Annotated in this window: 221 protein-coding genes, 2 pseudogenes and 3 riboswitches (2 of these 226 running past the window's edge); of the genes and pseudogenes, 117 read left to right on the plus strand and 106 right to left on the minus strand. The window is 63.6% G+C overall.

The window, feature by feature from the left end; genetic code table 11:
- The 3 genes in view from QUV21_RS05370 to QUV21_RS05380 are tightly spaced (at most 24 nt apart) and all read right to left on the minus strand, a layout consistent with a single transcriptional unit that may run on beyond the window.
- On the minus strand, positions 1-80 hold the 5' portion of the coding sequence (locus QUV21_RS05370; protein WP_300853601.1) for a substrate-binding domain-containing protein. The gene continues 967 nt to the left of window position 1, outside the view; the window shows 80 of its 1,047 coding nt (coding positions 1-80); it begins with the start codon at positions 78-80; its stop codon lies beyond the left edge, outside the window.
- 24 nt (positions 81-104) lie between these two features.
- Positions 105-1,127 (minus strand): ABC transporter permease, encoded by a 1,023-nt coding sequence (locus QUV21_RS05375; RefSeq protein ID WP_300853602.1) that lies wholly within the window; start codon positions 1,125-1,127, stop codon positions 105-107.
- A gap of 9 nt (positions 1,128-1,136) precedes the next feature.
- Complete coding sequence (locus QUV21_RS05380; RefSeq protein ID WP_300853603.1) at positions 1,137-2,630, minus strand: sugar ABC transporter ATP-binding protein; 1,494 nt, start codon at positions 2,628-2,630, stop codon at positions 1,137-1,139.
- 160 nt (positions 2,631-2,790) lie between these two features.
- Here QUV21_RS05380 and QUV21_RS05385 point away from each other — a divergent pair, with 160 nt between their 5' ends.
- On the plus strand, positions 2,791-3,786 hold the full coding sequence (locus QUV21_RS05385; RefSeq protein WP_300853604.1) for a LacI family DNA-binding transcriptional regulator: 996 nt from the start codon (positions 2,791-2,793) through the stop codon (positions 3,784-3,786).
- Positions 3,787-3,803: 17 nt separating this feature from the next.
- Here QUV21_RS05385 and gndA read toward each other — a convergent pair whose 3' ends face one another.
- Together gndA and QUV21_RS05395 are read right to left on the minus strand one after the other, a co-directional pair.
- Positions 3,804-5,210 carry an NADP-dependent phosphogluconate dehydrogenase gene (gene gndA, locus QUV21_RS05390; RefSeq protein ID WP_300853605.1) on the minus strand — a complete coding sequence of 469 codons (1,407 nt, stop codon included), beginning with the start codon at positions 5,208-5,210 and terminating at the stop codon, positions 3,804-3,806.
- Complete coding sequence (locus QUV21_RS05395; RefSeq protein ID WP_300853606.1) at positions 5,201-6,091, minus strand: SMP-30/gluconolactonase/LRE family protein; 891 nt, start codon at positions 6,089-6,091, stop codon at positions 5,201-5,203. Before QUV21_RS05395 ends, gndA begins: the two co-directional genes overlap by 10 nt.
- A 69-nt stretch (positions 6,092-6,160) precedes the next feature.
- On the opposite strand from QUV21_RS05395, the gene QUV21_RS05400 reads away from it, so the two are divergent.
- Complete coding sequence (locus QUV21_RS05400; protein ID WP_300853607.1) at positions 6,161-6,583, plus strand: heme-binding protein; 423 nt, start codon at positions 6,161-6,163, stop codon at positions 6,581-6,583.
- Here QUV21_RS05400 and QUV21_RS05405 read toward each other — a convergent pair.
- Entirely contained in the window at positions 6,580-7,608 is a 1,029-nt protein-coding gene (locus QUV21_RS05405) for an L-idonate 5-dehydrogenase (protein WP_300853608.1), read from the minus strand. The genes QUV21_RS05400 and QUV21_RS05405 overlap by 4 nt on opposite strands.
- Positions 7,608-8,555, minus strand: a complete 948-nt coding sequence (locus tag QUV21_RS05410; protein ID WP_300853609.1) for a 2-hydroxyacid dehydrogenase — start codon at positions 8,553-8,555, stop codon at positions 7,608-7,610. Before QUV21_RS05410 ends, QUV21_RS05405 begins: the two co-directional genes overlap by 1 nt.
- 109 nt (positions 8,556-8,664) lie before the next feature.
- Between QUV21_RS05410 and QUV21_RS05415 the strand changes: the two genes are divergently transcribed.
- The 5 genes from QUV21_RS05415 to QUV21_RS05435 are packed head-to-tail and all read left to right on the plus strand — an operon-like array spanning position 8,665 to position 12,201.
- Complete coding sequence (locus QUV21_RS05415) at positions 8,665-9,420, plus strand: SDR family oxidoreductase (protein ID WP_300853610.1); 756 nt, start codon at positions 8,665-8,667, stop codon at positions 9,418-9,420.
- A complete protein-coding gene (locus QUV21_RS05420) occupies positions 9,417-9,917 on the plus strand; it encodes a gluconokinase (protein ID WP_300853611.1) in 501 nt (166 codons plus the stop codon). The genes QUV21_RS05415 and QUV21_RS05420 overlap by 4 nt, the downstream gene beginning before the upstream one ends.
- Positions 9,914-10,801, plus strand: coding sequence for an NAD(P)-dependent oxidoreductase (locus tag QUV21_RS05425; RefSeq protein ID WP_300853612.1), 888 nt, complete (start codon positions 9,914-9,916; stop codon positions 10,799-10,801). The genes QUV21_RS05420 and QUV21_RS05425 overlap by 4 nt, the downstream gene beginning before the upstream one ends.
- Positions 10,798-11,133, plus strand: coding sequence for a hypothetical protein (locus QUV21_RS05430; protein ID WP_300853613.1), 336 nt, complete (start codon positions 10,798-10,800; stop codon positions 11,131-11,133). Before QUV21_RS05425 ends, QUV21_RS05430 begins: the two co-directional genes overlap by 4 nt.
- Before the next feature lie 51 nt (positions 11,134-11,184).
- Positions 11,185-12,201, plus strand: a complete 1,017-nt coding sequence (locus QUV21_RS05435; protein WP_300853614.1) for a LacI family DNA-binding transcriptional regulator — start codon at positions 11,185-11,187, stop codon at positions 12,199-12,201.
- Positions 12,202-12,256: 55 nt separating this feature from the next.
- Here QUV21_RS05435 and QUV21_RS05440 read toward each other — a convergent pair whose 3' ends face one another.
- From QUV21_RS05440 to QUV21_RS05450, 3 genes are read right to left on the minus strand one after another with little or no spacing between them, the layout of a single operon-like run.
- Positions 12,257-13,231 (minus strand): DctP family TRAP transporter solute-binding subunit, encoded by a 975-nt coding sequence (locus QUV21_RS05440; RefSeq protein WP_300853615.1) that lies wholly within the window; start codon positions 13,229-13,231, stop codon positions 12,257-12,259.
- Between the two features lie 24 nt (positions 13,232-13,255).
- Positions 13,256-14,536, minus strand: coding sequence for a TRAP transporter large permease subunit (locus QUV21_RS05445; protein WP_300853616.1), 1,281 nt, complete (start codon positions 14,534-14,536; stop codon positions 13,256-13,258).
- On the minus strand, positions 14,533-15,021 hold the full coding sequence (locus QUV21_RS05450) for a TRAP transporter small permease (protein ID WP_300853617.1): 489 nt from the start codon (positions 15,019-15,021) through the stop codon (positions 14,533-14,535). Before QUV21_RS05450 ends, QUV21_RS05445 begins: the two co-directional genes overlap by 4 nt.
- A gap of 104 nt (positions 15,022-15,125) precedes the next feature.
- Between QUV21_RS05450 and QUV21_RS05455 the strand changes: the two genes are divergently transcribed.
- Complete coding sequence (locus QUV21_RS05455; protein ID WP_300853618.1) at positions 15,126-16,178, plus strand: LacI family DNA-binding transcriptional regulator; 1,053 nt, start codon at positions 15,126-15,128, stop codon at positions 16,176-16,178.
- A gap of 36 nt (positions 16,179-16,214) precedes the next feature.
- Here the strand turns inward: QUV21_RS05455 and QUV21_RS05460 are convergent, their stop codons facing one another.
- Complete coding sequence (locus tag QUV21_RS05460) at positions 16,215-16,907, minus strand: alpha/beta hydrolase (RefSeq protein ID WP_300853619.1); 693 nt, start codon at positions 16,905-16,907, stop codon at positions 16,215-16,217.
- A 91-nt stretch (positions 16,908-16,998) separates the two neighbouring features.
- Between QUV21_RS05460 and QUV21_RS05465 the strand changes: the two genes are divergently transcribed.
- The 3 genes from QUV21_RS05465 to QUV21_RS05475 are packed head-to-tail and all read left to right on the plus strand — an operon-like array spanning position 16,999 to position 18,459.
- A complete protein-coding gene (locus QUV21_RS05465) occupies positions 16,999-17,493 on the plus strand; it encodes an NUDIX hydrolase (RefSeq protein WP_300853620.1) in 495 nt (164 codons plus the stop codon).
- Positions 17,490-17,990, plus strand: a complete 501-nt coding sequence (locus QUV21_RS05470) for a GreA/GreB family elongation factor (RefSeq protein WP_300853621.1) — start codon at positions 17,490-17,492, stop codon at positions 17,988-17,990. The genes QUV21_RS05465 and QUV21_RS05470 overlap by 4 nt, the downstream gene beginning before the upstream one ends.
- Positions 17,977-18,459 carry a GNAT family N-acetyltransferase gene (locus tag QUV21_RS05475; RefSeq protein WP_300853622.1) on the plus strand — a complete coding sequence of 161 codons (483 nt, stop codon included), beginning with the start codon at positions 17,977-17,979 and terminating at the stop codon, positions 18,457-18,459. Before QUV21_RS05470 ends, QUV21_RS05475 begins: the two co-directional genes overlap by 14 nt.
- Here QUV21_RS05475 and QUV21_RS05480 read toward each other — a convergent pair.
- The 3 genes from QUV21_RS05480 to groES form a co-directional block, all read right to left on the minus strand.
- Positions 18,435-19,283, minus strand: coding sequence for a DMT family transporter (locus QUV21_RS05480; RefSeq protein WP_300853623.1), 849 nt, complete (start codon positions 19,281-19,283; stop codon positions 18,435-18,437). The two genes, QUV21_RS05475 and QUV21_RS05480, sit on opposite strands and share 25 nt — an antisense overlap.
- A 126-nt stretch (positions 19,284-19,409) precedes the next feature.
- Positions 19,410-21,053, minus strand: a complete 1,644-nt coding sequence (gene groL / locus QUV21_RS05485; protein WP_300853624.1) for a chaperonin GroEL — start codon at positions 21,051-21,053, stop codon at positions 19,410-19,412.
- A 39-nt stretch (positions 21,054-21,092) separates the two neighbouring features.
- On the minus strand, positions 21,093-21,380 hold the full coding sequence (gene groES, locus QUV21_RS05490; protein ID WP_300853625.1) for a co-chaperone GroES: 288 nt from the start codon (positions 21,378-21,380) through the stop codon (positions 21,093-21,095).
- A gap of 193 nt (positions 21,381-21,573) precedes the next feature.
- On the opposite strand from groES, the gene QUV21_RS05495 reads away from it, so the two are divergent.
- Both QUV21_RS05495 and QUV21_RS05500 read left to right on the plus strand, forming a co-directional pair.
- The gene (locus QUV21_RS05495) at positions 21,574-22,596 is read left to right on the plus strand and encodes a TraB/GumN family protein (RefSeq protein ID WP_300853626.1); all 1,023 of its coding nucleotides are present in this window, start codon (positions 21,574-21,576) and stop codon (positions 22,594-22,596) included.
- A complete protein-coding gene (locus QUV21_RS05500; protein WP_300853627.1) occupies positions 22,593-23,345 on the plus strand; it encodes an MBL fold metallo-hydrolase in 753 nt (250 codons plus the stop codon). Before QUV21_RS05495 ends, QUV21_RS05500 begins: the two co-directional genes overlap by 4 nt.
- Positions 23,346-23,411: 66 nt before the next feature.
- On the opposite strand, the gene QUV21_RS05505 is transcribed toward QUV21_RS05500, so the two are convergent.
- The gene (locus QUV21_RS05505; protein ID WP_300853628.1) at positions 23,412-23,573 is read right to left on the minus strand and encodes a hypothetical protein; all 162 of its coding nucleotides are present in this window, start codon (positions 23,571-23,573) and stop codon (positions 23,412-23,414) included.
- A gap of 287 nt (positions 23,574-23,860) precedes the next feature.
- On the opposite strand from QUV21_RS05505, the gene QUV21_RS05510 reads away from it, so the two are divergent.
- From QUV21_RS05510 to QUV21_RS05545, 8 genes are all read left to right on the plus strand, one after another.
- Positions 23,861-24,778 (plus strand): manganese-dependent inorganic pyrophosphatase, encoded by a 918-nt coding sequence (locus QUV21_RS05510; RefSeq protein WP_300853629.1) that lies wholly within the window; start codon positions 23,861-23,863, stop codon positions 24,776-24,778.
- Positions 24,779-24,886: 108 nt separating this feature from the next.
- Complete coding sequence (locus tag QUV21_RS05515) at positions 24,887-25,777, plus strand: TIGR01459 family HAD-type hydrolase (RefSeq protein WP_300853630.1); 891 nt, start codon at positions 24,887-24,889, stop codon at positions 25,775-25,777.
- Positions 25,778-25,898: 121 nt separating this feature from the next.
- The gene (locus QUV21_RS05520; protein WP_300853631.1) at positions 25,899-26,342 is read left to right on the plus strand and encodes a MaoC family dehydratase; all 444 of its coding nucleotides are present in this window, start codon (positions 25,899-25,901) and stop codon (positions 26,340-26,342) included.
- Between the two features lie 27 nt (positions 26,343-26,369).
- Entirely contained in the window at positions 26,370-27,293 is a 924-nt protein-coding gene (locus QUV21_RS05525) for a bifunctional riboflavin kinase/FAD synthetase (RefSeq protein ID WP_300853632.1), read from the plus strand.
- A 39-nt stretch (positions 27,294-27,332) separates the two neighbouring features.
- The gene (locus tag QUV21_RS05530) at positions 27,333-27,785 is read left to right on the plus strand and encodes a YcgN family cysteine cluster protein (RefSeq protein WP_300853633.1); all 453 of its coding nucleotides are present in this window, start codon (positions 27,333-27,335) and stop codon (positions 27,783-27,785) included.
- Positions 27,785-28,807 carry a low specificity L-threonine aldolase gene (locus QUV21_RS05535; protein WP_300853634.1) on the plus strand — a complete coding sequence of 341 codons (1,023 nt, stop codon included), beginning with the start codon at positions 27,785-27,787 and terminating at the stop codon, positions 28,805-28,807. Before QUV21_RS05530 ends, QUV21_RS05535 begins: the two co-directional genes overlap by 1 nt.
- A 117-nt stretch (positions 28,808-28,924) precedes the next feature.
- Positions 28,925-29,944, plus strand: coding sequence for a ribose-phosphate pyrophosphokinase (locus tag QUV21_RS05540; protein ID WP_300853635.1), 1,020 nt, complete (start codon positions 28,925-28,927; stop codon positions 29,942-29,944).
- Positions 29,945-30,032: 88 nt separating this feature from the next.
- Complete coding sequence (locus QUV21_RS05545; protein ID WP_300853636.1) at positions 30,033-31,097, plus strand: phosphatase PAP2 family protein; 1,065 nt, start codon at positions 30,033-30,035, stop codon at positions 31,095-31,097.
- A 114-nt stretch (positions 31,098-31,211) separates the two neighbouring features.
- On the opposite strand, the gene QUV21_RS05550 is transcribed toward QUV21_RS05545, so the two are convergent.
- From QUV21_RS05550 to QUV21_RS05575, 6 genes are all read right to left on the minus strand, one after another.
- A complete protein-coding gene (locus QUV21_RS05550; protein ID WP_300853637.1) occupies positions 31,212-31,604 on the minus strand; it encodes a F0F1 ATP synthase subunit epsilon in 393 nt (130 codons plus the stop codon).
- Positions 31,605-31,613: 9 nt separating this feature from the next.
- On the minus strand, positions 31,614-33,056 hold the full coding sequence (atpD, locus tag QUV21_RS05555; RefSeq protein WP_300853638.1) for a F0F1 ATP synthase subunit beta: 1,443 nt from the start codon (positions 33,054-33,056) through the stop codon (positions 31,614-31,616).
- Positions 33,057-33,073: 17 nt separating this feature from the next.
- A complete protein-coding gene (locus QUV21_RS05560; RefSeq protein WP_300853639.1) occupies positions 33,074-33,940 on the minus strand; it encodes a F0F1 ATP synthase subunit gamma in 867 nt (288 codons plus the stop codon).
- 22 nt (positions 33,941-33,962) lie between these two features.
- On the minus strand, positions 33,963-35,501 hold the full coding sequence (atpA, locus tag QUV21_RS05565) for a F0F1 ATP synthase subunit alpha (RefSeq protein WP_300853640.1): 1,539 nt from the start codon (positions 35,499-35,501) through the stop codon (positions 33,963-33,965).
- Positions 35,501-36,061 carry a F0F1 ATP synthase subunit delta gene (locus tag QUV21_RS05570; RefSeq protein WP_300853641.1) on the minus strand — a complete coding sequence of 187 codons (561 nt, stop codon included), beginning with the start codon at positions 36,059-36,061 and terminating at the stop codon, positions 35,501-35,503. Before QUV21_RS05570 ends, atpA begins: the two co-directional genes overlap by 1 nt.
- 234 nt (positions 36,062-36,295) lie before the next feature.
- Complete coding sequence (locus QUV21_RS05575) at positions 36,296-37,051, minus strand: methyltransferase domain-containing protein (protein ID WP_300853642.1); 756 nt, start codon at positions 37,049-37,051, stop codon at positions 36,296-36,298.
- A 60-nt stretch (positions 37,052-37,111) separates the two neighbouring features.
- Between QUV21_RS05575 and gloB the strand changes: the two genes are divergently transcribed.
- On the plus strand, positions 37,112-37,879 hold the full coding sequence (gene gloB / locus QUV21_RS05580; protein ID WP_300853643.1) for a hydroxyacylglutathione hydrolase: 768 nt from the start codon (positions 37,112-37,114) through the stop codon (positions 37,877-37,879).
- Positions 37,880-38,038: 159 nt separating this feature from the next.
- Positions 38,039-40,357, plus strand: a complete 2,319-nt coding sequence (gene clpA, locus QUV21_RS05585; protein WP_300853644.1) for an ATP-dependent Clp protease ATP-binding subunit ClpA — start codon at positions 38,039-38,041, stop codon at positions 40,355-40,357.
- 124 nt (positions 40,358-40,481) lie between these two features.
- On the opposite strand, the gene QUV21_RS05590 is transcribed toward clpA, so the two are convergent.
- From QUV21_RS05590 to QUV21_RS05600, 3 genes are all read right to left on the minus strand, one after another.
- Complete coding sequence (locus tag QUV21_RS05590; RefSeq protein ID WP_300853645.1) at positions 40,482-42,086, minus strand: peptidoglycan -binding protein; 1,605 nt, start codon at positions 42,084-42,086, stop codon at positions 40,482-40,484.
- Between the two features lie 2 nt (positions 42,087-42,088).
- On the minus strand, positions 42,089-43,300 hold the full coding sequence (locus tag QUV21_RS05595; RefSeq protein WP_300853646.1) for a biopolymer transporter ExbB: 1,212 nt from the start codon (positions 43,298-43,300) through the stop codon (positions 42,089-42,091).
- A gap of 76 nt (positions 43,301-43,376) precedes the next feature.
- Entirely contained in the window at positions 43,377-43,925 is a 549-nt protein-coding gene (locus QUV21_RS05600; RefSeq protein WP_300853647.1) for a gamma-glutamylcyclotransferase, read from the minus strand.
- A 45-nt stretch (positions 43,926-43,970) separates the two neighbouring features.
- On the opposite strand from QUV21_RS05600, the gene QUV21_RS05605 reads away from it, so the two are divergent.
- Positions 43,971-44,975 carry a DUF2125 domain-containing protein gene (locus QUV21_RS05605; RefSeq protein ID WP_300853648.1) on the plus strand — a complete coding sequence of 335 codons (1,005 nt, stop codon included), beginning with the start codon at positions 43,971-43,973 and terminating at the stop codon, positions 44,973-44,975.
- Here the strand turns inward: QUV21_RS05605 and QUV21_RS05610 are convergent, their stop codons facing one another.
- From QUV21_RS05610 to QUV21_RS05635, 6 genes are all read right to left on the minus strand, one after another.
- Positions 44,976-45,839 carry an extensin family protein gene (locus QUV21_RS05610; protein WP_300853649.1) on the minus strand — a complete coding sequence of 288 codons (864 nt, stop codon included), beginning with the start codon at positions 45,837-45,839 and terminating at the stop codon, positions 44,976-44,978.
- Between the two features lie 4 nt (positions 45,840-45,843).
- Positions 45,844-46,764 carry a prephenate/arogenate dehydrogenase family protein gene (locus QUV21_RS05615; RefSeq protein WP_300853650.1) on the minus strand — a complete coding sequence of 307 codons (921 nt, stop codon included), beginning with the start codon at positions 46,762-46,764 and terminating at the stop codon, positions 45,844-45,846.
- Positions 46,761-47,846 (minus strand): histidinol-phosphate transaminase, encoded by a 1,086-nt coding sequence (hisC, locus tag QUV21_RS05620; protein WP_300853651.1) that lies wholly within the window; start codon positions 47,844-47,846, stop codon positions 46,761-46,763. Before hisC ends, QUV21_RS05615 begins: the two co-directional genes overlap by 4 nt.
- A 332-nt stretch (positions 47,847-48,178) precedes the next feature.
- Complete coding sequence (locus QUV21_RS05625) at positions 48,179-49,597, minus strand: saccharopine dehydrogenase C-terminal domain-containing protein (RefSeq protein ID WP_300853652.1); 1,419 nt, start codon at positions 49,595-49,597, stop codon at positions 48,179-48,181.
- A 100-nt stretch (positions 49,598-49,697) separates the two neighbouring features.
- A complete protein-coding gene (rpsD, locus tag QUV21_RS05630; RefSeq protein ID WP_300853653.1) occupies positions 49,698-50,318 on the minus strand; it encodes a 30S ribosomal protein S4 in 621 nt (206 codons plus the stop codon).
- A gap of 161 nt (positions 50,319-50,479) precedes the next feature.
- Positions 50,480-51,469 carry an MDR family oxidoreductase gene (locus QUV21_RS05635; protein WP_300853654.1) on the minus strand — a complete coding sequence of 330 codons (990 nt, stop codon included), beginning with the start codon at positions 51,467-51,469 and terminating at the stop codon, positions 50,480-50,482.
- Positions 51,470-51,591: 122 nt separating this feature from the next.
- Here QUV21_RS05635 and QUV21_RS05640 point away from each other — a divergent pair, with 122 nt between their 5' ends.
- Entirely contained in the window at positions 51,592-52,479 is an 888-nt protein-coding gene (locus QUV21_RS05640) for an NAD(P)-dependent oxidoreductase (protein WP_300853655.1), read from the plus strand.
- A gap of 39 nt (positions 52,480-52,518) precedes the next feature.
- Here QUV21_RS05640 and QUV21_RS05645 read toward each other — a convergent pair whose 3' ends face one another.
- On the minus strand, positions 52,519-53,241 hold the full coding sequence (locus QUV21_RS05645; RefSeq protein ID WP_300853656.1) for a hypothetical protein: 723 nt from the start codon (positions 53,239-53,241) through the stop codon (positions 52,519-52,521).
- A gap of 25 nt (positions 53,242-53,266) precedes the next feature.
- A complete protein-coding gene (locus tag QUV21_RS05650; RefSeq protein ID WP_300853657.1) occupies positions 53,267-55,555 on the minus strand; it encodes an adenosylcobalamin-dependent ribonucleoside-diphosphate reductase in 2,289 nt (762 codons plus the stop codon).
- A gap of 110 nt (positions 55,556-55,665) precedes the next feature.
- Here QUV21_RS05650 and QUV21_RS05655 point away from each other — a divergent pair, with 110 nt between their 5' ends.
- Both QUV21_RS05655 and QUV21_RS05660 read left to right on the plus strand, forming a co-directional pair.
- On the plus strand, positions 55,666-56,094 hold the full coding sequence (locus QUV21_RS05655) for a DUF1489 domain-containing protein (protein ID WP_300853658.1): 429 nt from the start codon (positions 55,666-55,668) through the stop codon (positions 56,092-56,094).
- A 74-nt stretch (positions 56,095-56,168) separates the two neighbouring features.
- Positions 56,169-57,038 carry a DMT family transporter gene (locus tag QUV21_RS05660; RefSeq protein ID WP_300853659.1) on the plus strand — a complete coding sequence of 290 codons (870 nt, stop codon included), beginning with the start codon at positions 56,169-56,171 and terminating at the stop codon, positions 57,036-57,038.
- Here QUV21_RS05660 and hisG read toward each other — a convergent pair.
- Genes hisG through hisS form a run of 3 tightly spaced genes read right to left on the minus strand, consistent with a single transcriptional unit; the run spans position 57,035 to position 60,275 of the window.
- Positions 57,035-57,706 carry an ATP phosphoribosyltransferase gene (gene hisG, locus QUV21_RS05665; protein ID WP_300853660.1) on the minus strand — a complete coding sequence of 224 codons (672 nt, stop codon included), beginning with the start codon at positions 57,704-57,706 and terminating at the stop codon, positions 57,035-57,037. The genes QUV21_RS05660 and hisG overlap by 4 nt on opposite strands.
- A complete protein-coding gene (locus QUV21_RS05670) occupies positions 57,703-58,803 on the minus strand; it encodes an ATP phosphoribosyltransferase regulatory subunit (protein WP_300853661.1) in 1,101 nt (366 codons plus the stop codon). Before QUV21_RS05670 ends, hisG begins: the two co-directional genes overlap by 4 nt.
- Entirely contained in the window at positions 58,800-60,275 is a 1,476-nt protein-coding gene (gene hisS / locus QUV21_RS05675; RefSeq protein WP_300853662.1) for a histidine--tRNA ligase, read from the minus strand. Before hisS ends, QUV21_RS05670 begins: the two co-directional genes overlap by 4 nt.
- Before the next feature lie 78 nt (positions 60,276-60,353).
- On the opposite strand from hisS, the gene QUV21_RS05680 reads away from it, so the two are divergent.
- Together QUV21_RS05680 and QUV21_RS05685 are read left to right on the plus strand one after the other, a co-directional pair.
- Entirely contained in the window at positions 60,354-60,551 is a 198-nt protein-coding gene (locus tag QUV21_RS05680) for a SlyX family protein (RefSeq protein ID WP_300853663.1), read from the plus strand.
- Positions 60,551-61,621, plus strand: a complete 1,071-nt coding sequence (locus QUV21_RS05685; RefSeq protein WP_300853664.1) for an AbrB family transcriptional regulator — start codon at positions 60,551-60,553, stop codon at positions 61,619-61,621. Before QUV21_RS05680 ends, QUV21_RS05685 begins: the two co-directional genes overlap by 1 nt.
- A 58-nt stretch (positions 61,622-61,679) precedes the next feature.
- Here QUV21_RS05685 and QUV21_RS05690 read toward each other — a convergent pair whose 3' ends face one another.
- Entirely contained in the window at positions 61,680-63,323 is a 1,644-nt protein-coding gene (locus QUV21_RS05690) for a bifunctional 3-(3-hydroxy-phenyl)propionate/3-hydroxycinnamic acid hydroxylase (RefSeq protein WP_300853665.1), read from the minus strand.
- A 276-nt stretch (positions 63,324-63,599) separates the two neighbouring features.
- Between QUV21_RS05690 and QUV21_RS05695 the strand changes: the two genes are divergently transcribed.
- Positions 63,600-64,244, plus strand: a complete 645-nt coding sequence (locus QUV21_RS05695; protein WP_300853666.1) for a TetR/AcrR family transcriptional regulator — start codon at positions 63,600-63,602, stop codon at positions 64,242-64,244.
- An 8-nt stretch (positions 64,245-64,252) separates the two neighbouring features.
- On the opposite strand, the gene pcaF is transcribed toward QUV21_RS05695, so the two are convergent.
- From pcaF to QUV21_RS05710, 3 genes are read right to left on the minus strand one after another with little or no spacing between them, the layout of a single operon-like run.
- Positions 64,253-65,452, minus strand: a complete 1,200-nt coding sequence (gene pcaF / locus QUV21_RS05700) for a 3-oxoadipyl-CoA thiolase (protein ID WP_300853667.1) — start codon at positions 65,450-65,452, stop codon at positions 64,253-64,255.
- A gap of 3 nt (positions 65,453-65,455) precedes the next feature.
- Complete coding sequence (locus QUV21_RS05705; RefSeq protein WP_300853668.1) at positions 65,456-66,127, minus strand: 3-oxoacid CoA-transferase subunit B; 672 nt, start codon at positions 66,125-66,127, stop codon at positions 65,456-65,458.
- Positions 66,124-66,858, minus strand: coding sequence for a 3-oxoacid CoA-transferase subunit A (locus QUV21_RS05710; RefSeq protein WP_300853669.1), 735 nt, complete (start codon positions 66,856-66,858; stop codon positions 66,124-66,126). The genes QUV21_RS05705 and QUV21_RS05710 overlap by 4 nt, the downstream gene beginning before the upstream one ends.
- A gap of 125 nt (positions 66,859-66,983) precedes the next feature.
- Between QUV21_RS05710 and QUV21_RS05715 the strand changes: the two genes are divergently transcribed.
- The 5 genes from QUV21_RS05715 (at position 66,984) to QUV21_RS05735 (ending at position 72,369) form a co-directional block, all read left to right on the plus strand.
- The gene (locus tag QUV21_RS05715) at positions 66,984-67,745 is read left to right on the plus strand and encodes an IclR family transcriptional regulator C-terminal domain-containing protein (RefSeq protein ID WP_300853670.1); all 762 of its coding nucleotides are present in this window, start codon (positions 66,984-66,986) and stop codon (positions 67,743-67,745) included.
- A 68-nt stretch (positions 67,746-67,813) separates the two neighbouring features.
- A riboswitch (cobalamin riboswitch) is annotated at positions 67,814-68,039 on the plus strand.
- Between the two features lie 85 nt (positions 68,040-68,124).
- Entirely contained in the window at positions 68,125-68,895 is a 771-nt protein-coding gene (locus QUV21_RS05720; protein ID WP_300853671.1) for an ABC transporter ATP-binding protein, read from the plus strand.
- Position 68,896: 1 nt separating this feature from the next.
- Positions 68,897-69,826, plus strand: a complete 930-nt coding sequence (locus QUV21_RS05725; protein WP_300853672.1) for an ABC transporter substrate-binding protein — start codon at positions 68,897-68,899, stop codon at positions 69,824-69,826.
- Between the two features lie 46 nt (positions 69,827-69,872).
- Positions 69,873-70,883, plus strand: a complete 1,011-nt coding sequence (locus QUV21_RS05730; RefSeq protein WP_300853851.1) for an iron ABC transporter permease — start codon at positions 69,873-69,875, stop codon at positions 70,881-70,883.
- Positions 70,884-70,893: 10 nt separating this feature from the next.
- Complete coding sequence (locus tag QUV21_RS05735) at positions 70,894-72,369, plus strand: cobyric acid synthase (protein ID WP_300853673.1); 1,476 nt, start codon at positions 70,894-70,896, stop codon at positions 72,367-72,369.
- Positions 72,370-72,761: 392 nt separating this feature from the next.
- Here QUV21_RS05735 and QUV21_RS05740 read toward each other — a convergent pair whose 3' ends face one another.
- Positions 72,762-72,899 carry a hypothetical protein gene (locus QUV21_RS05740; protein WP_300853674.1) on the minus strand — a complete coding sequence of 46 codons (138 nt, stop codon included), beginning with the start codon at positions 72,897-72,899 and terminating at the stop codon, positions 72,762-72,764.
- A gap of 97 nt (positions 72,900-72,996) precedes the next feature.
- Complete coding sequence (gene cobO / locus QUV21_RS05745; protein ID WP_300853675.1) at positions 72,997-73,644, minus strand: cob(I)yrinic acid a,c-diamide adenosyltransferase; 648 nt, start codon at positions 73,642-73,644, stop codon at positions 72,997-72,999.
- Between the two features lie 36 nt (positions 73,645-73,680).
- A riboswitch (cobalamin riboswitch) is annotated at positions 73,681-73,901 on the plus strand.
- Between the two features lie 86 nt (positions 73,902-73,987).
- Here cobO and QUV21_RS05750 point away from each other — a divergent pair.
- The 7 genes from QUV21_RS05750 to cobJ all read left to right on the plus strand — a co-directional run bounded on the left by QUV21_RS05750 (position 73,988) and on the right by cobJ (position 82,041).
- Positions 73,988-74,350 (plus strand): DUF1636 domain-containing protein, encoded by a 363-nt coding sequence (locus tag QUV21_RS05750; RefSeq protein ID WP_300853676.1) that lies wholly within the window; start codon positions 73,988-73,990, stop codon positions 74,348-74,350.
- Positions 74,347-75,393, plus strand: coding sequence for a cobalamin biosynthesis protein CobW (gene cobW, locus QUV21_RS05755; RefSeq protein ID WP_300853677.1), 1,047 nt, complete (start codon positions 74,347-74,349; stop codon positions 75,391-75,393). The genes QUV21_RS05750 and cobW overlap by 4 nt, the downstream gene beginning before the upstream one ends.
- A 6-nt stretch (positions 75,394-75,399) precedes the next feature.
- Positions 75,400-78,636 carry a cobaltochelatase subunit CobN gene (cobN, locus tag QUV21_RS05760; protein ID WP_300853678.1) on the plus strand — a complete coding sequence of 1,079 codons (3,237 nt, stop codon included), beginning with the start codon at positions 75,400-75,402 and terminating at the stop codon, positions 78,634-78,636.
- Between the two features lie 154 nt (positions 78,637-78,790).
- Positions 78,791-79,936, plus strand: a complete 1,146-nt coding sequence (gene cobG, locus QUV21_RS05765; protein ID WP_300853679.1) for a precorrin-3B synthase — start codon at positions 78,791-78,793, stop codon at positions 79,934-79,936.
- Entirely contained in the window at positions 79,920-80,549 is a 630-nt protein-coding gene (locus QUV21_RS05770) for a precorrin-8X methylmutase (protein WP_300853680.1), read from the plus strand. The genes cobG and QUV21_RS05770 overlap by 17 nt, the downstream gene beginning before the upstream one ends.
- 2 nt (positions 80,550-80,551) lie before the next feature.
- Positions 80,552-81,307, plus strand: a complete 756-nt coding sequence (locus tag QUV21_RS05775) for a precorrin-2 C(20)-methyltransferase (RefSeq protein WP_300853681.1) — start codon at positions 80,552-80,554, stop codon at positions 81,305-81,307.
- Positions 81,304-82,041, plus strand: a complete 738-nt coding sequence (gene cobJ, locus QUV21_RS05780; RefSeq protein ID WP_300853682.1) for a precorrin-3B C(17)-methyltransferase — start codon at positions 81,304-81,306, stop codon at positions 82,039-82,041. Before QUV21_RS05775 ends, cobJ begins: the two co-directional genes overlap by 4 nt.
- Here the strand turns inward: cobJ and QUV21_RS05785 are convergent.
- Positions 82,014-82,766: a cobalt-precorrin-6A reductase gene (locus QUV21_RS05785; protein WP_300853683.1), complete on the minus strand. Its 753-nt coding sequence runs from the start codon at positions 82,764-82,766 to the stop codon at positions 82,014-82,016. The two genes, cobJ and QUV21_RS05785, sit on opposite strands and share 28 nt — an antisense overlap.
- Between QUV21_RS05785 and cbiE the strand changes: the two genes are divergently transcribed.
- The 9 genes from cbiE to QUV21_RS05830 all read left to right on the plus strand — a co-directional run bounded on the left by cbiE (position 82,765) and on the right by QUV21_RS05830 (position 90,786).
- On the plus strand, positions 82,765-83,943 hold the full coding sequence (cbiE, locus tag QUV21_RS05790) for a precorrin-6y C5,15-methyltransferase (decarboxylating) subunit CbiE (RefSeq protein ID WP_300853684.1): 1,179 nt from the start codon (positions 82,765-82,767) through the stop codon (positions 83,941-83,943). The two genes, QUV21_RS05785 and cbiE, sit on opposite strands and share 2 nt — an antisense overlap.
- A complete protein-coding gene (locus tag QUV21_RS05795; protein WP_300853852.1) occupies positions 83,940-84,299 on the plus strand; it encodes a cobalamin biosynthesis protein in 360 nt (119 codons plus the stop codon). Before cbiE ends, QUV21_RS05795 begins: the two co-directional genes overlap by 4 nt.
- A 160-nt stretch (positions 84,300-84,459) precedes the next feature.
- Complete coding sequence (gene cobM, locus QUV21_RS05800; RefSeq protein ID WP_300853685.1) at positions 84,460-85,245, plus strand: precorrin-4 C(11)-methyltransferase; 786 nt, start codon at positions 84,460-84,462, stop codon at positions 85,243-85,245.
- Positions 85,242-86,561, plus strand: a complete 1,320-nt coding sequence (locus QUV21_RS05805) for a cobyrinate a,c-diamide synthase (protein ID WP_300853686.1) — start codon at positions 85,242-85,244, stop codon at positions 86,559-86,561. Before cobM ends, QUV21_RS05805 begins: the two co-directional genes overlap by 4 nt.
- The gene (cobA, locus tag QUV21_RS05810) at positions 86,558-87,286 is read left to right on the plus strand and encodes a uroporphyrinogen-III C-methyltransferase (RefSeq protein WP_300853687.1); all 729 of its coding nucleotides are present in this window, start codon (positions 86,558-86,560) and stop codon (positions 87,284-87,286) included. The genes QUV21_RS05805 and cobA overlap by 4 nt, the downstream gene beginning before the upstream one ends.
- A 56-nt stretch (positions 87,287-87,342) precedes the next feature.
- A riboswitch (cobalamin riboswitch) is annotated at positions 87,343-87,563 on the plus strand.
- A gap of 31 nt (positions 87,564-87,594) precedes the next feature.
- Positions 87,595-88,266: an energy-coupling factor ABC transporter permease gene (locus QUV21_RS05815; RefSeq protein ID WP_300853688.1), complete on the plus strand. Its 672-nt coding sequence runs from the start codon at positions 87,595-87,597 to the stop codon at positions 88,264-88,266.
- 52 nt (positions 88,267-88,318) lie between these two features.
- A complete protein-coding gene (gene cobF, locus QUV21_RS05820) occupies positions 88,319-89,065 on the plus strand; it encodes a precorrin-6A synthase (deacetylating) (RefSeq protein ID WP_300853689.1) in 747 nt (248 codons plus the stop codon).
- A complete protein-coding gene (locus tag QUV21_RS05825; RefSeq protein WP_300853690.1) occupies positions 89,058-90,002 on the plus strand; it encodes a phosphotransferase in 945 nt (314 codons plus the stop codon). The genes cobF and QUV21_RS05825 overlap by 8 nt, the downstream gene beginning before the upstream one ends.
- A gap of 139 nt (positions 90,003-90,141) precedes the next feature.
- A complete protein-coding gene (locus QUV21_RS05830) occupies positions 90,142-90,786 on the plus strand; it encodes an NAD(P)H-dependent oxidoreductase (protein WP_300853691.1) in 645 nt (214 codons plus the stop codon).
- Between the two features lie 12 nt (positions 90,787-90,798).
- On the opposite strand, the gene QUV21_RS05835 is transcribed toward QUV21_RS05830, so the two are convergent.
- A complete protein-coding gene (locus QUV21_RS05835) occupies positions 90,799-91,785 on the minus strand; it encodes a zinc ABC transporter substrate-binding protein (RefSeq protein ID WP_300853692.1) in 987 nt (328 codons plus the stop codon).
- Positions 91,786-91,850: 65 nt separating this feature from the next.
- Here QUV21_RS05835 and QUV21_RS05840 point away from each other — a divergent pair, with 65 nt between their 5' ends.
- The 4 genes from QUV21_RS05840 to QUV21_RS05855 all read left to right on the plus strand — a co-directional run bounded on the left by QUV21_RS05840 (position 91,851) and on the right by QUV21_RS05855 (position 94,983).
- The gene (locus tag QUV21_RS05840; RefSeq protein WP_300853693.1) at positions 91,851-92,372 is read left to right on the plus strand and encodes a Fur family transcriptional regulator; all 522 of its coding nucleotides are present in this window, start codon (positions 91,851-91,853) and stop codon (positions 92,370-92,372) included.
- Complete coding sequence (locus tag QUV21_RS05845; RefSeq protein ID WP_300853694.1) at positions 92,369-93,133, plus strand: metal ABC transporter ATP-binding protein; 765 nt, start codon at positions 92,369-92,371, stop codon at positions 93,131-93,133. Before QUV21_RS05840 ends, QUV21_RS05845 begins: the two co-directional genes overlap by 4 nt.
- The gene (locus QUV21_RS05850) at positions 93,126-93,908 is read left to right on the plus strand and encodes a metal ABC transporter permease (protein WP_300853853.1); all 783 of its coding nucleotides are present in this window, start codon (positions 93,126-93,128) and stop codon (positions 93,906-93,908) included. The genes QUV21_RS05845 and QUV21_RS05850 overlap by 8 nt, the downstream gene beginning before the upstream one ends.
- Positions 93,909-94,029: 121 nt before the next feature.
- On the plus strand, positions 94,030-94,983 hold the full coding sequence (locus tag QUV21_RS05855; protein ID WP_300853695.1) for a hypothetical protein: 954 nt from the start codon (positions 94,030-94,032) through the stop codon (positions 94,981-94,983).
- 6 nt (positions 94,984-94,989) lie between these two features.
- Here the strand turns inward: QUV21_RS05855 and speB are convergent, their stop codons facing one another.
- Genes speB through QUV21_RS05885 form a run of 6 tightly spaced genes read right to left on the minus strand, consistent with a single transcriptional unit; the run spans position 94,990 to position 100,352 of the window.
- Entirely contained in the window at positions 94,990-95,964 is a 975-nt protein-coding gene (gene speB / locus QUV21_RS05860) for an agmatinase (protein WP_300853696.1), read from the minus strand.
- The gene (locus QUV21_RS05865; protein ID WP_300853697.1) at positions 95,961-96,689 is read right to left on the minus strand and encodes an MBL fold metallo-hydrolase; all 729 of its coding nucleotides are present in this window, start codon (positions 96,687-96,689) and stop codon (positions 95,961-95,963) included. Before QUV21_RS05865 ends, speB begins: the two co-directional genes overlap by 4 nt.
- Positions 96,686-97,684, minus strand: coding sequence for an ABC transporter ATP-binding protein (locus tag QUV21_RS17805; RefSeq protein WP_366907594.1), 999 nt, complete (start codon positions 97,682-97,684; stop codon positions 96,686-96,688). Before QUV21_RS17805 ends, QUV21_RS05865 begins: the two co-directional genes overlap by 4 nt.
- Positions 97,681-98,448, minus strand: coding sequence for an ABC transporter permease (locus QUV21_RS05875; RefSeq protein ID WP_300853698.1), 768 nt, complete (start codon positions 98,446-98,448; stop codon positions 97,681-97,683). Before QUV21_RS05875 ends, QUV21_RS17805 begins: the two co-directional genes overlap by 4 nt.
- A 3-nt stretch (positions 98,449-98,451) precedes the next feature.
- Positions 98,452-99,306 carry an ABC transporter permease gene (locus QUV21_RS05880; protein WP_300853699.1) on the minus strand — a complete coding sequence of 285 codons (855 nt, stop codon included), beginning with the start codon at positions 99,304-99,306 and terminating at the stop codon, positions 98,452-98,454.
- On the minus strand, positions 99,303-100,352 hold the full coding sequence (locus tag QUV21_RS05885) for an extracellular solute-binding protein (protein ID WP_300853700.1): 1,050 nt from the start codon (positions 100,350-100,352) through the stop codon (positions 99,303-99,305). The genes QUV21_RS05880 and QUV21_RS05885 overlap by 4 nt, the downstream gene beginning before the upstream one ends.
- Before the next feature lie 107 nt (positions 100,353-100,459).
- On the opposite strand from QUV21_RS05885, the gene QUV21_RS05890 reads away from it, so the two are divergent.
- The 3 genes from QUV21_RS05890 (at position 100,460) to QUV21_RS05900 (ending at position 104,081) form a co-directional block, all read left to right on the plus strand.
- Entirely contained in the window at positions 100,460-101,074 is a 615-nt protein-coding gene (locus QUV21_RS05890) for a TetR/AcrR family transcriptional regulator (protein ID WP_300853701.1), read from the plus strand.
- Between the two features lie 133 nt (positions 101,075-101,207).
- Positions 101,208-103,706: an FAD-dependent oxidoreductase gene (locus tag QUV21_RS05895; protein WP_300853702.1), complete on the plus strand. Its 2,499-nt coding sequence runs from the start codon at positions 101,208-101,210 to the stop codon at positions 103,704-103,706.
- A gap of 60 nt (positions 103,707-103,766) precedes the next feature.
- Positions 103,767-104,081 carry a hypothetical protein gene (locus tag QUV21_RS05900; protein WP_300853703.1) on the plus strand — a complete coding sequence of 105 codons (315 nt, stop codon included), beginning with the start codon at positions 103,767-103,769 and terminating at the stop codon, positions 104,079-104,081.
- Here QUV21_RS05900 and QUV21_RS05905 read toward each other — a convergent pair.
- The 11 genes from QUV21_RS05905 to xdhA form a co-directional block, all read right to left on the minus strand.
- Positions 104,078-104,869, minus strand: a complete 792-nt coding sequence (locus QUV21_RS05905; protein ID WP_300853704.1) for a GH25 family lysozyme — start codon at positions 104,867-104,869, stop codon at positions 104,078-104,080. The genes QUV21_RS05900 and QUV21_RS05905 overlap by 4 nt on opposite strands.
- A gap of 98 nt (positions 104,870-104,967) precedes the next feature.
- The gene (locus QUV21_RS05910; protein ID WP_300853705.1) at positions 104,968-105,411 is read right to left on the minus strand and encodes an EF-hand domain-containing protein; all 444 of its coding nucleotides are present in this window, start codon (positions 105,409-105,411) and stop codon (positions 104,968-104,970) included.
- Positions 105,412-105,500: 89 nt separating this feature from the next.
- The gene (locus QUV21_RS05915; RefSeq protein ID WP_300853706.1) at positions 105,501-105,857 is read right to left on the minus strand and encodes a carboxymuconolactone decarboxylase family protein; all 357 of its coding nucleotides are present in this window, start codon (positions 105,855-105,857) and stop codon (positions 105,501-105,503) included.
- An 82-nt stretch (positions 105,858-105,939) separates the two neighbouring features.
- Positions 105,940-107,013 carry an FAD-binding oxidoreductase gene (locus QUV21_RS05920; protein WP_300853707.1) on the minus strand — a complete coding sequence of 358 codons (1,074 nt, stop codon included), beginning with the start codon at positions 107,011-107,013 and terminating at the stop codon, positions 105,940-105,942.
- A gap of 111 nt (positions 107,014-107,124) precedes the next feature.
- Complete coding sequence (locus QUV21_RS05925; RefSeq protein ID WP_300853708.1) at positions 107,125-108,216, minus strand: BMP family ABC transporter substrate-binding protein; 1,092 nt, start codon at positions 108,214-108,216, stop codon at positions 107,125-107,127.
- Positions 108,217-108,267: 51 nt separating this feature from the next.
- Entirely contained in the window at positions 108,268-109,197 is a 930-nt protein-coding gene (locus QUV21_RS05930) for an ABC transporter permease (protein ID WP_300853709.1), read from the minus strand.
- Complete coding sequence (locus tag QUV21_RS05935) at positions 109,197-110,282, minus strand: ABC transporter permease (protein ID WP_300853710.1); 1,086 nt, start codon at positions 110,280-110,282, stop codon at positions 109,197-109,199. Before QUV21_RS05935 ends, QUV21_RS05930 begins: the two co-directional genes overlap by 1 nt.
- Before the next feature lie 78 nt (positions 110,283-110,360).
- Entirely contained in the window at positions 110,361-111,881 is a 1,521-nt protein-coding gene (locus QUV21_RS05940) for an ABC transporter ATP-binding protein (protein ID WP_300853711.1), read from the minus strand.
- On the minus strand, positions 111,878-112,828 hold the full coding sequence (gene xdhC, locus QUV21_RS05945) for a xanthine dehydrogenase accessory protein XdhC (RefSeq protein WP_300853854.1): 951 nt from the start codon (positions 112,826-112,828) through the stop codon (positions 111,878-111,880). Before xdhC ends, QUV21_RS05940 begins: the two co-directional genes overlap by 4 nt.
- Positions 112,821-115,166 carry a xanthine dehydrogenase molybdopterin binding subunit gene (xdhB, locus tag QUV21_RS05950; protein WP_300853712.1) on the minus strand — a complete coding sequence of 782 codons (2,346 nt, stop codon included), beginning with the start codon at positions 115,164-115,166 and terminating at the stop codon, positions 112,821-112,823. Before xdhB ends, xdhC begins: the two co-directional genes overlap by 8 nt.
- Complete coding sequence (gene xdhA / locus QUV21_RS05955; RefSeq protein ID WP_300853713.1) at positions 115,163-116,560, minus strand: xanthine dehydrogenase small subunit; 1,398 nt, start codon at positions 116,558-116,560, stop codon at positions 115,163-115,165. Before xdhA ends, xdhB begins: the two co-directional genes overlap by 4 nt.
- A gap of 252 nt (positions 116,561-116,812) precedes the next feature.
- On the opposite strand from xdhA, the gene dnaE reads away from it, so the two are divergent.
- Complete coding sequence (dnaE, locus tag QUV21_RS05960) at positions 116,813-120,256, plus strand: DNA polymerase III subunit alpha (protein ID WP_300853714.1); 3,444 nt, start codon at positions 116,813-116,815, stop codon at positions 120,254-120,256.
- Between the two features lie 180 nt (positions 120,257-120,436).
- On the opposite strand, the gene QUV21_RS05965 is transcribed toward dnaE, so the two are convergent.
- The 3 genes from QUV21_RS05965 to QUV21_RS05975 form a co-directional block, all read right to left on the minus strand.
- Positions 120,437-121,483, minus strand: a complete 1,047-nt coding sequence (locus QUV21_RS05965; RefSeq protein WP_300853715.1) for a YeeE/YedE family protein — start codon at positions 121,481-121,483, stop codon at positions 120,437-120,439.
- Between the two features lie 19 nt (positions 121,484-121,502).
- Complete coding sequence (locus QUV21_RS05970; protein ID WP_300853855.1) at positions 121,503-121,862, minus strand: metalloregulator ArsR/SmtB family transcription factor; 360 nt, start codon at positions 121,860-121,862, stop codon at positions 121,503-121,505.
- Between the two features lie 134 nt (positions 121,863-121,996).
- Positions 121,997-122,353 carry a thioredoxin family protein gene (locus QUV21_RS05975; RefSeq protein WP_300853716.1) on the minus strand — a complete coding sequence of 119 codons (357 nt, stop codon included), beginning with the start codon at positions 122,351-122,353 and terminating at the stop codon, positions 121,997-121,999.
- An 88-nt stretch (positions 122,354-122,441) separates the two neighbouring features.
- Between QUV21_RS05975 and QUV21_RS05980 the strand changes: the two genes are divergently transcribed.
- The 13 genes from QUV21_RS05980 to QUV21_RS06040 all read left to right on the plus strand — a co-directional run bounded on the left by QUV21_RS05980 (position 122,442) and on the right by QUV21_RS06040 (position 133,715).
- Complete coding sequence (locus QUV21_RS05980; protein ID WP_300853717.1) at positions 122,442-123,179, plus strand: cytochrome c biogenesis protein CcdA; 738 nt, start codon at positions 122,442-122,444, stop codon at positions 123,177-123,179.
- An 11-nt stretch (positions 123,180-123,190) separates the two neighbouring features.
- Entirely contained in the window at positions 123,191-123,748 is a 558-nt protein-coding gene (locus QUV21_RS05985) for a thioredoxin family protein (RefSeq protein WP_300853718.1), read from the plus strand.
- Positions 123,749-123,864: 116 nt separating this feature from the next.
- Positions 123,865-124,335, plus strand: a complete 471-nt coding sequence (soxX, locus tag QUV21_RS05990) for a sulfur oxidation c-type cytochrome SoxX (RefSeq protein ID WP_300853856.1) — start codon at positions 123,865-123,867, stop codon at positions 124,333-124,335.
- A 34-nt stretch (positions 124,336-124,369) separates the two neighbouring features.
- Positions 124,370-124,789 carry a thiosulfate oxidation carrier protein SoxY gene (soxY, locus tag QUV21_RS05995; protein WP_300853719.1) on the plus strand — a complete coding sequence of 140 codons (420 nt, stop codon included), beginning with the start codon at positions 124,370-124,372 and terminating at the stop codon, positions 124,787-124,789.
- Positions 124,790-124,812: 23 nt separating this feature from the next.
- Positions 124,813-125,142 carry a thiosulfate oxidation carrier complex protein SoxZ gene (gene soxZ / locus QUV21_RS06000; RefSeq protein ID WP_300853720.1) on the plus strand — a complete coding sequence of 110 codons (330 nt, stop codon included), beginning with the start codon at positions 124,813-124,815 and terminating at the stop codon, positions 125,140-125,142.
- A gap of 28 nt (positions 125,143-125,170) precedes the next feature.
- Positions 125,171-126,034: a sulfur oxidation c-type cytochrome SoxA gene (gene soxA / locus QUV21_RS06005; protein WP_300853721.1), complete on the plus strand. Its 864-nt coding sequence runs from the start codon at positions 125,171-125,173 to the stop codon at positions 126,032-126,034.
- A gap of 121 nt (positions 126,035-126,155) precedes the next feature.
- Entirely contained in the window at positions 126,156-127,847 is a 1,692-nt protein-coding gene (gene soxB / locus QUV21_RS06010) for a thiosulfohydrolase SoxB (protein ID WP_300853722.1), read from the plus strand.
- 17 nt (positions 127,848-127,864) lie between these two features.
- Positions 127,865-129,124, plus strand: a complete 1,260-nt coding sequence (gene soxC / locus QUV21_RS06015) for a sulfite dehydrogenase (RefSeq protein WP_300853723.1) — start codon at positions 127,865-127,867, stop codon at positions 129,122-129,124.
- Positions 129,108-130,229, plus strand: coding sequence for a c-type cytochrome (locus QUV21_RS06020; RefSeq protein ID WP_300853724.1), 1,122 nt, complete (start codon positions 129,108-129,110; stop codon positions 130,227-130,229). Before soxC ends, QUV21_RS06020 begins: the two co-directional genes overlap by 17 nt.
- 2 nt (positions 130,230-130,231) lie before the next feature.
- Entirely contained in the window at positions 130,232-130,936 is a 705-nt protein-coding gene (locus tag QUV21_RS06025) for a c-type cytochrome (protein ID WP_300853725.1), read from the plus strand.
- Positions 130,937-130,990: 54 nt separating this feature from the next.
- Positions 130,991-132,256 (plus strand): NAD(P)/FAD-dependent oxidoreductase, encoded by a 1,266-nt coding sequence (locus QUV21_RS06030; RefSeq protein WP_300853726.1) that lies wholly within the window; start codon positions 130,991-130,993, stop codon positions 132,254-132,256.
- Positions 132,257-132,322: 66 nt separating this feature from the next.
- The gene (locus QUV21_RS06035; RefSeq protein WP_300853727.1) at positions 132,323-133,234 is read left to right on the plus strand and encodes an MBL fold metallo-hydrolase; all 912 of its coding nucleotides are present in this window, start codon (positions 132,323-132,325) and stop codon (positions 133,232-133,234) included.
- 67 nt (positions 133,235-133,301) lie between these two features.
- Positions 133,302-133,715 (plus strand): DUF302 domain-containing protein, encoded by a 414-nt coding sequence (locus QUV21_RS06040; RefSeq protein WP_300853857.1) that lies wholly within the window; start codon positions 133,302-133,304, stop codon positions 133,713-133,715.
- 66 nt (positions 133,716-133,781) lie between these two features.
- Here the strand turns inward: QUV21_RS06040 and QUV21_RS06045 are convergent, their stop codons facing one another.
- Positions 133,782-134,354: a Spy/CpxP family protein refolding chaperone gene (locus tag QUV21_RS06045; protein ID WP_300853728.1), complete on the minus strand. Its 573-nt coding sequence runs from the start codon at positions 134,352-134,354 to the stop codon at positions 133,782-133,784.
- A 67-nt stretch (positions 134,355-134,421) separates the two neighbouring features.
- On the opposite strand from QUV21_RS06045, the gene QUV21_RS06050 reads away from it, so the two are divergent.
- On the plus strand, positions 134,422-134,961 hold the full coding sequence (locus tag QUV21_RS06050; RefSeq protein WP_300853729.1) for a Crp/Fnr family transcriptional regulator: 540 nt from the start codon (positions 134,422-134,424) through the stop codon (positions 134,959-134,961).
- Between the two features lie 63 nt (positions 134,962-135,024).
- Here the strand turns inward: QUV21_RS06050 and QUV21_RS06055 are convergent, their stop codons facing one another.
- The gene (locus tag QUV21_RS06055) at positions 135,025-136,092 is read right to left on the minus strand and encodes a YeeE/YedE family protein (protein WP_300853730.1); all 1,068 of its coding nucleotides are present in this window, start codon (positions 136,090-136,092) and stop codon (positions 135,025-135,027) included.
- Between the two features lie 316 nt (positions 136,093-136,408).
- On the opposite strand from QUV21_RS06055, the gene QUV21_RS06060 reads away from it, so the two are divergent.
- Positions 136,409-137,068, plus strand: coding sequence for a phosphoribosyltransferase (locus QUV21_RS06060; protein ID WP_300853731.1), 660 nt, complete (start codon positions 136,409-136,411; stop codon positions 137,066-137,068).
- An 86-nt stretch (positions 137,069-137,154) separates the two neighbouring features.
- Here QUV21_RS06060 and QUV21_RS06065 read toward each other — a convergent pair whose 3' ends face one another.
- Positions 137,155-138,402, minus strand: coding sequence for a hypothetical protein (locus QUV21_RS06065; RefSeq protein WP_300853732.1), 1,248 nt, complete (start codon positions 138,400-138,402; stop codon positions 137,155-137,157).
- Positions 138,403-138,614: 212 nt separating this feature from the next.
- Positions 138,615-138,776, minus strand: a complete 162-nt coding sequence (locus QUV21_RS06070; RefSeq protein WP_300853733.1) for a hypothetical protein — start codon at positions 138,774-138,776, stop codon at positions 138,615-138,617.
- Between the two features lie 142 nt (positions 138,777-138,918).
- Here QUV21_RS06070 and QUV21_RS06075 point away from each other — a divergent pair, with 142 nt between their 5' ends.
- From QUV21_RS06075 to QUV21_RS06090, 4 genes are all read left to right on the plus strand, one after another.
- The gene (locus tag QUV21_RS06075) at positions 138,919-139,140 is read left to right on the plus strand and encodes a hypothetical protein (RefSeq protein ID WP_300853734.1); all 222 of its coding nucleotides are present in this window, start codon (positions 138,919-138,921) and stop codon (positions 139,138-139,140) included.
- Complete coding sequence (locus tag QUV21_RS06080) at positions 139,127-139,750, plus strand: PDZ domain-containing protein (RefSeq protein ID WP_300853735.1); 624 nt, start codon at positions 139,127-139,129, stop codon at positions 139,748-139,750. Before QUV21_RS06075 ends, QUV21_RS06080 begins: the two co-directional genes overlap by 14 nt.
- Before the next feature lie 29 nt (positions 139,751-139,779).
- Entirely contained in the window at positions 139,780-140,676 is an 897-nt protein-coding gene (locus tag QUV21_RS06085; RefSeq protein WP_300853736.1) for a helix-hairpin-helix domain-containing protein, read from the plus strand.
- A 215-nt stretch (positions 140,677-140,891) separates the two neighbouring features.
- The gene (locus QUV21_RS06090) at positions 140,892-141,311 is read left to right on the plus strand and encodes a CBS domain-containing protein (RefSeq protein WP_300853737.1); all 420 of its coding nucleotides are present in this window, start codon (positions 140,892-140,894) and stop codon (positions 141,309-141,311) included.
- Positions 141,312-141,598: 287 nt separating this feature from the next.
- Here the strand turns inward: QUV21_RS06090 and ppsA are convergent, their stop codons facing one another.
- A complete protein-coding gene (gene ppsA / locus QUV21_RS06095) occupies positions 141,599-143,989 on the minus strand; it encodes a phosphoenolpyruvate synthase (RefSeq protein ID WP_300853738.1) in 2,391 nt (796 codons plus the stop codon).
- 132 nt (positions 143,990-144,121) lie between these two features.
- Between ppsA and QUV21_RS06100 the strand changes: the two genes are divergently transcribed.
- On the plus strand, positions 144,122-144,487 hold the full coding sequence (locus QUV21_RS06100; RefSeq protein WP_300853739.1) for a hypothetical protein: 366 nt from the start codon (positions 144,122-144,124) through the stop codon (positions 144,485-144,487).
- A 63-nt stretch (positions 144,488-144,550) separates the two neighbouring features.
- Here the strand turns inward: QUV21_RS06100 and ugpC are convergent, their stop codons facing one another.
- From ugpC to QUV21_RS06130, 6 genes are all read right to left on the minus strand, one after another.
- A complete protein-coding gene (gene ugpC / locus QUV21_RS06105) occupies positions 144,551-145,657 on the minus strand; it encodes a sn-glycerol-3-phosphate ABC transporter ATP-binding protein UgpC (RefSeq protein WP_300853740.1) in 1,107 nt (368 codons plus the stop codon).
- A 3-nt stretch (positions 145,658-145,660) separates the two neighbouring features.
- Entirely contained in the window at positions 145,661-146,548 is an 888-nt protein-coding gene (locus QUV21_RS06110; RefSeq protein ID WP_300853741.1) for a carbohydrate ABC transporter permease, read from the minus strand.
- The gene (locus QUV21_RS06115) at positions 146,545-147,423 is read right to left on the minus strand and encodes a sugar ABC transporter permease (protein WP_300853742.1); all 879 of its coding nucleotides are present in this window, start codon (positions 147,421-147,423) and stop codon (positions 146,545-146,547) included. Before QUV21_RS06115 ends, QUV21_RS06110 begins: the two co-directional genes overlap by 4 nt.
- A 64-nt stretch (positions 147,424-147,487) precedes the next feature.
- Positions 147,488-148,741 (minus strand): ABC transporter substrate-binding protein, encoded by a 1,254-nt coding sequence (locus QUV21_RS06120; RefSeq protein ID WP_300853743.1) that lies wholly within the window; start codon positions 148,739-148,741, stop codon positions 147,488-147,490.
- 308 nt (positions 148,742-149,049) lie between these two features.
- Entirely contained in the window at positions 149,050-149,475 is a 426-nt protein-coding gene (locus tag QUV21_RS06125; protein WP_300853744.1) for a DUF2267 domain-containing protein, read from the minus strand.
- A 168-nt stretch (positions 149,476-149,643) separates the two neighbouring features.
- Positions 149,644-151,188 (minus strand): AAA family ATPase, encoded by a 1,545-nt coding sequence (locus tag QUV21_RS06130; protein ID WP_300853745.1) that lies wholly within the window; start codon positions 151,186-151,188, stop codon positions 149,644-149,646.
- Positions 151,189-151,475: 287 nt separating this feature from the next.
- On the opposite strand from QUV21_RS06130, the gene QUV21_RS06135 reads away from it, so the two are divergent.
- From QUV21_RS06135 to QUV21_RS06145, 3 genes are all read left to right on the plus strand, one after another.
- Positions 151,476-153,959, plus strand: coding sequence for a Lon protease family protein (locus QUV21_RS06135; RefSeq protein ID WP_300853746.1), 2,484 nt, complete (start codon positions 151,476-151,478; stop codon positions 153,957-153,959).
- 77 nt (positions 153,960-154,036) lie between these two features.
- Positions 154,037-155,656: a chaperonin GroEL gene (gene groL, locus QUV21_RS06140; RefSeq protein WP_300853747.1), complete on the plus strand. Its 1,620-nt coding sequence runs from the start codon at positions 154,037-154,039 to the stop codon at positions 155,654-155,656.
- A 153-nt stretch (positions 155,657-155,809) separates the two neighbouring features.
- Complete coding sequence (locus QUV21_RS06145; RefSeq protein WP_300853748.1) at positions 155,810-156,343, plus strand: CIA30 family protein; 534 nt, start codon at positions 155,810-155,812, stop codon at positions 156,341-156,343.
- 29 nt (positions 156,344-156,372) lie between these two features.
- Here the strand turns inward: QUV21_RS06145 and QUV21_RS06150 are convergent, their stop codons facing one another.
- The 6 genes from QUV21_RS06150 to cydD all read right to left on the minus strand — a co-directional run bounded on the left by QUV21_RS06150 (position 156,373) and on the right by cydD (position 163,443).
- Complete coding sequence (locus QUV21_RS06150; RefSeq protein ID WP_300853749.1) at positions 156,373-156,987, minus strand: class I SAM-dependent methyltransferase; 615 nt, start codon at positions 156,985-156,987, stop codon at positions 156,373-156,375.
- A 92-nt stretch (positions 156,988-157,079) separates the two neighbouring features.
- Complete coding sequence (cydX, locus tag QUV21_RS06155) at positions 157,080-157,220, minus strand: cytochrome bd-I oxidase subunit CydX (RefSeq protein WP_300853750.1); 141 nt, start codon at positions 157,218-157,220, stop codon at positions 157,080-157,082.
- An 18-nt stretch (positions 157,221-157,238) separates the two neighbouring features.
- Entirely contained in the window at positions 157,239-158,402 is a 1,164-nt protein-coding gene (cydB, locus tag QUV21_RS06160) for a cytochrome d ubiquinol oxidase subunit II (protein WP_300853751.1), read from the minus strand.
- A 5-nt stretch (positions 158,403-158,407) separates the two neighbouring features.
- Positions 158,408-160,018, minus strand: coding sequence for a cytochrome ubiquinol oxidase subunit I (locus QUV21_RS06165; RefSeq protein WP_300853752.1), 1,611 nt, complete (start codon positions 160,016-160,018; stop codon positions 158,408-158,410).
- A gap of 123 nt (positions 160,019-160,141) precedes the next feature.
- Positions 160,142-161,794 carry an ATP-binding cassette domain-containing protein gene (locus QUV21_RS06170; RefSeq protein WP_300853753.1) on the minus strand — a complete coding sequence of 551 codons (1,653 nt, stop codon included), beginning with the start codon at positions 161,792-161,794 and terminating at the stop codon, positions 160,142-160,144.
- The gene (cydD, locus tag QUV21_RS06175; protein WP_300853754.1) at positions 161,791-163,443 is read right to left on the minus strand and encodes a thiol reductant ABC exporter subunit CydD; all 1,653 of its coding nucleotides are present in this window, start codon (positions 163,441-163,443) and stop codon (positions 161,791-161,793) included. Before cydD ends, QUV21_RS06170 begins: the two co-directional genes overlap by 4 nt.
- Before the next feature lie 129 nt (positions 163,444-163,572).
- Between cydD and QUV21_RS06180 the strand changes: the two genes are divergently transcribed.
- From QUV21_RS06180 to QUV21_RS06190, 3 genes are all read left to right on the plus strand, one after another.
- On the plus strand, positions 163,573-164,046 hold the full coding sequence (locus QUV21_RS06180; RefSeq protein ID WP_300853755.1) for an Rrf2 family transcriptional regulator: 474 nt from the start codon (positions 163,573-163,575) through the stop codon (positions 164,044-164,046).
- Positions 164,039-164,704, plus strand: a complete 666-nt coding sequence (locus tag QUV21_RS06185) for a class I SAM-dependent methyltransferase (protein WP_300853756.1) — start codon at positions 164,039-164,041, stop codon at positions 164,702-164,704. Before QUV21_RS06180 ends, QUV21_RS06185 begins: the two co-directional genes overlap by 8 nt.
- A 104-nt stretch (positions 164,705-164,808) precedes the next feature.
- Positions 164,809-165,384, plus strand: a complete 576-nt coding sequence (locus QUV21_RS06190) for a hypothetical protein (protein ID WP_300853757.1) — start codon at positions 164,809-164,811, stop codon at positions 165,382-165,384.
- A 24-nt stretch (positions 165,385-165,408) separates the two neighbouring features.
- Here the strand turns inward: QUV21_RS06190 and QUV21_RS06195 are convergent, their stop codons facing one another.
- Positions 165,409-166,779 (minus strand): ATP-binding protein, encoded by a 1,371-nt coding sequence (locus QUV21_RS06195; protein ID WP_300853758.1) that lies wholly within the window; start codon positions 166,777-166,779, stop codon positions 165,409-165,411.
- Positions 166,779-167,504 (minus strand): response regulator, encoded by a 726-nt coding sequence (locus QUV21_RS06200; RefSeq protein ID WP_300853759.1) that lies wholly within the window; start codon positions 167,502-167,504, stop codon positions 166,779-166,781. The genes QUV21_RS06195 and QUV21_RS06200 overlap by 1 nt, the downstream gene beginning before the upstream one ends.
- 171 nt (positions 167,505-167,675) lie before the next feature.
- Here QUV21_RS06200 and QUV21_RS06205 point away from each other — a divergent pair, with 171 nt between their 5' ends.
- From QUV21_RS06205 to QUV21_RS06225, 5 genes are all read left to right on the plus strand, one after another.
- Positions 167,676-168,038 carry a hypothetical protein gene (locus QUV21_RS06205; protein ID WP_300853760.1) on the plus strand — a complete coding sequence of 121 codons (363 nt, stop codon included), beginning with the start codon at positions 167,676-167,678 and terminating at the stop codon, positions 168,036-168,038.
- Positions 168,039-168,153: 115 nt separating this feature from the next.
- Positions 168,154-168,315 (plus strand): hypothetical protein, encoded by a 162-nt coding sequence (locus tag QUV21_RS06210; protein ID WP_300853761.1) that lies wholly within the window; start codon positions 168,154-168,156, stop codon positions 168,313-168,315.
- 60 nt (positions 168,316-168,375) lie between these two features.
- Positions 168,376-169,596 (plus strand): HlyD family efflux transporter periplasmic adaptor subunit, encoded by a 1,221-nt coding sequence (locus QUV21_RS06215; RefSeq protein ID WP_300853762.1) that lies wholly within the window; start codon positions 168,376-168,378, stop codon positions 169,594-169,596.
- Positions 169,593-170,765, plus strand: coding sequence for an FtsX-like permease family protein (locus tag QUV21_RS06220; RefSeq protein ID WP_300853763.1), 1,173 nt, complete (start codon positions 169,593-169,595; stop codon positions 170,763-170,765). The genes QUV21_RS06215 and QUV21_RS06220 overlap by 4 nt, the downstream gene beginning before the upstream one ends.
- Positions 170,766-170,783: 18 nt before the next feature.
- Positions 170,784-171,473: an ATP-binding cassette domain-containing protein gene (locus QUV21_RS06225; protein ID WP_300853764.1), complete on the plus strand. Its 690-nt coding sequence runs from the start codon at positions 170,784-170,786 to the stop codon at positions 171,471-171,473.
- An 88-nt stretch (positions 171,474-171,561) separates the two neighbouring features.
- On the opposite strand, the gene QUV21_RS06230 is transcribed toward QUV21_RS06225, so the two are convergent.
- The 11 genes from QUV21_RS06230 to QUV21_RS06280 form a co-directional block, all read right to left on the minus strand.
- Complete coding sequence (locus QUV21_RS06230; protein ID WP_300853765.1) at positions 171,562-172,989, minus strand: aldehyde dehydrogenase family protein; 1,428 nt, start codon at positions 172,987-172,989, stop codon at positions 171,562-171,564.
- A gap of 16 nt (positions 172,990-173,005) precedes the next feature.
- Positions 173,006-174,187 carry an iron-containing alcohol dehydrogenase gene (locus QUV21_RS06235; protein ID WP_300853766.1) on the minus strand — a complete coding sequence of 394 codons (1,182 nt, stop codon included), beginning with the start codon at positions 174,185-174,187 and terminating at the stop codon, positions 173,006-173,008.
- 60 nt (positions 174,188-174,247) lie between these two features.
- A complete protein-coding gene (locus QUV21_RS06240) occupies positions 174,248-176,308 on the minus strand; it encodes an ABC transporter permease subunit (RefSeq protein ID WP_300853767.1) in 2,061 nt (686 codons plus the stop codon).
- Entirely contained in the window at positions 176,308-177,396 is a 1,089-nt protein-coding gene (locus QUV21_RS06245; RefSeq protein ID WP_300853768.1) for a betaine/proline/choline family ABC transporter ATP-binding protein, read from the minus strand. The genes QUV21_RS06240 and QUV21_RS06245 overlap by 1 nt, the downstream gene beginning before the upstream one ends.
- 133 nt (positions 177,397-177,529) lie before the next feature.
- Positions 177,530-178,489 (minus strand): ABC transporter substrate-binding protein, encoded by a 960-nt coding sequence (locus QUV21_RS06250; protein WP_300853769.1) that lies wholly within the window; start codon positions 178,487-178,489, stop codon positions 177,530-177,532.
- Between the two features lie 269 nt (positions 178,490-178,758).
- The gene (locus QUV21_RS06255; protein WP_300853770.1) at positions 178,759-179,565 is read right to left on the minus strand and encodes a crotonase/enoyl-CoA hydratase family protein; all 807 of its coding nucleotides are present in this window, start codon (positions 179,563-179,565) and stop codon (positions 178,759-178,761) included.
- A 24-nt stretch (positions 179,566-179,589) separates the two neighbouring features.
- Complete coding sequence (locus QUV21_RS06260; protein WP_300853771.1) at positions 179,590-180,582, minus strand: MDR family oxidoreductase; 993 nt, start codon at positions 180,580-180,582, stop codon at positions 179,590-179,592.
- A gap of 20 nt (positions 180,583-180,602) precedes the next feature.
- Positions 180,603-182,219 (minus strand): AMP-binding protein, encoded by a 1,617-nt coding sequence (locus QUV21_RS06265; RefSeq protein WP_300853772.1) that lies wholly within the window; start codon positions 182,217-182,219, stop codon positions 180,603-180,605.
- 3 nt (positions 182,220-182,222) lie between these two features.
- A complete protein-coding gene (locus QUV21_RS06270; protein WP_300853773.1) occupies positions 182,223-182,846 on the minus strand; it encodes a DUF1326 domain-containing protein in 624 nt (207 codons plus the stop codon).
- A gap of 3 nt (positions 182,847-182,849) precedes the next feature.
- On the minus strand, positions 182,850-183,629 hold the full coding sequence (locus tag QUV21_RS06275; RefSeq protein ID WP_300853774.1) for a DUF2182 domain-containing protein: 780 nt from the start codon (positions 183,627-183,629) through the stop codon (positions 182,850-182,852).
- Between the two features lie 17 nt (positions 183,630-183,646).
- On the minus strand, positions 183,647-184,750 hold the full coding sequence (locus tag QUV21_RS06280; RefSeq protein ID WP_366907618.1) for a glycine cleavage T C-terminal barrel domain-containing protein: 1,104 nt from the start codon (positions 184,748-184,750) through the stop codon (positions 183,647-183,649).
- A 110-nt stretch (positions 184,751-184,860) separates the two neighbouring features.
- On the opposite strand from QUV21_RS06280, the gene QUV21_RS06285 reads away from it, so the two are divergent.
- Positions 184,861-185,763, plus strand: coding sequence for a LysR substrate-binding domain-containing protein (locus QUV21_RS06285; protein WP_300853776.1), 903 nt, complete (start codon positions 184,861-184,863; stop codon positions 185,761-185,763).
- 323 nt (positions 185,764-186,086) lie between these two features.
- Here QUV21_RS06285 and QUV21_RS06290 read toward each other — a convergent pair whose 3' ends face one another.
- Genes QUV21_RS06290 through QUV21_RS06300 form a run of 3 tightly spaced genes read right to left on the minus strand, consistent with a single transcriptional unit; the run spans position 186,087 to position 189,085 of the window.
- Positions 186,087-186,896 (minus strand): 3-keto-5-aminohexanoate cleavage protein, encoded by an 810-nt coding sequence (locus QUV21_RS06290; RefSeq protein WP_300853777.1) that lies wholly within the window; start codon positions 186,894-186,896, stop codon positions 186,087-186,089.
- Entirely contained in the window at positions 186,893-188,221 is a 1,329-nt protein-coding gene (locus QUV21_RS06295; protein ID WP_300853778.1) for an aspartate aminotransferase family protein, read from the minus strand. The genes QUV21_RS06290 and QUV21_RS06295 overlap by 4 nt, the downstream gene beginning before the upstream one ends.
- Before the next feature lie 57 nt (positions 188,222-188,278).
- Complete coding sequence (locus QUV21_RS06300) at positions 188,279-189,085, minus strand: helix-turn-helix transcriptional regulator (RefSeq protein ID WP_300853779.1); 807 nt, start codon at positions 189,083-189,085, stop codon at positions 188,279-188,281.
- Between the two features lie 187 nt (positions 189,086-189,272).
- On the opposite strand from QUV21_RS06300, the gene QUV21_RS06305 reads away from it, so the two are divergent.
- The 8 genes from QUV21_RS06305 to QUV21_RS06340 all read left to right on the plus strand — a co-directional run bounded on the left by QUV21_RS06305 (position 189,273) and on the right by QUV21_RS06340 (position 197,115).
- A complete protein-coding gene (locus QUV21_RS06305) occupies positions 189,273-190,322 on the plus strand; it encodes a C45 family peptidase (RefSeq protein WP_300853780.1) in 1,050 nt (349 codons plus the stop codon).
- Between the two features lie 81 nt (positions 190,323-190,403).
- Positions 190,404-191,651: an ABC transporter substrate-binding protein gene (locus QUV21_RS06310; protein WP_300853781.1), complete on the plus strand. Its 1,248-nt coding sequence runs from the start codon at positions 190,404-190,406 to the stop codon at positions 191,649-191,651.
- A gap of 13 nt (positions 191,652-191,664) precedes the next feature.
- Positions 191,665-192,903 carry a branched-chain amino acid ABC transporter permease gene (locus QUV21_RS06315; RefSeq protein ID WP_300853782.1) on the plus strand — a complete coding sequence of 413 codons (1,239 nt, stop codon included), beginning with the start codon at positions 191,665-191,667 and terminating at the stop codon, positions 192,901-192,903.
- Positions 192,900-194,090 (plus strand): branched-chain amino acid ABC transporter permease, encoded by a 1,191-nt coding sequence (locus tag QUV21_RS06320; RefSeq protein ID WP_300853783.1) that lies wholly within the window; start codon positions 192,900-192,902, stop codon positions 194,088-194,090. The genes QUV21_RS06315 and QUV21_RS06320 overlap by 4 nt, the downstream gene beginning before the upstream one ends.
- Positions 194,087-194,854 carry an ATP-binding cassette domain-containing protein gene (locus tag QUV21_RS06325; RefSeq protein WP_300853784.1) on the plus strand — a complete coding sequence of 256 codons (768 nt, stop codon included), beginning with the start codon at positions 194,087-194,089 and terminating at the stop codon, positions 194,852-194,854. Before QUV21_RS06320 ends, QUV21_RS06325 begins: the two co-directional genes overlap by 4 nt.
- The gene (locus QUV21_RS06330; protein WP_300853785.1) at positions 194,847-195,551 is read left to right on the plus strand and encodes an ABC transporter ATP-binding protein; all 705 of its coding nucleotides are present in this window, start codon (positions 194,847-194,849) and stop codon (positions 195,549-195,551) included. Before QUV21_RS06325 ends, QUV21_RS06330 begins: the two co-directional genes overlap by 8 nt.
- A gap of 2 nt (positions 195,552-195,553) precedes the next feature.
- Positions 195,554-196,255: a gamma-glutamyl-gamma-aminobutyrate hydrolase family protein gene (locus QUV21_RS06335; RefSeq protein ID WP_300853786.1), complete on the plus strand. Its 702-nt coding sequence runs from the start codon at positions 195,554-195,556 to the stop codon at positions 196,253-196,255.
- Positions 196,252-197,115 (plus strand): D-amino-acid transaminase, encoded by an 864-nt coding sequence (locus tag QUV21_RS06340; RefSeq protein ID WP_300853787.1) that lies wholly within the window; start codon positions 196,252-196,254, stop codon positions 197,113-197,115. Before QUV21_RS06335 ends, QUV21_RS06340 begins: the two co-directional genes overlap by 4 nt.
- Before the next feature lie 61 nt (positions 197,116-197,176).
- Here the strand turns inward: QUV21_RS06340 and QUV21_RS06345 are convergent.
- Positions 197,177-197,323, minus strand: a pseudogene (locus tag QUV21_RS06345) (IS3 family transposase); the annotation flags it as partial.
- A 48-nt stretch (positions 197,324-197,371) separates the two neighbouring features.
- Here QUV21_RS06345 and QUV21_RS06350 point away from each other — a divergent pair.
- The 8 genes from QUV21_RS06350 to QUV21_RS06385 all read left to right on the plus strand — a co-directional run bounded on the left by QUV21_RS06350 (position 197,372) and on the right by QUV21_RS06385 (position 204,692).
- Positions 197,372-197,797, plus strand: a complete 426-nt coding sequence (locus QUV21_RS06350) for a TRAP transporter large permease subunit (RefSeq protein ID WP_300853858.1) — start codon at positions 197,372-197,374, stop codon at positions 197,795-197,797.
- A 16-nt stretch (positions 197,798-197,813) separates the two neighbouring features.
- Positions 197,814-198,560, plus strand: coding sequence for a nitrilase-related carbon-nitrogen hydrolase (locus QUV21_RS06355; protein WP_300853788.1), 747 nt, complete (start codon positions 197,814-197,816; stop codon positions 198,558-198,560).
- Positions 198,561-198,994: 434 nt separating this feature from the next.
- Positions 198,995-199,519, plus strand: coding sequence for a hypothetical protein (locus QUV21_RS06360; RefSeq protein WP_300853789.1), 525 nt, complete (start codon positions 198,995-198,997; stop codon positions 199,517-199,519).
- A 55-nt stretch (positions 199,520-199,574) separates the two neighbouring features.
- Positions 199,575-200,132, plus strand: a complete 558-nt coding sequence (locus QUV21_RS06365) for a hypothetical protein (protein ID WP_300853790.1) — start codon at positions 199,575-199,577, stop codon at positions 200,130-200,132.
- Between the two features lie 46 nt (positions 200,133-200,178).
- Positions 200,179-200,577: a hypothetical protein gene (locus QUV21_RS06370; protein WP_300853791.1), complete on the plus strand. Its 399-nt coding sequence runs from the start codon at positions 200,179-200,181 to the stop codon at positions 200,575-200,577.
- A 76-nt stretch (positions 200,578-200,653) separates the two neighbouring features.
- Positions 200,654-201,703 (plus strand): hypothetical protein, encoded by a 1,050-nt coding sequence (locus tag QUV21_RS06375; protein WP_300853792.1) that lies wholly within the window; start codon positions 200,654-200,656, stop codon positions 201,701-201,703.
- Positions 201,704-202,168: 465 nt separating this feature from the next.
- Positions 202,169-203,380: a mandelate racemase/muconate lactonizing enzyme family protein gene (locus tag QUV21_RS06380; protein WP_300853793.1), complete on the plus strand. Its 1,212-nt coding sequence runs from the start codon at positions 202,169-202,171 to the stop codon at positions 203,378-203,380.
- A gap of 496 nt (positions 203,381-203,876) precedes the next feature.
- Positions 203,877-204,692, plus strand: a complete 816-nt coding sequence (locus QUV21_RS06385) for an alpha/beta hydrolase (RefSeq protein ID WP_300853794.1) — start codon at positions 203,877-203,879, stop codon at positions 204,690-204,692.
- Between the two features lie 3 nt (positions 204,693-204,695).
- On the opposite strand, the gene betI is transcribed toward QUV21_RS06385, so the two are convergent.
- The 8 genes and pseudogenes from betI to QUV21_RS06425 form a co-directional block, all read right to left on the minus strand.
- On the minus strand, positions 204,696-205,379 hold the full coding sequence (betI, locus tag QUV21_RS06390; RefSeq protein ID WP_300853795.1) for a transcriptional regulator BetI: 684 nt from the start codon (positions 205,377-205,379) through the stop codon (positions 204,696-204,698).
- Positions 205,380-205,549: 170 nt separating this feature from the next.
- Positions 205,550-205,795, minus strand: a pseudogene (locus tag QUV21_RS06395) (ABC transporter); the annotation flags it as partial.
- A 161-nt stretch (positions 205,796-205,956) separates the two neighbouring features.
- Complete coding sequence (locus QUV21_RS06400) at positions 205,957-207,528, minus strand: ABC transporter substrate-binding protein (protein ID WP_300853796.1); 1,572 nt, start codon at positions 207,526-207,528, stop codon at positions 205,957-205,959.
- Positions 207,529-207,644: 116 nt separating this feature from the next.
- Entirely contained in the window at positions 207,645-209,162 is a 1,518-nt protein-coding gene (locus QUV21_RS06405; protein WP_300853797.1) for a malonyl-CoA synthase, read from the minus strand.
- The gene (locus QUV21_RS06410; RefSeq protein ID WP_300853798.1) at positions 209,159-210,421 is read right to left on the minus strand and encodes a malonyl-CoA decarboxylase; all 1,263 of its coding nucleotides are present in this window, start codon (positions 210,419-210,421) and stop codon (positions 209,159-209,161) included. Before QUV21_RS06410 ends, QUV21_RS06405 begins: the two co-directional genes overlap by 4 nt.
- Before the next feature lie 374 nt (positions 210,422-210,795).
- Entirely contained in the window at positions 210,796-211,329 is a 534-nt protein-coding gene (locus QUV21_RS06415) for a hypothetical protein (protein WP_300853799.1), read from the minus strand.
- A gap of 156 nt (positions 211,330-211,485) precedes the next feature.
- Positions 211,486-211,908, minus strand: coding sequence for a hypothetical protein (locus QUV21_RS06420; RefSeq protein WP_300853800.1), 423 nt, complete (start codon positions 211,906-211,908; stop codon positions 211,486-211,488).
- 59 nt (positions 211,909-211,967) lie between these two features.
- Positions 211,968-212,846: an SDR family oxidoreductase gene (locus QUV21_RS06425; protein ID WP_300853801.1), complete on the minus strand. Its 879-nt coding sequence runs from the start codon at positions 212,844-212,846 to the stop codon at positions 211,968-211,970.
- 134 nt (positions 212,847-212,980) lie between these two features.
- Between QUV21_RS06425 and QUV21_RS06430 the strand changes: the two genes are divergently transcribed.
- From QUV21_RS06430 to QUV21_RS06475, 10 genes are all read left to right on the plus strand, one after another.
- Complete coding sequence (locus QUV21_RS06430; protein WP_300853802.1) at positions 212,981-213,541, plus strand: TetR/AcrR family transcriptional regulator; 561 nt, start codon at positions 212,981-212,983, stop codon at positions 213,539-213,541.
- Positions 213,538-214,653: a DUF418 domain-containing protein gene (locus QUV21_RS06435; protein ID WP_300853803.1), complete on the plus strand. Its 1,116-nt coding sequence runs from the start codon at positions 213,538-213,540 to the stop codon at positions 214,651-214,653. Before QUV21_RS06430 ends, QUV21_RS06435 begins: the two co-directional genes overlap by 4 nt.
- A 469-nt stretch (positions 214,654-215,122) precedes the next feature.
- The gene (locus tag QUV21_RS06440; RefSeq protein ID WP_300853804.1) at positions 215,123-216,280 is read left to right on the plus strand and encodes a mandelate racemase/muconate lactonizing enzyme family protein; all 1,158 of its coding nucleotides are present in this window, start codon (positions 215,123-215,125) and stop codon (positions 216,278-216,280) included.
- Positions 216,277-217,839 (plus strand): ABC transporter substrate-binding protein, encoded by a 1,563-nt coding sequence (locus tag QUV21_RS06445; RefSeq protein ID WP_300853805.1) that lies wholly within the window; start codon positions 216,277-216,279, stop codon positions 217,837-217,839. Before QUV21_RS06440 ends, QUV21_RS06445 begins: the two co-directional genes overlap by 4 nt.
- A gap of 108 nt (positions 217,840-217,947) precedes the next feature.
- A complete protein-coding gene (locus QUV21_RS06450; protein WP_300853806.1) occupies positions 217,948-218,901 on the plus strand; it encodes an ABC transporter permease in 954 nt (317 codons plus the stop codon).
- Between the two features lie 4 nt (positions 218,902-218,905).
- Positions 218,906-219,820 (plus strand): ABC transporter permease, encoded by a 915-nt coding sequence (locus QUV21_RS06455; protein WP_300853807.1) that lies wholly within the window; start codon positions 218,906-218,908, stop codon positions 219,818-219,820.
- Between the two features lie 4 nt (positions 219,821-219,824).
- Positions 219,825-221,441 (plus strand): ABC transporter ATP-binding protein, encoded by a 1,617-nt coding sequence (locus tag QUV21_RS06460; RefSeq protein WP_300853808.1) that lies wholly within the window; start codon positions 219,825-219,827, stop codon positions 221,439-221,441.
- Positions 221,434-222,186, plus strand: coding sequence for an SDR family NAD(P)-dependent oxidoreductase (locus tag QUV21_RS06465; protein WP_300853809.1), 753 nt, complete (start codon positions 221,434-221,436; stop codon positions 222,184-222,186). Before QUV21_RS06460 ends, QUV21_RS06465 begins: the two co-directional genes overlap by 8 nt.
- A gap of 123 nt (positions 222,187-222,309) precedes the next feature.
- Positions 222,310-223,317, plus strand: coding sequence for an AraC family transcriptional regulator (locus tag QUV21_RS06470; protein ID WP_300853810.1), 1,008 nt, complete (start codon positions 222,310-222,312; stop codon positions 223,315-223,317).
- Positions 223,318-223,402: 85 nt separating this feature from the next.
- Positions 223,403-224,221, plus strand: coding sequence for an SDR family oxidoreductase (locus QUV21_RS06475; RefSeq protein WP_300853811.1), 819 nt, complete (start codon positions 223,403-223,405; stop codon positions 224,219-224,221).
- A 412-nt stretch (positions 224,222-224,633) separates the two neighbouring features.
- On the opposite strand, the gene QUV21_RS06480 is transcribed toward QUV21_RS06475, so the two are convergent.
- On the minus strand, positions 224,634-224,776 hold the end of the coding sequence (locus QUV21_RS06480; protein WP_300853812.1) for a LysR substrate-binding domain-containing protein. Its footprint extends 745 nt past the window's final position; only the last 143 of its 888 coding nucleotides appear in the window; the start codon falls outside the window, past its right edge; it ends in the stop codon at positions 224,634-224,636.

A 224,776-nucleotide genomic window follows, 5' to 3' on the forward strand; every position in this document is an offset into this window, starting at 1 on the left:
TCTTGCGCAAAGGCGGTCAGGCTGGTGGCCGCCAGAATGGTGCCGGTGAGAAGTGTCTGTAGCAGGGTCCGTTTCAGCATGGTGGTTCCTCCCTAAGATGCTGTTTATTTTGACTTCGCGCCCTTCTTCCGTTGCGCATAACCGGCGATGCCGATGGCGATCAGAAGCGTCGTGCCATTGAACATGGGTTCGACCCAGAAACTGCCGCCGAACTGCTGGATTCCTGATATGCCGACTGCCAGGATCATCACGCCGACGATGGTTCCCCAGACGTTGACGCGGCCCGGCTTGATGGTGGTTGATCCAAGGAACGCCCCGACCAGTGCCGGTAGCAGAAACTCCAGCCCGACCGAGGCCTGACCGATGCGCAGCTTTGACGCCAGCAAGACCCCCGCCAGCGCGGTCAGCGCGCCCGAGGTCACGAAAGCGCCGATCACGAATTTCCGCGTCGGGATGCCGTTCAGTTCCGCCGCGCGCTGATTGGCGCCGATGGCGTAAAGGTAGCGGCCCGTGGGCGTGTATTCGAGGATGATCCACAGGGCGACCGTGATCGCCAGCACATAATAGGCGGTGATCGGCAGGCCGAAGACGAAGGTGCCGTTGATGGCATAAAAGGCGTCGGGCAGCGCGCCCACCATCTGCCGCCCGCCGGTGTGCCACAGCGCCAGCGCATAAAGCACGGTGCCGGTGCCAAGGGTGGCGATGAAGCTGTCGATCCGCGCCACCTCGACCAGAAGGCCATTGAGCGCCCCGGTGATCACGCCCAGCACCAGCACGATGGCCACCGCCACGGGCCACGGCACGCCGTAAAGCGTCTGCAGGCTGATCGCGAGGATATGCCACAGCACAATCCCGTAGCCGACGGTCAGATCGATGCGCCCCGCCACCATCGGGATCATGGCGGCAAGGGCCAGAAGCGCGATGATCGCCTTGTCACTCAGGATGGAGCGCAGGTTCAGCAGTGTCGGAAAGGTGGTGGGCAACAGGATCGAGAACAGAAGGATCAACCCCAGCATCAGGATCACCAGCCCATAGGTCGGCGCCAACCGCAGCGCCTTGCGCAGCGGGGTCAGGCCGCGAAGTTCGTCCTTGGTCGGCTCGACGGCGTTTGAGTCTATTCCGGGCATGGCTGGTCCTCAGGCGGCTTCACCGGCCGATGCGGCCTGGATCAGCGATTCGGTGGAAAGTTCGACGCCGCTCAGTTCGGCCACGGGCAGGCCGCGGCTGAACACGATGGCACGGTGACAGATCGCGGCGATTTCCTCGAAATCGGTGGAGACGACGAGGACACCCATGCCACTGGCCAGCGCTTCATAAAGCAGGTGGTAGATCTCGGCCTTGGCACCCACATCGACGCCTGCGGTCGGGTCTTCGGTGATCAGAAGGCGACGGCCAGAGTCCAGCCAGCGCCCGACCACGACCTTTTGCTGGTTGCCGCCCGAAAGCGCCTCGATCGCCAGCGTCGGATCGTTCGGAGACAGGCCGACGCGGCGACCGATGGCATGCGCCATGGCTTCCTCGCGGCGCGGTGACAGGATGGACAGAAGGCCGCGCCCGGTTGCCGACGGGTTCAGGAAGGCATTCTCTCGGATCGCAAGGCCGGGGGCCACGCTTTCCCCGATCCGGTCGCGCGCCACAAGGCCGATGCCGGATTGCATTGCCGTCTGGGCGGTGCGCAAGTCAGGGGTCAGGCCGTCCAGCGTCACGCGCCCGGCATGGGGGATGACGCCGAACAGCGCCCGGCCGATGTCTTCGTGACCAGCCCCGCGCAAGCCCGCCAGACCCAGCAGCTCACCCCGCCGGATGTCAAAGCTGACCGGTCCAACCGCCGGGGTCGCAAGGCTTTCGACCTTCAGGATCGCGGGGCCGTCCTGCACAACGGGCCGCGCGATTTCGCGGGCCTTGCGGCCGACGATCAGGCTGACCAGTTCCTCGGGCGTGGTATGTTCGATGGGGCGCATTCCGACCATCTGCCCATCACGCAGCACCGCCACACGGTCAGCGATGCGAAAGATTTCGTCCAGACGGTGACTGACATAGATCATCCCCACCCCGCGCGCCTTCAGCGGACGAAGGGCGGCAAAGAGCCGCTCCACCTCATCTGCGGGCAAGCTGGCTGTTGGCTCGTCCAACACCAGAAAATCGCTGCTGGCAGCCAGAGCGCGGGCAATGGCGACAAGGGATTTCTGCGTACGGGTCAGGCTGGAGACGCGCGCTGTGGCGGAGAACTCGGCCTCGACCAGACGCAAGGCCGCATCCGCCGCAGCCTCGGTGGCTGTCCAGTCGATCCGGCGACCCTTGCGGACATAGCCCAATGCCAGCGCGATGTTCTCCGCGACGCTCATCCATTCGATCAGGCCAAGATCCTGGTGGATGAAGGCCACCTTCTGCCCGCCCGCCTTGCCCGCCTCATGCGCGTAAGGCGCGCCGTCAATGCGCACGTCGCCTTCATCGGGGCGGTGGATACCGCCCAGCACCTTGATCAGCGTGGACTTGCCCGCGCCATTTTCGCCCAGAAGCGCCACGATCTCGCCCCGGCCAACGGTCAGCGACACGCCCTTCAGCGCCTGCGTCCCGCCAAAGGACTTGACGATACGGTCAAAGAACAGGCCGTCAGACGACGGGTGCATGGCGGATCCTCCCAAGGTCGCTACCGCAGGTTTGTCTGATCTTGCGTCAGGTTTACCGGTAACGTATCAAAAGATGATCTTGCGACTGCAGGCTGTCAAGCGCAAAGTTATCGATAACATGGACTGATGGCCAACCTTTGACGAAAGGCAGGACCGCGCCGTGAAAGCCAATCTGGAAGACATCGCCCGCGCTGCCGGGGTCTCAAAGATGACGGTCAGCAGGGTGCTGCGCGGTGGGTCCGGCTTTTCGGCCGAGACCCGCGACAAGGTCACCAAAGTGGCAGAAACATTGGGTTATGTGCCGAACCGGCTGGCCGCGGCTTTCGGCTCTGATCAGGCGAGCACGCTGGTCGGCATGTGTGTTCCACGGCTGACCTCGGGCCTTTTCGGCCACGTGCTTGACGGGGTTGACCGGGCGCTGACCCGGCTGGGCTATCAACTGATGATCGGGGCCAATAGCCATTCCGCCGCAGAAGAGGAAGCCTGGATCCGTCAGGTGATCAGCTGGCGTCCAGCGGGGCTGATTCTGTCCGGGCGCACCCATACGCCGGGAACGGTGGACCTGCTGCGTCAAGCAGCTTCACCCGTGGTGGAGATCTGGGATCTGACGACCAGTCCCATCGACATGTCGGTCGGCTTTTCGCATTTCGACTGCGGCGCCGAAATGGGGCAGTTTCTGATCCGGCGCGGGCGGCGGCGGGCGGGCTATGTGGGCGCGCTGGCCCGGGCCGATGTGATGGGGGCCGCCCGGCAAGAGGGATTCGAGACCACCCTTTCCCGCGCCGGCCATCCCCTGATCGCCCGCGAGGTTCTGCACGACGCGCCGGGCTTTTACGCTGGCTATTACGGGCTTGAAACGCTGCTTGGCCGCGAGCCGAAGCTTGATGTCGTCTATTTCCACAATGATGAAATGGCGATCGGCGGTCTGGCCTATGCCCAGTCGCGCGGGTTGCGGGTGCCAGAGGATATCGGCATCGCCGGCTGGGGCGGGATGGAGGCGGCCTCGATCCTGCCGCGCCGGTTGACGACGACGGTGGTGCCGACGACGGCCATCGGCAAGGCGGCCGCCGAGGCTTTGGTGGCCCGCCTGAAGGGCGAGCCGGGGCAAGAGGTGACGGTGGTGCCAACGCGGCTGGTGCCGGGTGAGACGGGCTAGGCCCGCGCGCTGGCGGTTCAGCCCCCGGCCCAGGGGCCGTGCGGGCGGGCAACGCCGTCAAGGCGCTTGAACCCGTGCAGGCCAAAGAAATCGCGCTGACCCTGAATCATGTTGGCGGTGCCGCGCGCCGTCCGCATCATGTCGAACCAGGCAAGACCCGACGACAGCGCCGGGCTAGCCAGCCCGTTCAGCGCCCCCGCCGCCACAACCCGGCGCAAGGCCGGAACCGATTGGCGCAGATGGTCGGCAAAGAACGGGGCCAGCATCAGGTTGCGCCCCGGGTCTTCGGCCAGCGCGCCCGCCATGTCGTTCAGCATGGCCGAGCGGATGATGCAGCCCGCGCGCCAGACCCGGGCGATGGCGGGCAGGTCCAGCGCCCAGCCGAACTCGGCCCCCGCCGCCGTCATCATCGCAAAGCCTTGGGCATAGCACAGGATCTTGCCGGCGATCAGCGCCTGTTCAAGATCGTCGGGTGACAACCCTTCGACGCGGGCCGGGGCCGGACCGAACAGCGCCTCACCCGCCGCGCGTTCCGCCAGCCGGGCCGAGACGTTGCGCGCCATCACCGCCGCCTCGATCACCGGGATCGGCGCGGCAAGGTTCTGCGCCTCGATCACGGTCCAGCGGCCAGTGCCTTTCTGCCCGGCGGCGTCAAGGATCACGTCCAGCAGCGGCCCGCCTGAAACCGGGTCGGCGGCCAGCGCGACCTTGCCCGAAATCTCGACCAGATAGGACCGCAGGATGCCTTCGTTCCACCGCGCGAAGGTCGTGCCAATGGCCTGCGCATCCATCCCCAGTCCGTCGCGCATCACGCCATAGGTCTCGGCGATCATCTGCATGTCGGCATATTCGATGCCGTTATGAACCGCCTTGACGAAATGCCCCGCCCCCGCAGGCCCCATGTGGTCAGCGCAGGGGGTACCATCCTCTGCCCGCGCCGCGATGGCTTGCAGAACAGGGGCCATGCGCGTCCAGTCTTCGACCGCGCCGCCCGCCATGATCGCCGGGCCGTGACGCGCGCCCTCTTCGCCGCCGGAAACACCCATTCCCAGAAAGTGGAACGGCAAAGCGGCAGCGTTGCGGCGGTTGGTGTCGTGGAAATTCGCGTTGCCCGCGTCGATCACCAGATCGTCCGCGTCCAGCAGCGGCGCGAGGGCCGCAAGCTGGTCATCGACCGCTTGCCCTGCCGGCACCATCAGGATGATCGCGCGCGGCGGGCGGATCGCGGCCACCAGATCGGCCAAAGTCTCGGTCGGGGTGATGCGGCGGGCCAGTTCACCGGCCCCGGCGTGGAATTCGCGGGTCACTTGCGCTGTGCGGTTCCAAACCGCGATGGGAAAGCCCTTGTCCGCGATGTTCAGCGCAAGGGCCGAGCCCATGGTGCCAAGGCCGATCAGACCAATCTGTGGTGTGGTTACGGCCATTGTACGCCCTTTCTGTTCAGGATCACCGAATAGACGCTGGTCGTCGCGGTGATGAAAAGCCGGTGCTTGGCGCGCCCGCCAAAGCAGATGTTCGACACCAGTTCCGGCACGAGGATCTTGCCCAGTAGCCGCCCGTCCGGCGCGATGCAATGCACCCCGTCGGCGGCCGAGGACCAGAGGTTGCCGTCGCTGTCGCAGCGGATGCCATCGGCGCAACCGGGGCTGATGGTGTGGAAAAGCCGCCCGTTGACCGGCCGACCCCCGACCATGTCATAGACGCGGATATGCTGGGGGTCTTTGCTGTGCATCCGGCCGGTATCGGCGACATAAAGCAGCATCTCATCGGGGCTGAAGGCCAGACCGTTCGGGCAGGCCATGTCGGAAATTAACGCCTCGACCTTGCCCGAAGTGTCCACCCGGTAGACCTGACAGGGCAGTTCCTGCGCGGAGCGGAAGCCTTCGTAATCGGTCATGATCCCGTAGTGCGGGTCGGAGAACCAGATGCCGCCATCGCGCGCCACGATCACGTCATTGGGGCTGTTCAGGGGCTTGTCGTCGAACCCGTCGGCAATCACCGTGACGGTCCCATCCAGTTCCGTCCGCGTGACGCGGCGCAACCCGTGTTCACAACTGACCAGCCGCCCCTGCCGGTCACGGGTGTGGCCGTTGGCGTAATTCGACGGGCTGCGGAAGGTGGTCACGCCCTCTTCCGTCCAGCGCAGGATGCGGTTGTTCGGGATGTCGGAAAACAGAAGGCAGCCAAGGTCGCCAAACCAGACCGGCCCCTCGACCCAGTCGAACCCTGTTGCCAGCCGTTTGACCGGCGCATTGCCCAGCACGTAGGCACCGAATGCCGGATCGTGGACTTCGAAGAATGACATGACAGGCGCCTCCCATTCCGATAATTGTTATCGTTACCAAGTACAGGCGTCAAACCGAAAGGCCAGCCCATGCAGATCACGCTGCCCAGCGAAAGACTGACCGATGCAGCGCTCTTTGCCATGCTGCATGCGGCGACTGAAAAGGCGCAGGCCATGGGCCAGCCGCAATGTATCGTGATCGTCGATCCCTCGGCGGTCGATCTGGCGGTGCTGCGGATGGCGGGGGCCAAGGTTCTGTCGCTGCGGTCGGCCCGGGCCAAGGCGCAGACGGCGGCCTCGACCGGCAAACCTTCGGCTGCGCTGCCCGAGGCCGTCCGCCCCGCGATTGCCGCCGCGACGGACGGGGCGATGACCGGCCTTGCCGGCGGGCTGCCGATCTGGCGCGGTGGCGTGCTTTTGGGCGGTATCGGCATCGGATCAGGCACCGGCGCGCAGGATGTGGAGGTGGCCGAGGCGGCACTGGCGGCCATAGGCGCCAGCGCGGCGCCCTAGGCGGAAAACACGATCTGCGCCTTCATCGACTGTGATCGGTCACTGGCCAGCCGGAACGCCGTTTCCGCCTGATCCAGCCCGACGCTTTGGGTGATCAACGGCTTCACGTCGATCAGCCCCTTTTGCATCAGCCCGACGCCCACGGCGAATTCCGGGTGGAAGCGGAACGATCCGCGCAGGTCCAACTCCTTGGCGGTGATCGCCATCATCGGCAGGGTCATGTCGCCGCCCAGCCCCAGTTGCAGGATCACCCCACGCGGGCGCAGCGTCGCGATCCCGCCCGCCAAAGCCGCCGCAACGCCGGTGCATTCGTAAAGCACGTCGAAATGGCCCTTGTCGGCGCTGTAGGCGGCCAGCGCCTCCGGCTCGGTGCCGGTGTTGATCACCCGGTCCGCGCCCACCTTGCGCGCCAGCGCCAGGGTGAAATCCGACAGGTCGGTCGCCACGATCTCGGCTGCCCCCGCCCGCCTCGCGGCGAGGATCGACAAGACTCCAATCGGCCCGCAGCCGGTGACCAGAACGCGCTTTCCAAGCATGTCGCCCGCGCGTTTCGTGGCGTGAAGTGTCACGGCCAGGGGTTCACCCATCGCCGCCTCGCCCGGGGTCAGGCCGGTGGCATCGACGCATTGGCTGGCATCGGCCACAAGGCTTTCACGAAATGCACCCTGAATATGCGGGAACGGCATGGCCGAGCCATAAAAGCGCATGTTCAGGCACTGATTCGGCAGGCCCTCCAGACAGAACTTGCAGGTGCCACAAGGGCGGCTGGGTGACACGGCGACCAGTTGACCCTTGGTGAAACCGGTATCGCCCGCATCCTCGACAAAGGCCGAAACCTCATGGCCAAGGATCATCGGTTCACGCAGCCGCACCGCGCCAAAGCCGCCGTGGTTGTAGTAATGCAGGTCAGACCCGCAGACCCCCCCCGTCGCCAGCCGCAAACGCAACTGGCCCGGACCGGGGGCCTCCTCAGGCTGGTCCTCGATCCTGAGGTCGCGGGCCGCGTGAATGACAATCGCGCGCATCACAGCACCGGGGTCAGCAGGGGCTGGCCGGCGAAATGCGCGGTCAGATTGTCGCGCACCAGCTTGCCCATTGCCTGCCGGGTTTCATAGGTGCCGCTGGCATGGTGGGGTTGCACCAGCACATTCGGCAGGTCGAGGAAACGCGGGTTGAGCTTCGGCTCGCCCTCGAACACATCCAACGCGGCAGAGCCGAGCTTGCCGGATTCCAGCGCCGCCAACAGGGCCTCTTCGTCGATGTTGGAAGCCCGGCTGATGTTGATCAACATGCCCTCTGGCCCCAGAGCCTCGATCACCTTCGCGCCCACGATATGCCGGGTCACGGCGGATGCAGCCAACGTCACGAACAGGAAATCCGACCGCGCGGCAAGGGCCACCGGGTCGGCGATAAACTCCCACCCCTTCGCATAATCCTTGGGGCCAACGTCGGAATAGGCGATCTCCAGATCAAAGCCCGCGAGACGCTTGGCCACCTCGAACCCGATCCGGCCAAGGCCAAGGACGCCCGCCCGCTTGCCCCAGACCCGACGCTGCAAGGGGTAAAGCCCCTTGGCTGCCCAAGACCCGTCGCGCACCCAGGTTTCCGCGCCGATCATGCCGCGCGACTGCACCAGCATCATCGCCACGCCAAGGTCGGCCACGTCATTGGTCAGCACATCCGGCGTGTTCGTCACCCGGATGCCGCGGGCGCGGGCTGCGTCAAGGTCAACCGCGTCATAGCCGACGCCATAGACGCTGATCACCTCCAGCTGCGGGCAGGCCGCAATCATCGCGGCGTTGGCTCCCAACTCGCCCCGCGTGGCGATGCCCCTGATCTGCGGCCCGACCTCGGCCAGAAAGCTGGCCTTGTCCGGGGCCTCGAAGTAACGGTGCATGTGGAAAGCTGCGTCGAGAGGAACCTGATCCCATTCGGGATAAGGGCCGACTTGCAGGATATGAGGCTTGGTCATGGTCTTTCCGATCCCGGGTTGACAGTGCTTGTTCTTGACAGTTCTTGTTATCGATAACATAAACAGAGGCAACGACAATTGTCGAGTGCGAACTGAAAGGAAAAAGAACTTGGGACAGCAGATGTTTGACCTGACGGGACGCCGCGCGCTGATCACCGGGTCTTCGCAGGGGATCGGCTTTGCCCTGGCCGAAGGTCTGGCCGCAGCGGGTGCCAAGGTGGTGCTGAACGGGCGGGACAAGGGCAAACTTGCAGCCGCCGCCGCGCGGATCCCGGGGGCCGAAACGCTGGCCTTCGACGCGACCGACCATGACGCCGTCCGCAGCGCCGTGGACGCCTTCGAGGCCACAGGCAAGCCCATCGACATTCTGGTGAACAACGCCGGCATGCAGCACCGCGCGCCGTTGGAAGATTTCCCCGCCGACGCGTTCGAGCGTCTTCTCCAGACCAACATCGCAAGCGTCTTCCATGTGGGTCAGGCGGTCGCGCGCCACATGATCACGCGGGGCCGGGGCAAGATCATCAACATCGGATCGGTACAGACCGCGCTCGCCCGCCCGTCCATCGCGCCCTATACGGCAACGAAGGGGGCGGTCGGCAACCTGACCAAGGGCATGGCGACCGACTGGGCGAAATACGGGCTGAACTGCAATGCCATCGCGCCAGGCTACTTCGACACACCGCTGAATGCGGCGCTGGTGGCAGACCCGACCTTCTCCGCCTGGCTGGAAAAGCGCACCCCCGCCGGGCGCTGGGGCAAGGTCGAGGAATTGCAGGGCGCCTGCATCTTCCTCGCCTCGGACGCCGCCAGCTTCGTCAACGGCCACATCCTTTATGTCGACGGCGGCATCACGGCCTCGCTATGAGTTTGCGGATCGTCATCATGGGCGTGTCGGGTTGCGGCAAATCCTCGGTCGGTGAGGGGCTGGCCGCGCAGCTTGGCATCCCCTACCGCGATGGCGATGACCTGCATCCGCCCGCCAATGTGGAAAAGATGCGCGCGGGCATCCCGTTGACGGATGAGGACCGCTGGCCATGGCTGGACCGGGTGGCCGAAGTGCTGGCCACCGAGGCGCCGGTGATCGTCGGCTGCTCGGCCCTGCGTCGCGCCTACCGTGACCGGCTGCGGGCCGGTGCGGGCGGGCCGGTGCGGTTCATCCACCTGTCGGGCAGCCGCGACCTGATTGCCGGGCGGATGTCTGCGCGCACGGGCCACTACATGCCGCCCAGCCTTCTGGACAGCCAGTTCGCCGCGCTGGAGGCCCCCAGTCCCGAATCCGGGCCAGATGAAGCCGTGACCATCGACATCGACCAACCGCTTGCTGACATCATCTCTGCCGCCGCCGAAGGAGTGCTTACATGACCGAGAGAATCGCCCTGATCGGTGCGGGCGCCATGGGCGGTGCCATCGGCGCGCGTCTGGTGGCCACCGGCACGCCGCTTGCGGTGTTTGACCTTGACCCCGCCAAAGTCGCCCCGCTGGTAGCCGGTGGCGCGACCGCCGCCACCTCTGCCGCCGATGCCGCGACAGGCGCGCGGGCGGTGATCCTGTCGCTGAACGCTCCGCATATCGTGCGGGCCGCCGTCTTTGGCCCGGGTGGCGTGGCCGAAGGCGCGGCCCCCGGAACGCTGATCATCGACATGTCCTCGATCGACCCCGAAGCGACCAAGGCCCTTGCCGCTGATGCTGCGGCCAAGGGTCTGGCCTGGGTGGACAGCCCGCTTTCTGGCGGCATCCCCAAGGCCGCCACGGGCGAATTGACCCTGATGCAGGGCGGCGCGCCGGAAGATGTGGCCGCTGCGCAGGCGATCTTGTCCAAGGTCGCCTCGAACCAGACGCGGATGGGTGGCCCCGGTGCCGGCCAGACGACGAAGCTGATCAATCAGGTGCTCTGCGGCCTTGGTTTTCTTGCCGTGGCCGAGGCGACGGCGCTTGCCGAGGCGGCAGGCGTGGATGCCGACATGATCCCACAGGCGCTGAAGGGGGGCCGCGCCGACAGTGCCATCCTTCAGGAATACATGCCCCGTTTCGCCGCGCGGGATTATCGCCGCACCGGGCGCATCGACAACATGGTCAAGGATCTGAACGGTGCCGCCGACCTGGCCCGCCTGACCCACACCCCCATGCCCCTGACCGCCCTTTGCGCCGAGATTCACCGGATGCTGACGGCAGCCGGACTGGGCGGCGAGGATCAGGCCGCGCTGATGGAATTCTTCAAAGGTCCGAACAAGGAGCAGTTCACATGATCACCCGCTATGCCCTGTTCGAAGGCACGGTCCACCCCGGCCAGACCGAGGCGTTCCGCGCCGCCGTTCTGGCCGAAATCCTGCCGGTCTGGCGCCGCTTTCCCGGCGCGCTGGCCGTCCACGTCACCTTCGCCGACGACCGGGATGAGGGCGCGCCGGAGTTCCCGCTGATCCTGGCGATCGACTGGCCGGACCGGGCCACGGTGGACGCTTTCCTTGACCACCCGATCCGCAAGGAAGGCCGCGCCGCGACCGAAGGCGTTCTGTCGCGCTTCTTCACCGGGCGCATCCATCACCATGTCACGACAGCCCACAGTTTCGATCCGACCTGAGCAAAATTCTCCACGCTGGATTTTCGGCCGGGGTAACGATACCAAGGCGCCATGAACACCACCCGCAAGTCACCGACAATGGCCGATGTCGCCCGTCTTGCGGGCGTCTCGCCGATGACGGTCAGCCGGGCCTTCAAGACCGACAGTTCGGTCAGCGCGACCACGCGCGATGCCATCCTCAAGGCCGCTGACGATCTGGGCTATGTCTTTGACAGCACCGCCTCGAACCTTCGGTCGCAAAAGACCGACTTCATCGCCGTCACCATCCCCTCGATCAACAACGCCAACTTTGCCGACACGTTGCGCGGTCTGTCCGAAGGGCTGAAGCCGCGCGGGTTGCAGATCCTTCTGGGCTACACCGACTATGACATGGCCGAGGAAGAACGCCTGATCGAGCAGTTCCTGCGCCGCCGCCCCGAAGCCATCGTCGTGACCGGCGGCCGCCATACCCCGCGCGCCCGGCGGATGCTGGAAAACGCAGGGATTCCCGTCATCGAGACCTGGGATCTGCCGGAAGACCCTATCGGCCATGTCGTCGGCTTTTCCAACGCCGACGCGGTGCGCGGGATGGTGGATCACTTCGTGGCGCAGGGTCTGACCCGGATCGCCTTCATCGGCGGCGACACCACTCGCGATACCCGCGGCGCCGACCGCCGCGCCGGGTTCATTGCCGCGATGCAGGCGCATGGGCTGGATGCTACCCGGCTGATCGCCGCTGGTGCGCCGCCCATCTCGATGCGCGAGGGGGCCGAGGCGATGGGCAGGCTGCTGGAAACGATGCCTGACACGCAAGCGGTAATCTGCGTCTCTGACCTTTCAGCCTTTGGCGCGCTGACCGAATGCCAAAGGCGCGGGGTCGATGTGCCGGGAAAGTTCTGGATCGCGGGCTTTGGCGATTACGAGATCGCCGGGATCGCCGTTCCCGCGTTGACCACGATCAACCCCTTCCCAAGCGACATCGGCGCGCGCACCGCCGAGTTGATCCTTGATGTGCTCGACGGGCGGCAGGACGCAGCCATCCGGATCGCCATTTCCCCGGAACTCCTGATCCGCCAATCGACCGGCTGAAACGCAAGAATAGGGGGCGGTTTCCCGCCCCCCGGTTTCGCAATGGCCGGGCAGATTACTGCTGCGCCGCCATGATGGCGTTGACCACCACATCGCCATTTTCAGCGATGAAGCCATCCCAGACCGATTTCACCGCCGCCTGGAATGCGGCTGCGTCGACATCGGTGTTCACTTCCATGCCGGCGGCCTTCAGCTCGTCGATCATGCCGGCCTCTTTTTCCTGCACCGCCTTGCGCTGCATCGCGATGGCTTCGGCGGCCACTTCAAGGACGACCTTCTGCTCATCGGCGGTCAGGCCGTTGAACTTGGCGTCGTTCATCACCAGAGCCAGCGCCGAATAAGCGTGCTGGGTCAGGCTCAGATACTTCTGCACCTCGTTGAACTTGAAGGACACGACGATGCCGATCGGATGGTCCTGCGCATCGACGACGCCGGTTTCAAGCGCAGTGTAAAGCTCGGCCACCGGCAGCTGCAACGGGTTGGCACCAAGGGCGGCGAACATGTCGTTCAGCGCCTTGGAGTTGTTGACCCGCATGTTCAGCCCGGCAAGGTCAGCCGGCGTGCGCAGCGGACCACGGTTGTTGGTCATGTTCCGGTAGCCGTTTTCCGGAAAGCCCAGAACCTTCAGCCCGTGCTGGGTGAACTCGGCCGACAGGCCCTGCCCGATCTCGCCATCGAGCACCGCATAGGCGGTTTCGCGGGTCGGGAACATGAAGGGCAGTTCCAGCGCGCCGGCCTGCGGCACAAGGCCGGTAAAGTTGTTCAGGCCGGACATGGCGATGTCGATGATGCCCGACCGCGCGCCGTCGATCATGGCCGCGTCATTGCCAAGCTGGCCCTGCGGGAAGATCGTGACGGTAACAGACCCGCCCGTCCGCGCCTCGACCTGTTCCTTGAAGAACAGCGACAGCGTCTGTTGCAGGTCGGTGTCGGGGGCTGCGTGGGCCAGTTTCAGCTCGGTCTGGGCCTGTGCCGACAGCGCGGCAAAGGCGAAGGCCGATGCAAGGCCAAGGGTTTTCAGTAGTTTCATGGTGTAGTCCTCCCTTTGGATATATCAGCCGCCAAGAACCTTGGCGGGTACGGTGATCAGTTCTGGAAAGATGATGAACAGGACAAGCAGCGCCACATAGGCTGCAAGGAATGGCGTGATGCCCCGGACAGCAACGCTCATCTGCACCTTGCCGACGCCGCAGATGACGTTCAGCACGGTGCCAACGGGCGGGGTCAGAAGGCCGATCGAACAGTTCATCACGAACATCAGGCCGAAATACACCGGGTCGATCCCCGCCATCTTCACCACTGGCATCAAAAGCGGCACCAGAATCAGGATGGTGGGCGACAGGTCCATGACCATGCCGACCGCCAGCACGATCAGCATGATGACCAGCATCAGAAGGCGCGGGCTTTCGATCAGCGGTTCCAGCAAGACTGCCAGTTGTTGCGGCAGTTGCGCCACCGTGATCAGCCATGCAGCCACCATCGCGGCGCCGACAAGGAACATGACCATCGCCGTGGCCCGCCCGGCGGCGACCAGCACCTCGAACAGCAGCGCCAGCGTCAGCGTCCGGTAGACCAGCGCCGAGACCGCGATGGCATAGACCGCCGCCACCACCGCTGCTTCGGTCGGGGTAAAGACGCCCGAGCGGATGCCACCGATGATGATGACCGGCAGCAAAAGCGCCCATACACCTTCCTTGAACGCGGAAAGCCGTTCCGCGCCGCTGGCCTTTGGCAGGGTTGCGATGTCTTCCTTGCGCATCAGCAAGGACCAGACGACCATCAGCGTGATGCCCATCATCAGCCCTGGCGCGATGCCGGCCATGAACAGCTTGGCGATAGAGATATTGCCGGCTACCCCAATCAGAATCAGCGGCAGCGACGGCGGGATGATCGGCGCGATGATCCCGCCTGATGCCAAAAGCCCAAGGCTGCGCCCCTCGGGATAGCCAGCGTTGCGCATCATCGGATAAAGGATCGACACCAGCGCCGCCGCATCGGCCACGGCCGACCCGGAAAGCCCGGCCAGCACAATCGCCGTCAGCACCGCCACATAGCCAAGGCCGCCCCGCTTATGACCAACCAGCGTCATCGCAAGGCGCACGATCCGTTCGGACAGACCGCCCTTAGACATGACCTCGCCGGCGACCAGAAAGAACGGGATCGCCAGCAGGGGAAAGCTGTCCACCCCGTTGATCAGGCCTTGCGCCAGAATGTCAGGGCTGAAGGTGCCAAGCTGAAGCATCAGGGCCATCGACGCCAGCAAAAGCGCAAATGCCACGGGCAACCCGGCCAGAATGGCTACGAACAGAACACCAAGGAACAGGACCAGCGTCATTCGTCCCGGTCCATCCGGGCGATGCCGGTCTGCATCGGGTCGATGAGCCGAACCACGGCAATCGCGGCCATCAGAACCGCTGATACCACGCCCGCCAGATAGAACAGCGCCGACGGCAGGCCGGTCAGCTGCGAGATGTTGTTCCAGTTGGACATGGTCTGGTTCAAGGCCCCGATGAACAGCATCCCCACCGCGATGATCACCACCACCCAACACAGCCGGCGAAGGGTGGGTACGGCACGCGGGAACAGCGCCTCGGAAAACTCGGCCACCGCCAGATGTTCCCCCCGGCGCAGCACCACCGCCGCCCCCAGCATGACCACCCAGACGAACCACAACCGCGCCAGTTCAACCGACTGCCGGATGCCCGATGAAAAGCCATAGCGCAGAACGACATTGGCAAAGACCAGCGCGATCATGGCCGCCAGCAGCACGGCGATCACAAGATCGACGATCGACCAAATTTGCCCGATCAGGCGCTTCATCGGTCTCCTCCTCCTCCCGGTCCCCTTCCGGTTCTGGCTCCGCGTCTTGTGCGGTCCCGTCCGTTGGGTTATCGTTAAACCAAATTGGTATCGATAACACAGCCATGAGTCAACCCCCTCTGCCCCTCCGCCCCGCAACGATTTCGGATGTGGCAAAGGCCGCCGGCGTCAGCCGGATGACGGTATCGAAGGTCTTGCGTGGCACCGGGCGGATCAGCGAACCGACACGCCGCCGGGTAACCGAAATTGCCGATGCAATGGGCTATGTGCCAAGCTCTCTTGCCGGATCCCTGTCATCGCAGACCAGCCCGCTGGTCGGCGTGCTGATCCCCTCGATCAGCGATCAGGTCTATTCCGGCGTCCTTGCCGGCATCAATGCGGTGCTGACACCGCGCGGGTATTCAAGCCTGATCGGAGAAACCTTCTTCGACCCCGAGAACGAGGCACGTCTTGTCCGCATGATGCTGTCGATGAAACCCGCCGGGCTTATTGTGACCGGCGGCCTGCCAAGGACAGAACCGACCACGCATCTCTTGCGCAAGTGCTGCCTGCGCCCGGTGCAGCTTTGGGATGGTGACAACCCCGGACCGGATGTCACGGTCGGCATTTCCCACGCAGCTGCCGGACGCGCCGCTGCGCGCATCTGCCTGGACGCGGGCTTCAGCCGCGCCTGCTATATCGGCGCCGAGTTGCAGCGCGACCTCTGCGCGGCCCGCCGCATGGACGGCTTTGTCAATGAATTACGCCGCGCGGGGGCCGAGTGCCGGGTTCTCGCCGACCGCGACCTGACCCGCACAGCACAAAGTGGCCAGCTTCTGACAGAACGCCTGCTTCGGGACGGCGATTTGCCGGACGTGATCCATTACCTGAACGATGCCATGGCGACAGGGGGGTTGCGGGCCATGTCGGCCGCCGGGGTGGCAGTGCCACAGGCGGTTTCGATCATCGGGTTCAACGGAACCTCGCTGCAACATGCCGTCCAGACACGATTGACAACCTTCGAAGCCCCGCTGCGCGACGTGGGGGAACTTGCAGCCCGCGCCGCGATCGGCAGCGTTTCCGAACGCGACGCGGCCCAGTCCGCCCTGTTGGTTCCACGAATCATCCAGGGCAACACCTTCGCCTGGGCGCAAGGATCGGCCCAGGCCACGCGCTGACCGGCAAGGCGCCATCAGCGCGCCACCCAACTCGCCTCAGCCGTGGTCAAACCGTCCATGGCGCAGAAAATACAGCGTCTGGCGCATGACGGTCGGGTTCACCATCATCCATGTATGGCTGACCGGCAGCGTCAGATGATCAGCCATCCCCTCCAGCCGGGTGCTGGCCACGGTCACTTTCCCATCATCCGGTCCGGGCAACAGATGCGACAGGATCGGGTTGATCGACCGCGTTCCCGCGATGACGCCAACCGGGTAATCCGGCGGCGGCAGCCGGTTCGGCCAGCTTTCGGGACCGGTCCCCAGTGACAGGCCCGCCGGACCGTTGACCATCTGGAACGCCTTCCAGTCGCCGAACCGGTCCACCAGTTCTGACCCGTGGTTCGGCGGGGCCAGCATCACCACGCGGCCAAGCCCCGGGGGATGCCCGCGCGACAGCCAGTCGCGGACCAGAATGCCGCCCATGGAATGCGTGACGATATGGGTCGTGCTGGCAGATGGACCGGAACAGGCCGCCGCCACCTCGGCAACCAGCGATGCAGGGTCGGCCCTCGTGGACGGATAAGCCGCATGCTTGACCGCATAGCCAGCCGCCCGCAGCGCCAGCCCCATCGCGGCCAGGGACCGCGCCGACCGCGCCAACCCATGCACAAGGATCACCCGTTCGGATGGCACATGGCCCGCAGGCCGATCAGGTGGCGCATGGTGCGGAAAGCGCAGGAATGACATGGCCGGACCATGATCCTCATTCCCCCGGTTGAAAAGGGTGGTTGTCCCTTACCTTGCGTCGCATCGGCCTGTTCCCGCGCAGGGTATCGGTATGGACAAGTCAGCCGCAACCGCGCAAGCCTGCGCCATCATGGCCCGCTTCAAACCCCGCATTGCCGCCCGCGCGCTGATCCTGCATCAGGACCGGCTGTTGTTGGTCAACGCCTATCCCAAGGCGCGGCTGGGCCTTTGGTGCGCGCCCGGCGGCGGCTGCGAGGCAGGCCAGTCCCTGCCGCAAAACCTTGCGCGCGAGGTCCATGAGGAAACCGGCCTTGCCATAACCGTCGGCGCCCCGGTTCTGGTGAACGAATTTCATGACCCCGACAGCGGCTTTCACCAGATCGACCTGTTCTTTCGCTGCACCCTGCTGGGCGGCAGCCTCTCCGCCGACTGGATCGACCCCGAAGGCGTGGTGACCGAACGCCGCTTCTTCTCGCATGCAGACCTCGCCAGCGGCACCATCCGCTTCAAGCCCGACAGCCTGCCCGCCGCCGCATGGGGCGACGCGAAAGCGCTTTATGACCCGCTGGAGGTCATTTTGAAATGAGCCGCGCCTTCGTGAACGAGGATGCAGGCAGCGACCGCCCCGACCTGCCCGAACGCCCCGTCCCGCCGGGGCCGAACATCGTAACCCCCCGCGGGCTTGCCGCGCTGCGGGGGCTGCTGGTTGTACGTCAGGCTGACCTTGCCAGCCTCCGCACCCGGGCCGACCGGCTGGACAAGCTGCCCGAGGCCGCGGCTGAACGTGATATCCGCTGGCTTGAGGCCCGGCTGAAGGCCGCCGTGGTGATCGACCCCGCCAACCATGACCTGACCGAGGCCGCCTTTGGCCTGTGCGTCACCGTCGCTGATGAAGATGGCCGCCAGACCACCTATGAAATCGTTGGCGAGGATGAGGCCGATGCAACCCTTGGCCGCATCGCGCCGCAATCTCCGCTTGCCCGCGCGCTGATGGGCGCAAGGGTAGGCGACGTGGTGACATGGCGGCGACCGGCCGGGAACCTTGATCTGGAAATCCTGAAGATAGCCCATGCAGATCCGTAGCCTCACCCCCGAAGACACCCCGCTTGTCGCCCGGTTCTACCGCGAAGCGCCCGACTACTGGCTGCTTGCCGAAGGCTCGGTCGATCCGGACCGTCAGGCGGCCGAGTTCTTCACCGACGCGCCTCCCGGCTCTGACCCGGCGCAGAGCGATCGGCTTGGCCTTTTTCTTCAAGGCCGCCTGTCGGGCGTAGCCGAACTGTCCTACGGCTTCCCAGAACCGGCAGACGCCTATCTTGGCCTGATGGTCCTTGGCCCATGGGCGCAGGGCGCGGGTCTTGGGCGGGCATTTCTGGCCCATGCCGAAACGCTTGCCCGCAGCCGTGGAGCGCCCCGGATCTGCCTTGCGGTGCTGGCGGCCAACCCGCGCGGCCGGGCCTTCTGGGAACGCGAAGGCTTCCGCGCCACCGGCCTGTCACGCACCGATGCCGACACCGGCCACACCGTTCACCGCCTTGTCAAATTGCTCTGAGCAAGGCTTGCTAACGCCACCCCCCCGAGGACGAGGATTGACGCCAGCCAGAACCGCAGCCCCGGCACCTCGGCCAACAGGGCCGCGCCCCCCAAGGCCGCAAGCACCGGAACCGAAAGCTGGGCCACCGCCGCCCGCGCCGCCCCAAGTCGCGGCAGCACCGCATACCAAAGCGCATAGCCAAGGCCCGAGGTCACCGCCCCCGATACCACCGCCAGCCAGACCCCAAGCGCCTCCGGCCGCTCAAAGCCCAGCGCCAGCCCAAGGGGCAGCACCACCGGCACCGCCAGCACGAAGTTCCACGCCGTTGCCGCCAGGGGGTCGGTCGCCCCGCGGCCCGCCAGCGAATAGATGCCCCAGCCAAGCCCGGCCAGCGCCATCAGCCCCAGCGGCAGAAGGGCAAGCCCCTCTGCCCCCGGCGCGGCAATCACCGCCAGCCCGCCCAGCGCCAGCGCAGCCCCCGCCCAGCGCCGCCCCGGCACCACTTCCCGCGAGATCAACGCCCCGGCGAACATGGTCACCTGCACCATGCCGAACAGGACAAGCGCCCCGGCCCCGGCATCCAGCCCCCGGTAGGCCAGCGAAAAGCCCACAAGATAGGCCGAAAGCCCGAAGACCCCGGCGAGCCGCCCCTGCCGTCCGGGCCATGCCAGCCCACGCCGCTGCCAAGCCACCAGCAAGGCAAGTGTCACCGCCCCGGCCAGCAGGCGCAGGGTCGCAAACTCCACCGCGCCGATGTGGCCCGGACCAACCGCCCATCGGTTCAGAACCGAATTGGCGGCGAAGGCCAGCATGGTCAAGGCGGTCAGAAGGAACAGGCGCATGGCGGCCACCTTGATCGGTAAAGTCCGGGCCGCACAAGCCATGACAGCACAAGCCCCGGCCACCAAAGAAAAAGGGCGCCCGCTTGGGGCGCCCTTCAGATCGTTCAGGCCATCTGGCCGGAATGATTACATCATTCCGTCCATGCCGCCCATGCCGCCCATGCCGCCGCCGCCAGCGTTGCCTTTCGGCTCCGGACGGTCAGCGATCATGGCTTCCGTGGTGATCAGCAGCGAGGCAACCGAGGCCGCATCTTCCAGCGCGGTGCGGGTCACCTTGGCCGGATCGATCACACCGAAAGCGAACATGTCACCATATTCTTCGGTCTGTGCGTTGAAGCCGAAGGTCACGTCGTTGGATTCGCGGATCTTGCCCGCAACGACAGCCCCGTCCACACCAGCGTTTTCAGCGATCTGGCGCAGCGGCGCTTCCAGCGCGCGGCGCACGATGGCGATACCGGCGTTCTGGTCGCTGTTCGCACCGGTCAGGCCTTCAAGCACCTTGCCAGCCTGGATCAAGGCAACACCGCCACCAACGACGATACCTTCCTGAACCGCAGCGCGGGTCGCGTTCAGCGCGTCATCAACGCGGTCCTTGCGCTCTTTGACTTCGACTTCGGTCATGCCACCAACGCGGATGACGGCAACGCCACCAGCCAGCTTGGCCACACGCTCTTGCAGCTTTTCACGGTCGTAGTCCGAGGTGGTTTCCTCGATCTGCGCGCGGATCTGGCCAACGCGGGCTTCGATCTCGGCCTTGTCGCCCGCGCCGTCGATGATCGTGGTGTCATCTTTCTTGATCATGACCTTCTTGGCACGACCCAGCATGTCCAGCGTGACATTTTCCAGCTTCATGCCGAGGTCATCGGAGATCACCTGACCACCGGTCAGAATGGCGATGTCCTGCAGCATGGCCTTGCGACGGTCGCCAAAGCCCGGAGCCTTGACGGCAGCGATCTTCAGGCCGCCACGCAGCTTGTTGACGACCAGCGTGGCCAGAGCCTCGCCTTCGACGTCTTCGGCAACGATGATCAGCGGACGCTGCGACTGGATCACGGCTTCCAGCAAGGGAACCATCGGCTGCAGCGACGAAAGTTTCTTCTCGTGCAGCAGGATGTAGGCGTCTTCCAGATCCGCAACCATCTTGTCGGCGTTGGTCACGAAGTAGGGCGACAGGTAGCCACGGTCGAACTGCATGCCTTCGACGACGGTGGTTTCCGTCTCAAGGCCCTTGTTTTCTTCGACGGTGATCACACCCTCGTTGCCGACCTTCTGCATCGCGTCAGCGATCTGACGGCCGATTTCGGCTTCGCCGTTGGCCGAGATGGTGCCAACCTGCGCAACTTCGGCGCTGTCCTTGACGGGGCGCGAAGCGGCCTTGATTGCGGCCACAACCTTGATCACGGCCAGATCAATGCCGCGCTTCAGGTCCATCGGGTTCATGCCAGCCGCAACGGCCTTCAGGCCGTCCTTGATGATGGCTTGCGCCAGCACGGTCGCGGTGGTGGTGCCGTCACCGGCTTCGTCATTGGTGCGGGAAGCAACTTCCTTCACCATCTGCGCGCCCATGTTCTCGAACTTGTCAGCCAGTTCGATTTCCTTGGCGACCGTCACACCGTCCTTGGTGATCCGGGGCGAACCGAAGGACTTGTCGATGACCACGTTACGGCCTTTCGGGCCAAGCGTGACTTTGACAGCATCGGCGAGGATGTTCACGCCGCGCAGCATGCGGTCGCGTGCATCGGTGTCGAATTTGACGTCTTTAGCAGCCATTATGATAGCTCCTTGAATAGGTTACGGGTCAGGACAAGCTCAGGCGATGATGCCGAGGATGTCGCTTTCCTTCATGATGAGCAGGTCTTCGCCGTCGAGCTTCACTTCGGTGCCCGACCATTTGCCGAACAGGATCCGGTCGCCGGTCTTGACCGACGGTGCGATCAGCTCGCCCGAGTCCTTGCGCGCGCCCTCGCCCACGGCGACGATCTCGCCCTCGGCGGGCTTTTCCTTGGCGGTATCGGGAATGATGAGACCGCCCTTGGTCTTGTCTTCGCCTTCGATGCGGCGGACCAGCACGCGGTCATGCAATGGTTTGAAAGCCATCTGGGGTACTCCCTTGAGTTTCCAGGTTTGATCTTGATTAGCACTCAGCTTGCCCGAGTGCTAACGGATGCTGAGTTAGGCGATGCCCCACGCGGAGTCAACACCTCACCCCGCCCCTGCGCGGCCATTTCGCATTGCCTTTTCCGGATCGGCTGCCACGATGCACCAACCGCACTCAACCGATGTAGGCCCGATGCCCAGCCTCCCCCTTTGCCTTGCCAGCCCCCGCCTTTGCCTTGCCGGCCTTGCCACCGCCTTTGGCTTGCTGTCTGCCCCCGTGGCCGCCGACTGCAACGGGCGCAACCTTTTTGACGACATGCCCGCCGACCGCGTGGCCGCCATCGAAGCCGCCGCCAACGCGGTACCTTTCCCAACCGGCAACTACTGGCGCGCGACGCGTGGCGATGAGGTCATTACCCTGATCGGCACCTATCATTTTGACGATCCCCGGCATTTGCCGACACTGGATGTCATCACCCCCGAAATCACCGCCGCTGCCACGGTTCTGGTCGAAGCCGGCCCGGATGAAGAAAAGCAGCTTCTCGACCTGATCGCCCGCGACCCGTCGAAAATAATGATCACGGATGGCCCCACCCTGATCGAGCAACTGCCCCCCGATATCTGGTCAGGCCTGTCCGAAGCGCTGGCCCTGCGCGGCGTGCCGGGTTTCATGGCTGCAAAGTTCCAGCCCTGGTATGCCATTATCATGCTGGCCGTGCCGCCCTGCGCCATGGCCCGGATGGCCGACCCCAAGGGCCTTGACGGCCTTGTCATCGACACCGCCAGGGCAGCAGGCGTGCCAGTGCGCGGGCTGGAGCCCTTCGACACGGTCTTTTCGATCTTCGACAACATGACCAAGGCGGAAATGGTCGCGATGCTGCAATCCACCCTCGCCGTCGAAGACCGGGTCGAAGACTATTCCGCCACCCTTGCCGACAGTTATTTCGCCGGGGAAAACCGGCTGATCTGGGAGTTTCTGCGCTTTGTTACCTATGAAATGCCCGGCTATACCCGCGATCAGGTCGATGCCGAATATGCCCGGATGGAAGAGCTGCTGATGAACACCCGCAACCGCGGCTGGATACCAGTCCTGACTGAAGCCGCCGCGAATGGCCCCGTCTTCGCCGCCTTCGGCGCGCTCCATCTGTCGGGCGAGGCGGGTGTGCTGAACCTTCTGGCGGCCGAAGGCTACACACTGACCGAGTTGCCGCTGTGATCCTCCCCCCATTCCTGCCGGGCCGCCTGACCCGCCTGACCGTCCTTGACCTTGGCCTCTTTGACGTGCGCGGTGGCGAACGTATCATCGGCATCCCCGCCTACCTTCTGGAAACCGACCATGGCGCGCGCATCTTGATCGACACCGGCTTTCCACCCGCCTATGCCACCGATCCCGGCATTGCCGACCGGGACGGCCTGCCCGTCTTTGGCCGCCTTGTGAACTTTGGCCCAGAGCAGACCGCCGCAGGCGCGCTTGGGCTTCTGGGGCTTGCGCCCAAGGATATCGACCTGCTGATCCTCAGCCATGGCCATATCGATCATGTCGGCTCGTTGCCCCTGTTCGCCCATGCGCCCGTCGTGCTGACCGCAGTTGAACGCAGCGACCCCAAACCCCGCTACTTCGGCACCGCCCGCCCGATCGACTGGCCCGACGCCACTTATCACCTGATCGACGCCGAAACGCCGGTCTGTGACGGGCTGACCCTGATCCCCACGCCCGGCCATACCCTTGGCCACCTGTCAGCCATCCTTGATCTGCCCGAAACCGGCCGCGTGATCCTTGCCATCGACGCGCTCAACCGCGCCTCGGAACCCGGCGAACACTTCGCCGATGCCGAAGACCCCAAGGCAGCCCAAGCCTCGGCTGATCGCCTTCTGGCGCTTGGCGGGCCGGACGCGCTGCTGATCTACGGCCACGAACCATCGCAATGGCCGACCCTGCGCAAAGCGCCGGCCTTTTACGCCTGACGCCAGCCCCCGGCCCCCGCCGAAAGGGGGCCGGGGGTGGGGGCCAGACAGCCCCCCCGCACCGGCTCAGCGATGCCCGCCCTTGCCCGGCACCAGCCCGCGCTTCGGCACCAGCTTCGGTCCCACAGGCCCCTTGGCCCCCTTCAGGGATGCGGGATCGAATCCCTTGGACTTCGGCAATGGCTTCAGCCCCGCCATGGCGGGTTTTCCAGTCTTCTTGGTCGGCATGTTCTGCCCCTGTCTTGAAATGGCGGTCAGCCGGGCGGCAACCCGGCACCAATCGGCCTCAGGCCAGCGCGCGCTTGTCCATTGTCAGGGTGCTCCTTTGGCGAAGGGCTTCAATCCGGGGCGAGCGGCCCCTGTTCATGGCCCCATTCGGGGCGTCAGACGGTCAGTTCCATGCCACGAATACTCCTCTGCCAAGGTTGCGATCATGCCACATTCGCCCCCGCGTGACAATCACCCCCCCTTCGCCTATACCGCGCCCGAAACCGCCACCCAAAGGTATTCTTCCCATGACCACGCTTGTCTTCGGCCACAAATCCCCCGACACCGATTCCACCGGCTCGCCCATCATCTGGGCCTGGTATCTCAATGAAACCGGCACCCCGGCGAAACCCGTTCTGCTGGGCGAACCCAATACCGAAGCCGCCTTCGTGCTGCGTCACTGGAGTCTGGAAAAACCCGAGATCATCACCGACGTCACCGCCGACGACAAGGTCGTGATCGTCGACACCAACAACCCCGCCGAACTGCCCCCCTCGATCAACGACGCGAAGATTCAAGCCATCATCGACCATCACCTGCTGGTCGGCGGCATCAAGACGAAGAACCCGATCGACATCACCATCCGCCCGCTGGCCTGCACCGCCACCATCATGCATGACCTGATGGGCGACACGCTGGCCAAGGCCCCGAAAGCCATCAAGGGCGCGATGCTGTCCTGCATCGTTTCCGACACGCTGGAATTCCGCTCGCCCACCACCACACCGCATGACCGCGCCGTCGCTGAAAAGCTGGCCGCCGATCTGGGTGTTTCGATCAACGACCTCGCGACGAAGATGTTCGAGGCAAAATCCGATGTCTCCGCCTTCTCTGACGCGGAACTCCTGCGGATGGACAGCAAGGAATACACCGTTGCCGGCAAGGAACTGCGCGTCTCGGTCCTTGAAACCACTGCGCCGAAGGTCGTGCTTGACCGCAAGGCCAGCCTGATGGCCTCGATGGAGGGTGTGGCAAAGGAAGACGGCGCCGATCAGGTGCTGTTGTTCGTGGTCGACATCATCCGCGAAGAAGCCACCCTTCTGGTCCCCAATGATCTGGTCAAACAGATGGCCGAGGCGTCCTTCGGCTGCACCGTGACGGGTGATACGGTCGTTCTGCCCGGCATCATGAGCCGCAAGAAGCAGATCATCCCGGCGCTGAAGCTCTGATTTCAGGGCTGTTGCGGAACCTTCCGTCTCTACGCGCGTAGAGACGGAAGGAAGACGCAACGAAGACGGAAAGAAGACAGCGGATTTGCCGCCGAAAGGGTGTCCCGAATGACCGAAATCATCCGCTCGCTTGCCGACCTGAACGGCCGCCATGATGCGGTCTTCTGCGATCTCTGGGGCTGTCTGCACAATGGCAAGACGGCTTTCCCAGCGGCGGTGGCGGCCTTGCAGGGCTTTCGCCAGCGGGGCGGCAAGGTCGTGCTTCTGACCAACGCGCCGCGCCCGCAATCCAGTGTTATCAAGCAGTTGGATGGCCTTGGAGTGCCGCGTGACGCTTGGGAGATCGTGGTCACCTCGGGCGATGCGGCGCAGATGGGAATGATCTCGGGCGCGGTCGGTCGCCGCGTCCACCACATCGGCGCCCCGAAGGATGAGGTTTTCTTTACCGACTTCGCAGATGATCTGGCAACTTACGCCAAAACGCAGCCGCCCATCACCCGCGTCGCGCTGAACGAAGCCGAAGGCATCGTCTGCACTGGTCTTTTCGATGATCTGACGGAAACCCCGGAAGATTACCGCGCGGCCCTTCTTTTGGGAAAAACTCTTGGCCTGCCAATGCTTTGCGCCAATCCTGACATCGTGGTCGACATGGGCGACAAGCGGCTTTACTGCGCCGGGGCGCTGGCGCAAGCATATGAGGAAATGGGCGGAACTGCGCTTTACTTTGGCAAACCGCACCCCCCGATCTACGACCTCGCCCGTCGCCGTCTGGGCGAAATCAGCAGTCTGTCTGACCCGCAGATCCTGTGCATCGGTGACGGCATCGGCACCGATGCACAGGGCGGCATCTCGGAAGGGCTGGATACGCTGTTCATCACCGGCGGTCTTGCCGCCGAGGAATTCGGCCCGGACGTTGAAAACCCCAAGGCCGGGCTGTTGTCGGATTGGCTGAACGCCCGGCAACTGTCGCCCACATTTGCGATGGGGCGGTTGCGCTGAAATTCACCCGGTAACTTTCGTACTACATCGTTTGCATTATTGAACTTTTATTGCGCAACCAATTGCGCTGCGCTGCGGCATCTGCTACGGTTTCCCGGTCTCTGGAAGGGATTCGGTAACAATGCTGGACAACATGCCACGCGGAACAATCTGCATCGAAGACATCGAAATCGGCATGTCCCGGCATCTGCTGAAAACGGTAACCGACCGGGATATCGAACTTTTTGCCGAGGTCTCCACCGACAGGAACCCCGTCCACCTCGATGAGGCTTATGCCCAGGACACTATCTTCGAAGGCCGCATCGCCCACGGCATGCTGACCGCCGGCCTGATTTCGGCCGTCATCGGTGAACAGCTTCCCGGCCACGGCACCGTTTATCTTGGCCAATCCCTGCGCTTCATGGCCCCCGTCCGCCCCGGCGATACCGTCCGCGCCGAGGTCACCGTGACCGCGATCGACCACAGCAAACGCCGGGTGACCCTTGAAACCCAGGCCGCAGTCGGTAAAACCGTGGTCCTGAAGGGTGAAGCGCTGGTTCTGGCGCCCAGCCGCAAGTTCGACTGACGGGGCCAGACCTCGACCAAGGGCGGGATGCTACAGCATTATCAATGGCATGGGCTTGACCCGTCCACGCGTGGCGCCTCTGCCGCCATGGGCAATTTTGACGGAATCCACCGGGGCCATCAGGCCGTGATCGATCTTGCCCGTGGGCCTGCCCCCTTGGGAATCGTGACTTTCGAGCCGCACCCCCGCCAATACTTCGCCCCTGACGCCCCCGCCTTCCGCCTGATGAACGCCGAGGCGCGGGCCAACCGGCTTGCCCGGCTAGGGGTCGAGTACCTGTTTCAGCTGCCCTTTGATGACACCCTCGCCAGCCTGACGCCTGAAGGTTTCGTGAAGCAGGTGCTGTCAGACGGCCTTGGGGTCTCCCATGTCGTGGTCGGCGCGGATTTCTGCTTTGGCAAGGGGCGCAAGGGCAAGGCTGCGGACCTTGCAAGACTTTGCGCGGAAAGGGATATCCGAACCACGATCTCGCCCCTCATCACCCATGATCTGGCCGAGATTTCATCAACCAATATCCGCCGTGCGCTGACAGATGGCCGCCCGCGCGATGCCGCCGCCATGCTGGGCCACTGGCACCGCATCGAGGGTGAGGTGATCCACGGCGAAAAGCGCGGCCGTGACCTTGGCTATCCAACCGCCAACATGTCGGTTGACGGGCTGCATCTGCCGCGTTTCGGGGTCTATGCCGTGCTGGTCGATATCCTGACTGGCCCGCAAAAGGGCAGTTACCACGGTGCCGCCAGCCTTGGCGTGCGCCCGATGTTCGGGCAAAACCGGCCCAACCTTGAAAGTTTCCTCTTTGATTTCAAAGGTGATCTTTACGGCCAGCATCTTTCCGTCGCGCTGGTGGATTTCCTGCGGCCAGAGCTGAAGTTTGATGGCCTTCCCGCCCTGATCACTCAGATGGACGCAGATTGCGCGAAGGCCCGCGACATCCTTTCCAGCCTTTAGCCCCTTCCCTTTTCCGCCGCGCCACAGCACCTTGGCGCCATGGAAAAGCTGCGCCCCCGGTTCTGGGAAACCGTCCCCCTGACAAAGATGACCCCCTCGGAATGGGAGGCGCTGTGCGACGGCTGCGGCAAATGCTGCCTGAACAAGCTGGAGTATGAAGATACCGGCGAGGTGGCCTATACGCGCATCAGTTGCCGTCTGCTGGACGGCGAAAGCTGCCGCTGCATGGACTATCCCAACCGCAAGGCGCTGGTGCCGGAATGTGTGTTCCTGACGCCGAAATCCCTGCCGAAGATCGCCTATTGGATGCCGTCAACCTGCGCCTACAAGCTTTTGTTCCAGAATAAAAAGCTGCCGGACTGGCACCCTTTGCTGACCGGTGATCCCGACAGCACCCACAAGGCGGGGCAGTCGGTCCGGGGGATCACCTTGCCGGAAAGCGAAGTGCCGGAAGATGATTGGGAAGACTATCTGTTCGAGGAAAACCCCTGATGCATTTCGCCTCTGACAACACCTCGGGGGCCGCGCCCGAAATCATGGCCGCCCTCATCCGCGCGAACGATGGCTACGCCCGCTCTTACGGGGCTGATGCCGCCATGGACCGGGTGACGGCGCTGCTGCGTGATCTGTTTCAGTCGCCCGAGGCCGTGGTGCATCTGGTCGCCACCGGCACGGCGGCAAATGCGCTTGCCATTGCCAGCCATTGCCCACCTTGGGGCGCGGTTTTCTGCCACACCCACGCGCATGTCGCCGAAGATGAATGCAATGCGCCCGAGTTTTATTCAGGTGCCAAACTGGTGCTGGTGCCAGGGAATCACGGCAAGATAGCAGCGGAAACCCTTGGTCATGCCCTCGCAACAACAGGGGAAGGTGGCGTTCACGGTGTGCAGCGCGGGATGCTGACGCTGACCAACGTGACCGAGGCGGGAACCGTCTATTCCCCCAGCGAAATCAGCGCCCTGACCGCGCTTGCAAAGGCCTATGACCTGCCCTGCCATCTGGACGGCGCGCGTTTTGCCAATGCTCTGGCAGCGACCGGGGCCAGCCCGGCGGAAATGACGTGGCAGGCGGGAATTGACGTGCTGTCGCTTGGCGGGACGAAGAACGGCTGTCTGGGTGTCGAGGCTGTGGTGTTCTTCAACCCTGAAAAGGCTTGGGAATTTGAGCTTCGGCGCAAGCGGGGCGGGCATCTCTTCTCGAAGAACCGGTTCCTTTCCGCGCAGATGGAGGCTTATCTGACCGATGGCCTCTGGCTGCGGCTGGCGACCAGGGCCAATGCCATGGGGCAACGGCTTGCCGCTGGTCTGGCGGCAAAGCCGGGGGTTACCCAGGCGCATCCGGTTCAGGCAAACATGCAATTCCCGATGTGGCCCGAAGGCACTCATGCCCGGCTGGAACGCGGGGGCGCGGTCTATAACAGCATCCCCGTTGCCAAAGGGCGAGAAGCCGCCCGGCTGGTGACCAGTTGGTCCACCACCGAGGCCGACGTGGACAGTTTTCTTGCGGCGTTCTGACGTGGCAAGCCTGCAAAGGGGGTGGATTCTTCCCCAGAACCGGGCAAGCTTCGGTTTGCAATGGCCCGGCCGGGTGATAAGCGAAGGCACCGACTCCCCACCCATTTCGGAGCTGCCATGCCCGCCGTCACCGAACCGAAACTGATCGCCGGAAACGCCAATCTTTCGCTGGCGAAATCCATTGCCCGAAGAATGTCCATGCACCGGGGGATGAGCGTCAATCTGGTCGATGCCCGGGTTGAACGCTTCAACGATCAGGAAATCTTCGTCGAGGTGTTCGAGAATGTCCGGGGTGAGGACATGTACATCATCCAGTCCACCTCGAACCCGGCCAACGACAACCTGATGGAATTGCTGATCATGACCGACGCGCTGCGCCGGTCTTCGGCAAGCCGGATCACCGCTGTGATCCCTTATTTCGGCTATGCCCGGCAAGACCGCCGCGCCAAGGCCCGCACACCGATCACCGCCAAGCTGGTCGCCAACATGATCGCAGAGGCAGGGGTAGACCGTGTGCTGACGCTGGACCTGCATGCCGCGCAGATTCAGGGCTTTTTCGATATTCCGGTGGACAACCTTTACGCCAGCCCGGTCTTCGCGCTGGACATCGAGCACCAGTTCCGCGGCCAGATGAATGACATCATGGTCGTCTCACCCGACGTCGGCGGCGTTGCCCGCGCGCGCGAACTTGCCAAGCGGATCAACGCCCCCCTGGCCATCGTCGACAAGCGGCGCGAAAAGGCCGGAGAGATTGCCGGTATGACCGTTATCGGCGATGTGCGCGGCCACAAGTGCATCATCGTTGACGACATCTGCGACACAGCCGGAACCCTGTGCAAGGCAGCCGAAACGCTGATGGAGGCCGGCGCGACCGAGGTTCACAGCTACATCACCCATGGCGTCCTGTCTGGCCCGGCGGTCGAGCGGGTGCAGAACTCTGTCATGAAATCTCTGGTGATCACTGACAGCATCGAGGCGACCGACAAGGTGAAGGCGGCAAGCAACATCCGCATCGTCCCAACGGCGCCAATGTTTGCGCAGGCGATCCTGAATATCTGGGGTGGGATGTCGGTGTCGTCGCTGTTCGAGACCGATACGCTGGTTCCGATCTACGAAGGACTCTATCAGCGGAGCTAAGATGCAACGTCCCGCTTTCGTGCCTGTTCGGTCCATTTTCAGCCACAATGGCCGTTCATCACCGGGATTGTCCCGAAGGTGAGGTGTCATGAGCGGAACGGTGACGAGAACTTTTGACGCAAGCAGAGAGGTCTTTCGCCGCCATCTGCTGCTTGCGGTGCTGGTGACGCTCTATTGCCTGCTGGCTGCATGGCTTAGCCAGGCGCATGGTCTGGCGGTCAAGACAGGCACCGCTGGTGTGCTGGTCATGAACTTCCTGACCAAGGTGCCGCAGATGATCTTCTTCGTCCTGTTCTGGCGGCTGCTTTATCATACCTACATCGCCCGCGTCCCGGACCGCATGGAAGCGCTGAAGGAAGATGTCCGGCTTTTCATGTCCGATCGTGATCGGTTCGTGGGCGGCGCAATCGCCACGATCCTTATGGCGCTGTCGCTTATGGCCTTTGCACAGCTCAAATCACTGATCCCGGCGATGCAGCCTTTTGTCTGGGATGAGTATTTTGCTGAGTTGGACCGACTGCTGCACTTTGGCAGCGATCCCTACAACTTTGTTCACACTGTCTTCGGCTGGCACTATTCCCTGTCGTTCTTTACGGGAATGTACAACGTCTGGCTGTTCGTCGTCTATTTTGCCCTGTTTGGTAGCTGTTTCATGACGACCGGGTCAGTGCCGCGGATGCAATTCCTGATTGCCTTCCTGCTGATATGGGCTGTTGGGGGCAACTTTCTGGCAACCGCCTTTTCTTCGGCTGGTCCACCCTATTTTGCCTCTCTTGGTCTTGGCGACAGCTTCGCCCCATTGTTCGGACTGCTTGACGCTCATGCCGCGACAGGCGCGCTCAGTGTGGTCGAGACGCAGGACGTGCTGTGGGCCATGTATTCCGCGCCGAACAGCCTGAATACGATATCGGCTTTCCCAAGCATGCATGTGGCGTCTTCGGTCCTGATGGCGATCTTCGGGTTTCAAGTGTCGCGCTGGCTTGGCATCAGTCTGGCGGCCTTCGCCGCCTGCATCATGATCGGCTCTGTTCTGCTCGGCTGGCATTATGCCGTGGACGGTTACGCCGGGGCGCTGATCGCGGTGACGGGCTGGAAAGCGGCAGGATGTCTGGTGCGCTGGCGCAACGGGCCGTTCCCGAATGAGGTGCGCTAGGCCGCCAGATTGCGCCGGGCTGATGCTGCAAGACCCCAGGCAATAGAATGAAGACCCAAAAAGCAAAGGCCCCGACAAGCGCGGGGCCTTTGGTCTATTGCTTTTTGGCTGGTGTCAGAGACCGACCGCCTCACGCAGGGCCGCAAGATCAGAAGCGGTCTTGTCCGCCGTGTCCTTGTCAGCGGTAATCGCTGCGGCTGCGTTCACGTCGGCCACCAAGGCATCAAGCGTCGCCGAGGTCAGTTCTTCGACCGGCACCGCCTGTTCTGCCAAAACCGAAATGCCGGTGGCGGTGATCTCGGCGAAACCGCCGGTCACGACATAGGCCTTCGTCCCCTCTGCGCCGGCAACCCGAAGGACACCGGGACGCAGGGTGGTGATGGTGGGGGCATGCCCCTCCATCGCCGTCATGTCACCCATCGCGCCGGGGATCTGAACCTCGGTCGCGGGGAACGAGGCCAGCCGACGTTCCGGGCTGACGAGGTTGAATTGCACGGACCCTGCCATGGTTCCCCCTTATGCCGCTGCTGCGGCGAGTTTGGCAGCCTTGGCTTTCACTTCTTCGATGTCGCCAACCATATAGAATGCCGCTTCTGGCAGGTGGTCATATTCACCCGCAACCACGGCCTTGAACGACGCGATGGTCTTTTCCAGCGGCACCTGCACGCCGGGCGAGCCGGTGAACACCTGCGCCACGTCGAAGGGCTGGGAAAGGAAACGCTGGATCTTCCGGGCGCGGGCCACTGTCAGCTTGTCCTCCTCGGACAGTTCGTCCATCCCGAGGATGGCGATGATGTCCTGCAGCGACTTGTAACGCTGCAGCATCCCCTGCACCGAACGGGCGACGTCATAGTGTTCCTGACCAACGACCAGCGGGTCAAGGATACGGCTGGTGCTATCCAGTGGGTCAACGGCCGGGTAGATCCCAAGTTCCGAGATGGCGCGCGACAGAACGGTCGTGGCGTCAAGGTGGGCGAAGGAGGCCGCAGGTGCCGGGTCGGTAAGGTCGTCGGCCGGAACGTAGATGGCCTGAACCGAGGTGATCGAACCTGCCTTGGTCGAGGTGATGCGTTCCTGCAGCTGGCCCATGTCGGTCGCCAGCGTCGGCTGGTAGCCCACGGCCGAAGGGATACGGCCAAGCAGAGCCGACACTTCGGAACCGGCCTGAGTGAAGCGGAAGATGTTGTCGACGAAGAACAGCACGTCCGTTCCCGACTGGTCGCGGAACTGTTCCGCGATGGTCAGACCGGTCAGCGCCACACGCGCACGAGCGCCCGGCGGTTCGTTCATCTGGCCGTAGACAAGCGCCACTTTCGACTTCGACAGGTCGTCGATGTTGATAACGCCGGATTCGATGAACTCGTGATAAAGGTCGTTGCCCTCACGAGTCCGTTCACCCACGCCGGCGAACACCGAATAGCCCGAGTGGACCTTGGCGATGTTGTTGATCAGTTCCTGAATCAGAACCGTCTTGCCCACGCCTGCACCACCAAAGAGGCCGATCTTCCCGCCCTTGGAATAGGGGGCCAGAAGGTCGATGACCTTGATGCCTGTCTCAAGGATCAGCGCGTCGGTCGCCTGTTCCGAGAATGACGGCGCCGGCTGGTGGATCGCCCGCCTTTCAGTGTGGACAACCGGACCCTTTTCGTCGATCGGATCGCCGATCACGTTCAGGATGCGGCCCAGTGTGCCGTCGCCGACCGGAACCGAGATCGGCAGTCCAAGGTCAGACACCCCAGCGCCGCGCACAAGACCTTCGGTTGCATCCATGGCGATGCAACGGACGGTGTTTTCGCCAAGGTGCTGGGCCACTTCCAGAACCAGACGCTTGCCGTTGTTGTCGGTTTCCAGCGCGTTCAGGATCGCGGGAAGTGCGCCTTCGAACTGCACGTCCACGACGGCGCCGATGACCTGGGTCACCTTGCCGGCCGCGGCAGCTGCTTTCGGTGCTTTTGCCATAGTGTTTCTCCAGTTCGTCAGAGCGCTTCAGCGCCCGAGATGATTTCGATGAGTTCCTTGGTGATCGAGGCTTGACGGCTTCTGTTGTATTGAATCGTCAGCTTGTTGATCATGTCGCCCGCGTTGCGCGTCGCGTTGTCCATGGCGGACATCCGCGCGCCCTGTTCCGAGGCGCCATTTTCCAGGAGAGCGGTAAAGATCTGCGTGGCCACCGAACGCGGCAGAAGGTCGGCCAGAATAGCCTCTTCCGAGGGTTCGTAATCGTAAAGCGACGTGGCAGCGTTGCCTTCGAACTTGGCCGGGATGATCTGCTGCATGGTCGGGATCTGGGCGATGACCGACTGGAAGCGGTTGTAGAAGATCGTCACCACATCCGCTTCGTCGCCGTCAAATGCCGCCATCACCTGCCGTGCCACGCCTTGCGCATTGGCATAGCCTACGCGCTTGACATCGCTCAGGTCGACATGGCCGACAAAGGCCTGCGCCCAGTCGCGCTTCAACTGCTCGCGACCCTTCTTGCCGACGGTCATGATCTTCACCGTCTTGCCTTGGGCGACCAGTTCGGCGGCGCGCAGGCGGGCCAACTTGACGATCGACGAGTTGAAGCCGCCGCAAAGGCCGCGCTCCGACGTCATGACCACCAGAAGATGCACCTGATCCCGGCCGTTTCCGGCCAGCAATTTCGGCGCACCTTCACCAGTGCCGACACCGGCCGCGAGGGCCGACATCACCGCCGTCATCCGCTCGGCAAAAGGCCGGGCGGCTTCGGCGGCTTCTTGGGCGCGGCGCAGTTTCGCCGCGGCGACCATCTGCATCGCCTTCGTGATCTTCCGCGTGTTCTTGACGCTTCCGATCCGGTTCTTCAGGTCCTTAAGGCTGGGCATCTGCCTACTCCTTCAAGGGCGCTTATGCGAAGTCTTTGGCGAAAGCGTCGAGTTCCGCGCGGATGGCTTTTTCCAGATCACCAGCGACCTTGCGGTCATTCGCGGTGATGTCATCCAGAAGCGCCTTGCCGGCGGTGCGAAGGTGCTTGAGCAGCCCCGCCTCGAAGCGGCTGACGTCCTTGACCGCGACCTTGTCCAGATAACCGCTGGTGCCGGCGTAGATCACGCAGACGATTTCAGCGTTGGTCATCGGCGAATATTGCGCCTGCTTCATCAGTTCCGTCAGACGCGCGCCACGGTTCAGAAGCTGCTGGGTCGAGGCGTCAAGGTCGGAACCAAACTGCGCGAAGGCCGCCATCTCGCGGTACTGCGCCAGTTCCAGCTTCACCTTGCCAGCCACCGACTTCATCGCCGAGGTCTGGGCGGACGAACCAACGCGGCTGACCGAAAGACCGGTGTTCACCGCGGGACGGACGCCCTGGTAGAACAGTTCGGTTTCCAGGAAGATCTGGCCGTCGGTGATCGAGATCACGTTCGTCGGGATATACGCCGACACGTCACCCGCCTGGGTTTCGATGATCGGCAGTGCGGTCAGCGAACCCGAGCCGAAGTCAGAGTTCAGCTTGGCCGAACGCTCCAACAGGCGGGAGTGCAGGTAGAACACGTCGCCCGGATAGGCTTCACGCCCCGGCGGACGGCGCAGAAGAAGCGACATCTGACGGTAGGCAACGGCCTGCTTCGACAGGTCATCATAGATGATCAGGGCGTGGCGGCCGTTGTCGCGGAAGAATTCCGCCATCGCGGTTGCCGAATAGGGCGCAAGGAACTGCATCGGGGCCGGGTCGGAAGCGGTGGCCGCCACGACGATCGTGTAGGCAATCGCGCCGGTTTCTTCCAGCTTCTTCACCAGCTGTGCCACGGTCGAGCGCTTCTGCCCGATGGCGACATAGATGCAGTAGAGCTTCTTCGATTCGTCGTCACCAGCGGCGTCGTTATAGGCCTTCTGGTTCAGGATGGTGTCCAGCGCGACGGCGGTCTTGCCGGTCTGACGGTCACCGATGATCAGTTCGCGCTGGCCACGGCCAACCGGGATCATCGCGTCGATGGCCTTGAGGCCGGTCGCCATCGGTTCATGCACCGATTTCCGCGGGATGATGCCCGGGGCTTTCACGTCAGCCACGCGGCGTTCGGAGGACTTGATCGCCCCCTTGCCATCGATCGGGTTGCCCAGACCGTCAACGACACGGCCCAGCAGGGCTTCGCCAGCAGGCACGTCCACGATGGACTTGGTGCGCTTGACGGTGTCGCCTTCCTTGATGTCCTGGTCGGAACCGAAGATCACGATACCGACGTTGTCGACTTCGAGGTTCAGCGCCATCCCGCGGATACCGCCGGGGAATTCGACCATCTCACCGGCCTGCACGTTGTCAAGGCCGTGGACACGGGCAATCCCGTCACCGACCGACAACACGCGGCCGACTTCGGCCACTTCGGCATCCTTGCCGAAATTCTTGATCTGCTCTTTCAGGATCGCAGAGATCTCAGCAGCCTGAATTCCCATCACCCAACCTCTTTCATTGCATTTTGCAGGGCCGCGAGCTTTGCCTTGACCGATGTATCGATCATGGTCGAGCCCAGCTTGACGACAAGACCGCCAATGAGACTTTCATCGACGGTCGTTTTCAGTTTCACGGTCTTGCCAACGCGGGCCTTCAGCATTTCGGCAAGTTTCTTGGATTGTGCGGCCGAAAGCGCGCGGGCGGCGGTCACCTCGGCGGTCACCTCACCCTTTTCGACGGCAATCAGGTCGGCCAGATGCGCCACGAACTGCGGCAGAACGAAAAGGCGGCGCTTTTCGGACATCAGGGCCAAGGTATTGGCCATCACGGTGCTGACGCCAAGTTTGGCGCCGATTGCCGCGATCACATTGCCCTGATCCTCACGGCTGATCACCGGCGAGCCGATGGTGGCGCGAAGTTCGGGGCTGATCGCAAGGGCATCGGCAAGGGCGGCAACATCGGCTTCCAGCGCTTTCAGGGCGCCTTCTTCCTTGGCCAACTCGAACAAGGCCGTTGCATAGCGAGTGGCAATTCCGAGAGAGATCGAAGCCGGTTCTGACACGTCAATCCTTCCGCTGTCTCTTGGCCGCTGATCCGGTCGGATCGGGCCGCTTTGCGACATGCGCCCCGAGAGCCCTCGTGGCGTGCATGCCTGTCTGTCGGGGGCGTCCTTAGCAGAGGCTTTCCCACCCCGCAACCGGGTTGCTCACGCTTTCGTAAGCCATGCTGGCGCAAACATCGGGGCATTTCGTCGCTTGTGCTGCAATGCGGCAACATTGACGGGCGTGCAGCGCGTCTAATGCCGGTTCAGCGCCGGTTCAGGGTTGCCCTTTCCGACCCCCTCAAGAACTTTCAGCGGGCGACGGACAGCAGCGCCCAGACCGCCGCGCGTGGGGGCGTAGACCTGCTTTGACGCCTCGACCATCAGCACCCCGCCGACCAGCCACGGCATCCGGCGCCCGATCGCTTCCCAAAAGTTCGCGGTGCGTAGCCAGAACCGGGTAGAGGCAGGCGGCGCAAACAGAACCGACTGGCTGCGCTCGGGGGTAAAGCCGTGGCGCTTCAGCTGTGCTTCCAACTGCGCCACCGAATAGGGGCGACCAAAGCCGAAGGGCGTGGCATCGCTGCGCGCCCAAAGGCCGGACCGGTTCGGCACGATCACCAGCGCCCGCCCCCCCGGGCCAAGCACGCGCCCCGCTTCCTCCAACACGGCAGACGGGTTTTCGGACGTCTCCAGCCCGTGCATCAGGATCAGCCGATCCACCAGCCCGGTCGGCAGCGGCCAAGCCGTGTCTTCGCAAAGCACGCTGACATTCTCTACCCCGGCGGGCCAGGGCATCACGCCTTGCGGCCCCGGCATCAACCCGATCACCCGGCGAGAGTCGGCCAGATAGGGGCGCAAGAGCGGCACCGCAAAGCCGAAGCCCACAACCGTCTGCCCCGCCGCCGGAGCCCAGTGCTTGACCACCTGATCGCGGATCGCACGCTGCGCCACCCGGCCCAGCGCGGTTCTGTAGTAGAAGTTTCTGAGGTCGAGCACATCAAGGTGCATTGCAGCCAGTCTCTTGTCAGGCAATCCTGCCCTATCATACCCGGGATGAGACTGAAAACCATGGCACTTGAACTTGTGACGATACCCTGCCGTACGGACAATTACGCCTATCTTGTCCACGATGCGGACTCGGGTCAGACGGCGGTCATCGACGTTCCGGATGCCGCACCGATCCTGGCCGAATTGCGCGCGCGCGGGTGGGAGCTTTCGGATATCCTGATCACCCACCACCACGACGACCATATCTCGGGCGTGCAGACCCTGCGCGAGGCGACCGGGGCCATGGTCCTTGGCGCTGCCGCCGACGCCCACCGCCTGCCCCCGCTGGATTATGCCCTGACCGAGACCGCCAGTTTCGAGATCGGGGCCGAAAAGGTGCGGGTGATCGACGTTCCCGGCCACACCATCGGCCACATCGCCTTTCACTTTCCGCTGTCTGGCTATGCCTTCACCGCTGACAGCCTGATGGCCGGGGGCTGCGGGCGGCTGTTCGAAGGCACGCCCGCGCAGATGTGGCAGAGCCTGCAAAAACTGGCCGCGCTGCCGCCAGATACGCTTATCTGTTCGGGCCACGAATACACCGCCTCCAATCTGCGCTTCGCGGCAACCCTTGAACCGGGCAACGCGGCGCTTATGTTGCGTATCGAAGAGGTGGCTACAGCGCGTGCTGCTGGCAGACCCACAGTTCCGGTTCGACTTCAGACTGAACTGGATACCAACCCCTTCCTGCGGGCCGGTCTGCCCGCGCTGAAAGGTGCTGTCGGCCTCCCGGATGCCGACGCTGCCACTGTTTTTGCAGAAATCCGGGCCAGAAAAGACAGGTTTTGAGCCTTCCCTATCACAAATACCGTGATGACCGCCGGGAATAGGCGAGACGCCGAAAATACCGCTTGAAGTGCGGCCAGGAAAACCGATCTTTAAGCTTATGAGGCCACGGTTGGACAGGGCCGCAATGCCCTTCCGACCCGCAGGACAGGAGCACCCAACGTGCCTTCGTTTTCAACCACACTCGAGCAAGCCATTCACGCGGCCTTGGCCTTGGCCAATTCGCGTCGCCACGAACTCGCCACGCTGGAGCATCTGCTCCTGTCGTTGATCGATGAACCGGATGCCGCGCGGGTCATGAAGGCCTGCTCGGTCGATCTGGATGATCTTCGCAAGACCCTTACAGATTTCATCGATGACGATCTTTCTACCCTCGTCACCGATGTCGAAGGGTCCGAGGCCGTGCCGACCGCCGCCTTCCAGCGCGTCATCCAGCGCGCCGCGATCCACGTCCAGTCCTCGGGCCGGACCGAGGTGACCGGGGCCAACGTCCTTGTCGCCATCTTCGCCGAGCGCGAATCGAACGCGGCCTACTTCCTGCAGGAACAGGACATGACCCGCTACGACGCCGTCAATTTCATCGCGCATGGCGTGGCGAAAGACCCGTCCTATGGCGAGGCACGCCCGGTGCAGGGCGCGGATGAGCCGCAGGAAACCCCGAAGGCGGAAGCCGGAGAGGCGAAGGAATCCGCCCTGTCCAAGTATTGCGTGGACCTCAACACCAAGGCCCGCAAGGGCGATGTCGATCCCCTGATCGGGCGTGACGCCGAGGTTGAACGGGCGATTCAGGTGCTGTGCCGCCGCCGCAAGAACAACCCCTTGCTGGTGGGTGACCCGGGCGTGGGCAAGACCGCGATCGCCGAAGGTCTGGCCCGCAAGATCGTGAACGGAGAGACGCCCGAGGTCCTGTCGAAGGCCACGATCTACAGCCTTGATATGGGCGCGCTTCTGGCTGGCACCCGCTACCGGGGTGACTTTGAAGAACGCCTGAAGGCCGTGGTCAAGGAAATGGAAGATCACCCCGACGCGATCCTGTTCATTGACGAAATCCACACCGTCATCGGCGCCGGTGCGACCAGTGGCGGCGCGATGGATGCCTCGAACCTTTTGAAACCCGCGCTTCAGGGTGGCAAACTGCGCTGCATGGGGTCCACCACCTACAAGGAATTCCGCCAGCATTTTGAGAAGGACCGGGCGCTTTCGCGTCGGTTCCAGAAGATTGACGTGAACGAACCGTCGGTGCCGGATGCGATCAAGATCCTCATGGGACTTAAACCGCATTTCGAGGAACACCACGACCTGAAATACACCAACGACGCGATCAAGTCGGCGGTGGAACTGGCAGCGCGCTATATCCACGACCGGAAATTGCCGGACTCTGCGATCGACGTGATTGACGAGGCGGGGGCAGCGCAGCACCTGCTATCGGACAGCAAGCGCCGCAAGAGCCTTGGCGTGAAAGAGATTGAGGCCGTCGTGGCAAAGATCGCCCGTATCCCGCCCAAGACCGTTTCGAAGGATGATGCCGAAACCTTGCGTGACCTTGAGAAAACGCTGAAGCGCGTGGTCTTTGGTCAGGACAAGGCCGTCGTGGCCCTGTGTTCAGCCATCAAACTGGCCCGCGCCGGACTGCGCGAACCGGAAAAGCCGATCGGCAACTACCTCTTTGCCGGGCCGACCGGTGTCGGCAAGACCGAGGTGGCGAAACAGCTTGCGTCCTCGCTTGGGGTGGAGCTGATCCGCTTCGACATGTCGGAATACATGGAAAAGCACGCCGTTTCCCGCCTGATCGGCGCGCCCCCCGGCTATGTCGGCTTCGATCAGGGCGGTATGTTGACCGACAGCATCGACCAGCACCCGCATTGCGTCCTTCTCCTGGACGAAATGGAAAAGGCGCACCCGGATGTCTACAACATCCTGTTGCAGGTGATGGACCACGGCAAGCTGACCGACCACAACGGCCGGACAGTGGATTTCCGCAATGTTATCCTGATCATGACCTCGAACGCCGGCGCGTCGGAGATGTCGAAATCCGCCATCGGCTTCGGCCGCGAACGCCGCACGGGTGAAGATACGGCGGCAATCGAACGTACCTTCACGCCGGAATTCCGCAACCGTCTGGATGCGGTAATCAACTTCGCGCCTCTGGGCCGTGAGATCATCCTGCAAGTGGTTGAAAAGTTTGTCCTTCAGCTTGAGGCGCAACTGCTTGACCGCAACGTTCACATCGAACTTTCGCCCGAAGCCGCGCTGTGGCTGGGGGACAAGGGCTATGATGACAAGATGGGCGCGCGGCCTTTGGGCCGGGTGATTCAGGAACACATCAAGAAGCCGCTGGCCGAGGAACTTCTGTTCGGCAAGCTGGTCAAGGGTGGGGTGGTCAAGGTCAATGTAAGGGACGATGCCATCGTTCTCGACATCGAGGAACCGCAGAAAGCCCGGCTGACGGGCCAGAAGCCACCGCTTCTGACGGCGGAGTAACCCCTGCAAAACCCCCGCTTCGGCGGGGGTTTTCATTTGGATACGGGCCTTTCGGATGCCGGCCTTGGCGCATCCCGAATGCCCGCGCAGGACTTGTCTGTTCAGGGAAGCGCTGGGCTGGCCCTCAGCGCTCCGTAAGCTTCAACTCGATGCGCCGGTTCTGCGCACGGGCCTCTGGTGTATCTTCCAGGGCCACTGGCCGATATTCGCCAAAGCCCGTCGCCGCCATCCGCTCGGGCGGAAAGCCCAGATCGTCCTGCATGAAGCGCACGACGGAAAGGGCGCGCGCCTGACTGAGCGCCCAGTTGTCGCGGAACGCCCCCCCACCAGAAAGCGGAACGTTGTCGGTATGGCCATCTACCCGGATGATCCAGTCGATGCTTTCGGGGATGCTTTCGCGCACCTCGTCAAGGATGCGAACGACCCCGGCGATCTGCTCCTTGCCTTCGGGCGCAAGGTCGGCCGAAGCGGGGTTGAACAGCACCTCACTGGAAAAGACAAACCTGTCCCCGACCACCCGCACGCCTTCCCGGCCGGCAAGCAAGGTGGACAACTGGCCGAAGAATTCCGAACGGAACCGGGCAAGATCCCGGTTCTCGGCCGCCAGCCGAGCGGCTTCGGCGGCTTCCAGTTCGGCCCGGCGTCTTTGTTCGGCGGCGACCTGCGCAAGGGCCGCATTCAGTTCGGACCCCAGGCTGTCCAACTGCACCTGAGCAGCGGCATCGCGCGCGGCAGAATCGTCCAGGATCTGTTGCAAGCTGCCAAGCTGTGTGCGCAGGGCAGAGATCTGCTGGTTCAGAAGCTCTACCTCACGGGCGGCGGCCAGGGCCTTTTCCTGTTCGGCCAGAAGGGCTGTTTCGGCGGCAACAAGCGCGGCATCCCGTTCGGTGGTGCCTTGCGCAGCCTCGGTCCGTGCCGCCGCAAGAAGGGTAAGGGTGTCCTCGGCCCGCTTGCGTTCGGCCTCCAGGGCCAGGGTCATCGCGGTCAATTCGGTGTCGGCATCGGCAAGCCGCTCTCGCAGGGCAAAAAGCGCTGCGGCATCGGCAAGGCGGGCCGCTTCAGCCTCGCTGACCTTGGTTTCGGCAGCGGCCAGCGCGGCGCTCGTAGTCTCACCCTGACGGCGAAGGTCCGCCAGCAGGGCCTCAAGTGCCTCTCGCCGCGCTGCGGCAAGGCGGGCGGCTTCGGCGCTGGCGTCCACCTCCTCGCGGGCCATGGCGAGCGCAAGCGCCATCGCCTCCGCCTCGCTGACCAGCTGCGAGCGGGTTGTCTCCAGATCCTCGACCGAGGCTGTCAGGCTTGCCACATCAGACCGGGCCGCGTCGCGCTCCAGCAAGAGCGCCGCGACCTGAGCTTCGAAATCACTGATCCGGCCGGAAGCAGCGGCAAGATCTGCCTCACGCGCGGCAAGGTCGCGGCCAAGCGATGCGATCAGCGCACCCTGTCGTTCCCCCACGGCCTGCGCGGCCGCCAGACCAGAGCGCAGGGCGGAAATCTCGGTCTGAAGGTCGGTAGCACGGGCGCGCTCCAGCCCCAGCGCATTGGCCAGATCCGCGACCTGCGCGGTCAATGCGTCCAGCTCGGTGTCCTGCGTGGTGATCTGGTCGCGCAGCACGGACTGCATGACGGTGAAGATGGTCAGCACGAACATCAGCACCATCAGCAGGGTTGTCACCGCATCGACAAATCCCGGCCAGATGATCGAGCTGTCGCGGCGGCGCGCGCTACGCATGGCTACCCCCGCCCCGCCGTGCTGCGACCAAGCTGGCGTACGGCCGCCGTCAGGACGGCCATATCGGCACGAAGGTCGGCCGTGGTTTCCTGCCGCCCGGCCGACATCTCTTCCAGAATGCGCAGAAGCTGCACGTCGATCGACCGCAGGCGCATCCGGCTTTCCGCGTCGATCGCGCCACCTTCAGCAGCGCCAAAACCGGAACTGGCGGCAAGACTGCTGCTGGCGGCAAGGCCTGCGATCATTCTTTCCTGACCGTCGGCTATGCGCATCAGCGTTGCAGCCTGACCCCTTTCGGCCTCGAACTGTTCGGACAGCCGGACAAGCGCATCGGCAAGGGTCGCCATCCGGGCGTCCGTCTGCGTCCGGTTCACTTCGGACTGGGCGTAAAGCAATTGCAGCTGCTCCATCTGCCCGGCCATGTGGTCAAGCATCAGCGCCAGCGCGTTCTGGTCACCGGCCTCGCCCTCGCTTGCAAAGCCAAGGCGGGTGATCGAGGACAGCCATTCTTCCAGCTCCCGCGTGAAGCGGGCCTGCCCGTGTCCGGCGAAAAGCTCCAGCAGGCCAAGAACCAGGGATCCGGCAAGACCCAGAAGCGATGACGAAAACGCCGTCCCCATGCCGCCAAGCTGGCTTTCAAGCCCGCCCATCAGCTTGCCGAAGACATCCAGCCCGGTTTCCCCGTCCTGCGGGGCAAGCGATCGGATCGTGTCGACCACCGCCGGAACCGTGGTGGCAAGGCCCCAGAACGTGCCAAGCAGGCCAAGGAAAACCAGAAGGTTGATCAGATAGCGGGTGATGTCGCGGGCCTCGTCGATCCGCTGGACGACCGAATCCTGAATCGAGCGTGAAGACGAAGCCGAGATCGACATCCGCGCCGTCCGTGACCGCAAAAGCGTGGCAAGCGAGGCCAGAAGCCGCGGCGGCGGCGCATTTTCGGCGCCCGGGGTGCCGCGGACGAAATTCTCGATCCAGAAGACCGACTGGGCCAGAATCCAGACCTGCCAGAAGCAAGTCACCACGCCCACGAAAAAGACCGTGGCAATCAGCCCGTTCAACAGCAGGTTGGTGCTGAGGATGTCGATGATCTGGCCATGGATCAGCCATGCGCCCGCGCCCACCGTCAGGCAGACCAGCAGCATGGTAGTAATCGCCCGAATCGGTTGGCTGAAGGTGGTCGAGACCCCTGCCGCCCGTTGATCTGTCTGGGACATGTCTGCCCTCTGTTCCTGCCCTGACCCGCAGACTAGCAGGCCAGCGGCATCTGCCAAGCAAAAGGAATGTGTCTGGTCATGTCAGACGCCTGACTTGGGCGGCCAGCCATTCCAGATCGGGGTCCGCGATCCCCAGTTCCGCCAGATGCGCGGCGGTGGACCACAGATAGTCTCGGTTCGGCCCGCGCCCGCCCACAGCCCGGGCGATGATGCGCGCCTGTTCATCCATCGCCAGCCCGCCGCAATACTGCACATGATCCGGGTCGATCACATAGGTCACAGCGTCCATCGGCCCGGAATCGGTGCGCAGCGTCAGAACCGTCTCTAGATAGGCGGATGACACCAGCTCGCGTTCACGCAGGTTGGCAAGGGTGCCGCCCTCTTCACCCGGGGCCACGCGGAACGCCACCCCGGTGCAGGTGGCACCCGCAGCCCGGTCCAGTGCAAGGACAAGGCCGGGGGCGTCCGGCGTGCCGCGATGGTGGATCGACCGCATGCAGAAGCTGCGGTGCCAGCCGTCCAGCCGCGCGATGCGCCGTTCCACCACAGGAAAGCCGGGATCCCAGATCAGCGACCCATAGCCGAAGACCCAAAGTGGCGCTTGTGTGACTGGCTCTTGTTCCATCCGCCTTGTAAACACCGGTAATGACGCAATGAAAAGGCCCGCCCTATGCGCAGACTTCTGTTCCTTCTGGTTCTTGGCACAGCGATCTGGTCGGGATACTGGTTCATCGGCTCATCGGCGCTGCGCCAGGGCGCGGAACAATGGTTCGCCGATCAGTCCGCGCGCGGCATCACAGCCGAGAAGACGGCGCTTGCCGTCCGGGGATTTCCCAACCGCTTTGACCTTACGGTCGAGGGGTTGCGGCTGATTGACCCGCAGACCGGCATGGGTTGGGAAGCCCCCTTCGCCCAGATCTTCGCAATGACATGGAAGCCTTGGCACATCATCGCCGCCCTGCCGCCAGAGCAGACAGTCCGCCTGCCGGATCAAGAGATTGCCATCACTTCGGATGGCCTTCTGGCCAGCCTGCGCGCCAGACCTGCGACCGACCTTCCGCTGGCGGCGGTTGTCGTTGAAAGCGGGGCGATCCGGGCCATGTCCAGTCAGGGCTGGACGGCGGCGGTCGAAAAGGTCGTGGCCTCGGTCCGGGCGGTGGATGGGCAGGCCAGCGCCTATGACCTTGCGCTTGATGTCGCCGGGCTTGCGCCCGACCCAGCGCAGATGGCTCGTCTGACCGCGGAGACCGATCTGCCCGGCACCGTTTCGGTCATTCACTTGCTGGCACGGGCCACCCTGACCGCCCCCCTCGACCGCCACGCGGGAGAGTCGCAACCGCAGATCGCCGCGCTTGATCTGACCGAGGCGCTGGTCACATGGGGCCAGCTGTCGATCAGCGCAAAAGGCGGTATCGCCCCGGATGCCGAAGGCTTTGCCGCCGGGCGAATAGACATCGACGTGACGAATTGGGACCGCCTTGTCCAGGTTCTGGTCGCCTCGGGCGCGATCAAACCCGAACTTGCGCCCACCGTGCAGAACATGCTTGCCGCACTTGCAAACGAAGGTGGCGATCCGTCGGTTCTGAAGCTGCCTCTGGTGTTTGCGGGGGGGCGCATGTCACTGGGGCCACTGCCATTGGGTCCGGCACCCATGCTGATGACCCCGACCGGCTGATCAGCGACAGTATGCCCCACCCTTCCGGGCCGAGGTGTCAAAGTGGAAATGATCCTCATGATAGCCGTCAGACCCGGGACCGAGCGTGGTCTTGAATATCCCACAGGCTGATTTGTAGATCCGGCGCAGGGTCTGGTTGTAATTGTCCTGCACGGTCAAGACCTTGCCGTCCGTCATCACGAAGGCCGAGATATCCACTGCCCTGCCCTTGCCGTGTTCGCTGACCGGCGCGCCCTTCTTGTTGTTCCTCCCGCGGCAGACGTAATGCGCCGCGACGCGCAGTTCCGACAGATTGCCGCCAAAAGCCGGCTGCGCCACATCAGACACCCAGTTGTTCAACGCCGTTGCAACGCTGCAATCCACCGTCGCCGCCTGACTGAGCCGGACACCTGCAACCGATATCACCCGCACCGCATCCTGGACGCCGCAGCCATTCACCTTCGAACTGATCGGCGCGATCGGCTCGCCCTTGATGGTTGGCACCCCGCAGACCGCCCCGTCCATTGTCGCCGCCTCGCGCGCCTTGCGGCGTTTCTCTCTGCGGGTCGGCTCGGGGACTGCGGCGGCAATTTCGACTTTCCGGGTCGCCTGCCCCGAAGACAGGTCCAGCCCCGCCGGCGCAGATTCCGCGCGCAAGGCGGCAAGCCTTTGAACAAGCGCCTGAGGTCGCGGCTTTGGCCGCAGCGACCTTGCCAATCCCGACTCGATTGGCACCGGGGGCTCACTGACTGGGGCGGTAGCGACAGGCTCTGCCGCCACCGCGCCGCGCAGGGGGTTCACCAGAGGCCGCGGCGATTTGTCGATCTGCTGCGCTGCCGCAGCCGAGGCAAGGCACAGGATCACGGCGGCAAGACCAGTTCGCACCGGATCAGCCTTCGCTTTTGGGCCGGGCTGCACGGCCAAAGTCCGGCGCGGCGGTGTCCTGCCCGGCCTCGATGATCCCGCGGCGGATTTCCCGCGTCCGGGTGAAATACGCGTGCAGCTGTTCGCCGTCACCCATGCGGATCGCGCGTTGCAGGCTGAACAGTTCCTCGGCAAAGCGGCCAAGGATATCCAGCACCGCCTCCTTGTTGGTCAGGAACACATCGCGCCACATCGTCGGATCACTGGCGGCGATGCGGGTAAAGTCCCGAAAGCCGCTGGCGGAATACTTGATCACCTCTTGTGCCGACACCCGGCGCATGTGATCGGCCACACCAACCATGGTATAGGCGATCAGGTGCGGCGTGTGGCTGACGACGGCCAGCACCAGATCATGCCGGGCCACGTCCATTTCATCGACATTCGCGCCCATCGCTTCCAGAAACCGGCGCAATCGGGCGATCTCGACAGCATTCGTGTCGGGCAAGGGCGTCAACAGCCACCAGCGGTTCTGAAACAGCGTCGCAAAACCCGACTGCGGCCCGGAATATTCCGTCCCCGCCAAGGGATGCCCGGGGATGAAATGCACACCCGGCCCCAGATGCGGGGCCACGGCATCGACCACGGCCTGCTTGACCGACCCGACATCCGTCACCACGGCACCCGGCTTCAGATGCGGCGCGATCTCGGCGGCAATTTCGGCCATTGCCCCCACCGGAACCGCCAGCACCACCAGATCGGCACCCTGAACGGCCTCGGCCGCCGTTTCGGTCACCCGGTCACAAAACAGCTTCAGCGCCACATCCCGCGTTTCAGCCGACTTCGCATGACCCACGATCTCGCCAGCCAGCCCGCCCGCCCGCATCGCATGCGCCATGGACGAGGCGATAAGCCCAAGGCCGATCAACGCAACGCGCTGGTAGATCATTTGACCCCCTTGAACTGCGCCACGGCATGCGCAACCTGCCGGCACGATGCCTCATCCCCGATGGTAATCCGCAGACAATGCGGCAGCTTGTAACTAGCAACCCGCCGCACGATCAGCCCCTGCCCCTGCAGGAAGGCATCGCAAGCTTCCGCCTCGGCGACATTGGCAAAGCGCGCAAGGATGAAATTGGCCATCGAGGTGTCTGACGGCACACCAAGCTCGGCCAGCGCCCCGGCAAGCCAACTGCGCATGCGGGCGTTCTCGGTCCGGCATTTGGCGACAAAATCCTGATCGCGGACGGCGGCTTCGGCCACGTCAAGCTGGGTGGTCGACAGGTTGAAAGGCCCCCGGATCCGGTTCAGCACATCAATCACATGGCGCGGCCCGTAACCCCAACCGATCCGAAGACCGCCCAGCCCGTAGATCTTGGAGAAGGTCCGGGTCATCACCACGTTGTCGCGCGCATCAACCAGCGAGGCCCCGCCGTCATAGCCCTCGACATATTCGGCATAGGCCCCGTCCAGCACCAAAAGCGCCTCCGGCGGCAAGGCCTCGGCCAGCCGGGCAATCTCGGCCGCGGAAATCATCGTGCCGGTCGGGTTGTTCGGATTGGCGATGAACACCAGCTTCGTGCGCCGGTTGCAGGCCGCAAGGATCGCATCGACATCCGCCGTGCGCTCACGCTCGGCCACCTCGACCGGGGTCGCGCCTACCGCCAGAGCCGAAATGCGATACATGAGGAATCCGTGTTCGGTGAACACCACCTCATCGCGCGGGCCGGCATAGGCCTGGCAAAGGAAGGTGATGATCTCGTCCGAGCCGACGCCACAGATGATCCGTCCCGCATCAAGGCCATGCACCTCGGCAATGGCGGTGCGCAAGTCGGCATGATCGGTCACCGGGTAGCGGTGCAGGCTGTGGATCGTCCGCCCGAACGCCTCTTTCGCCTTGTCCGACGGGCCGAACGGGTTCTCGTTCGAGGAAAGCTTCACGACATTGGCCACGCCCGCCACATGCGCCTTGCCGCCCTCATAAAGGGCGATATCAAGAATGCCGGGCTGTGGTCTGATCTGGTCGCTCATCTTTGCCCCCGAAACTTGAACGGGTACTTAGCTTTCCCTTGCGCCTAAGGCCAGAGCCTTCCGCCCAGTCCGATGGTTGCCAGACCGGGTGGCTTTGCCACATGCCCTTTTTCTCGCCCTCTGCGCGCTAGCGCGCAACCGGCTCGGTCAGCGGGGGTTTCACACCCCCGCACCCCGTGGAGTATTTTTGAAAAGCGCAAATCATCTGCTCTTTTCAAAAATACTCTCTGGGGGTTTGGGGGCAGAATGCCCCCATCGGTCAAGGAGGAGCGCGCAGGCGCGACGACGCGGGGAAAGCCTTGCGCCCCGCGCTCCATTCGGCAAGCCGCCGGTCACACCGCGAGGAAATTGGTGAACTGCCACGGATCGTCTTCGTCCCGGTCCTCGGCGAAGTGGTTGATCCGGTTCTGCAAGGGCGTCCAGTCGGTATAGTGGCACTCGATCCGGCCCAGATAGGGGCGCTGGACGTCAAGGCAGCGGACATGGTCCATCTCGTCGGCTTCAACAAAACCCGCATTCGGATTTTCCGCCGCCCAGACCATGGCGGCAAGAACCGCGCTGGTCACCTGCATGCCGGTTGCATTCTGGTATGGCGCCAGTTTGCGCGCCTCTTCGCAAGACAGGCGCGAGCCATACCACATCGCCCCCTTGGCATGACCATAAAGGAGGACTCCAAGGTCATCGCCGCCGGCCACGATTTCATTCACCGTCAGAATATGCTGCGCCTCGGCCAGTTTTCCGGCGCCATTGATTTCGTGCAGGGACAGAATCGCGTCATTGCAGGGGTGATAGGCGTAATGGCAGGTCGGTCGATAGATCGCCGTCCCATCCTGCCAGACGGTGTAGTAGTCCGGGATCGACAGCGCCTCGTTGTGGGTGATGACGAAACCGTATTGCGGGCCTGAGCCGGGACACCAGCTGCGCACCCGCGTATCGGCGCCGGGGCGGTCGATCCAGATTGCATAGCCCGGGCCGTGGTCAAAGGCATGGCCACCCGGTGGCAATTTCTTTTCATGCGTTCCCCAGCCCAGTTCGGCGGGCTGATAGCCTTCGGACAGAAGGCCATCCACCGACCAGGTGTTGACGAACACGCCCGGCGGCTTGGGCCGCGCTGAAACCTGCGTGTCGCGTTCGGCGATATGGACACCCTTGACCCCAAGGCCTTGCATCAGCGTCGCCCAATCCTCACGCGTGGTCGGGTTGGCCGCAACGCCGGTATCTGCCGCCAGGCGCAGCAGCGCCTCTTTCAACAGCCAGGACACCATGCCGGGGTTCGCGCCACAGCACGACACCGCCGTCGGCCCGCCAACGTAGGCCTTGCCCAATTCGCGCACCTTTTCCCGCAGGGGATAGTTCGTCCGGTCAGCGTTCGGCAGGGGAGAGCCGAAGTAGAACCCGGGCCATGGCTCCACCACCGTATCGATGTATTGCACGCCCATTTCCTGCGCGAGTTTCATGACTTCGATCGAGTCGACGTCCACCGAAAGGTTGACGATCATCCCGCGGCCTTCTGGGAACAAGCTGTGCAGAACTTCGGCCAGATTGTCGGGGGTCAGCGCCAGTTGCAGGTGCCGCAGCCCGTGATCGCGCAGGATATGGGCGAAATCGACCGAAGGCTCGATCACTGTGAACCGCGCCCGCTCAAAGCCGATGTGGCGTTCGATCAAGGGCAGCACGCCCCGACCGATCGAGCCGAAGCCGATCATCACAAGGGCGCCATCGATATGGGCGTGGATGGATTGGTTGGTCATGGTCCTTGGGTCCCCCCGGCTAAAGAAGGGCGCGAAAGGCGCCGGAATGGAAAAAGGCCGCGCCGGGTGGCGCGGCCTTGGGTCACGATCCCGGAAGGGATCAGTTCTTGGCGTAGTATTCAACGACCAGGTTCGGTTCCATCTGCACAGGATACGGCACATCGCCCAGGCCCGGGGTGCGGACGAACTTTGCGGTCATCTTGTTGTGGTCGACTTCCAGATAATCCGGCACGTCACGTTCGGTCAGCGCGATGGCTTCCAGAATGAGGCCCATCTGGCGCGACTTTTCGCGGACCGAGATCACGTCGCCTTCCGACACGCGGTAGGAGGCAATGTTGACGCGCTTGCCGTTCACCAGCACATGGCCATGGTTCACGAACTGACGCGCAGCGAAGATCGTCGGAACCAGCTTGGCGCGGTAGACGACCGCATCCAGACGACGCTCCAACAGGCCAACCAGCATCTCGCCGGTGTCACCCTTGACGCGTTCGGCTTCGCCGTAGATCTTGCGGAACTGCTTTTCGGTCAGGTCGCCGTAATAACCCTTGAGCTTCTGCTTGGCGCGCAGCTGGGTGCCGAAGTCGGAAAGCTTGTTCTTGCGGCGCTGGCCGTGCTGGCCGGGGCCATATTCGCGCTTGTTCACCGGGGATTTCGGACGGCCCCAGATGTTTTCGCCCATACGGCGGTCAATCTTGTACTTGGCAGAGGTGCGTTTGGTCACCGCTGATCTCCTTCATAAGGTCACGAAGGGCGTTGTCCTTTCCCCGATTCCGGGGCGACAGGCGACTTCTTGCGAAGGCCACCAACACCAATGAAAAGCCCCGGACTCTCATCCGGGACTGGGCGGCTTATACAGGGCAAAGTGGCAGAGTCAACAGCCCCTCAGCCGTTCACGTCCACCACAACCCGGCCCTGCACCTCGCCCTTCAGGATCGCCGCGCCCAAGGCTGGAAGGTCGGCCAGGGTGGCCGGCCTGACCATCGCTTCCAGCTTGGCCATCGGCAGGTCGGTGACAATCCGCCCCCAGGCGCGAACGCGGTCAGCGTAGGGTTTGCTGACCGAATCGATGCCGAGGAGGTTCACGCCGCGCAAGAGGAACGGGATCACGCTGGCCGGCAACCCGGCGCCACCGGCCAGGCCCACCGCGGCAACGGAACCCCCGTAGTTCATCTGTCCCAGAACGCGCGCCAGCATCGCTCCGCCCACCGCATCCACGCATCCGGCCCAGGTCTCGGTTTCAAGGGGGCGCTTGACCGATTCCGCCAGATCGGCACGCGGCACGATCCGCGCCGCGCCAAGGTCACGCAGGTAGGCTTCGGTCTCGGGACGCCCGGTCACCGCCGCCACCTTATAGCCCAGTTGCGCAAGGATCGCGACCGCGACAGACCCCACCCCGCCCGCGGCACCGGTGACAAGCACCTCGCCCCTGGCGGGCGTCAGCCCATGCCCTTCCAGCACCATGACCGCCAGCATGGCGGTGAAACCCGCCGTCCCCACAGCCATGGCCTGCCTTGTGCTCAGTCCCGGCGGCAGCGGAACCAGCCAATCGGCCTTGACCCGCGCCTTCTGGGCATAGCCGCCCCAATGCACCTCGCCCACCCGCCAGCCGGTCAGCACCACCTTGTCGCCGGGCTTGTAGCGGGCATCGTCGGACGCCTCGACCGTGCCTGCAAAGTCGATCCCCGCCACATGCGGCCAGGTCCGCACGATCCCGCCGCCATTCGGCGACAGCGCCAGTCCGTCCTTGTAGTTCAACGTCGAATATTCGACCGCGACAGTCACTTCTCCCGAAGGCAGGGCGCTTTCGTCCAGTTCGCGGATATGGGCGACGGCGGCATCGCCTTCCTTTTCCAGCACCAAAGCGCGAAACATGACAGCTTCCTCCGTTTTCAGTTGGCCCCAGTTGCGCCCGGCCCTGCCGGGAATGTCAACCACACCCTTGCCGCAGCGGCGCATTTGCCTGACACAAGGGCCATCCCAGCAAGGAGCATCCCATGACCAGCAGCAGCGAAACCATCGGCTTCATTGGCACCGGCCTCATGGGGCATGGCATGGCGAAGAACATCGTCGAAAAGGGTTACCCCCTGACAGTCATCGCCCACAGGAACCGCACAGCGGTTGACGACCTTATCCAGCGCGGTGCTGTCGAGGCCTCGCTCGAAGACCTCGCCGCGGCATCCTCGATCATCTTTATGACCCTGCCCGGCTCGCCGCAGGTGGCCGAGGCTGTCGCGCGGATGACCCCTCACCTGCGGTCTGGAAGCGTGATCGTCGACTGTTCCACCTCTGACCCGACCGTGACCGAACGCCTTGCCACCGATCTTGCCGCCCGTGGCGTGCATTTCGCCGATGCCCCCCTGTCCCGCACGCCGAAAGAGGCGTGGGACGGCACGCTTGACTGCATGGTCGGCGCGACCGACGACATCTTCGCCCGCGTCAAACCCGTCATCGCCACATGGGCCGCCAAGATCGTGCATATCGGCGGGGTGGGCGACGGCCACCGGATGAAGCTTCTGAACAACTTCCTGTCGCTGGGCTACGCCGCGATCTACGCCGAGGCGCTGGCCCTGTCCCGCAAGGTCGGCATCCCGGTCACCACCTTCGATAGCGTGATCCGCGGCGGCCGGATGGACTGCGGCTTTTACCAGACCTTCATGGGCTACGCTTTGGAAGGCAACCGCGAGGCCCACCGCTTCACCCTGTCAAACGCCTACAAGGACCTGCGCTATCTGGAGTCGATGGCCAATGCCGCGACCGTGACCACGACCATGGCCAGCGCCGCGAAGAACAGCTTTGCGGGGGCGGTGGCGCAAGGAGGGGCGGGGCCGGAGGATTATGTGCCGCATCTGACGGATTTTGTGGGACGGGCGAATGGGGTGTAGTTCAGTAGATGGCCCCAATGATCCGCTTTAGGCGATCTTCTAGGGCCTTTTAGTGCCGGGAATCTTAAGCTGCTCCGATCCTTCGAGCATAGCGGCATAGCGATCGCCGATGAACACAATCCGAAACGATTGCGCATCGTCCTCCCCGCGCAGAATGCTAAAATCGCGACGCTCCTCACGTTGATCGTCAATTCGGCTAAAAATGTCTAAGAATGTAGCTTGAACGCTGGCAATAAAGCCGTCTCTGAGCTCGCCACGTGAACTCAAGTTATTGTCATCGAGCGGAAAGATTACTTCAATCTCGCGCTCAAAGAGTTCGCCCGCACCGAGATCAGGAAATGGAGTCAGGATTGCCGAAGATCCATCTCGGGCCCCTATCCACAGGTAAATTTGACGGGCAGGCGACTGCCCGCTGTTCCGGACGCTTACCCGGAAGTTCCACAGGCTGAGATCAGAATTTTTGGGGCCTACATGCGTGAGTCCAATATCTAGATAGGCTCTGGTTTGTGCTTCCCCAATCCGTGTTGTCTCTTTCGCCATGTCCTGTGTCGCGCGAAGCGTTAGCCAGAGGAATAAAGCGGCTACAAAGCTGAAAATGGCGACTAGCCAGTTGGCGAGGGTATCCTTTGTAGTAACTATCGCACCGTCGTGGTTCCACCAGTCCGGGAAGCCAGCCGACAAAGAAGCGAGCAGCAATGCTGCTAAAATGAGTCCAGCAACCAATCCAAAGGCAAGACCGGAAAACCAGTTATTGTCCCGCATTTACTCGAACTCCGCAAACCAACCCTCACCCGCACTTCGAATGCCCGCACGACCCGCAGACCAGACACCCCTCCACCATCCGCAGATCATAGCTGCCACAGGCCGGGCAGGACTTGCCGCGCGGGGCCTCTCCCACCCGCAGAAGTTCGGCCTTGGGGTCGGATTTCAGCCCGAGCCCCTCACCGTCGATGAAACCGATGTCGATCAGATGCCGCTCGATCACGCCGCCAATCGCGGCGAGGATCGAGGGGATGTATTTCCCCTCCATCCACGCCCCGCCGCGCGGATCGAAGACCGCTTTCAGTTCTTCCACGACAAACGAGATATCCCCGCCGCGCCGGAAGACGGCACTGATCATCCGGGTAAGCGCGACCGTCCAGGCGAAATGCTCCATATTCTTGGAGTTGATGAAAACCTCGAACGGGCGGCGATGCCCGGCGACGAAGATATCGTTGATGGTGATGTAAAGCGCGTGTTCCGATCCCGGCCACTTGACCTTGTAGGTCTGGCCTTCCAGCGCTGCCGGACGGTCCAGCGGTTCCGACAGATAGACCACCTCGGCCCCCGTCGCCCCTCCGCGCGCGGTCTCGGGCGCCTCGGCCGGCACCTTGTCGCTGGACTCGGAAACCGTCAGCACCGATCCGGTGACGTCGTTCGGCCGGTAGGTGGTGCAACCCTTGCAGCCCTGATCCCATGCGGCCATGTAGACCTCTTTGAAATCGTCAAAGCTGATGTCCACCGGGCAGTTGATCGTCTTCGAGATCGATGAATCCACCCATTTCTGCGCCGCCGCCTGCATGCGCACATGATCGAGCGGCGGCAGGGTCTGGGCGTTCACGAAATGCGGGGGCAGGGGCGCATCGCCGAACTTCTCGCGCCAGAGGCGGACGGCGTAATCGACGACTTCCTCTTCGGTCCGGCTGCCGTCCTTCTGCAACACCTTGCGGGTATAGGCATAGGCGAACACCGGCTCGATCCCGCTTGAGACGTTGCCCGCGTAAAGCGATATCGTCCCGGTCGGCGCGACCGAGGTCAGAAGCGCATTGCGGATGCCATGTTTGCGGATCGCGTCGCGGACATCGGCATCCATCGCCTGCATGGTGCCGCTGGCAAGGTAGCCTTCCGCGTCAAACAGCGGAAAGGCGCCCTTTTCCTTGGCAAGATCGACGCTTGCCAGATAGGCCGCCCGGGCAATCGCGTGCATCCAGATTTCCGTGACGCGCGCCGCTTCTTCCGACCCGTAGCGCAGGCCGACCATCAACAACGCATCGGCAAGGCCGGTGACGCCCAGCCCGATCCGCCGTTTTGCCTTTGCCTCGGCCGCCTGTTCCGGCAAGGGGAAGCGGCTGGCGTCAACCACATTGTCCATCGCCCGCACCGCCACCCGGACGAGCCGGTCAAGCGCTGCCATATCCATGCTGGAATGGGCGTCGAACGGGTCTTTCACCAGCGTCGCAAGGTTGATGCTGCCCAGCAGGCAGGCGCCATAGGGCGGCAGGGGTTGCTCGCCGCAGGGGTTGGTCGCGGCAATCGTCTCGGCGTAGCCAAGGTTGTTCGCCGCATTGATCCGGTCGATGAAGATCACCCCCGGCTCCGCGAAATCGAAGGTGTTGCGCATGATCCGGTTCCACAGGTCTCGCGCCTGCACGGTGCGATAGACCTTGCCGCCGAACACCAGTTCCCACGGGCCGTCTTCCTTGACGGCGGCCATGAAGGGATCGGTCACCAGCACCGAAAGGTTGAACATCCTCAGCCGGGCGGGGTCTTTCTTCGCCTCGATGAAGGCTTCGATGTCCGGGTGGTCGCAGCGCATCGTCGCCATCATCGCGCCCCGGCGGCTGCCCGCCGACATGATCGTGCGGCACATCGCGTCCCAGACATCCATGAACGACAGCGGCCCCGAGGCATCGGCGGCCACGCCCTTCACCTCGGCCCCGCGCGGGCGGATGGTGGAAAAGTCATAGCCGATCCCGCCGCCCTGCTGCATCGTCAGCGCGGCCTCTTTCAGCGCGGTGAAGATGCCCTCCATCGTGTCTGGGATCGTTCCCATGACAAAGCAGTTGAACAAGGTCACGCTGCGCCCGGTCCCGGCCCCGGCGGTGATCCGGCCTGCGGGCAGGAAATGGAACCCTTCCAGCGCGGCGTAGAACTCGGCTTCCCATTTTGCCGGGTCTTTCTCCACCTCGGCCAGGGCGCGGGCGATCCGCCGCCAGGTGTCTTCGACCGAGCCGTCAAGAGGTGTCCCGTCGGCCGCCTTGAAGCGATACTTCATGTCCCAGATGGCTTCGGCAATGGGAGCGTGAAATCGCGACATGGGGCGAATCTTCCTTGAAGTTGTGGATAAGGCCGGAGGAAGGCCCAAGATACGCCCCTGACCCCGCCCGGTCAACTTGAAGCCGGCGCCACAAGGTCTATGATCCCGATATGTCGCACATCAACATCCTCAAACTTTGCGTCGGGGCCACATCGGTCGAAGACCTGCTGGACTGGCAGGTCAGCCAGCGCCCGCACTGGCCAAAAGGCTGCGCTGTCCACGTCACCCGCATGTGGCCCAAACGCGAGGCCGAGGTGTTGTCTGGCGGGTCGCTTTACTGGGTGATCAAGGGTGCGATCCTTGCCCGTCAGCGGATCGTCGGGCTGGAACAGGTCAACCTTGGCGACGGCATAAGCCGCTGCGCCCTTGTGCTGGATGCAAAGGTGATCCGCACCGAAGCGGCACCCCGCCGACCGTTTCAGGGCTGGCGCTACCTTGACCCGAACGACAGCCCGCGCGATCTGCGCGAAGGCCGGGCGAAAGACGACCCCTTGCCCCCCGCGCTGGCCCAGGCGCTGGCCGAGATCGGGCTGCGGTAGGTGTTCGCCTTCCCCGGTCTCCGCCGCGCCTGAGCGGCCTTTCCTTTGCCTGGTCTACGGGGCATGAGTGGCAGATGCCGCGCCCGATGATCCTTGTCGCCCCTGTCGTATTTCTGATCCTCTGGTCAGCGGGATTTGCCATCGCCAAACTTGGCCTTGAACATGCCCAGCCGCTGACCCTGCTTGCGCTGCGCTATTCCTGCGTTCTGGTCCTGCTGGTTCCATTGGCGCTGGTTCTGCGGCCACCGATGCCCAAGACCGCCCGCGCCTGGGCCGATGTCGCAATTGTCGGCTTCCTGATCCAGGTCGTCTACTTCGGCCTGTGCTATGTCGCCTTCAAATCCGGGGTTTCCGCCGGTGGCGTTGCGATCATCGTCTGCCTGCAACCGATCCTCGTGGCCCTTGCCGCCCCCGGCTTCGTGGGCGAGACAGTCTCCCGTCGCGGCTGGATCGGCCTTGCGCTTGGCCTTGCGGGCGCCGCGTTGGTGATCCTTGGCCGGTCAGGCATTGAAGCCGAAAATGCCTTCGGCATCGCCTGCGCCGTGCTGGCACTTGCCGGAATCACCGGCGGCACGCTTTGGGAAAAGCGCTTTGGCGTGACGCATCATCCCGTCACGTCGAACCTGATCCAGTACGCGGTCGGGGCAGGGTTCACCTTGCCCGCCGCATGGGCCACCGAAAGCATGGCCATCGCGTGGAATGGCGAGTTTGTGGCGGTTCTGGCCTATCTGGTCATCGGCAATTCGCTGCTGGCGATGACGCTGTTGCTGGCGATGATCCGCGCGGGGCAGGTGGCCCGGGTCTCGGCGCTGTTCTACCTTGTTCCGGCGCTGTCCGCCCTGTTTGCCTGGCCGCTGCTGGGCGAGGCGATGCCGCCCCTTGGCTGGGCCGGGCTTGTGCTTGCCGGGCTTGGTGTGGCCCTTGTCAGCCGCACAAGAGCCTAAAGCCCCAGCCGAGCCATCAACGGCCCAAGGTCGGCCTGCGACGCGCGCGCCCGAAACAGCATCGCCTCGGACCGCAGGATCAACCCGTCCGAAAGGATCTTCAGGTGGTTCGCGCGCAACGTCTCACCCGATGAGGTGATGTCGGCAATCGCTTCGGCCGTCAGGTTCTTCACCGTGCCTTCGGTGGCCCCAAGGCTGTCAACAAGCTGGTAATCCGCCACGCCGTTCTCGGTCAGGAAGTCGCGCACCAGCCGGTGATATTTCGTGGCGATCCGCAGCCGGAAGCCATGCGCCGCCCGAAATGCCGCCGCAGCCGCGTCCAGATCGTCCAGCGTATCGACGTCGACCCAGACCGATGGCACCGCAAGGATCAGATCGGCCTGACCAAAGCCCAAGGGGGCAACCTCTGCCACCACCCGGCCCCAATCGGCCAGTTCCTCGCGCACAAGGTCGGTTCCGGTCACGCCCAGATCGATGCGCCCCGCTTCCAGTTCGCGCGGCACTTCGGAAGCGGCAAGCAGGACCAACTCCACCCCGTCGATCCCGTCAACCGCGCCGGAATATTCCCGCTCGGCCCCGGTCCGCCGCATCGCCAGACCGCGTGCGCCAAACCAGGCAAAGGTCTGCTCCATCAACCGGCCCTTGGATGGCACCCCGATCTTGATCATGACAGCCCCCTGAGCCGCGCCACCAGACCGGGCCGGATCACCCCGCCAACCGCCGGGATCGACGCGCCCTGCCCCAGCACAGCCGTCAAAGCGTCATAGCGCCCGCCCGAGGCCACCGGCGGCAGACCCGCGTCCGCGGCGTGGAAGCTGAAGACAAAGCCGTCATAGTATTCAAGGCTGGTGCGGCCGTGGCTGGCCTCGAAGGGCAAGGCGGACACGTCCACGCCCCGGGCTGACAAAGCCTCCAGCCGCGCGGCGAAACGGTCCACCGCCGGGGCGATGGCGGGCAGCATCGGGGTTATGCCGCGCAGATGCAAAAGGGCCGCCGCAGCCGGGGCTTCCAGCGTCAGAAGGTCATAAAGCATTGCCGCTTCAGGGGCCGAAATGGGCTTTGCCCCGGCATCCTCCAGCAAGGCCACCGCCCGCGCCGCGATCTCATCGGCGGAACGCAGGCCCACGAAAGTTCCCGCTTCGGCGATCAACGCCTCGGGCGTGCCTTTGGCCAGCCGTTCCAAGAGCCGCGCCCGCGCCGCAGGGATCGGAGCCCGCCCCGCAAACCGGTCAAGAAGCGCGCGAAACCGCTTGGGCCGCCAGATATGGCGCAACAGTGCAGCCCGACGGCGCGGCGTGGTGTCAAGGCCGCGAACAGCCGACATCAGGATGCCGATATCCCCGGTCGCCGGACGCAAGGCAAGGTCTGCCAGCATGGCTTGAAACAGCGCGAACACCTCGGCGTCGGCGGCTTCGGGGGCGGTGCGGTCAAAAACCTCGAACCCGACTTGCAGATATTCCGACGCGCGGTCCGATATACGGTCCTGTTTCCTGAACACCTCGCCCAGATAGCAATACCGCGCCGGTTCCGCGCCGTGGGACATATGCGCCTGCACCACCGGCACGGTAAAATCCGGGCGCAGCATCATCTCGCCGCGCAGGGGGTCATGCGTGGTGTAGGCGCGGGCGCGGATGTCTTCGCCGTAAAGGTCCAGCAGGGTTTCGGCGGGCAAGAGGATATCCGCCTCAACCGGCACGGCACCAGCGGCCACAAAGGCCGCGTGCAGCCGTTCAGCCTCGGCGCGGATGGCGGCTTTGGGGGTCATTTCTCCAGCATCTTTCGGACTTCCGCCACCAGATCGGCGCGGTCCACCAGCACCTGCGCCGGGCGGTCCTTCCATTCCTCCAGCGTGGCGCTTTCGGCGATTTTCGCGCCAAGGATCAGGTCTTTCAGGATCACCTTTCCCTCGGCCGCCTCGTTCCCGCCCTGGATGACGGCGATGGGCGACTGCCGCTTGTCGGCATATTTCAGCTGGTTGCCGAAGTTTTTCGGGTTGCCCAGATAGACCTCGGCCCGGATGCCCGCCTGCCGCAACTCACCGACCATGGCCATGTAATCCGCCATCCGGTCGCGGTCCATCACGGTGACGACGACCGGCCCTTCGCTTTCCCCTTGCGTCCGCCCCTTGGCCCGCAGCGCGGCCAGAAGACGGTCAACGCCGATGGAAACGCCCGTTGCCGGCACGTCCTGCCCGGTGAAGCGCTTAACGAGGCCGTCATAGCGCCCGCCCCCGGCGACCGAGCCGAAGTTGCGCGGACGGCCCTTTTCGTCGGTGATCTGGAAGGTGAGTTCGGCCTCATAGACCGGGCCGGTATAGTAGCCGAGGCCCCGAACGACGCCAGGGTCGATGACGATGCGGTCGGGGCCGTAGCCTTGAGCGGCAAGGAGAGAGGCGATTTGTTCAAGTTCGTCAACGCCTTCGGCGCCGATCACTGACCTGCCAACCAATTCGTGCAGTCGCGCGACAGTTTCCGCGCCACTGTCGCGCTTGGCGTTGGTGAAGCCCATCACGACTGCTGCCTGAGCTTCATTCAGCCCCGCGCCCTTGGTGAAATCGCCGCTCTCGTCCTTGCGGCCCTCGCCCAGCAGGGCGCGCACGCCCTCCGGCCCCAGTCGGTCGATCTTGTCGATGGCGCGCAGGACGATGCCGCGTTCGGCGTCTTTGTCGTCCCCGGCCAGGCCCGCGACCTCCATCACCCCATTCAAAACCTTGCGGTTGTTCACCTTCACCACATAGTCGCCACGCGGGATGCCGACCGTCTCCAGCGCATCCGCCAGCATCGCGCAGATCTCGGCATCGGCGGCAACCGACCCCGACCCCACAGTATCGGCATCGCACTGGTAGAACTGCCGGAACCGCCCCGGACCGGGCTTTTCATTCCGCCAGACCGGCCCCATCGCATAGCGCCGGTAAGGCGAGGGCAGGTCGTTGCGATACTGCGCGGCCACGCGGGCAAGGGGGGCCGTCAGGTCATAGCGCAGCGCCAGCCAGTCGGCCTCATCCTCTTGCCAGGCAAAGACGCCTTCGTTCGGGCGGTCGACGTCGGGCAGGAACTTGCCCAGCGCCTCGACCGTTTCCACGGCACTGGTTTCCAGGGGATCGAAGCCATAGCGATGATAGACCCCGGCAATCGCGTCCAGCATCGCCTTGCGCTCGGTCACTTCCGCGCCAAAATAGTCGCGGAAGCCTTTCGGCGTCTCGGCCTTCGGGCGGCGGGCGGGTTTGTCATTTGCCATGGGTGCGGACCCTTCGCTTTTCTTCGCGGCCCGTGTATCGGATGGGGCAAAGGGCGGCAAGCGCCCGAAGGGTGCCACATGGACCGGATCGAGACGCTGGAAGAACGACTCAGCCACCTGACCCGCGCGGTCGAGGATCTGTCGGACGTCGTAACCCGTCAGGCAGCCGAGATTGACCGGCTGACCCGCCTGACGCAGCTTCTGGCCGAGCGCGAGGCCGAGCGTGAGGTGGCAGGCGATGCCCCCGCCGCCAACCAGCGGCCGCCGCACTGGTGATGCGCCGCCTTTCCGGCTTGATCGGGCGCGACCCTGCGGCCCTTGCCCTGACCCTGACACTGGGCGCAATCGGTGGCGCGGTGGCGCAGGCCTTGCATCTGCCGCTGGGCTATCTGCTTGGGTCTCTCATGGTCACGGGATTTCTGGCCATAGCGGGGATCAGGCCCCTTGGCCGACCGATCACCCTGCCGCCACCCTTGCGCATGTGCTTCGTGCCGGTGATCGGGGTTGCCATCGGCGGGGCCTTCACGCCTGCGGTGGTGTCACAGGCGCTTGGCTGGCTGCCGTCACTTCTGGCGCTGTGCCTGTTCATCCCCTTGGCCCATGCCGTCGCCTTCCTGATCTTCCGCCGGGGCGGGCTGGACGCGAAGACCGCCTTTTTCGGGGCCGTGCCCGGCGGTCTGATCGAAAGCGTCCAGCTGGGCGAAGAGGCGGGCGCAGATGTCGCCTTGCTGACCGTGCTGCAATTCCTGCGCCTGATCGGCACCATCGTCGCCGTCCCGCTGATCTTTCTTGGCGTCACGGGTCATTCGGTCGGCTCCGCCTCGGGGGTGGAGATGGTGGGGGCTGCTGTCCCCCTGGGCCTGCGCGATGTGGTGATCCTTTTGGTGTCCGGGATTTTGGGGGTGCTGCTTGGCAAGGCGGCGCGGTTGCCGGGCTGGATCATCACCGGGCCGATCCTTGCCTCATCGGCGGCGCATGCGCTGGGCTGGGTCGAAGGGGTGCCGCCGGGCTGGCTGATCGCGGTCACGCAGATCGTGGTCGGAACCGGCCTTGGCGCGCGCTTTGTCGGGGCCGATGCCCGGGTGCTGCGGCGCGGGGCATGGCTTGCGGCGATCAACGGGATCGTGGCGCTTGGCATCGCGCTTGGCTTTGCGCTGGCGCTGCATGCCGTGGTGGGCGAGCCGGTAGCCGCCGTCTTCCTTGCCTTCGCGCCGGGCGGGCTGGCCGAGATGAGCCTGATCGCCCTCAGTCTTGAGATGAGCGTGATCTATGTGACCGCGCACCATGTTGCCCGGATCGTGCTGGCGGTGGCGCTGGCCAAGGCAGGCGCGCGCTGGGTGAAATAGCGCCCGTCGCCGGAAGCTGGCAGGGGCGGTGCCAAGGATGGCCCGCCCCTTCGCCCCGTCATTCAGCGGCCATCGCCCCGGCCAAGGGCAGATCAAGCGCCCCGAACACCTCGTCAAGGCGCTGGCGGAAAGCCTCGGGCGTGCTGGCGGTGACGGCCACATAGAAATCCGGCCGGATCAGCACGAAACGCGCGTCGATTGCATCAAGCCAGGCCTTGTAGGTGCCGTCACTGTCGATCACCCCGGCCGCGCTGCCCGCAGCACCAAGGGTGACGCCGAAGCCATCGATCCCGGCAAAGGCGGCGCGCTGGGCATCGGTCATTGCGGCCAGCGGATCGGCCTCATAGCCAAGGGCAACCCAGCCCTGCCCGACGGCCTGATCGAACCGCCCGGCCCTGCCGTCAAAGCTGACGCGGCCCTGCACCGACAATTCGCCCGCATGGGCGCTGTCGGTCGACCAGACACCTGCCCCAAGCTGGCAGATATCGGTCGGAACCGGCGTGCCGCCCCGGGCCGCAAGGTCGGCGATCATCCGGGCATCGCGCGCCTTTCCTTCGGCTTCATCGGCGATGCAGATGATCTGGCCCAGTTCCTGACTGAAATTGATGTAGTGCTTGGCATGTTCCTTGCGCTCGGTCGTGTAGCTTTCCAGAAGGCCAAGACCGGCCTTGCCTTCAAGGATCATGTTCAGGCGCCACGCCATTGCCACCGCATCCCGGACACCGGCACACATGCCTTCGCCGGCGAAGGGCGGCATCAGGTGGGCCGCATCACCCCCGATCAGGCAGCGGCCCTTGTGCCACTGCTTCGCCCAGCGCGCTTGAAACCGGTAGACGGCGGCGCGTTCAAGTTCGGCATTGTCCGGGGTCAGACCCCAGGGCTGCAACAGCTCCCACGCCTTTTCGGGCCGCTGCAAGTCCTGCACGGATTCGCCCGGCAGCACCATGAACTCCCACCTCCGGCGGTCCGGGCCGCCCGGCACCGGGCCGGGGCCGCCGGGGACAACGGTCGTTGGGCGCTTCGGATCGCAAAGCTGCCATTGGGCCGGATCGTCCGGGCGCGAGGCGCAGTAATCAAACCGCGGAATCATGTCGAGGATCAGCCAGTCGAAGAAATAGCCCTTGTCCTCGTTCTCAATGCCCAGCGTTTCGCGGACAAAGCTGTTGGCGCCATCCGTTCCGACCACGAATTTCGTCCTGAGGCTGCGGCTTTCGCCGTCGGGGCCATAGTCTTCGGGGTTCTGCTTCAAGGACAGGGTGGCGCCGTCCCCGTCCTGTTCCAGCGCGATGCCGTTCCAGCCGCGCATAAGGGTGATCGACGGAATTCCGGCCGCCAGCTTCAGCAGGCGCTTTTCCAGCAGCGGCTGGTTGAACCAGTAGCGCACCCGCCAGCCCGAGGCCGAGGTGCTTTGCCAGTCGACGATCTGAAGATCCTGAAGGTCGCGATTGCGCCAGTAGTAAAGCTCGTCATGGTGGCTGATCGCCGGGTCGGTTTCGGAATCGATATCAAGCGTTGCAAGGATCCGGGCGATCTCGTGGTCATAGGTCACGGCGCGCGGCAGGCTGTAATGCCTGGTCCAGCGTTCGATCAGGGTAACACGCTTGCCCGTGCGCCCCAGAAGAATGGCCAGCAGCGTCCCCACCGGGCCCGCACCCACGATAGCGACGTCAGTGTCAAAAGCCGTCGAGATCTGCGTGTTCATCCCGTCTTCCTCCTCCGTTTACGGACCCGACAAAGCCGAAGGGCCGCCTGATGAAGCAAAAGGCTAGCAATAAAATGAATTATCGTCAACTTTGCCGAATAGTCATTTAAGACTGCGGATCATGTCCGGGAGCTTGGGGTCAAGGTATTGACCAAAAGGGGTTTCCATGCTCGGTCGGGAAATCGGGACCGGCCGCATGCAGGGTTGCCTGCCTGGCGCCGGTTGTGAGGCGCCTCATTTCCGAATACGATTCGTTTTCAATGCGCGGAGACCGCCATGACCGAACAGCCTGTCGAGGAAGGGCGCGTTGCCCGTCGCCAGCGCCGCAACCGCGCGGCGCTGATTGCCGCTGCGCGCGACGTGATGTCGGAAAAAGGTGTGGACGCCGCCACGATGCTGGAAATCGCCGAGCGCGCCGATGTGGGGGCCGGAACGGTCTACAACTACTTCCGGTCCAAGGATGAACTGGCCATCGCGGTGCTGGAAACCCTGATGCATGACCTTGGCGTCCGCATCGAAGAGGTCACGAACACCTTCGATGATCCGGCGCAGGTCTATGCTTTCGGGATCCGCACCGTTCTTGACACCGCCACGCAGGACGACCGCTGGAAGCAGCTTCTGAACCGGTCCGAGGTCATTGCCGACGCAATGTTCCGGGTCATGGGGCAATTCGCGATCCGTGACCTGCGCCTTGCCTCGCAAGCCGGACGGTTCGAGGTGTCAAATCCGGAACTGGTCTGGCGCGTGACGACCCATGCGCTGATCGGAGCAAGCCTTGCGATCACCAAGGGCCAGCTTCCGGCCAGCAGCACCGAACAGATCATCGCCCGGCTTTTGTGCATGACCGGGATTGGCACCAATGCGGCGGTTGAGCTTGCCTCGCGCAACCGCCCGCCGCTTGCACCCGAACGGCGGGGCTGAGGCGCGGGTCAGACCCGTTCCAGCGCGATGGCGATGCCCTGACCCACACCGATGCACATGGTGGAAAGGGACCGCCGCCCGCCACCCCTGGCAAGCTCCAGCGCCGCTGTACCGGTGATGCGCGCGCCGGACATGCCCAGGGGGTGACCCAGCGCAATCGCCCCGCCATTGGGGTTCACCCGGGGGTCATCGTCGGCAATGCCAAGCTGGCGCAGGGTGGCGATGCCTTGGGCGGCGAAGGCCTCGTTGAGCTCGATCACGTCGAAATCCGCCTGCGACAGACCCAGCCGCGCCATCAGCTTCTGACTGGCCGGCGCCGGCCCGATCCCCATGATCCGGGGCGGCACCCCGGCCGTGGCACCACCAAGGACGCGCGCGACCGGTGTCAGGCCATGCGCCTTTGCCGCAGCTTCAGAGGCAAGAACCAGCGCCGCCGCGCCGTCATTGACGCCGCTGGCATTGCCCGCCGTCACCGATCCGTCGGCAAACAGGGGTTTCAGCCGGGAAAGCGAGTCCAGCGTCGTGACGCGGGGGTGTTCGTCGCTGTCCACGACAAGCGCATCGCCCTTGCGCTGCGGGATCGTGACGGGCGTGATCTCGGTCTGAAGCCGCCCGTTGGACTGTGCCGCTGAAGCCTTGGCCTGACTTGCCAAAGCCATGGCGTCCTGCGCCTCGCGGCTGATGCCATAATCATCCGCCACGTTCTGCCCGGTCTGGGGCATCGAGTCTGTGCCATAGGCGGCTTGCATCGCCGGGTTCACCAGACGCCATCCGATCGTAGTGTCGTAGATCTCGGCATTGCGGGAAAAGGCGCTGTCGGCCTTGGGCATCACGAAGGGCGCGCGGCTCATGCTTTCGACGCCACCGGCGACCACCAGCCCCGCCTCGCCCGCGGCGATCTGGCGGGCGGCGGTCAGAACCGCATCCATGCCCGAACCGCAAAGCCTGTTGATCGTGGTTCCGGTCACGCCGACCGGCAGCCCGGCCAGAAGCAACGACATCCGCGCCACATTGCGATTGTCCTCGCCGGCCTGGTTGGCACAGCCGAAGATCACGTCATCGACGGCTTCCCAGTCCACGCCCGGATTGCGCGCCATCAGCGCCCGCAGGGGTACCGCGCCCAGATCGTCGGTCCGCACCGCGGACAGGCTGCCGCCATAGCGGCCAATCGGGGTGCGGATGTAGTCGCAGATGAAAACGTCGGTCATGTCTCAAAGCTCCGGGACGATAAGGTCGGCCACCGGGCCGGTCAGGTGAAGTTCGGACCCCGTCAGCGCCTGAAGGGCCGCAACGGTCAGCGAGGGCAGCTTTTCGCGCAAGAGGAAGCGCCCGCCCTCGATATCAATCACGGCAAGGCTGGTATAGACCCGTGTGACACAGGCCACGCCAGTCAGGGGAAGGCTGCACGCCTTGACGAGCTTGGGCTTGCCGTCCTTTGTCACATGCTCGGTGATCACCGCGACGCGCTTGGCCCCATGGACCAGATCCATCGCGCCGCCGACAGCGGGAACGCCTTTCGGGCCGGTTGACCAGTTGGCCAGATCGCCGTTTTCCGCCACCTCATAGGCGCCAAGGATGGCCACATCCAGATGGCCGCCCCGCACCATGGCAAAGCTGTCGGCATGGTGGAAAAACGCCGTTCCGGGCTTCAGCGTGACCGCCTTCTTGCCCGCGTTGATCAGATCCCAGTCCTCTTGCCCGGCGGGTGGCGCCTCGCCAAAGCCGAGGATGCCGTTTTCGGTGTGAAAGATCGCTTCGCGGCCGGGTGGCTGAAACCGCGCCACCATCTCGGGAAAGCCGATGCCAAGGTTAACATAAGCGCCATCGGCAATGTCCTGCGCCGCGCGCCATGCAATTTGCGTAGGGGTCAGTTTGTCGGTCATGCCTGCACCTTGGGATAGACGGCCTTGGCGCGGTTGAGGTCTTCTTCCTGCGCCGGATCAGGCACCGCGACAACGCCCTGAACGAAGATCCCGGGGGTGATCACGCTTTCGGGGTCGATGCCGCCCGGCTCAACAATCCTGCTGACCTGCGCGATGGTAACACGCGCCGCCATGCACATCAGCGGATTGAAGTTCCGCGCTGCCATCCGGTAGGTCAGATTGCCCAGCCGGTCGCCGAGATGCGCCTTGACCAGCGCATAGTCGGCCTTGAGCCAGCGTTCCCGCACATAGGGGCGGCCTTCGAACACCTCCACCGGCTTGCCCGCGGCAAGGTCCGTGCCGAAGCTCGTCGGGGTATAGAAGGCCGGGATGCCCGCGCCCCCGGCCCGGATCCGTTCGGCCAAGGTGCCTTGCGGCACAAGTTCCAGTTCGATCTGCCCGGCAAGGTAGCGTTCGGTGAAAACCACCGGATCGGCCGAGCGCGGGAAGGAACAGATCAGCCTTCGGACCATCCCCTGTTCGATCAGCGCAGCCAGCCCCACATGGCCATTGCCCGCGTTGTTGTTCACCACCGTCAGATCCTTCGGATGGCCGGTGGCGATGAAGCGGTCGATCAGCGCGTGGATCAGTTCAATCGGCGCGCCTGACCCGCCGAAGCCGCCAATCATCACCGTCATGCCGTCTTCGATCCCGGCAACGGCGGCGGCAAGCGAGGGAAGTGTCTTGTCCATCAAAACCTCATGTGCGGGGCGCAAGCCCCCGTTACGTTCGGGCTTACGTCACGATGGCCCTTTCCGTCTACTGCATTTGTGCGATATGCTATCTTTGTTCGCATATCGCACTAAAGACCGACAACATGAGCATCACCGACCGCGACATCATGGGTGGCCTGGCCAAGGGCCTTGCGGTGATCGAGACCTTCACCGCCGACCGCCCGCGCCAATCGATTGCCGAGGCCGCGGCGGCCTCGGGGCTGGACCGCGCCACGACCCGGCGCTGCCTGTTGACGCTGGCGCATGAAGGCTATGCCGATTACGACGGCAAGTTCTTCACCCTGACGCCGCGCGTGTTGCGGCTTGGCACGGCCTGTCTGGCCACCATGCCCCTGCCGCAGATCGTGCAACCGCTTCTGGACCAGCTGTCCGAGGTGATTGGCGAAAGCACCTCGGTTTCGGTGCTTGACGGGGCGGAAATCGTCTATGTGGCGCGTGCGGCGCAGCGCAAGGTGATGTCGATCGCCCTGATGCCCGGAAGCCGCTTGCCGGCCTATTGCACCAGCATGGGCCGGGTGCTGTTGGCCGCGCTGCCGCCAGATCAGGTCCGGGCGGTTCTGGGGGATGGCCCCCTGCCAGCCCGGACGCAACTGACCCTGACTGATCCTGAGGCCATCATGGCCGAACTGGTGCGGGTTCGTACCCAGGGCCATGCCGTGATCGACCAAGAAGTCGAGCTTGGCCTGCAATCGCTGGCCGTGCCGCTGCGCAATTCCCGCGGGCGCGTCCTTGCCGCGTTGAATGTCGGTATGGCCAGCGGCACGACGCCCGCCACCGACATGCCCGGCCGGTTTCTGGCCGCGTTTGAAACGGTGCAGGCCGAGTTGAAGGCGCTTCTACCCTGACGGCAGGGCAACTGCCGCGGGCGATGCCGGGGATGTCGCTTTCGATATTGAACCCGGTGGCGTTCCGTCGCATTGCTTGAGCTGATGGTTCCCGGCCAAACCACGCGCGGCCGGGTGAAAAGGGAATACGGTGTGGTGTAGGCAACAGCCGCCAAATCCGTGACTGCCCCCGCAACTGTAAGCGGCGAGCGACCCCCGTTGCCACTGGCCCGTTCCGAACGTTTCGGGGGCCGGGAAGGTGGGGCAAGCCCAGACCCGCGAGTCAGGAGACCTGCCATCGAAGCAGTCAACCACCGGGCGGGGTGTCCCGGAAGGAGTATTCGATGACGTCTTTCGCGGGGCCTCTGGTCTCGGTATCCGACCGGCAAAGGGGGCGCGCGTGACGCCTGTCCTTCAGGTCAACGGGGTGTTCTGGGGGCCAAGACGGCAACCCGATATCCTGCATGACATCAGCTTTGCGCTGGATGCAGGCGAAGTGCTGGCCATCTGCGGCGCGAACGGGGCAGGGAAATCTTCGCTCTTGCGGCTTCTGTATCGCCATCAGGCCCCGCATCGCGGCACCGTCACACTGGAGGGCCGCGACCTGTGGCAGCTTCCCGCGCGCGAGGTGGCGCGGACGGTAGCCGCCGTCTTGCAGGAACAGCCCACCGATTTTGCCCTGACTGCAAGGCAGATCGTGGCCCTGGGGCGTCTGCCGCATCGGCAGGGCTTCGGGCCGGGCTTGCGGGACCGGGCTGTTGTCGGGGCTGCCTTGCATCGGATGGACCTTGCCGATCTGGCCGACCGGCCCTTTGGCACGCTTTCGGGCGGCGAACGTCAGCGGGTGATGGTCGCGCGCGCCCTGGCACAGGAACCCCGCGTCCTGATACTGGACGAGCCGACCAACCATCTGGATATCCGCCACCAGCTTGAACTGCTGCGGCTGTTGCGCGGTCTTGGCCTTGCCGTGGTCTGCACCCTGCATGACCTGACCCTTGCCGCCGAATTCGCCGACCGGGTGCTGATCCTGCGCGACGGCCGCGTGATTGCCGATGCGCCCCCGGATCAGGCGCTGTGCGAGGCCACGATCTCGGCCGCCTTCAGCGTTGCCGCCCGGGTGGACCGGTCAGGCGACACACCCCGCTTTTCCTTTCATCTTCAGGACCACTGACATGCGCGCCGCCCTAATCGCCTTTCTCTTCGCCTCGACCCCGGTCTTTGCCTTTCCGGTCACCGTGCAAAGCTGTGACCGTCAGGTGACCTTTGACACCGCCCCGACCCGCGCCATTGCCAATGACGTCAACCTGATCGAGATGATGCTGGCGCTTGGGCTGGCAGACCGGATGGTTGGCTATACCGGGGTTTCCGGCTGGAAGACGCTGGACGCCGAGCTGCGCGAAGGCATCGCTGAACTGCCCGAACTGTCGGCCAAATATCCGACCCGGGAAGTCCTTTTGGGGGCCGAACCGGATTTCTTCTTTGCGGGGTGGAACTACGGCATGAAGGTCGGTGGCGAGGTCACGCCCGAGACGCTGGAACCCTTCGGGATCAAGACCTACGAGCTGACGGAAAGCTGCATTCACATCGGCCCGCGCCCGAAAATCTCGATGCAGGACATGTATGTCGATCTTCTGAACCTTGGCCGGATCTTCGGGGTCGAAGACCGCGCAAAGGCTTTGGTGGCGGGATATGAGGCCCGGCTTGCCGAAGTCACCGCCACGGTAGACCCAGCGCAGCCCCTGCGCGTCTTCGTCTATGATTCGGGCGAGGAAACCGCCTTCACCGCCGGGCGCTACGCAATACCCACCGCGATGATCGAGGCGGCGGGCGGCAGCAACATCATGGACGATCTGGATAAAAGCTGGGCCACTGTCGCATGGGAACCGGTGGTGGAGCGTAACCCGCAAGTGATCATCATCGTCAACTATGGCGAGGTGACAGCCGACCAGAAGATCGCCTTCCTTGAACAGAACCCCGCCTTTGCAGGTATCGACGCGGTGCGGAACCGTCGTTATGTCGTGCTGGAATATGTCGAAGCGACCCCCGGCCCCCGCAACATCGCGGCGGTGGAAAAGCTGGTCGCAGGCTTCAAGGGGCAGTGACGTGACCGAAACCCCGCTTGTCACACCCATCAGCCCGGCGCTTCGCTTGACGCGGGCGGCGGCGCTGGGGCTTGGCGGGGCGGGGGCGCTTTTGGCGGCCATCCTGCTGGCGGTGTCGGTCGGCGCGGTGGCGGTGCCGCTGTCTGCCGTCTGGGGCATCCTTGCCCATCATCTTGCCCCCGGCCTTGTCACCCCGGACTGGACCCCGGGGCGCGAGGCCATCGTCTGGGACATCCGCTTTCCCCGCGCGATCCTTGCCGCCCTTGTCGGCGCGGGGCTTGGGGTCACCGGTGCCGCCTTGCAGGCGGTCACACGGAACCCACTGGCCGACCCGCACCTTCTGGGCATCTCGTCAGGGGGGGCTTTCGGAGCCATTGCGGCCCTTTTGCACACCGGGCTTTTCCTTGGGCTGCTGACCGTCCCGCTCATGGCTTTCGGGGGCGCGCTGGCAGCCACCCTGATGGTCCTTGCCGCCGCCCGGCTGACCGGAGCCACCAGCGCTGACCGTCTGGTTCTGGCCGGGGTCGCGATCAGCTTTGTCATCATGGCCGGGGCCAATATCCTGATCTTTCTTGGCGATCCCAAGGCCACCCATACTGTCGTGTTCTGGATGCTGGGCGGCCTTGGCCTTGCCCAATGGGCGCATCTGATCTACCCGGTCGCCGTGCTTGTGCCTGCCGGGCTTTGGCTTTGGTCGCAAGCCCCGGCGCTGAATGCGATGAGCCTTGGCGATGAGACCGCCGCATCGCTTGGCATCCCCGTGGCCCGGTTCCGTCTGTCGGTTTTCGTGGCCGGGGCGCTGATCACCGGCGTCATGGTCGCCTTTTCCGGTATCATCGGTTTTGTCGGGCTGATGATGCCCCACCTTGTCCGCCTAATCGCCGGCGGCGACAACGCGCGTGTGCTGCCGCTTTCGGCGCTGCTGGGTGCGATCTTTCTGGTGCTTGCCGACACGCTTGCGCGCGTGGTGATGGCCCCCGAGGATATGCCGATCGGCGTTGTCACCGGGCTGATCGGCGGGGTGTTCTTCCTTTGGCTGATGGCCCGCAGATCATGAGCTTGCCCGGATGAGCGCCCGCATCATGATTCAGGGCGCAGGCTCCAACGTCGGGAAATCCATGCTGGTCGCCGGCCTCTGCCGCGCCTTCGCCCGACAGGGGCTGACCGTCCGCCCGTTCAAGCCGCAGAACATGTCGAACAACGCTGCCGTTGCGGAAGGTGGCGAGATTGGCCGCGCGCAAGCCCTGCAAGCCCGTGCATGCGGGGTGGCCCCGACCGTCCACATGAACCCGGTGCTGCTTAAGCCGGAATCGGAAACCGGCGCGCAGGTCATCGTGCAGGGCAATCGGCTTGCCACCGTTCGCGCCCGCGACTACGCGGCGTTGAAACCGCGACTGATGGCCCCGGTGCTGGACAGCTTTCACCGCCTGATGGCCGAGGCCGATCTGGTGATCGTCGAAGGCGCAGGCAGCCCAGCCGAAGTCAATCTGCGGGCCGGAGATATCGCCAACATGGGCTTTGCCCGGGCAGCCGACGTGCCGGTGATCCTGACCGGCGACATCGACCGCGGCGGGGTAATTGCGCAACTGGTTGGCACCCAGGCCGTGCTTGACGCGGAAGACGCGGCGATGATCCGGGGCTTCCTGATCAACAAGTTCCGCGGCGACCCCCGGCTGTTTGACGATGGCTATCAGCTGATCGAACAGCGCACCGGCTGGCCCGGCCTTGGGGTGGTCCCGTGGTTTGCCCAAGCGCACCGGCTTCCCGCCGAAGACGCGACAGACCTTGGCGGCTCGCGGGGGACGGGTGCCTTCCTGATCGCCGTTCCCCGGCTTTCCCGGATCGCCAATTTCGACGACCTCGACCCGCTGGCGCAGGAACCGGGAGTGACATTGAAGATCATCCCCCCCGGCCAACCCCTGCCGGTCGAGGCTGACCTGATCATCCTGCCCGGCTCGAAGGCCACCATCGCCGACCTTGCCTTTTTCCGCGCCCAAGGCTGGGACATCGACCTCGCCGCAGCGATGCGCAGGGGGGCTTGCGTGCTGGGCCTTTGTGGCGGTTATCAGATGCTGGGACGCGAAATCGCCGACCCGGACGGGATCGAAGGCAATCCCGGCAGCGTTCCCGGCCTTGGCCTGCTGGATGTCACCACCGTGATGACCCCCGACAAGCGCGTCACGGAAACCGAGGCGATCCACCCCGGCTCAGGCACGCAAGTGAAAGGCTACGAAATCCACCTCGGCCGCACCGAAGGTGCGGACCGCGCCCAGCCGATCTTCACCGTGAACGGTCTGCCCGAAGGGGCGCAGCGCGCCGATGGCCGGGTAATGGGCAGCTATCTTCACGGCATGTTCACCGCCGACGCCTTTCGCCGGGCGTTCCTCGCCAGCCTTGGCGCAACCCCGGGCAATGTCAGCTATGACGTAACGGTCGAAGACACGCTTGATGCACTGGCCGACCATCTTGAGGCGCATGTCGATTGCACGCGCCTCTTGGCGCTGGCCGACCCGGCCCGGAAGCCTGACACCAGCACCCTTTGACCAACCGCGCAGGGGGGCCTTCTGCCCCCCTCGCCGCTGACGCGCCTCACCCCCCGAGGATATTTTTCCAGAGAGGAAGCCGGCAGGGTTAACAGTAGGGTTAACAGTTTGTTCACCCGGAGCCGCGATGCTGAAGGCGCGGTACAGGCGGGGACGCCGATGACCGTCAGAGGGGAAGACACCTCGCGCATCGGGTAGCCCGGTCGCGGGGTGTCCAACCGCCTTCGACTTCCTCTCTGCAAAAATATCCTCCGGGGGTCCGGGGGTGGAAAACCCCCGGTTCAGCGGGCAGATCCGCGCGCGGGGTCAAGGCTCTTCCGTGGCAACGCCGTCCGAGCGGGGCTCGATGCCCCCGAGGGCGGCTTTCGTTTCAGGGCCAACCGGAACGCTCTTCAGAACAACCCGTCGCCGCCTTTTTTCTGCTCTACCGCCTCGTCAGCCAGCACCACCGCACCGCCCACGATCAAGGGCGTGCAGCCCGCAAGGACCAAAGCCGCCAGAACCATTGCCACTCGTCGTGCATTTTGCATGAAGCTTGTTTCCCTATCCTGAACATGAGGTCGTACAGTATTGCTGCAAATCCTTGAAATCCTGCATCTCCAGCCCGCTGGCTTCCCAGATCAGCCTTCAGAATTCCACCCCCGCCTGCGCCTTGATGCCTGACCGGAATGGATGTTTGACCAACGTCATCTCGGTCACCATGTCGGCGATCTCGATCAATTCATCTTTCGCATTGCGACCGGTCAGGACCACATGGGTCAGGGCCGGCTTTTCGGTTTTCAGAAATTCCACCACCTCGGCAAGGTCCAGATAGTCATAGCGAAGCGCGATGTTGATCTCGTCCAGCAAGACCAGCCGGATTTCCGGATTTCGGATCAGTTCCTTCGCCTTTTCCCAGCCCGCCCTTGCCGCTGCTATATCACGGGTCTTGTCCTGGGTTTCCCAGGTAAAGCCCTCGCCCATCGCGTGAAACTGGCACAGCTCCGAGAAATGCGTGGTCAGGAGCCGGCGCTCGCCGGTATCCCATGCCCCCTTGATGAACTGCACCACAGCTGACGGCATCCCATGTGCCACGCAGCGCAGGATCATTCCGAAACCGGACGAGGATTTCCCTTTCCCTGCCCCGGTATGGATGATGATCAGCCCCTTCTCGCCTTCCTTTCCCGCCATGATCTTGTCGCGCGCGGCCTTCTTCTTGGCCATCTTTGCGGCATGGCGGGCAAGGTCGGCATCGGGGTCAGGCAGGGTGCCTTCTGTCGTTTCGGTGTCGGTCATGGTCGGTCGCGTCCTTGACAATAAGGGGCCTTCTGCCTCAGGTGGGCAGGCGCTGGTTCCTGTTTTATGACAGGCGAAGAGGGAATGCGACAGGGTTAGCCGAAAGGATCGGCAAGCCTCAATCGCAGCCGCCCCCGCGACCGTGACCGGAGAGGTCTCCAATGCCACTGGCCCCAAAGGCCGGGAAGGCGGGGGGCCGTGGGGGCCAGCCCCCGGATCCGCAAGCCGGGAGACCTGCCAGCGCAAAGGACTGAACCGGCGGACGGGGTGTTCCGCGACCGGCAGATGGTGGGCATGCCCGCCTTCTCTGGCCCATGCCCCTTTCGCCACCCGAAAGGACGCCATGGCCACCACGCTGCATGTCTGTACCACCTGCAAGGCCGGAGAGCCGCTGCCCGACGGTGATCTGCGCCCCGGCGCGCAGCTTTTTGCCGCGCTGACCGCGATCAGCGCGCCAGAAGGCGTGCGTATCGTCGGGGTGGAATGCCTGTCCGCCTGCAACACCGGCTGTGCCGTGGCGCTGTCAAAGCCGGGTGGCTGGTCTTATGTCTATGGTCGCCTGACCCTTGACGATGTCCCCGCAATCCTTGAAGGCGCGGCCAAGTATGCCGCGACCGTGGATGGTGTCGTTCCGTGGCGCGACCGCCCGACCGTCTTTCGCAAGCAAAGCATCGCCCGTATCCCGCCCCTGGAGGCCGCAGAATGAACACCGCAACGACCGATCTGACCAAAATCCCGGTAACGGTGATCACGGGCTTTCTTGGCGCCGGGAAAACCACCCTCATCCGCCACCTCATGCAGAACCCGCAAGGCAAGCGTCTGGCGATTCTGGTCAACGAATTCGGCACCGTGGGCGTGGATGGCGATATCCTGAAATCCTGCGCCGATGACAACTGCCCGGTGGAAAACATCGTGGAACTGGCCAATGGCTGCATCTGCTGCACGGTCGCAGATGATTTCATTCCCACGATCGAGGCCTTGATGGCCATGCCGGTCCGGCCTGACCATATCATCATCGAAACCTCGGGCCTTGCGCTGCCAAAACCGCTGCTCAAGGCCTTTGACTGGCCTGCGATCCGCAGCCGGATCACGGTGGATGGCGTCATCGCCCTTGCCGATGCCGAGGCCGTCGCCGCGGGCCGCTTTGCCCCGAACGTCGAGGCCGTCGAGGCCCAGCGCGCCGCCGACCCCAGCCTTGACCACGAAACCCCGCTGAGTGAGGTGTTCGAGGATCAGATCCTGTGCGCCGACGTGATCTTGTTGTCCAAGGCCGATCTGGCGGGCGAAGCCGGTCTCGCATCGGCCCGCGCCCTGATTACCGCTGAACTCAGCCGAACCATCCCGATGCTGGCGATGACTGAAGGCGTGATCGACCCGCGCGTGATCCTTGGGCTTGGCGCTGCGGCTGAAGATGATCTGGCCGCCCGTCCCTCGCACCACGACGGCCATGACGACCATGAACATGAAGACTTCGATTCGGTCGTCATTGACCTGCCTGAAGTCATCGATCCCGACGCGCTGGCCGCCGCCATCATGCAGCTGGCGCATGACCAGAAGATCCTGCGCGTCAAAGGCCATGTTGCCGTGGCGGGCAAGCCGATGCGCCTTTTGGTGCAGGCCGTGGGCGCGCGGGTGCGAATGCAGTTCGACAAGCCATGGGGTGCCGGTCCGCGCAGGTCGCAACTGGTGGTCATTGCTGAACATGACGACATCGACCCGGCGGCGATTGCCAGGGTTCTGGGGGCCTGAGCCAACATGCACGTCGTCTTCCGCGAAAGCCACGGGCTTGAGGAAACGGAAACCCCGTTCGATCTGGGGCAAGACCCGGCCGATCTGGTGGTGCTGTCCTTTTCCGACAGCGACCTTGGCGCTTTCACGGCGGGCTACGAACGTGCGTGCAAATCGGGCGCAGGTCACCCAATGGTGCGGCTGGCCAATATCATCGCGCTGAAACACCCGGTATCCGTCGACACCTATGCCGAGCAGACGCTTTCAGGCGCCAAGGCCATCCTTGTCCGCCTGATTGGCGGCGAGGCTTACTGGCCCTACGGTCTGGCCGTCCTGCAAGACCTTGCCCGACGCAACGGCATTGCGCTTGCCGTCCTGCCCGCAGATGGGCGGCCTGATCCGCGGCTGGACGAACTCTCGACCCTGCCTGTGTCCACCCTGCGCCGGTTGCAGACGCTGTGCGATCAGGGGGGTGCGGTTGCGGCTCAGGCGGCCTTGGCGCAACTGGCGCTGGCGGCGGGGCTTTATGCCGGGCTGGTTGCCGGTGACAAGACTGTGCCGGACATGGGCTTTTACGACCCCGCCAAGGGCGTGATCTCCGCGCCCGACGGCGACAGGCCGGTGCTGGTGACCTTCTACCGCAGCTATCTGACCGCAGGTGATACCGCCCCGGTCGATGCGCTGATCCTTGCCCTGCGCGCGGCAGGGTTCGCAGCCTGCGGGGCCTTTGCCCCCAGCTTGAAAGCCTCCGGTGTGGGCGACTGGCTGCGCGGTCATCTGGCCGCCCACCCCCCCGTGGCGATCATCAACGCCACTGCCTTTTCGGCGCAAGGCGCGGATGGTTCCACCCCCTTTGACGGCGGCGATTGCCCGGTGTTTCAGGTGGCTCTCTCCACCGCGCGGCGGCGGGACTGGGCCACGTCTGACCGGGGGCTTTCGCCCGCCGACCTTGCGATGCATGTGGTGCTGCCCGAGGTGGACGGTCGGTTGTTCGCAGGCCTTGTCAGCTTCAAATCCCCCGGCAAGCGGCACCCTGACCTGCAATTTTCCCGCTTTGCGCACCGGGCCGATCAGGCGCGGATCGCGGCGGTGGTTGACCGGGTGGTGGCGTGGCACCGCCTGTCGCAAACCCCCGCCGCCGAACGGCAACTGGCGGTGATCCTGTCCACCTACCCCGGCCGCGCGCATCAGATGGCGCATGCGGTGGGCCTCGATGCGCTGGCTTCGGTTGACGAGATGCTGGCCGGTCTGACGGCCGAAGGCTATGCCATCTCCCCCGGCGCGCCGTTGCCCGAAGCCCTGACCGGAGTGATCGAGTGGCCCGTGGCCGACTATCTGACCGCCCTTGCCACCCTGCCCGAACCCCTGCGCGACGATCTTGCTGCCGCATGGGGCGCGGTTGCCGCCGACCCATTGGTCGCAAAGGGTGCGTTCCATTTCCCCGCCACCCGTCGCGGCAATGCGCTGATCGCGCTCCAACCCGAACGGGGCGAGGTTCAAAGCCGCGACAACGACTACCATGACCTGTCGCGCACCCCGCGCCATGGCTATGTGGCCTTCTACCTCTGGCTTCGGTCACTGGGCCTGCATGCCCTTGTCCACATGGGCGCACATGGCACACTGGAATGGCTGCCGGGTAAATCGGTCGCCCTGTCCGAGGCCTGCTGGCCCGAGGCGCTGATCGGCCCCCTGCCGGTGATCTATCCCTTCATCGTCAACGACCCCGGCGAAGCGGCACAAGCCAAGCGCCGGATCGGGGCCGTCACCCTTGGCCACCTGCCGCCACCGATGATCGCCAGCGCCTTGCCGCCGGAACTGGCGGGGCTGGAACGTCTTCTGGACGAATATTCCACCGCTGACGGGCTTGACCCGGCACGCCGCAACCGCCTTATCTCCACCATCCGCGACGAAGCGCAGGCGTCAGGCGTAGCGGCAGACCTTGGCCTGCCGCCCGATGCCACCCCGGCCGAGGTCGTCACCCGGATTGACCGTTTCGTGTGTGATATCAAGGAAAGCCAGTTCGGCCACGGCCTGCACGTCTTCGGGCAGGGCGCCGGGGAACGCGATGGCCTGATCGCCGCACTTGCAGGCCGCCGCGTCGCCCCCGGCCCAGCGGGCTCGCCCAACCGGGGCCGGAGCGACGTGCTGCCCACCGGACGCAACCTTTTCAGCGTCGATCCCCGCGCGGTTCCGTCGCGCAATGCCCACGCCCAAGGCGTGAAGCTGGCAGAGGAACTGATCCGCCGCCACCTGCAAGACCACGGCGATTACCCGCGCGGGCTGGTGGTCGATCTCTGGGGTTCCGCCACCATGCGCACTGCGGGCGAGGAGTTTGCGATGGCCCTCCACCTCGCGGGCCTTGCCCCACGCTGGGACGAAGGCTCCGCCCGCGTCTCTGGCTTCGAGATCGTCCCCCTCGCGCTCCTTGGCCGCCCAAGGATCGACGTCACCCTCCGCGTCTCGGGCCTCTTCCGCGACGTGTTCCCCGGCCTTGCCCAGCTTTTCGAAGCCGGGGCCGAGGCCCTGTCGCAGCGCGATGAGGCGGCTGAGGACAACCCCTACACCCTTCGCGCCGCCCGCGTCTTCGGCCCCCAGCCGGGCCAATACGGGCTTGGCATGGGAACCGCCGCCGATACCTTCACCGATGAGGCGCGCAGGGCGGCAGGCGAAGCATGGCTGAACGCCTCCGCCTGGGCCATCGGCACCGACGGCCAGTCGACCGAGAACCGCAAGGGACTGGAGGCGCGCGTCCTCAAGGCCGACGCCTTCGTCCACGCGCAGGATCTGCCGGAAACCGATGTGCTTGTCGCGGCTGACTATGCCGCACATGAGGCCGGGTTTGCCGCCGCAGTCGCCCGCCTTGGTGGCCAGACTCCCGCCCTCTACCACCTCGATGCCACCAGGCCGGACACTCCCCGCGCCCGCACCTTGACCGAAGAAATCGCCCGTGTCGTCCGCGCCCGCGCCGCCAACCCCGATTGGGCGGCTGGGATGATGAACCACGGCTACCGCGGTGGTGCCGAAATCGCTGCCACGCTGGACCACATGGCCGCCTTCGCCCATCTGGCGCAGGTCGTCCCGCCACATCTATTCGACCTCTACCACGAAGCCACCCTTGGCCGCGCCGAAGTGCGTGATTTCCTCGCCCGCGAAAACCCTGCCGCCTTGCAGGCCATGGAAGACCTCTTCCGCCGCCTGCGCGATGCTGGCCTCTGGCTGACGCGCCGGAACTCCATCGCAGCCCGGATCGAGGGGGCCGCATGACCAGAACCCATCGCCCATCCCTTCATCTGTCCGAAAATATCCCCGCCGGAGGCACGTCCCAAGCCGGTTGCGCGCCCGTCGCGCGCCGAGGCGAGGAAAAAGGCTTGCGCGAAGCGCTCAGTCTGAAATCGGCCTCCAGACAAGGTCGCGCGGCATGACGGTAGCGCCCGAAATCAAGGGCTGGTGTCCCGGCGCGCTGCGCCCGATGGCCTCGGGTGACGGGCTGATCGTGCGCATCCGCCCGCCCGGCGGTCGGCTGACCCCGGCGCAGGCGACGGGTATCGCCAAGGCCGCAGCCCGGCATGGCAACGGGATCATCGACCTCTCTGCCCGCGCCAACCTGCAACTGCGGGGGGTTGCCGACGCCTCGCACGCACCGCTGATCGACGCGCTTCGCGCCCATGATCTGATCGACCCGGACATCCGGACGGAATCTCTGCGCAACCTGATTGTCACACCGTTCCGCGATGCCACCACCGAAACCCTTGCCGCCGACCTGACCGCCGCCCTTGCGCGGATGCCGCAACTGCCCGGCAAGTTCGGCTTTGCGCTGGACATCGGGCCACGCCCGGTGCTGTCGGGCGCATCCGTCGACATCCGCGTGGAACGCGCGGCAGATGGACGGTTGATCCTGCGGCCAGACGGGTATCCCTTGGGCCAGCCGATCACCGATCTGGGCCGGGACGCGGTGGCGCTGGCGGAATGGTTCATCGCCAAAGGTGGCGTGACGGATGGCCGGGGCCGGATGGCCGCGCTGATCACACGGGGCGCGGTGCCGGGTGGCTGTGACACCCCGCCAGCCGAACCCTTGACACAGCCCGCGCCGGGCCTGCATCCCGAAGGCGCGCTGGTGGCTCTGGGTTTTGGCCAGATGCAGGCGGAAACCCTGCTGGCCCTTGCCGCTCTTGGCCACGAGATCCGCCCGACGCCGTGGCGGATGCTGATGCTGGCCGGGGCGACGGTGCTGCCAGATGTCGCGGGGCTGATCACCGACCCAGCCGATCCCCTGTTGCGCGTCACCGCCTGCACCGGGGCGCCCGGTTGTCCCCAAGCCTTGGGTGACACACGGGCGCTGGCCCGCAACCTTGCCGCGCATCTGCCCAAGGGCCACGCGCTGCACCTTTCCGGCTGCACCAAGGGCTGCGCCCATCCGGCACCCTGCTATCTGACGCTGGTTGCCACGGCGAAGGGATATGACCTCGTGCGCGACGGCGCTGCTTCTGACACCCCGGTTCGGCGCGGGATTGCCGCGTCTGATCTGCCCGAACTTCTGAAGGCCATTCATGCCCCACATCTATGAAACCGACGGCGCCACGATCTATGTCCAGTCCTTCGCCATGATCCGGGCCGAGGCCGATCTTGCCCGCTTCTCCCCGGAAGAGGAAATCGTCGCCGTCCGCATGATCCACGCGGCGGGGATGGTAGACCTTGCCCCGCATATCCGATTTTCCCCCAGCATGGCGATTGCCGCGCGGGCGGCGCTCGAGGCGGGCGCGCCGATCCTGTGCGATGTGCGCATGGTCAGCGAAGGCATAACCCGCAAGCGCCTGCCCGCCGACAATGCCGTCATCTGCACCTTGCAAGACCCCGCCGTTCCCGCCCTTGCCGCGCAAATGAACAACACCCGCTCTGCCGCTGCGGTGGAACTGTGGCGGCCCCATCTGGCAGGTGCGGTGGTGGCAATCGGCAACGCTCCGACCGCGCTGTTTCATCTGTTGAACATGCTGGAAGACCCCGACTGCCCGCGCCCTGCCGCGATCATCGGCTGCCCGGTCGGCTTTGTGGGAGCGGCCGAGTCGAAAGATGCGCTGATAGAGGCACCCCCCGTGCCAAGCGTGATCGTCAAGGGGCGCCTTGGCGGATCCGCCATCACCGTCGCCGCCGTCAACGCGCTGGCCAGCCGGAAGGAATGACCATGGCCCCCCAGAACGGCAAAGTGAACGGCAAAGTCATCTGTGCGGGTCTTGGCCCCGGCGATCCCGATCTGATGAGCCTGCGGTCCGCCCGCGCCATCGGTGCCGCGCGGCATGTGGCCTATTTCCGCAAGGCCGGCCGCCCCGGTCAGGCGCGGCGGATCGTCGAGGGGATGCTGGCAGCCGATGCCGTCGAATACCCGATGGAATATCCGGTCACGACCGAATTGCCCTTCGACAGCCCGGAATACAACGGCGCGCTGGCCACATTTTATGACGGTTGGGCCGACCGTCTGGCCGCTTTGGCCGCAACCGACGATGTGCTGGTCCTGTGCGAGGGAGACCCGTTCTTCTACGGCAGCTTCATGCATCTGCATTCCCGCCTGCAAGGCCGCGCCCCGGTCGAGGTCATTCCCGGCATCACCGGGATGACAGGTTGCTGGAACGCCACCGATATCCCGATCACCTGGGGCGACGATGTGCTTACGGTCCTGATGGGGACGCTGCCGGAAGATGATCTGGTTCGGCACATGCAGGCCGCCGATGCCTTGGTGATCATGAAGACCGGCCGCAACCTGCCCCGCGTGCGCCGGGCGCTGGAACGGGCCGGACGGCTTGACGCCGCATGGCTGGTTGAACGCGGCACGATGCCCGATCAGCGCGTTGCGCGGCTGGTCGATGTGGATGCCGCCGACTGCCCGTATTTCGCCATCGTCCTTGTCCATGGCCATGGCCGCCGCCCCGAGGTGCCGGAATGACCGGGAAGCTTGTCATCGCAGGCCTTGGCCCCGGTGATGACCGTCTGGTCACGCCCGAGGTGACAGCCGCGCTGGCCGCCGCGACCGATATCGTCGGCTATTTCCCTTATGTAGCCCGTGTCGCGCCGCGTGCAGGGCTGACGCTGCACCCATCGGACAACCGGGTGGAACTGGACCGCGCCCGCGCCGCGCTCGACATGGCGGCAGCGGGCCGTCAGGTGGTGGTGGTCAGCTCTGGCGATCCGGGGGTGTTCGCCATGGCCAGCGCCGTGTTCGAAGCGCTGGAGGGTCGCACGGATTGGCAGGCCCTGGACATTCGCGTTCTGCCCGGCATCACCGCGATGCTGGCGGCGGCGGCGGCGGCGGGCGCACCTTTGGGCCATGATTTCTGCTGCATCAACCTGTCAGACAACCTCAAGCCCTGGGCGGTGATCGAAACCCGCCTGCGCCATGCCGCCAAGGCCGATCTGGCGATGGCTTTCTACAACCCCCGCTCGGCCAGCCGCCCCGAAGGCTTTGCCCGCGCGCTTGACACATTGCGACAGGAATGCGGGCCTGACCGCCTGATCACCTTTGCCCGCGCGGTATCCACCCCCGAGGAACGGTTGCTGACGGTGACCCTTGGCGAAGCCACGCCCGACATGGCCGACATGCGCACCGTGGTGATTGTCGGCAACTCGGCCACCCGCCGCGTCGGGCGCTGGGTCTATTCGCCGCGGAGCGTCGTCGGATGACCCAGCCACGCCATCACAGCCGCCACGCTGCGCGCTGCGGCGCGCATCGGTATTATCGGCCGGTCGATCATCAGAACCGGCAGCCCCAAGGCACGGGCGGCGGCGATCTTGGCAACGGCCCCCTTTCCTCCGGCGTTCTTGGCCACGACAATCTCGATACCGTGGTCCTGCATCAGGGCTGTGTCTGCGGCTACGGTGAACGGCCCGCGCGCCACCACGACATCCGCCTGCGGCAAGGGCAAGGGGCCGGTCGGCGCGTCAACCAGACGCAACAGGTAATGGTGCTGTGGCTGGGCTGCGAAAGCATCGACATGCTGTCTGCCAATGGCAAGGAACACCCTCCGGGGCGGGCCGGCAAGGGCTGCAACCGCAGCCCCAAGGTCGGCGAGATGGGTCCAGCGGTCACCTTCGCTTGCCTGCCATGGCGCGCGTTCCAGAGCGATCAGTGGAACGCCAGCGGCAGCACAAGCGGCAACCGCATTGCGGCTCATTCGCGCGGCGAAGGGGTGGGTCGCGTCGATCACATGGGTGATGGCTTCGGCGGCAAGGTAGTCTTGCAGCTTCGAAATCCCGCCAAAGCCGCCCACCCGCATGTGGATAGGCTGGCCCATCGGGGCTTCGGTGCGCCCGGCATAGGAGTAGACCCCCGAAAGCCCCGCTGCGGCAATGGCCTGGGCCATGAGATTGGCTTCGGTGGTGCCGCCCAGCAGAAGTATGCGTGTCATGAATGATCCCTGGCTCACCATAATCGGTTTGGGCGAAGATGGACCGGCTTCACTGTCGGCTGCAAGTCGCGCTGCGCTGGATCAGGGCGAAGTTGTCTTTGGCGGTCCCCGACATCTGGCGCTTGTCGGCGCCGGGGGGCGGGCTGTGGCCTGGCCGGTGCCGTTTGACGTGGCCCCTGTGCTGGCGCGGCGGGGACGGCCGACCGTCGTCCTCGCTTCGGGTGATCCGTTCTGGTTCGGGGCGGGTGGCAGCCTGATGGCGCATCTGTCGCCCGGCGAATGGGTGTCACACCCTGCACCCTCGACCTTTCAACTGGCCGCGAACCGGCTGGGCTGGCGGCTGGAAGAGGTGCTGTGCCTTGGCCTGCACGCAGCACCCTTTTCCCGGCTGCGCCCGGTTCTGGGCCGGGGCGTGCGCGTGATCTGCACGCTGCGCGACGGCGCGGCAGCGGCGGAACTGGCCGCATGGCTGGCCGCGAACGGCCACCCCAATGCCCGGCTGACCGTGTTGGAACGGCTGGGCGGGCCACGGGAACGGCTGCGCCCGGTTGTCCTGACGGACTCTTTGCAGGACGTATCCGCCCCGGTCTCGGCGGCCATCGAGGCCACCGATCCCGGCCTGCCGGGTGCTTCGGGCCTGCCGGATGGCCTTTTTGAGCATGACGGGCAGATCACCAAGCGTCCGGTCCGCGCTCTGACGCTGTCGGCACTTGCCCCCCGCGCCGGGGAAATCCTGTGGGATATCGGGGCGGGGTCCGGGTCGATCGGGATCGAGTGGTTGCTGGCCCGGGGGGCAGAGGTGCATGCGCTGGAGGCAGACCCGACCCGCGCCGCCCGTGCCAGAGGCAATGTCGAGGTTTTCGGCCTGGCCCACCGCCACCACCTGCACGAGGCCCGCGCGCCGGAGGGGTTTGACCGCCTGCCCCGGCCCGATGCCGTCTTTGTCGGCGGCGGGGCAGGCGAGGCGATACTGGCGCGGCTGTGGGAGGTGATGCCCGACGGGGCGCGGCTGGTCGTGAATGCCGTGACCATCGAGACCGAGGCGCTGGTGCTGGACTGGTCGGCCCGTCATGGCGGGTCGCTTTTGAAGATCGAACTGTCTGAACCTGTTGCCATTGGCCGCAAACGTGGCTGGCGTGCGGCCTTGCCGATTTTGCAATGGAGCGTCACCCGATGATTGTCGCGGGCTTTGGCTTTCGGACCGGAACCAGCCTTGCCGCCTTGCGGGACGCGCTGGCACAGGCGGGGGGCGTGGCGGGTGTGACCCATCTGGCGACACTGGCCACCAAGGCCCCCGACCTTGCGCCGCTTGGTCAGGTGCTGGGCCTGCCCGTCCTTGCCCTGCCGGCGGAGGCGCTGCATGGCCAGCCGACCCTGACCCGGTCAGACCGCGTCAGGGCGCTTTACGGCACCGGTTCGGTTGCCGAAGCCGCCGCCCTTGCCGCCGCTGGTCCGGGGTCAAAGCTGCGCGGGCCACGGGCGGTTTCGGCGGACGGCAGTGCGACTGCGGCGATTGCAGAGGCGCCAAGATGAGGGCGTGGCACCAAGTGGCCGGCGACGTTCAAATTGAGCGCCTTGGCAGGCGCCAGGCCTTTTGTCTCGCCTCTGCGCGGCCAAGGGGCCACGCAACCGGCTCGGGCCTGCGCTCCGCGTGGGGAGTATTTGGGAAAAGAGCAAGCATGAGGGTTCGGGCATGACTGTCCATTTCATCGGGGCCGGGCCGGGGGCCGCGGACCTGTTGACGCTGCGGGGACGCGATCTGATCGCAGCCTCTCCGGTCTGCCTTTACGCGGGTTCGCTGGTGCCGGAGGGGGTGCTGGCGCATTGCCCGCCAGGGGTGCGGCTGGTGAACACCGCGCCGATGTCGCTCGACGAGATCATGGCGGAGATCGTGGCGGCGCATGAAGCTAGGCAGGATGTGGCGCGGCTTCATTCCGGCGATCTGTCGGTCTGGTCGGCGATGGGGGAACAGCTGCGGCGGCTGCGCGCGCTTGGGATCCCTTATGATGTGACGCCCGGGGTGCCGTCTTTCGCGGCGGCGGCGGCGGCGCTGGGGGTGGAACTGACGCTGCCGGGCCTTGCGCAGTCTGTCGTGCTGACTCGGACCGAGGGGCGGGCGACGCAGATGCCGCAACGCGAGACGCTGGGGGCTTTCGGTGCGACCGGGGCGACGCTGGCGCTGCATTTGTCGATCCATCTGATCGACAAGCTGGTCGCCGATCTCACGCCGCATTATGGCGCCGACTGCCCGGTGGCCGTGGTCTGGCGCGCAAGCTGGCCGGATCAGCGCGTGATCCGCGCCACCCTTGCCACGCTGGCCGGTGCCGTTCCGGCTGAGGTGGAGCGCACCGCGCTGATCCTTGTCGGCCCCGCACTGGCGCAGGAGGGGTTTGAGGAAAGCCGCCTTTACGCGGGCGACTATGACCGCCGGTACCGCCCCGTCGGCACCCATCCGCGCTTTCCGGGGACCGGGTCATGATCCCCGGCCTTCTGGTTTCCGCGCCGGCCTCTGGCACGGGCAAGACCACGGTCATGCTCGGGCTTCTTGGCGCCTTGCGGGACAGAGGGCTGAAGGTGCAACCGTTCAAGAACGGGCCGGATTACATTGACCCCGCGTTTCACCGTGCGGCCAGTGGGCGGGAGAGTTTCAACCTTGACAGCTGGGCGATGCCGGGGGCGATGCTGGACGGGATGCTGGCGGCGGCCGCAGGGGCGGACCTGGTGCTGGCCGAAGGCTCGATGGGCCTGTTCGACGGGGTGGCGCTGTCCGGCGCCAGCGGCAACGGGGCCAGCGCGGACCTTGCGGCACGGATGGGCTGGCCGGTGGTTCTGGTGATCGACGCCTCGGGGCAGGCGCAGACGGCGGCGGCGGTGGCGCTTGGCCTGGCGCGGTTCCGGCCCGGCGTGACGGTGGCGGGGGTGATCCTGAACCGGATCGCCAGCCCAAGGCATGAGGCGTTGGTCCGAAAAGGGATGGACGAGGCGGGGATCATGGTCCTTGGCGTTCTGCCCAAGCGGGCGGCGATTGCGATGCCGGAACGCCATCTTGGCCTTGTGCAGGCCGAGGAACAGCCCGCCCTGCAAGCCCTGATCGCCGAAGCCGCGCAACTGATGCGCGATGGCGTGGACCTTGACGCCCTGATCGCTGCCGCCGCCACCAGCGCGACCCCGACCCCCGCCGCAAGGATCACGCCGCCCGGCCAGCGCATTGCCCTTGCCCGGGATGCCGCGTTCAGCTTCGTCTACCCCCACCTTCTGCACGGCTGGCGCGCGGCGGGGGCCGAGGTTCTGCCGTTCTCGCCCCTTGCCGATCAGGCCCCCGACCCCAGCGCCGATGTCTGCTGGCTGCCCGGTGGTTATCCCGAACTGCATGCCGGGGCTTTGGCGGCGGCCAACCGATACCGCGCCGGGCTGCGGGCCTTTGCCGAGACAAAGCCCGTCCACGGCGAATGTGGGGGCTACATGGCGATGGGTGCGGCGCTGATCGACAAGGACGGCGCCCGGCATGACATGGCGGGGCTGCTGGGTCTGGTCACCAGCTATGCCAGCCGGAAGATGCATCTGGGTTACCGGATGGCGCGGCTTTTGCATGCCATCCCCGGCCATGCCACGGGCGCGCAACTGGCGGGGCATGAGTTCCACTATTCCACCATCCTGTCGCAACCCGATGCCCCCTTGGCCGAGGTTGCCGACGCGACCGGTGCGGCCGTGCCGGAAACCGGGTCCACTCGACGGCAGCCCGGCGGTGGGCTATCCACCGGCACCTACTTCCACCTGATCGCAGGCGCAGAATGACCGGCTTTGTCTCTTTCGTTTCTGCCGGACCCGGCGACCCCGACCTTCTTACGGTGAAGGCCGCCAAGGTGATCGGTGCCGCCGATGCCATACTTTATGACGATCTGTCCTCCGGTCCGATCCTTGCGCTTGCCCGGCCCGGCGCTGACCTTGTGGGCGTCGGCAAACGCGCGGGCCGGGCGTCACCAAAGCAGGATCACGTCAGCCGGCTTCTGGTGGATTATGCCCTGACCGGCGCGCATGTGGTGCGGTTGAAGTCCGGCGATTCCGGCATCTTCGGGCGGCTGGAAGAGGAACTGACCGCGCTGCAAGCCGCTGGTATCGCGTGTGAAATCATTCCCGGCGTCACCTCGGCTTCGGCGGCTGCCGCGGCTGCGGGCATCCCGCTGACCCGGCGGACCCATGCCCAAAGGGTGCAGTTCGTCACCGCCGCAGATACCTCGGGCAACCTGCCGCCGGGGCTGAACCTGCCCGCCCTGGCCGACCCCGGTGCGACAACCGTGGTCTTCATGGGCAAGCGCACCTTTCCTGCCCTTGCGGCGGCCCTTGTCGCGCAGGGCCTGTCACCTGACACCCCGGCGCTTCTGGCCGAAAGCGTCTCGACCCCCGATCAGCGCTTGCACCGGTCTACCATCGCGGCACTGGCGCAAACGCTTGCCGAAGATCGCAGCGCCCTGCCCGGCCTGATCATCTATGGCGCGTTGGCGGACAGCCCCACAGACTGACGTCGCAGATTGGCCCTGCCCGGTCGCTTGCCACCTTGACCGGACCGCGACCGAGGCGCAAACAGGCGGGGCAAGGTGTCCCATCATGCGCAAAGCGCCGGGACTGAAACGGGAATGAGGAGCGGGCTTACCTGAGTCAGGAGCCTGTGTCATCAGCCGCCCCCGCGACTGTCAGCGGTGAGCGGGTCTTCAACCAGCCACTGTCCGCAAGGATGGGAAGGCGAAGACCCGCCGCGATCCGCCAGCCAGGAGACCGGCCTTGCATGATCGTGAAAAACCACCGTCGGGTGTGACGGAATGGAGGGACCATGCATATCGAACCAGGCCTCGTTGACGGGGCCAAGATCGTGCTAAGCTACGCAACCGCTGCTGCCGCTGGCGGCACGGCACTTTACCACATTACCAAGGCCACCCGGCAAAGCGGGCTTGCCTCGGTTGCCGCGCGGGCGGTGATTGCCACCGTGGGCGTCTTCATCTTCTTCGAGCTGCTGCCGCACTTTGCCGTGGGCGTCAGCGAGGTGCATTTCATCCTTGGCTCTACCCTGTTCCTGATCCTTGGGGCCGGGCCTGCGGCCATCGGGCTGGCGGCGGGGCTGCTGATCCAGGGGCTGTTCTTCTCGCCCTTCGATCTGCCGCAATACGGAATGAACCTGACCACTCTTCTGGTGCCGCTTTTTGCGCTGCATGCGGTTGCCAAGCGCGTCATCGCGCCCGGCACGGCCTATGTGGATCTTGAATACCGGCAGGTTCTGGCGCTGTCGGCGGTCTATCAGGGCGGGGTCGTCACCTGGGTTGCCTTCTGGGCGGTCTATGGTGCCGGTTTCAGCGCAGAATCGCTGGCGGCCATTGCCACCTTCGGTGCGGCCTACATGGTTGTCGTGCTGATCGAGCCGATTGCCGATCTGGCGGTGCTTGGTCTTGCCAAGGCGCTGAAGGGTCAGGGCTCGCCCTTCGTCACCCCACGGCTTTACGCGGCCTGAACCAAAGCGGCGCGGCCTTGCCAAGGGCCGCGCCTGCCTGCAAAAGACCCAGATGATCACCCTTTCCCTTATCGGTATCGGCACCGGCAACCCGGACCACCTGACCGCGCAAGCCGCAAAGGCGCTGAATCTGGCTGACCTGATTCTCCTGCCCCGCAAGGGCGATGACAAATCCGATCTTGCCGATATCCGCCGCCTGATCCTGTCGCAGGCCCTGTCTGCCCCGGTTCCGGTCGCGGAATATGATGTGCCGAAGCGGGCAGACCAGACCGATTACCTTGGCGCGGTGAATGATTGGCACGATGCCATCGCCCGGGTCTGGCGCGACGCCATCGCCGCGCATCTGCCGCAGGGTGGCAGCGTCGCGCTGATGGTCTGGGGGGATCCCTCGCTTTACGACAGCACCCTGCGCATCGCCGCCCGCCTGCCGGACATTTCGGTCAAGGTGATCCCCGGCATCACCTCGCTTCAGGTGCTGACGGCGGCGCATGCAATTCCGCTGAACACCCTTGCCGCGCCCGTCACCATCACCACAGGCCGCCAGCTACGAGATCACGGCTGGCCCGAGGGGGCGGTGACGCTGGCGGTGATGCTGGACAAGGGCGGGGCGTTCACCAGCATCGACCCGCAAGGCGTGACGATCTGGTGGGGCGCTTATGTCGGCATGCCCGAGGAAACACTGATCCACGGGCCGTTGTCGCAGGTATCGGACGAAATCCTTGCCACCCGCGCAAGGTTGCGGGCTGAACATGGCTGGATCATGGATATCTATCTGCTGCGTCGCGGCATCGATGTCTGACCTGATCGCCCGCGCTCTGCCATCTTACGGGCTGCCGCCCGACACGCCGCTGACCCTGCTGAACCGGTCCGAAAACGAGACCTGGCGCGCGGGTGACCTGATCCTGCGGCTGCACCGGCACGGCTATCACACCAAGGCCGAGATCGCATCGGAACTGGTCTGGCTGACTGCGTTGCAAGACCTGCCGGGCTTGCGCGTGGTTCGGCCAGTGGCAGGCAAGACCGGCCCGGTGACCGAGATTGACGGCCGCTTCATCGTCGGCTTTGCCCCAATCGCCGGGCAGGAATTGCAGCCGGGCGATGACCTTTCCCGCTGGTTCGGTCCCTTGGGCGAAATCACCGCCCGCCTCCATCTGCAAGCGCGCGGCTGGACCCTGCCCCCGGGGTTCACCCGCAAGCGCTGGGATGTGGACACGATCCTTGGGCCGGACCCGCATTGGGGCCATTGGCTACAGGCGCGGGGGCTTGATGAAGCGGGCGGGACGCTTCTGGCCCGCGCGACCGGGGCGCTTGCGGCGAAGCTGACCGCCTATGGCACCGGCCCCGAGGCCTTTGGCCTGATCCACGCCGATCTCAGGCTTGCGAACCTGATGGTCAGCGGTGACACCCTGACCGCCATCGACTTTGACGATTGCGGCTTTGGCTGGTGGGCCTATGACCTTGCCGCCGCGCTGTCGTTCATCGAGACCGATCCGCGCCTGCCCGATCTGATCGCCTGCTGGTGCGAAGGCTACAGCCGCGTCGCCCCGTTGCGTGCCGAAGACCGCGCGATGATCCCCGCGCTGATCTTCCTGCGCCGGGTGCTGCTGACCGCGTGGCTTGCCACCCGCGCCGACAGTGACACCGCCGAGGCACTGGGCGGGCCTGCCTATACTTCAGGCACTCTGGCCTTGGCCGACAGGTTTCTGACCGACGGTCTGGCGGATTTCCGGCCCTGAGCCCACCGCACAGGTCCGCGACGGAAGGTTGCGGTTGAGCCATCTTTGCCCCCTGTGTTAGCCTGATCGCGACACGGCGGCCCCGTGTCTTCGGGCCGCTATCCTGCGTCCCGGCAACGCCAGACCCTCGGTCGTTCCCATGCGCGCCCTTGTCGTCTACTGCCACCCCCGCCCCGACAGTTTCAATGCGGCGGTGCGTGATCTTGTCGTCTCGAAACTTCAGGCCGCCGGCGCCGAGGTCAGGGTGAACGACCTTTACGGCAGGGGGTTCCAACCCGTCCTGACCGGGCCGGAATGGCAGGGCTACCTTGACTGCCCGAAGAACACCACCTGCGTCGCGCAGGACGTCGAGGATGTCCGCTGGTGCGACACGCTGATCTTCGTCTATCCGACCTGGTGGTATGGCCTGCCAGCCATGCTCAAGGGCTGGCTTGACCGGGTCCTGTTGCCGGATGTGGCCTTTCACATGCCAGACGCGCAGCACAAGACCATCCGCCCCGGCCTGCGCCATATCTCGCGGTTGGGGATCTTTACCACCTGTGGCGCAAGCTGGCTGGTGACGCAGGTTGTCGGGGCGCCGGGCAAGCGCACGCTAACGCGCGGGGTCGGGTTTCTATGCCAGCCGGGCAAGCGCACGGCCTTTGCGGCGCATTACCTGATGGACAGTTCGACACCCGCAAGCCGCGCGCGGCATCTGTCACGCATGGCCCGGCAGATTGACAAGCTGATCGGGCGCAAGACCGTGGACCTTCCGGAACGATCCCGGTCGGTGGCTGCGGAATAGCGGACCCAGCCCTTAACCCTTGACGCAATCCGCGATGGTCGTGGCCATGCCTTGCAGCAAGGCCGCATAGGCCCCCGGCCCCGCCTCAAGCGAGGAACCAACCGGGTCAAGCGCGCCGCCAATCCGTGCGCCGGTGCCTTCGGCCATCTGGGTCACGAGCGCCGGGTCGTGCTGGGTTTCAGGGAAAATGCAGAGCACCTCGCCCGCCTCCAGCTTTGCGCGCAACTCCTTCAGGCGTGCCGCCCCGGGTGAGGCCGCATCGCCCAGCGCGATGCTGCCGGCAAAGTTCAGGCCGTAATGCGCGCCGAAATAGCCGTAGGCATCGTGGAAGGTGACAAGAGGTTTGCCCTTGACCGGCTCCAGCATGGCCGAGATATCGCTGTCCAGAGCGTCAAGCCGCTCGGCCGCAGCGATGGCATTGGCGGCATAGGTGGCAGAGTTGTCGGGGTCGAGCCCGGACAGTTCCGCCGCGATCAGGCCCAGCCAATGCTGACCATTCCCGGGGTCAAGCCAAGCATGGGGGTCCAAACCGTCATGTCCATGGTCGTCGTGACCTGCATCGTCGTGACCTGCATCGTCGTGGCCCGCATCTTCATGAGCATGGTCGTCATGGCCAGCCTCGCCATGGCTTTCCGTTTCATCGTCGTGGCCGTGTTCGCCGCTGTCCTCGCCATAGCTGCGCAGCGCGGTCCCCTTGGCATCCAGAAGCCCAAGCGAAGCCGCTCCCGCCGGGCGGTTCTTCATGGCGCTGTCCAACCATGGGGTCAGTTCCGGACCAATCCAGACCACAAGGTCAGACCCGGCCACCGCGCCCGCCTGACTGGGGCGCAACTGGAAGTCATGCCCGTCCGAACCCTTGTCAAGCAACAGTTCCGGCTGTCCAAGATCGCCCATCACCTCGGCCACCAGCGCATGCACCGGGGGAATGTCCGTCACCACTTTCGGCACCTCGGCAAAGGCCGGGGTGCTGGCAATGACCAGAGTTATGATATAACGCATTGGAATTCCCTTTCCTGGATCGGGTCGCTATATGAATGTAATATCATAACAGGTCAAGCCACAAGATGACCCATCAGCACGAACGCTCTGACTGCCCCGGTTGCGCGGCGCCAGAACTGGCTTTTTCCGCGCATGACCACGCCCACTGCGCAGCCGATGCGCTGGCGCGGGCCGAAGCCGTGACCAGCGCCGCAGGCGTTCGGCTGACGCCCGTCCGCCGCCGGGTGCTGGAGATATTGCTCGAAGAACACAGGGCGCTTGGTGCCTATGACGTGCTTGGACGGCTTGCGGCGGAAGGCTTTGGCAACCAGCCCCCCGTCGCCTATCGCGCGCTGGAGTTTCTGGTGGAACAGGGCCTTGCCCACCGCATCCAGCGGCTGAATGCCTTTACCGCCTGCATCCATCCCGGCGAACAGCACGCCCCGGCCTTTCTGATCTGCCGCAACTGTGCCGCCGTGGCCGAGGCCGAGGCTGGCCCGGCGCGCGCCGCCCTTGACGCCGCCGCAGCGCGGGTCGGCTTTACCATAGAACGTTCCACCATCGAGGCGCTTGGCCTTTGCCCCGCCTGCCGCGAGTCAACATCATGAGCCTGATCGCCGCTGACCATATCTGCGTCCGTTTCGACGGCAACGAAGTTCTGCATGACGTCAGCCTGCAAATCGCCCCCGGCGAGATCGTCACCATCCTTGGCCCGAACGGGTCTGGAAAATCCACGTTGCTGCGTGCGCTCTTGGGAATCCTGCCGGTGGCCGAGGGACGAATCCTGCGGCAGGCGGGCTTGCGGATCGGCTATGTCCCGCAGCGGCTGATGATTGACCGGACAATGCCGATCACGGTGCGGCGGTTCCTGTCGCTGCCAGTCCGCGTATCCGACGCCGCCGCCGCCGAAGCCCTGGCGCGGGTCGGGATGGCCGGGCATGGCGCGGAACAGATGACCGCGCTTTCCGGCGGGCAGTTGCAGCGGGTGCTTCTGGCGCGCGCGCTTCTGGGCAACCCCCAGGTGCTGATGCTGGATGAACCCACGCAAGGGCTGGACCAGCCCGGCGAGGCGTCCTTCTACCGCTTGATCGAAGAGGTCCGCCGCGATACCGGGGCTGCGATCCTGATGATCAGCCATGACCTGCATGTGGTTATGGCGGCGAGTGACCGGGTGATCTGCCTGAACGGCCACATCTGCTGCGAAGGCACACCGCGGGTGGTGTCGACCGCGCCGGAATACCGCGCGCTGTTCGGCCTCGGCACCCAAGGTGCGCTGGCGCTTTACCGGCACGAACATGACCACGAACACCGGGCCGATGATGGCCATGCCCATCATCATCACCATTACCACGAGCATGACCATGCTTGATGATTTCCTTGTGCGCGCCGGTCTGGCGGCGGTTGGGCTCAGCCTCGCAACCGGGCCGCTTGGGGCTTTCGTAGTCTGGCGACGAATGGCCTATTTCGGGGATGCCACGGCCCATGCCGCCGTGCTGGGCGTGGCATTGGCACTGGCGACCGATCTGCCGATCGGGCTTGGTACACTGGTCGTGGCGCTGGCCATGGCGGTGACAGTCGCGGGGCTGTCGGCGCGGGGCTGGGCGATGGATACGACGCTTGGCGTCCTCGCCCATTCCGCGCTGGCCTTCGGGCTGGTGGCGGTCAGCTTTTTTCCCACCGTGCGGACGGACCTGTCGGCCTACCTGTTTGGCGACATTCTGGCTGTCAGCCGAGCCGATCTTGTGTTGGTCTGGCTGGGTGCGCTGGCGGTGGTGGCGCTTTTGGTCTGGCGCTGGCAAGCGTTGCTGACCGCCACCGTCAGCGAGGATCTGGCCCATGCCGCCGGCCTGCGCCCGGACCGGGAGCGGCTTGTTCTGGTCATAGCACTTGCGGTCGTAGTGGCGGTGGCGCTGAAGGTGGTGGGGGCGCTGTTGATTGCCGCGATGCTGATCATCCCGGCTGCCACCGCCCGGGGCATTGCCAGGACGCCCGAGGCAATGGCGATTGCCGCCGTCGCCATCGGCGCTGCATCCGGCCTTGGCGGGCTGGGGCTTTCCTTGTGGCAGGACACACCGACCGGGCCATCGATCATCGTCGTTGCTGCGGTTCTGTTCGCGCTCAGCACCCTGCGTGCGCGGGCTTGAAAGCAGGAATGGAAACGGGATCGACCCCCTCGGCCGCAGCGAAAATTTTCCGCCACGTCGCCCGAAGGTTGCCCCAATCTTTCCGTATCCATTGCTGCACACATCTTAACGGAGAGTGTCAATGCTGCGACTGATCGGATTTCTGGCAATGACCGCTATCGGCCTTAGCGGGTTTCTGACGGTGGACTACAGCATGTCGCGGCAAAGGACGCTTGCCGGCGGGGGTGATACGCTGACCATTCAGGATTACCTGGATAGCCTGTCCGACCGGATAGCCAGCATGAGCACATCTTCGGGGACGGCAGGACTTCCCCGCGCGCTTGCAGACATGCTGCCAAGGGCGCCCGAGGGGTGGACGGTGCGACCCGCAAAGGGCGAGGATGTGGAAGGGTTCCAGCCAAGGAACCGTCGTGAAGGCACGCCAGAAGCGCGGAAGCTTGTTACCTCCCTTGGCAGCCCGAAAGCTGCCTATGGGGCGGAAGTGGTTATCCTGACTTATGAAAAGGGTGATCAGCGGGTGGTGGTGAAGGCTGAACGCTATCCTGATGCCATTTTTTCCGAGCGCGACTCCATCGAGCAGCGGCTTGAACTGCAAACCCGGTCGCCGGCCTTTCGGGGGGTGAACTCCATGACTGTGCGCGGGCTGGACGTTACCGAGGATATCTTGCCCGACGGGATGCGCGGGCGGCTGTTCATGGCAGATGTGGGGGGACAGATTCACCTGTCCCTCCTGGCCCCGAAACGGATGAAGGATCGTGATCTTGTGGCCTTTTTCCAGACCCTGCATGTGAAGGCGATGAACGCCTCGGTCGTTCACCGGCAGGACGGGCTTGGTGAAGTGCCTGTGGTCGTGCTGGCCTCGGCGCTGGGAAAGGCCGAGTATGACGCCTATCAGGCCGACCGCGCCGACCGTGCTGCCGAAAGGGCCGCACGCCGTGCGGAAGACAGAGCCGCGGCTGAAGCGAGGGCCGCGGCTGGCGGACAACCCGTCAAAGACGCCGCAGCCGCCAAGGCCCGTGTGGCGGATTGCGAAAAAGGTGCCGGCGGGGTCAAGCGCTGCACCGTTGCGGACTGATCCGCCTTAGAACGCAAGCCCCGAGAAGCGAGACGGTTTCTGCGGCACTCCGGGCAGGACGCACAGCATCTCGTAAAGGATATTCGCCCCGATCAGCGCGGTGTTCCCGGTAGGGTCATAGGGCGGCGACACCTCGACCAGATCGCCACCGATGATGTTGAGCCCGGCACAACCCCGGATGATCTCCAGCGCCTGCCAGATCGTCAGGCCGCCAGGTTCGACCGTCCCGGTTCCGGGGGCAAAGGCGGGGTCAAGGCTGTCGATGTCATAGCTGATGTAGACCTTCGCATCGCCAATCCGGTCGCGGACCTGCGCCATCAGCCCGGTCAGGGACTTGTTCCAGCATTCTTCGGCCTGCACCACCGTCCAGCCCTTGTCGCGCGCCCAGTCGAAATCCTCGGGCGAATAGCCGGTGCCGCGCAACCCGATCTGGAAGACCTTGTCGTTGATCAGGCAGCCATCCTCCCACGCGCGGCGGAACGGGCAGCCGTGGGCGACGGTTTCACCGAACATCGTGTCGTTGATGTCGGCATGCGCGTCGATGTGGATCAGCGCAACCGGCCCATGCCGTTCCTTGATCGCCCGCAGGATCGGCCAGGTGAGGGTATGGTCACCGCCAAGGGTCAGGGGGATGGTCCCGTGGCCCAGCACCTCATGATAATGCGCGGTGATGATGTCGACGGTCTTTTTCAGATCGAAGGTGTTGATCGGCACATCTCCGATATCGGCCACTTGCAGGTGTTCGAACGGTGCCGCGCCGGTGGCCATGTTATAGGGACGCAGCATCCGGGATTCGTCGCGGATCTGCCGGGGTCCAAGCCGGGTGCCGGGGCGATTGGACGTGCCATGGTCCATCGGAATGCCAATGAAGGCCGCATCCAGACCCTTTGCGCCAGAGGCGACTGGCAGGCGCATCATCGTGGCCGGGCCGCCAAACCGGGGCATGTCATTGCCGCCAAGCGGTTGGTTGAAGCTGGTCATCTGCCTTTTCCTTTCAGCCAGTCAGCAATCATCTTGCGGTGTCGTTCGCCCGAATAGCTTGGGAAATGCCCACCATGCACCACCCGCACCGGCAAACGCAGCAACCGTTCCATCGACACGACATATTGCGCCTGTTCAAGGTCGCTGGTCCCCTCGATCAGTTCACCGTCATAGACGATGTCGCCGGAAAAGAGGATGCCGGTTGCCGATTCCCACAAGGCGATCCCGCCCGGCGAATGTCCCGGTGTGTGGATCACCTCAAACCGTCGGTCACCAAGGTCCACGATATCACCGTCCCACAAAAGCCGCGTCGCCGGGGCAGCTTTGACGGCGTAGGTCTCACAGCTGAAGGGTTCGGGCGGCAGCGTGGTGAAGATGTCATCGGTCACATATTTGTCGGCGAAGGTGTTTTCGCGGGTCGGCGCGCGCAGCAGATGCGCCTCGGCCCCGTGGCAGAGGCGGCAGGGAAACTCGTGGTGCAGGCCGATATGGTCAAAATGGGTGTGGCTTACCACTGCCTGCAAGGGCCGTTCGGTCACCAGCGGCACCCGGTCACGCAAGGAGACGACGCCCATGCCGCTGTCGACCAGCATGTCGGTATCCCGCCCCCGCACATGCCAGACATTGCAGCGATAAAACTCGCGGATATGGGGTTCGTCGATATGGGTGACGCCGTCGCCCATCCCGCGCACCCGCCACCAGTCTTCCGGTCTTGCCCTGTTCATCCGTTCAGCACCACATGACTTTCCGCGCCAAGGTCCAGCACCATGCCGACCTCGACCGCCAGAGATTGCGGCAGATGCACCACCAGCCGCAAGTCCGGCGCGGTCAGTGGGGTTACATGCGCCCGGACATGGGTGCCGAAGAAGGCCACATCCTCGACCCTGCACAGGCCTATATGAAGCGACCCTGTGGCGCTGATCGCCTCGGGGCGCAGGCACAGCGTGCCATCATCCACCGGAACCGGGCCAAAAGGCGCGCGCCCCCCGACCACGGGGACAAGGTTGACCTCGCCCATGAAATTGGCGGCAAAGAGGGACTTGGGCTGCAAGTAGACCTGCCGTGGCGGGCCGAAATCTTCCACCCGCCCGCCGTTCATCACCACGATCCGGTCAGCGATTGCCATCGCCTCTTCCTGATCATGGGTGACGTGAACAAAGGTTGTCCCCACCCGGCGCTGAATCGCCTTCAACTCATCCTGCATCTGACGCCGCAGCTTCAGGTCGAGCGCACCCAAGGGTTCATCGAGGAGGAGCACATCCGGTTCCACCGCCAGCGCGCGGGCCAAGGCCACCCGCTGCCGCTGCCCGCCGGAAAGTTCATGCGGGCGACGGTCGCCACGCCCTTCAAGCCCCACAAGCGCCAGCATCGCATCGGCCTTCGCGGCCCGATCCCCCCGGGAAACGCCCCGCATCCGCAAGCCGAAGCCCACGTTGTCACGCAGGCTCATGTGCGGAAACAGGGCATAGTCCTGAAACACGGTCGTCGTGGGCCGATCTTTCGGCGCGACCCCCGCCATATCGCGCCCGCCGATCAGCACTTGGCCCGAGGTCGGCTCGGCAAAGCCGCCGATGATGTTGAGCAAGGTGGTCTTGCCGCAGCCTGATGGCCCCAGCAGCACCACAAACTCCCCCGCGGCAATTTCAAGGCTGACGGCATCCAGCGCCACCGCAGTACCATAGCGCTGAAAGACCGACTGGATGGAAACGGACGCGGTCATTTCGACCTCCGGAAGACAAGGATTTCAAGCAAGATCACCAGCGTCACCGACACAAGGAACACCAGTGACCCGACGGCATTGGTGGCGGGCGACAGGCCCGATCGCAGCATCGACCAGATTTCGACCGGCAGGGTCACGTCGAACCGGGTCAAGAGGAAGGCGATGATGAATTCATCCCAGCTGAAGGTCACCGACAGGAAGAAGGCGGCGGCAAGGGGGGCCGCCAGCATTGGCGCGGACACCAGAGCCAGCACCTTCCATTCCGGCGCGCCAAGATCACGGGCGGCGCGCTCGGCGTTCTTCTGGTGGTCGCCCATCGCGGCATAGGTAATCGCAAAGCACAAAGGCAGGTTGATGACGACATGCCCGATCCCGGCGGCCAGAAGCGACGGGCGGATGCCAATCTGGTTGAACAGGCTTAGCAGACCCAGCGCGATGATCAGGTAGCTGACCGTCATCGGCGCGATCAGCACCCCGCGCAAGAGCGCCGACCCCGGCAAGCGGACGCGGGCAAGCGCATGGGCGGCCAGAAACCCAAGCACCAGTGCGACGGCTGATGAAAGGGCGGCCACCAGCAAGGAATTCACCAAGGCCGCCATCAGCTTGCGGTCGGCCAGAACCTTGGCATACCAGTCAAGGGTGAAGCCCCGCAGCGGCGGCACCGGCAGGCGGCCGTCCTGAAACGAGAACACCACCAGCACCACCACCGGCAGGAACACAAAAGCGTAGGCCAGTGCCAGATATGCCCATGACAGCGCGCGCATCGGTTACACCCGGTCCAGCCGCAGCCAGCGGCTTGCGGCGAAATAGGCCAGCGTCACCACCGCCATCAACACCACCGACAGCGCCGAGGCGAGCGGGAAGTTTCCGCTTCGCCCCAGTTGCAGCATGATCAGCTGTGGCAGGGTCAGTTCGGCATTTCCGCCAAGGATCTGCGGGGTGATATAGTCTCCGATGCACAGCACAAAGGTCAGGAAGGCACCCGTCACCACGCCGGGCAGCGTCAGGGGCAGGATCACATGGGCAAACACCTGCCAGCGGTTCGCGCCAAGGTCTTGCGCGGCGCGGGCGTAATTCGGGGATAGCTGGATCAGGTTGGCGTAGATCGTCAGGGTCAGCAGCATGACAAAGAAATGCACGAAGCCGATCACCGTGGCCGACCGGGTGGCGACAATCTGCAACGGCTCGGCCACGACCCCAAGGCCCAGAAGCGCCTTGTTGACCACCCCATTCTGACCCAGCACCAGAAGCCATGAATAGGACCGAACGACGTAAGAGGTCCAGAACGGCAGCACCGCCAGCAAAAGGGCCAGCCGTTGCCAGCGTGCCGGCACCCGAAACGCGATGATCGCGGCCAGGGGCCAGGCCAGAACCACCGAAACCACCGTGACGACCAGAGTAATCTCAAGGCTGTTGATCAGCGCCTTCAGCATCGTCCAGTCGGTGAAGATGCGGACATAGTTGCCGGGGTCAAAGCCATGCACCACCGTCCGCCCGTCCATTGACGCGAAAGACAAGGCGACCATGGCCAGAAACGGCAGGATGAAGAAGGCCGCCGTCCAGATCAGCGCCGGGGCCAAGAGGCCCCAGCCCAGACGGCGGTCTCGGGCGGCAAGGGTCACTGGTTCAGCATCTCGGTCCAGAGGTCTTGCATGGCGGTATCAAGGGCTGCATCCGGGATCGGGTAAAGCTGCGCACGGGCAAGGAATTCCGGCTGTTCATCCCAACGCAGAACCGCCTTGGCCTCATCACTTAGCGCAGCACCCGCCTTGGCGTTGGCGGGCATCCCCCAGTAGCAGGACGAGGTTGCCAACGCCGCCTGCCCTTCGGGCGAGACGATGTAGTTCACGAATTCAAGCGCAAGGTCGGGCTGGCTGGTTCCCGCCACAACCCCGATCGACTGCGCCCAGCGCAAGGCACCCTGTTTGGGGATCGTCCAGTCAAGGTTGGGGTTCTCTGCCGCCAGCACCGCCGTCAGCCATTCACCACCACCGACAACGATGTCCACCTCACCGGTCGCCAGCGCCGTCTGCGCCGCGACAACCTCGGCCACCTGCTTTGACGCCTTGCGCAACGCCATCAGAGGGTCTTTCAGGGCGGGCAGGGTATCAGCGGTGATATCGGCAGTGTTCACCCCCTGACCAAGCGCCACCAGTCCAAGGACCGGCAGGTAATAGTCATAGATCCCGATCCGCCCGTCATATTTGCCAGAGGTCAGGCTGGCCATATCCGCCATATCTGCGGGATCGACCTTGGTCTTGTCATAAGAAATGGTGTTGTAGCCGAACTTTTCGGTGACGGCGTAGGTCTTGCCGTCAACGGTGTTGTTTTCGGCCATCACCAGTTCAGGAAAGAAATCCGCCGTCGGCAGCTTGTCGGCAGGCAGTTCGGCCAGATGCCCGGCTGCGACCGCACGGGCCACATCCACCGCGTCGATCACCAGCACATCCCAGTCACCCGGGCGCGACTGATCAAGGATCGCCAGACCCGCCGCCGTGCCTTCGTATTCCTTCAGGTTCACCTTCACCCCGAATTTCTGCTCGAACGGCTCGATCAGCGCGGGGTCGGTATGGTCGCACCAGACCAGCGCATTCAACTCCTGCGCAAGGCCGGGCGTGGCCATCAGCAACAGGGCAAGCGAAGTGGCGGGAAGGCGGATGTGGGCCATGGTCATCTCCTGTGTCGGGGTGGGTGCCTTTGGTAGGCGCTTGAGAAAAAGATTGAGTTCGTTCATTTTTGAAGTCAACATCAAATTATGGGCGATTTGGAAACTGCATGACCGGACTGCGCGAAAGACAGAAGGCTGACCGGACCCGGCGCATCCTTGAAGCGGCCTCGCGCCTGTTTCGCGACCAGGGCTATGACCCCGTGCGGATCGAGGATATCGCGGCGGCGGCCGAAGTGTCCGCTGGCACCTGCTACAATTACTTTTCCACCAAGGGCGACCTTCTTCTTGCCATCGTGTCGATGGAGGTGGAAGAAGTGGTCGAGGCGGGCGAGGCTGTGGTCCTGAACCCCCCGCCCGACATAGCCGAGGCACTGGACCGGCTGATCCGGCTTTATTACGACCATTCGCTGCACTACCTGTCAAAGCCGATGTGGCGCACCGCCATGGCCCTGTCCATCGAAGCCCCCGGCACGCCGTTTTCGCAGCGCTACACCGCGCTTGATGGTCTGCTGGCCCAACAGGTCTGTGACCTGATCGCCGCCCTGCAAGCGCGCGGCCACGCCTTGCCGGGAATCGATGCCGACGCCTTGGGTCAGGTGATCTTCAACAGCCTGAACCAGTTGTTCATCGAGTTCGTGAAGGCTGATCAGATGCCGCTTGCCGACCTGCACCGGGTTAGCGCCCGGCAAACCGCCAGCCTAGCTGTCTTGATGCGGGCCTGATCCGGGCAAGTTGACCCGCCAAAGGGTCGCAAACCGCCCACATGTCGTTTTCTGACGCCAAAGGTCGGGTGGACTTGCCCGGTCGGGCCGCCTTCTGGCAGATAGGGGCAAACGTGTTCCGGGAGTCTAGAAAATGAAAACCCATGTCAAAGCCCTTGTCGTCGGTGGCGGCGCGGTCGGCACCGGGATCGCCTACCATCTGGCGAAAGCCGGCTGGGATACCATGCTGGTCGAACGGGATGAGCTGACGGCGGGATCGACCTGGCACGCGGCGGGCCTGCTGCCCTTGTTCAACATGAGCTACGCGACGACCCACATCCACAAATACTCGGTCGATTTCTACAAAGGGCTGGAGGCTGAAACCGGCCTCAACCCCGGCTTTTACGTCGTCGGCAACCTGCGGATGGCGCAGCACGCGCAGCGGATGGACGAATACATGCTCTATTCGTCGGTGGCCGAAACCGCCGGGGTCTACCACGAATTCCTGACCCCCAAGGACATCAAGGACCGCTGGCCCCTGGTGCGCACCGAAGACCTGATCGGCGCGCTTTACCACCCGCAGGATGGCTACATCAATCCGGCCGACGTGACGCAGGCCATGGCCAAGGGCGCGCGGCAGTTCGGCGCCACCTTTGAGCGCAAGGTCCAAGTTGACGGCTACCGCTGGACCGGCAGCGAATGGATCGTGTCCTGCACCCGCATGGTCGAACAAGGCGGCAACCTTGTCGCCTCGGACGACCGTTTCGACATCACCGCTGAACATGTCGTCACCGCCACCGGCAACCACGCCCAACGCACCGCGCGGCTTCTGGGGATCAAGACCCCCGCCGTGGTCGTGGAACACCAGTATATCGTGACCGAACCGGACCCGGCGCTGGTGGAATGGCGCAAGACCAACCCGCAGCACCCGGTCCTGCGCGATGCCGACGCCAAGTGGTATGTCCGCGAGGAACGCGGCGGCTGGATCCTTGGCCCCTATGAGAAGGGCGCCCCGGCCCGCTTCCCCTATGAAGTCCCCGAAAGCTTCCGCGCTGACCTGTTCCCGCTGGATCTGGAACGGATCGAGCAGGAATACATGTCCTTCATCCACCGGATTCCATCGTCGGAAACCGTGGGCCTCAAGGACGATTACAATGGCCCGATCTGCTATACCCCCGACGGCAACCCGCTGGTCGGCCCCGCACCGGGTCTGCGCAACATGTGGCTGGCGGAAGGCTTTTCGTTCGGCATCACCGCCGCAGGTGGTACCGGCCACTACCTCGCCCAGCTGATGACCGAAGGTGAGGCAGAAATCGACATGGCCTCGCTTGACCCCAAGCGCTTCGGCGGCTGGATGACCACCGAATACGCAAGCCGCAAGAACGAGGAATGCTACGACCACGTCTTCATCCTGCACCACCCGGACGAAGAACGCGAAGCGGCCCGCCCCCTGCGCACCGCCCCTGCCTATGACCGCCAGAAAGACCTCGGCGCGCAGATGGGGCAGGTGAACGGCTGGGAGCGCCCGAACTACTATGGCCCCAAGGATGCGCCGGCGAATTTCGATCACGACAGCCGCAGCTTCCGCCGTGGTGCGTGGTGGCCCTTCGCCAAGGCCGAGGCTGAAGCGGTGCGCAACACGGTTGGTATCATCGACGCCAGCGCCTTCACCAAGCATCTGGTGCGCGGCCCCGGTGCGACCGCCTTCCTTGACCACTTCACCTGCAACAAGCTGCCGAACGTGGGCCGGATCAACCTGACCTATGCCCTGACCGACCACGGCACGACCCGCACCGAATACACCATCGTCCGGCTGAAACAGGACGAATACTACCTGATCTCGGCGGGTGCCTGGACGGCCTATGACTATGATTTCCTGCAAAAAGCCGCCGACGACTGGATGGCCGAGGGCAAGGGCCACATCGACATTCACGACATCACCACCCAGTGGGGCGTCTATGCGCTTGCCGGCCCCAACGCCCGCGCGCTGCTGAAGGACATCGTGAAAGACCGCGACCCCGAAACCGTCCTGTCCAACAAGCGCTTCCCCTGGCTGTCCTACCGCGACATCGAACTCGGCATGTGCCCCGTCCGCGCCATCCGCGTCGCCTACACGGGCGAGCTTGGCTGGGAACTGCACTACCCGATCGAATTCGGCCGCTACCTTTGGGATCTTCTGCTGTCCGCAGGCGAAAAGCATGGCCTGACACCCGTCGGCGCCCGGGCGCAGAACTGGCTGCGGCAGGAAAAATCCTACCGCGCCTTCGGCAATGAGCTTGGCCGCGATGCGACACCGCTGGAAGCTGCCCTTGACCGCTTTGTCGATCTGTCCAAGGACTTCCGCGGCAAGGCAAAGATGCTCGAAACCGGCATCCGGTCGAAATGCTGCACCCTTCTGATCGACGGCCCGGCGGACGCCGATCCCTGGGGCAAGGAGGCGCTGCTTCTCAACGGCGAAAAGATTGGCCGTCTCACATCGGGTGGCTATTCGGTGGCCTTCGGCAAACAGATCGGCATGGGCTACGTTCGCCCCGATCTGGCCGAGGTTGGCACGAAACTGAAGGTCAAGATGCTGCTCCAGGAATGGGATGCTGTGGTGGTCGAGGACAGCCCCTTTGACCCCGCAAACGCCCGCATCCGCATCGACGGCTAACCGCCTGTCTTGAAGCTGTAACGGCCCGTCTCCATCTTCCAGCGATGGAGGCGGGGCAAGATGACGCGGCGAGATCGAAGGTTTCTCAGGCAATTTGACGCGATAGAGCGGGCGTTTCCGCCCTTGCGTGGGCCTGTGTCCGTCCTTAGGCGCGAAGGCTGGTGGGTGGTGCGCCTGCCCTTGGCCCTGATCCTGATCGCCGGCGGCTTGCTGTGGTTCCTGCCACTTCTGGGTATCTGGATGCTGCCCGTCGGGCTTTTGCTGCTGGCGGTGGACCTGCCCCGCCTGCGTGGGCCGATCTCGGCGGTGATGATCCGGTCACGGCACCGCATTGGTCGCTGGCGCCAGCGCAGGCAAGCGAGAAAGCGGCATTAAAGCGACCGCCCGGAGATCCAGTCTGCCCAAGCCGCCTTTGACCCGGAAAAGACGTTGATATCGACCTTGCCCGCGATCCCCGGCACAACTCCGGTCGAGGTGTATTGCCAGAAACGCCACGGCGAGCCGGCATAGACCTGACCGGGATGATCGGCCACTGCACGCAGCCAGAATTCCACCCCGGACAACCGCCAAAGCTCGGTATCCTTGTAGAAATCGACGGTGGAATAGATCAGCGGTCGCTGACCGTAGTGTCGCTCCACGATATCAATGAATATCTGCGCCTCTTTGCGGATCGTCTCCCCGTCGCGTCGGATTGTGCAGGTCGGACTGGTCGGCGTCCATTCCATATCAAGAACAGGGGGCAGCGCGCCAGGAGTCCTTGGCACATGCTTGATGAACCAGCGCGCCTGTTCCGCCGCCGGACGGCAGTGGTAGAAGAAGTGATAGGCGCCGCGTCTTACCCCGGCGGCCCCGGCGCCGCGCCAATGGGCCTGAAACATCGGATCCACCAGATCGCCGCCCTCGGTCGCCTTGATGAAGGCGAAGTTCACGCCGTTGGCCCGCGCCGTCGGCCAGTCGACAGACATCTGGAACCGCGACAGGTCGATTCCGTGGACCGCATAGCGGTCGGGAGCGCGGCCCGGCCAGTCGGTTGGATCGTCATCGCTGAAGTTGGACGAGGTTACGGTGACGGTCTGACCGGGATCCCTGACAGGCTCGCGCCCGCCGCCACAGGCGGCCAGAAGCATCCCAGTCACGAACAGTCCCACCAGTCCAAGCCGCATGTCCCGCCCCCGCTTTCGCGGCATGCTGACCGATCGCGCGGCCCTTGTCATCGCCTCGCGGCGGATCACCGGGCCGCGCGGGCAAGGGTCTGCCGATCCTAGCGGGCAAAATCCGCGATAGTGACCGCACCGTCGCCGTTGGCATCCATCAGAGGGAACAGCTTCACCGAGGCGGTATCGAATTCTTCCATTGTCACGATGCCATCACCGTCAGCGTCATTGAAAGCCGGGGTCATCGCCTCATGCACCGCCTGTCCGGGTGCGGCCCTGTTCATGCCATGCCCACCCATGCCCTGACCTTGCTCCAGCGCCATGTGTTCGGCCACTAGCCCCCATTCAGCAACCGACAGGGTCTTGTCATCATCCTGATCGAACATCGAAAAGACCTCTGACCGCTTTGCCACAACCTCGATGGCGGTCACGCGACTGTCGCTGTCCGCGTCCCACTGATCCAGAAAGTGCTGGCCGGGGTTGCCCTGTTGCGCCGATGCGGCACCACCAAGGCCAAGTGACAGGGTCAGCGCAGCGAGTATCGTTTTCATCAAGTGTTCCTTCATATTTTACTTAACGAATATGATACGCCAAGTCTGCCGAATTCCGTCGCCGTCAACACGCGGCCACCATGCGATGATCAATCGGCCTTTCCGGCAAGTTCGTCCCAGCACGCAAGCGCATGGCCGGCATACATCAGGCCCGGCCCGCCACCCATCTGGACGGCCATGGCCAGCACATCCCCCATCTCCTCACGCGTGGCGCCCGCCTTCATCAACGCCTCGACGTGAAAGGCGATGCAGGGCTCGCAGCGCAGCACGACCGACATTCCAAGCGCCACATATTCCTTTTCCTTGACCGAAAGCGGGCCATTCTCCTTGACCGCTTTCGACAGGCCCCCGAAGCTCCGTGCCGTGTCCGGGATGGCGGCGTTCAGAGCGCGCAACTCGCTGCGCATGCTGGTGATCTGGTCGGTATATCTTGTGCTGTTGCTCATCCGGGCCTCCTGCGATGAGCCCCCCGGATCGCACGCGGGCAGCACGCCCGCGTTGACTTGCATCAAGTCCGCCGAGGCCGCCTCAGAACCGCGACGGCGACAGCGCGGCAACCAGATCCGCGTCGATCTCTGGCGCCCTCCCGCCGATCAGATCGGCGGCAAGCTGGCTTGCGGCCGGGCAGGATTGAAAGCCATAACCGCCTTGCCCTGCCAGCCAGAAGAACGACGGCTCACGCACGTCCGGCCCGATCACCAGCACCCGGTCGGGCGCAAAGGTTCGCAGACCCGCCCAGCTTGCCAGAAGCCGGGTCACCGGTTCGGTGACCATCTCCTCATAGCGCGCCAGCCCCTCGGCCAGAACCATGTCATCGGCCCAGGCGTCATGCGGCTCCATCAGGTCTTCCTCGGCGGGGCTGACGATAAGGGCGCCCGCATCGGGCTTGGCATACCAGTCTTCGCCGGGGCCAAACAGCATCGGCCAGCGGCTGACATCATGGCCCCCCGGCGCAGGAATACGCGCCATCGAGCGGCGGTAAGGCGTAAACCCAAGGGGGCGCACCCCGGCCATCGTCGCCACCTGGTCCACCCATGCCCCGGCCGCGTTCACGATCATTCTGGTAGTGAATGTCCCGGCGCTGCTGTCCACCCGCCAACCCGCGCCGCCCCTGGCAACAGCGGTGACCCGCGCCCGGGTCAGAATCCGTGCGCCCTGCGCCTTTGCCTCACGCGCGAAGCCCTGCACCAGAAGATCGGTATCGATGTCTTCGGCATGGTCGGCATAAGCGGCATGGGCGACCACATCCGGGTTCAGGATCGGGATGATGGCCTGCGCCTCGGCCACGCTCACCGGATCGAAGGCCATCGCAGCCACATCTTCATCAAAGGCTTCCTTCGCGTCGGCCTTTGCCACCACCATCAACCCCCGCGGTGACAGCACCCCGGTCGCCGCCTTGAAATATGTCTCTGAGGCCATGGACAACCCCACCACCGCCGGCGCGCCATAGCGCGGCTCATAAAGCGCCGCCGACCGTCCCGAGGCATGATGCGCCAGCGCGTCCTCCGCCTCCAGCACGATCACCGACCCCAGCGCCGACAACCGTGCCGCCGCCGAAACCCCGGCAATCCCGCCGCCAATGATCAGAAAATCCGCGTCCATGTCCTGCTTTCCTCCGCTACAGAAAGGGGCATGAGAAACCCCATGCCCCTTCCTCTCTGCACAAGTATCCCACGGGGGTGCGGGGGTGTGAAACCCCCCCCCGGCCGATTGTCACTGGGGAATGTCGCCAGTGATGCCTTCGACGTAAAAGCCCATCCCCAAAAGATCGCCATCCGGCGCCACCACGCCATCTGCCAGCCAGACGCTGCCATCCTGCTTGTTGATCGGTCCGGTGAACGGGTGATAGGTGCCAGCCCCAATCGCATCGCGCATGGCTTCGGCCTCGGCCTTCACATCCGCCGGAACAAGATCGGTGATCTCGCCTATCTCGACCTCGCCCTCCGGGATACCGGCCCAGCTGTCGACCTGCTCATAGGTGCCATCCATCAGGGCGCCCACGCGCTTGACGTAGTAGGGCGCCCAGTTGTCGATGATCGAGCTGACACGCGGACCGTCCTTGTATTCAGACATGTCAGACGCCTGACCAAAGCCGATCACGGCACCATTGGTCTTTGCAGCTTCCGCCAGCGGAGCGGTCGAGTCGGTATGTGACGCGATCACATCCACCCCCTGATCGATCAGGGCCTTGGCGGCGTCAGCCTCCTTTGCCGGATCGAACCAGGTGAAGGCCCAGACCACCGACAGCTCCACCGCCGGGTTCACCTTCTTGGCGTGCAGGTAATAGGCATTGATCCCCATGATCACTTCGGGGATCGGGAACGACCCGATGTAGCCGATCTTGTTCGACTTGGTCATCTTGCCCGCGATATGGCCCTGCACGGCGCGGCCTTCATAGAAGCGGGCGTTGTAGGTCGAGACGTTCGGATGCTCGCGCTTGTAGCCGGTGGCATGCTCGAACTTGATGTCCGGGAACTTGGCGGCAACAGCGTTCGTCGCGTCCATATAGCCAAACGACGTGGTGAAGATGATGTTGCAGCCTGACAGCGCCATCTGCGTCAGAACGCGTTCGGCATCGGCGCCTTCCGGCACGTTTTCCTGCCATGCGATCTCGACCTTGTCGCCAAAGGCTTCCTGTACGGCCAGCGCGCCCTCATGGTGCTGGAAGGTCCAGCCACCATCGCCGATCGGACCGACATAGACGAAGCAGGCCTTCGTCTTGGCATGGCTTTCCGCGAAGGCCGCGCCGCCAAGGCCGAGGCCAAGGCCCAGCGTGACGGTCGCAAGCAGGTTTCTGCGTTTCATAGGTAGTCTCCCCGTTGCAAGGGGGCTTTCCCGCCCCCGATGTGTTTTGCCTCAGCGCGAGGCGTGGAAATTCTGGCCCAGACAGGCGGGCGCATTCAGCGCGGCCTTGCCACGCCCCGAAGACATGATGACCAGCACAAGGATGGTTATCAGATACGGGGCCATCGACAAGTATTGCACCGGAATCGCGGACCCTGCGGCTTGCAGGTTCAGCTGTAGCACGGTGACCCCGCCGAAAAGATAGGCACCGGCCAGCACACGCCACGGCTTCCAGCTGGCAAAGACCACGATTGCCAGCGCAATCCAGCCAGCGCCTGCGGTGATCCCGTCGGTCCATTGCGGCACCCGCACAAGGCTCACATAAGCCCCACCCAGCCCGGCAAGCGCCCCGCCGAACAGCACCGCCATGAAACGGATCCGCGTGACCTTGTAGCCCAAGGCATGCGCCGCCTCGTGGCTTTCGCCCACGGCGCGCAGGACCAGGCCGATCCGGCTGTATTTCAGCACCCACCAGACGCCGGCGACAATCAGGATAGACCCGTAGACCATCCAGTCATGACTGAAGAGCGCCACGCCCAAAAACGGAATGTCTTCCAACGGCCCCAACGGCAGATCTGCCGTCGCCGGGGGTTTGACCCCGACATAGCTCTGCCCGATCAGACTCGACAACCCCAGTCCGAACAGGGTCAGCGCCAGCCCTGTCGCCACCTGATTGGTTTGCAGGACCTGCGTCAGCACCCCGAACACAGACGACAAGGCCAAGGCCCCCAGCGCGCCGCCGACAAAGCCCAGATAGGGGTTCCCAGTGGCCACGGCGGTCGCAAAACCGCAGATCGCCCCCATGATCATCATCCCCTCGACGCCCAGATTGAGGACGCCCGCCTTTTCCACCACCAGTTCCCCGGTGGCTGCCAGCATGATGGGAACCGAATTCACCATCAAGGCGGCAATCAGCAAGGCCGGATCAATGCTGCCAAACATCACGCGGCCTCCCCTTGCCCGAAACGGATGCGGAAATTGGTCAGAAGGTCGGTCGCCAGAAGGAAGAACAGCAACATCCCCTGAAACGCCTGAATCGCGGCGGACGGCAGGCTCAGCATGAACTGCGCCAACTCGCCGCCGATATAGGTCAGCGCCATCAACAGGCCCGCAAACAGGATGCCGACCGGGTTCAACCGGCCAAGGAAGGCCACGATGATCGCGGTAAAGCCGTAGCCGCTGTTGAAGTCGATGCTGATCTGCCCGGCAGGCCCCGTCACCTCGAACACCCCGGCAAGCCCGGCCAGAAGGCCGGAGATGCCAAGGCAGAACACCACCAACAGCGCCGGAGAGACCCCCGCAAAACGCGCGGCCCTTGGGGCTTGTCCGGCCAGCTTGACCTGAAAGCCAAGGATATGGCGTTGCAACAGGACATATCCCGCGATCACCGCCATGAAGGCCGCGACCACCCCCCAGTGCATCCCCGTGCCGGAAATCAGCTCGGGGTTTGCCATCGCGGGGATCTGGCTCAGGTTCCTGCTGCCCGGAAAACCTCCGCCCTCAGGGTTGCGCAACGCGCCCAGTGCCATCATCGCAAGGATGTTCTGCGCGACGTAGACCAGCAGCAAGGACACCAGAATCTCGTTCGTTCGAAACACCGTCTTCAGGATCGCCGGGATCATCGCCCAGAGAAAACCGCCCAGCGCACCGGCAACGATCATCGCCGGAAAGATCAACCGGCTTTCCACCGGATAGACCGCGAGCCCGGCCGCTGCGCCGAAGATCGCGCCCATGATATACTGGCCCTCGGCCCCGATGTTCCAGACTCCGGCCCGAAAGCCCAGTGACAGGCCGATTGCTATCAGGATCAAGGGCGCTGCCTTCACCAGAAGCTGCGGGCGCGAATAGCTGGCAAACTGAGCGTTGAACAGCGGATCCCAGAAGATCGTGCGGATCGCCTCCAACGGGTTCTTGCCCAGAATCGCAAACATGATCCCGCCCGCGATCATCGTCAGGATGACCGCAAGAAACGGCGAGGCCTTCTGCCAGAACGCCGAAGGCGAGGGTCGCTTTTCCAACCTCAGCATGCGGCTTCCTCTCTGCGAAAATATCCTCGGGGGGCAAGCCGCAAAGCGGCGAGGGGGGCAGACAGCCCCCCTGCAACATCAGCCATGATGCGCCACCTCCATGCCATGCGTGCCACCCATCATCAGGCCGATCTCGTCCACCGTCAGCCCTTCGACCGGGCGTGTCGGCGTCAACCGCCCGCCGTTCAGCGCGGCAAAGTTGTCGGCAATCTCCAGCAGTTCATCCAGATCCTGGCTGATCACCACCACCGCCGCCCCGCCCGAGGCCCGGTCCAGGATCGCCTGCCGGATCGCAGCCGCTGCGGCTGCGTCCACGCCCCATGTCGGCTGGTTGATGATGATGATGCTCGGTGTTTGGCTCAACTCGCGCCCGACCACGAACTTTTGCAGGTTACCCCCGGACAGCGCCCGCGCCGCAACATGGGTGCCGGGGGTGCGCACGTCGAAATCCTTGATGATCTCGGCCGCAAATGTCTCTGTCGCAGCCCAGTCGATGAAGCCGCGCCGGGTAAGTCCCTTGCGCACAACGCCAGACAGAAGCGCGTTTTCCACAAGGCTCATGTCTGGTGCCGCCGCATGGCCCAGGCGTTCTTCGGGTGCCGCCACCAGACCCGCCCGCCGCCGATCGTTCGGCCCGGCATCCCCCATCGCCAGGCCTGCGATCTTCACCGCCTCCGGGGCCGATCTCAGCTCGCCCGACAAGGCCAGCAGCAATTCATCCTGCCCGTTGCCCGCAACCCCGGCGATCCCCAACACCTCGCCCTTGCGGAGCGCAAAGCCAACATTCTTGAGCGAGGTGCCAAAGGGGATGGGCGAGGCGACGGAAAGCCCCGCCACCTCCAGCGCCACGTCGCCCTTGGCCCGCCCGCTGCGCGCCGGAGGCGTCAGCACCGTGCCGACCATCAGTTCGGCCATCTCGCGCGCGGTGCGCTCACGCGGGGTGCAGGTCGCCACCACCTTGCCCCGGCGCAGGATCGTCGCCTCATCACAAAGCGCGCGGATTTCCTCCAGCTTGTGGCTGATGTAAAGGATCGCGGTGCCTTCGGCCGACAACTGCCGCAGGGTCTTGAACAGGATGTCCACCTCTTGCGGGGTCAACACCGATGTCGGTTCGTCCATGATCAACAGCTTGGGATCTTGCAGAAGGCAACGAATGATCTCGACCCGCTGGCGCTCCCCGGCGGACAAGTCACCCACCATGCGCGACGGGTCCAATGGCAGCCCGTATTCCTCGCTGACCTCCCTGATGCGGCTGGCAAGCGCCTTCATCGGCGGTGGATTCTCCATCCCCAAGGCCACGTTTTCCGCAACATTCAGCGCCTCGAACAGGCTGAAGTGCTGAAATACCATTGCCACACCCTGCCGCCGCGCCTCGGCAGGCTTCGACGGTTGGTAAGGTTGGCCGCGCAGCGTCATCCGCCCGCTGTCAGGGCGGACAAGGCCGTAGATCATCTTGACCAGCGTAGACTTGCCCGCGCCGTTCTCGCCCAGAAGCGCGTGAACCTCGCCCTCGCTGATCTGGAACGACACGTCAGAGTTGGCCACCACGCCCGGATAGGCCTTGGTCACTCCCTCGACGCCAAGAAGCAGCTTCGTCATGCCCTGTTCCTTTGCTGGATCGCCCCGACACGCGCGGCCAGAAATTCCGCCGCAACCCCAACCGCAATCGCTTGCGGATGTTTGCCAAGGCCCGGATCGCCCATCGGACAGCGAATACGCGCAATCGCCCTTGCCTCATGGCCAAGGGCCGCAAGTCTGGACCGGAACCGCGCCCATTTGGTGCCAGACCCGATCAACCCGCAGGACCGAAAGCCGTGCCGCAAAAGCCGGTGGCAAAGTTCAAGGTCCAGCGCATGCGAATAGGTCAGGATCAGATGCTCGGCTTCCGCTGGGGCCAAGGCCACCGCCGCCTCGGGTGACGGCACGGGAAGAACGGTCACCCCATCCGGCACCGCTTCGGGAAACCGCTCCGGCCCCACATCCACCCAGGTGATCGCCACCCCGGGCAAGGGCGCCAGCACCGCCACCACCGCGCGCCCGACATGGCCCGCACCCCAGACCCAGACCCGGCGCTGATCCCTGGCGACCGGCTCGACCATCCAGCCTTGCACCAGCTGGGGTGCAGGTGCGATCCCCTCGCCCCGCGCCCGCGCCAAGAGCCGCTTTACCGCCAGGGGCATCGCACCCGGCCCCCGCGCGACCACGCCTGCAACCTGCGCCGGAACGGATGCAAGAATCTCGGTCCACAAGGTTACAGCCCCGCCGCAGCACTGGCCCAGCGACGGCCCAAGCGCGATGCGGTCAACCCGCTGCGCCCCGGCAGCCAAAGCCGCAGGGTCAGGGCGGTCCGCCAGCATCGCCCGAGCCCGACCACCCGCTTCCCACTCCAGCGCCCCGCCGCCGATTGTCCCCGACTGCCCGGTCTGCCAGACCAGCATCGCCGCCCCCACTTCCCGCGGGGAAGACCCGTCATGCGCAGCGATCACCACCCGGGCCACCGGCCCATGCGCGTCAATCGCGGCTTGAAGATCGGTCAGGTCAAACATCGTCACGCCCCCCCCCGCCTTCAACCTTGCGCACCGCCATCAGCACCCGCTCGGCCGTGGCTGGCGCATCAAGTGCCGGATAGACCGACCCGTCCCCACAAGCCGCCACCGCATCCGACAAGGCCATCAGCGCTGAAATCCCCAGCATGAACGGCGGTTCGCCCACCGCCTTCGACTTGCCCACCGCATCCTCGCGGTTCGGCTTGCCCCACAGGGCCACGTTGAACACATCCGGCCGGTCCGAACAGGCCGGGATCTTGTAGGTCGAGGGCGCATGCGTCGACAGCCGCCCCTTGCCGTCCCAGACCAGTTCCTCGGTCGTCAGCCAACCCGCGCCCTGCACATAGGCGCCTTCCACCTGCCCGATGTCGATGGCCGGGTTCAGGCTGGTGCCGGTATCGTGCAGGATATCCGCCCGCAGGATCCGGTTTTCGCCGGTCAGCCGGTCGATCACCACCTCGGTCACCGCAGCGCCATAGGCAAAGTAGAAGAACGGCCGCCCGGTCCCAAGCACCCGGTCCCAGACGATCTTCGGCGTGGCGTAGAACCCGGTCGAGGACAGCGAAAACCGCGCCTGATAGGCCCAGGCCACCACCTGCGCCCAGCCGTAAACCTCGCCTGCCACCTTTACCTGACCATCCACGAACCGCACCGCCGAGGGGTTGGCCTGATGTTTGCCCGCGATGAACTCGGCCAGCCGGCCACGGATCGTCTCCGCCGCCGCCTTCGCCGCCATCCCGTTCAGGTCCGCCCCGGAACTTGCCGCCGTGGCGCTGGTATTCGGCACCTTCCCGGTATCCGTCGCGGTGATCTTCACCATCGAGGCATCCACCCCGAAAACCCCCGCCGTCACCTGCGCGACCTTCTGGAACAACCCCTGCCCCATCTCGGTCCCGCCATGGTTCAGGTGGATGCTGCCATCCTGATAGACATGCACCAAGGCCCCGGCCTGATTGAGCCATGTCAGCGTGAAGGAAATCCCGAACTTCACCGGCGTCAGCGCAATCCCGCGCTTCAGCACCGGGCTGCCTTGGTTCCACTCCGCAATCGCCGCCTTGCGCGCAGCGAAATCGCTGGAGCGCTCCAGTTCCGCGACCAGATCCTGCCCGATGAAATCCTCGACCGGCATGTGATAGGGCGTGGTCTGCGGCTTCATCTGTCCGGAAATATCCCCGCCGGAGGCTCCGACCTCGCCACAGGCGCGGTAGAAGTTCAGCTTGCGCACCGCCAAGGGATCGCGGCCCACCGCAAAGGCGACGTGATCCATGACCCGCTCGATCCCGACCATCCCTTGCGGGCCGCCGAAGCCGCGAAAGGCGGTGGCACTTTGGGTGTTGGTCTTCAGCCGGTGGCTTTCGATACGGATGTTCGGCAGGTGGTAGCAATTGTCCGCATGCAGCATGGCCCGGTCGGCCACCGGCAGCGACAGATCCTGCGCCCAGCCACAGCGGAAGAGATGCGTGAACTCCAGCCCCAGAATCCGTCCCTCGGCATCCACGCCAGCGCGGTAGGCGATCCGCAAGTCGTGGCGTTTGCCGGTGATCATCATGTCATCGTCGCGGTCATAGCGCATGCGGCAGGGCTTTCCGGTCGCCCGCGCCGCGATGGCGCAGGCGATGGCCAGCGCGTTGCCCTGACTTTCCTTGCCACCAAAGCCCCCACCCATCCGGCGCACTTCCACCCGGACCGCGTTCATCGGCAGATGCAGCGCATGGGCGACCTTGTGCTGCACCTCGGTCGGATGCTGGGTCGAGGAATGGATGACCATATCCCCGCCTTCCTGCGGCAGGGCGGCAGCGACCTGACCTTCAAGGTAGAAATGTTCCTGCCCGCCAACCTCGAAGCTGCCTTCGATCACCCGCGCCGCCCCGGCAATCGCCGTCGCCGCATCGCCCTTTTGCCACACGACCGGCCCCTGTTCGAACCGGCTGTTCGCCGCCAGCGCGTCATCGACGGTCAAGAGGGCAGGGAGTTCGCGGTAGGAAATCTTGCCCAGCCGCGCCGCCTTGCGCGCGGCAAGATGGCTTTCCGCCACCACCAGAAACACCGGCTGGCCGGCGTAATGAACCTTGCCCATCGCCAGCAAAGGCTCATCATGCGCCGAGGGGCTGCAATCGGGCATCGGGTCCAGATCGGCCGCACTGTAGGCCGCCACCACGCCGGGGGCGGCCTTCACAGCGGCAAGGTCGACCCCGGTGATTTCGCCATGCGCAACCGTGGACAGTCCGAAGGCCAGATGCAGCGCGTTTCCCGGCAGGGGGATGTCATCCACATAGCGCGCCTGCCCTGTCACATGCAGGGGGGCGGCGTCGTGGGGCAGGGGTTTTCCCATGCTCATGACCGCACCTCCAAGACCGAGACCGGCACGCCCTGAAGGTCATGGAAATAGCGGATCATCAGGTTCTGCGCGGTGGTCAGCCGGTAGCCTGCACTGGCGCGCATGTCGGACAGGGGCGTGAAATCTGCCGCCATGGCCTTGGCCGCCGCCTTGGCTGTTGCAAGGGTCCAGGGCTGGCCAACCAAAGCCGCCTCGGCCATGGCCGCGCGTTTGGGGATGCCTGCCATGCCACCAAAGGCAATGCGCGCCGCTGTCACCCGGCCTGCGTCAACCGTCACGTTGAAGCAGCCGCAGACCGCCGAGATATCCTGATCGAAGCGCTTCGAGATCTTGTAGCACCTGAGGCCAGGCGCATGGTCAGGGAAGGAGACGCCCGCCACGAATTCCCCCGGACGGCGGTCCTGCTTGCGGTAGTCAAGGAAGAAATCCTCCAACGGCAGCGACCGCATCTCGTCGCCGCGCCGCAGATGCAGCGTGGCGCCAAGCGCGATCAGCGCCGGCGGTCCGTCACCGATGGGCGAGCCATTCGCGATGTTGCCGCCGATGGTCGCGGCATTGCGCACCTGTTCGGATGCATAGCGCCGCAAAAGCTCGGCAAAGGACGGCAGCAACCCGGCCACCGCGCTGCGCAGGGCCGCGATTGTCACGCCCGCGCCAACATGCAGCTGCCCGCCACGGCGTTCGATGCCTTGCAGGTCTTTCACCCCGGCCAGAAAGGCGACCGGAGTCAGGTCTCGCACCTGCTTGGTGACCCAAAGACCCACATCCGTCGCCCCCGCGATCAGCGTGGCATCGGGGTTGGCCAGATACCAGTCGGCCAGTTCATCGCTGTCGCGCGGGCTGAACCCGCCGGGGAGGCCGCCTGCCTCCCCGGACCCCACCGGGGATATTCGGGGAAGAGAAAGCGCATCAGCCGACATCCAGTCCGGCACCGGGGCGTTTGCAGCCACCTCTGCCGCCCGGATGATCGGCGCATAGCCGGTGCAGCGGCAAAGGTTGCCGGCAAGCTGGTCATCGTGATCGGAGGCCCCGTTCAGATGCGCCACCGCCATGCTGACGACAAAGCCGGGCGTGCAGAAGCCGCATTGCGACCCGTGATGCGCGACCATTGCGTCCTGCACCGGGTGCATCTGACCGGCGGGACCAGAGATCCCCTCGACCGTCCTGACGGCCTTGCCGTCAAGCTGCGGCAGGAAGAGGATGCAGGCATTCAGCGCCCGTGACCCTTCCGCATCGGTGACCATCACCGTGCAGGCGCCACAGTCGCCCTCATTGCAGCCTTCCTTGGTGCCGGTCAGGCCCCGCTCCTCGCGCAGCCAATCCAGCAGGGTCCGCGTTGGGGCACAGCCGTCAACCCGAACCGGCGTTCCGTTCAACAGAAACGCTACGCTCATGTTACAGTCCGCCGCGGTCTCCCCGTTCAAGGCATTCTGCGTGGCCGCCCGATGCGGCGTAAAGCGGTCCACGCGCCCCACGGGTCTTGCGCCCGTTTTTCATTCAAACCATGAAGCGCAGGGCTTGGCCACATAGCAAGAACTACCTTTACCGTTTTCCCGAAAGCAGTTTCGCCTTTTGCCGAAAAGTTGGTCATTGGCAGGACGTCAGGCAGCCTTCCCCCGGCCCGGCTGCTTCGCTAGGCTGCGGGCATGTCCAGCGCCCCCCGATTCATCCACCTTCGCACCCATACCGAACACTCGCTTCTGGAAGGTGCGGTGCCGGTCAAGAAACTGGTCGATCTCTGCAAGGCAGCATCCATGCCCGCCGTCGCCGTGACCGACACGAACAACATGTTCGCGGCATTGGAGTTTTCGGTCACCGCGATGGGCGCAGGGGTCCAGCCCATTGTCGGCTGTCAGATTGCCATCGCCCATGACCCCGCGCAACCGGGCGAAAAGCCGCGCGCGCCCGCACCAATCGTTCTCTTGGCGCAGGATGAGGCGGGTTACAGGAACCTGATGCGGCTGAACACGCGGCTTTACATCGACGGCGCGATGTCGGGCTCCGCGAACCTGCCGCAGGTCACGGTGGACGAACTTGCCGCGCAGGCTGACGGGCTGATCTGCCTGACCGGTGGGCCTGATGGGCCGCTTGGACGTTTCCATGCCTCGGGGCAGAACGCCAAGGCACGCGCGCTGCTGGAACGCCTTGCCGCGATCTATCCGACCCGGCTTTATGTCGAGTTGCAACGCCATCCCGGCCCGGGCGGGCAATTGCCGGAAGCCGAGGCTCTTGCCGAACGCGGGGCCGTTGAGCTTGCCTATGAGCTGAACCTGCCACTGGTCGCCACCAATGATGTCTATTTCCCCAAATCCGCCATGTATGAGGCGCATGACGCGCTGATCTGCATCGCGGAAGGTGCCTATGTCGATCAGCAGCAGCCCCGCCGCCGCCTGACCCCGCAGCACTATTTCAAGTCCGAATCCGAAATGTGCGCGCTGTTCGCCGATCTGCCCGAGGCGCTGGAGAACACGGTCGAAATTGCCCGCCGCTGCGCCTTTGCGGTCAAGAAGCACGCGCCGATCCTGCCGAAATTCGCCGATGACGAGGTGCAGGAGTTGCGTCGTCAGGCCAATGCCGGGTTGCAGGCCCGGCTTGCCGTCATCCCCCATTCCGCCACGCCCGACGAATACCAGGCCCGGCTTGATTTCGAACTTGGCATTATCGAGAAGATGGGCTTTCCCGGCTATTTCCTGATCGTGTCGGACTTCATCAAATGGGCCAAGGACCATGGTATTCCCGTTGGCCCGGGCCGGGGTTCGGGGGCGGGTTCGCTGGTCGCCTATGCGCTGACCATCACCGACCTTGACCCTCTGCGCTATGCCCTGCTGTTCGAACGCTTTCTGAACCCCGAACGGGTTTCGATGCCCGACTTCGACATCGACTTCTGCATGGACCGCCGCGAAGAGGTGATTTCCTACGTTCAGGAAAAATACGGTCGTGACCGGGTGGCCCAGATCATCACCTTCGGCGCGCTTTTGTCGAAGGCCGCCGTGCGCGATGTGGGCCGGGTCTTGCAGATGTCTTATGGTCAGGTCGACAAGCTGTCGAAGATGATCCCGGTCGAAGGGGTGAAGCCCGTCAGCATCACCAAGGCGCTGGCGGATGAACCCCGGCTGCGCGAAGCCGCGAAAGAGGAAGTTGTCGGCCGGCTTCTGGACTATGCCGCGCAGGTCGAGGGGCTGTATCGCAACGCCTCTACCCATGCCGCCGGGGTGGTGATCGGGGATCGCCCGCTGGATCAGCTGGTGCCGCTTTACCGAGACCCAAGGTCTGACATGCCCGCCACCCAGTTCAACATGAAATGGGTGGAAGCTGCGGGTCTGGTGAAGTTCGACTTTCTGGGCCTGAAGACCCTGACCGTGATCCAGAACGCGATGGACCTTCTTGCGCTGCGCGGCATCAGCTTCGACATCAACCTCATCCCGCTGGACGACCAGCCGAGCTATGAACTTTACGCCGCCGCGCGCACTGTCGCCGTGTTTCAGGTGGAAAGCTCGGGCATGATGGACGCGCTGCGCCGGATGAAGCCGACCTGTATCGAGGATATCGTGGCCCTTGTGGCGCTTTACCGCCCCGGCCCGATGGAAAACATCCCGACCTATTGCGAGGTGAAGAACGGCCTCAAGGATCTTGAATCGATCCATCCGACCATCGACCACATCCTTGCCGAAACCCAAGGCATCATCGTCTATCAGGAACAGGTGATGCAGATCGCGCAGGTCATGGCGGGCTATTCGCTTGGCGGCGCTGACCTCTTGCGCCGCGCGATGGGCAAGAAGAACCCCGAAGAAATGGCCCGCGAACGGCCGAAGTTCATTCAGGGCGCAAAGGCCACCCACAACATCGATGCGGCCAAGGCTGGCGAAGTCTTTGACCTGCTGGAGAAATTCGCCAACTACGGTTTCAACAAGTCCCACGCTGCCGCCTATGCCGTGGTCAGCTACCAGACCGCCTATCTCAAAGCCAACTATCCGGCCGAGTTCATGGCGGCGGTGATGAACTGCGATATCCACCTGACCGACAAGCTGGCGATCTACAAGCGCGAGGTGGACAAGCTTGGGCTGAAAACCATCGCGCCTTGCGTCAATGCCAGCCTTGCCACCTTTACCGTGCGGGATGGCGCCATTGTCTACGGGCTTGGCGCGCTGAAGAACGTCGGCGTGGACGCAATGCAAATGATCGTGCGGGAACGTGGCGAACGCCCTTTCGCAACCCTGTTCGATTTCGCCCGCCGGGTGGACCTGAAGCGGGTGGGCAAGCGACCGCTTGAAATGCTGGCCCGCGCCGGTGCCTTTGACAACCTTTACCCGAACCGCGCCCGGGTATTCGAGGCCTTGGATGCCCTTGTCGCCTATTCCGCCGCGATCCACGAAGCCACGGCCTCGGCGCAGGTGTCGCTTTTTGGCAGCGCGGGTGCCGACATTCCCGAACCCCGCTTGCCGTTCCGCGATGACTGGTTGCCGGTGGAGCGCCTGGGCCACGAACATCAGGCCATCGGCTTCTACCTCTCGGGCCATCCGCTTGATGATTACATGTCGGCACTGCGCCGCAAGGACGTGAAGACCCTTGCCGAGGTGACGAGGCTTGCCGAACGTGGGCCGCTGATTGCCAAACTGGCCGGTTCCGTTTCCGCCCGGCAGGAACGCAAATCAGCCCGCGGCAACCGTTTTGCCTTCGTCCAGCTTTCCGACCCGACCGGCCTTTACGAAGTGACCTGCTTTTCCGAAGTGCTGGAGGCGTCGCGCGACCATCTTGATGCGGGCTGCAATGTAGTGCTGACCGTAAAGGCGGAACTCGAAGGCGAGACCCTGAAACTTCTGGCCCAGTCTGTCGCGCCGATCGACGCCGTGGCGGATCAGGCCGGCGCGCTGGCGATCCGCATCCATCTGTCGCTGCCCGAAGCCATCCCGTCACTGGCCGCCCTTCTGGCGCGCGTCGATGGCCGGACGCGGGCGCAGGTGACGCTTTGCGTGACCGACCCGACCGGGCGGGAAATCGATCTGGAGCTGCCCGAGCCTTACCCCGTCACCCCGCAGATCAAGGGGGCAATCAAGGCGATGCGCGGGGTTCTTGCTGTCGAGGATCTTTGACCGGGCGCCGGGCGGGCGGGGTGAATGGGTATGGCTTTCATCGCAAGCTGGTGTTGGGCCAATGCTGCGAACCCCCTCCGGCAGCAACGCCAAGACCTCATCAAACAGCCCGGCAGTCCCGAGGACACAATTTCACTGGGCCACAATTTCATTGGGCAAGAATTTCACTCGGGCTGAAGTTCACTCGGGCTGAAAACCGGCGATAAGGCGGCTCAGTCCGACCAGCGCGCCGCAGGCGATGGCAATCAGCGTGACCGGGCCGGACCAGGCGAGCGTGGCAAAGCCGGTGACGCCCTGACCGACTGAACAGCCCATCGCCACGACGCCACCGATTCCCATCAAAGCGGCACCGCCGACCTGACGGCCCAACTCGCGCGGATCCTCACAGGCTTCCCAGCGGAACATCCCCCGGATCATCGAGCCGATCAGCGCCCCGGCCATGACGCCGACGACCGAACCGACCGAAAAGGTGATTCCGCCAGCAGTGGAGGTCATCAGGAAGATCAGCGTCCGGCCGACGGGCGCCGTGAAGGATGGCCCTTCGACCGTCACCTGGCCCAGACTTTCAGCTGCAAGCCAGCTTGTCCCCAGAAAGCTCCACGCCACGGCAAGGCCCGCTGCGACGCCCCAGGCGATCATGCCCGGTTTCTGCCGCAGCCCGGCATGTGACAACGCCCAGACCAGAAAGCCCGCCGCGATGGCCGCGATCACCAAGACGGGCGGCAGCCCCAGGCGCCCGAGGTCGTGAACGATCCCGTGCGGCCCGATCGCATCGGGCTGCGGGAACAGCATCACCCGCAGGGGCGCAAGCGGGCCAGACAGGGCGATGAAGCCGAAGATTCCCATCACCACCACCACGACCAATGACCGCATATCGCCGCCGCCAAACCGCACCAGCGCGCCAAAGCCGCAGTTTCCGGCCAGCGCCATGCCATAGCCAAAGACCAGCCCCCCGACGATCGAGCCCAGCACGTTCCATTGCAGCGCGTGGTAGAAGGTCGCCGACAGGTCGATGACTCCGACCATCGCCCCTGCCTGCGTGGCAAGGATCGCCACCGCCAGCACTATGCCCCAAAGCCGCATCCGCGTCTGGTCGCGACCATAGACTGCCGCTTCCAAAGCCCCCAGCGTGCAAAAATCCCCCAGCCGCGCTGCAAGGCCAAGCACCAGCCCGCCTGCAAGACCAACAAGTGCCGCAAGTACCCCGATCGGAACCGTATCCAGCATTCGTGCCTCCTCCAACCGTTCAGCCGCGTCTGGCTGTATCGAACAACCGCGCAAGAACCTCGATCATTTCGGTGACCTTGGGGTCAAGCAACGAATAAAAGATGGCCTGTCCCTCGCGCCGCGCGCTGACCAGCCCCTCCAGCCGTAGCCGTGCCAACTGCTGACTGACGATAGCCTGCCGTGCCGACAGAAGGTTTTCAAGCTCGGTCACACTTTTTGGCCCGGTCCGCAGATGACACAGGATCATGAGCCGTCCGTCATGCCCCATCGCCTTCAACAGCGTCGAGGCTTCCTCAGCGCAGGCAACCAGCCCGCGCAGGTCGGGAAGCCCCTCCCCCGCCGCGGTGTCCCAGTCTTCTGTCGGTTGCTGTCCTTGGATTGACAATCGTCTGCCCCGGTATTCCCCCATTTTCCGTTATGGCGTGCGCTTTGCCGAAAGGGCAACCCGTCTTGGGCCAACGGGTCGCGTTTGGCTGGCTTGCGTGGTTGACAGGCCATAGCAGCGCCCAGGTCTTAGTCTGTCGCAGCGTCCTTGATCATGCCGGCCAGAAGCGGCCAGAAGAAATCTTCACCCGGATAACCCTCGATGCGGTCGGTCTCGACCCCATCCTCGACCAGAACAAAGGTCGGGGTGAACACCGGGTGCGAGACGACCACCAACCCTTCGGGCAAGGGATCGCGCAGTTGCAGACGGCGCAAGGGCGCGGCCATGCCCTCTACCGTCAGGGGATATTCCGGTGCCACCTCTTCGTTCCAGCGCGCGCAGTAGATGCAGCCCGGCTGTTCGAACATCAAAAGCTGCAAGTCCTGCGCCGGCACCCCACCCGCGGACAGCGTCAGAAACGGCAGCGACAAAAGCAGACGGGACACCACGTTGACAGCCTCATAGAAACATAGAACTATCGTAATCTACCTTTGCCTTTCCGGCAAGGAAGCGCTTCCCGGAGGAGAAGGGACGATGCTTGACATCACATTCGGCGGTGCGGCACTGGCGGGGCTTCTGTCCTTTCTGTCACCGTGCATCCTGCCGATGGTGCCGTTCTACCTGTCCTACATGGCGGGCCTTTCGGTAAAGGAACTGCGCGACGGCGACACTATCGCCCCCGGCGCACGCAGGCGGCTGGTGGTTCAGGCATTGGCCTTTGCCATCGGGGTCACGACGATCTTTGTGCTGCTAGGCCTTGGGGCCACCGCATTGGGCCGCAGCTTTGCCCAATGGCGCGAACCCCTGTCCTATGTCGCGGCGGCGGTCCTGATCCTGTTCGGTCTGCATTTCCTTGGGGTTTTCCGAATCGGGTTCCTCTACCGCGAGGCCAGGGTCGACAGCACCGCCAACCCCCGCACTCTGGCCGGGGCCTATGTCATGGGCCTTGCCTTCGGCTTTGGCTGGACACCCTGCGTCGGCCCGGCGCTGGCCGCGATCCTCATGGTTGCCTCCGGGATGGGTGATATCTGGCGCGGCGGGGCGCTTTTGCTGGTGTTCGGGCTGTCGATGACCCTGCCTTTCGTGCTGGTGTCCTTTTTCGCCGGGCCGTTCCTGGGCTGGGTGGCCCGGCACCGCGCCCTGATGGGCCATGTCGAAAAGGCAATGGGCGTGATGCTGATCCTGTTCGGCATCCTGATCGCCACCAATTCCGTCAACCTGATCGCAGACTGGATGATCCGCAATTTCGACTGGTCCGCGACCCTGAAATGAAAGGAGATACCATGCTGCGCGCCCTTGCACTTGCTGCTGCGATGCTGCTGCCCCTGCCCGCCTTCGCCGTCGAACTTGGCGATGACGGGCTGCACAAACCCGCATGGCTGCGCGAGACCTTCAAGGATCTGCACGACGACCTTGCCGAGGCCAATGCCGAGGGCAAACGCCTGCTGGTGATATTTGAGCAGCGCGGTTGCATCTACTGCACCGAGATGCACGAAAAAGTCCTTTCCGATCCGGCGATCGAAAAGCTGATCGTTGACCACTACTTCGTCGTCCAGATGAACCTTTTCGGCGATGTCGAGGTGACAGACTTCGACGGCACGACACTTTCGGAAAAGGAAATGGCAATGCGCTGGGGGGTGATGTTCACCCCGACCCTGATCTTCCTACCCGAGGAAGTTGCCGAAGACACCACAGCCGCGGACGCCGCCGTGGCGATAATGCCGGGATCATTCGGCAAGGGTACGACCGAGGCGCTGCTGATCTGGGTCCGCGATCACATCTACGAAAACGGCGAAAACTTCCAGAAATTCGTGGCCGAAAAAATGATTGGCGAAAATTGACGCCCGTCAATGTATCTCGATTTATATGGATATAGTATTTCTCCTATATTTTGCTTGCTCGGTAAATGATTCCCCCTCATAATCGTATGCGGAGGAATACTGGGAGGAAGACGATGATGCGCCAGATTTGCCTGGTGGCCGTGCTGAGCATGTCTCTCGCGACCCCAGCCCTGACCGAAACGGCACCGAAGGAAGTGCAGTTCCACGAGGGTAAAGTTGAAGCTTCGCTGAGCGGTCAGCCTGGCGATCCCGCGAACGGGATCAAGGTGATGACAACCGCAGCACTTGGCAATTGCGTGGCTTGCCACACGATTGCCGCCCTGCCTGAGGTGCAGTTCCCGGGCGACATCGCCCCGCCACTCGACGGCGTTGCCGACCGATGGAGCGAGGCGGAACTGCGTGGGATTGTAGCCAATGCCAAGATGACGTTCGACGGCAGTTTCATGCCGGCATTCTACAAGACCGAAGGCTTCATCCGCCCCGGTGGCGGCTACAGTGGCAAGGCGCCCGATGGTGACCTGCCCCCGATCCTGACCGGCCAGCAGATCGAGGATGTGGTTGCCTACCTTCTTACCCTCAAGGAATGACGGGCATCGGCCCCAGACAGACAGGAGATTTCCCGTGACCATCACCAGACGCAAAGCACTATCCATCGGGCTTGGCGGCATTGCCTTCGCTGCAATGCCGGGCCTGTCGACGGCCGCAACCATGGACGAACTGACCGCTGCCTTCACCGGCGGTGCCACGCCCGGCGCCGGCAACATCACCCTGACCGCCCCGGAAATCGCCGAGAACGGCAATACCGTGCCTGTCGCGGTTGATGCCCCCGGCGCGGTGGCGATCATGCTTCTGGCTTCGGGCAACCCCGAACCGGCGGTTGCCACCTTCACTTTCGGCCCTGCGGCCGGTCGCCAGTTCGCGGCCACCCGCATCCGTCTGGCCAAGACCCAGGACGTCATCGCCATGGCCAAGATGGCCGATGGCTCGATCGTTCAGGCTCAGGCCACCGTCAAGGTCACCATCGGCGGCTGCGGCGGCTGAGACAGATAGACAGGAGAAATACCATGGTCGAAGAAGTAAAACCCCGGGTGAAAACCCCCAAATCCGCTGCCGTCGGTGAGGTCGTGACCATCAAGGCCCTGATCTCGCACAGCATGGAATCCGGTCAGCGCAAAGGCTCGGACGGCAACTTGATCCCGCGCAAGATCATCAATCGCTTCACCTGCGATCTGAACGGGGTGAACGTGATTGACGTCGCCATCGACCCGGCGGTGTCCACGAACCCCTATTTCGAATTCGACGCCCGGGTCGATGCCGCAGGTGAGTTCAAGTTCACCTGGTACGATGATGACGGCTCTGTCTACGAAGACAGCAAGCCAATCACAATCGCCTGAGCGGTCAGAACAAGGGGGAGGAAACGCCATGTACCGGACGACCACAGCACTGGTTGCACTTACACTCGGCATCGCCTTTGCGGGCGTGGCCGCTGCCGACCCGGTCGAGGATACCCTGGTCATCGAGGCCGAAGACGGAATGGTTGAGATCGTGACAACCGCCCCGGCGCCGGACCATCTCAAGGACGTGATGGACACGATCTACTCTGGCTGGCACTACCGCGAGGACGAAACCCGCGACCTGGAGCGTGACGATTTCGACAATCCCGGCATGGTCTATGTCGACCGGGGGCTTGATCTGTGGAACTCCCCGATTGGTGCAGGCGGTGAAAGCTGCGCCGGTTGCCACGAAGGGCCTGAAAGCCTTGCCGGTCTGCGCGCAGTAACGCCGCGTGTGGATGCAAAGACCGGCGCCTTGATGACCATCGAAAACTACATCGACGCCTGTGTGACAGAGCGCATGGGGCAGGAATCCTGGGGCTGGACCAGCAGCCAGATGAAGGACATGCTTGCCCTGATCTCGATGCAGTCGCGCGGCATGGCGGTGAACGTCGCCATCGACGGCGCGGCGGCCCCGTTCTGGGAAAAGGGCAAGGAGATCTATTACACCCGCTTTGGTCAGCTGGAGATGTCCTGCGCCAACTGCCACGAGGACAATCAGGGCCGTTTCATCCGTGCCGACCACCTCAGCCAGGGCCAGATCAACGGCTTCCCGGTCTATCGGTTGAAAGACGCTGGCATCCTTTCGGCACAACAGCGCTTTGTTGGCTGCGTCCGCGACACGCGGGCGGAAACCTTCAAGCCCAACTCGGAAGAGTTCAAGGCGCTGGAGCTTTACGTCGCCTCACGCGGCAACGGGCTTTCGGTCGAAGGCGTCTCGGTGCGCCACTAGGCCTTGCGGGCGGCCACCGATCCTCCCCGGCGGCCGCCCGATCTGAATAACGCAAGACGGGATAGTCTGACGAACGCGCCCGCGCGATTCCGGATGGCTATTCCACGACAAGGAGAACGGGATGATCACCCGGCGCGAATTCCTGCAAGCCTCGCTCGCTGCTTCGGCGATCTACGGCGCATCCGGTTTTGGCAACTGGTCGCGGCTGGCCGCCCAGCAGGCGCTGAGTCAGGACCAGCTTTTGCAATTCGATGACTTCGGCAATCTGACGCTGATCCACATCACCGACATCCACGCCCAGATGAAGCCGATCTGGTTCCGCGAACCGGAATGGAACATCGGTGTTGGCGCGGCGAAAGGCCAGCCACCCCATGTCGTGGGCCGCGCCTTTCAGGACATGTTCAAGATCGCTCCGGCCAGCCCCGAAGCCTATGCCCTGACCTATGAGGACTTTGCGGCCCTTGGCCGTACATATGGCCGGATGGGCGGCATGGACCGCGTCGCCACTGTGGTCAAGGCAATCCGCGCCGCACGGCCCGACAGCATCCTTCTGGACGGCGGCGACACCTGGCAAGGGTCGATGACCAGCCTGCTGACCAAGGGGCAGGACTGCGTCAACGTGATGAACGCGCTTGGCGTCGAGGCGATGACCAGCCACTGGGAATGGACCCTTGGCACCGAACGCGTCAAGGAAATCGTCGAGGCCCTGCCCTTCCCCTTCCTTGGCGCCAATATCTTTGACGCCGAATGGGACGAACCGGCGTTCGAGCCCTACAAGATCTTCGAAAAGGCCGGCCTTCGTATCGCGGTTATCGGCCAAGCCTTCCCCTACATGCCGATCGCGAACCCCGGCTGGATGTTCCCCGAATATTCGTTCGGCATCCGCGAGGAGCGCATGCAGGAAGTCGTCGACGAGGTCCGCGCCGAAGGTGTCGATCTGGTGGTCTGCCTGTCGCACAACGGCTTTGACGTCGACAAGAAGATGGCAGCCCGCGTCACCGGCATCGACGTGATCCTGACAGGCCACACCCATGACGCGATCCCCGAACCGGTGCTGGTGGGCCAGACAATCCTCATCGCCTCGGGCAGCCACGGCAAGTTCGTCAGCCGCGTCGATCTGGATGTGCGGGACGGCAAGATGATGGGCTTCAGGCACAAGCTGATTCCGATCTTCTCGGACGTGATCACCCCCGACCCGGACATGGCCGCCCTGATCGATGCCGAACGCGCGCCGTTCAAGGCCCAGCTGGAAGAGCAGCTCGGGACGACCGAAAGCCTGCTTTACCGGCGCGGCAATTTCCAGGGTACCTGGGATGACCTGATCTGCGACGCGGTCCGCAGCGAACGCGACGTGCAGATCGCGCTTTCTCCCGGCGTCCGCTGGGGTGCCTCGCTTCTGCCCGGTGACGCAATCACCCGGGAAGACATCCATAATGTCACGTCGATGACCTACGGCCAGGTCTACCGGACCGAGATGACCGGCGAGACGATCAAGACCGTGCTTGAGGACGTGGCCGACAACATCTTCAACCCCGACCCCTACTACCAGCAGGGCGGCGACATGGTCCGCATCGGCGGCATGGGCTTTGCCTGTGACGTGTCCAAGCCCATCGGCGAGCGGATAAGCGACATGGTGCTGCTGGAGACGAGCGAGGCCATCGACGCCGCGAAATCCTACACCGTCGGCGGCTGGGCGAGTGTTAACGAAGGCACCGAAGGCCCGCAGATATGGGACGTGGTGGAAGCGCATATCAGAAAGCTTGGCACTGTCCGGCTAGACCCCAACCCCTCGGTCACCGTGACCGGGATCTGAACAGGAGCGTTCGCCAGATGACCGACGAACCCGCAACCAGCCGCCGTGCCTTTCTGGCCGGCACCGCCGCCGCAGGCGCGGGCCTTGTTGCCACCAGCGCCACGGCGCAAACACCTGACCCGCTGATTACCGAGGTGCAGGAATGGGCCTCGATCTTCGGTGATCCGGTTGACGCCACCCCCTACGGGATGCCGATCGAGTTTGAATCCCACGTCGTGCGGCGCAATGTCGAATGGCTGACCGAAAGCACCGCCTCGTCGATCAACTTCACGCCGATCCATGCGCTGGAAGGCACGATCACCCCGCAGGGCTGCGCGTTCGAGCGGCACCATTCGGGCGCGATTTCACTGTCAAAGTCCGACTACCGGCTGATGATCAACGGCCTCGTGGACAAGCCCCTCGTCTTCACCTTCGAAGACCTGCTGCGCTTTCCCCGCCAGATCACCACTGCCTTTTGCGAATGTGCGGCCAATGGCGGGATGGAATGGGGCGGCGCGCAGCTGGAAGGCTGCCAGTTCACCCAGGGCATGATTCACAACATGGAATATACCGGCGTAATGCTGCGTGACCTTCTGGCCGAGGCCGGCGTGCAGACGGAAGGCAAGTGGGTCTATGTCGAAGGCGCGGATGCCAGCTCCAATGGCCGGTCAATCCCCATGGAAAAGGCGCTCGATGACGTGATGGTCGCCTTCTTCGCCAATGGCGAGGCGCTGCGCAAGGAACACGGCTATCCGGTCCGGCTGGTTGTTCCCGGCTGGGAAGGCAACATGTGGGTCAAATGGATCCGCCGCATCGGGGTCTATGATCAGGCGGTGGAAAGCCGTGAGGAAACCTCGAAATACACTGACCTGATGCCGGATGGCCGGGCGCGGAAATGGACATGGGTGATGGATGCGAAATCCGTCATCACCTCGCCCAGCCCGCAGGCGCCGATCCGCCATGGTGCCGGGCCGCTGGTCATCACCGGGCTTGCATGGTCGGGCAATGGCCGCATCACCCGTGTCGATGTGTCAACCGATGGCGGCAACACCTGGACGCCCGCCCGCATCTCGGGCGATGCCAAGTCCAAGGCGCTGACCCGGTTCCACCATGACATCAACTGGGACGGGCAAGAGATGTTCATCATGTCCCGTGCCATTGATGAGACGGGATATGTCCAGCCGACCAAGCAGGCGCTGCGCGACATTCGCGGGCTGAACAACGTCTACCACAACAACAGCATCCAGACCTGGTGGGTGCGCGCTGACGGAGAGGTCGAGAATGTCGAAATCGCGTGAACTGGCGCTGGCCTCCGCCCTTTTGACGACCCTTGCGGCCCCGGCCTTTGCCGAAACCCTCGGCCTTGGTCGCGCGGCCTTGCCCGAGGAAATCGCGGCCTGGGACGTCGCCATCCTGCCCGATGGCACCGGCCTGCCCGAAGGTTCGGGCGACGTGGAAACCGGCGATGAGGTCTTTGCCGAAAACTGCGCGTCGTGCCACGGCGACTTTGCCGAGGGCCTTGACAGCTGGCCCGTCCTTGCGGGCGGTGCCGGATCGCTGACCGACCCGCGCCCGGTAAAGACCGTCGGCAGCTACTGGCCCTACCTGTCCACCGTCTTCGACTATGTCCACCGCTCGATGCCCTTTGGCCAGGCGCAGACACTGACGGCGGACGACACCTACGCGATCACCGCGTTCCTGCTTTACTCCAACGGCATGGTCGAAGACGACTTTGTCCTGTCGAACGAGAACTTCACCGAAATCGTCATGCCCAACGCCGACGGCTTCTATCCCGACGACCGGGCCGCAACAGAATACCCGCTGTTTTCTGCTGAACCCTGCATGGAAAACTGCCGCAGCGCCGCCCCTGAAGTGACAAAACGCGCGGTCGATATCAACGTGACCCCGGAAGACCCCGACGGCAAGCCTGCCGGCACCCTGCCGGTGATCACTGTGGCGTCAACCGGTGAACCCGCCGCAGTGGCAGAACCCGCCGCGCAGGAAACCGAAACCGTCGAGGCTGCGCCGGAAGCCGCCCCTGAACCGGCAGAAACGGCTGAAGCGGTGCCTGCCGCCGCAGATCCCGCACTTGTCAAGGCCGGGGAAGCGATCTTCAAGAAATGCGCCGCCTGCCACAAGGTCGGCGAGGGTGCCAAGAACGGCGTCGGCCCGGCCCTGAACGGCATGGTCGACGCGGCGATGGGCCAGATCGATGGGTTCAAATACTCCAAGGCCCTGGCTGAAATGGGCGCGGGTGGCGGGGTATGGGACGCGGCGTCGCTGCACGCTTTCCTTGAGAACCCCAAGGGGTTCGTCAAAGGCACCAAGATGGCCTTTGCCGGCCTGAAGAAGCCAGACGAACGTGACGCCGTCATCGCATACCTTTCGACCTTTGGCCCTTGAACATGCGCATTGCCCTGACCTCTCTCGGCCTCCTCCTTGCCATCGGGACTGTCCCGGGGGTGGCCGAAGAGATCGGGGATGCCGAACGCGGGGCCACGCTGTTCGCCCGGCAATGCGCCGCCTGCCATCAGATCGGCGACGGCGCGGTCAACCGGGTGGGGCCGCAGCTTAACCGGCTGTTTGGACGTCGCGCCGGTAACGCAGAGGGGTTCACCTATTCGAAATCCATGGCCCGCATGGGGGCTGACGGATTGACATGGACATTGCAAACCCTTGACGCCTACATCGAAAATCCCAAGGCGCTGGTTTCAGGTACGCGGATGAACTACCGCGGGATGAAGGATCCCGAGGATCGCGCCGCCCTGATGGCCTTCCTGCGCGATTGGTCCGACAAGCCCCGCGACATCCCCGAGGCCGAGCCGACGGCCCGCAAGACCAACCCTGATCTTTCCCCCGAGATCCTCGCGATGGAGGGGGATCGGGACTATGGCGAATACCTGTCGTCGGAATGTCGGACCTGCCACCAGGCTGATGGCTCGGATCAGGGCATCCCGTCGATCACCAACTGGCCGGCCGAGGATTTCGTCGTGGCCATGCATGCCTACAAGCAGAAACTGCGCCCGCATCCGGTGATGCAGATGATGGCGGGCCGCCTGAATGATGAGGAAATCGCGGCCCTTGCCGCCTATTTCGCCACGCTTGACTGACGAAGCGCGGGGCCAACCGCGCCGGAACGCAATCCATGGGAGGAGAACCCGGATATGAAGCTGAACAGACGCCATTTCATCGGCACAGGCCTTGTTGCCAGCGCCATCCTGACGGCGCCGACGGTCTGGGGCCAGGCCAAGGCCAAGGTCGTCGTCATCGGCGGTGGCGCTGGTGGGGCGACGGCCGCCCGCTACATCGCCAAGGACAGCGAGGGCGCGGTCGAGGTCACGCTTGTCGAGGCGAATCCGGTCTACACAACCTGCTTCTTTTCCAACCTCTATCTTGGCGGCTTCCGCGATTTCGAAAGCCTTCAGCACGGCTATGAAACCCTGGCCGGTGGCGGCGTGACGGTGATCAACGACATGGCCACAGCCGTTGACCGCGCGGCAAAGACCGTGACGCTCGCCAGTGGTGCGGTCCTGCCCTATGATCGGCTGGTCCTGTCGCCCGGGATCGACTTCAAGGATGGATCGGTTCCCGGCTGGTCGGCAGATGCCCATGCCGAGATCATGCCCCACGCCTACAAGGCAGGCCCGCAGACCCAGCTTCTGAAGGCCCAAATCGAGGCGATGCCCGAAGGCGGCGTCTTTGCCATGATCGCCCCCCCGAACCCCTATCGCTGCCCGCCCGGCCCTTATGAGCGCATCAGCATGGTCGCCCATGTGCTGAAGGAACGGAACCCGACCGCCAAGATCATCGTCGCCGATCCGAAGGAGAACTTCTCGAAGAAGGCCCTGTTCGAGGAAGGCTGGGCGAAACACTACGCCGGGATGATCGACTGGATCGGCCCCGATTTCGGCGGCGGCAATGTCGAGGTGCGCCCCGACACGATGGAGGTCGTGATCGACGGCGAGGTGACCAAGGTTGACTGCTGCAACGTGATCCCCGGCCAGATGGCCGGCAAGATCGCGGCCCTTGCTGGCGTGACGGACGAAGCTGGCTGGGCTCCGGTTGATCCGGCTTCAATGAAATCGAAGATGGATGAAAACGTCTGGGTGCTGGGCGATTCCAGCGCGCAGGGCGACATGCCGAAATCGGGCTTCTCGGCCAACAGTCAGGCCAAGGTCGCCGCCATGGCGATCCGGGGCGAGTTGACTGGTTCCAGAACCTTCCCGGCCAAATACTCCAACACCTGCTGGTCGCTGATCGCGCCCGAGGACGGGGTGAAGGTCGGAGCCTCCTATGAGCCGACGCCGGAAAAGATCGCCTCGGTCGAAAGTTTCGTCTCGGCCACCGGCGAGGATGCGGCGTTGCGCAAGGCAACCTACGAGGAATCCCTCGGCTGGTATGCCGGAATCACCGCCGACATGTTCGGCTGATCCCTTCCTCCCTGACTGGCGGGTGTCACCCTTGGCACCCGCCACCTTTCCAACGGACCTGACGCCATGTTGACCCGCCGCCATCTTCTGACCGCCACCGCCGCCGCTCTTGCCACACCGCTCTTGCCCCGCCGCGTCTGGGCGGCCAGCACCCTGACGCTTGGGTCCACACAGATCGACACGCTGTCGGATGGCAACCTTGTGCTGCCGGGCGACTTCATCCTTGGCGGCATGCCGCAGGACGAAATGCAGGCGATCGTCGCGAAATACGGCCTGCCGACCGACCAGCTGACCCCGCCCTGCAATGTGACGCTCTTGCGCGACGGCACCAATACCGTCCTCTTTGATGTGGGCGCCGGGCCGGATTTCCAGCCCAGCGCGGGCAAACTGGCCGAGGCGCTGGACCTTGCCGGGGTGACGGTTGAAGACATCACCCATGTCCTGTTCACCCACGGCCACCCCGACCACCTTTGGGGCCTGCTGGACGATTTTGACGAACCCGTCTTTCCCAACGCCGAATACATGATCGGTCAGGCCGAGTTCGACTACTGGACCGACCCCGACACCGTCACCAGCATCGGCGAGGCCCGCGCGACCTTTGCCGTCGGGGCCGCCCGCAGGCTGGCCGCCATCGCCGATACCGTCCGCTTGCTGACCGATGGCGAGGAACCGCTGCCCGGCGTCTTTGCCCGTCTGACCCCCGGCCACACCCCAGGCCACATGGCCTTTGAAATCGCCGGGCCGACCCCGGCCATGGTGCTGGGCGATTGCATCGGCAACCATCACGTCGCGTTCGAGCGGCCCGAATGGGCCAGCGGCTCGGATCAGGACAAGGATCTTGCTGCGGCCACGCGCGTCGCCTTGCTTGACCAGTTGGCAACCGACCGACACGCGATCATCGGCTTTCATCTGCCCGCTGGCGGGATCGGACGGGTCGAGCGGGCCGACACTGGCTACCGGTTCATCGAAGAAACTTGACCGCACCGCGCCAACACCGGCGCTCAACCTGGGAGGTTACACCGTGACAAGGTTTGGACTTTTGGCCATCGCCGCCATTGCCCTCGGCACTGGCGTGGCTGTGGCACAGGACGCAACCACCTATCCCTTTGACGGCACTTTCGAGGACGCCACCTTTGCCGTGGAATCAGCGATCATCGGCAAGGGGCTGGTCATCGATTATCGCAGCCATGTCGGCGACATGCTGAACCGCACCGGTGCCGATGTCGGCAGCGCGGTGACGGTCTATGACAGTGCCGATGTCTTCCTGTTCTGCTCGGCCGTCCTGTCACGCAAGGTGATGGAGGCCGATCCGATGAACATCGCCCATTGCCCCTATGGCATCTTCGTCACCGACCGTGACGGCGCGGTCGCCATCGGTTACCGCAACCTGCCCGACGGCCCGATGCAAGAGGTCCAGGAGTTGCTGGACGGCATCGCGCGCGAGGCTGTCGGCGAATAACGCTGTCCCAAGAATCCTCCCCTCCCCCCGTGGGGGGGATGGGGTGGAGGCAGCTGCACGAAGCCGCTACTCGCAGCCGTTGTGCATTTTCCACATCGCAGGATCATGCCCATCGGGGACGACGTCACAGGGGCTTGCCGCGCCATAGCCGCGCAATGCGTTGTAGCGCGCGATCTGTTCGGGCAGCAGCAGTGGCGGCGTCTCCAGATGCCGCTTGAGATGGATGAACCGCAGTTCGGACCGCGCCGCCCCGGCCGCGCCGATCAACGCGCGCAGGTCAGCTTCGTCGACGACGCCGATGCGGAACGCCGCCTCGATGGCTGCCTCTGCCGCGATTAACTTTTCGCCCATCGGCACCGCTTCTGCCTTCATCGCCGCGAAAATTGCTTCAATCTCGGCGACCTGCCTTGGCGAAAGCCCGATTTCGTCCCGCAATTCCAGAAGATGCGCCGGGCCGGGCGCGCCGTTCAGTTCGGCCGCCAGCGCCAGACCCCAGCCCCCGCCACGCTGCAATTCCTTGATATCCGTCTCGGACAGCGTCTTGATCTCGCGCCCCTCCATCCCGGCATAGGGCGAGGCGGTCTCGGCTCCGGTCATGGCGGGCCAACAAAGGGCAAGGGCAAGAACAAGCGGACGCATGGAATTTCCTTTATCGGCTTCACATCCAGCCTCGCATCCGGCAGCGGCCCTCCTTATGATCGTGATCATGTCCGAACCCTTTCAGCACCTCTTCAATGGCGCCCGTCCGCTGGTGCTTGAACAGGGCCAGACCTTGTTCCTTACCGGCGATCCGGTGGCGCTTGTCCATCTGGTGCAGTCCGGGAAGGTCGCCCTTCTGCGCCGCACGCCACAGGGTGGGACGCTAAGGCTGCAACTGGCCGCTCCGGGAGAAGTGCTGGCCGAGGCCTCGGTCTGGTCCGCCCTCTATCACTGCGACGCCGAGGCGGACGGCCCCGCAACCCTGTTGTCGGTGCCGGTGACCCGGTTCCGGCACAGGCTGACCGAAGATGCGGCCCTTGCCGAAGCCTGGGCGCGACATCTCGCCCGGTCGGTTCAGGCAGCCCGGTTCCGGGCGGCGCTTCTGGCGTTGCGGGGTGTAGCCGAACGTCTGGATGCATGGGTGGCCGAGGGCCATGACCTGCCGCCCCATGGCGCGATCCAGACCCTTGCCGCTGACCTTGGTGTGACCCGCGAGGCGCTTTATCGTGAACTGTCGCGTCGGCGGCATAGGGGTGACAGAACCTGAACGGCCACGGGCAACGCAGTGACAGTGTTCATGTCGCAAGGTCTGCCCCGCGTGGACACGGTCTCAGGCCAGTACCCGCCGCCCGGCCCCCGCCTGATCCACCAGCAAGTCTGTCACCCCGGCGCCCACCCACATGCAGAACAGCGCCAGCCATGCCGTACCGACAAAGATCGACCCGCCGGTCACCCCGGCCCCGATCGCGCAGCCGCCCGCCAGCATTGCTCCGAACCCCATCAGCGCCGCCCCGGTCATTGATCGCCGCATCTGGCCTTCGCCCTCAAAGCCCTGAAACTTCAACTCGCGTCCGAACCAGGCAGCGACCAGCGCGCCAAGAAACACGCCGGGAACCAGACCGATATCGAAATCCAGCATCGGGTTTTCGGTCAGAAAGAACATAAGCGTATTGGCAGATGGCCCCGAAAAGGTGGCCGAGGTCACCGCCATCGGCTCGAACGCCACCTGCGCCAGACTGAAGGTCAGCACCCAGCCCATGGCCACCGCGAAGCCGACGCCCGAGGCAAAGACCATGGTCCGCAGGCCAAGACCATTCCGCCGGACCAGCACAAAGGCCAGCGCGGCAACGGCCAGCCCAAGCCCAAGCCCCGCCGCATCCGGCAGGCCCAGCGCGTGCAAGAGGTTCACATTCGCTCCGCCCGGCGTGACCCAAAGCCCCGCCAGCCATGCCCGCAGCGGCGCCAGCCAGCCGTGCAGCGACATCTGCGCCACCACCGCGAAGATCAGCCCCGCCACCACCGCCCGCAGGTTCCCCGTTGCCGCAAGCACCAGAAGCCGCCCCGAACAGCCGCGCGCCAGCACCATGCCCGCGCCGAACATCAGCCCCCCGATCACCGCGCCCGACCATGACCCCGCGACCGCCATCATCCGCGCCTCTTCGACCCGGAACAGGCCCAGAAGATAGGCCCCCTGTACCCAGATCACCGCCGTCGAGAACGCCAAGAGCCAGACTGCCACACGCGGCCCAAGGCCCCCGCGGGCGAACTCCACCGTGGCCGCGCGCAGGCAAAACTGCGACCGCTGTGCCGCGACACCGAAGATAGCACCCGTCAGAAGCCCGAACAGGGCTGCAAGAACCGCCTCGTCAACGAAATCCAGTAGCGGCAGAATATCCATGCTCACCCCTCCGATGCGGGCAGAATGCAGGGATCACGCTGCGCCGCCTTGATACAGGTCAGATTGCCGGACCGCACACACAGTGTTCCGAGGCGTGCAGATGAACTGGCGGGAATTCGCGGCGCGGGATCTGACGCATCAAAGACAGAACCTTGTCCCAGAGCTGTCTTGCCCTGTCCTGCATAACTGGCTTTCGTCTCGGGTCAGGCCAGCTTGGCGGTGGTTCGCAGGACTTGAAGTGATGGCGGTCAATGCGTTTGTCCCGGTTTGTGCAGAATCTGGATTTTGCGGAGTCTTGCAGCGGAAAGGGGCGTTCATGTTTGCCGATCGGGACGAGGCGGGGCGAGAGCTGGCCCTCCGCCTGCATGCAATGCGCGATCAGGCACCCGTGGTTCTGGCCCTGCCGCGCGGTGGCGTGCCGGTTGCCGCCCCTGTTGCCGAGGCATTGAACGCCCCACTTGATCTGATGCTGGTCCGCAAGATCGGCGTCCCCGGCCACAGCGAACTGGCGGTCGGTGCAATCGCGGGGCCGGATGGTCAGACGATCGTGACCAACCCCGATGTCGCGAGGATGGAGGGCTTGAATGAACATGACATTGAACAGCTTGCCGTCGCAGAGCGTGCCGAGTTGCGCCGCCGTCAGGCCCTGTACCTGAAGGGCCGCGCACCCATTTCCTTGGCAGGCAGGACCGTCATCCTCGTTGATGACGGGATTGCGACCGGGGCAACAGCGAGGGCCGCTTTGCTGGAGATCCGCCGGTCCACGCCAAAGCGGATCGTCCTTGCGGTTCCTGTGGCGTCGACCGAATCGGTCGCTGTGCTTCGGCCCCTTGCGGATGAAATCGTCTGCCTTTCCATTCTGCAGATGTTCTATGCCGTCGGCGCGCACTACCGCGACTTTCCGCAGGTCGATGATGCCGAGGTGATCCAGATCCTTGCATCCCACCAACATTGGGCGGGGCCGCAACAGACCTGAGTGCCTTTTGCCGAAGTCCCGGCTTGGGAACAAGCCGATGTGCTAGCCCCGGACAACAACCAGCACACTCCCTTTGCGACCTTGCATCACCCGGCGGGAACCGAGGGCGCGGAAACCGAAGGCGGAGGTTCGCCTGCAACCGGCTCTTGCGGGATGCGCGCGGCAAGGGCGCGCAGGACGCCGGTTGACAGGGTGCCGATGCCGAACAGCACCAGCACGAAGTTCACCATCCAGCCCAGCACCGGCACAAAGTTCAGCAGCGAAAATGCCACCACCCCGCCGCCAAGCAGCGCGATCCGCAGCGCCGGCGCAGGGTCTTCGCGCCCGCCAAAGGCCTGATACAGCCGCAACGCGACCACATAGACCCCAAGCACATAGCCAAGCGTCCAGACCAGAAGGATTGCCAGAACCACAATCGGCACGAAGGGCAGGCCAATCACGGTCATCACCGCAACTGGCACCAGTCCCGACAGCGTGGCAATTCCCAACACGCCAAACAGCACCATCAGCGCTGGCTGCCGTATTCCTGCCAGACGCAGGCCCTCAACCCGCTGCGGGGCCAGAGCCAGAAGCGCCCCACCCAGCAGGGTCAGAAATCCAAGCGTCACCAGAAACCCCGTCAGAAGCGCAAAGGTAGATGGCAATGCCGGCATGTCTCGCCCTGCCCAGCCGTCCACCCAGCCGGCCCCCCAGTCGCGCATGTGGTCGATCCGATCCATCAGGGGTGGGGTCTTGTGATAGACCACCCGCGCGGCGGGAACGACATCATCCGGGATAGTCACGGGCTCGGGCGCGGAATAGGTCAGGGTTCCGGCAATGCGCGCCTTTGGGCCAAAGGCGATGGAACCGCCTTGCAGCAGCGCATCGCCGGTGACGGCCGCGTCCAGCGTGATCTCGCCCCCGATCGCCGCCAATGAGCCGCCAACGGGACCATCGATCGTAATCGTGCTGCCCAGCATCCGCACATTGCCTGTGGTGATTGCGGTGTCAGCAGTGCGCAAGGAAAAGCCCATCGTCGACAGATCGCCGCCCACTGGCGCGCGAACCGTGATGGCAGCCCCGGCGGCATAAAGATCGCCTGCAACCTCCGCCTCAAGATCAAGGTCAAAGCCGGCAACATGGGCATCTCCCACCACGCGCCCCTTTGTCACCACCGCCCCGCCCGACGCAAAGACATCACCGGGCGCTTGCAGGTCCGGCATGGCGGAGGAGGTTGCGATGAAGGTATCGGTACCGTTGGTCGTCTGCACTGTCTCGGCCCCAAGCGGCAAGACCGCAGCAGTTGCCAGCAAGACAGACCCAAGCAAAGCTACGGCACGCAATGAAGCCGGCATGACAGACCCCCTTGATGCAAGAAAGCAAGTATCCGTAACAGGCGTATTTCCAGAGCAGGCATTGGTCATTCTGCACCTCTTGCAGGGGTCTTCATTGATGACCATCAATGCCGGGCAGTCCTGTTGCTGCGAGGCTGGATTTCTGATCAGCCTTCGGATCCAGTCATCGGATAAATCGCCATGCACCTTTTCCACACCTCGGCAACGCTGCTTCAATTGTCACGGCCCTCTGCGACGCCTGCCATGGGGAAGCCCCCGGATGAGGTGCCGGGCAAAAGCCCGCCCGAAGCGCCCGGCAACACCCCGACCGAGGCACCCCCCGGCGCACCACCGGAATCTCCGGCAGAGACACCGCCCGAAAACGAGCCTGCCACCCCAATCGAACTTCCCCAGGATCAACCCCCGCCGGAATTCTCAGCGGCGGCGTGATCCGCGCAGGCCCTGATGACGATCATCAATGCGCCCTTGGCCGCAGTCTCCCCATCCTGCCGCCAGACCCTTGGGGAGAGACGCGGCATGAGCATCCGGTTCCTTCGCATCTGTTCAATTTTGCTGATGTCAGCGGCGCAAGTGCCTCCCGCCACGGCAGAAACCAGCCTTGCCGCGCCCCCGACGCTGGCACCGATGGTGGAACATGTGCTGCCATCGGTGGTCAGCATCGCGGTCACTGGCACCATCACAGGGATCAGCCGGGATTGGCTTTGCGATTCCGGAGGATATGGCAATGGCGATTGCTGATCAGCTTGTGCGTAACGGGCAGGTGCGACGTGGACAGCTTGGCGTCATCATTCAGGATGTGACACGGGACATGGCCCGCGCCCTTGGCCTTGATGCCCCCGGCGGCGCGCTGATTGCGCAGGTCATGCCCGGCGGCGCTGCCGAGGTGGCGGACTTGCGGCCCCGCGAGGTGATCGTTGCGCTGGACGGAGCGGCCATCCCTGACGGAGTTGCCCTGCGCTACCAGATCGGCCTGCGGCCGCCGGATCAGGAAATATCGCTGGATATCCTGCGCGAGGGCAAGCGGATGTCGGTGGCAGTCGTTCCGCGCGCCGCAGAACAAACGCCGACAAACCAGCGTCTCGGACAAGACGAGGCCGAACAACCGCCCTGCCTGCAAGGCCTGTTCCTGAAAGAAGATCAACACGGGGTGATGGTCTCGGGCGTTGCTCCGGCCAGCGGTGCCGCCCGCGCGGGCAGGATGGTGGGCGACCGCATCATCGCCGTGGGAACAACCCCGACCAACAAGATCAACCAGTTCCGCGATGCAGTCGCTGCGGCCAGCATCGATGATCCGGTTCTGATCGAAGTCGAGCGGCAGGGCTCCGCACTCTTTCTCACCCTTCCCTAGCGGCCGGACATCCGGCCATCGGATACAGGATGCAAGTCACGAACACCACCGGGCCGATCACCGAGAACGCGGACATTGCGCTGCGTCTGCAAGACTATGCCGCGCTGCTCGAACAGCAGGGCGACGACGCATTCCGGGTCCGCGCCTTTCAGGACGCGGCCGATCATGCGGGGTCATTGCCTGTCGCCCTGCGTGACATCTTCGCGCGCGAAGGCGTTGCGGGTCTGATCGACCAGCCCACGATCGGACGGGCGATTGCGGCCGCGATTGCCGAGATGCTGACCACAGGTCGCTGGTCGCAGCTTGACCGGCTTCGGGGCGATGCGGCGCCTGCGCGGTTGTTCATGACCATTCCCGGCATCGGGCCGGCTCTTGCAAGACGTCTGGCCGATGACGAGGATCTGGAGACGCTGGAAGACCTTGAAATCGCCCTGCAACCCGGGGGGCGGCCCATCCCCGGCTTTGGCCGCCGCCGCAGGCAATTGATCCTGTCGCAGGTCAACGAACGGCTTGGTCGGATCAGAACGGCGCGGCACGGCGCGGGGTCGGTCACGCCACCTCCGGTCAACCTGCTGCTGGACGCCGACAGGCTTTACCGCGACCGCGCCGCTGCCGGTCAGTTGCGCCTGATCGCGCCGAAGCGGTTCAATCCCGAGGGAGCCGCGTGGTTGCCAGTGATGCATGCCCGGCGCGACGACTGGCACTTGACGTTGATGTGGTCGAACACCGCGCGCGCGCATGAACTGGGCAAGACCCATGATTGGCTGGTGGTATACTTTCGCAAGGATGGCCAGCCCGAAGGGCGCTGCACGATCGTGACGGAAACGCGCGGTCCACTGGCGGGAAAGCGTGTCGTGCGCGGCCGAGAGGCGGAATGTGAAGCCCTGCTGGCCAAGCCCGCCTTGCCCGCTCAGGGTGCTGGCTGACGGCCCTGTCCGTTGGCGTGGTGCCGGTGGAGCATTCGCTCTGGCGCGGCGGTCTTGACGTTGATCAATGAGAAAGGCGTCCGGCTGAAGCAAGGTCATTGCCATGAACATGCCCGAAGGATCTGACCCGCTCAGCGTCCAGCCGATGACGGCCCAAGCCTGACGTCAGGTCCGTGGACAAGCAGGTGAAATACCCGGCAAGGAAAGGACATCAGATGGAAATCGCCAAGATCATGCATGCGCCCGCCGAATGGGTTGAAGCAAGCACTCCGGTCGCCGAGGTGGCGCGCCGGATGAAGGATGGCGACATCGGTGCGTTGCCCGTGGGCCGCGACGACCGCCTGATCGGGATGGTAACGGATCGTGATCTGGCGCTGCGGGTGCTTGGTGAAGGGCGCGATCCCGGCAAGACGACGGCGGAACAGGTGATGACCCCGGGGGTCGTCTGGTGCCTGACCGGCCAGACCGTCGAAGATGCCCTGCACATGATGGAGCAAAAGAAGATCCGCCGTCTGCCGGTTATCGACGACAAGAAGCGGCTGGTCGGCATGCTGAGCCTTGGCGACATCGCCGATGCCATGCCGCGGCAGCTTGTGGGCGAAGTCGTCAACGCCGTCGCCGATCATCACGCCTGAACCCCGGAGCCGATCATGCAGCGCGACCCCATCATCACATGGCGCAACCTGACGCGTTCAGAGGCGGTTGAGAACCTTGTCCGCAAGCGTATCGAAGCGGTCGAAAGGTTCTGTCCCGAAGCAGTCGGGCTCCGGGTCACTCTGGACGCGCCCCAGAAACCACGCCACACGGCGTTCGGTATTGCTGTGAGCCTTGCCCTCCACCCTGCAGAAACTGCAACTCAAGGCCCAAGCCAAGCGCGCAGCCTTGGTGGACCGGGCCTTGCAGCGGCTGGTGGAACAGATGCTCAGCTCTCTGATTGCTCTGCGCCAGCGACATGGCGTTTCACGGCGATGAAGCTGTCCGGGGTCACCGAGACGGAATCGATCCCCGCCCTGACCAGCAGCCTTGCGAAGGCCGGGTCGTTGCTTGGGGCCTGACCGCAAAGCCCGACCTTGGCCCCGGCCTTGTGGGCGCGGGCGATCAGGCTTTCGATCATCCAGAGAACCGCCGGATCGGATTCGTCGAACAACTCTGCCAGTTCCTCGGAATCCCGGTCCACGCCCAAGGTCAGTTGCGTAAGGTCGTTTGAACCGATCGAGAACCCGTCGAACCGTTTGGCGAACTCCTCGGCCAGAATGACATTGGCCGGAATCTCGCCCATCACATAGACCTCCAGCCCATCCTTGCCGCGTTCAAGACCGTGCCTTCTCATCACCTCCAGCACACGGTCCGCCTCGACCGGGCTGCGACAGAACGGGATCATCACGACGACGTTGTCAAAGCCCATCTCCTCGCGCAGCCGCCGGATCGCCTTGCATTCCAGCGCGAAGCCTTCCTCATACCTGGGGGAATAATAGCGCGACGCGCCGCGAAAACCGATCATCGGGTTTTCTTCCCGGGGCTCGAACTCGCGCCCGCCCAGAAGCTCGGCGTATTCGTTGGTCTTGAAATCGCTCATCCGGACAATCACGGGCCGTGGGTAGGCGACCGCCGCGATCTGCGACAGGCCCCGGGCCAGACCGTCGACAAAGAACTCGGTCTTGTCGGCATAGCCCTTGGTCATCTCTGCGATTTCGGCCTTGGCGGCATCGTCCTTCAACCGGTCGAAATGCACCAGGGCCATTGGATGAACCTTGATCGCGTTGTTGACCACGAACTCCATCCTCGCCAGCCCGACACCGTCGAACGGAAGCCGCCACCAGCGGAACGCGGCCGAGGGGTTGGCCATGTTCAGCATGATATGCGTGCGGGTCTCCGGCAGGTCGTCGATCCGCAGGTCTTCGGCCTCAAATTCGGCGATGCCTTCATGGATCACACCCTCGCCCCCACCCGCGCAGGATACGGTCACCTCTTGTTCATCGTGCAGGATGTGGGTGGCGTTGCCAGTGCCGACAATTGCAGGCAACCCCAGTTCACGGCTGACGATGGCGGCGTGGCTGGTGCGCCCGCCGTGATCTGTCACGATGGCCGAGGCGCGCTTCATGATCGGCACCCAGTCCGGGTCGGTTGTCGAGGTGACGAGGATGGACCCGTCGACAAACCGGTCAATGTCCCTGGCGCTCTGGATGATGCTGACCCGGCCCGCAGCAACAGCACTCCCGACGCTCAGACCCGTTATCAGGGTCTTGCCGGCCTTCTTCACGGTATAGGACTTGATCGCTCCGGCATCCGCGCGGGACTGCACGGTTTCGGGGCGGGCCTGCACGATGAACAACTCGCCCGTTTCGCCATCACGAGCCCATTCCATGTCCATCGGCTGACCGTAGTGATCCTCGATGGTCACTGCCATCCGGGCGAGGTCAAGGATCTCGACATCGCTCAGCACCCAGGCCGCGCGCTCGACCCTTGATGTCGGCACGTTGCGGGTCTCGCCGCCCTGCTGACCGGCGTAGATCATCTTGATTTCCTTGGCACCCAGCTTCTTTTCGACGATGGGGGTCAGGTCCGGATTGCCGAGGAAGGGTTTGTAGACCTGATATTCATCGGGGTTGACCGCCCCCTGAACCACATTCTCGCCCAGCCCCCAGGCCGCGTTGATCAGGGCAATCCTGTCAAATCCGCTTTCGGTATCGATCGAGAACATCACGCCCGACCCACCGGTATCGGACCGAACCATCCGCTGCACCCCGATCGACAGCGCCACCTTCGTATGTCCGAAACCCTTCATCTGCCGATAGGTTATGGCCCGGTCGGTGAACAGCGAGGCAAAACACCGCCGACAGGCAGCCAGCAGGGCCTTTTCGCCGCGCACATTCAGATAAGTCTCCTGCTGGCCGGCAAAACTTGCATCGGGCAGGTCTTCAGCGGTGGCGCTTGACCGAACGGCAACCGGCAGATCCGTAACCCCGGCCCGGTGCGACAGTTCGCGGTAGCCTTGCAGGATGTCGGTCTCGATATCCTTGGGCCAGTCTCCGGCAAGGATCATCGCACGCACTGTCGAACCAGCCTCGTGCAGGGTGATCTTGTGGTCCTGCCACTTGCCGATCACATCGTCGATCCGGGTGTCGAGAGCGTTGGCGGTCAGGAAGGCGCGATAGGCATCTGCTGTGGTCGCAAAGCCCGACGGCACCTTGATACCCTTCTTGCCCAGTTGCTGGACCATTTCGCCAAGGGAACTGTTCTTGCCCCCGACCAGTGCAACATCTGCCCGGGCAAGGTTTTCGAACCACATGACATTCACCGACTTTTTCGACATCTCGGTCTCCGCATCCCAAGGGCTATAAAGTTTGCATCCTACCCGGCTTCCGGTCTCTTCCGCCTTGACGCCAATCAAACCGGACAGCGGGCAATCGTGGTACGTTACTTTGGCAAAGAAGGGGGACGTGACATGATCAAATCCGAAATTGGGCGACTGATTGACGAGGTGGAATCTGCGGCGCGGCTTGACCGTGCATTGCTGACCCGCAGCACCGAATTGTTGCGTCTGGCTTTTCCGGGCGTTCCGTTGCCCTTGGAAACAACGTCAGAGGATCTGGTCGAACAGGTTCTGCATCTGGTCGATACGCTGCTTCCCACCTGGACGATCCAGCTGATCGGCAAAGCGATGGAACCAGACGGCCACTGGCGCTGTTCCTTGCGCGAAACCCGGGGCAGCGATGAAGATGAAATGATCGGCCTTGGATCTGGTGCCGTTGTCGGTCTGGCACTGATTGCGGCCTTGTTGCGCGTGGCGCTGGCAAAGTCGGCGCATTGACCTTGACGAGGCCCTGACCTGTCTCCTTGCGCCCTGCGCCCGCCGTTCTGAAGCGAAACCAGTTCACAGGCGCAGGCCGGTCTTGGCATCAAACAACTTGGCCCGGTCCATCTCGACCTCGAAGCGGAAGACTGTGCCACCAGGACGCGCGTCCTGAGGCCGGACGCGGGCGATCAGATCCTGCCCGGCGATTTCAAAGACGATCATCGTGTCAGGCCCGGTCGGTTCGTCCACCACCACGGGACGCTCGAATACAAACCGGTCAGGGCCGGGAAGCTGGGTGCCGGCGGCAAAGATCGTCTCGGGGCGCAGGCCAAGCACGATATCGCGCCCCTCGGCCCCTGCCACGCGGTTTGCGATCCGGTCAGGCAGCGGGAAGCGAAGCTGCGTCGGGCCATCGCCGCAAAGAACCGCCATTCCGCCGTCGCGGACCAGCCGACCGGAAAGCATGTTCATTGGCGGCGAGCCCATGAAACCCGCGACGAAAAGGTCAACCGGGTCTTCGTAGACGGTCGCCGGATCTGCAAGCTGGCGAATATGGCCTTCGTCCATTACCGCGATGCGGGTGGCCAGCGTCATCGCCTCGATCTGATCGTGGGTGACGTAGACCACCGTCTTTCCAAGGCGCTGGTGCAGTTTCTTGATCTCGGTCCGCATTTCGATGCGCAGCTTGGCGTCAAGGTTCGACAAGGGTTCGTCGAACAGGAACACCTCGGGTTTTCTGACCAGCGCACGGCCCATCGCCACCCGCTGGCGCTGCCCGCCCGAAAGCTGCCCGGGCTTGCGGTCAAGAAGGTGGCCAATCTGGAGAAGACCCGCGAATTCCTCCAGCGCCGCCGCTTGGGCCGCTTTCGGCACCCGGCGGGTTTCCATCCCGAAGGTGATATTGTCTCGCACGGTCTTGGTGGGGTAAAGCGCGTAGGACTGGAAGACCATCGCGATATCGCGGTCACGCGGCGGCACGTCGTTGACGCGGCGCCCGCCAATCAGGATGTCGCCGGAACTGAGCGTCTCAAGCCCCGCGATCAGGTTCAGAAGGGTAGACTTGCCGCAGCCCGAGGGGCCGACAAGGACGACAAATTCGCCCTGCTCGATCTCCAGATCGATGCCCTTGATGACCTCGGTCGCGCCAAAGCTCTTGCGCACCTCTTTCAGCGTGATCCCCGTCATGCGCTATCCCTTCACCGCACCAGCGGCGAGGCCGCGCACAAACCAGGCGCCCGCCACCACATAGACGGCAAGCGTGGGCAAGGCCGCGATGATCGCGGCGGCCATGTCGACGTTGTATTCCTTTACCCCGGTCGAGGTGTTGACCACGTTGTTCAGCGCCACCGTCACCGGGTTGCTTTCGCCGACCGTGAAGGCAATGCCAAAGAGGAAGTCGTTCCAGATCTGGGTGAATTGCCAGATCACCGTGACGACGATTGCCGGGATCGACATCGGCAGGACGATGCGGAAGAAGATGCCGAAGAACCCCGCCCCGTCGATCTGCGCGGCCTGCACGATGCCACTCGACACGCCGATGAAGAAATTGCGGAAGAACAGCGTGGTGAAGGCCAGCCCGTAGACGGTGTGAACGAAGACAAGGCCAGGGATCGTTCCGGCCAGCCCCAATTCACCAAGCGTCCGGGCCATGGGCAACAGGATCACCTGAAACGGGATGAAAGCGCCAAACAGCATCAGCGCAAAGATCGTGTCAGCGCCGCGAAAGCGCCACTTGGTCAGGGCATAGCCGTTCAGCGCGCCAAGGAAGGTCGAAATCAGGACCGCGGGAACCACCATGAAGACCGAGTTGGCAAAGTAGGGCGCAAGCCCATTGCAGCGCACCCCGACGCAAGCCGAGTTCCATGCCTTGGCCCATGCATCGGTGCTGATCGCACGGGGCGGGGCCAGAAGCGTGCCTTCGCGGATCTCGGCCAGCGATTTCAGCGAGGTCGAGACCATCACGAACAGCGGCACGAGGTAGTAGATGCAGAACAGGCCCAGCACGACGAACAGCAGCACCCGCTGCACGTTCTGCCTCCAGCCCTTTGGCCTGACGATGCCCGATGCCTGTTTCATCTGCGCCGAAGCTCTGAATAAAGGTAGGGGACGATGATGGCGATGACAGTCATCAGCATCATCACGGCACTTGCAGCGGCCAGGCCAAGCTCGCTGCGCTGAAAGGCGAAGGCATACATGAAGGTCGCCGGCATGTCCGTGGCGTAGCCCGGCCCGCCCCCGGTCAGGGCCACCACAAGATCGAAGCTCTTGATCGCGAGGTGGCTCAGGATGATCACCACCGACATCAGGACGGGCCGCATCATCGGCAGCACGATCCGCGCATAAATGCGCAACGGCCCGGCACCATCGATCGCGGCGGCCTTCAGCAGTTCATCATCGACGGAACGCAGACCGGCAAGAAACAACGCCATCGCATAGCCAGAGGATTGCCAGACGCCGGCAATGACCACGGCATAGATCGCGTAATCGGGGTTCACGAGCCAGTCGAAACGGAAACTGTCGAAACCAGCCTGCTGCATCAACCGCTCGACACCAAGGCCGGGGTTCATGATCCATTTCCAGACGGTGCCTGTCACCACGAAGGACAGCGCCATCGGGTAAAGGTAGATCGTGCGGATAACGCCTTCGATGCGGATACGCTGGTCCAGAAGGATGGCAAGCAGCATCCCGATTGCCAGACAAAGGACGACGAAAAGCACCCAGAAGATCACCAGATTCGACAGCGCAACATGCCAGCGCGGGGTACTCCAGAGCCGTTCGTATTGCAGCAATCCGGCGAACTCGTAATTCGGCAGCACGCGCGAGCGGGTGAATGAGATCCACACCGTCCAGAGGATGAAGCCATAGACAAAGACAAGACTTGCCGCAAAGAGCGGCGAGACCACGATCAGCGGTAGCCGCCTTTCCAACGCGCGTCCGAACCTGCTGCTCATCCGGCCCACCCTTGCCATGCTGACGCGCCCGGGGCCGCGAAATCCGGCCCCGGGCCTTGCCTTGTCACATTGCCCGCTGGATCGCCGCGGCAAGCGCGGCTGTCGCATCCTTCGAGGACATGTCAGAGTTGAAGAACGTGGTCACGACGTCCAGGATCTCGCCCCGGACAGAACGCGGGATCGCCATCTCATGCGCCATCGATGGCACCAGCGCACCGGCCTCGGTCGCCTTCAGAAGGTCTTCGTGCGACCGCTTGGCGCAATCGTCGAAGTCGTCAAGCGGCACATCCGTCCGCGCCGGGATCGACCCCTTGGCAAGGTTGAAGGTCTTCTGGAAACCGGGCGACATGATCAGACTGGCCAGCACCTGCTGACCCTTCAGGTTCTCGTCGCCCGCGACCTTGAAGAAGGTGAAGCTGTCCGAGTTCATCACGAAGCCGTCACCCGGTGTCGGAATGCAGTAGAAATCCTTGCCCGGCACCAAGCCTGCGGCCAGAAATTCTCCCTTCGCCCAGTCACCCATGATCTGAAATCCCGCTTCGCCACGGATCACCATGGACGTAGCAAGGTTCCAGTCGCGCCCGGAAAAGCCGTCATCGACAAAGCCGCGCAAGATGCGAAGCTGGTCGAAGGCGGCAACCATCGTGTCCGAGGTCAGCGCATCAGCATCAAGTTCCACCAGCGCCTTGCGGTAGAAATCAGGCCCGCCGACACCCAGCACCACATCCTCGAAGACGGTGGCATCCTGCCAAGGCTGGCCGCCATGAGCCAAGGCCACCAGCCCCGCCGCCTCCAGCTTTTCGGCAGCAGCGTTGAATTCGGCCCAAGTGGTCGGCATCTCGGAAATGCCAGCCTTTTCCAGCGCCACGGGGCTGGCCCAGATCCAGTCCACGCGGTGGATGTTCACGGGCGCTGCGACGTAATTGCCGTCGTATTTCATGATCTCGGCCAGAACCGGAGGCAGGACGCTGTCCCAGTTCTCGGCCGCAGCCACAGCCTGCACGTCGTTCAGCGCACCCTCGGTGGCCCATTCCTGGATGCCGGGGCCTTTCAGCTGCACCGCAGTCGGAGGGTTGCCCGCGACAACACGAGCCCTGAGCGCGGTCATTGCCGCGTCGCCCCCGCCGCCGGCAATCGGGGAATCGATCCACATGCCGCCCTGTGACTCGAACGCGCTTTTCAGCTCTCCCACAGCCTTGGCTTCGCCGCCAGAAGTCCACCAATGCAGCACTTCGACAGTACCTTCTGCATAGGCGTTGCTGGCGCAGACGCTGCCCAGCAAGGCAGCAACGGCCGTCAGTCTTCGAAACTTGGTCATCGTTCTCTCCCTTCAGCAGTGAACTTCTGCGCCAATGCGCATGTCCCGTAGCAATCGCCGGGCCGAAACCAGCAGCAGGCCCTTGATCGGTTCGACCGCGACCGTGCTGCCTTCATCTCTCAGTTTCACATCCACCGCGGTGTCGTTGCATTGATGACCGTCAACGATCGATCCTGCGCTTCAGCCAGTTGGCATTCCCGACCACACCGAAAATGGAGCCAGCCCGTGATGAACACCCCGGAGCTTGTCCGGTTCAGGCGCGCCTTCCTGGCGCTGGCCGTGGTGCGAACGGTCGGTCGGGGCGGTCATCACATCCACAGGTCGCGCAAAGGTTTGCGCATCGCCCATGCAACCTGACGATACTCCCCCGGGCTGATCTGCCGACGCAGCACCGAAAAGACCGCAGCGACAGCCACGTCAGGCTCTGCCAGCGGATCATTTGAGAACGCCTGCGTCACGCGATCAAGGAAATCGTCGACCGACCGCAGCTTGGCGGGCGTCCTTGCCGGAATCCAGCCCTCAAAGAACAATCCGCGAATCAACAGCGGCAACTGTGCGGAAAGGTCCGCCGCTTCGTCTACGGTCAGGAAATCGCGGACCGCATGCAGCGTCTCGCGCAGCAAGAGGTAGGCCCTGCCACGGTCCGGCCAACCCAGATCGTCCTGCAACAGGTTCAGCCATTCGGCCACCACTTGCGGCGCGTGATCGATTGCGGTGATCCCGGTCGTCTTCATGTCGCATCCCCTTTTCCGACCGACCCGGTAACGGGCGGCAAATGGCTGGCGGCCCGGCACCTGTCCGACGGATCAGCGCCCGGCTCCGGCGATAGTGTTGATCCTGGCCGTCCGGACCTCATTGACGAAGGTCAACGGGCCGACTTGCGGGGGTGGGACAGGTTGGCGTCACCCCGTTTCCGGCAGACCAAGGGCGCTTTCAAGGGCCGCACCCGCCTTGGACCTGCTTTCCTGTCGGGTGCCGCCAGCATCGATGGTCACCCAGTTGCGATGCGGTTCGACCTTGCCTGCCAGGGCGAGCTGAGATTTCACCACGGTGGCATCGGCATCGGAAGCATCGCTCTGCCGTGACGCGACACGGTCCAGCAGGATGGTTGGTGGCGCAGTAAGCCAAAGGCCGCAAAAGCGCAGGCCGGAACGCAAGGCAAGCGCTTCGGCAGCGACCCTTTGTGACTCATCCAGAAACGTGGCATCGAGAATGACGCTTCTGCCCGCCGCCAGCAGGTTGGTGGCACGGGCAAACATCCTGTCATAGACCGCGCCGCGCCCGGTCGGCGTATAGTCCAGCTGGCTTGCCTCTGCCTTGCGTTCGGTGTCCGTGCGCAGATGCACCGCACCGGGACAGGGGCCGATCTCTGCCGCCAGATCGCGGGCCAGAACCGTCTTTCCGGTGCCGGAAATTCCACCCACCGCAATCAGCACCGGTTCTGTCGTATCGAGATACCCGACGGCCTGCCTCATGTACTGCGTTGCCTCGCCTGAGGACGCTCCGGCCCGTCCCGTAACCTGATCCGTCTGCAACATCACCATCGCCCGAATGGCGGCGCGGATGGCCATGAACAGCGGCAGCGCCGTCAGTCCGGTATCCTCGGCCCCGATCGCCGCAAGAAGATAGGAGGTCATCGCGGTATTGGCCTGCCGCGCAAGCCCACGATGGCAAAGGTCCATCAGCAGAAAGCCCAGATCGTAAAGCACGTCACAAGTGGCCAGACGTTCGTCAAACTCCAGCGCATCGAACAGCACTGGCTGACCGTCGATCAGCAAGAGGTTGCGAAGATGCAGATCGCCATGCACCCGTTTGACATGCCCATGTGCAGAACGTTCCCGCAGGATCGGGGCGAGGGCGGAAGTCTGTTGCCGCGCCTTGGCAAGAAGCACGTCGATCAGCCCGTTATCGACAAGGCCGGAAAGCGGGGTCAGCACCCGCTCCAACTCGTCAAGGATGTCGCAGACAAGATCATCGCCGCGGTCTTCCCGCACCGGACAGCCGGCGTGGAACTGCTGGACGGCTTGCCCCAACGCCTCGGCCACAGCGTCGGTCAACCTGCCGCTGGCCGCGACCGCTGTCATTTCGCAATCGGCCGCAAATCGATGCATCCGCAAGACCCATTCCACCGGCAGCCCGGGGCCATCCAGTTCAAGACCACCCCCGACGGCCCGCGTCAAAGGCACAACGTCACGATAGATCATCGGGGCGGTTGGCTTGTTCAAGATCAGCTCACGATCCAGAAGTGCGCGGCGCAAGTCGGGCGTCGATTGATCCAGATAGTCATAGCGTACGGCCCGCTTGATCTTGAGCGCGGCATCACCAGCCAGAAACACATGCGCGCAGTGGGTCTGGACGTGGTCAACGGGACCGGGGCCGGAAAACGCCTCGCCTGACCGCAAGAAGGCGATCACTTCATCCTGGGAATTTGCAGCGGTTCTCGACATCCCTGAGACCTTGCCTTCCTGACACAGCGCAGGACGACCATCTGCCCTTTCGGCCGTCACCGCCTTGACTGACGTCAACCTGCGCGCTTCCCGTGCTGGCGATCAGGCCTTGGGAAAGCAGATCGGCCCTGTCCCTTGCAGCCGCATCACCGATTGCTGCGCCAGGCTTCGTTGATCAAGGTCAATGCCGTCCCGTTCCCGCTTTCCTAGACTGATAAAAAGCGGTCCCTTGCCTTGAGAGGCTGCCTTCTTCGGATCTGGGCAAGGAAAAACAAAGGGCATCCGGGATGGCTCGCAAATCATCCAGCCGCGCGGCTGACAAGGAAACTGCGGCCTCGCCTTCGCAACTGGCGGCAACGGATTTGCAGCAGTGCTGCGATCCCTCGCTACTGGACTTTGACGACACGTCAGGCCTTGAACCGCTGCCCGGACTGATTGGTCAGGAACGCGCCTTGGGCGCGATCAGGCTGGCCGCCAGCATCGGGCATTCGGACTTCAACCTGTTCGTTCTTGGGCCGGGCGGCACAGGCAGACATTCTGCCGTGCAGACCCTGCTGGAGGTCGAGGCGGCCAATCGTCCGGTTCCGTCAGACTGGGTCTATGTGAACGATTTCGCCAACCCTGACCGGCCCCGGGCCATTGCCCTGCCACCGGGGACAGCGCGGCCCTTGCAAAAGGCGATGGAAGCGCTTGTCGACGACCTTGCCACTGACATCCCCGCCCTTTTCGAATCCGAGCAATACCAGAACCGCCGAAGCGCCTTTGAACAGCGGCTGGCAACGCGCAAGCAGGATGCCTTTGAAAAGGTGGTGAAGAAGTCGCAAGAGCGGAGCGTGACAATCATGCGCACGCCGATGGGCTTTGCAATCGCAGGCGTGCGCAACGGCGAAGTGATCAAGCCCGATGACTTTGCCAACCTGTCGAACGCAGACCGCAAGGCGATTGAGAATGCTGTCACGCTGACCGAGAAGGATCTCGAAAAGTACCTCAAGTCGATCCCGCGACTGGAAAAGGAACACCGGGCCGCGGTGGCCATGCTGAACGCCGAAATGGCCGAGCAGGCGGTGGATGAGGCATTGGAAAGTGTGTCGGGGGCTTTCGGTGCCATCGAGGCGATCACGCCGCACCTGTCAGCCTTGCGAACCGACCTGATCGAGAACGCCGAGATGTTCCTGCGGGAGGGCAACGGAGGGCAAGAGGGGCCGTTCCCGGTGGCCCGCGCCCGCATTCATGACGAACCGGCGTTTCACCGCTACGCCGTCAACGTGATGGTGTCGAACGATCCCGCCACATCCGCCGGGGCGCCGATCATCACGGAACCGCTGCCATCGCTGTCAAACCTGATCGGCAAGGTTGACCACATTTCAACCATGGGTGCGCTGGTCACGGATTTCACCCTGATCCGGTCGGGTGCGCTGCACCGGGCGAACGGCGGTTATCTGGTCCTTGATGCGACGCGGGTGCTGACCGAACCCCTGGCCTGGGAGGCGCTCAAGCGTTCGCTGGAAACCCGAGCGATCAGGATCAGTTCCGCGGCCGAGATGTTGAGCCTGATCTCGACCAGCACGCTGGACCCAGAACCGATCCCGCTGCAACTGCGGGTGGTGCTGGTCGGCAACGCGTTTCTGCATCTGTTGCTGACCCTGCATGACCCCGATTTCAGCCGCCTGTTCAAACTTGCAGCCGATTTCAGCCATGACATGCCCCGAACCGCGGAAAGCATCGGCCTGTTCGCCCGCATGGTTTCCGGGGCTTGCAAACGCGATGGGCTTCGCCCGGTCGGCCGCGATGGGGTGGCCGCGCTGATCGACATTGCCTCCCGCGCGGCCGAGGATCAGGGACGGATGTCGTTGCGGATCGGGGCGTTGTGGGATCTGTTGCGCGAAGCCGACTTCCTGACTTCGGCCGACGGCAAGTCGGTCATCGACGCCAGCCAGATCGCCGCCGCCCGCGCAGCGGTTGAACATCGCGCGGACCGGGTGCGCGAACGGCTGCAAGACCTCATTCATGAAGGCACTCTGATCGTCGCCACCTCGGGCAGTCAGGTCGGGCAGGCCAACGGGTTGACCGTCACCAACAGCGGCCTTTTCAGCTTTGGCCTGCCTGTGCGCATCACGGCAAGGGTGCGCATGGGCAACGGCAAGGTGATCGACATCGCGCGCGAGGTAAAACTGGGCGGCCCGATCCACTCCAAGGGCGTGCTGATCCTGTCGTCCTACCTTTCCACCCGCTACGCAAGCGACGTGCCACTTTCGCTTTGGGCCAGCCTTGTGTTCGAACAAAGCTATGGCGCGGTCGAAGGCGACAGCGCTTCGGTAGCTGAACTTTGCGCGCTGTTGTCGGCCCTGGCCGGTATCCCGATCTCGCAGTCGCTTGCCATAACCGGGTCGATCAACCAGATGGGCGAGGTTCAGCCGATTGGCGGGGTCAACGAAAAGATCGAGGGCTTTTTCGACACCTGCAAGGCCGCCGGGCTTTCGGGCCAGCAGGGCGTGCTGATCCCCCGCAGGAACGTCAGGAACCTGATGTTGCGCCGAGACGTGATCGACGCCGTGTCGAAGGGCCAGTTCCGCATCTATGCGATAGCGCATGTTGACGAGGCGATGGAGCTGCTGACCGGCCTGGCCGCCGGAACCCGCCGCGGCAACGGAGCGTTCGAGGATGGTTCGGTCAATGCCAATGTCGAAATGCGGCTTCGGGACTTTGCCCACGCCCTGAGGGATTTCATGAAACCGCCGGGCATGGATCAGCTGATCGATCCGGACGAATGACCGAAACCGCTGCCGGGCGCCCTTCCAGACAAATGCATGGTGTCAAGAATGTCGGCTGGAAATGAAGGAGGTGTTGGATGGCTCACAAGGATGTTCTGTTCCGCTCTGCGGCGCGCGAAGCGATCCTGCGCGGCACAACCCAACTGGCCGACACCGTGCGCGTCACCCTTGGGCCACGGTCAAAATCGGTGCTGATCGACCGGAAGTACGGCCCGCCGCTGGTGTGCAATGATGGCGTGACCATCGCCAAGGAATTCGACCTGAAGGACGCCACCGAAAACCTCGGCGTCAGGGTGCTGCGGCAGGCGGCGGAACGGACGGCTGATGTGGTGGGGGACGGCACCAGCACCGCCACGGTTCTGGCGCAGGCGATCTATGCGGACGGTGTGCGCAACGTCGTCGCCGGGGCCAGTGCCATCGACATCAAGCGGGGTCTGGATCGCGGGGCGCTGGTCGCCATTGCGGCGCTGAAAGACCTGTCGCGCCCGGTAAAGTCGCCGCGCGAAAAGGCGCAGGTGGCGACGATCTCTGCGCATAATGACCCCACGATCGGTGATCTGGTCGCCGAAGCGATGGACAGGATCGGCAACGATGGCGTGATCACCGTCGAGGAATCAAAATCGACTGAAACCGTGCTGGACGTGGTCGAAGGCATGCAGTTCGACCGGGGATTCCAGTCTCCCTATTTCATCACCAATCAGGACAAGATGGAGGCAGAGCTTGAAGACTGCCTTGTCCTTCTGTTTGACCGCAAGGTCAATGTGCTGACAGATCTGCTGCCCCTTCTGGAAGAAGTCATCCGCGCCGGGAAATCCTTGCTGGCCGTCACCGAAGACATGGAGGGCGAGGCACTGGCCACCTTCATCGTGAACCAGATTCGCGGCACTTTCCGTTGCTGTGCTGTCAAGGCCCCCGGCTTTGGCGACCGCCGCAAGGACATGCTGCAGGATATCGCCGTCCTGACCGGCGGGCAGGTGATCTCGGCCGATCTTGGGCTGAAGCTGGAAAACGCGAAGATCACCGATCTTGGTCGCGCGCGCCGCGTGGTTGCCGACAAGGATACCACGACAATCATCGGCGGCGGCGGTGAACCCGACAAGATCAAGGCGCGTATCGCCCAGATCCGCACGCAGATCGACAAGACAACCTCGGACTATGACCGGGAAAAGCTGCAAGAACGGCTGGCGAAGCTGGCAGGTGGCGTGGCCGTGATCCGGGTCGGCGCACCGTCTGAATCCGAGATGAAGGCTCGGAAGGATGCGCTTGATGACGCCATCAGCGCCACAAAGGCTGCTGTTGCCGAAGGGATTGTGCCGGGTGGTGGGCTTGCGCTTTTGCGCTGCATCCCGGCGGTGGAAAAGGAGGCCAGCCTTTGCGAAGGCGACGAACGGACCGGACTCTTGATCCTGAAGCACGCCTTGGAAGTGCCGACGCGCCAGATCGCCGAAAACTCTGCGCTGGATGGCGGTGTGGTGGTGGCAAAGATGCTTGAAGGCACAGGCAGCTTCGGCTTTGACGCCTCGGCCAAGCAATATGTCGATCTTGTCGATGCCGGCATCGTTGACCCGACCAAGGTTGTGCGCGTGGCGTTGGAAAATGCGGTTTCGGTGGCATCTGTCCTGTTGCTGACAGAGGCGACCATGACTGATATCCCGGATCCAGACAAACCCGGGCTTGCCAATCCCGCAGATTTCTGACGCGCGCGGGACAGGCTCGCAGATCAAGCTGTGGCTGGCACCCGGCGTCGTGACTTGGTGGTAATCCGGGGGCGTAATCCGGGGGCGTAATCCGGGGGCGAGCGGATTTTGCAGATGTCAGAAGGATCAATGCGTATTTTGACAAGGCTGGCCGTGACGGCAATTCTGGCACTGGGGGACATTCCCGCGGTATTGGCCGACGACATGATGATCGAGGATTTCAAGAAGCAACCGGAAACCCGATGGCGGTTCTTCGCGGATACCGTGATGGGTGGCGTGTCGTCGGGAAGGGTGCGCTTCGTGACCGAAAAAGGCCAGACGCATGCGCTGATGACCGGCCGGGTCAGCACCGAAAACAAAGGCGGTTTCATTCAGATGCAGATGGATCTTCCCGCTCCGCCACCCGAAGGCACCGTCGGTTTGCGGCTGATTGTGCGTGGCAATGATCAGCGTTACTTCGTCCACCTGCGGACCAAAGGCACTGTGCTGCCCTGGCAATATTATCAGGCCGGCTTCGACGTGACGCACGACTGGAACGAGATTCGCCTGCCGTTCGATGCCTTCGTGGCATCGGGCGCGTTGCTGCGCGAGGTGCCACGCGCGAACAGTCTTTTATCGGTCGGCGTCGTCGCGTTTGGCCGCGACCACGACGCCGAGATCAGCGTGCGAGAGGTGGGTTTCTACTGACCCGTGCAGGCGGATCCAGGCGGCCATAGTCACAGGCCGCGGCGGGCGGCCAAGCCGATTACGGCAGACATCCCACGATGTCCCGCCCCTTCATGCAGCGTCAGTTCTTCCTCGATGATCCGAGGCTGATCAAGCATGGCGAATGCGGAACGCAGCAGATCTTCCGTGTAAAGATGCGTCGGATCAGACGGGCCTCCGGTCCGATGGCGCAGTTGATCCGGCGTATATCCCTGAAGCACAAGCCATCCGCCGGGCTTCAGCGCCCGAACCATGCCGTCCCATTTCAAAAGCCGGTCTGCGGGCGTGCTGAACTGGCTGAAGATATCAACCACCAGATCAAAGGCGGCCGGTGGGTAGTCCCACGCATGTACATCGGCCAGAACGAGGTCCAAGGATACACCACGCCGGGCCGCCAATGCCGCCGCCTTGCGCTGCGCCACATCGGAAAAGTCCAGCGAGACCACCTCCCAGCCCTGCTCCGCCAACCAGACGCCGCTTCGGCCCTCACCATCGGCCACACAAAGTGCGCGCCCGGGGGCAAGGGCTGCGGCCTGGGTCCGCAGAAAGGCGTTCGGAGCTTCGCCAAACAGGTAGTCATCGGTGTCGAAACGGGCGTTCCACCGCGCGAGATCAGGACGGGTCATCTGGGATCGGACTCTGGGTTGAACATGGATTAGCGGGATGTTTCGGCAAGGCGACGGGGCGCTGCCGCCTTGCCGAAACGCGACCGCGGGGATCAGCCCCGCAGCGGGCGGGACGGTGTGGGACCGTCTCGATTCAGTATCTTTTCGTCTTCCTTCAATTCCAGCCACATCGCGTTCATCACGGCAAAGATCGCGGCCAGCGGAAGCCCAAGGATCCAGGCGAAATACCACATGATTTCTGTCCTTTCCGATCAATAGACCGAGTGGGAGTTTTCGGTAACATCGGCCTCGGTGACCTTGCCCCAAAGCACCTTGTAGACCCATGCGGTGTACATCAGGATCAGCGGCATGAAGATTACCGTGACCACCAGCATGATGAACAGCGTCAGGTGTGAAGACGAACTGTTCCACACAGTCAGTGACGATTGCGGATCAGACGAAGACGGCATGATGAACGGGAACATCGTCAGCCCGACGGATGATATGACGCCAAGGATCGCCATCTTGGAGAAAAGAAGTGTCGACACCTCGCGCCCGGCCCGCAGGCCAAGGAACGTCAGTACGCCTCCGAGGATGCCGATAACCGGCGCAACGACGATCCACGGACGCTCCGCATAAGCTGTCAGCCAGGTTGTGGTCCTTTCCACGTCAAAGTGCAGCGGATTTGAAGGGCCGCCGGTGACATAGTCGCCAACGATCCGGTAGCCGTCGATCCCGAAAGCCATCCAGACACCCGCCACGGCATAGGCCGCAACCGCCACCAGCGCCGCCACCGATCCGATGGCGCGGGCGCGATGCTGCACCGCACCTTCCGCTTTCAGTGTCAGCCATGCCCCGCCATGCATGACCAGCATGGACAGCGAGACTACCCCCGCCAGAACCGAGAACGGGTCAAGGAGTCCTGCGAATTTCATGTACCACACGCCCTCATAGATGGTGTGCAGGTCATCAGTGAAGTGGAACGGGACGCCCTGAAGCACATTGCCGACCGCCACGCCGAACAGCAGCGCCGGGATGGCACCGCTGGCAAACAGCGCCCAGTCCCATGCCGAACGCCACCGCGGGTCATCACGTTTGGAGCGATATTTGAACGCCACGGGCCGAACGATGAAAGCGGCAAGGATCACGAACATCGCAAGGTAGAATCCCGAGAAACTGACCGCGTAAAGCGGCGGCCAGGCGGCAAAGATCGCGCCGCCACCCAGGATGAACCAGACCTGATTGCCTTCCCAGACCGGGCCGACGGTGTTGATCGCAACCCGGCGCTCCACGTCGGTCTTGCCGACGAAGGGCAACAGCGCGCCGACCCCCATATCGAAGCCGTCGGTCAGGGCAAAGCCAATCAAAAGCACACCCAAAAGCAACCACCAGACGACGCGAAGGAATTCATAGCTGACAAGTTCATGCAGGATCATGGTTCTTACTCCGCTGGCATGGCGATGGCGTCGGCATTGCGCCGCCCGGCCAACCGGTCATGGTGACGCAACACCCAGGCGTCGGTTTCGGCAACATCCTGGAACGGGCCTTTGCGAATGTATTTCAGCATCAGCCCCATCTCGATGATGAACAGCACGGTGTAGAATGCGATGAACCCCGCAAGCGTCAGCGCCACCTCGGTGATCGACAGGGCGCTGACCGACATGGCCGTGGGCAGCACGCCGTCCACGGTCCAGGGCTGGCGGCCGAACTCGGCCACGAACCAGCCCATTTCGGCGGCAATCCAAGGCGCGGGAACCATCACGACGGCCAGCCACAAGGCCGGGCGGGGGAAGTTCATGCCCTTGAACGACGCGCGGTAGAAGAAATAGGCCATTGTGCCGATGAACCCGAAGCCCAGCGCCACCATGATCCGGAAAGCCCAGAACAATGGCCAGACAGTTGGCACGGTGTCATTCGATGCCGCAACGATCTGGTCTTCGGTCGCCGTGCGTGGGTCTTCGACGTATTTCTTCAGCAGGAATGCAAAGCCAAGGTCGGCCGAGTGTTCCTCGAACGTCGCCATGACCGCCGGGTCCGCCGCATCGCGCATCTCCCGGATGTGCATCAACGCGTCATAGGCGATGATGCCGCTGCGGATCCGGGTTTCGGCTTGCGCCACCAGATCGTTGATCCCCGGAATCTCGGTCGTCAGCGACCGGGTGCCGATCAGTCCCATCGCCCATGGGATTTCGATGGCGTAATGCGTCTCGCGCGTCTCCTGGTCCGGGAAGCCGATCAGATTGAAGGGGGCGGGAGCCTCATGGGTTTCCCACATCGCCTCGATCGCGGCGAGCTTCATCTTCTGGCTGTGCGTCGCCGAGTAGCCGCTTTCATCCCCCAGCAACACCACCGAGAACGCCGAGGCCAGACCGAAGGCCGCAGCAACGGTGATCGACCTGCGGGCCAGTTCTGTGTGACGGCCTTTCAGCAGATACCACGCCGAAACACCGATCACGAAAACCGAAGCCGTCACATAGCCGGCCGAAACAGTATGGACGAACTTTGCCTGCGCCACTTCGTTGAACAGGACGGCAAAGAAATCGGTCATCTCCATCCGCATGGTCTGCGGGTTGAATTCCGCCCCCACCGGATTCTGCATCCAGCCATTCGCGATCAGGATCCACAGGGCCGAGAAGTTCGAGCCAATGGCAACCAGCCAGGCCACCGTCAGGTGTGCCACCTTGCTCAGCTTGTCCCAGCCAAAGAAGAACAGCCCGACAAAGGTGGCCTCAAGGAAGAAGGCCATCAGCCCTTCAATCGCCAACGGCGCGCCGAAAATATCGCCGACATAGTGGCTGTAGTAGCTCCAGTTCATGCCGAACTGGAACTCCATGGTAATGCCCGTGGCGACACCAAGGACAAAGTTGATCCCGAACAGCGTACCCCAGAATTTCGTCATTTGCCGCCAGATCGGGCGGTTGGTCATGACATAGACCGTCTCCATGATCGCGACGAGGATCGACAGACCCAGCGTCAGCGGCACGAAGAGGAAGTGATACATGGCCGTCATGGCAAATTGCAGCCGTGACAGCTCGACGATCCCGAATTCCATATCCCTGGCTCCAGTTATCGCGGGGCGAGTCCATCGCGATATAAATTCTTACTTTCGCATGTATCTTGCCAACAGAGCCCGTGAGCCTTGATCCAGATCAATAAATGGTATTTTCTATACCACTTAATTCAGCGCGATGACGCGATCCGCAAAGGCTGTCTCGACCTCGCGGTGCGCAGCGATGAGGATGGCCGCAGTCGGCAGAAGCCGCCGCACCCCAGCCAGGACTGCAATCGCGGTTGCATCATCCAGCCCTTCGGTTGGCTCATCCAGCAGCAGGATCCGTGGCATGCGAAGCAGCGTGCGGGCCAGCGCAAGGCGCCGCGCCTCGCCACCTGAAAGCCCATCGCCGCGCGGGCCGATCCGGGATGCAAGACCGCCCCGGTCGCGGATCACCTGCGTCATCTGGACGGAATCCAGCGCCTGCCACATATGCTTGTCGCCCTTTGGGCCGGCGAGGCTCAGCGCTTCGGCCACGGTTCCGGCCATCAGGCTGCTGCGCTGGGGAAGCAGGGAAACACAGGCTCTCAAATCAGCCTCGGGCCAATCGGCCACTGACCGCCCACCCAAGGTGATCCGGCCTTCAGCCACCGGGTGCAGCCCGGCGATAGCGAGCAGAAGTGTGGATTTTCCGGTCCCGCTGGCCCCGGTGATGGCCAGCGTCTTGCCCGGGTGCAAGGAGAAAGAAAGCCCCGTCACGACAGGAATCGCGGCACCGGGACGCTGCAAGATCAGGTCCGTGGCCTTCAGATCAAGTGCCGCGGCACAGGCCGAAGGACCATCGACATGGGAATAGGCAAGCGCAGGGCTGGCGATGTCACGCCCCACCCTGCGGGCCGCGCCTGCGATGCGCCCAAGGTCCGACACGGCGCGCCGCAAGGGAACGAGCGTTTCCGCAAGCGCCAGAGCGGCAAAGAACCCGAGTGCTGCAAAGGCAGGCTCAATCCGACCGGATTGCACCAGCATCATCCCTAGTCCCAAGGCACCAGCCGCGACCATGGACGCAACACCCCCCAGTGCTGCCGCTGCCTTGCGTTCTGCGCGGTCCAAATGGCGACGCAAATCCTGCCGCCGGGCCTCTGCACGCTCAACCGCCGCCTTCTGCGCAACCAACCTGCCATAGACAGCCAGATCGCGCCGCCCCCGGATCAGGTCTATCAACCTTGTGCGAAATGCCTGAGCCGCAACCTCGGCGCGGCGGGACAACGGCAATGAAACCCGGGCCATCCATCCGGCTGTCAGTGCGGCACCCGCAAGATAGCCCCCAACCACCCACAGGGCGACGCTTGGAGCCACCAGCCACCACAGCGCTGCGAAGGCCAGCACCTGCGCCGCCATACCCGCCATCACAGGCAGCACCAGGCGCAGAGGCACGCCGTCCAGCGCGTCGATATCTGCCGTCAGTCGGTTCAGCGCCTGTCCACCACGAACCCGGATCATCCGGGCGTAAGGTGCCGCCAGATGCGCCGCCAGAACGCGCAACCGCAAGGTTTCCAGCGCGTGCAGGGTGGCGTCATGGGTCAGTATCCGCTCTCCATAGCGCGCCGCTGCCCGGCCAAGCGCCAGAAACCTCACCATCGCGGATGGACGGAACACGTCGAACACGGCCCCTGCTCCGGCAAGACCCGCCGCAGATGCGGCCGTGATGAACCATCCCGACAGGCCCAAGAGAGCCACACCCATTGCCAACACGACAAGGCCAAGTGCCGCGCCCCGCAGCATCGACGCGCGCTGGTCACGCAGGATCAACCGAAAGATCGACCAAAGCGCGGTCATGGGGCGGCTCCCAGATCGATGATCCGGTCCATTCGTGCCGCAAGGGCAAGGTCGTGGGTGGCGACAACCAAGGTGACGCCCCTTCTGGCTTGTGCCAACAGACCTTCAGTCACCTTGCCCGCCGTATCGGCATCAAGGTCAGCGGTGGGCTCGTCAGCCAGCACCACATCAGGATTGCCAAAGACCGCCCGCGCCAGCGTGATCCGTCGCGCCTCGCCGCCGGACAGCCCGCCGCCGGTTTCGCCAAGCCGGGTTGCAAGGCCCTTCGGCATGGCCTGAACCACCGCGCCAACTGCCGCAGACTCGAGAGCCTCGGCCAGGTTTCCACGGCGCCCAAGGGTCAGATTTTGCCGCAGACTGCCGGTCAGGAAATGCGGCGATTGCGGCATCCAGCCCAACCGCGCCCGCCATGCATCGGCGCTCGCGGCCGTCAGGGCCTGCCCTGCGACGACAACCGCGCCTTGCCCGGGCATCTCCAAGCCCGCCATCAGGCGCAGCGCACTGGTCTTGCCAGCGCCGCTTGCGCCGATCAGCGCCACACGCTCACCGGCGGCTATGGTCATGTCGGGCAAGGCACGGCCCGAAGGGGTGAAACAGCCATGCAAACCGATGCTCGCAGGGCCGGGCAAGCGTTGGGCCTGCCCGCCAGAACCCGGCAACTGCGCACTTCCTTCGGAGGAATGGGCAAGGATTTCGTCCATCACGGCCGTGGCCGCCGCCTTGTCATGCCAGGCAGCCGACAGATCGCGCAGGGGCTGGTAGAACTCCGGAGCCAGCAGCAACAGGAATATCCCGGCCTCGGGCGTCAGCTGCCCGCCCCAGGTGCCAAATTCCAAAGCGCCCAGAAGAGAGAACCCGACATAGACCGCCACCATCGCCACACCGATCGCCGCGAACAGTTCCAGCACGGTCGAGGACAGAAATGCCACACGCAAGACGGCCATCGTCCGACGCCGAAGGTCGCCCGCTTGCCGTGCAAATCCCTCCAGCACCCTCGGCCCTGCTCCCAGAAGCCGGATATCCACAAGAGCCGAAAGCCGTTCGACCAGAAAATCGTTCAGCGTGCCGATCTCTGTCATCTGACGGGCGCTGGCTTCCTTGGCAGCCATCCCGATCAACGCCATGAACACCGGAATCAATGGACCCGAAATCAAAAGCACCACACCAACAGCCCATGACTGCCAGAACGCCAGCCCCAATATGACCAAGGGCAGCACCATGACCCGCGCGCGGGCGGGCGCATAGCGGGTGACATAGGGGGCCAAGAGATCCAGCTTTTCCCCTGCAAGCGCCGCAAGACTGCCTGCCCCGCCAAAAGCACTGTCGCCCGCCCGGCGCGCCTCGGCTGCGACGATTTCGGCCCGCGCCTGCGCAATCATCGCTTCAGCCGCAGCTTGTGCCTGAGCCTCGGCCAGATAGGTCAATGCAGCACGCAGCAACCCAAGTCCGCCAAACCCAATCGCCGCGATCAGTGGCGCTGGTGATCTTTCAACCAGCAAACCACCGATGGCCCAGGCCACCACCGCCGCCTGAAGCGGCCAGACCAACCCGGCCAGTACCGATATCGCTGCCGCCCGGCGCTGGCCCGTCTGGCCGGGATCAGTCTGCCGGGAAGTTGCGTCAGGCAGTTGCGTGGCAGACTTGTCCAAGGGCTTGCTCAAACTGTTATTCAAGATGCCACTTAAGGCAGTTCATGCGGGGCCGACCTGATCCAAATCAAAGACCCCGTGGTTTCGTTGCCCTACCAGACGATAATCTGGATATGGAAAGCGACTTTCATGCGCCTGACGACGAAAACCAATCTTGCTGCCCGGGTCTTGATGGCCTGCGCGGTCAACGATGGCCTGACCTTGCGCAGTTCTGAGATTGCCCAGACCTGCAATGCCTCGCTCAACCATCTGCTTCAGGTCGTGAACGCGCTGCAAGCCAGTGGCTTTGTCGAAACCATTCGTGGCCGCAATGGCGGCTTGCGCCTTGCCCGCCCAGCTGACCAGATTTCTATCGGAGAGGTTTTCCGCGTGTTCGAGGCGAGCGTTCCCTTTGCTGAGTGCTTCGCACCCGACACCAACACCTGCCCGCTTTCGGCATCCTGCCGCTTGCGAGGCTATGTGGCGCGCGCCGTTGAAGCATTCTATCACGAGTTGGACATGGTCACTCTGGCGGATCTGACGAAAGGCAACTGCGGTCTTGCCGGGCTGCTTGCGGTGCCGGACGGGCTTCGCCGCACCTGCCCGGAGGCTGCTATTGCCTGATCGCACCCTTGACGAACGGCCCGAACGGCAAGATCCGGGCGCGCGGTTCTGGAACAGGTTTGCCGATCGTTACGCGGCGCGACCGATCAAGGACGAAGCGGCCTATGAAGCGCTTCTTGCCGATGTCGCGGGGCGCCTGCATGCGACGGACAGGGTGCTGGAAATCGGCTGCGGCACCGGGGGAACGGCCATCCGCCTTGCGCCGCACGCGGCCCGGTTCACCGCCACCGATTTTTCCAGCGAAATGGTGCGGATCGCAAAGGCGAAACCTGCGCCGGACAATCTTCGCTTTGAGGTGTCAGATGCCGGGGCGGCCCTTGATCGCGGCCCGTTCGACGCTGTCTGCGCATTCAATGTGCTACATCTGGTTGACGACCTGCCCGCCCTGCTCGGCCGGGTTCACGCCCGACTGCAACCCGGCGGGCTGTTGATCAGCAAGACATGGTGCTTTGCCGATCTGGCGTTCAGGCTGCGCCTTCTGTTTGCCGTGCTTCGAACCGCAGGCCTCTTTCCGCCTGCGAAATCGCTTGGCTTGACAGAGCTTCGTCAGGCAATTCTGGATGCAGGCTTCGAGATCATCGATCAGCGTGTTCTGGGGTCACGGCCGCAAAATCCCTACATCGTCGCCCGCAAACCACTGCTTGCAGTCAAATCCTGACGCTGCATTGACCCCCGTCAACGACACGGATCACTGAATGGTTGTCTGGTTGATGATTGAGGCCATCTGCGGACAGGCAGACAGGTATGGGCAAAGGGATCACAATGACCGACGATGCGGAAAGGCACCATAGCAGCTACATCAATGTTCCAGAGGCCGTCGGCATTTTCGACACCTTCGAAAGCCTCCAGAAGGCGATCTATGACCTGATGATAGCCGGCTTCAGCCGCTATGACATCAGCCTGCTGGCAGATCAGAAGGTGCTGGAGGAAAAGCTGGGAAAGGCCTTCTGGACGGCACCGGAACTGGCGGATAATCCAGACGCCCCGCGCGCCGCCTTCGTTTCGGAGGAGGCGATCGGGGAACTGGAAGGCGCAATAGCGGGCGGATTGTTCTTTCTGGGCTCATACATCGCCATGATGGCGCTGCTGACACCTGCCAGCACGATCGCAGCGTCCATCGCGGCTATCGCGATCGGGGGCAGTCCGACTGCGGTCCTTGGCACGTTGCTGGCGCGTCGGGTTGGAAGGCACCACAAGGACTTTTACGCCAACCAGATCAAGCACGGCGGCATTCTTCTGTGGGTCAGGACATGGGACAAGGACAAGGCGGAACTTGCGGTGAAGATCCTCAAAGGCCATTCGGGCCGCGATGTCCATGTGCATGACTGGAGCGAATGATCCGCTTCCTGCATGCCCGTGGCATCACTTCGGAAGCCACACCAGCGCCCTCAGCCCACCTTCGGGCCGGTTGGATAGTCCCACATCGCCGCCGTGGGCGCGAAGGATTGCGCGGGCAATCGGAAGGCCCAGTCCGATACCGCCCGTATCTCGCGAACGCGAGGCTTCAAGCCGCGTGTAAGGGTCAAAGACGCGGTCCAGACTTTCCTCTGCAATACCGGGGCCATGGTCATCGATCGTGATCTCCACGCCCTGCGAGGTTTCGCGCAAGGTGACCTCGACCCGCCCGCCATAGCGCTGCGCGTTTTCCAGCAAGTTGCGCAGCGCGCGCCGGATCGGTGTCCGTCGCAACGACAAAGTTACGCGACTGCCACCAATGATGGAAATCTTCGGCCCTGTGTCGGCCAGCTCTGTCGTCAGTTCCGCAAGGAGCAGCGTAAGGTCTACCGGCTCGGTCGGCTGATCCGCCGAGACCCCGCGCGCATAGGCCAGCGTTGCCTCGACCATGTCCCGCATCTCGTCCAGAGTCGCGACCATTCGTTCGCGCGTTTCGTCATCTTCCACCATTTCGGCGCGCAGCCGCAACGCGGTGATGGGCGAGCGCAGATCATGTCCAAGCGCCGCCAGCATCCGGGTTCGGTCCGCGACCATGGCGGAAATGCGGGTCTGCATCCGGCCCAGGGCATCGGATAGCGCCTGCACCTCTTCGGGTCCGCCCTTGGGCATGTCGGGCGCCTTGCTGTCGATCCCGAAATCCTCGGCTGCGTCAGCGAGCAAGCGCAAAGGCCCGGTAATGCGCCGCAGCCCGTACCAGAGCGTCCCCATGATAAGCGCAAGGGAAAGCAGGATGGTCCCAAGAATGACCGGGGGAATCTGGAAATCAGGCCGGTCATTGCTGGCACGCACGTTTAACCAGCCGCCCTCGGAAAGACGGATCGACAGCCGCAATTCGACGGGGGCAAGTCCTGCCGCAAGCATCCGGTCCTTCAACCAGACGAGCGGCGCGGGCGGGTTCATTGGCTGACCGCTGCGCGGAGAGATGCCGATTTCCTCGACCCGGATCTTACTGGATTGCGGCAACAGGATCTCCACTTTGCTGCGGACCGTTGAGACGGTCGGAGCGTCGTTTGCAACCAGTGCCTCGCGGGACAGATGAAAGTCCGTATGTGCGGTTCGGGCGGCCTGCAGAATTCCGGCGCGGTTGGCCATGGGTGCAGCTTCCAGTGCCAGAACCACCGCAGCGCTGCGCTCAGCAGTCTCCAGCCGGAGCGCGTCTTGCAAGGTCCGCCCGCGTTCATCCGTGAACAGCCAGAGGCTGATGGCCTGCGCAAGCACGAAAGCGCCGAAGACCAGCAGCGCCAGTTGGCCTGTCAGGCTCTGCGGACCAAGCCGCATCAGGGAACCGAACGGACATCGGTGGCAAGGCTGTAACCGCCCGCCCGAACCGTGGCGATGATCTTCGGACTCCCCGGATCCTGCTCGATCTTGCGGCGCAAGCGGCTGACCTGATTGTCGATGGTGCGGTCAAATACATCGGCCACCCGGCCGGATGTCATGTCCAGCAGCTGATCACGGGAAAGGACGAAGCGGGGGCGTTCCAGAAACACCGTCAGCAGTTTGAATTCAGCACTGGTCAAGCTGACCTCGCGACCATCCTGATGGGTCAGAGCGCGGGTGTCAGTGTCCAGCAACCAGCCCGCAAAGCTTTGCTTGCGACCGCCAAGAGTGCCGGCCAGCGGCATCGGCCGGTCGGCCCGGCGCAGGATGGCCCTGATCCGAGCCAGAAGCTCACGCGGGTTGAACGGCCTTGCCAGATAGTCGTCGGCACCGATTTCCAGCCCGACAATGCGATCCGTTTCCTCTCCCAGCGCGCTGAGCATCAGGATCGGTGGACCGCCATTGGCCGAAACGCGGCGGGCGGCAGAAAGCCCGTCCTCTCCCGGCATCATCACATCAAGAACGATCAGATCGAACCGCCCGGTCTTCAGCGCCAGATCCATTTCCGAAGCATCGCGGGCAGGCGTGGCGCGCATCCCGTTCTTTTCCAGATAACGCGCTACGGCATCGCGGATTTCGCGGTGGTCATCGACGACAAGGATATGGGGCGTTGCATCTGTCATGCCCCTTCATAGCCTGCTGCTTCCGCCAGCGGGAAGGATTTGCGTATCGGCCTGTCGCAGGCGCGACCGCTGCGACGGACCGATACAATTCAGGCCCCTGCAAGGCATCCTTCTGCGACAAAGCCCCCCAGTCTCGCAATATCCGAAATACGAATCCGATTGGACGAGACCATGAAACGCAAGACCTTCCTGACCTTCGGCGCCATCGCCACTGTGGCAGTCATTGGAGCTGCAAGCATCCCAGCCATCGCAGGTGGCGTGCAATGGAGAATAATGGGGGCCATGATGGGAGACCATGGGTCAGGCATGATGAAGCATTCGGGCATGGGTGCGGACCACGACCAGATGGGTGAACGCGGCAGCCACTCGTCGAAGGCAATGCACGGATTTGGCGAAGATGCAGCCTTCCTGCACTTTGACGTCGACAAGGACGGCAAAAGGACCAGCGCCGGCGAAATCAGCTTTCCGGCAAAGGCGATGGCGCGGATGGTCCATTTGACCGATGTCAACGCAGATGCCCCGGCCAATCCATAGTCTGACAAGGAATGGCGAGTGCCGAAAGGCCTTCGTCTGACCTTTTGAAGAGACCGGGCATGTTACATTCCAAAGGCTATTTTGGTAGCCGTATCGCACATTGGGCCGTTTTGGGATGATGGCGATCATGTCTGTTTCAGGCACTCTGGAGTGGGTCGCGGATGTGACGGTTGCGGCGCAGCTTTCCGATCCCGTCAAGGTCGCGCTGCTGGCGCTTGTCGCATTGGATGCGCTGGCATTCCATCCAAGCAGATCAAGCCGAAAAACAACCCAATGATCGCCACGGCCCATCCGGCCAGATGAACGCAGCAGACCCCAAAGACACAAGGCGACCCAAATGCCAGATCCCGCCAAACCTGATCTTCCGCTGGACCTTCCCGTTTCCCCCGGGACGCAGCCCGCACCGCGGCGCTGGTTTCGCAAGCGGTATCTTCTGGTACTGCTGATCCCCGTCTTCATGTTCTCGGGCGCGGTGATCGGGATGTATTTCCAGCCACCGGGCTTGCAGAAGTTCTATGAACTGACCGGGCTGCAACCCGGCGGGGGGTCGGATGCGCCGATTGCCTTGCCGCCCGATATCGAACTGCCGCCCCGGATGGCTGAAACCATGCTGCCGACCGATGTAGTTGGCCTTGCCCGGGTGATGCCGCGCGGCGATGTCTCGGTCGTGGCCGCACCCTACGGGGCCGGGGATGCCCGTGTGGCCGCAATCCTCGTGGCAGAGGGCGACCGCGTGGCAAAGGGTACACCGCTGGCCCGGCTGGATAACCGCACGGCTCTGGAAGGGGCGGTTCTGCTGGCCGAGGCCAATCTGGCGGTCCGGCAGGCCTCGCTGATGCAGACCCGTGCTGCGGTCGAGGCCAGCCGGGACGAAGCGCAGGCGGCGCTGGATCAGGCCATCGCCACGGCGACCGAGGCAACAACCAGCCTTGCCCGCACCGAGGAACTGTTCCAGCGCGCCGTCGCAACGCAGGCCACGCTCGATTCCGTGCGCACTGCGGCCGAGGCGGCCCGGCAGGCCGTTGTCCGGGCCGAGGCCACCTTGAAGCGCTTTTCCGCGCTTGCGCTGGAGGATCAACCCGACGTCGTGGTTGCGGCCCGCAACGTCGAGGCCGCCGAAGCCGATCTTGCCCGTGCGACGCTGGATCTGCAACGCGCGGTGGTGGTGGCCCCGATTGCCGGAACGATCCTCGATATCCGCGCGACACCGGGCCAGCGCCCCCCGGCGGACGGGATCATGGACATGGGCGACACCGACACGATGATGGCCGAGGTCGAGGTCTGGCAGGACCGTATCGCGGTCGTGAAGCCCGGACAGCCGGTCGAACTGGCCGCGCCCGCCCTGGGCCAATCCCTGATCGGGACGGTCGAAAGCATCGGCCTTACGGTGGGGCGGCAGGGACTGATTTCCGATGACGCTGCGGAAAACAAGGATGCGCGCGTGATCCGGGTGCTGGTGGCCCTGGATGGCCCGTCGTCCAGCGTTGCCGCCCGCTTCACGAACCTGGAGGTGATCGCGCGCATTGACACCACCGCAGGCGCGCGTGGAACCCCATGAGCCGGCTGCTGCAAGCCCTGTTCGGGCGCCTGCCGATCGGCTGGCTGCAACTGACCCACAACCGCACCCGCTTTGCTGCGGCGCTGGCCGGGGTGGCCTTTGCCAATGTGCTGGTCTTTGTCCAGCTTGGCATCATGAACTCGATGGGGGCGGCAACGCTGCGGCCCTATGACTTCTTTCAGGCCGACATCATGATTTCCGCCGGGGATGCCAATGCGCTGGCCGATGGCGGCAATGTCGCGCGGCAATGGCTGTTGCAGGCGATGGCCGACCCGGATGTGACCGACGGGATGGGCCTCTTTCTGGCCAATGTGCCGTGGGACCGGGGCGAGAAGGACATCAGCCTGACGACCTTTGGCGTCGATCCGGCCAAGCCGGGCTTCATCGCGCCGGAAATCGGCGGCGATCTGAACCTGTTGCAGGTGCAGGACGCGGCAATTCTTGACCGGCTGGCGCGTGGACTGGGCAAGGAAGAGGCCGCCGCGATCCGCCCGCAGACGCCGCTGGCGTTCGAGACGCAAGGCAGCACCCTGACGGCCTATGCCACCTTTGCGGGCGGCGGCGGCTTTGGCGGCGACGGCTACATGCTGGTGTCCGACCAGACCTTTCTGTCGCTCTTCCCGGCCCGAAGTTCGGCGGCCCCGGACCACATCCTGTTGCAACTGCGCCCGGGCGTGCCTGTGCAAAGCGTCGTTGCCCGGCTGAAGACCCTGATCTCGGACCCCAGCTTGCGCATCCGCAGCTATCCGGATGCCGCGCAGGAAGACCTGCGCTATCAGCAGACCCGCAGGCCGACCGGGATCATCTTCGGTTTCGGCGTGCTGATCGGGGTGCTGGTGGGGCTGGTCATCGTCTATCAGGTGCTGTCCACCGATGTGGCCGACCACCTGCGCGAATATGCCACCTTCAAGGCCATGGGCTATGGCCCGCAGTTCTTTCTGAGCGTGGTGTTCGAAGAAGCCCTGGTGCTGGGCATCATGGGCTTCATCCCGGGGCTGGTCGTCGGCACCACGATCCTGACGCTGATGGGCAGGATCACCACCCTGCCGCTGGCGATGACCCCGTCAATGGCGGCAAGCGTGTTTCTTGGCACCATCGTCTTTTCCGCAGTGTCGGGCGCGATCGCCACGCGCCGTCTGGCCGCCGCCGATCCGGCCGATCTGTTCTGACGGGGGCCGGGGATGGACATGGAAAATGTTGTCGATGCACGCGGCCTGAACCACTGGTTCGGCAGCGGTGAGGTGAAGAAGCAGGCGCTGTTCGACGTGAACCTGACGTTGAAGCGCGGCAGCTTCACGGTGCTGATGGGGCCATCCGGGTCCGGCAAGACCACGGTGCTGACGCTGATCGGCTGCCTGCGCGGCGTGCAGGATGGGTCGGTGCGCCTGCTGGGTCAGGAACTCAACGGCGCGACCGAGGCGCATCTGGTTGCCCTGCGCCGCCGTCTTGGGTTCATCTTTCAGGCCCATAACCTGCACGAAAGCCTGACCGCGACGCAAAACGTGATGATGGGCGTGCAGGTGCTTGGCAGCGTGCCGGACGCGACCGCGAAACAGGCGGCGATCCATGCGCTTGGTCTGGTCGGCCTGTCGGACCGCACCGATTACCTGCCGGCAAACCTGTCTGGCGGGCAGAAACAGCGCGTGGCCGTGGCGCGGGCGCTGGTGGGGAATCCGGCGCTGGTTCTGGCGGACGAACCGACCGCTGCGCTGGACAAGGACAGTGCTGCCGATGTTGTGGATCTGCTCAAACGGATGGGTTCCGCGCGGGGGACAACCACGCTACTCGTCACGCATGACAACCGGATCCTTGACCGCGCCGACCGTATCCTCACACTTGAAGACGGGCGCATCGTGAAGGTTGAGGACCGAACCTGACGTGGGCCGCTGCGCGCAGACGAGGGCGGTTTCGTGACCAGCGCCCAAAGCCTACCTCGACTGCGCTGGCACCGCAGACAAATCCTCTTCAGCCGATCCCATGCAGCGTCTTGGTTTCCAGGTAGTCTTCCAATCCCATCAACCCTCCTTCGCGGCCGTTGCCGGACTGTTTGTAGCCGCCGAAGGGTGAGCCATAGTTGAAGCCACCACCATTGATATGGATCGCCCCCGCGCGCAGGCCTGCGGCGACCCGAAGCGCCCGATCCGGATTACCGGTCTGCACATAGGCGGCAAGCCCATAGGGCGTGTCGTTCGCAATCTCGATAGCGTCAGCTTCATCGTTGAATGGAATGATGACGAGCACAGGGCCGAAGATCTCTTCTTGCGCGACGCGCATGTCGTTTGACACATCGGCGAAAATCGTAGGCTTGGCGAACCATCCGGTCGTGATCCCCTCGGGCTTGCCAAGGCCCCCGGCCAGAAGCCTCACACCTTCGGCAAGACCAACCTCTATCATGGCCTGCACGCGGTCGTATTGGATCTTGTCAAAGAGCGGCCCGATATGGTCGCCCGCCTGCTCGGGGTCGCCGACCGTGATGGCATCCGCAGTCCGTTTGGCGATCAGAAGGGCATCGTCGTAGCAGGCGCGTTCGACCAGAAGGCGGGTCGGCGCGTCGCAGGACTGCCCCGTATTGAACATGCATTCCCGGACCGAAGCCGCCACCCGCGCCTCAAGATCGCAGTCGGCGAAGACCAGGTTCGGCGACTTGCCTCCCAGTTCCAGCGTCACGCGCTTGACCGTCTCGGCCGAGTCACGGGTGACAGCGATCCCGGCCCGGGTCGAGCCTGTAAAGGACATCATCTGGATGTCAGGGTGGCGCGACATTGCCGCCCCCACCGTCGGTCCATCCCCATTCACCAGGTTGAACACCCCCGGCGGATATCCCGCCTCGTCAATGATCTCGGCATAGATCATCGCCGAGATCGGCGTGTGTTCTGACGGCTTGAGGACGCAGGTCGATCCTGTGGCCAGCGCAGGAATGACCTTGAGCGCAATCTGGTTCATCGGCCAGTTCCACGGTGTGATCAGCCCGCAGACACCGATCGGTTCACGCAAAAGGATGTCACCATTGGCGAGCACCTTGCGTTGCTCAAGCCCTTCCAGCGCGGCGATGAAGCCTTGGAGATGGCCGATTGCCGCATCCGCCTGGGCAGACCGCGCCATGGTGATCGGCGCACCCATCTCCATCCGCATGGCTTGCGCCAGATCCTCCAAACGCCTTTCGGTCGCCACCTTCAACCGGTGCAGCAGATCAAGCCTCTCCTGCCGGGATGTGGAGGCAAAGGCCGCGAAGGCGGCCTTTGCCGAAGCTACGGCCCGATCCACGTCCTCTGAGTTGCCCATGGCAACGGTGCCGATCTGCGCCTCGGTCGCCGGGTTCAGAACCGGCAGGGTGGCAGAAGACATAGGCTCGACCCACTGCCCATCGATGTAGAAACTTGTCAGGTTCCGCATTTGCCCTGTCCTTTTGTCAGCGAGCCTTGGCGATGGCGGTTTCGGTCAAAGCAACGACCTCGGCCAGAGTGGCGGCACGGGGGTTGGTGCGGGCGGCACTGTCTTTCAGAGCCTTTGCGGCGATCCTTGCGGCACAATCGGCAGGCACGCCGATCTCGGCCAGCGACTTCGGAATCCCGATCTGGTCAAGCATGCCCTCGACCGCTGCAATGAAGCCCTCAACAGACGTGTCGGGCAGGCCCATCGCCTGCGCCATTCGGCGGACCTTTTCCTCCTGTCCGGGCAGGTTGAAGCGCAGCACTACCGGCAGAAGGATTGCATTGGTCAGGCCGTGCTGGGTGTTGAATTCGGCGCCCACCATGTGGGAAATCGCATGGACAAGGCCCAAGCCCTTCAGGAAAGCGATCCCGGCAAGGCAGGAGCCCGTCAGCATCGCGCCGCGTGCGGTCAGGTTCTGCGGCTCTTCTACAGCCACGGGTAGCCACTTTGCGATGAGGGCCAGCCCTTCCAGTGCCAGGCCATCACACAAGGGATGGAAACCCGGCACAAGATAGGCCTCGATGGCATGAACCAGCGCATCGGCCCCGGTCCAGGCAGTGAGGGTTCTGGGCAACCCGACTGTCAGTTCCGGGTCCAGCAGGGCCAGAGCGGGCTTAAGGTCCGGGTGCCAGACGCAGAACTTCATGCCCTTGGCCGCGTGGGTGACCATGGCAGTGCTTTCGGTTTCCGCCCCGGTGCCAGCGGTCGTGGGGATGGTGATCAAAGCGGGAAAGCGCTGGCCCTGCCCCATGACCGGCACTGGCTGTTCGTATTCAAAGGCCCAGAGATCAAGATCGTTGCGGGCCATAAGGCAAATCGCCTTGGCGCCATCCATGGCACTGCCACCACCGATCGCGATGATCGCGTCATGGCTGCCCGCCAGGAAGGCCGCGCGCCCCGTCTCGATCTCGCCATCAATCGGATTGGGAGAAATGTCCGAAAACAGGGCCGCCTTCAGCCCTGCATCCTGAAGCAAGGAATGCAGCAGTGCGATGAAGGGCAGGTCACGACTGCCGTGATCCGTCACAATCAGGGGATTGCGGATGCCCAAGCCAATGCAGCGCTGCCCGATCTCGGCCAGCCGTCCCGGCCCATAGGCAATCGGCACCGGAAATCCCCAATCATGCGGAGCCAGCATCGTCGGGTCATCTGTTTTCATCGTCTTGAGGTCCTTTTGATCAGCGCATGCCGCCGTGAATTGGTCGAAGTGTAAGGGCCGTCATCTGGCCCCGAAGCCCAGGGCTGCCTGGCGATTGCGGCTCCATCCGCTGGTCATGCGGTCGGCGATGATGGCGATGATCGCAATGGCAAGGCCCGCGATCAGGCCTTGGCCGACGTTTCCGTCGGTCAGCGCGATGTAGACGGTCTGTTCCAGCCCGGCTGCACCCACAAGTGCAGCAATCACCAGCATGGCAATGCCATGGAGAATGGTCTGGTTCAGCCCCAGCATCATGACCGGCAACGCCAGAGGGATCTTCACCTGCCAGAGCATCTGGCGTGGCGTCGCCCCGATCATGCGCGCTGCCTCGATCACCGTTTCCGGCAGGCCGCGCAACCCGTGTTCGCCGTAGCGGATGGCAGGTACGATGGCATAGGCAATGATCGCCAGAAGGGCGGTGAAGTCGCCGATCTTGAAGACCATGACGAAGGGGATCAGGATCACGAACAGGGGCATGGTCTGCAGCGTGTCATTGATCGGCCGGACGATGGCGGAAACCCGGTCATTCTGGGCGGCCCAGATGCCGATGGCAGTGCCAAGGGTGAAGGCGATCACCACGGCAATGCCGCAGAGGTAGATCGACAGAACGGCGGCGGGCCAGTTGCCGGTCACGACGATGAACAGCAGCCCCATGGCCGTGCCAGTCGCCATGGGCGCCCCACCAATGCCATGGGCTACAAGGGCAATGATCAGAATTAGCGCGGGCCAAGGAAGGCCGGTAAGCCCAAAATAGATGATGACGGCAAAGATCAGGACGGCGATTCCGATCTTCGGGCTCCCGCGTCGGGACGACCACAGGGCAAGCGCAATCATGCCTGCGGCATAGGTCAACTGGTGCAAAGGGGTCAGTGCAAATCCCCAGGTAAAGGGACTGACCGCGCCTTGGAGGCCGATCTTTGCAGGCAGCATCACGAAGTAGAAGGCGGCCGTCTTTACCATTTCTATCTGGGTGCGGAAGGTCGTGATAAAGCTGCTCAGGGCTTCGTTCATCATCGGGGCCGGGTTGAAGCGAAACGCAGCGGGCCAATCATTCAGGATCGGGGCCACCAGCGACGCGCCATAAACCAGCACTGCCCCCAACGCCGCGATCAGCCAAAGGCGCCGACGGTGGGTCGTCTGGCCCGGCCGGTCCGACCCTTCGGCAAAACTGCTTGACACGCGGTCGATCACCATCGCCATCAGCGCGATCACCAGGCCGACCAGCAGGCTTTCGCCGAACTGCGCCTTGCGGATTGTCGACAGCACCTCCCAGCCAAGGTCCGCCGTTCCGCCGATGACCGAGGCGATGATCACCATGGAAAGCGAGGCCATCGTCGCCTGATTGACCCCGAGCATAAGCTGACGCCGCGCCGAGGGGACGCGGACCTGCCAGAACAGCTGCCGCCCCGTGGCCCCGGCCATAAGGCCGGATTCAATCACCTCTGGCGCGACACTGCGCAGACCGACAAGGGTGTTCCGCACCATCGGGGGGAAGGAATAGAGGATGCTGGAAATCAGCCCGACCACCGTGCCAAAGCCAAAAAGCATCAGGATTGGCAGAAGATAGGCGAATGTCGGCACAGTCTGCAGGATGTCCAGCGTCGGCATGATGATGCGCTCTGCCCGGCGAGAACGGAACCCCCAGACGCCGATCGCAAAGCCCACAAGGATCGCTGAAGGGACCGAGATCGCTACCAAGGACAAGGTATTCATCCCGGCGTCCCAGGCGCCGATCACCAGCATGTAGGCCGATGCTCCGAGGGTGAACAGCGCCAGCCGCCAGCCCGAAGCGGCATAGGCCGCGAGGCAGAACAGGAACATGGCCACCGACCAGGGCAGCGCCTGAAGCACCTGCTGGATGCCCTTGATCGGGCATTCCAGAAGGGCCGACATGCCCTGAAAGAGCCAGGCAAAATGCCGGACAATCCAGTTTGATACGGCGTTCAGGAGGTCTGCTACGGGTAGGATCCCTGTTTCGGGATAGGTCGCCAACCAGTCCAGACGGCCTTGCAGGAAAACGCCGATCAGGGTGACGGCAATTGCGCCAAGCCAGAGCATTGCGGTGCGATCGAACCAAGCCATCATTTTCCTGACGCGCTGCCGGAGGGATTGGCGACCGCGCAGCCAGGGGCGAGCGACGCAGCAAGGCCCCGAGCGGTTGCCATCCCCAGAACGGCACCGTCAAGGCCTTCCACAATCACACCAGCTGCGCTGCCAAGATCGGGCAGCAGACTTGCGACAGGGGCATCTTCAGCCACACGGCGCAGGCCCTCCATGGACCCGGCTGCCGGCTCCATGATGTCGATGGCCCGCAGGATGCTTTCCCACGGCACATCCTGCGTGAAAGCGCGGATGTAGTCGTCCGCAGGGTTCAGGATCAGATCGATGGGCCGCCCGATCTGCACCACCGCACCATCCCGCATGATGGCCATGCGGTCAGCGATCCGCAGCGCCTCTTGGAAATCATGGGTGATGAACACAATGGATTTGCGCAGCTTTGCCTGGATGCGGAGGAATTCGTCCTGCATCTGCTTGCGGATCAAGGGATCAAGCGCCGAAAAGGGCTCGTCCAGAAACCAGACATCGGGCTCGACCGCCAGCGAACGTGCGATTCCGACACGCTGCTGTTGTCCGCCTGACAACTCGTTCGGGAAGTTGCGCTCGCGACCCGTGAGGCCCACAAGCTCGATCACCCGCGCGGCGCGGGCGCGACGTTCGTCCTCGCCCAGCCCCTGCAGCTTCAGCGGGAAGGCGATGTTGTCGATCACGTTCAGATGCGGCATCAGACCGAAGCTCTGGAACACCATGCCCATCTTGTGACGACGGATCTCGATCAACTCGGCGGTGGACTTCTTCAACAGATCTTCGCCGTCCAGCAGGATCGCCCCCGCCGTGGGCTCCACAAGCCGTGACAGACAACGCACGATGGTCGACTTTCCCGACCCCGACAGCCCCATGATGACGAAGATCTCGCCCTCATGGACATCAAAGCTTACATCGGCATTGGCGACGATGTGGCCCTTGGCGCGGATCCCGGCAGCCTTTGCCGCAGGATCGTCCGTCCCTGTCGATACGGGCGTGAAGAAACGATCCGGATGTGGCCCGTAGACCTTCCAGACATTCCGGCAGGACAGCCGGACCGGGCCAAGGTCAGTGTGTGTTGACTTCATGACGAACTCCCGGGGGGCCTACGGGGCGACGCTCGGCAGGGGCCGCTGGCCTTTGGCGCCCCGGCCTCTGCAAAGGCGGGTCGAAGCTGTGCCAGGCACGGGGCTCCGACCAGCAGTATCAGGACGGTTCAGACTACTGCAGGGCCTGCTCGATCCAGAGTTTCCAGGTGGGCTCGTTGTTGGCGATCCATTCCGCCACCACTTCATCCAGATCACGGCCCTTCTGGTCGATCTCCAGAATCATGGCGTTCTGGTCCTTGTTGGTGATCGTCATGGCAGTCAGCATCTTGAAGGCGCCGGGCCATTTCCCTTCGAACCCGCCCCAGGCCACTTTCAGGACATTCGGCTGGACAAAGCCACATGCGGTATCTTTGGTCTGGCTTTCGGCTTCGGTCGCATCCGTGCAGGATCGGCCCTCTGCTCCCCATTCAATCCACTTGAGGTCATGTTCGGCAAAGATCCAGTGCGGCGCCCACCACCGCATCACGATGGGTTGCCTGGCAGCATAGGCCGCCTGAAACTCGGCCATCATCGCGCCTTCGCTGCCGCCCGGTACAGCGACGATCGGCGCACCGATCGCCTTGATCAGGTCAGCGTCAAACGTACCCCAGTCGGCCGGATAGGCAATCAGGCGACCGTTCGGAAAGGTCTCTGGCGTTGCAAAGAGCTGGGCGCAATCCCAGAGGGCGGTGTAGCTGGGTAGGCTTGGGCAGCTCTCTTCCAGATAGGCGGGATACATGAAATCCTGCCAGCCATCGAGCCCGATCTCACCGACGATCTTGATGTCACCAGCAGCGACGGCCGTGGGATAGATGTCGCCAATCAGGTTGTCCCAGACTTCGGGCTGGAAATGCAGGTTGCCATTGGCGAGGCCGACGAACTGAGGCACCGCCCCCGCACTGACGTATTCGACCGTGTAGCCCATGGACTTGAGCAGCTCACCGGCAATCTTTGCCGAGGTGAACTGGCCGGTCCAGTCATTCAGGACGATCTTGATCGGATCGCCGGATTCAGGAACCGATTGGGCGACAGCAACAGATGCCGGCGCAAGCAAGGTGGTGGCAACAAGAGCTGCCCTGAGCGTTGCAAACATGTCTTCCTCCCAGAAGGTGACGTCTTCGCGTCCGGCTTGAATACCGGAGCGTTTTTAATTTATCGTATCTATAAACTTACTCTTGGTCAGTATTTGATGTCAAAGAATATTTCATGCCCTTCAGGGCAGACTTTCATACAGGCAGGCCATTGGTATCGCTGCCCAAGCAGACGTTGTGCGCGTCACATTCTGGAAAGGTACTTGAGATGCCTCGGCATCACCTGCATCCGATATCCTGACTCAAAGGGTAAAGGCCCTTGCCCAATCCCTCAGTCGTTTGGTCGCACGCGCGCGGCCGTACCCTTGGCGAAGGCGTCAAGACGCTCGCGGGCAGCAGGTTGGGTATTGACGACCCCGGCGATGACCGCTTCGGCATAGGCGGCATCGAGGGCAGACATGTTGCCAAGATGACTGATGGCCGAGCAGATGGCAAAGTTCGTCAGTGGCAGGTTCCGGGCCGCCTTGCGCGCCAGGGCAACGGCTGCATCAAGGCTTGATCCCTCGACAAGGTATTGGGCGAGGCCAACCTCGACAGCCTCTGGACCCTGATAGACGCGGCCCGTCAACATCATGTCGATCATCCGCGCCTTGCCGACAAGGCCTGCCACCCGGATGGTGGCCCCGCCCCCGGTGAACAGCCCGCGCTGGCCTTCGGGCAGAGCAAAATAGGTAGAGGCATCGGCGATGCGGATGTGGGCGGCGCTTGCCAGTTCCAGACCGCCACCAACGACCGCGCCCTTCAACGCCGCGATGATCGGGACGCCGCCATACTCCATCTTGTTGAACGCCTCGTGCCAGCGCAGGCACAGGTGCATGAAGTCAGCCGGGCCGCGATCAGCGTCATGGTGTTCCACCAGATCAAGACCGGCGCAGAAATGCGCGCCCTCCGCCGTCAGCACCACAGCCCGGACGCCGGCGCGTGGCACAGCCGAAAACAGCGTCACCAGCGCCTCGACTGTCTCGGCATTCAGGGCATTGCGCTTGGCCGGGCGGCTGAGTGTCACGATCAGCACCCCGTCGTCCTGTTGTTCCAGGGCCAGATTGGGCAGAGTCAGAGTGGCGAGATCGACGGTCATTCTTTGGCTTTCAATTCAGTGCTGTCAGGCGTTCAGGTCGATGACGGTGCGACCCTTGATCTGGCCCGCCAGTATCTCTCGGCCCAGACGCGGCAGGTCATCCAGGGTTGCCATGGTGATCATCGCTTCAAGCTTGTCCATTGGCATGTCGGTGGCGACCCGCGCCCAGGCTGCCTGCCGGTTGGCAAAGGGCTGCATCACGCTGTCGATCCCCAACAGGTTGACCCCCCGCAGCAGGAAGGGGATGACCGTTGCAGGCAGAGCTGCCCCGCCGGCAAGGCCCACGGCGGCGACCGAGGCGCCGTATTTCATCTGGCCCAGAACCCGCGCCAGCATCGCGCCACCGACAGCATCCACGCATCCGGCCCAGGTCTCGGCTTCCAGCGGGCGCTTGACGGTCTCGGCCAGATCCCCGCGCGGCACAATGCGGGACGCGCCCAGCGATGTCAGGTAACCCTCAGTCTCGGGGCGGCCGGTCACCGCGGCCACCTCGTGTCCCAGATGCGCCAGCATGGCCACGGCCGCCGAGCCGACACCGCCAGCCGCGCCGGTCACCAGAACCGGCCCCTGACCGGGCTTCAGCCCATGCGCTTCAAGTGCCAGAATCGCCAGCATCGCGGTCAGACCTGCCGTGCCTACGGCCATTGCGGCCCTCGGGGTCAGCGCCGCTGGCAAGGGTACCAGCCAGTCAGCCTTGACCCGCGCCTTCTGGGCATAGCCACCCCAATACGCCTCGCCCACGCGCCAGCCGGTCAACACGACCTTGTCACCGGGGCTATAGCGCGCGTCGTCGCTGGCCTCCACCGTGCCGGCAAAGTCGATGCCGGGGACATGCGGATAATTGCGCACCAGCCCACCCCCGGAGCCAAGGCACAGCCCGTCCTTGTAGTTGACGGTGGAATATTCCACGCGGACCAGCACCTCGCCCGCGGGCAAGTCCGCTTCGGTCAGTGCCTTGACGGCGGCATGGGTTGTGCCTTCGGGGTCTTTTTCAACGACCAGTGCCTTGAACGTCATGTCTTTCTCCTTGACTGTGGTCACGCCAAAGGGCCAAGCGCCCGGGCGGTATCCCGCAGGATGAATTTCTGGATCTTGCCGGTAGCCGTTTTCGGAAGCTCTTGGAACACCACCGATTTCGGCGTCTTGAAGCCCGCGAGATGACTGCGGCAGAAGGCGATCACCTCGGCCTCGGTGGCCCCGGCCCCCTCGCGCAGTTCGACAAAGGCGCAAGGTGCCTCACCCCAGCGGTCATGCGGACGGGCGACCACGGCGGCAGCCTTGATGGCCGGATGGCGGTAAAGCACTGCCTCGACCTCGACCGACGAGACGTTTTCACCGCCTGAAATGATCACGTCCTTCAGCCGGTCGCGGATCTGGATATAGCCATCGGGATGCATGACGGCTGCATCACCCGACCAGAACCAGCCATCCTGAAACGCCGCCTCGGTCGCCGCGCCATCCTTGTAATAGCCCTTCATCACGGTATTGCCGCGAATGGCGATTTCGCCCTGCGTCAACCCGTCTGCGGGAACGTCGCGCCCCGTCTCGCGGTCGACAACGCGGATGCCTTCGACCATCGGGAAGGACACGCCCTGCATCGCCTGTTTCGCGGCCTGCCCGGCAGGGCCAAGGACAGCCCAGTCGTCCTGCCACAGGCATTGCGATATGTGGCCATAGGTTTCGGTCAACCCGTAAACCTGCATCACTTCCAGCCCAAGGGCCGCCGCCTTTTCCAGCACGGCAGGCGGCGGCGGGGCCCCTGCGGTCATAACCTTGACCTTTGGCGAGAACGCCACGGCACCGGGGCTTTCGCACAGCATCTGCAATATGACCGGAGCAGCCCCGAGATGCGTCACACCATGGTCGGTCATCGCCCGCAAAAGGGTTTCAGGCGCCATGTCGGCGGCGAAGATCACATGGCCGCCCACGATCGCCATGGCCCAGGGGTGGTTCCAGCCGTTGCAATGGAACATCGGCACCACCGACAGATAGGTGGGCCGCTGGGGCAAGGACCAGCCCGCGACCGTACCCATCGCCATCAGGTAGGCCCCGCGGTGATGATAGATCACGCCCTTGGGCCGGCCCGAGGTGCCGGAGGTATAGTTCAGCGTGATTGCCTGCCATTCATCAGCAGGCAGCACCCAGTCCATTGGTCTTTCCGTCAGCAGATCGTCATAGCTTGTTTCGGCAAACCCCGCTCCCGTACCGATGTCGATGCCAATGTCGATGACGGGCAGCGCCCGTCCCAACAGCGCGAAAGCCGCCCGCAGCACGGGCGCAAGCGTCGTGTCGGCGAGGACCAGACGGCAGTCTGAATGGTCAAGGATATAGGCGATTGTTTCGGGCTCAAGCCGCGTGTTGATGGTGTTCAGAACCGCCCCTGCCAAAGGAACTGCGTAATGCAACTCGAAAAGCTCTGGCCGGTTCGGTGACAGGACCGAAACGGTATCGCCCGCGCCGATGCCGCGCTTGGCAAGCCCCGCCGCAACAGACCGGACCCGCTCCGCCACCTCGGCCCATGTGCGCGTTTTGCCGCCAAAGCTGGTTGCAGGCAGACCGGCATAGACGGTCGAGGCCCTTTGCAGAAAGGACAGCGGCGAAAGGGCGACATGATTTGCCTCGCCCCGGGGGGGTGCCTCGAAATGCGTGCGCATGGCTCAGGTCGGGCCGTGCCAGTCGATCTGGCAGATCTCGGCCGAACGGCCGTCGAAGTCCCAGACCCGGCCATGGGCGCGAACCTTGCCCTTGTTGGCGGTGGCAATGGTGATGTCGGGGCCCATCCAGTAACCGGTATTGGTGACCATCACCTCCTTGTCCGGATCCGGGCCGCCGATCGGTTCGATCTCGCCCTGAATGAACTTGCCCACCATCAGGCGGCGCTTGCGGCCTTCGGTTTCGAAAATGACCGGCGCGCGCTGCGCTCCCAGAAACTCGGAAACCAGCATCGAGAACAGACCCGTCGTGCCGCGCACCTTGCCCGAGAAGATATCCAGCAAGCCGTCATAGGCCTTTTCGGACGCCCGCTCATCGATGTAGGCGGCGGCCTTCCAGTTGCCGCGCCCCATGTTGCCCGGAATGTCCAGCACCATGCCGATGTTCAGACCGCCAAGGTTTTCGCCGTCGAAATGCCCTTCGTCGATGCGCACGCCCATCCAGGCCTGGCAATAGCCCTCGGTCGGGGGGTGCTTGCCCAGCGACACCACGCAGGGGCAGAACACGGTGCAGTTGCAGTTCAGGATCAGTTCACCTTTGAGGCGCCATTCCGGCAGAGCTTTGGACATTCTTCATCCTCCCGATGAGAAAACAGAGACGACTTGGACTGCTGCGCCGATCAACAGCGCGGCTCCAAGCGGTTTTGTAAGGTAACGCCCGACCTCGGGCAGTTTCTCCAAGACCATGAACAGGGTTGCGGCACCCATCCACAGAAGGTTCATGGCACCGCCAACAAGCCCCAGAAGCATCAGAAGCCAGCAGCAGCCGACACACCAGACGCCCAGCCGCGCACCCATGGCGAGGGCGGGCTTCGTCCCCGGAGCCCAATGCTCCATGAAGAACATCAGGGGGTGTCGGCACTTGGCAAGGCAAGCTTCCTTGGCCGCGCTGAACTGATAGGCCCCGGCCCCGGCCAAAAGGCCCGCCGACACCCATGGCGACAGGCTCTGCCCGGCTCCAGTCATCGCGCCAGCCTTGGCAAGCCCCAGTTGCAGGGCCGACGCCAGGGCGGAAAAAACCAGCCAGACTGCGCCATAACCAATCACCAGCGCCGTCATCGATGCCCCGTCGGTCGCCCGGACCGACCCAAGCTCTCCAAAGACCCGGACCGCTGGAACGAAAGTCGGCAGCATCATCGCCGCCGACATCAGGCCCCACATGGCGAAAAGCGCCATGGGATCGGCATTTTCGGCCGAGATGCACAAGGCCGCCCAATACTCTGCCGCCGTCAGGCCCGGCATCGGCGATGCCGTCATCTGCATCAGGCCAGCCCATCCCAGCAGGATCGCAGCATAAAAGCCCAACCAGAACAGCCACCGGCCAAGGGAGCCGCGGGGGAAGGTCGCGATCAATGGGGATTGCTCCCGCATCACACGAACGGAATATCGACGAGCTTGCCCGCCGTAGGGCCGCCTACGCGGGCTACCGTGACCTCGGTGCCAACGGGAATCGCGGCATCAATCAGCACAAAGCCGATGTTGGCCTTCATCCGCCAGGACCAGACGCAGTTCGTCAGCATCCCGATGCGGGTGCCGTTCAGCATGACATCCTCGCGCCGGACGCCCAACGGCGCAGGCAGGTCACCCTCCAGCACGATCCCGAGCTGGTGACGTTTGACCCCTTCCGCCTTGATCCGCCGCAAGGCCTGTACGCCGATGGTATCATCGGGGACATGAAGATCGACGTACTTCTCCAGCCGCACCTCGAAAGGGTTGGTGTCATCATCCGTATCGCCGCCAACGGATACCAACCCGCTTTCCACCCGTTCAGGCGTGGCAGGCGCGCCCGGGCCAATGCCCCATGGCTGACCCGCTTCCTTGAAAATGTTCCAGAGCTTTGTACCCTTGGAGCCATCCTTGAGGTAAATCTCGAACCCGCCCTGCTTCGACCAGCCTGATCGCTGGACGGCGACAGGAATGCCGTCAATCTCGGTTTCCTTGAACCAGAAGTATTTCAGCCCACGCACCCAGGCGCCCAGCACATGCGCCAAGACATCCTCGGCCTTGGGGCCTTGCAGGGCCATGGGCGACACATCGGGTTCGCAGATCTCGACATTCAGCCCACGCTCGGCGGCGATGGACCTGGCCCAAAGCTCGACATCACTGTCGGCGATGGACAGCCAGAACATGTCATCGGCCAGCTTCAAGAGGATGGGATCGTTGAAGATCGTCCCCCGGTGATCGCAGATCGCGACATACTTTCCCTGACCGACCTTGCAGGTTGAAAGGTCGCGGACCGCCAGAATCTGCGCCAGCCGGGCCGCGTCCGGACCCTTCAACTGCACTTGCCGCTCGACCCCCACGTCCCACTGCGACACGCCGTTGATCAGCCGCCAGTATTCTCCTTCGGGATCGCCAAAGGACGTCGGCATGATCATGCGATTGTAGACGTTCGCTGTTTTCAGCCCCTCCGCAACAGCAGACTCGAAGAACGGGGAAGGTCTGATGCGGGTACTGGGTTGAAATGAAAACATGTCTTGCTCCAGGGGTTTGATGCACTTGATGCTTTCGGGGGGGCTTGCGTCAAACGACGTTTTCCGGGGTAATGCCCCTACAAAAAGTTATGCGTCTGTTGGGAATAGCCATGAAGTCCGACTTGCCCCCCCTGACCTGGCTGCGCGCTTTCGAGGCCGCCGCCCGCACGCTCAGCTTCACCAATGCGGGCGCAGAGCTGAACCTGACCCAGGCGGCGGTTTCCAAGCATGTGAAGGCGCTTGAATTGTACCTGCATCAGCCCCTTTTCATCCGCCGCCCCCGCAGTCTTGAACTGACAAAATTGGGCGAGGCCTATCTGCCCAAGGTCCAGGACGCGCTGGAACGGCTCGCCACCGGCACGCGCGAGGTGTTTGGACGGCGACGCAGTCAGGTTCTGACCCTGCGCTGTGCGGTGTCCTTCGCGGTCTACTGGCTGTCGTCGCGGCTGCCCGCCTTTCTGGATGCGTATCCGGATGTTCAGGTCCGGGTGATTTCCAGCGTCTGGAACGACCCGTTCGACAAGGATGCCTTCGATCTGGATATCCAGTATGGGACCGGCGATTGGCCGGGGTTTTCCCACACTCGCCTGACGCGGGATACGATCACCCCTCTATGCGCCCCGGGACTTGCCGGGCGGAACGCTTTGCAAAGCCCGGCTGACCTGCGCCATCATCGACTTCTTCATGTGATGGGCTACCAGGAAGGTTGGGGCGTGTGGCTCAACGCGGCCGGCGCACGCGGCGTCGATCCCGGTCAGGGCCTGCATCTGGACACGTCGCTGACTGCGTTCCGGATCGCGGCCGACGGGGGCGGCATCGCCCTGGGGCGCAGTTCGTTGGCAGCTGAAGATCTGGTGGCAGGTCGCCTGATTGCGCCTTTCGCCCTCAAGGTTCCAATCGACGAGGCTTTCTATCTTCTGGAACCACAGATCCGACCAGCGCATCCGTTCCGCGATGTGTTCGCCAGTTGGATCAAAGGGCAAGCCTCAGCGCAACTTCCCGGTGTTTCTTGATCATCAGTTGTCTTTCTCAACGAAGATGGGGGGATTCTGTTCGCCTGAAAGCACAGTCAGAACAGGATATCAGCCAAGCGGCTCAACCCCGGGACAGACCCGCCCGGAGCCTTCCCGGCGTCCCGGCGAAAGCCAAGGCATTTGTCATGGCAAAGGCTCCGGACAAGGACCGTTCAATTCTCTGGGGTGGATAATGTGCCGAACCGGACTCTACTTGCCGCGGACTTCGACAGGGCCGAAGCAGAATGCGCTGGAAAATCAGATTTGAAGGAACGGATGAAGTCGCTCACGGTCGCCAAGAGCGCCAGTGTGTGCGACGTGGATTACCTGAAAGAAGCACGATCAGAATCCGGCGCGAGAACATTCAGTTGTTCAGAAATCTCGCGCACCCGCGCACTGTTGTCGGGCGCAAGTCGACCATCAAGCATGTGCAGGTTGTTCTCGAAGCCTACCCTTGCCTTGCCGCCTTGCGACAAGGCGTATCTCAGGCAGGCGGTTTCGGCCTGCCCGAAGGCGCAGACCGCCCAGTCCGGGCGCAGTCCGGCGTTCTGTGCGGCGTCAAGAAAGGGGGCAAGCATCGCGGGATTGGATTGCTGCCCTGAGGAATACCGCCCCAGCACAAAGAGAACCTGCACGTCACTCACAGGCACCGTGCCGGCAGCGATTTCTGCCGCAAGCGTCCCCACTTGCGTGGCATCGTAGAGGATATGCTGCACCGCCACACCGGCCTCTGAAAGCGCATGATAGCTGCGCCGCGCCGCCGCCCGGTCGCCATCGGCCAGCATCTCGGCCAAGGCAATCGAGACACCTTCGGGCGTGATCTCTCGCAAGAGTGCACGTTGCTGGGTCGCAGTGAAGAAACCGGCGGATTCAGTCGTGATCTGCACTGGCATCGCAGGGATTGCCCGCGCCATTTCTGCAATCAACTCACGGTAAAGCCCCGCATCCAGAACATGCGCTTCGGCTGCATCGCGCACATGGGCGTGGATCGCCCCGGCCCCCATGGCATGGCAGGCGCGGGCCGTTTCCACGATCTCGGGTATGGTCACCGGCAGAGCCGGGTGATCCGCCTTGCCGCGCCGCGCGCCATTGGGGGCAACCATAATTGTGGGCAGGGGGCAAAGGCGGCTCATGTGGCCAAGGCGCCGTCAATCGCGTGAGACAGCTTGTCCACCAGTTCGCCAATCTGGTCGGGTGAAATGATGAAGGGCGGGGCAAGCAGGATATGGTCGCCGCGCTGGCCGTCGATTGTTCCACCCATCGGATAGCAGATCAGCCCTGCCTCCATGGCGCGGGTCTTGATCTGCGCGTACAGCTTGCGCGCGGGGTCGAACGGTACCTTGGTCTCACGGTCCGCGACCAGTTCGACCCCGCGAAACAGCCCGCGCCCTCGGATATCCCCGACATGGTGGTGCTGGCCAAATCGGTCGCGCAGGGCCGTGTCCAGCAGCACGCCCATCTCCTGCACCCGCGCGAGCAAGTCCCTGCGATGGATCGCGCGCAGCACCGCCCCGGCCCCGGCAGCGGCCATGGCGTGCCCCATATAGGTATGACCGTGCTGGAAAAACCCCGACCCTGCCGCAATCGCATCATGGATCGCGCCCGAGGTCAGCAACGCGCCAATCGGCTGATAGCCCGCGCCCAGCCCCTTGGCCACGGTGATCATGTCGGGGGCCACGCCATCTTCGGTGCAGGCGTAAAGATGCCCTGTGCGGCCCATGCCACACATCACCTCGTCGAGGATCAGCAAGACGCCGTAACGGTCACATATCTCGCGGATGCGCGGCAAATAGCCGGGAACGGCAGGCACCGCGCCCATGGTCGCGCCCACCACGGGTTCGGCGACAAAGGCCATCACCGTCTCAGGCCCGAGCCGCAGGATTTCCGATTCCAGCTCATCGGCAACGCGCGCGCCATAGGCAGGCAGGCTTTCGCCCTCATGCCGGTTGCGGTAGTCGTAGCAGGGCGAGATATGGCTGGTTTCCACCAGAAGCGGCGCGAACTGCGCCCTCCGCCAGGCATTGCCGCCCGCCGCCAGCGCGCCCAGCGTATTGCCATGATAGCTTTGCCGCCGCGCAATCACCCGGTGCCGCGCGGGCTGGCCGATTTCCATGAAATACTGCCGTGCGAGCTTGATTGCCGCCTCGACCGCCTCGGACCCGCCCGAAACCAGATAGACCCGCGAAATGCCTTCCGGCGCGGCGGCGATCAGCAGGTCGGCAAGGTCTTCGGCGGGATCCGAGGTGAAAAACCCGGTATGGGCAAAGGCCAGCCGGTCCAACTGCGCATGAAGCGCGGCGCGCACGTCCGGGTCGGAATGGCCCAGACAGGACACCGCCGCCCCGCCCGAGCCGTCGAGATAGCGCTTGCCCGTACTGTCGATCAAATAGCAGCCATCCCCTGCAGCGGCTGTCGGTAATTGACCCTTGGTGGTGCGCCCGAATACATGCCCCGGCATTTGGTCCCCCTATCTGTGCCGACCAAAGAGGCACAGGCGCTTTGCCTCGACAAGCCTTCAGCGACTGAATGCGTTGAATACCGTCGGGCCGGACTGCCGGTTATCGATCATTGCCAAAAGAGCATTCGGCAAATCCGGGCTGTCGGGGGCAAAAAGGCCGCACATCTGCAACGAAGCGCGGACCGAAGCCCGTGGAGGCGTGCGTTCCAGCACCACGCGAACTGCACAGGGCAGGTGTTCGCTGTTTGCAGCCACCCCCAGCTTGACCCCGTGCAGCGTACTCCAGCGCTGCGAATAGTCGGGAACGAGGATTGTCTGCGTCAGCTCGATCCCGGCACCAACTTCGTAATCTTGCAGAAAGACCCGATCTCCCGTCATGACAGAGGCCCCGACATAGCGGTATTGTCGTCTGCTGGGCTGGCCAATCGGTCCGATCCGTTCCAGCCTGCGATACGTCATCAGATCGCCCTTCATCTCGAAGCCGAGGAGCGAGCGCAACACCAGGCCAGGGGTGGACATTGAGTAGTAATACTCAAAGAACGTCCCTTCCAGCTTGCGAATGCGATGATCGCTGAAGCGGATCACGCGGTCCAGGTGGCTGCGCAGGTCACGGGTCGACGTGTCGCTGGCAATCCCGCGCAGGCTGACCAGTTCCGCGAAATCCTCATGCGGCATCATCAACTCATGGACCTCGACGCCAAAGTAATCCCCGATGCGCCGCATCAGCGGCGCACGCGGGATCGCGGTACCGGCAAGGTATCGGTTCAACTGGCTTCGATGAATTCCAAGGTCAGACGCGACCATCGAGATCGAGGGTCGATAGCTGCACAGTAGCCGCATGTTCTGGGAAAAGTCGCGGAGCATGTCTCTTTTTGTCTCTTCTTTCGCGTCACATAGAGATCAAGAGAGACAATTTGCTGAATTGTCAACGAGCACGAGCGCAGGCAGCCTTGCATCAGAGGTCCAGTAGAGACCGCACGAACGGGGAAGATTTGATGCTAGGGACTCGTCCTTTTGGGCGCGCGATCGCTTGCCAGCGCACAGGTGTCCGGTGACAGGGTCCGGTGCAGGTCTTGCCCGCATCGACGTGTCCGGCGATGCCGCCGCGCGCGGAGAGGTTCTGGGCGCCGCTGGTCGCGATGCAGTGGAACGGATTGTCAGCCGCACCCCATTGTGGCAACGCTTGACAGCCCCCGAATTGGCCCCGGTGGTGCGGCGGATGGCAGATGCGACCCGCGTGCTGTTTCCGGAGATTCACACCGAAATCGCCGCGATGGCCGAGGGTCTGGGATTGCCCTTTGATGTGGTCTTTGCCTGGAACGCGCGGGGCGATTTGCTGGCGGGCCTGGGCGATGGCTGTACGACCGTCCAGATGCCCGGCGATGCGCCCGTCATCGCGCATAACGAAGACGGGTTGCCCGGGCTCATGGGTCGGTGCTTCATCGCAGATCTGCACTCCGATGGCGCGCCAAAAGCCGTAAGCTTCTGCTATCCCGGATCAATCCCCGGCCACAGCTTTGCCGTGACGGGGGCAGGACTTGTGATCACGGTCAACAATCTGCGACTTCGGGGTGTCGCCCCTGACATTCCGCGCATGGTGCTGACGCGGGCGCTTCTGGGCGCGCCCGACCGTGACGCGGCGGTGCGACTGTTGCGCGATGCGCCGCCCAGCGGGGGGTTTCACCTTTCCATCGGGCAGGTTGGCGCAACCGATATCTGGTCGGTCAGTTTTGGCGGCAGCGAGGTGCATGTGGTCAAGCATGTCCGCCCTGCGTTGCACAGCAACCATGCGTTGGTCAGCGGGCCGGTCATGTCATGTCAGGCCATCACCGCATCTTCGCGGGATCGTTTGCAGCGCGGTGGCACCCTGCTGGCAGGCGGCGCCGCCGCGCTGACGATCTTGAACGATACCGGTGGCCCCGGCCTTCCGATCTTTCGCGCCGCACCAGACGACCCCGATGATGAGAACACCATCGCTCAGTTCCTGGCGCGGATCACGGCAACAGGAATTGCCTGGCAGGTTCACGCACCCGGGCAGGATTTGCCCACACATGCAGGGGTCATGCCCCTGCCCGAGAAAGTGCCGACTGCCAGGCACTGACCACAGACAAACCCCGATCGGCACGTCTGGCGGGGCGACGTGCCGGCCCTTCATTCCCGCAGCCACAGGAGAGAGACTGCCATGACGACACGTTTCCTGACGACAGCCGCAGCATTAGCCATGACGACTGCGCTGACCGTCCCGGCGCTGGCCGCAGATTGCCCGATCAAGATCGGTGCCACCGCTCCATTGTCCGCCCCCGGCGCCGTCACCGGTGGCGAAGCAATGCGCGACGCCATGGCCATCGCCGAAGCCGACATCAACGCCGCTGGTGGTGTACTGGGCTGCGAGGTGCAGGTGATCGTCGCAGATGATGAGGGCCTACCCGAACGGGGCCGCGCCGTGATGGAGCGCCTGATAACGCAGGATGGTGTGGTCGCCGTTGGCGGCGGGTATCATTCTTCGGTTGGTCTGGCGAACATGGAAGTGGCCGATGCGGCAGGCATTCCGGTTGTCTATGCCGAGACCTGGAACGATGGCATTACCGGCAAGGGCCTCAAGCACATCTTCCGCATCGCGCCCTTGTCATCTGAAGTGGCACGGATCTTTGCAGACTTTGCCGCGACGGTGCCGGGCGTGAAAAAAGTGGTGCTGGTGGCCGAGAACACCGACTACGGCCTGCCCGCATCGGAACAGACCAAAGCAGGGCTGGAAAAATCCGGCATCACCTCGTCGGTCTTCACTGTCGATATCGGCACGCAGGATTTCTCGGGGATCATCGAGCGGATCAAGGCCGAAGATCCCGACATGATCATCCAGCTTCTGACCGGCGAGGCCAGCTACAACTTTACCCAGCAGTCAGCCGAGGCCGGGATCGGCCCGCAAGACCTGCCCACCACCTGCGACCAGGCTGCGCTGGAATCCGGTGCCTTCTGGCAGAACGTACCCGACGGCAACCTGTGCTTTGTGAATGCCGTTGGCCTGCCGCGCGCGCTTTACAACGACAAGACCAATGCCTTCGTCGCAGCCTATACCGCCCGGACCGGTAAATCGGCGGCTGAATCCTATGCGATGGAAGCTTACGACTCGATCATGATCCTGGCCGAGGCGATGAAGATCGCCGGGTCCACCGACGGGGATGCCATCGTCACCGCGCTGGAAAACATCACCTACCAAGGTACACTGGGCGAGATCAGCTTCCCTTACAATTCGACAAATCCGCCGGCTGCGGCGGGCGTTGCGCCCTATTTCTGGCATCAGTTCCCGAACCCCGCGGTGACCATGGTTCAGTATCAGGAACCCGGCCAGCTTGCGGCGGATGCGCCGAACCTTTTCCCACCGCAGTTCAAGACGGGTGAGCCGGTCTGGCCTGCTTCGGTCAAACAGTAAGAGGGGCATGCCGATGGACCATCCGGGGTTCTTTTCCTTGGCCATTCTCTGGATGGTCCTGTGGGGTGCGATTGGCGGGGCGGCCATCCGCCGCGCCTATCTTGCCCGCGATCTTGACGTGACAGCCGCGCGCACTGTCGGCGTGGCTGTCGGAGCGGCGACGGGGCCGCTTGGCCTTGTCCCGCTTTACCTGCGGACGCCGACGCTGACCCGCGCTTGGCAAACGCTGCCCTGGATCGGGGTTCTGCTGGTGTTCCTGCTGGCCTTCCGGGCCTCGGACCCAGACAACGTCTGCTTCGTCTCGGGCGCCTTCGTCGCCTCGCAGCTTGTGAACGGGCTGATCATGGGCACGATCTATGGGCTGATGGCGCTTGGCCTTGCCCTGATCTTTTCGATCATCGGCATCGTCAGCTTTGCCCATGGCGAGTTCTACATGATCGGCGGCATAGTGGTGTACTACATGACCGAGGTCTGGGCCCCCGGCCTTGGCCCTATTGCAGCCGTGATCGTTGCCTGCGCGGTCACCTTTGGCATCGGCGCCACGTTCGAGCGTGCCTTTTTCACCCCGATCTACTCCGGCAAGGTGGAACGGCCGAACGAATATGCGATCCTTGTTACCTTTGGGCTGGCCTTTTTCCTGCAATACCTTGTGCAGGGGCTTTCCGGCGCGAACCCGGTCAAGGCATCACCCTTTTTCGAGCTTCCACGCAGCGAATGGCCGGAAGGCGCCCCCATCATCGAAACAACCCGGTCGAACATCAAGCTGTTCGACATGATTTCCATCTCGACCCCGCGTCTTACGGCGGCGATCCTGTCGGTGGTGATGCTGCTTGCGCTGATCTGGTTTCTCTACAACACTTGGACGGGCCGTGCGCTGCGCGCGACCGCGCAAGACAGGCAGGCGGCCGCCGTTGCGGGCATCAATCCGGGGCGGATGAACATGCTGGCCTTTGGTCTGGGCTGCATGCTGGCGGGCCTTGCCGGAGCAGTTCTGGTACAGGCGTTTTCCTGGCTACCCCAGACAGGTGCCATTCCGGCGCTCCGTGCATTCGTGATCATCGTGCTGGGTGGGCTTGGGTCGCTGCCCGGAGCCTTCATCGGCGGGCTGATCCTTGGCCTGGTCGAGGCGGCAGGATCAGGCTGTGTGCCGGACCCGACCCGCGCGGCGGCCTATCTGCCGGCCTACGGCATGATCATCCTTACACTTGTTCTTCTCCTGCGTCCGCAGGGCCTGTTCGGGAGGAAAGCATGATTACCCATGCCCCCAAGGCCGCCGGATATGTCGCGGCCGCCCTTCTGGTGCTGTTCCCGCTGGTCTATTCCGCTGGTAACTATGACTTCGTGATGCATCTCTGGATCACGGCCTTCTATTACGCCATACTCGCTTCAAGCTGGGCCTTGCTGGCGGGCTATGGCGGCCAGTTTTCCTTTGCCCATCTCGCCTTCATGGCGTTGGGGGCTTACGGAGCGGGCATTCTGGACAATTATGTCGTTCTGACCTCGCTGCCCACCGGCACCTGCACAGAGTTTGGGATCCTTGGCACCAACATCGTCCTACTGCCCCCATCGGGGACAGGCGATGCCGCGGCCTGCCTGACGGCGGCCCGCGCGACATGGCCCGAAGGGGCCACGGTCAGCCGCTTTCCGCTGCTACTGCAGATCGCATTTGGCGCCATCGTGGGCGGTGGGGCTGGCTGGCTGATCGGCACGCTGGTCTTGCGGCTGCGCGCGGCCTACCTTGCGCTTTTCACCGTGGGTCTGTCGGAAATCCTGCGCGCGGTCCTGTCCGCCGAGATTTGGCTGACCCGCGGGCAGGCCGGAATGCCGATGAGCCCGCTCTTTCCCGACGGCGTGACCATCCTGGGAACATCCTATGGCCCGGCGGCCAAACTGCCCGCCTATTACGTCATGCTGGCGCTGTTCCTTGGGACCCTCGCGTTGCTTCTGTGGGTGGCGCGGTCACGCATCGGGCTGTTCCTGCGGTCCCTGCGCGAGGACGAAGACGCAGCCGAGGCGCTGGGCGTCAATACCGTGAAATGGAAGCGGGCGGTCTTTGTGTTGACGGCGGCCATCGCGGCCACGGCCGGGGCGGTGCAGGGGCATTATGTCGGGCTTATCACCCCCAATACCATCGTCCTTCTGCAGATGTCGCTGGTCATCGCCATGGCAGTGATCGGAGGGCTGGAGAACGTGGTGGCCGCCGCAGTAGGCGCGATCCTGATTTCCTTCGCGCTTGAATTCCTGCGGACGGATTTCACCATCCTTGGCTTTGAAATCGACATGACGACATGGCGCCTCGTCTTCTTTGGCCTGCTCTTGATGCTGACACTGCGTTTCCTGCGCAACGGGGTCATCCAAGGGGCATTGATGTGGATCGAACGGCGCGGCGTGGGCGCGGAAACCGTCGCCAAGCGACGCGCGGCGGAGGAAGCGAAATGATCACCCTTGAGGTCAAGGACATCCGCAAGAAATTCGGCAATCATCAGGTGTTGAAGGGTGTCAGCTTTCGTATCGAAGGGCCGGAACTGGTCGGTCTGATCGGTCCCAACGGCGCGGGCAAGACCACGCTGACCAATGTTCTGGACGGCGCGATCAAGCCCGACGGCGGCACGATCCGCCTGAACGGAAAACGGATCGATCCGCTGCACCCCTATGAAATCGCCCGCGCCGGGCTGGGGCGCACCTTTCAGGTGACACGCGCCTTCCGGCGGATGACCGTGCTGGAAAACCTCTATGTCCCGGCCATGGCGATGGATGCGCGCGTGAACCGACGGGAGATGGAGGAGAGGGCCAATGAGATCCTTGCCTTTCTGACCATCGACCACCTGCGCAACGAGTATGGCCGCGCGCTTTCGGGCGGCCAGCAGAAGCTTTTGGAACTGGGGCGCCTGCTGATGCTTGACCCTGATATCTACATCCTGGACGAACCCTTCGCCGGCGTTCACCCCAGCCTGATGGCCACGATCTACAAGTGGATCGAACGGGTGAACGGCGAGGGCAAGGCGATCATCCTGATCTCGCACCAGATGGAATCGATATTCACCCTGTGCCGCCGCCTTCTGGTGCTGAATTTCGGCGACCTGATCGCAGATGGCCCTCCCGCCACTGTCAAGAACGATCCGGCGGTGATCGATGCCTATCTGGGGGTCGAGGAAGACATGTCCGGCACCGGCCTGCTGACGCAGGAGGCGACCCATGCTTGAAGTGCGCAACATGGACGTCGGTTATTACCGCGATCTGAACATCCTTTCGGCGCTGAACCTTGATGTGAAGCCGGGGCAGATCGTCACCATCCTGGGCGCGAACGGAGTGGGAAAGTCAACTTCTCTCAAGGCGATCTACGGGTTTCTACGCCCCAATGGCGGCACGATCCACTTGAACGGCCAACCCCTGATCAACGTGCCGACGCACGAACGTATCAACCTTGGGCTGGCCTATATCCCCCAGCACCCCGGTGTCTTTCGCGAGATGACGGTCGAAGAGAACCTTCTGCTTGGTGCTTGGACCTTCCGCCGCGACAAGGCCCGCATCGCCCGCAAACTCGAGGAGCAATACAGCCGCTTTCCGGTGCTCAAGGAAAAGCGCAGGCAGCCGTCGGGGCAGTTGTCCGGTGGCCAGCAGCGCATGATCGAGATCGGCCGCACCCTGATGGGCAACCCCAGGGTGCTCTTGGTCGATGAACCTACGGCAGGTTTGTCCAAGACCTATGCCGAAGAGGTCTACCAGATGCTGCGCGACCTGCGCGACCGGGACAATCTGGGCATCCTCCTTGTCGATCAGGAAATCCGCCACGCCCTGCGGATCGCCGATTACGTCTATGTGCTGGAACTGGGGCGCAACAAGTTCGAAGGCCCCCCGTCGGAGTTCGGCGATCTGCAAAAGGCTTTCTGGGTGGCGTGAGGATGCGCCCCCCAGTCATTCTGATCACCTGCGATGTGCAAGAGGCCGAAGGACAGCCCACCGAAACCCTGCTGCGCTTGCGGCTGAACTACACCTCCGCCATCGCGGCGGTGGGAGGGTTGCCCCTGATCCTGCCGCCTGCGCCCGACATGCTCGAGTCCGCGCTTGACCTGTGCAACGGGGTGCTTTTGTCTGGGTCAGACGCAGGCGTCATCGTTCCGGGCCTGCGCGCGGACCACGAAAGCCGCCTGATTGCCCGGTCCCTGGCGCGGCGCTTGCCGATCTTTGGCATCTGTCACGGCATGCAGGCGCTGGGGCAGGCTTTGGGCGGCACTGTGTTGCGCGACGTTCCAGCCTTGCTAGAGCCTCACTCGTCCCACCTGCCAAGCCCCGTGCCGGATCGCACCGCACATCCGGTGCAAGTCACCCCGGGCAACTTCTTGCACCGTCTGACCGGGGCAGACAGCATTTCCGTAAACTCGCTGCACCGCCATGCGCTGTCCAGTGATGGGCATTACGTTGTCACCGCTATCGCACCCGATGGGGTGACCGAGGCGATCGATGCAGAACGAGGGTCGTTTTGCGCGGGCGTCCAATGGCATCCCGAATACCAACTGACCGACGCCGATACGCGCTTGCTGGAAGCCTTCCTTGCCGCCGCGCGTGACCATCAACAGAAGTCTGAAAGCGAGACCTGCCCATGACCCGGATTGTCCATGTGAACGGCGAAACCCTGCCCGAAGCCAAGGCCCGAATTTCGATCTTTGACCGCGGGTTCCTGATGGCTGATGCTGTGTACGAGGTAACAAGCGTTCTCGAGCGCAAGCTGGTCGATTTTTCCGGACACCTGACACGACTGCGCCGGTCATTGGATGCACTCGAGATTCCCGATCCCCATGACGATGCGACCTGGCTTGCCCTGCACCGCGAGATGGTGGTGCTGAACAACCTTGGCGAAGGCCTGATCTATCTTCAGGTCACCCGTGGTGCGCCGGGAGACCGTGATTTCGTCTGGCCCGATCCGGCCCGTTGTCCGCCCAGCGTTGTGCTGTTCACCCAGTCAAAACCGCAGCTTGCCGACAACCCGGACGCGAGGCGCGGCTGGTCGGTCATTGCGCTCGACGATATCCGCTGGGGGCGCCGCGACATCAAGACGGTGCAGCTGCTCTCGTCCTCCTGGGCCAAGATGATCGCGCGACGCGCCGGAGCAGACGACGCCTGGCTGGTGCAGGACGGCTTCGTGACCGAAGGAACATCGAACAACGCCCATATCCTGCGTGGCGACCGGATCATCACAAGACCCTTGTCCAACGAAATCCTTCACGGGATCACCCGTGCCGCCCTTCTCAGACTGGCAAGCGACGCTCGGATCAAGATCGAAGAACGCCCCTTTACCCTGTCCGAAGCAAAGGCGGCCGATGAAGCGTTCGTTACTTCTGCCAGCTCTTTTGTAATGCCTGTCGTGAGCATCGACGGCATCTTGATCGGGAATGGTAGCCCCGGCCCGATATCCGTCGGGCTGCGTGAGATATATATTGACGAGATGCGGAAATCTGCATTGTGAGTCACTTCTTTCGTGGGCTGACACCACGCATGGTCATGACCTGTGACCTGCCATTGGTCTTTCATCCAGCCACGACCGGAGCCCGGTGGTCATTTACGCCTTTCGGCGCGGGTTGAGCAATCGCCCGGCGCGCGGAACTCTTATCGCGTGCGGCGGGACGGGCGATTGCGGCGGTCAGGTGCAGGGCAAAGTCTGCGGGGGTCTGGAAGCTGGTGAAACGACCGGGACGATCATCCTGATCCTGCTGTTCTCGTTCATGATCGGCCGGATCATGGTGGCTGAAGGTGTGCCACAGGACTTGACCGAGGCCGTGACCGGGGTGACCGACAGCACCATTCTGATCCTTTTGCTGGTGAACGCCTTCCTGATCTTCGTCGGCATGATCATGGATGACCTGTCCGTAACCGTCGTGATTGCACCGCTGATGATGCCCCTCGTCATTTCGCACGGCGTTGACCCGGTACACTATGCCTCGATTGTGGCCTGTTCCGCAGTCATCGGGGCGAACAGCCCACCGGTCGCCCCGATCCTTTACATGGCTTGTCGCATAGGCAAGGTCTCGATCCATCATGCCGTCGTCCCGGCGCTGCAACTGATCGCCTTCGTCGCCTTGCCTGTCATGTTGCTTGTGACCTTTGTCCCGGAACTCTCGCTGTTTCTGCCCCGACTTCTGGGATTCTGAGCGACGGATCGGCATGATGAAACTGACACTTGCCCTCTGGCAGCGGGCGTCCATGCAATGGTCCGGGGATGAATTTCTTCAGGCGCTGGACGAAGCAATGGCGCAGACCGAAGCCGATGTGTTCATCACACCCGAGTTGTGTTGGCCGGGCTACGGCGATGCCCGGTCGTCAAGGGACGACGCAGTGGGCCAGGCCAGTTCCCTGATAACGTCGGTGCGCGCCATCGTCCTTGGCTATGCCGAGGCCGATGGAGCCAGGCTGTTCAACAGCGCGATGTGCATAGATGCCCACGGCGCCATCGTTGCGAACTACCGCAAGCAGACCACGGCCAATGACTATGAACGCCTTTGCTTTGGCAAGGGAAGCCATGGACCGATTTTCCTGTTGAACGGGGTGCCGACATCGGTCTTGATTTGCCTGGACGTGGAATTCCCCGAACTTGTCCGCCGCGCCAGCCTGGACGGTGCTCATCTGTTGATCGTGCCAACAGCGCTTGCCCCAAGGTGGCGCGTAGTACCCGAGATGGTTATTCCGACCAGGGCCTACGAGAACGGAATATTTGTAGCCTATTGCAATTACGCCACGGGAAGCGATGCCGGTCCTTTCTGCGGCCTGAGCCTTGTGGCAGGCCCGGATGGGCGCACGATTGCAAATGCCCAATTCGGCGACTGCATTCTGGAGGCGACGATAGAGTCCGGTCAGGTGGCAGAGGCACGCAGTCATCTGGATTACCTTCGGCATCTTGAACTGTTGCGATACTGATGCTGTCCTGCGGGGCGGCATCGGTGGCCGACTGCTTCGTCCCGCGACCGGGTCGTTGCCGAGGAAAGAATGCTGCGCGATGCAGGAAGGACTGCAATGCGGGACAGAGGTGCAGTGCGGCGAACGGCAGGTTCGGGCTGAAAGCGGCCACTGGCCTCAGTCGACCGTCACCTGCCAATTCGGCGAAGACGGGATTGCCACATTCTTTCGTGGCATGACGCCAATGCCTCTCAAGATCGTTTCCATGGATAGGGCTTGGGCGGCGCAAACTGGAAGGAAACGCCCGCGACATGGCAGAGATTTCCAATAGCCAGACCAGTTTACACAGCCTAAGTTGGGCGTGGCTTGCGGAATTTTCACCAGTTCAGAGCCCTGATGCAGTCTGCACTCTGCTGGGTCTCTGACGCAGGCTGAAAACGGAGAATGGATTTGTCATGAAACTTGCTGTTGTTCTTTGCACAGTTGTCGGCTTTGGCGCTCCGGCACTGGCTTTCGAGATCGAGGAGATCGGAACGATTGAAGCGACCTTCGATGGTGAGAGTATCTCCCAACCGACAGTCATGGTGCGCGACGGGGATGTCGAGCAGGCGACGGCGTTTCTGTTTCTGGCCGGTGCCGGGATTTCGGCCTTCAGCGTGTCAGGCTACAGCGCGGACAACAAACGGCTGAGCGTCGAAGTCAACTTCCTGGCGGAAGATATCGGGCCTGCGACTGCGCCCTTCGGCCTGACCATCAGTTATGCGCCAGAAGGCACCGCGCTCCATTGGACATCCGAAGAAGCGCCAACACCTCCCAGCGTGACCTTCTCGACGCTTGAGATCGTCGGTAACGAAGGCCGCGCTACGGGAACCTTCGCGGCCTTGCTTTGCTATGCTGAAGGGTACGAGTCGGGCGGCGACCCCGAAAACTGTCGCCCGATCGAAGGCCGCTTCGACACGCCGTTCTTTGTCGAGCAATGATGACTGCCGGGCAAATCCAGGGAAAGGGCTGCCAATGAACTGGGCGTTGACGACAATGAGTCTGTTTGTGATGGCCTGCGCCACCAGCTCCATGGCCAATGAATCATCATACTGCGGCAAGTCCGGCGCAGAGACCTGGGACGAGATCGCGGAGTCCCTTGTCGGTCACTGGACGATCACCCATCAATCCGGCTACGCGCTTGCGGGCGGAATGGTGATACCGTTCCCGGGTGACCCGGAATTGGAAGTGCTGACCATCGCCCAGATTGGCGATGTGCTGGAGGCAAGCCACCCCGAAATGCAGGCCCCGATGGTTCTGCGCCTTGCCGATGAGCCGCGCTGGGCAATGGAAACGGATGATCCCTCTTTGCCCAAACCGACGCTGACCCTCTCGGATCTCGAACTGGTCGTGGGATGTGAACAGATGGAGCTTCCGCGGATCATCGGCACCACAACTGCGGTGGTCGATGGCATCAAGATGGATTTCGTGAACCGATTGATATTGATCAATCCCAGAACCCTTTACGGCGTGATGGAAATGAACACCGTCGCGCGCGGAACGCCGGTAAGGGCCGTGCGTACCGTTTCGTTGACCCGCGATGTCGCGCAATAGCGCGATTGGCCGGGCAGGATCGCCAGAGCAGAGGGGAGACTTGCCCGTGACACATCGGTTTGCACTTGCTGTCGCCTTGGCACTTGCCCCCGGGCTGGCCGCTGCGGCGGATCGCCATACCTGCAAGATGATCGAAAAATTGTTGGAAACCACCGATCGGGGGCTGGAAGCGGTCGCCGCCGGAACCGCCGCCGGGCTGCCCGCAAGCGGCATCGCCACTTATGCGCGACAAGCGCAGGAGTTCGCGGCCCAATTCTCGACCAGAGACCCGCTTCCGGACAATGTGGTTGCTGCCTTGTCGGATATGGCGGAAGCTGCCGCATCGGTATTCTCGATTGCCGAGGCGGCTCCGGCCTTGCTTGACCCCGCACTGGTCGTCCATCAGGCGATGCCACAGGTTTGCCCGCAGTCAGAGGTGCCGGATCTGACGCGCCATCGGGTGTAGGTCGGGCGGCATTTGCGGCCTCGCGCCAGGATTTTTTCCTCGACCTTCGAGGTCGCGGACCAGGAAAGGACTGCCGATGGCGGGATATTCGGATTTCTCCTTCACATCGCTTTGGGCGCGGATCGGTGGTGGCGCGGACAAGATGGTGGCGGCAAGCGGAAACGCGCCGCGCGGTGTGGTGGTTGGCCTGCCCGAGGCGGAGCGGGCAGCCCTTGCAGCCCAGATCACGCCGCATCTTGCAGGGCTGGAAGACCTTCGGCGGCAGACCCTGAACACGGTGGACAGCCGCGCCCGTCTATTGGTGCCTCTGGTCGGTGGCGGGGTGTTTGCTGCTTTGCTGGTTGGCGGACAAGACGCGACCCAGGCGGTGATCTTTGGGGTTCTTGGGGCCGTGGTCGGCTGGTTCATCGCAATGGGAAATCGGTCTGGCAGCTATCAAGCCGCAGTGAAGTCCCGCTTTGCCACGGTGATATCGGCACATCTTTCCGGCTTTGACCACGTCGTGGAGCCTGAAACCGACCTTGCGCATCTTCGCGCTTGGCGCCTGTTTCCCGACCTGCAATCCGCGCGGACCCTTGACCGGATCAAGGGCGCCCGCGACGGCAGATCGCTGTCGCTTTCGGAAATGTCGGTGGCCTATGCACCGGGCAGGCGCGGCAGTATCGACAACAGCCTCAGCCTGACGGTCGTCGAGGTGGCATCCGGCGCGGTTGACGGCGCGGTCATCGTGCTGACGCCAAAGAATGCACCGCGTCGGTTGCTTGAAACGCAGGCCAGATCGTCCGATTTGCCCATTGCAACCACGGGTGATGCCGATTTCGATGCGACCTATAGCCTGCGCGCCAGCCCGCCTGACACTGCGGGCGAGCTGTCGCCTGCGATGCGGTCTGCGATCCTTGGCTTGGGCGAACAGGGGCCTGCTGGCCGTCCATACCTTGTGTTCCTGCCGGGATATCTGGCGGTTCTGTTTCCGACAAGATTGTCAGACCTCGCCTTTCATGTTCCACCCTACTGGGTGCCAATGGATGCAGACGCCCTTCTGGCGCAGTTTGCTTCCGACCTTGCTGTCAGGAACAGCCTGATAAATGCCGTGCTGGCATTGCCAGATGGGACTGGGTCGGCCTGATGCCGGTGGGCCTTGGCGTTATTTTCGGCAAGGCGACCGAATGGGTCGGTCAGCGATCACGTCGAGGATCTCCGCCGGGTCGCGTTTCCACCAGTTTTCGGTCGAGAATATCTCTGCTTCGCAGGGGCCGTCGTATCTGGCCCGATCCTCGACGGATTGCCGTATCATGCGCGAGTCAGCCACACCGTCGCCCATGATGCCGCGTTCGGGCGCCCCCCCGGCCACGGCCGCTTTGTCGATACGGCGCCCAGCCCGGTAGCTTTGGTTCCGTCAAAGACCAAGCATGGCAGCTGCGCCCGTATATGAACCGTCAGATTGGTTCGGACCTGCCCAACCAATCTGCCCCCGGACACGGGTTTCATCTGCGTGGGCAACCAATCTGCCGCCCCCACGGAAAAAACTTACCATTTACATTTTAACTGACTATCGGTTAGTTTTTGTAGCAATATCCGATGGACGCTTTGAATGCAGCCACTTGCCGATCTGCCCTTGGTGCTGTCGCAATCGAACCTGCAAGCGCGCGCAGGGTTGCCAGAATTCACTTTGGCGCAGGTGGAAACCTGGATCACCGCCCCCGCCGAGGGCGGTGAAGGTTGGGGTGAGGTAAAACCCTGTTTGCTGGTTCGCGTGACCACCAACGCCGGAATAGCCGGCTGGGGCGAGGCCTTTGTCCTGCCTTGTCGCGAGAAAGCAGTCGCTGAAATCATCCATGCGCTTGGCCAAGCATCGGTTTCGCTGCAACCCGCCTGGCCTTGGGTGTTTCGTGACATGGCACTTCGGATCGCCTCGAAACACCGAGGTCTGGACTTTTCTGCCGCCTCAAGCGCGTTGGAAATGGCCTTGTGGGACATCTACGGCAAGCTTGCCGAAGAACCGCTCTGCAAAGTTCTTGGCGGCCACACCAGGAGGGCCGTTCCGGTCTACGCGAATATCTGGAGCGACATGCAATGGGATGCCACTTCTCTGGCCATGCGGGCATCCGGGCTGGTCGCTGCGGGATACACTGCTGTCAAGGTCCATCCCATGTTGAACCATTCGGTGACGGAGGCTGTGCAGGCTGTGGCGCGCGTCCGCGCCGCTATCGGCGATGAAATTCATCTTATGGTCGATCTGGACACTCAGGACGACCCAGAGACGTCGCTGTCCGTGGCTGAAAGAATCGCATCAGTTCGCCCTTACTGGTTTGAAGAACCGGTTGACGGACAAGACATTGAGGGCCTTGCAAGAATCCGCAAGACCACTGGAATGCGGATCGTTACTGGCGAAAAGCATTGTGGCCTGCCGCATTTCCGTGCGGTCCTGACGGCAGGTGCGGCAGATATCCTCAACCCGGACATCGCTGGACTAGGGGGCCTTCTGGATATGATTGAGGTGGCTGAACTGGCCAATCGGCAAGGTGTCAAGGTCTCGCCACATTGCTGGAACTCGATGACTGTGGCGGCGGCGGCGATGTTGCATGTCTGCGCGGCAATCCCCAACGCAGAGATGGCCGAGATATACCCGGAATATGTCGAGCACGGCGCCAGATACGCGACCACCGGCTTTCGCCTGGACGGCGCGCACGCCCATCTTTCCGGAAGGCCTGGTCTTGGTGTCGATATCGATACAAATGCGTTGCGCGATCTGTCCAGACACTTTCGGTCAAGCCGCCTGACCACGGCAAGGGCGACCCGGTAGTGTCGCCAATCGGATTCATGTCCAGTTGCCGGCCTTTGATGCCAGCGCGGTCTGGGGGCTGTTCCGGGTGCGCATCCGGAGGTTCAGGTCCGGGTATTTTCCCGCGCCGGGAACGACCCTTTCAACTATGACGCCTTCGATCTGGATATCCGGCATGGCACCGGGGTTCTACCAGAGGCGGCGGCTTGCGCCCCTGGCCCTGTGGGTTCCAATCGACGAAGCCTTCTTCCTGTCAGAGCCATGTACCGGGCCGACTCATTTGTTCCGGGATGTGTTCGCCAATTGCTTCAAGGCAGAAGCCGCGCCCCAGATTTCAGGTCTCTCTTGACCATAGGTCACTATTCTTACCAATGGCTGGAGAATACTTTTCGCCTGAAAGCACCGTCAGAACAGGATCCCAGTCATGCAGCCCTTCTCCGGACTGAGCAGCGAAGCCCTGAGTTTGCTCAGTCAAGCGGCAAAACCGCGGGACAGATCCGCCCGGAACCTTCCCGGCATGCGGGCGAAAGCCAAGGCATTTGCCATGGCCGAGGCTCCGCGCATCTGTCGGGCGTATGGCACAACGATTGACGAGACGATCCTTGGTGGGGTGCGCTGCCTTGACGTGAGTCCGCCGGACCTGCGGGTTGACTGGCCCATCCTCTATGGCTTTGGCGGAGGAATGGTCGAAGGCAGCCCGGTGGAGGATCTGCCGATCATTGCCCCCCTCTCGGCCCTGACCGGCGCAAGGGTCATCGTCCCCGATTATCGGCTGGCCCCCGAACATCCCTGGCCTGCCGCCCTTGACGATGGCTTTGCGGTCTATCGCGAAATTGCCGACCAGCCCTTTGCCACCGTGGGCGAATCCGCCGGGGGCAACCTGTCGCTTGCCTGGATGCTCAAGGCCAAAGCCGAAGGTCTGCGCCTGCCAGATACTGCGGCCCTGCTGTCGCCATGGTGCGACCTGAGCAACGCCGGTGACAGCCTGACCTTCAACGAAGGCCGCGATCTGACACTGACGCGGCGCAATTCGCACCTTGCGGCGGGCTATTATGCCGGGGCGAACAAGGTGGATCAGCCGTTGATTTCGCCGATCCACGGCTCGTTCGACACCAGCTTTCCGCCCTGCCTGATCACCTCAGGAACCCGCGACCTGCTGCTCAGCCAGGCGGTGCGGCTGTCGCAAAGACTGCGCGACTGCGGAGCGACGGTCGACTTGCAGATCTGGGAAGGGCTTTGGCATGTCTTTGAATGGTATGAAGACCTGCCCGAGGCACGAGAATCCATTCGGCGGGTTGCAGACCACCTGACCCGCGGCATGACCGCTTGCTGACCGTCAGCGTGCCATGGAATTTTCCAGAAAGGCGCGCGTGCCAAGTGCTATGCGCGCGACGTTCTCAATCTTTTCTCGTGCAGCCCGGTGATGCCCAAGGCTAGCGTCATCCGTTGGCAGGAACTTCATCAACTCGTATTCAAGGTCGCCGATCGCGCGCGCACCGTCCAGCGGCTCCACCCGCGAGCCGACGCGAACCCAGATGCCATCAATGAGAAGGTTCAGTTGGCGCGCGATGATCCTCGCCTCGTCCCTTGGCACGAAGCTCTTCAGCTCATGCGCAAAATTGCTGGCCACTCGCGCATAATTGGCGATCTGCACACGCTGGCATTCCCGGTTGTGGGGAACCTCTGCCATCAGTGATACCCAAGCCTGGCAGACCGCCTGATTGAAGATCGACTCGTGGAAGTTCGCGATGATGATTGCCCAAAGCCGTTCATAGGGTGTCTCGGCATGCCGGTAGAGTTCGACCAGAGATGTGCTGAGCATGCCGTTGGTTCGGCGGATCACGGCTTCAAGGAGAGAGCTCTTGTCCTTGAAATGGTGCAGGACGACGCCTTTGGACACCCCTGCGATTTCGCCAACCTTCTCAAGCGTCGTGCCGCGCAGCCCATAGCGCACGACCGCCTCGAACGCCGCGTTGGAAAGTTCGGCACGTCGGATCGTGCGGATCGACCTTGATCGCAATTGGTGCCACCCTTCAGCAGTTGGTGTCCAAGGATCAGATATCCCGAACAGCACAGCAATACCTGATCAGAGTATCAAATACTTACTGAAAGAAAAGAACCAGCCTTTCCGGTCGCCTCGATGCCATCACTCCCTCGGAAGTCGGCCAGATACGAATTCGACTGCGGGCATCAACCATTTTGCTCGTTGCCCGACCGTTCTGCCAGCAGCCGATTCAGCCTGTCGGGGTCCATTTCCGGGACGGAGGAGAGGAGGAGGAGGTTTGTGTAGGCTTCTTTCGGATTGGCAAAGAGCTCTGCCTTTGGTCCGCGTTCGATCACGACGCCGTGTTGCATGACCACCACCTCGTCGGCGATGAATTTCACGGCGGCGAGGTCATGCGGAATGAACATGTAGGCGAGGTTCAGCTCGCCTTTCCTCGGTCGCCGACCGGCCCAGAAGCTCACGCGCAAGGTCGCCCGGCGGAAGCTCGGTCGCCCCGCTTGCCGTTGTTCTTGCCCTGCGGTCTTTGCGCCGCATTGGCAGAAAGGCCCCGGCAGGCAGAACCCGCCGGGGCCATGTCGTCAGATCCGAAGGATCACGCGAACCACCACCGCTCCACGCAACGGAACCCGTCAAGATCCCAGTTCGCGCCGACTACATCGGGGGTCGCGACGGCGTTCGAGACGCCCATGACAAAGCTTGCGAACATCGGGATCACCACGCCGCCCTCGTTCGACACGATGGCCTGCATCTCGTGATAGATCTCGGCCCGCTTGGCCTCGTCCAGTTCGGACCGGCCTTGCAGCAGCAAGGTATTGAACCGCTCGTTGTCCCAGTAGCTTTCGTTCCAGGGTGCGCCTGCGGCATAGGCGGTCGAGAACATCCAGTCACAGGTAGCACGGCCGCCCCAGTAGGATGCACACCACGGCTTCTGCATCCAGACGTTGCTCCAGTACCCGTCGTTGGGCGCGCGTTCGACCGTGATGTTGATGCCGCCGGCAGCGGCCCGTTCGGCATAGAGCGAGCCTGAATCCGTCGCGCCCGTGAAGCCGGCCTCGGCCACCCACAAGGAAACATCGAGCGAGGTCAGCCCAGCCTTTCCCAGATGGAACCTGGCCTTGTCAGGGTCATAGCTGTTCACCGGCAGATCGGCCGCGTAGTATTGCTGCGTCGGTCCGATCGGGTTGTCATTCCCGACGGCGCCATAGCCGTAGAGGATCTTGTCGACCATCTCCTGGCGGTCGAGGGCATGCTTCAGCGCAAGCCGGACGTTATTGTCGTTGAACGGTGCTGCTCGCGTGTCCATCGGGAAGCAGAAGTGCTGGTTGCCAGTGACAGAGATGACCCGGATAGAAGGGTCGCGGGACATCATCGAGACCGTGGTCAGGTCAAGCTGGTTGACGACGTCTACCTCGCCGGTCAGGAGCGCGTTCTGCCGCGCTACCGGATCGGTAAGGGCCAGCAGCAACAGCCCGTCGAAATGCGCACGATCGGTCTTCCAGTAGCCCGCATGCCTGCTCAGCGTGGCGTTGATGCCGGGCTCGAAGCTGTCCACCCTGTAAGGCCCGCAGCCGTCCGGAGAGGTCGGATCGATCTTGCCGTCTTTCGCGGGCATGATCGGCAGGTGGTAGTCCGACATCAGATAGGGGAAGTCGGCATTGCCGCCACTCAGGGTGACGATCATCGTGTTCGGTCCGTCGGCCTTGATCTCGACGATCGGATCGACGATCGGCTTGGCCGCAGAGGTGCTGTCCGGGCCGCGATGATAGTTGATCGAGGCGATCACGTCGTCGGCTGTAAGTGTGCCGCCGCTGTGGAAAGTGATCCCCTGCCGGATCTTCAGGGTCCAGGTCGTGGCATCTGCACTGGCTTCCCAGCTTTCCGCGACTTCGCCAACCAGCGAGCCGTCAGCCGCGATTTCCGTCAGATAGTTGTGCCGCGCCTGGGCAAAGACCTGGACAAAGTTCGTGTCCCAGACGCCCGGGTCGTAATTGTCGACCGTGCTGCCCGAGTTGAAGCCGATCCGCAGGGTCCCACCCTTTTTCGGTTCGGTCTGGGCCATTGCCATGCCGGCGGGCAGCATCAGCCCTGCCGCCGTCATGGCCATCCCGCTTTTCAACAGGCCGCGACGGGTCATTCCGCCTTGGCCGATCAGATGGTTGGTCATCAGTCTCTCCTCCCTTGGTTTGTCCGTTGCGGCGCCTTCCTCCTCGAAGGTCACCTTGGTCTTTTCAGCATCCAGCCGTGATGAATCCTCCAGAGTTCGTCGGGTCGATCGACGTGTCAGGCCGGATGGAACGCATCCTTGAACTGTCCCCTGAGAATGTTCTTCTGCACCTTGGCCATCGTGTTGCGCGGCAGCTCCGGCACCACGACCAGCCGTCTGGGATGCTTGAAGCGGGCCAGGGATGTCTGGACCGCCGCCATTATGCGGTCGAGGTCCGGCGACTGGCCGGGTTCGGCCACGATCACCCCGATCACGGTCTCTCCCAGGTCGCGGTGCGGTACGCCGATGACCGCGCTTTCCAGCACCCCAGCTTGCGCATCCAGCACCAGTTCGATTTCCTTGGGATAGATGTTGTAGCCGCCGGAAATGATCAGGTCCTTGTTGCGCCCAAGGATGTGCAGATAGCCGTCCTCGTCGATCTTCCCCAGATCACCGGTGATGAAGAACCCATCTTCCCGCAGTTCTGCCGCGGTTTTCTCGGGCATCTGCCAATAGCCCTTGAAGACGTTCGGCCCGCGAACCTCGATCTGGCCCACCGTGTCACCGGGCAAGGTGGCGCCGGTGACAGGGTCGGTGACCTTTACCTCCACTCCGGGAAGTGGAAGGCCTACGGAGCCTGCGCGCCGGTCCCCCTCATAGGGGTTCGACGTGTTCATGTTGGTTTCGGTCATGCCGTAGCGTTCAAGGATGCGGTGGCCCGTGCGCTCTTCGAACTGGATATGCGTCTCGGCCAGAAGGGGCGCAGAACCAGAAACGAATAGGCGCATGCCAGATGCCAGCCCGCGGTCGAAACGCGGGTGGTCCAGAAGCCGCGTGTAGAAGGTCGGCACCCCCATCAGGACCGTTGACTGCGGCACAAGGTCGACAATCTGATCGACGTTGAACTGGGGCAGGAAGATCATCGACGCGCCCGCAACCAGTGTCACATTGGTCGCCACGAACAGGCCGTGAGTGTGAAAGATCGGCAGGGCGTGCAGCAGGACATCCGCAGAGGTGAACCGCCATTGCTTCGCCAGCGTCACGGCATTCGTCAGAAGGTTCCCCTGGCTGAGCATTGCCCCCTTGGAGCGTCCGGTCGTACCAGACGTGTAAAGCAGTGCCGCAAGGTCATCGGCTGATCGCTCCACAGTCGGGAAAGCCTCGGGCATCACCCGCGCGCTGTCCGTCAATGTGCCGGATCCATCCGCGTTCAGTGTCTCCAGGCTTGCCCCTGCCCGCTTGGCGACGGAGGACAAGGCCTGCTCGGCCTTCGCATCGCAGACAATCATCCGCGCGCCGCTGTCTTCGACAAAGTAGCGAAGTTCGTCGGTGGTATAGGCGGTGTTCAGCGGCAGGAACACAACACCAGCCTGGACGCAGGCGGCGTAAAGGGCCAAGGCTTCGGGTGATTTCTGCACCTGAGCAGCAAGCCGGTCGCCAGACCGCAGGCCGCCTTGCGCGAGAACATGCGCCATCTGCGCGGCAAGGCCAAGAAAGGCCGCGTAAGTCACGACCGAGCCGTCCGCCAGCCGCAGCAACGGACTGCCCTTGCCGATGTGACTTCCGAACAACTGATCGTAGAGCGGGTTGGTCATGCTTTCTTCCCCGGCTGAATTGTCTTGTCCGCCAAGGCACACAGCGCACGGATCTGCGTCGAGTGGGCGACGTCGCCCTTCGTGGCGAAAAGCTCGTGGTTCTGTGCCACGCAGCCCAGGTCATAGAGGTAATTGACCATCAGCCCCGCCGACTGCCCCAGACCCTTTGCAGAGGTATCGGCATCGGCATGGACCTGATGCACGATGGCCCCGTTGCCGAGGTGAAACCGCGCGACCGGATCGATGGGCATGCCGGTTCGGTCTTTCGCATGGACAAGATAGTGGGCGCCAAAAGCGCAAAGAAGCTGCCGGTCCGCCGTCGCGGCATCAATCCCGGTCTCGGCCAACCATTTGGCGAAACCGGGCAGTGGGGACAGTGTCACAAAGGTCCGAAGTCCGGGCAGTTCCTGCGACAGATCCGCCGCAACTTGCTTGATCAGCGAATTGCCGAACGAGATCCCCGCAAGGCCTGGCTGGCAGTTGGATATCGAATAGAATACCGCCGTATCCGCCTCTTCCGCAGGCCGCACCTCTCGGCTTTCCGCCAGCAGGGTCTGGATCGACTGTGCGACGCCTCTCATCAGCGCAACCTCGACGAAGATCAGCGGCTCGTCCGGCATTGCAGGATGAAAGAAGGCGAAGCAGCGGCGGTCGGCAGGCTCCAGCCGCCGCCGCAGGTCGTCCCAACTGTCGATCGCATGAACCGCCTCATAGGCGATGATCTTTTCAAGAACATGCGCCGGGCTTTCCCAGCTGATCGGGCGCAGCACCAGAAAGCCACGGTTGAACCACGACGCCAGAAGATGGCGGAAATCCAGATCCAGCGCCTCAAGGCCCGGCTCGCCCCGGCCCAGACGCAAGAGATCGGCGCGCATCCGTACCAGACCACCGGTCGCTCCCGGAGCCCGGTTCAGCCGTCTGATCAACTCCTGCCGAGGCGGTTCTGCGGCCGCCGCAAAGTCCCGGTAAGTGACCTTCGACGGCGAGGCTTCATAGGCGTCCAGCGCCTGACGCACTTTGTCCGCAGAGATGTTCATCTCGACAGCCATCATCCGGAAGAAAGCAAGCTTGCCGGCATCGTCAAGCGAGTCATAACCGGAAAGGATCGCAAATGCCGAGGCGAGCCCCGACGCCTCCCCTGCCCCCCCGACCAGGTCGCATGCCAGTTCAGAAAGCGTCTTCTCGCTCGGCCCGGCAGGAGCCTGCCGCACCTTGCGGCGGTCGAACACGCTGGCCAGAAGATCGGCCAACATGGTCATGATGTGCCTTCGCGGTCAGCTTGGCGCAGGAAGGGGGATCGCTCCGCCATTTCCCTGGACGCGCAGCGCTGCTTTGGCAGGCCCTGACAGATGCTGAGAACTCGCCTCGCCCCCGCGTTCATGTTTGGCACATCTCCTGAGTGACCCGTCGCAGCAACTCCACTGATCTGCGAAAGAACAGGTGCATGGTTGCGCAACTCGCTACGCCATCCCGTGAACTTACCAATGGTCAGTATTTTGTGTCAATAGATCATGATCTGCCCATTGGCACGCAATTTTGGCATCTTCCGTCGGCTCCTTCATCACCTGTCGCCATCAAGGCGAAGAGCCAAGCCAGGACATGCCCACGCATCAGCATGACCACCGCGCTCGGATCACCCCGTCGCAGCGGTGAATGCCAGATAGTTCAGCACCGCGACCACGGCCCAGAATGGAGCGAAAACGATGCCGATATTGCGGCCGTTGCGGCTGATTTTCGGGTGATGACCCAGACCGGGAATGCCGGCATGATTGGCATTCACCACTGCAAACAAGCCCGCCATGATCCCCAGGACGAAATGCAGCGCATGGCGATCCGCCAGAGGCAGGCCCAACCCATAGATCGCGCCCGCGGCCAACGCGATGAAAGCCAGCGCGCCCTGACGCTGCTCGAACAGCATCAGGAAGATGTAATCTGCCCCAACGGGATACTTGCCCTTTGGTGCAGCGTCCAACGCCGCATCAAGCATCGCGACCTGTTCGTCAAGGGTCAGTCCGTTGGACAGGCGTGGAAGGCCGGGTGCAAAGACGGGCATTACCCAGTTCACCACCCAACGCGCCCAGAGCGGGCGATAGACTTCGACCGCGTGAACAAGCGCTGGGGCGAGGCAAAGTATCAGGCCAAGCGACGAGGCGAGGTATGTCGGCATTCAGGGCGCTCCTTCGGATCAGGGCAGGAACGGAGCAAGCTGTGCCAAGATCGAAAAGGCCGGGCTTCCGTTCCTCATTCAGCCGTCATCATTCAGACGGCACTTCGGACGTACTCGTTGCCAAAGAAATCTGGCACCGAGTTGCAGGTCGCCTGCCTATTCTGCCAGTGCGACGTCGCGGGGGCCGGTGAAGGCGAGGAGACCGATGCAGGGGATGTTGCTGTCGCAGCGATCACCATGCACAACGCCTCCTTCGACCAGGGAATAATCGCCGGGAGCGGTTGAGACCTCGGTACCATCCGCTTCGATGTGGACCCAGGTGCCGGAAATGCTGAGTCCCCGGTAGTCATGCGTATGCGTGTGCATCGGCACGGCAACACCCGGATCCATCTTGATCAGCCATGCGGCGCCGGTCGCGTCATCGCCCCAAGCCAGCGCAAGTTGCACGCCGGGGATCGGCGCATCGACCCATTGCACGCTTTCAAGGGCAACATGGTTTCCGCCGTGGGCATGGCTTTCCGCAAAAGCAGCCGTCGTCAGCAGGGTTGCGGCAGCTGCGGCGGCGAGGGTCTTCGTCATCTCAGTGATCCTTTCAGTCGAGGGTGCGTTTCCGGCAGAGGCTCTGGCGGGCAAGCCTTTCAGGCGTCCGTGCCGCTCAGAACGGTGTCGAGCCGCATTTCTTTCAGGATTGCATCCTGGATCGGCTGGGTGAGGCGGTTGATCTCGTCCGTACCCCAGGTGATGCCGACCACGGTGCGGGTCGGGCGTTTGCCTGCGGACAGGTTGGCCAGCTTGAGGTAAGCGTCGACCACCCACTGCGGATCGGGCGCGCCTTCGCTGGTCAGCAGCTCGGCGAAATGCGCGCCCATGGCCGTCGGCACCCCTGCAAGATCGCCGTAAGCCGACAACACGTCTTGGCGCACCGGCGGCTTTCCGGCCCCGAGAAGCCCAGTGCCGAAGGGGCCGGGCTCCACAATCGCGATATCGACACCAAACGCCGCGACTTCGTATCGCAGCGCCTGGGAATAGCCCTCGAGCGCGTGCTTGGTGGCCGTATAGGTACCGAAGAATGGCGGCGAGATGCGCCCGACCAGAGATGAGGTGTTGATGATCAGCCCAGCGCCCGCTGCCCGCATGCCCGGCAGAACAGCTTGCATTGCACGGATGGCCCCGAAGTAGTTCGTCTCCATCTGCTCTTGCGCCTGGGCCACGCTAAAAGCCTCGGAGATGCCAAGATACATCACCCCAGCATTGTTGATCAGGATATCAACCGATCCTTCAGCAATGATCGTGTCAAAGCCAACCTTGACCGAGGCGTCATTGGTCACATCCATCTCAATGATGGAAACGAGCGGTGAATGCGCCTCCAGTGCTGCCTTTTTGGCCGCATTGCGTCCTTTGGCATCACGCATGGTTCCCCAAACCCGGTCCCCGCGGTCAGCAAATGCGCGAACCGCCGACTCGCCGAAACCGCTGCTGGCGCCAGTGATAACGACTGTTTTTCCGGTGTTTGCCATGTCGCGCTCTCCTGCTTGCAAGTTTAGGTACTGACTGGTACGAATATCCGCAATGCATCGTCAAGGTAAAAATACCATGTGGTATAAAAATGAGTGACAAGGAGGCCAGATCCGCGCGAGGCCGGCCAAAGACGATGGACGCCGACAAGGTGCTCGACGTCGCGATGAGCGCCTATTGGCAGAGTGACCCGGCCGACGTGTCGGTCAACGCGATCTGTCAGATGGCGGGCATCTCAAAGCCCTCGCTATACCGCGAGTTCGGAAGCGAGGACGGGCTGACGCGGGCGGTTCTCGACAGCTACGCCGAGCGGGTCCTCTCAGCCATATTCGCAATTCTGCATGGCGGAATGGGGTTGCCGGACACGCTCGCTGCCCTGATCAACTTTGCCAGCGCGGACCCGCGCATGGAAACCGGCTGCCTGTTCTACAAGATGCGCGTGGGCAAGCACCGCCTGGGTCCAGAGACACGCGCGCGGGTTGAAGAAATCGATGCAGCCGCGCAGGAGGCGTATGTGGCGTTCCTGAAATCCTGTCGCGCGGCCGGTGATCTGCCAGCCGGGTTGTCGGTCGAGGCCGGCGCAAGATACCTTGGCGAACAGATCGCGCTGGCCATCACACAACGTGCCTCGGGTGAAGACCCGACCCGCATCCGCGAGATGCTCGGTCTGGCACTTTCGGTCTTCACCCGTCCATGACCGGCCCGCCGCGCGCGCTTATGCCCGACTACCTGAGGCTGATCGCGCTGTTCGGAATCGTCGTGGTAAATGTGCAGTTCATCGCCTTTTCTTCGTTTACCGGCTTTTCGAAGCCCGCCGGGGACTCGACCCTGGACTCGGTTGCGCTCTGGCTCGTCAACGGCCTGGCGTCGCTCAAGACCTATGGTCTGTTCTCTTTCATGTTCGGTGTCGGCCTCGGGCTCATGATGCGCTCAGCAGTGCGGCAGGGTCTCTCCTTCGGTCGGCTCTATCGAAACCGCATGATTGGGCTGCTGATCCTCGGGCTCGCCCATGGTTGCCTGCTATTTCCCGGTGACATACTGACGACCTATGCCGTGACGGGGTCGATTTTCTACCTTTTCAGGAACTTGCCGGTCACGCGCCTTGCCCGGGTTGGCGCGGGGCTCTTGTTGCTCCAGGCCATCATCGCGCCCATGCTGATCTTGTCCCTACCCGAAACGCCAGCGGACATTGTCGCGCTGGAGAGGTTGATCCTGACCGAGGGCAGTTTCCTGGACGTGGTCTTGCTGCGCAGTGCCAGTTACGCATTCACTGTCCCTTTCTTCCTGTTGATCCAGGGGACGGCGGCGCTTGGCTGGTTCTGCCTCGGGCTGGCTGCTGTCAAGTCCGGCATGATCGACAATGCAGCCCACCCTTGCTGGCGACTTGCGCGGAACTTGTGCCTGGTTCCCGGGGTCGCCCTTGGCCTGACCGGCGCGGCGATCTGGCAATGGGGGCCGCACTTGCCGGGCGTCGTGCTGACCATTGTTGCCGCACCGATTGCAACGCTGGGCTATTTGGGACTGATTTCTGCGATCGTCCGCCCTCCGGGGCCGGCAATGGCGCGCGTACTGGCAGCGGGCGGGTCATCGCTCAGCGTCTATCTCGGCCAGTCGATCCTCCTGACGACCCTCTTTTCGGGCTACGGCTTCGGCCTATGGGACGAAGTCAGCCGGGTGACAGCCATCATCATTGCCGTCGCCGTGACGACAGCACTGATCCTGGCCCTTTCGATCTGGCGAACGCGCCTTGCACTCGGGCCTTTCGAATGGGTGCTTCGAAAAATCACATCTGCGAGGCACCACATCTAACGCTTTCGTCCAGTGCCTTTCTGCAAGGCACAGCGACTTGGAAAAATAACATTCCTGCACTTGCACATGTCAAAAATGGTTGATCGATCCGCAAGTGACGACAGTTGGTCAGGGACTGGGTGTCGGATGGGGTGATCATCGGGGCCTCGGTGGCTTTGGGCGCGCGCCGTGCGCCTTCTACCGACCCGCTCTGCTGAGCGTCTCAATCAACTGAATGGCAATCGGTATCATCATATCGATCGGATGATCCGCACCATGAAGTGCATGAACGAGCGGGAGCATGCGGCCCATTCCGGGCTGTCACGCAGCGGGGGCGGCAGTACGTTGTTGTCAATCATCAGGAAAAACCGGCCGTCGCATATGGCCAACTTCGATATGGCCAATGGCTGAACTATTGTCGTTTGCGCGGCGACGCGATGCGCAAGACGCTGGGGCGGAACGAACCGTTCGAGAACGCAAACGAGGCCCGATGAACCGCATTGTCCGTTTGGAGACATTCCACAACGAGTTTGTTTGCTTCGTGCGTGTGACGGCAGAGGATGGAGCCGTCGGTTGGGGTCAAACTTCGACTTATAACGCCGATATCACGGCGCAGGTCTTTCACCGGCAGGTCGTCCCCTGGGCTCTGGGTGCCGACAGCGGTGATGTCGCCGGGCTTGTACACTTGATTGAGCGGCGCGAACACAAATACCCCGGAAGCTACCGCGCCCGTGCGCTTGCCGGTCTGGACACCGCTTTGTGGGATCTGGCCGGGAAGCGTGCTGGCAAGCCGGTCGCAAGCCTGATCGGCGGTGGGCCGGGGCCTGTGCGGGCCTATGCCAGTTCGATGAAGCGCGACATTTCGGCCAGAGACGAGGCCGAGCGGCTGGTGCGTCTTTGTGCCGAACAGGGTTTCACGGCGGCCAAATGGCGGATCGGCGCCGAATGCGGCGAAGACATCGACGAATGGCCCGGCAGGACAGAGGAGATCATTCCTGTTGTCTCGCGCGCCCTTGGCGATGGCATCGACAAGCTTGTCGATGCCAATTCCGGCTTTTCGGTACCGCGTGCCATTGCGGTGGGCAGGATGCTGGAAGACAACGGTATCGGCCATTACGAGGAGCCGGTTCCCTACTGGGATCTTGAGGCCACGCGCGAAGTCACGGCGGCGCTCGACATTGATGTGACCGGCGGCGAACAGGACTGGGATTTGTCGACGTGGAAGCGCATCATCGACACGCGCGCCGTCGATGTGGTTCAGCCAGACATCATGTACATGGGCGGCCTGTCGCGCTCGCTTGAAGTGGCGCGCATGGCTGCGGCAGCAGGCCTGACCTGCACGCCGCATGCAGCCAATCTTTCGCTTGTCACGATCTGCACCATGCATCTGATGGCCGCGATTCCCAATGCCGGGAAGTACCTCGAACTGTCGATCGAGGGGGATGACTACTACCCGTGGCAACGCGATCTGTTCCGCGGTCGCCCCTTCAAGGTCGTGGACGGCCATGTCACCGTGACCGACGCCCCCGGATGGGGTGTTGACATAAGCCCCGCATGGCTCGACCGTGCCACTTACACCGAAGCCGCCATCGAGAGCTTCAGACCAAGCGCCTATGGCGCACTTTATTGCAAGGGAGGAAAACCATGACGAACACGATGACTCCGCGCGGGATGACCCGCCGCGGCATGTTGAAAAGCGGTATGGCCATGACGGCGGCCGGGCTGATCCTGCCGACCGGTATGGCGATGGCTCAGTCAGAACCGAAAAAGGGCGGGGTGTTTCGCATCGGTCTCGGCCACGGCTCGACCACCGACAGCTACGATCCCGGCCTCTGGGACCAGCTCTATGTGCAGACCTTTGCTGCGGCGCGGGTCAACTATCTCATCGAGATTGCTGCCGACGGCAACCTTGCGCCCGAGCTTGCCGAAAGCTGGGATTCGACCGATGGCGCCACCTGGGTGTTCAAGATCCGCGAAGGCGTCAGCTTCCATTCCGGCAAACCGATGACTCCCGATGACGTCGTGGCCTCGCTGAACCACCACCGCGGCGACGCGTCGACTTCGGCGGTGAAGCCGTTCTTCGACCCGGTCACCGACATCAAGGTTGACGGGCAAAATGTCGTCGTCACCTTGAACGCGGCGAACGCCGACTTCCCCTATCTGATGTCGGACTATCACCTGCCCATCCTGCCAAGTGCCGAAGGCAAGATCGACCCCACCACTACCGATGGCACCGGCGGCTATATCGTCGAGAGCTACGAGCCCGGCGTACAGGCGACGATGAATCGCAACCCGAACTACTGGAAGGCGGACCGGGCGCATTTCGACCAGATCATCATTCTGACCATCCTCGACCCGGCGGCACGTCTCAACGCCCTGATGACCGGCGAGGTGGACCTGATCGACCAGGTTGATCCGGCCGCGATTGCGCTGCTGGAAAGCCGTGGCGTGTCCAAGATCCTGTCGGTTTCGGGCAACGCACACTATGTCTTCCCGATGGATGCGCGCACTGCACCTTTCAACGACAACAACGTGCGTTTGGCTCTGAAATACGCCTTCGACCGTCAGGAGCTGGTCGACAAGATCCTTGCCGGTCACGGCTCGGTCGCCAATGACAACCCGATCGGCCCGGCGAACCGCTACTACTTCGCCGAGATGGAGGCAAAGACCTACGATCCGGACAAGGCGAAGTTCCACCTCAAGGAAGCCGGTATGGACACGCTGGAGGTCACGCTGTCGGCCGCCAACGCCGCCTTCTCGGGCGCGGTCGATGCCGCTGTTCTGATGAGCGAAAAGGCCGCCGCTGCCGGCATCACGATCAATGTCGACCGGGTGCCGGACGATGGCTACTGGGACAACGTCTGGATGAAGAAACCGTTCTGCGCGTCCTACTGGGGCGGCCGGCCGGTGGAAGACCAGATGTTCACCACCGCCTACGTCTCTGGCGCGGAGTGGAACGAGAGCTTCTGGTCGAACGAGTCCTTCGACAAGCTGCTCGTCGCCGCCCGGTCGGAACTGGACGACACCAAGCGCCGCGAGATGTATCAGGAAATGCAGCGGCTGGTGTCCTTTGAAGGCTCGACCATCATCCCGATGTACAACAACTATGTGATGGCCGTGGCAAACTCGGTCAGCACCCCCGAGAAGATCTCGGCCAACTGGAACCTTGACGGGTTCCGTTGCGTGGAGCGGTGGTGGTTCGCGTGATCCTTCGGATCTGACGACATGGCCCCGGCGGGTTCTGCCTGCCGGGGCCTTTCTGCCAATGCGGCGCAAAGACCGCAGGGCAAGAACAACGGCAAGCGGGGGGATGGGATGAACGATATCTGGCGAATGATCGGGCAGCGGCTGCTTTTGGGGGTTCTGACCCTGTTCATCATATCGGTGGTGATCTTCGGGGCGACCGAGCTTCTGCCGGGCGACCTTGCGCGTGAGCTTCTGGGCCAATCTGCGACCGAGGAAACCCTGGCCGCGCTGCGCGAGCAGCTGGGGCTCAATGATCCTGCACCCCTTCGCTACTGGAACTGGCTGACCGGCGTCTTGCAGGGCGATTTCGGCGTGTCGATGGCGACGCAAAAGCCGATATCGGAACTGGTCGGCACCCGGCTGGGCAACACGCTGTTCCTGGCGCTTTATGCTGCGGCCCTGTCGGTGCCGCTGTCTCTGCTGCTGGGCGTGCTGGCGGCCTTGTGGCGCAATTCGATCTTTGACCGCGCCTCGAACGCGCTGGCGCTGACGGCCATCTCGTTCCCCGAATTCTTCGTGGCCTACATTCTTGTCCTGTGGCTGGCGCAGACCGGCATTTTCCCGTCGATGGTGCGCATCACCAGCGCGACGACGACGGGCGATCTTCTCTATTCGGCTTTCCTACCGGCGCTGACGCTGACCCTTGTCGTCACCGCCCACATGATGCGGATGACGCGGGCGGCGATCATCAACCTTCTGGCCTCGCCCTATATCGAGATGGCCCGGCTGAAGGGCATGTCGCCGATGCGCGTCGTGCTGCGCCACGCGGTGCCGAACGCGCTGGCCCCGATCATCAACGTGGTCGCGCTGAACCTTGCCTATCTCATTACGGGCGTAGTGGTGGTCGAGGTGGTCTTTGTCTACCCGGGCCTTGGCCAGTTGATGATCGACGCGGTCACCAACCGCGACATTGCGGTGGTGCAGGCCATCGCGCTGATCTTCGCGGCGGCCTATGTCCTGCTCAACCTTCTCGCGGATGTGCTCTCGACGATCACGAACCCGCGCCTGATGCACAGGAAGTAGGGCCATGACCATTCTTCTTTCCATCTTCATCGGGCTGGGCCTGTTCTTCCTCGTGGGCTTTGCTGGCCGGACCGCCCTTCATGCGGCGGCACCGGCCCATCACAAGCCCATGTTCCGCGACATGCCGCTAACCGCATCCTTCGGGCTGGCGGTGATCGCGATCTATGTCGTCGTGGCCATCCTTGCCCCGGTCATCGCCCCCTTCGGCGAGGGGCAGGTTCTGGGCGCCGCCTATCAGCCATGGGCAGCCCCCCATTACCTTGGGACGGACAAGCTGGGCCGTGACATGCTGACCCGCCTGATCTACGGCGCGCGCAATACCGTGGGCATCGCCTTTGCCACCACCGCGCTGGCCTTTGTCCTCGGGTCGGTCCTTGGCATCTGGGCGGCCTTGGTGGGTGGCCGCCTCGACCAGTGGATGTCGCGCTTTGTCGATGCGCTGATGGCCATTCCGGCGCTGATCTTCTCGCTTCTGCTCCTGACAATCTTCGGCACCTCGGTCCTGACGCTGATCCTTGTGATCGCCGCCGTCGATGCCACCCGCGTCTACCGCCTGGCCCGATCCGTCGCCCAGGGCATCGTGGTGATGGATTACATCGAGGCAGCACGCCTGCGCGGCGAAGGCATGTGGCGCCTGATCCGGCGCGAGATTCTTCCCAATGCGATGGCACCTCTGGTGGCCGAGTTCGGGCTGCGCTTCTGCTTTGTCTTCCTGTCGATCTCGGCGCTGTCGTTCCTTGGCCTTGGCATCAAGCCCCCCACCGCCGACTGGGGCTCCATGGTGCGCGAGAATGCCACGCTGATCACTTTCGGGGACATCACGCCCTTGCTGCCCGCCGGGGCCATCGCGCTCTTGACCGTGGCGGTGAACTTCGTGGTCGACTGGCAATTGCACCGCGCCAGCGGGTTGAAGGAGTAAGCCCATGGAAAAACCGGTGCTTCTGACCATCAAGGGCATGCAGATCGAGGGGCGGTCCGGCGATGCCTGGCACCCGATCATCAAGGGTGTGGACCTGACCCTGCACAAGGGCGAGGTTCTGGGCCTGATCGGGGAATCCGGGGCGGGCAAGTCGACGCTGGGTCTGGCCGCAATGGGCTTTGCCCGTGACGGCTGCCGCATCTCGGGCGGGACCATCGACTTTGACGGCATCGACCTGCGGACGGCGCCCGAGGCGGCGCGCCGGGGACTGCGCGGCAAGCGCATCGCCTATGTCGCGCAATCGGCGGCAGCGAGCTTCAACCCTGCGCACAAACTGATCGACCAGTATTGCGAGGGGCCTGTCGTGCATGGCGTCATGTCACGCGAAAAGGCCGAGGCCGACGCGGTAGAGCTTTACCGCCGCATGCGCCTGCCAAACCCCGAGGAGATCGGGTTCCGCTATCCGCATCAGGTCTCGGGCGGGCAGTTGCAGCGGGCTATGACGGCGATGGCCATGGCCTGCCGGCCTGACCTGATCATCTTCGACGAACCGACCACCGCGCTGGACGTTACCACCCAGATCGAGGTGCTGGCCGCGATCCGTGATATCGTGCGCCAGTTCGGCACCGCGGCCATCTACATCACCCATGACCTTGCCGTGGTCGCCCAGATGGCCGACCGCATCAAGGTGCTCTTGCGCGGCGACGAGGTGGAGGAGGCCGATACCCGGTCGATGCTGGCCGCCCCGCGCGAGGACTACACCAAAAGCCTCTGGGCCGTGCGGAGCTTTGCCCGCACCGAACAGCCGCCCGCGACCGGAACGCCCGTCGTCTCGGTGCGCAACGTGACTGCGGCCTATGGTACGGTCGATGTGCTGAAAAATGTCAGTTTTGACATCCACGCCCGCCGCACCGTGGCCGTGGTCGGCGAAAGCGGGTCGGGCAAATCCACCACGGCGCGGGTGATCACAGGCCTTCTGTCGCCGCGAAAGGGCGAAGTGCTGTTCAACGGCAAACCCTTGCCCCCCAGCTTCAAGGCCCGCTCGCGCGAGGAGTTGCGCCAGTGCCAGATGATCTACCAGATGGCCGACACCGCGCTGAACCCGAAACTGCGCCTGCGAGAGTTGATCGGGCGACCGGCCGAGATGTATCTGGGCCTGAAGGGCAAGGCGCTGGAAACCCGTATCCGTGACCTTCTGGCGCTGATCGAACTGGAACCGGACAAGTATATCGACCGGCTGCCGGGCGAACTTTCTGGCGGCCAGAAACAGCGCATCGGCATCGCCCGCGCCCTTGCCGCCGAGCCGCAGCTGATCATCTGCGACGAGGTGACCTCTGCGCTCGACCAGATCGTGCAGGAAGGCATCCTGAAACTGCTCGACCGCCTGCAAGGCGAGCTGAACCTCGCCTACATGTTCATCACGCATGACCTCGCCACAGTGAAATCCATCGCCGACGAGGTGGTGGTCATGCAACACGGCGCCGTGGTCGAACGCGGACCAAAGGCAGAGCTCTTTGCCGATCCGAAGGAAGACTACACAAACCTCCTTCTTTCCTCCGTCCCGGAAATGGACCCCGACTGGCTGAATCGGCTGCTGGCAGAACGGGGCGAACTTGCGTGATCTGTCGGGCCTTGCCGCCCTTGTAACCGGCGGGGCGTCGGGCCTTGGCCTTGCCACGGCACAAATCCTCGCCGCTGCGGGCGCCCGGGTCGCGGCCCTTGACCTGCGGCCGGGCGAGGCAAGACCCGGTGTCCTGCCCGTTGCCTGTAATGTGGCGGACGAAGCCTCGGTCATCGCGGCGCTCGATGTGGCACAGGCCGCGCATGGTGTGGCGCGGATCGTGGTGAATTGCGCGGGCATACCGGGCTCGATGCGTCTGGTCGGGCGCGAAGGACCGGTGGACATGGCCCGGTTTTCGCAGGTGATCGGCGTCAATCTTCTGGGCACGGTCAGCGTAATGACCAAGGCCGCGGCCCGGATGATGACACTGGACCCGCTCGACCCGGACGCCGAGCGCGGGGTCATCGTCAACACGTCCTCGATCACCGCTTACGAGGGGCAGATCGGTCAGGGGGCCTATGTCGCCTCGAAGGGCGCGATTGCCGCCATGACGATCCAGGCGGCGCGGGAGTTCGCGGCCAAGGGTGTTCGGGTTCTGGCCATCGCGCCCGGGCTTTTCCACACGCCCATGGCCGCAGAAGTCCCGCCCGAGGTGGTGGAAGCGATCACATCGGACGCGATCTTCCCCCGTCGCTTTGGTGAGCCGGAAGACTTCGCCGACCTCTGCCTGTCGATGATCCGCAACCCGATGCTGAACGGCGAGGTGATCCGGCTGGACGCCGGGGTGAGGTTGCGGGCGCATTAAGCTGGCCCCGAACGCAGTATAGCTTGCAGTCTGCGCCATAACACTTGCGGATTGCGCCAGGACCGTTGAATTCGGCCCACTTCCGCCGCAAGTCGCAACCAGACAGCGAAGGGGATACATGGCATGGCGCAGGCCCCGCACTACCGGATCGGCAGCCTAGTTCGCTTTGCGGCGGCCAGGCTTGGTCTTTCGACAGCCCGCATTCTGGCGCGTGCGGGCCTGGCGGACGACCACCTTCAGCATGAGACGCGCGGGGTCGACGCGCGCGGCTGGTTTTCAGTCATCAACGCCATTGCCACCGAGGCCGGGTCGCCCGATGTCGCGCTGACCCTGGGGCGGGAGGCCGCCAAGGGGCCGCTTCAACCGGCGATTCTGGCCTTTGCCGCCAGCCCCACGGTGGGCGAGGGATTGAGCCGGATCCAGCTTTTCAAACCCCTCATCGCCCCGATACGGCTGGCAATTGCCAAAGATGCCGACGGGCTTGCAGTGGAATTCCGCTCGGCAGACCCCGCCTGCCCCATCGGCGCGGTGACCGCAACGATGGAGATTGCCTATTTCGTCGAACTCACCCGCATCCTGACGGCCCATCCGGTCATCCCCCGGCTGATCACCCTGCCCGATGCCGCGCGGGCGACACCTGCCTTCCGCGCCTTTGTCGGCAGCCCGCTTGCGACCGGTCCGACAACCCGCATCCTTCTGTCGCGGGAAGACGCGGAGCGCCATATCATTTCGGCCGATACCGGACTGCGGCGGATCATTGAAGCCGAACTATTCGCACGGCTGAAGACTGTCGAGGATCCCCTGGCGCTGGCGGTCAGAGTCCGTCGCGAGATTGGTGCTGGCCTCGCATCGGGCCGGGTGTCGATCGACCATCTCAGCCGCCGTCTGGGGACCAGCCGACGCAGTCTGCAACGCAAGCTGGCCGGGGAGGGTACCTCGTTTCAGACCCTTCTGGACGAGACCCGAACCGAACTTGCGCTGGCCTATCTGCAAGACCAGAAGCTGACCGCCGAGGAGACGAGCTATCTGCTTGGCTTTGGCGACCCCAATTCCTTTTACCGGGCGTTCCTGGGCTGGACCGGCATGACTCCGGCCACAGCCCGTGCCGCTGTCAGCCGGCGATTGGCGTGATCGGTTATACCGCTGGCACCATCCGCAATTGTCCGGTATCCGCCCCGCGCCTAGCTCGGTCTGGTCAGAAGCCAAAGGAGCAGACATGACCAGCACTATCCTTATCACCGGCGCATCCAGCGGGATCGGCAGGGCCGCCGCCCGGCATTTCCATGACAAGGGCTGGAACGTGGTTGCCACCATGCGCCGCCCCGAAGCCGATACCGCCCTTGCCGGGCTGGAGCGGGTTCTCGTCACCCGTCTGGATGTCGAGGATGCGGGCTCGATCACCCCGGCAATCGCAGCGGGGATCGCCCGGTTCGGCCGGATCGACGCGCTTTTGAACAACGCGGGCTACGGTGCCTATGGGCCGCTGGAGGCCACCCCGCCGGAAAAGATCCGTCGTCAGTTTGATGTCAACGTGATCGGCCTTCTCGCCGTTACGCAAGCCGTGCTGCCGCACTTTCGCAGGCAGCGTTCCGGGCTGATCCTGAATGTCTCGTCGATCGGGGGGCGGATGACCTTTCCGCTTGGCAGCCTTTACCACGGCACCAAGTTCGCTGTCGAAGGTCTGTCCGAGGCCCTGCATTACGAACTTTTGCCGCTGGGCGTCAGGGTCAAGATCATCGAGCCGGGCATGGTGCGCACCGATTTCGCCGGGCGGTCCTTTGACTTCAGCAATGATCCGGGCCTGACCGAGTATCAGCCGCTGGTGCAGGCGCTGATGACGGCTATGCCCGAGATGGCCGCGCAGGCTTCGACCCCCGAAGCCATTGCCGCCGAAATCTATGCTGCTGCAACCGACCCCGAAGACCGCCTTCGGTATGCCGCCGGACCGGACGCGGTTCAGATGCTTGCGGCACGGCAAGCGACCGATGACGCCACCTTCCTTGCCGGCCTTCGCGCGCAGTTCGGCCTTGCCTGATGCGATTGGCGGACGGGCCTGGATCTCAGGCTCGCCCGCCAGAACCATAGGGCATCCGGGGTGGACTGATTTCGCGAAGGGTGGACTGCACGAAGTCCAGAAGAAACCGGATCTTGGCCGGATGCGCCCTGGTCGCGGTGACGGCGTATACCGGGACCGGGCGGATTGACCAATCCGGCAGGAGGCGCGTCAGTTGGCATTCCGCGACAAAACCAGAGCCCGGTCTTGGGTGTCTTCTTCCAGGCGATGGGGGCCGAAGGCGTGTTCGAAGCCTGTGCAAAGGGGAACCGGCGTTGATGGCTTCGCCCGGACCCAAGGGCGCTGATCTTTTGGCGGCAGGGCGACGGTGCTGGCCCATGCCTTGCCTTGGGCAAGCAATAGGGCAGCGTATTGGCCGGGTAGTTGACCAGATTCAAGCCTGACCCTTGGCGACTTCCGCCAGAAGCCAGTCGCGAAACGGCGTGGCATCTGGGTGGCCAAGACCTTCGTCGGGCGTCAGGATGTAGAAGGACTCCTCCACCGGGACCGAAAGCGTGAAGGGCCGAACCAGACGTC

The sequence above is a fragment of the Tabrizicola sp. genome, from assembly GCF_030373185.1.
Taxonomy (GTDB): Bacteria; Pseudomonadota; Alphaproteobacteria; order Rhodobacterales; family Rhodobacteraceae; genus Tabrizicola.

Bases quoted from the DNA above. Each gene is read 5' to 3' on its own strand.
- QUV21_RS05640 (WP_300853655.1), top strand. From the start codon at position 51,592: ATGACCAGCAGCAGCGAAACCATCGGCTTCATTGGCACCGGCCTCATG.
- QUV21_RS05650 (WP_300853657.1), bottom strand. From the start codon at position 55,555: ATGTCGCGATTTCACGCTCCCATTGCCGAAGCCATCTGGGACATGAAG.
- QUV21_RS06165 (WP_300853752.1), bottom strand. From the start codon at position 160,018: ATGGAATTCGGGATCGTCGAGCTGTCACGGCTGCAATTTGCCATGACG.
- QUV21_RS06430 (WP_300853802.1), top strand. From the start codon at position 212,981: ATGGACGCCGACAAGGTGCTCGACGTCGCGATGAGCGCCTATTGGCAG.
- QUV21_RS05845 (WP_300853694.1), top strand. From the start codon at position 92,369: ATGAGCCTGATCGCCGCTGACCATATCTGCGTCCGTTTCGACGGCAAC.
- QUV21_RS06235 (WP_300853766.1), bottom strand. From the start codon at position 174,187: ATGAAAACAGATGACCCGACGATGCTGGCTCCGCATGATTGGGGATTT.
- QUV21_RS06225 (WP_300853764.1), top strand. From the start codon at position 170,784: ATGGAAAATGTTGTCGATGCACGCGGCCTGAACCACTGGTTCGGCAGC.
- QUV21_RS05430 (WP_300853613.1), top strand. From the start codon at position 10,798: ATGATCACCCGCTATGCCCTGTTCGAAGGCACGGTCCACCCCGGCCAG.
- QUV21_RS05625 (WP_300853652.1), bottom strand. From the start codon at position 49,597: ATGACCAACCAATCCATCCACGCCCATATCGATGGCGCCCTTGTGATG.
- QUV21_RS06410 (WP_300853798.1), bottom strand. From the start codon at position 210,421: ATGACCATGTTGGCCGATCTTCTGGCCAGCGTGTTCGACCGCCGCAAG.
- groES (WP_300853625.1), bottom strand. From the start codon at position 21,380: ATGGCTTTCAAACCATTGCATGACCGCGTGCTGGTCCGCCGCATCGAA.
- QUV21_RS05680 (WP_300853663.1), top strand. From the start codon at position 60,354: ATGGACCGGATCGAGACGCTGGAAGAACGACTCAGCCACCTGACCCGC.
- QUV21_RS06285 (WP_300853776.1), top strand. From the start codon at position 184,861: ATGAAGTCCGACTTGCCCCCCCTGACCTGGCTGCGCGCTTTCGAGGCC.
- QUV21_RS05865 (WP_300853697.1), bottom strand. From the start codon at position 96,689: ATGAACAGGGCAAGACCGGAAGACTGGTGGCGGGTGCGCGGGATGGGC.
- QUV21_RS05750 (WP_300853676.1), top strand. From the start codon at position 73,988: ATGGCCACCACGCTGCATGTCTGTACCACCTGCAAGGCCGGAGAGCCG.
- QUV21_RS06440 (WP_300853804.1), top strand. From the start codon at position 215,123: ATGAACCGCATTGTCCGTTTGGAGACATTCCACAACGAGTTTGTTTGC.
- QUV21_RS06050 (WP_300853729.1), top strand. From the start codon at position 134,422: ATGTCCGAACCCTTTCAGCACCTCTTCAATGGCGCCCGTCCGCTGGTG.
- QUV21_RS06250 (WP_300853769.1), bottom strand. From the start codon at position 178,489: ATGTTTGCAACGCTCAGGGCAGCTCTTGTTGCCACCACCTTGCTTGCG.
- QUV21_RS05830 (WP_300853691.1), top strand. From the start codon at position 90,142: ATGCGCGCCCTTGTCGTCTACTGCCACCCCCGCCCCGACAGTTTCAAT.
- xdhB (WP_300853712.1), bottom strand. From the start codon at position 115,166: ATGAGCATGGGAAAACCCCTGCCCCACGACGCCGCCCCCCTGCATGTG.
- QUV21_RS06355 (WP_300853788.1), top strand. From the start codon at position 197,814: ATGAAACTGACACTTGCCCTCTGGCAGCGGGCGTCCATGCAATGGTCC.
- QUV21_RS05805 (WP_300853686.1), top strand. From the start codon at position 85,242: ATGATCCCCGGCCTTCTGGTTTCCGCGCCGGCCTCTGGCACGGGCAAG.
- QUV21_RS06065 (WP_300853732.1), bottom strand. From the start codon at position 138,402: ATGCCGGCTTCATTGCGTGCCGTAGCTTTGCTTGGGTCTGTCTTGCTG.
- QUV21_RS05670 (WP_300853661.1), bottom strand. From the start codon at position 58,803: ATGACCCCCAAAGCCGCCATCCGCGCCGAGGCTGAACGGCTGCACGCG.
- QUV21_RS05835 (WP_300853692.1), bottom strand. From the start codon at position 91,785: ATGCGTTATATCATAACTCTGGTCATTGCCAGCACCCCGGCCTTTGCC.
- soxX (WP_300853856.1), top strand. From the start codon at position 123,865: ATGCGCCAGATTTGCCTGGTGGCCGTGCTGAGCATGTCTCTCGCGACC.
- QUV21_RS06425 (WP_300853801.1), bottom strand. From the start codon at position 212,846: ATGGCAAACACCGGAAAAACAGTCGTTATCACTGGCGCCAGCAGCGGT.
- QUV21_RS06420 (WP_300853800.1), bottom strand. From the start codon at position 211,908: ATGACGAAGACCCTCGCCGCCGCAGCTGCCGCAACCCTGCTGACGACG.
- QUV21_RS06435 (WP_300853803.1), top strand. From the start codon at position 213,538: ATGACCGGCCCGCCGCGCGCGCTTATGCCCGACTACCTGAGGCTGATC.
- QUV21_RS06180 (WP_300853755.1), top strand. From the start codon at position 163,573: ATGCGCCTGACGACGAAAACCAATCTTGCTGCCCGGGTCTTGATGGCC.
- QUV21_RS05915 (WP_300853706.1), bottom strand. From the start codon at position 105,857: ATGAGCAACAGCACAAGATATACCGACCAGATCACCAGCATGCGCAGC.
- QUV21_RS05440 (WP_300853615.1), bottom strand. From the start codon at position 13,231: ATGAAACTACTGAAAACCCTTGGCCTTGCATCGGCCTTCGCCTTTGCC.
- QUV21_RS05985 (WP_300853718.1), top strand. From the start codon at position 123,191: ATGCTGCGCGCCCTTGCACTTGCTGCTGCGATGCTGCTGCCCCTGCCC.
- QUV21_RS05590 (WP_300853645.1), bottom strand. From the start codon at position 42,086: ATGCGTAGCGCGCGCCGCCGCGACAGCTCGATCATCTGGCCGGGATTT.
- QUV21_RS06060 (WP_300853731.1), top strand. From the start codon at position 136,409: ATGTTTGCCGATCGGGACGAGGCGGGGCGAGAGCTGGCCCTCCGCCTG.
- QUV21_RS05505 (WP_300853628.1), bottom strand. From the start codon at position 23,573: ATGCCGACCAAGAAGACTGGAAAACCCGCCATGGCGGGGCTGAAGCCA.
- QUV21_RS06320 (WP_300853783.1), top strand. From the start codon at position 192,900: ATGATTACCCATGCCCCCAAGGCCGCCGGATATGTCGCGGCCGCCCTT.
- QUV21_RS05515 (WP_300853630.1), top strand. From the start codon at position 24,887: ATGACCGAAATCATCCGCTCGCTTGCCGACCTGAACGGCCGCCATGAT.
- QUV21_RS06135 (WP_300853746.1), top strand. From the start codon at position 151,476: ATGGCTCGCAAATCATCCAGCCGCGCGGCTGACAAGGAAACTGCGGCC.
- QUV21_RS05465 (WP_300853620.1), top strand. From the start codon at position 16,999: ATGGACAAGTCAGCCGCAACCGCGCAAGCCTGCGCCATCATGGCCCGC.
- QUV21_RS05910 (WP_300853705.1), bottom strand. From the start codon at position 105,411: ATGAAAACGATACTCGCTGCGCTGACCCTGTCACTTGGCCTTGGTGGT.
- QUV21_RS05785 (WP_300853683.1), bottom strand. From the start codon at position 82,766: ATGACACGCATACTTCTGCTGGGCGGCACCACCGAAGCCAATCTCATG.
- QUV21_RS05480 (WP_300853623.1), bottom strand. From the start codon at position 19,283: ATGCGCCTGTTCCTTCTGACCGCCTTGACCATGCTGGCCTTCGCCGCC.
- QUV21_RS05380 (WP_300853603.1), bottom strand. From the start codon at position 2,630: ATGCACCCGTCGTCTGACGGCCTGTTCTTTGACCGTATCGTCAAGTCC.
- QUV21_RS05740 (WP_300853674.1), bottom strand. From the start codon at position 72,899: ATGCAAAATGCACGACGAGTGGCAATGGTTCTGGCGGCTTTGGTCCTT.
- QUV21_RS06290 (WP_300853777.1), bottom strand. From the start codon at position 186,896: ATGAGCCGCCTTTGCCCCCTGCCCACAATTATGGTTGCCCCCAATGGC.
- QUV21_RS05840 (WP_300853693.1), top strand. From the start codon at position 91,851: ATGACCCATCAGCACGAACGCTCTGACTGCCCCGGTTGCGCGGCGCCA.
- QUV21_RS06110 (WP_300853741.1), bottom strand. From the start codon at position 146,548: ATGAAACAGGCATCGGGCATCGTCAGGCCAAAGGGCTGGAGGCAGAAC.
- cobW (WP_300853677.1), top strand. From the start codon at position 74,347: ATGAACACCGCAACGACCGATCTGACCAAAATCCCGGTAACGGTGATC.
- QUV21_RS06075 (WP_300853734.1), top strand. From the start codon at position 138,919: ATGAGCATCCGGTTCCTTCGCATCTGTTCAATTTTGCTGATGTCAGCG.
- xdhA (WP_300853713.1), bottom strand. From the start codon at position 116,560: ATGAGCGTAGCGTTTCTGTTGAACGGAACGCCGGTTCGGGTTGACGGC.
- atpA (WP_300853640.1), bottom strand. From the start codon at position 35,501: ATGGGAATTCAGGCTGCTGAGATCTCTGCGATCCTGAAAGAGCAGATC.
- gloB (WP_300853643.1), top strand. From the start codon at position 37,112: ATGGCACTTGAACTTGTGACGATACCCTGCCGTACGGACAATTACGCC.
- QUV21_RS06245 (WP_300853768.1), bottom strand. From the start codon at position 177,396: ATGAAGTCAACACACACTGACCTTGGCCCGGTCCGGCTGTCCTGCCGG.
- QUV21_RS05435 (WP_300853614.1), top strand. From the start codon at position 11,185: ATGAACACCACCCGCAAGTCACCGACAATGGCCGATGTCGCCCGTCTT.
- xdhC (WP_300853854.1), bottom strand. From the start codon at position 112,828: ATGTTTGACCTGACCGATCTTCAAGCCGCGATTGACGCGCATGGGCCG.
- QUV21_RS06280 (WP_366907618.1), bottom strand. From the start codon at position 184,750: ATGTTTTCATTTCAACCCAGTACCCGCATCAGACCTTCCCCGTTCTTC.
- QUV21_RS06170 (WP_300853753.1), bottom strand. From the start codon at position 161,794: ATGACCGCGCTTTGGTCGATCTTTCGGTTGATCCTGCGTGACCAGCGC.
- QUV21_RS05645 (WP_300853656.1), bottom strand. From the start codon at position 53,241: ATGCGGGACAATAACTGGTTTTCCGGTCTTGCCTTTGGATTGGTTGCT.
- QUV21_RS05635 (WP_300853654.1), bottom strand. From the start codon at position 51,469: ATGTTTCGCGCTTTGGTGCTGGAAAAGGAAGGCGATGCCGCCGTCGCC.
- QUV21_RS06470 (WP_300853810.1), top strand. From the start codon at position 222,310: ATGGCGCAGGCCCCGCACTACCGGATCGGCAGCCTAGTTCGCTTTGCG.
- QUV21_RS05595 (WP_300853646.1), bottom strand. From the start codon at position 43,300: ATGTCCCAGACAGATCAACGGGCGGCAGGGGTCTCGACCACCTTCAGC.
- ugpC (WP_300853740.1), bottom strand. From the start codon at position 145,657: ATGACGGGGATCACGCTGAAAGAGGTGCGCAAGAGCTTTGGCGCGACC.
- hisC (WP_300853651.1), bottom strand. From the start codon at position 47,846: ATGAGCGACCAGATCAGACCACAGCCCGGCATTCTTGATATCGCCCTT.
- QUV21_RS05470 (WP_300853621.1), top strand. From the start codon at position 17,490: ATGAGCCGCGCCTTCGTGAACGAGGATGCAGGCAGCGACCGCCCCGAC.
- QUV21_RS06475 (WP_300853811.1), top strand. From the start codon at position 223,403: ATGACCAGCACTATCCTTATCACCGGCGCATCCAGCGGGATCGGCAGG.
- QUV21_RS06045 (WP_300853728.1), bottom strand. From the start codon at position 134,354: ATGCGTCCGCTTGTTCTTGCCCTTGCCCTTTGTTGGCCCGCCATGACC.
- QUV21_RS06230 (WP_300853765.1), bottom strand. From the start codon at position 172,989: ATGCGGAACCTGACAAGTTTCTACATCGATGGGCAGTGGGTCGAGCCT.
- QUV21_RS06090 (WP_300853737.1), top strand. From the start codon at position 140,892: ATGGAAATCGCCAAGATCATGCATGCGCCCGCCGAATGGGTTGAAGCA.
- QUV21_RS05510 (WP_300853629.1), top strand. From the start codon at position 23,861: ATGACCACGCTTGTCTTCGGCCACAAATCCCCCGACACCGATTCCACC.
- QUV21_RS05770 (WP_300853680.1), top strand. From the start codon at position 79,920: ATGCCCCACATCTATGAAACCGACGGCGCCACGATCTATGTCCAGTCC.
- QUV21_RS06200 (WP_300853759.1), bottom strand. From the start codon at position 167,504: ATGACAGATGCAACGCCCCATATCCTTGTCGTCGATGACCACCGCGAA.
- QUV21_RS05475 (WP_300853622.1), top strand. From the start codon at position 17,977: ATGCAGATCCGTAGCCTCACCCCCGAAGACACCCCGCTTGTCGCCCGG.
- pcaF (WP_300853667.1), bottom strand. From the start codon at position 65,452: ATGACCGACGTTTTCATCTGCGACTACATCCGCACCCCGATTGGCCGC.
- QUV21_RS06335 (WP_300853786.1), top strand. From the start codon at position 195,554: ATGCGCCCCCCAGTCATTCTGATCACCTGCGATGTGCAAGAGGCCGAA.
- QUV21_RS05455 (WP_300853618.1), top strand. From the start codon at position 15,126: ATGAGTCAACCCCCTCTGCCCCTCCGCCCCGCAACGATTTCGGATGTG.
- cobA (WP_300853687.1), top strand. From the start codon at position 86,558: ATGACCGGCTTTGTCTCTTTCGTTTCTGCCGGACCCGGCGACCCCGAC.
- QUV21_RS05725 (WP_300853672.1), top strand. From the start codon at position 68,897: ATGCGCGCCGCCCTAATCGCCTTTCTCTTCGCCTCGACCCCGGTCTTT.
- QUV21_RS05550 (WP_300853637.1), bottom strand. From the start codon at position 31,604: ATGGCAGGGTCCGTGCAATTCAACCTCGTCAGCCCGGAACGTCGGCTG.
- QUV21_RS06270 (WP_300853773.1), bottom strand. From the start codon at position 182,846: ATGTCCAAAGCTCTGCCGGAATGGCGCCTCAAAGGTGAACTGATCCTG.
- QUV21_RS06150 (WP_300853749.1), bottom strand. From the start codon at position 156,987: ATGACCCGTCCTGATCTCGCGCGGTGGAACGCCCGTTTCGACACCGAT.
- hisS (WP_300853662.1), bottom strand. From the start codon at position 60,275: ATGGCAAATGACAAACCCGCCCGCCGCCCGAAGGCCGAGACGCCGAAA.
- QUV21_RS05965 (WP_300853715.1), bottom strand. From the start codon at position 121,483: ATGCTGGATACGGTTCCGATCGGGGTACTTGCGGCACTTGTTGGTCTT.
- QUV21_RS06020 (WP_300853724.1), top strand. From the start codon at position 129,108: ATGTCGAAATCGCGTGAACTGGCGCTGGCCTCCGCCCTTTTGACGACC.
- QUV21_RS06120 (WP_300853743.1), bottom strand. From the start codon at position 148,741: ATGACCAAGTTTCGAAGACTGACGGCCGTTGCTGCCTTGCTGGGCAGC.
- groL (WP_300853624.1), bottom strand. From the start codon at position 21,053: ATGGCTGCTAAAGACGTCAAATTCGACACCGATGCACGCGACCGCATG.
- QUV21_RS05460 (WP_300853619.1), bottom strand. From the start codon at position 16,907: ATGTCATTCCTGCGCTTTCCGCACCATGCGCCACCTGATCGGCCTGCG.
- cbiE (WP_300853684.1), top strand. From the start codon at position 82,765: ATGAATGATCCCTGGCTCACCATAATCGGTTTGGGCGAAGATGGACCG.
- QUV21_RS06445 (WP_300853805.1), top strand. From the start codon at position 216,277: ATGACGAACACGATGACTCCGCGCGGGATGACCCGCCGCGGCATGTTG.
- cobG (WP_300853679.1), top strand. From the start codon at position 78,791: ATGACGGTAGCGCCCGAAATCAAGGGCTGGTGTCCCGGCGCGCTGCGC.
- soxB (WP_300853722.1), top strand. From the start codon at position 126,156: ATGATCACCCGGCGCGAATTCCTGCAAGCCTCGCTCGCTGCTTCGGCG.
- QUV21_RS05445 (WP_300853616.1), bottom strand. From the start codon at position 14,536: ATGACGCTGGTCCTGTTCCTTGGTGTTCTGTTCGTAGCCATTCTGGCC.
- QUV21_RS05575 (WP_300853642.1), bottom strand. From the start codon at position 37,051: ATGCACCTTGATGTGCTCGACCTCAGAAACTTCTACTACAGAACCGCG.
- QUV21_RS05925 (WP_300853708.1), bottom strand. From the start codon at position 108,216: ATGAAACGCAGAAACCTGCTTGCGACCGTCACGCTGGGCCTTGGCCTC.
- QUV21_RS06385 (WP_300853794.1), top strand. From the start codon at position 203,877: ATGCGGGCGAAAGCCAAGGCATTTGCCATGGCCGAGGCTCCGCGCATC.
- QUV21_RS06085 (WP_300853736.1), top strand. From the start codon at position 139,780: ATGCAAGTCACGAACACCACCGGGCCGATCACCGAGAACGCGGACATT.
- cobF (WP_300853689.1), top strand. From the start codon at position 88,319: ATGATCACCCTTTCCCTTATCGGTATCGGCACCGGCAACCCGGACCAC.
- QUV21_RS05605 (WP_300853648.1), top strand. From the start codon at position 43,971: ATGCGCAGACTTCTGTTCCTTCTGGTTCTTGGCACAGCGATCTGGTCG.
- QUV21_RS06380 (WP_300853793.1), top strand. From the start codon at position 202,169: ATGCAGCCACTTGCCGATCTGCCCTTGGTGCTGTCGCAATCGAACCTG.
- QUV21_RS05705 (WP_300853668.1), bottom strand. From the start codon at position 66,127: ATGACCGACAAACTGACCCCTACGCAAATTGCATGGCGCGCGGCGCAG.
- QUV21_RS05715 (WP_300853670.1), top strand. From the start codon at position 66,984: ATGAGCATCACCGACCGCGACATCATGGGTGGCCTGGCCAAGGGCCTT.
- QUV21_RS05560 (WP_300853639.1), bottom strand. From the start codon at position 33,940: ATGCCCAGCCTTAAGGACCTGAAGAACCGGATCGGAAGCGTCAAGAAC.
- ppsA (WP_300853738.1), bottom strand. From the start codon at position 143,989: ATGTCGAAAAAGTCGGTGAATGTCATGTGGTTCGAAAACCTTGCCCGG.
- QUV21_RS05375 (WP_300853602.1), bottom strand. From the start codon at position 1,127: ATGCCCGGAATAGACTCAAACGCCGTCGAGCCGACCAAGGACGAACTT.
- QUV21_RS06205 (WP_300853760.1), top strand. From the start codon at position 167,676: ATGAAACGCAAGACCTTCCTGACCTTCGGCGCCATCGCCACTGTGGCA.
- speB (WP_300853696.1), bottom strand. From the start codon at position 95,964: ATGACCAGCTTCAACCAACCGCTTGGCGGCAATGACATGCCCCGGTTT.
- QUV21_RS05530 (WP_300853633.1), top strand. From the start codon at position 27,333: ATGGAAAAGCTGCGCCCCCGGTTCTGGGAAACCGTCCCCCTGACAAAG.
- QUV21_RS06220 (WP_300853763.1), top strand. From the start codon at position 169,593: ATGAGCCGGCTGCTGCAAGCCCTGTTCGGGCGCCTGCCGATCGGCTGG.
- soxZ (WP_300853720.1), top strand. From the start codon at position 124,813: ATGGTCGAAGAAGTAAAACCCCGGGTGAAAACCCCCAAATCCGCTGCC.
- QUV21_RS05850 (WP_300853853.1), top strand. From the start codon at position 93,126: ATGCTTGATGATTTCCTTGTGCGCGCCGGTCTGGCGGCGGTTGGGCTC.
- cobM (WP_300853685.1), top strand. From the start codon at position 84,460: ATGACTGTCCATTTCATCGGGGCCGGGCCGGGGGCCGCGGACCTGTTG.
- QUV21_RS05935 (WP_300853710.1), bottom strand. From the start codon at position 110,282: ATGCTGAGGTTGGAAAAGCGACCCTCGCCTTCGGCGTTCTGGCAGAAG.
- QUV21_RS05520 (WP_300853631.1), top strand. From the start codon at position 25,899: ATGCTGGACAACATGCCACGCGGAACAATCTGCATCGAAGACATCGAA.
- QUV21_RS05395 (WP_300853606.1), bottom strand. From the start codon at position 6,091: ATGTCATTCTTCGAAGTCCACGATCCGGCATTCGGTGCCTACGTGCTG.
- cobJ (WP_300853682.1), top strand. From the start codon at position 81,304: ATGACCGGGAAGCTTGTCATCGCAGGCCTTGGCCCCGGTGATGACCGT.
- QUV21_RS05495 (WP_300853626.1), top strand. From the start codon at position 21,574: ATGCCCAGCCTCCCCCTTTGCCTTGCCAGCCCCCGCCTTTGCCTTGCC.
- QUV21_RS05825 (WP_300853690.1), top strand. From the start codon at position 89,058: ATGTCTGACCTGATCGCCCGCGCTCTGCCATCTTACGGGCTGCCGCCC.
- QUV21_RS05815 (WP_300853688.1), top strand. From the start codon at position 87,595: ATGCATATCGAACCAGGCCTCGTTGACGGGGCCAAGATCGTGCTAAGC.
- QUV21_RS05710 (WP_300853669.1), bottom strand. From the start codon at position 66,858: ATGGACAAGACACTTCCCTCGCTTGCCGCCGCCGTTGCCGGGATCGAA.
- QUV21_RS06100 (WP_300853739.1), top strand. From the start codon at position 144,122: ATGATCAAATCCGAAATTGGGCGACTGATTGACGAGGTGGAATCTGCG.
- QUV21_RS05690 (WP_300853665.1), bottom strand. From the start codon at position 63,323: ATGAACACGCAGATCTCGACGGCTTTTGACACTGACGTCGCTATCGTG.
- QUV21_RS05920 (WP_300853707.1), bottom strand. From the start codon at position 107,013: ATGGACGCGGATTTTCTGATCATTGGCGGCGGGATTGCCGGGGTTTCG.
- QUV21_RS05980 (WP_300853717.1), top strand. From the start codon at position 122,442: ATGCTTGACATCACATTCGGCGGTGCGGCACTGGCGGGGCTTCTGTCC.
- QUV21_RS06115 (WP_300853742.1), bottom strand. From the start codon at position 147,423: ATGAGCAGCAGGTTCGGACGCGCGTTGGAAAGGCGGCTACCGCTGATC.
- hisG (WP_300853660.1), bottom strand. From the start codon at position 57,706: ATGATCAAGATCGGGGTGCCATCCAAGGGCCGGTTGATGGAGCAGACC.
- QUV21_RS06310 (WP_300853781.1), top strand. From the start codon at position 190,404: ATGACGACACGTTTCCTGACGACAGCCGCAGCATTAGCCATGACGACT.
- QUV21_RS06415 (WP_300853799.1), bottom strand. From the start codon at position 211,329: ATGCCGACATACCTCGCCTCGTCGCTTGGCCTGATACTTTGCCTCGCC.
- QUV21_RS05655 (WP_300853658.1), top strand. From the start codon at position 55,666: ATGTCGCACATCAACATCCTCAAACTTTGCGTCGGGGCCACATCGGTC.
- QUV21_RS05540 (WP_300853635.1), top strand. From the start codon at position 28,925: ATGCCCGCCGTCACCGAACCGAAACTGATCGCCGGAAACGCCAATCTT.
- QUV21_RS06130 (WP_300853745.1), bottom strand. From the start codon at position 151,188: ATGTCGAGAACCGCTGCAAATTCCCAGGATGAAGTGATCGCCTTCTTG.
- QUV21_RS05905 (WP_300853704.1), bottom strand. From the start codon at position 104,869: ATGCGGCTTGGACTGGTGGGACTGTTCGTGACTGGGATGCTTCTGGCC.
- QUV21_RS06215 (WP_300853762.1), top strand. From the start codon at position 168,376: ATGCCAGATCCCGCCAAACCTGATCTTCCGCTGGACCTTCCCGTTTCC.
- QUV21_RS05930 (WP_300853709.1), bottom strand. From the start codon at position 109,197: ATGTTTGGCAGCATTGATCCGGCCTTGCTGATTGCCGCCTTGATGGTG.
- QUV21_RS05735 (WP_300853673.1), top strand. From the start codon at position 70,894: ATGAGCGCCCGCATCATGATTCAGGGCGCAGGCTCCAACGTCGGGAAA.
- cobO (WP_300853675.1), bottom strand. From the start codon at position 73,644: ATGACCGACACCGAAACGACAGAAGGCACCCTGCCTGACCCCGATGCC.
- QUV21_RS05525 (WP_300853632.1), top strand. From the start codon at position 26,370: ATGCTACAGCATTATCAATGGCATGGGCTTGACCCGTCCACGCGTGGC.
- QUV21_RS05775 (WP_300853681.1), top strand. From the start codon at position 80,552: ATGGCCCCCCAGAACGGCAAAGTGAACGGCAAAGTCATCTGTGCGGGT.
- QUV21_RS05660 (WP_300853659.1), top strand. From the start codon at position 56,169: ATGCCGCGCCCGATGATCCTTGTCGCCCCTGTCGTATTTCTGATCCTC.
- QUV21_RS06340 (WP_300853787.1), top strand. From the start codon at position 196,252: ATGACCCGGATTGTCCATGTGAACGGCGAAACCCTGCCCGAAGCCAAG.
- QUV21_RS06455 (WP_300853807.1), top strand. From the start codon at position 218,906: ATGACCATTCTTCTTTCCATCTTCATCGGGCTGGGCCTGTTCTTCCTC.
- QUV21_RS05795 (WP_300853852.1), top strand. From the start codon at position 83,940: ATGATTGTCGCGGGCTTTGGCTTTCGGACCGGAACCAGCCTTGCCGCC.
- QUV21_RS05890 (WP_300853701.1), top strand. From the start codon at position 100,460: ATGACCGGACTGCGCGAAAGACAGAAGGCTGACCGGACCCGGCGCATC.
- QUV21_RS06240 (WP_300853767.1), bottom strand. From the start codon at position 176,308: ATGGCTTGGTTCGATCGCACCGCAATGCTCTGGCTTGGCGCAATTGCC.
- atpD (WP_300853638.1), bottom strand. From the start codon at position 33,056: ATGGCAAAAGCACCGAAAGCAGCTGCCGCGGCCGGCAAGGTGACCCAG.
- QUV21_RS06405 (WP_300853797.1), bottom strand. From the start codon at position 209,162: ATGACCAACCCGCTCTACGATCAGTTGTTCGGAAGTCACATCGGCAAG.
- gndA (WP_300853605.1), bottom strand. From the start codon at position 5,210: ATGGCCGTAACCACACCACAGATTGGTCTGATCGGCCTTGGCACCATG.
- soxA (WP_300853721.1), top strand. From the start codon at position 125,171: ATGTACCGGACGACCACAGCACTGGTTGCACTTACACTCGGCATCGCC.
- QUV21_RS05600 (WP_300853647.1), bottom strand. From the start codon at position 43,925: ATGGAACAAGAGCCAGTCACACAAGCGCCACTTTGGGTCTTCGGCTAT.
- cydB (WP_300853751.1), bottom strand. From the start codon at position 158,402: ATGATCCTGCATGAACTTGTCAGCTATGAATTCCTTCGCGTCGTCTGG.
- QUV21_RS06260 (WP_300853771.1), bottom strand. From the start codon at position 180,582: ATGACGTTCAAGGCACTGGTCGTTGAAAAAGACCCCGAAGGCACAACC.
- QUV21_RS05940 (WP_300853711.1), bottom strand. From the start codon at position 111,881: ATGACGAAGCTGCTTCTTGGCGTCGAGGGAGTGACCAAGGCCTATCCG.
- QUV21_RS05535 (WP_300853634.1), top strand. From the start codon at position 27,785: ATGCATTTCGCCTCTGACAACACCTCGGGGGCCGCGCCCGAAATCATG.
- QUV21_RS05885 (WP_300853700.1), bottom strand. From the start codon at position 100,352: ATGGCCCACATCCGCCTTCCCGCCACTTCGCTTGCCCTGTTGCTGATG.
- groL (WP_300853747.1), top strand. From the start codon at position 154,037: ATGGCTCACAAGGATGTTCTGTTCCGCTCTGCGGCGCGCGAAGCGATC.
- QUV21_RS06055 (WP_300853730.1), bottom strand. From the start codon at position 136,092: ATGGATATTCTGCCGCTACTGGATTTCGTTGACGAGGCGGTTCTTGCA.
- QUV21_RS05900 (WP_300853703.1), top strand. From the start codon at position 103,767: ATGACGCGGCGAGATCGAAGGTTTCTCAGGCAATTTGACGCGATAGAG.
- QUV21_RS06190 (WP_300853757.1), top strand. From the start codon at position 164,809: ATGACCGACGATGCGGAAAGGCACCATAGCAGCTACATCAATGTTCCA.
- QUV21_RS05875 (WP_300853698.1), bottom strand. From the start codon at position 98,448: ATGCGCGCGCTGTCATGGGCATATCTGGCACTGGCCTACGCTTTTGTG.
- QUV21_RS06300 (WP_300853779.1), bottom strand. From the start codon at position 189,085: ATGCTCCGCGACTTTTCCCAGAACATGCGGCTACTGTGCAGCTATCGA.
- QUV21_RS06195 (WP_300853758.1), bottom strand. From the start codon at position 166,779: ATGCGGCTTGGTCCGCAGAGCCTGACAGGCCAACTGGCGCTGCTGGTC.
- QUV21_RS06315 (WP_300853782.1), top strand. From the start codon at position 191,665: ATGGACCATCCGGGGTTCTTTTCCTTGGCCATTCTCTGGATGGTCCTG.
- QUV21_RS06375 (WP_300853792.1), top strand. From the start codon at position 200,654: ATGGCGGGATATTCGGATTTCTCCTTCACATCGCTTTGGGCGCGGATC.
- QUV21_RS06025 (WP_300853725.1), top strand. From the start codon at position 130,232: ATGCGCATTGCCCTGACCTCTCTCGGCCTCCTCCTTGCCATCGGGACT.
- QUV21_RS17805 (WP_366907594.1), bottom strand. From the start codon at position 97,684: ATGACCGCGTCCGTTTCCATCCAGTCGGTCTTTCAGCGCTATGGTACT.
- QUV21_RS05615 (WP_300853650.1), bottom strand. From the start codon at position 46,764: ATGATCTACCAGCGCGTTGCGTTGATCGGCCTTGGGCTTATCGCCTCG.
- QUV21_RS06450 (WP_300853806.1), top strand. From the start codon at position 217,948: ATGAACGATATCTGGCGAATGATCGGGCAGCGGCTGCTTTTGGGGGTT.
- cydX (WP_300853750.1), bottom strand. From the start codon at position 157,220: ATGTGGTATTTCGCCTGGATCCTTGGGCTTCCGCTGGCCGCGATCTTT.
- QUV21_RS05895 (WP_300853702.1), top strand. From the start codon at position 101,208: ATGAAAACCCATGTCAAAGCCCTTGTCGTCGGTGGCGGCGCGGTCGGC.
- QUV21_RS06080 (WP_300853735.1), top strand. From the start codon at position 139,127: ATGGCGATTGCTGATCAGCTTGTGCGTAACGGGCAGGTGCGACGTGGA.
- QUV21_RS06295 (WP_300853778.1), bottom strand. From the start codon at position 188,221: ATGCCGGGGCATGTATTCGGGCGCACCACCAAGGGTCAATTACCGACA.
- QUV21_RS06265 (WP_300853772.1), bottom strand. From the start codon at position 182,219: ATGCGCACGCATTTCGAGGCACCCCCCCGGGGCGAGGCAAATCATGTC.
- QUV21_RS06365 (WP_300853790.1), top strand. From the start codon at position 199,575: ATGAGTCTGTTTGTGATGGCCTGCGCCACCAGCTCCATGGCCAATGAA.
- QUV21_RS05855 (WP_300853695.1), top strand. From the start codon at position 94,030: ATGCTGCGACTGATCGGATTTCTGGCAATGACCGCTATCGGCCTTAGC.
- QUV21_RS06125 (WP_300853744.1), bottom strand. From the start codon at position 149,475: ATGAAGACGACCGGGATCACCGCAATCGATCACGCGCCGCAAGTGGTG.
- dnaE (WP_300853714.1), top strand. From the start codon at position 116,813: ATGTCCAGCGCCCCCCGATTCATCCACCTTCGCACCCATACCGAACAC.
- QUV21_RS06400 (WP_300853796.1), bottom strand. From the start codon at position 207,528: ATGACCAACCATCTGATCGGCCAAGGCGGAATGACCCGTCGCGGCCTG.
- QUV21_RS05405 (WP_300853608.1), bottom strand. From the start codon at position 7,608: ATGCGCGCGATTGTCATTCACGCGGCCCGCGACCTCAGGATCGAGGAC.
- QUV21_RS06350 (WP_300853858.1), top strand. From the start codon at position 197,372: ATGATCGGCCGGATCATGGTGGCTGAAGGTGTGCCACAGGACTTGACC.
- QUV21_RS06460 (WP_300853808.1), top strand. From the start codon at position 219,825: ATGGAAAAACCGGTGCTTCTGACCATCAAGGGCATGCAGATCGAGGGG.
- QUV21_RS05695 (WP_300853666.1), top strand. From the start codon at position 63,600: ATGACCGAACAGCCTGTCGAGGAAGGGCGCGTTGCCCGTCGCCAGCGC.
- QUV21_RS06035 (WP_300853727.1), top strand. From the start codon at position 132,323: ATGTTGACCCGCCGCCATCTTCTGACCGCCACCGCCGCCGCTCTTGCC.
- cobN (WP_300853678.1), top strand. From the start codon at position 75,400: ATGCACGTCGTCTTCCGCGAAAGCCACGGGCTTGAGGAAACGGAAACC.
- soxC (WP_300853723.1), top strand. From the start codon at position 127,865: ATGACCGACGAACCCGCAACCAGCCGCCGTGCCTTTCTGGCCGGCACC.
- QUV21_RS06030 (WP_300853726.1), top strand. From the start codon at position 130,991: ATGAAGCTGAACAGACGCCATTTCATCGGCACAGGCCTTGTTGCCAGC.
- QUV21_RS06255 (WP_300853770.1), bottom strand. From the start codon at position 179,565: ATGACCGTCGATCTCGCCACTCTGACTCTGCCCAATCTGGCCCTGGAA.
- QUV21_RS06325 (WP_300853784.1), top strand. From the start codon at position 194,087: ATGATCACCCTTGAGGTCAAGGACATCCGCAAGAAATTCGGCAATCAT.
- QUV21_RS06210 (WP_300853761.1), top strand. From the start codon at position 168,154: ATGATGGCGATCATGTCTGTTTCAGGCACTCTGGAGTGGGTCGCGGAT.
- QUV21_RS05685 (WP_300853664.1), top strand. From the start codon at position 60,551: ATGCGCCGCCTTTCCGGCTTGATCGGGCGCGACCCTGCGGCCCTTGCC.
- QUV21_RS06360 (WP_300853789.1), top strand. From the start codon at position 198,995: ATGAAACTTGCTGTTGTTCTTTGCACAGTTGTCGGCTTTGGCGCTCCG.
- QUV21_RS05450 (WP_300853617.1), bottom strand. From the start codon at position 15,021: ATGAAGCGCCTGATCGGGCAAATTTGGTCGATCGTCGATCTTGTGATC.
- QUV21_RS05410 (WP_300853609.1), bottom strand. From the start codon at position 8,555: ATGACCAAGCCTCATATCCTGCAAGTCGGCCCTTATCCCGAATGGGAT.
- QUV21_RS05545 (WP_300853636.1), top strand. From the start codon at position 30,033: ATGAGCGGAACGGTGACGAGAACTTTTGACGCAAGCAGAGAGGTCTTT.
- QUV21_RS05420 (WP_300853611.1), top strand. From the start codon at position 9,417: ATGAGTTTGCGGATCGTCATCATGGGCGTGTCGGGTTGCGGCAAATCC.
- QUV21_RS05425 (WP_300853612.1), top strand. From the start codon at position 9,914: ATGACCGAGAGAATCGCCCTGATCGGTGCGGGCGCCATGGGCGGTGCC.
- QUV21_RS06330 (WP_300853785.1), top strand. From the start codon at position 194,847: ATGCTTGAAGTGCGCAACATGGACGTCGGTTATTACCGCGATCTGAAC.
- QUV21_RS05400 (WP_300853607.1), top strand. From the start codon at position 6,161: ATGCAGATCACGCTGCCCAGCGAAAGACTGACCGATGCAGCGCTCTTT.